Source organism: Hwangdonia sp. (genome assembly GCF_048381975.1).
Lineage (GTDB): Bacteria > Bacteroidota > Bacteroidia > Flavobacteriales > Flavobacteriaceae > Hwangdonia > Hwangdonia seohaensis.
In genome coordinates this window covers 115,343-298,623 of sequence record NZ_JBLWYT010000006.1, presented here as the reverse complement: position 1 = coordinate 298,623, position 183,281 = coordinate 115,343, and the positions used below count along the sequence as shown (strand labels likewise).

The following is a 183,281-nucleotide window of genomic DNA, read 5'->3' as shown; positions in this document are numbered from 1 at the left end:
GTTGTACGTGCTGTAAAAGCATTTCCGCAATGCTTACAAGTTTTCGGGATGTATAAATTACTGCTCATAAATGGTGCTTTATGTAGCGTTATGGTGCAACGTGGGGCAATATGGTGCATCATTTCGCCTTTATTTTTGCCAACAGATTTGGGCAACAAATCCGTATGTTGGGCAACATATATGAAACAAATATAGTTAAAAAAGGGCAGTTAGGCAACAAAAAAAAATATGTAAACCGTTGAAAAACAAGCAAAAACCAACCAAAAGAAGCTTAATTACTTCCCGATACAAAAATTAGCAAAAATATTCCCCAGTAAATCATCATTGGTAATCTCGCCTGTAATTTCCCCAAAGTGATATAAAGCTTGTCGAATATCGATGGCTAAAAGGTCGCCAGACAAGCCTGTTTCTAATCCGAATTTAACTTTATCAACTTCTTCTAAAGCTTTCAATAACGAATCGTAATGCCTTGTGTTTGTGACTATTGTGTCACTATTCCTTAAAGCACCGGTATTAACAAATTCCAGTAGTTTTTCTTTAAGCGTCTCAACGCCTTCTCCTGTTTTAGCCGATAATTTTAAAACATGGGTTTTCTCGATTTCTTTTGAAATAGCCGCAATTATTTCTTTATCGTCTTTACTTATTTCATCAACTTTATTTAAAATAACAAGCAATGGTTTTTGCGGATATTTATTTTTTATCTTCTCTATCTCAACCCTGAATACTGAGCTTTGAGTTTTGAACGCTTTGGCATCCAACAGCAGGACAACAACCTGAGCCTGTTCAATTTTTTCAAAAGTCTTTTTTATACCAATACTTTCAACAACATCTTTAGTCTCTCGGATGCCAGCGGTATCAATAAATCTAAACCCAATGCCGCCAATTGAAATTTCATCTTCAATGGTATCTCGTGTCGTACCGGCAATATCCGAAACTATGGCGCGTTCTTCATTTAAAAGCGCATTTAAAAGCGTTGATTTCCCCACATTGGGTTCGCCCACAATAGCAACGGGAATTCCGTTTTTAATCACGTTTCCAACCGCAAACGAGTCTATCAAACGTTTTAAAACCAAACCAATACGAGCTACTAATTCTTTAAATTGGGTACGATCGGCAAACTCGACATCTTCTTCGGCAAAGTCGAGCTCCAATTCTATTAACGATGCGAAATTTAAAAGCTCTTCGCGGAGTTTGGCAATTTCAGACGAGAAACCACCACGCATTTGCTGCATTGCTATTTGATGACTCGCTTCGTTATCGCTAGAAATTAAATCTGCGACAGCTTCAGCTTGCGATAAATCCAACTTCCCGTTTAAAAAGGCACGTAGGGTAAACTCGCCCGCGGTAGCCATTCTACAGTCCTTTCGCAAAAACAATTGGATAATTTCTTGTTGAATGTAATTAGATCCGTGACACGAAATTTCGATAACATCTTCACCCGTATAAGAATTTGGGTTCTTAAAAATGGACAATAACACTTCATCAATGGTTCTTTCGCCATCAATAATATGCCCTAAATGTATGGTGTGCGTCGCTTGTTTGCTTAATATTTTACCAGAAACCGATTTAAACTGTTTCTCCGCAATACGTATGGCATCGCTCCCAGAAAGTCGAATAACGGCAATGGCTCCTGCTCCCGAGGGTGTTGCCAATGCGACTATGGTATCTTGATTTATCATGACGCAAAAATAGTAAAATGCTTTGCCAATTTTGTTAAAGCGTGTTTAATATAATCAGCAGTAAAATCCTTATTTAAAATTACTAAAAATAGATATCTGACGTTTTCAAGAAAACCATTTCGTACAATACATCATATTTATAAAAATTCTTTAGCATAAAAATAATGCCCAAAGCTTGTATTCATTTGATTAAAAGCAACTTAAGCGCAAATCCTCAATATTATTGCCACTAAATCAATCAAAACATTAGGTTCTTCATAAAAATAATTTCACCCTCAAATATATTATGTGCGCATAGTATATTTGCAAGTGTGTTTTTTTGAAATTGTGACTTTTTGAAAAATTAAGTGTCATAAGTAACAGAAAACCAAAACAGTATAAATTTTAATCCACCTAGGGCAACGAGGAAAAGATTTGCAGTTATATGAGAATAATCGAGTCTGAATTTTCAAATCACATTATTAAATCCGTTCAAAAAGATTTGGGTAATATCTACTTTTTTAATCATATCGCAGTTGTTGAATTTAATGACGGCGTGCATGTCGACATTGGCAATTCCAAAGAAATATTCGATGAAATTAACTCATACTTTGGCACCACAAAACCTTTTGGTGTGATTGCAAACCGAGTAAACTCGTATTCTGTAAAACTTATAGATGCCGATTTATTTCGAAAAAAAGTTAAAAACCTATGCAGTTATGCAGTTGTAAGCTACAATCTTGCAGGCAAAATGAATGCCGAAATTGAAAACAGTTTCTGCCTTTCAGAAAACATTAGTTACAACAGCATAAAAGAGGCCATTAATAGTGTTTATAAAAAAGTAAAAAACAAAACGTGCTTTTCTCTAAACTAAATAAATACCGTCTGGTTTTATCTCAATAAGTTTCTGTTTATACAACGAGCCAACCGCTTTTTTAAAGTTCTTTTTACTCATTTGAAGCTGCTCTTTTATAGCTTCCGGATTCGACTTATCCGTAAGATTCAAATACCCGCTATTATCCTGCAGTTCCTGCATAATGCGTTCTGCATTCGGCTCAATGTTTCTATAGCCAATTTGCCCTAAAGCAATATCCAGTTTATTGCCGGGGCGTACTTTTTTAACAATCCCTTTTAGCTTGTCGCCAACACTAATATCCTTAAAAATCTGATCTTTGTAAATCAAGCCCAAATGCGTTTTATTTACAATCACGTTCATCCCAATATCCGATGGATGAGACACAATCAAATCCACTTCATCAAACTCAGCAACCGTAAGCTCTTTATTGTCTAAAAATCGGTTTGTTTTGCTCGATGCCACTAGCCTATCGGTTTTTTCATCCAAGTAACAATGCACCAAATACCAACCACCGGGTTTCATTTTAAAGGCCTGTTCCTTAAACGGACAAAACAATTCCTTAACCAAGCCCCAATCTAAAAAAGCACCGTATTCTGTAACTTGATTACAACGCAACAACGCAAAATCGCCTTTCATAATATAAGGAAAATCTGTTGAGGCAACCGGTCGTTCCTCATTGTCCAAATACACAAAAACATCAATTTTGTCCCAAATTTTAAAAGTCTCCGGAACATATCTATTGGGCAACAAAACCTCGTTGTCCTCATCATCAATTAAATACACGCCATGATCGGTTTCGCGCAGTATTTCCAAAGTATTTATTTGTCCTAAATGTATCATGCGGCAAAGGTAACAATTTTTAATCCGTGGTCGTAGTTTACAAGGCGCAACTTAATCGGTTATTTATAGTTTATTTTTTGGCGCAACCTTGCCCTTCGACTGCGCTCAGTGTGGCAGGTCGGGCTATCCGCTACAAGTCCTCGCTTCGTCCCGAAAACAATCGGGACTCGCTGTGGGCTTTCCACTTCTATCCCTTGCGCAGCAGTCCGCTGTGGGCAGTAATCAGTCTGCAGTCGGTAATTATACCTGTTAAGTTTTGTAACGCCCAAACAACTATCAAATTAAAAACAAAACACTAAAATTTTAACACAAAAAAAGCGCTACAACAATTGCAACGCTTTTAAAATATATAAAACTGCCAATATTAATAAGCAGATTCTTTTTTAAAGTGCTTAACCAATAAATAGTAAACCACCGCTCTGTATTTATTTCTGTTAGATTGTCCGTATTTGTCCATAACGGCTTTTATGCCTTTATCTAAATCGGCGCTATCTTTTAATCCTAATTTTTTAATTAAAAAATTGTTCTTAACCGTGGCCAATTCGGTGTCGTCCGACCCTGAAACCGTTGCAGAATCTGCATTGTAAATTGATGGCCCACAACCAATAGTTACTTTGGTTAATAAATCCATGTTTGGGTTAACACCACATTTGTCTTTTAAATCTGCAGCATATTTTGCAATAAGCTCGTCTCTTTTACTCATAATTAAAATAGTTTTTTTAATGAATTTTATTTGATTTTTTGCCTATAAGCTAAAAACTCAAAACAATCCAATTGGGTTTATAAATACGTTTTTAAAGATAACTATTTTTTAGACACAGCAATTTTCAGAAAGTCACTTTAATTTAAGCCATAGCCTTAAAATATTGGAGCAACACCTCGTCATTCAAATGTTTAGGCGTAAATATTTCCAATAATTTCGGCTGTTGGCTTGCTGCATAAAACGCATTTAAACGGTCTTTTAAATCGGATGTTCTGGATACCGATTCGTATTCAAAACCATACATATTACATAAATGTTCGGCCGTTAAATTATGATTGGTTTCAAAATAAGTATCGAAATTTTCAGTGTTTTTATGCCCGGGCAGAATCCTAAAAATACCGCCACCTTGGTTGTTTATAATAATGATTCTAAAATTGTTTGGTATATAATTGTTCCACAGGGCATTGCTATCGTAAATAAAACTTAAATCGCCCGAAATCAATGTGGTTTGTTTGGGGTTGGCCACCGCGCAACCCACAGCTGTACTTGTGCTGCCATCAATACCGCTTGTTCCGCGGTTGCAAAATACTTCCAGCGTTTTGTTCAAATCAAACAATTGTGCGTAACGCACCGTAGAGCTATTACCCAATTGCAAAACCGTGTGGTTTGGAATACTGTTTAAAATAATTTCAAAAGCCCTTAAATCGGAAAAATCTATACTTTTAAGATAATCGGCATGCTTAAACTTTCGGGTTTCTTTTACCGATTTCCAAACCCCGTTATAATCACTTTCCTTTAAATCAATTTCCGGCAGAAATTTTGAAAAGAAGAAATTTGGTGTGGTTTTAATCCATTGGTTTAAACTAAAAAACGTATCGTTTGCTTTATTCAAATCAATATGCCAATGTTGCTTGGGCTTATATTTACGAAGAAAAGCCTTTATTTTTTTCGATACAATCAAACCGCCAAAAGTCAACAGAATTTCGGGTTGCAAGTTTTTAAAATGGTCATCTTTTAAAGGCGCGATAATTTTATCGATACTCGGAAAAAACGCCTCGTGATGCAAATTCGATGTGGTTTCGGTAAACACGATCACACTGTCGTCTTTTGCCAATATATCCAACCATTGCTGCTCCATATTATTTGGTGGACTAACGCCAACCAAAACCATTTTTTTTGAAGCCGCATTCCAATCATTTATACAATCCCTTAAAACCGAAGCTTCAACTTGTAAAGTTTTGTTTTCAACGGGAATTACCTTAGGCGTTACTTCGGGTTCATCAACCATATCGTACAAAGGTTCATCAAACGGAATGTTAATATGCACGGGGCCGTTTTTTGAATATGCGGTGTTAATGGCTTTATTTATTTCAACTTCATTATAGTTTTGAATACCTTGTTTTAAACCCAATAAAGCTTCAATTTTGTTTTCCATATTTTTAAAAATGGGCAACTCCTCCTCTACATCGTCTTTTTCATTTAAATCCAACTTCAAATTTGCCGAATATAAAATATGGTTTTCAAATACATTTTTCTGATTTATGGTCTGCCCATCGCCAACGCCAATTAAATGTTTGGGTCGGTCTGCCGATAGCACCACCAAAGGCACATCGCTATAAAAGGCTTCCGCCACAGCGGGATAATAATTTAACAACGCACTGCCCGATGTGCACACCACAGCCGTTGGTTCTTGCAGTTGCTGTGCAATGCCCAATGCAAAAAAGGCGGCACAACGCTCGTCGACAATGCTGTAGCACGTAAAAAACGGATTGTTGGTAAACCCAATGGTTAAGGGAGCGTTCCGGCTTCCCGGAGAAATAATAATGTGCTTTATGCCCTTGGCTTTACAAAGCTGAATAACGGTTTGCGCTAGTGGAATTTTAGGGTATTTCATGGTTTTCAAAAGTACAAAACCTAAGTGAAAATTTGCGCCACTAAAACACGAATGTTTAATAAAAAATAGCTTTGAATTTGTAGAAAATTCAAAGAATACGTTTCATGGTTTGCGATTTTGAAACCGTTTCGTCCCATTCGCTTTCGTGAATGGAACTTTCGGTAATACCGCCACCAACGTAAATAAGGGCTTTGCTATCTTTTAATTGCATACAACGCAAATTAACGTACAATTGCGTGCTTTTTTGGTTTATGGCATAAGCCCTGTTTTCAATATTGCGTTTCCCCGAACGCGGTGCTTTTGTGGAATCAAAATTTAATTCTCCCAGAAAACCCGTGTAAAATTCGCGGTTATAGTTTTCGTTCTTTAGAATGAATTGTTTGGCATCAAGTTTCGGAAATCCGCAAACTGCCGGTGTTGGGTGCAATACCGAAATAATGTCCTTTAATTTTGCATGGGCTTGCAATCTTGCCGAAATCATGGTTTTTAAATGCAGTAAATTACCCGCTTTTACGGTTTCGGTTTTTGCTATTTTTAGGTGTTCCACCCAAGGCTTTAAACTGTCGGTTACAAATTGGGTTACTATGTGCTGCTCGTCTTTTTCTTTGGCTTTCCAAACCACATCCAAGGTGCCTTTAAAATCCTGCGTTCCAGCCAATGCCATTATAGACAATTGCTTGCCTTCTATCTTAATTAAGGTTTCCGGTGTGGCGCCCAACCACATCCCTACTTTGGGGTGATACCAGCAATACACGAAAGCGGATTTATATACCTTTAAAAGGTTTTTAAACATGGAAATGGGATTGGTTTCCGCCGAAAGGCTAACCGTTTCCTGCCGCGATAAAACCACTTTTTCAAAAGCATTTTCGGTAATGGCTTTGATGCCTTTTTTTATGAGGTTGATGTGACGGTTTTTTGATTCATTTTCAGTTTGAGCAAAACTACTATCTGAGTGGATTCCTGCCTCCGCAGGAATGACAAGTTGTTGAGAAATAGAAATTACTTCCGAATTTTCAATAGGTATTAAAACCGAATCTTCAGCATCGTCAAAAGGTGAAAACACAAATCCTTTTTCGGTAAACTCTTGGGTAAAAAACAAATCGCTTGTTTGTTGAAGCATCGCTTTAACAGCATCTTCATTGGGTTTTCTGTAAACCACAAAAGGCAAATGGTTGCGGTATTGTGTTTCAATACGGTTAAAAAAATCTTCCAAAATCTTGAGGTTATTTGGTTCTAGGAAGCGAAATGGTGGTTAATTTGCACAGCGAAATCAGGTTATCGTTATCATCGGTCACTCTAATTTCAAACAATTGCGTGGTTCTGCCCTTGTGTAAAAATGTGGCTTTGGCATAAACAAAACCATCACGTACACTTTTTACATGGTTGGCACTAATCTCAATACCGCGAACAAAATAACCTTTGGTATTTAAAAACAATTCAGCTGCAAAACTTCCGGTGGTTTCTGCCAAAGCAGCTGTTGCGCCACCATGTAATACACCATCGGGTTGATGTACTTTAGGGGTTACTGGCATTTTCAAAATCAAAAAGTCATCGCCAAAATCAATCATTTCAATTTTTAAGGTTTCCAACAAAGTGTTTTTAGCCATAGCTTGAAACCGTTCTAATATGACTTCTTTAGATAATTGCATAGAATAGTGTATTTTTAAAATCGCAAACAAAAATACAAAACATAAGTGTAAATGAAATTACAAGAAAAAGAAATATCATACACCATATCCAACTCGTATTCTACGCTAAACGAACTTACCAAATCGACCAAAAACGTGTGGTTTGTTTGCCATGGCATGGGCTATTTGAGTCGGTATTTTTTAAGATATTTTAAAGGATTGAATCCTGATGAAAATTATATTATTGCACCGCAAGCCGCCAGTAAATATTATTTAAAATCCGAATTCAAACACGTTGGTTCCAGTTGGTTAACAAAAGAAAGCACTGAAATGGAAACCGAAAACGTGATGCGTAATTTTGATGCGGTTTTTAAAGCTGAAAACATCCCGGTGGACCTCAACTTGATAGTGTTTGGCTATTCGCAAGGGGTTAGTGTTGCGGCGCGTTATGTGGCAAAACGTCAATTACCATGTGCCCAACTGGTATTGCATTCGGGTGGCATTCCCAAAGAACTACAAGCTGAAGATTTTGCCTATTTAACAGCCAAAGTAAGTTTGATTTGTGGTACCGATGATGAATATTTAACCGATGAACGCTTACAAAGCGAAACCAAAAAAGCACAGCTTTTATTTAAGGACCATTTGAATGTTATCCTATTTGATGGCAAGCACGAGGTGAATGTTGATATTGTAAATGGGTTGGTTTAAACTAAACGTCATTGCGAGGAGTCCCGATAGCTATCTGGACGACGTGGCAATCCCTTAAATAGAACACGCATTTACAATTAAAAAGATTTCTGCCTTCGCGGGAATGACAAATCAATGACGCAAACCACATGAAAGCACCAACCCTAGAAAACCACCGCGTTAAACTTTCGCTATTAGATTTAAGCAATTACAAACACCTATGGCCCATTGCGCAACAGCCCGATTTAATACAATTCTCGCCCAGTAAAATCGATACGCCCGACGATTTAAAAACCTACGTACAAACCGCCGTTGATGGCTATGACCACAAAACCACCATACCGTTTATTATATTCGATAAACAAAGTAATACCTATGCAGGCAGCACGCGTTTTGGATTGATTAATTGGAAAAACAAAGTATTGCACATTGGTTGGACGTGGATTGGAAGCGAGTTTCAAGGCAGCGGACTTAACGCTAACATGAAATTTTTAATGCTACGCTACGCCTTTGAAGTTATGGATTTTGATAAAGTAGAATTTAGAATAGACGAACGCAACATAAAATCTAGAAAAGCGGTTGAAAAATTGGGCGCTACCCTTGAAGGCATTTTACGAAAAGACACCCTAATGCTTGATGGATTTAAACGCAATACCTGCTGTTATGGTATTTTGAAAGATGAATGGGCTGGGATTAAGCATACTGTTTTTGCGGAATACCTGTAACACGTATTAATTTGTTTTGATGGCACGTGTTGGGAGAAGAGCGCTAGCGCGTCGGCTAGCGTGGGTTAAAGTTTGTTAGGCAACTTGAAAGCAACAACTCATATAGTTTGTTGGCAATTATTTTATTCAACTATTCTTTTTTGAGTTTTTCCGTTTTTAACAACGGTATTTATTGATAAAGTGTTTTTTATAGAGTCCAAAGGATTCTTATCCAATAATATAAAATCAGCAAATTTGCCAGCTTCTATTGTTCCATGCGTATCTAAAATTTTAAGCATTTTAGCAGCATTATGCGTGCCCATTTTAATAATCTGCAATGGTTCAATCCCTCCCAACTCAATCATTTGCATTTCTTCATGTAAGCTATAGCCAGGAAATATAAAAGTATTACCAGTATCTGTTCCCAAAACCATGTTGACGCCATTTTCATTTAATACTTTTATCTCTTCAATATAAGGAGTGATTATATTCTCAAAAGTGGGTTCTTTTATACCGAAGTAATTTACTAAAAGTGCACAATATTCTTTTGCTTGTTCAACGGAACTTGAATCTTTTAACATGCTGACCTCTTTTGAGTCGTACAAATTCATTTTTTCAATTTGCTCAATCCATTCCGGATATAAAGCATAAATAAAACTCTTATCAATCATCATAGTGGTTACCCAAGAGATATTGTTTTTATAAATAGAATCTATCATTTTTTTATCTCTGTCAAAGTCAAGATCAATTCCGGTATAATGAAGTATGTTTTTAATATCAGCTTTTAATGCCATAGATAATTCAATATTATCACTTACGTGAGCAAAAACTTCAGTGCCATTCTTTTTAGCTTCTTTTGAAACTTTGTTCACAAACTCTTGAGGAATACGTTCAACAAAAGGTGGTGCTGGTCCTTCTTCAATTGTGAGTTTAATGCCCACAATTGGGTATTTAGAAACTTGTTTAACCAACTTTTCTATTTGCATAGTGTCTCTCAAATAAAAAACAGACTCTCCGTTAATCCAATTACTGTTAGCATATGTTTTTACAGGATGACGCCCTTCCATTGTAAAATGCTGACTTGTATGAAAAACTCTTGGCGAGGGTACCGAATCTTGCACACCTAATACCCTCATTTTCGCAAAATATTCATTGGTGGTTTTACTTCCACCAGGGCACAAAATAGAAGTTACTCCGAAGTGAATAAATTTTGGAAAATCATTTTCATAATCGCTAGTGTGTGCATGACAGTCAAATAATCCTGGAATTAAATATTTGCCAGAACCATCAATAATATTTTCTGTTTGAATTATTTCATTTGAATTTATTGAATGAATAAATTTTCCTTTAGTATAGATATTCTGACCACTTTTTATTTCAGTACCTGTACCATCAATAATGCTAACATTAGAAATTATCAGGTCAAATTCTGGTTCTTGTTTTGAAGAGCAAGCAGATAAAAGTATTAAAATTAATATTAAATGTGCTTTCATAACTTTCAAATTACTGACAATGGATTTTGGGTATAAATACCTATTAAGTAGTTTATACCCATCACTATGCTAAGTTAGAATTTTCTTGTCAAAAAATCAATACGTAGTTGTGCGCAACTATAAGCACTTATGAACAAGCTCAAAAAACCGAAAAGCAGCTACTATTAAACAAAACATTTAATGATGATGCCCATCCTGATTAAATAGCATATTTAACTTCGTATATGTTTTTTCTACTATTTCGTTTTGCCCTTCAATAATTTTATATTTTTTATTCACTTGAATATTTTCGAATATTTGCGCTTCGCTATTGGACCAATACACTGTTAAGGTTTTAATGGATTCAGAACGTCCCAATCCTATTTCTGCTTGTAACGTGTTGCCACCAAAACTGCCGCCTGTATTTACGCTGTGAAATACGGTTCTGTCATTTTCAAGTTCGAGCTTTAATTTTGTTCCGATGGCACTGCGGTTTGATTTTACGCCTTCCAAATCGAGTACAATCCAATTATTAATCGATATGGGATTTTCAAAACAAACATTTGGGTATGTATCGCCTTCATAAGCGCCTCCCAATACGGCGTAAACATCTTGGTCGCCGTCATTATCAAAATCTGCAAACCCAACGCCATGTCCTTTTTGAATATGCCCAAACCGTCCTGCCGACGTGACTTCTTCAAAATGGGTGCCGTTAACATTTCTAAACATTCTGTTCGGGATAACCGAATTAAAATTTGGTGCACCGGTGCCGATGTAAAAATCCAGCCAACCATCATTATCCAAATCCCCAAAATTCGAGCCCATGGTGTACATGCTAATATTTACATGGTATGCTTTGCTCATTTCAGTAAAGGTTTCATCACCATTATTAATGAACAATCTGGATTTTTCTGAGGTAACTTGCTTGCCTTGAATCTCTTTTGAAAAATCGTCTGATAACTGATGCAGATTTCTTGCATCGTAGCTGTTTACAAAAATATCATTGAACCCATCGTTATTCACATCCCAAATCCAACACGGGAAACTAAAAATGGGGTCTTTTACACCTGCGGTATTTGTAATGTCTTTAAAAATTCCGGAATCATTTCTGAATAATAAATTTCTGCCTCCCATGATGGAAACGTACAAATCCGGCCACTGATCGTTATTTATATCACCAAAACTCACCCCTTTTACAAAGCCCTTTATGTCCCCTAAATTGTGTTTTGAAGCCTGCTCTAAAAAGGTGCCGTTTTTCTGGTTGATGTACAATTCACAAGGATGGGACTGGTTTGGTTTTGACTCGTTTCCTATAAAAAGATCGAGGTAACCATCATTGTTTACATCGGCCCACGATGCTGTTTGCGTAGGGTGCAGAGAAAGCAAACCGGCAGATTTTGTTACATCGGTAAATGTGCCATCGCCATTATTTTTAAGAAGTGAATTTGGGTGGTTGCCACCTGCGCCTAACCAACCGCCTCTTAAAATTAAAATATCTACATTACCGTCGTTATCATAGTCCGCTTGAATGCTATTTAGTCCGCTAACAATACCCGTTAAACCTGCTTTATCCGTGGCATCGTCAAATCCTTTTCCGGAATTGATAAACAATTTGCATTGGTCTGTCATTCCGTACGACGTTGCAAAAATATCAATAAGTCCATCGTTGTTGAAATCATCTAAACACACCCCGCCCGATAAACCGTTTTGGGCAATACCTAACCCCATGGCAACCTCTTTAAAAGCAGGGAAATCCTTTTTTTCTTTTTGCCAATTGGGATATGTAATAAAGTAGTCTTTAGGGGTTTTATCGGGGTATTCGCCCAGCGTCATATGTGCCAAATTTAGGAGCCATTTGTACATGTCTTTTGGGAATTTTTCATACATCATGGCGTATATTTCAATGGCTTTTTGAGATCCGTTTTTATTCCTGTGAAACGCTTCGTCCTTTAAAGGTAAAATACACGAATACGCGTTGTGGTATTTATTGCAATTCTCAACCTCTCCGCTTCGTAAATACGCCAGTGCCAATAGCTCTACAATAGGAAGTGTTCTTCTATTAATGAGTTGTTCAACAGTAGAATTTCGCTCTTTTATAAAAGATTCAATTTCTTCAATACAACGTTCATTTTCTCCGGCCCGCAACAGTTCTGTGCAATACCGAAACCAATTGGTCGATTTCTTGTTCTGTGGTCCATTTGCCATTTTGTCTTTATACAAATAAGCCAGTTTTTTATTCCAATGATAATTTACATTTGGATCGCCCGTATCGTATAACTCCTTAAGCATGTTGGCCATTAATGCAGTTTCCGCATCCACATTTGTTGGTTTCGGGTTATCTGCTGGTTTATTATCCGATTTACAGGCCGACAAAAAGAGTAGCACTATTAATATTTTATTCCATTTCATCTGATCATTATATTTTTAGTGTTTCCAATATTTTGCCTTTTAGTGTGGATATAAATTCGTGTGAATAATTTACTTGCAATCAAAATTAAAACTTTTCTTACTCAAACAAAAGTGAAGTTATCAACAGTTACAAACAAAAAAGCACGCTCCAAATGCTGGAAAGTGCTTTTAAATATCAAACCAATGATTTATGATTTATTCCTCGATGCGTTTACCCGTAGTTTCGCGTCCGCCTTGTAAAAGGGTGATGCTAACAACGTCGTCTACATCGTTTTTATTAAACGTTAATTGGGCATTCACCACTTTTAAATAAAACACATTTTGGGTTTTAGGGAAAATATCGAACTCGGGTTGCCCTGTGGCTTGCGCTTTTAATTGGCTGCCTTCTTTTCTAATGGTTAAAACAAAATTGGGTGCCAGTTCAAACTTGCCAACATAGGTTTCTAAAACAGCTTCTGGCACGACAATCTCTTTTTCATACTCTGAAACATCGGCGCCCAATTTCTTTAAAAAATCGATACCATTTTGATTATTCGGGTTTAAATCGATAGACTTTCTGTAATTGGCAATAGCCAAATCATTTTTGCCCAAAGTCATCAACGCTTCAGCATAACTATCATATACATTCGACGATTTAGGGAATGCCTCAATATTAAGTTTAAACACTTTTGCTGCTTCATCAACCTTTTCAGATTGCATCAGTTGGTAACCAATAGCATTCATTTCGCCTTCTATTAACTCATAATCTTCAGAATCTTTAATCGTATTATAGTACGTTATTCCTGCGTCAATACCTTTATCGTTGATAACGGCAAGCAAGGCATTGGCCACCGATTTCTTGGGTAAACTATACGCTTTACCATGCATAATACCCCGTATAGCCTGCGTCATTTGATTAAGTGGTGCGCCTCCTGCATTGCTTAAAAGCACGACCAACGATTTATCGGAAAGTGCTCGGGAAATATTGGTGTTAAATCCGTTAATGCCACCACCATGGCTTATGGTGTAAATACTGTCGGTGGATTTTCCTATTTTTTCATAACCAACACCCCAACCATAGGCATAATGGTTATTTCCCCAAGCTGAAATTTGAGGTTTAATATACATGTCCATATATTTTTGTGGTAACAATTTGTTGGTATATAAGGCTTGATCCCAGAGATACAAATCCTCAACGGTTGAATACAAAGACCCTGCGGCATACGGAATGGACATATCCAAATATCTTGAATTTATATAGCTGTTACCGTTTTTTTCGTAGCCTGTTGCGCGATTTTTTATAATATCGGCATGATTATCGTAACCTGAATCATGCATGTTTAATGGCGTAAAAATATGGCTGTCTAGCATTTGCTCATATGTTTTTCCCGTTAATTTTTCAATGATTACGCCCAAAAGAAAATAGCCTGAATTGCTATAATTAAACCTGTCACCGGGAGTGAATTCTAAATCTTTATCCGCAAATTTTTCAACAAATTCATCGGGTGTATACGGATTGCGGCTTTCGTCTTGAAAAAATCTGGGAAACGCGGTGTAATTTGGTATTCCAGAAGTATGCGTTAGCAAATGATGTGCGGTAATTTTGTCGCCTTTATCTTTTGGGTAATCCGGAAGATAAGTTGTAATGGGTGATTGTAAATCCAATGTCCCATCGGCGGCCAACTGCAAAATAAGCATTGCCGTAAACTGTTTGGTTATCGACCCCAAACGATGTTTTGTATTGGGTTGGTTTGGTATCTCCCATTCCATATTTGCCATACCAAAGCCTTTTTTGTAAATCACTTTTCCGTGGTCCGCCACCAAAACAGAACCGTTAAATTTACCGTACTCGGCATACACACTAATTAGCTCGTTAATTTGCTCAACTTTATTTTGAGCAAAATTCGTATTATATAATAAAAATATAGAAAATGTTAAAACGATTTGCTTTGAAAATGATTTCATAAGTTTAAATTTTGATTGATTGGTTAATAATTAATTTTAAGTGATATGACGATTGAAACATGCTATAAGTTACATAATAAATAACAATTTTAAATGTGAGAGTGAAATACAGCAAGATAGGGAAAGTGCTTATATTAATTAGCGAATATATTTGTTATATCAAATAAACTAATACAAAACAATGCCACCGAAACAAACAAACAGAGCCTTTTATGAAGAAAAACTAAATGTTATTGTTGAGTATATTCACAATAATTTGGATAGCAAGATTGATGTAAAAACCCTTGCAGTAATTTCGTGTTTTTCGCCATTTCATTTTCACCGTATTAGTAGAGCTTTATTGGGCGAACCCATTGGCGCATACATTTCCAGAACGCGATTGGAAACGGCTGCAAAAATGATTCGGTATACCTCTTCGGGTATGGAAACTATTGCATACAGTGTTGGTTTTGAAACGCCCTCATCATTATCAAAAGCCTTTAAATCCCATTTTGGAATATCGCCTACCGAATATCGGAAAAACAAACTATTCACTTTAAAAAAAACGAACATTATGAATGCTAAATCCAGTACTGAGCAAAGTCGAAGTATAAACATTAAAAAGCCAAAAATTCAAGATATTGAAGATAAACAATGCTTGTATTATCGTATGCAAGGCGCTTACCAAACATTAGATTATGCCGGCGCTTGGAAAAAACTTTGGGGACAGGTAAAGGAACAAAAACTATTTACCAAAGGTATTAAGATGATTGGATTACCGCATGACGACCCAAAGGTTACCGACGACGATAAAATTAGATACGACGCTTGTTTGATTATTCACAAAGCGGCAAAACCCGTTGGAGAAATTGGTGTAAAAACTTTAAAGGGCGGCAAATTTGCTGTGTTTTTATATCAAGGTTCTTATAAATATTTTGCCGAGGTTTATAACTATATTTTTAACGAATGGCTGTTGAACACCGATTACGAACTGCGCGACGAACCTGTTAGGGAACGCTATATAAGCAACCCGGAACGTGTGGCGGAAGAGAAACTAAAAACGGAGTTTTATATTCCTGTTAAGTAATTACAAATCCTTTTTATACCGTTTTACCATAGCTTCGCGGGTTTCCGGGGCTTCTTTTGAGCCCAATTGGTCTTTAAGCATTTGTCCCATAGTTGGCAAGGCATCGCGATTAATTTGGGTGGATGTGTCCCATAACTTGGAGCGCATAAAGGCTTTGGCGCAGTGCAAAAACATTTCTTCAACGCTAATAATTATACAGCTTTTGGGAGGGTTTTGTTCCGAGGCAAATAAATCTATATGGTTTGTATCAGTTGATAAATAGGCGTTTCCATTTATGCGCAAGGTTTCGTCAACACCCGGAATTAAAAACAATAAACCAACTTTTCCTGTTTCTATAATATTCGATAAGCTGTCCATTCTATTATTGCCTTTGGCATCCGGAATGATAAGTTCCGTATCGCTATTTACATGTACAAAACCCGGTAATCCACCTCGTGGTGATGCGTCGTGTTTGCCATCTTTATTTGACGAAGACAAGACCACAAAAGGCGATTTTTTTATAAAGCTAATGGCGTGCTTATCCAAGGTTGAAAACACTTTATCTTTTGCTCTTCCGCTGGGGTAACCGTATAACTCACGGAGTTGTGTTTCGGTAGTGATTTTCATATAACTTTCATATTCAAATAATTAGCTAATTTAATTCAAATAATGGTCAATAATCAAATAAACGGGTATTTCATCAAATATATAATAATGCTATTGTAAATAATACTTACAATTATAATAAAGTAACAAAACACTAAATATATGAAACCCTTTATGATTCTTTTGGCATTATCCGTTACGGGATTATGCAAAGCACAGACTATTTCCAGTGATGACCAATTACATTTTGGTGCCGGTGCTTTAATATCGGCAACCACTTATACCGTAGTTTACACCACCACAAAAAACAAAAAGAAAGCCTTTTGGTACAGTTTGGGCGCCGCTACCCTAGCGGGTCTTGCCAAAGAGGTTTACGATAGCAGTAAAGACAACAACAGATTTGATACCGGCGAATGGGGTGCCACCGCATTGGGCGGTTTAACGGCGAGCGTTACCATTAACCTTTTTGTTGGTAAAAACAAAAAGCGGAAAAACCAAACGGCATATCTTTAATTTTAACTTTTAACAATCTGCTTTATGGCTTCAACCATTTTTGAAGCACGTGCTTTTACCTCGGCCTCAGTCCACGATAATTTTATTAAACAGGATATGTTTCGGGCTATATAATAATCTGATTTCTCGAAGGTTTTGGTTTGAAGGTAAGCCAAGCCTTTTTTAACTTCTTGGGAAATTGGATACAATGATTTTAAGTTTTTTAGATGGTCCCATTTTCTGATGTAATGCCAGTTGTTATCGAAATAATGGAAACAACCGTCGACACCATTGGTTTTAAAGGCTTCGGATGCTTGTCGTGCCATGTCTAAATTGGGTAAAAAGAAATTTAAAAAGGCATAACTCTCCTCGCCACCTTCGGGCACGGTTCTAAACGTAACCTCGGGTATTTGCGATAAAGCCTCGCGTAAAATGCCGTAGTTTCTTTTTTGGATTTCCAAAAATTCCGGTAACCGCTTTACCTGTGCCAAACCTACGGCGGCGTGCAGCTCGGAAATACGGAAATTATAGCCTAAAAACGGATGGGATTCTGCGCCTCTGTCGTTACCAATATGGTCGTGACCGTGGTCGCTGTAATGGTCGGTATTTAGGTAATAATCTTTATTATTTGTAATTACGGCGCCACCTTCGCCGCTGGTTATGGTTTTTACAAAATCGAACGAAAAACAGCCTAAATCGCCAATGCTGCCCAAGGGTTTGCCATTAAAAGTTCCGCCAATGGCTTGACAGGCATCTTCTACCAACAATAAATCGTGTTTGGTACAAAGGGCTTGCAGAGCTTTCATATTGGCCATACTGCCACACATTTGTACCACCATTACTGCTTTTGTTTCTGGGGTGATGGCTTGTTCGACGGCTTCTGGGTTTAGGCCCAAAGTATCGTCAATATCGACCAAAACGGGGATGGCTCCCAGCATCATAATGGCCTCGAAACTGGCCACGAAGGTGAATGTGGGCATTATAACCTCGTCGCCCGCGCCTACGCCTGCTGCTGCCAAAGCTACCGATACGGCTGCGGTACCGCTGGAAACCAGTTGCACGTGTTTGGATTGCAGGGTGTTTTCTAAGGCTGCTTCCAACTCTTTGGCTTTCCAATGGCCGTTTCGCATGCCATCAAAACCGTACCGCATAAGCACGCCGCTTTGTAAAACATCGTTAACTTCGTTTCGTTCTAAATCTCCAAATAATTCGAATCCTGGCATAATGTATTTTTCTTTATGGTTGTACGGGACGTTGCCTTTGCGTTAGGGATTGAGGCATTTGTTGAAGCTCTTTTTGTGTTGTTGCACCTATGCAACACAAAAAAGCGACTGCCGAAAGCCCGACCCTTGTGGTAACGCCCAAATAATTTATATTTCTATTATTGTTTCTTTAATTGGTTTTCTTACTTTTTTAAAACCGGAAAACATATCGTCTTTTGCCCTGTAACCTACGGGGAGCAGCAATACGGATTTTAATCCTTTGTCTTTTAATTTTAGTATGCTGTCGTATTTTTTTGAGATGAATCCTTCCATGGGGCAGGAATCTATATTTTCGATGGCGCAGATGGTCATTAGGTTGCCCAAGGCGATGTAGGCTTGGTTTGTGGACCATTGTTGTTGCTCGTTAATTGTCATGCTGCCCATAATTTCGGCGAGTCCTTTTCTGTAGGGTTCCAGTATGTTGTCTGGGGTGTTGCGTATGGCTTTTATGTTTTTGTAATAGTCGTTTACATCGAATTTTTTAATGTTGTCTTGAATGCAAATGACCAATAAATGCGAGGCTTCCAATACTTGTTTTTGGTTGTACGAATGCTCTACCAAGGATGCGCGTATGGCTTTATCTTCAACAATGACGAGGCTTATGGTTTGCAGACCATAGGATGTTGCCGTTAAATTAAAGGCTTGTTTTAATATGTCGAGTTTGTTTTTGGATAGTTTTTTATCGGCATCGAACTTTTTGGTTGCATACCGCCATTGTAACTGTTTTATAGTATCCATATTTTTTGCAATGCTTTGGATACAAAAATAAGGTTTGAAAATTTCTTTTTAGCATGAAGTTGGATAAAATAAAAATTTCTTGAAACGAAGTATCTTGGAGACAAAGACATAGAGGTTTTGCGCACGTTTCATTTTAACCTTAGGGCAAAAAAGCGAAATTTGTTATTTAGATTCCCGATTTCTCGGGAATGACAATTTCAACGGAAACCACAAGGCAAGCCTCGAGGATTTCTTTTCGATTAAACTTATGGGATGTGAGGCAAAATTTATTTTAAAAAAGTGGATATTTTATTTGAAAGAAATAAAAAAGGGTTCTATATTTGCACCCGCATTCAGCGGATAGCTGATGAGGCACTCAAGGAGAAATGGCAGAGTGGTCGAATGCGGCAGTCTTGAAAACTGTTGAGGGTCACACCTCCGGGGGTTCGAATCCCTCTTTCTCCGCTGAAATAAAACCCTATCAATTGATTATCAATTAGTTAGGGTTTTTATTTTTATAATATCCCCACATAATCCCCGCTTTTTTTCATAATAAAAGGGGCATAAAAAAACCGCTACAAATTAATGTAACGGTCTCATCGCTATTAATTTAGGATCATTTTTAAGATGCCGTACCACTACCTAAATAAACGCTATTTGATACTCTTGAGCCATCAGCTTCTATGAATGCCATAAACAACTCTACAGTGTCCCCTGCATAAGATGACGGTATAATTAGTGTTTCTGTTCCAACTGTTCTATCAGCGCCTTCTAATTGTGAAATAGACTCCTTTTTTGATGGATTATAAACTAACAACATAGCTTCATCAGTTGGATTAGCATTGCCTTCTAAAGAATTATCATCCCAAGTAAAAGTTACTTGTCCTGGTGTTGCTAAATCTGTCCCCGGATTCAATACACCTGATAGATTTCCCCTACTCAACAGAGCTAAAGAATAATCAACTGTAAAATTGGGTGCAATTCCGATTACTGCGTTGTTTAACACATAAGACATAGCTGCATTAAACTGTGTCATTTTTACCGCATAGTTTTTATAACCTTTTTGCACAAATGCAAGATTAGGCTGTAAATACTCTAACGTAACAGTAAATTTGTTTCTTTGATTTACTTGTCCTTCTGTTCTTGGGTTAGCAACACTGGATGGTTTAATTCTTAAATAATCAATACCCTTCCAATTACCTCCAATAACATTTCCTACCTTTCCTGATAGACCTCCTAAAATTCCTTGGGCTATTTTCCCCATAACATATAACAATTTTTAATTAATACTCATTCGGACTTGGTACGGACTTCATAAGGATTTAATCCCTATTTATTCATACTATAAAATACGGTAATAATCTTCAGGCAAGTCTTTTAAAGTCTTTGAATACTTCCTTTTATACTCAATTATATTGTTATTCTAATAGCATATCAACAAATATTCTAAAAAACCCTTCAAATATTTTTTTTGAAAAAGAAAAAAAGAAAAAAGAAAGCCTTATAACTGTAGACGTGGATATACTGTCAAGTTTTTTGGAAAAAATATTGCGTTTGGAAAGGTTTATAAAATAAGAACCAAAACATAGGTGCAATATTATTTTCAAAACCCGGAGGGCTTGAACTTTATAGTATAATAGCAGTGGCTGAAGGCAGGCTACTAAATTTGCAATCTTTTTTATTTCACAATATTACTATTAAAATTAATACACATTCCAATTTACTAACTGATCTGGGTTGTTCCTAAACAAACCATAAAATTCTTTTCTAAAAATGTGTGTTAACGGTTCAACGTTATTAATATTATCTTGTTCTGCTAACCAATTATTATAAATTGGATTATTACCTAAAGACACATTTGCGCTAGCGGAAGGACTAGGACCTGTAATAATTTTAAACTCTCTACTAAAATCTTTAAATTCTTCATTTTCAAATACTATCAAGGATTTTGTTGACACTCTCAATTTGGTAAAAACTTTATGCTTATAATTATCTATAAAATATTGTTCATTTTCAATTTGAATTTGAATCCAATTATCATTAGGATTTAATTTTGCTTCTAATGTAAAACCTAGATTACTTAAAACTTTCAAAAAAAGTTCATAAGATTGAACTTTGTATTGTATATCACCAATATTGTTAATACCATAATTATTATGATAAAAACCAAAATCATTACCATTGTTAAATAATGTAGAAGTATTGAAGTTTAAATATTCAGCTTTTTCATTAGTTAAAATATTGACTACTAAATTTAAATTTGGAACTATATTATAAAGTGATGAGTCATTTGCATCATACTCACTTCTTTTAGTTGAACGTATTATATCTGAATAATTAATACTAGAGAAATTAAGTAATTGAATAATAAAGTTTTTTTGATTAAGTCTAGTATTATCATCATTATTTGAATCGAACACTCCAACTTCATTTAATTCAGCTGGAGTTAAAAAGAATTGCCACATATCACACCTTTGACCATGGAAATACGGGATTTTTGGTCTAACTTTTACATCTCCTATATTATTAGGTATTTCAATTGTATCACGTAAATATTGCATTGGAGGAAATGTACCAATAATATATTTTTTAAATGATTGTATATCTACATCCTCCAAATAAGGATGTATTTCCACAGGAGTCTCATGAGGTAAAATAAAATCATTTTCAATGAAATTATTGATGAAGTTTGTATTAGCATTTTCAATATTATTTAAATAATCATTTTCGTTTATGTTGTTATCAATTTTTCTTAAAACCATAAATTAATTTTTAAATAAGTTAGTAATCTCTTCTTTGTTATCAAGTATCAAATTGAAATTGAAAGTTTCATTTCTGCCATCAATATCATTTATTTCTTTGTATAAAAGCAATTTACCTGAAATCATAAATAAGTCTCTATTGGTAAACATTTCGTATTCCATTAAAGAGGACCATTCATCAATCTCGTAATTATTTGTTTTACTGTTTAATTTGAAGATAGACAAGTCGTCAAAACATACAATGTATTTTGAATCAAATGCCTCCATTTTAAAACACTTTTCTAATAACCCTCCTTTCTTATCGGTTACATAATTATAGAGATTAACATTTCTAAAGTCCTTGCTTTTATTTGAGTTTAAAAGGATAACATTATTCCCGGTGTATTCAACATAAATATGACCTAAAAAAACCTTTGAGGGATCATTTATTTTCATAATTAACAATTTGAATTTTAAGTGATTAAAACAATTATATAACAAACTTTTTTATAAAAAAAACGGTTTTTATTTTTTCGTTTTTTTTAAATAATGTTTCTTTTTTTTGTGATTTTTTATGTATAAGGGTTAATTAAAGCAGGTAATCTAAAAGGCGCGAGCCGACTGCGAGTTTAGCGAAGGTGGTGTGGCAATAGCACGTTGCCTTTTTGCATAAGTGCGTGCCACAGCTACGGTTTACCGCAAGAGTGGCGCATTTTTTGACCATTAAATAGCTAGACCTAATGTTTATTGAAATGCCGAATTATAAAATTTTAGGCAAGTGCATGGATTGAAGGAGGCAATGGAAGTTTTGGGAATAGTTTTCATTTAAGGTTTTGGCGTTTATTTGCCCTTGTTTGTATTTCGGATTTTAACGGCTTGAGAGAATGTTTGTTTTATGGATAATACGCCAAACCGTAATGTTAAAACTATTGAGTGGTGCTGGAATTGCCGACTGAATGAGATGCTCTTGCATGGTGTCAGCAAATAGGATAATCCGCAGTATTTACAAATGCTATTGGGTTTAAATAACTAAACTATTCATAATAGAGACGAATTCACTGCGGTTATCTTATTTGCCTTTAAAATGCTTCAAAAAATGTGACACTCTGGTTAGCCTGAAGCGACCCGCAGGCTCGCATCATATTAAGTAGCGGTTACCCCTTAATAGATATTTCCAGCACAACGTGCTGACCTTATTGGGATTTTAAGGGGTAAAAGTAGCTACGGGTGAGGAAGGAGAGAATGTGTGAAATAAAACAAATAAATTGCACCAACGAGGACGTGTCGCCGCAGTGGTGCAATTTATGGTATATGCAAGCTTTTGAAATGTGAATTTATTATTAGTTATGAGATTGCTTCACTACGTTCGCAATGACGTTTTAATAGCTGAATGGCTTGCAAATATGTTTTATGGAACTAAATGGAACGACTGACGAACACCTTATTACCTGCCCATACCGTACTTATAGTTTGATGTAATGTAATGAAACAATAATTTTAACACAGATCACTTTGATTCCTTAACTGTTCTTGCAAGAAATAAATATTACTTACTAATCCTTGAATCTGTTTCCGGGTTATTTTCTAACATTACAATATCATTATGAAATACAATTACTATTCTATTTTGATTTAGCTTTTTCATTAAATCAGTGGAAAGAAATAAAACACCTTCTTTAAATTCTTTTTCTTCTAGTGGAAATTTAGGATAATTAATAAAATCTAGTTTTATTGAAGGTTCAATTTGACCGCTTAAAACTATATCACAATCTGATACTGCTGCACTCAAATATATCTTTTTATCCTTAATAAAATTATTTTGAATTTCTTGAAGTTTAGAAATAACTTCTGCTTTAGCCCACAAATTTTTTGAATAACCTTTTTGCAAACCTATTGTAACTGTAGCAGTATATTTATTTGCCATAATACCATTTTTAGAGTGTTTCATTTTCAATTTTAATTACCTCTTCATTCAAATATTACTCCATCTATGTATTTGAGTTAAATGTATCAACAAAACCTTCATTAATAGGGTTTCTTGGTCTAATGCAAATAATTCTATATTGGCATCTTTTCCATATGTTTCTAAAAATTGTTTTAGATTTAACTTTAAACGATTATCTACCTCGTCAATAAGTTCGTATAATGATTTATTTTCGGTATTTATTTCTAAACGACTAAAAATAATTTGGGCTACTTCAGTATCGTTCATTCCTGTGGTGTCTGGTAAGTTAATCATTTTCACCTAATGCTAAATTGATATTTTTTAAGAAAGCTAACAGACTTAACAACTCTTTATTTTTAGGAGTTGCCAACAGAAGTACAATAGCTGTTTCGGTATTACACTTGTTATAAAACTGAAGCTTCTTAATGCGACTATTTACTTCTTGTTCTAAATCTTTAACTATAGATATTCTATCCCTACTTGGGTTTATAACACCAAAATCTTTTACTAATTTTTGCAGAAAATTTAAAGCATCTGGATTATTTAAAGGATCATCAATAGCCTTTTCAAACGATTCTTCTTCTAAATCATTAAAAAATGCTTCTATAAATTTTTTGGGTAAGCGATTATTAAACAACATATATTTTTTATTTAATTATTAATCCTGTTAATCATTATTAATTTGAATTGATATAGATTAGCTTTCCAACACCAAACTTTGCTATTTCACCATATACACTAATCGACTTTGAAGGTTTTCTATGATGGCTTCTTTTAGGAAATACCACTGATTCTTTTGGCAAGAAAATTGATTTCTTTTTAATTACAGCTCTTATATTGATTTCATTATTATTCTTAACCTCATCATTATAAAATGATGGTTTATAGGTGCGTTTTATTCTTTTTTCTTTTTTGATGTTATTTGTAAAGTCTCGTTTTTCTTGAGCTTTATTTATCTTAATTACTGTATTTGACTTTAACTGTAAAAGTGCTTCAATTTGATTTTGATGAACATGAGTACTTAACATAATTTTGATTCTAATAAGATGGAAATTAAAAAATATTTTATGGGTTGTTTCTGCAATAAATTTTGTGAATTACTAAACCTATAAGCTAACAGCAAATGACTTATAGTTAATTATTCTTTACATACGTTTTATTTCCATTAGAGTTAATATAATATTTACCACCACGTGAGCCTGTATGAATTACTCTATTAGAAGATATTGGCAGATTATAATTATAATTAGGAATACTATAGGTTGAAGTATTGTAACTAGAGGGCGTGTAGTTTACTTTTTTATACTGGGGTGTACTTGTAGAATAATAATATGCAGAAGGCTTATAATTACTGTATGAATATGTTTTTGACACATTTGCTCTTTCTCTAGCTGTTTTAGCTTTGTGCTGACTTACAGTTAGTAATTGCATATTAGATGGATCGTCAGAACCGCCTTGTGATAATGGTATAATGTGATCAATCTCATAACCATAAGGTGTGCTAGTGTACCCTCTTGAATTTAAAAAAGTTTTTTTGTTTGCTGCACTTCTAACTACTTTAGGCTTCCCTGTTGTACTATAATATTCTCCATAAATATATTCTGTACTTCCGATAGTATAAGTTGATTGAGCATTTGAAAATGTAAAAGCAATTAAAATTGCTAAAGCCGATAAGATGTTTTTGAAATTTTTCATTTTGATATAATTTTAAAGTTAAACTGATTTATTCGTTAATAGCGCTTTTATAAAAAGGTAACCCTTAAATTTTCTTTTCCTTCAAAAGTTATTTCATCATAAGATATATTTCCATACCAATTGCATTGATAAATGTCTAAAATCTCTTCACCAGATAATTCGAAATACAGCGCATATTCTCTTCCGCTATTATTGCCCTTAAACACAAACATAGATTGCTTGCAGTTACATCCATGGCATGTACTTGTAGACAAGGTTAATTTTGTGTCTCGAGAGCGTTTAAAAGCACGTAATTCCAATTTTATTGTTGAAATGAAATCTTTAGGCGATAGGTCTTGATACGTTTTATCGGCATCTAATAGCGGTAATATAGCATCCGCATTAAAATTTAGAATAGATTCAAGTATGAGGCTTACTTGTTTTGACTGCGCTTTTTTAGATTCTGTTTGAGTGATTATTTGTTTCATAATAATTTAGTTTTAAAAAAGTTATATTTATTATTTAATAGCAATAATTATAAAAAGTAACCCTAACAAATGTTAGGGTTTTTAATTAACTAATCAGAAGAAATATTTAATTCCAAGGATCTACTGTAGTGGTCGTGTTATAGTTTCCAAAATAATCGTAAGAACCAGTTGTAGTTCCAATTGATTGACCAGAACTATTAGTATAGTTCGTATTATCATACCCGAAATAATCTGTAGAAGTAGTGCTTTGTCCTGTAGATACACCATTAGAATTATAGTAATCTACATTGTAATTATTAAAATAATCTGTAGAACCTATAGAAGTACCTACAGAATAACCAGATGAGTCATAAGAAGTAGTAACCGTATTACCAAAGTAGTCTGTATTTGATGTAGAACTCCCGATATTAGATCCATTAGCGGCATAATAAGTTGTATTATCATAGCCAAAATAATCTCTAGATGTTGTACTGGTTGCTACAGTTGCTCCATAAGAATTTGAGTAAACAGTATTTATTTTACCAAAATAATCTACACTAGATGTTGAGTTTAAAGTTTGTGCAAAATTCGATGTAAGACCTAAAACGAAGATAGCTACTGTTGTGATAATTGTTTTCATAATAAAGATTTTAAAGTGTTTTTAATTTTTTTACACTTGTTAATAGCCTTATTCATGAAAGGTAACCCTTGAAGTAGAAATTATTTTAGAATATTTTATTCTAATAGGACAAAAGATGCCCAAAAATAAGGTTGATACTTCTCCATCATAATCTTTTGGGTTGCTCTAAATGACTCATTAATGCTTAACTTTTCTTCGAGAAGAAATTGATAAAAATATTTAAAGAATTCAGAAGTTTCTTTATCAGGAACTTTCCATAAACTCATTATTAATTTATTTGCTCCAGCAAGCTTGAAAGCTCTTTGCAATCCATTAATTCCCTCAAGATTAGAGACATCTCCTAGACCTGTGTCACAAGCACTTAAAACTATTAACTCAACTCCACTTAAATCCATAAATGAAATTTCTTCAGCTGTTAATACCCCATCATTATTTGAATCAACCAAACCATTATTATTCCAGTTTTTATTAGCTCCAGAAAGGATTAAACCAGAACGTAAAAGTGGATTTTTATGGCTTGCATAATGATTACCCATATTTACACTAGTTGAATCAGAGAAAAAGTATCCATGTGTAGCAACATGTATAACATTGTTCTTTATAGGGTCTATTGTTATTTCTTTTAAATTTGATTCCGTTACTTTATTTTGACTTAATATTAATGGATTTATGTTATTGTTTAAGGCAATTTTTTCAATGTCTTCAATTTCCTTTTTAGTTCCTGGTAAATAACTCCACATAGGAATCCCTGAATTTTCAATAGAATTAGACAATTGAAGACCTCTGGTTAAAATTGAGCTACTCGCTATTGATTTACTTTGATTTGCATCATAATCAATATCACCTATAAGGAATAAATTATCAACATTTTGTCGTGTTTCATTTTTTATTTTTGGAATATCAATTAATGAATTAATGACATGAAGCTTAATTTTTCTATTAAGTTTTTCTTCTAATTTAATAGAAAATGCACTAAAATTAATTAGGTTAGATTTTCCTGATGGGATTATATAAAAAGTATTTATTAAATCACCATTCACTGTTTTGTTTTTAAAAATATCATTAATAATATAATCGAAAAACGCTGAATTAATATTATTTGCCTTTTGTAAATTATAATGATCATCTAAATCAATAATCGGAGAAATAATACTTGATTCTTTTATATTAAAATTTATCGCATAATCTTCTTCTTCTTCTAAATTGTATTTATACGACATCAGATTAATAACCATTTCGTTTTCATCAATAGATTCATAAATATCCTGAAAACTAACATCACATAAACCTTTAACATCAATTGATCTAGAACTAATAAGTTTCGTTTTTATTTGCCCAATTTCTTCTTCTAATATACTGCTAGGGTTCTTGTTAAACTCATTTTCTAACTTTGCAAGCTTAACAGCGTCTGGGTTTTCCAGAATCTTTAATTTCTGTATTTCCAAATTAATTTTAGCAAAATAATCTAATCTTGTTTTATATAAATTTGATATTATTACTGCATTCCCACTTAATTTAGAATTAAATAATTCTCCGTAGTTATGAGATAAAATAAATCTTAAAACATCATCATGTGTTAACTTATCAGTTTTATTATCGTTTGAACTAAAAAAAGATTTGTTACAGATACCGTCTATAACCATATCTGATAAAGGCAGTAAATATTCTAAAAGTTTTTCTCTTTCATTATTTCGTATGTATAAATCTGCAATAAGATATAACTCATTAATATTTAAAGATTTTATATTGGTTATTGATTTTTCATATACATTAAGATATTCTCTTGCCAGTTTTTCATTTCCTGAAAGACTATACATATTTATTAAGAAAGGGTATAAATAACTTGTGTCTAAACCCTTGTATTCCATAGCTTTTTCATAAGAACTAATAGCTTCGGGATAATTTTCTAAACAATTATAGATATTAGCCAATGTAACATTGTAACTAAATTCCTTTAAAGCTATAGCGTTAGGAGTATTAATTTCAGAAAAAATTAAAATATTATTGTTTTCTACAAATTTGATTGCTTCATCACATTTATTCATTTGAAAGAGAATATTTAAATACCCAATCATGAAATCTATTCTTGTAAGATCACTTTCAGCGTCATTAATTAAATACAAATATTTTTCAGTTATAGAAATAGCTTTATTTAGGCGTCCAGTTGATCGCAGGTGCTCTTGATAGTTTAAAATAAACTGAAAGAAATACTCATTATAATCTTTATCTTCTATTAATGCTTCTTCTTGGCCAGAAATGCGTTCTAACAGCCAATCATATTCATAATTTACATTTATATGTTGTTTAAGCCCAGAATAAGAACTTATTCTTGTAGCAGATAAGCGGAATAATGATTCGTAGTTTTCATTGAATCTAAATTTTCTCATATGTTCAAGTGATGCTTCAAACATCTCGTTATAATTCAAGCAATCCAAATAACTGAATTTAATATCTTCACAAATTTTTTCACCTTCACAATTTACTTTATCTAAAAGACTCACAGCTTTTTCTAGTATTTTCAACCCTTTTTTATGATTTAGTTGATTTAATCGAATACTATATTGACTGTAAAGAATTCCTAGATACTCTTTAGAACTCTCTCCAAAAAGTTGCTTGATAATTGTTTCTCTTAAAAGAGATACTTTATAAGCTTCATTATAATCGAATAAGTCAAGGTTAATAATGCTCTGATAAGACATTAATTCTTGTTCGTACTCAACCGATATTTCACCGTATAGATACTTTGTTAATTCTGTATTTTTAAACGCATAAAACTTTGATTTTTCATAGTTCCCATCAAAATCAAAATACATTTTCAGCTTATGCAAGACAAAATAAAATCTTTCTAAATTTATTTGAATCGTATTAGGATAATCATTATCATTTAAAACATCTAGTATTTTTCCTTCGTATAATTCCTGTCGTTTATGATCTTTTGTTATTATACTAGCAACTACTAAATCACCGATTACGGAATACATAATTTGGTTTTCTAGAGGATCTGTAGTATCGATGATTGATAATAATTCTTCACCAACAGTAATTAGCTTTATAGCATTGGCAACATCTTTTATATTATAGTTTATGTTCTTATAGTAATATAGATTTAACCAGTGAAGAGCTTGAAAATGCGCGTACTTGCTATAGCGAACATCAGTCTCTTGAATAGACTTAATGTCGAGATAAATTTTTTCTGCTTTTTGCATATTGTTTGTATATGCATATGCCTTCCCGTACTCTACATTTATCGTGTCGTTTATTGATCTTTTGAAATCTATTAATTTTTTAGCAGTGTTTCTAGCACTTAAAGAATCTATATTTTTTTCAGAAACCAATATACGCTCAATAAGAAATGTTTTATTTAGAGCTGTAGATTTAAAACTTATAAACTTTTGAGGAATATCTTGTATTTCAATGATTTTCGAATAAGCTGATTTAGCTTTTAAGTCCTCTTTTTTATCAAAATAATACTCACCTAAAAAATATGAAGAATAGGCAGTAACATCAATATTCGGATTGGGTAATAAATTATTTAGTGAATCTGCTTTAATTAAAAACTGTTCAGCATCTAAATCATTATAATAATAAAGAACACCTTTTGCATTATTATAAGCTGCTAATGATTCAACACTTATTTCCTTTTTATTAGTTTGAAAAATACTATCTATTCTTCGGCTTAACAATAGTGAATTCCCATTTTCAGGTTTCTTCAACTCTTCATAGAACTCAAACAGCAACCTATTAACGTCATCACTTTTTTTTGTTTCTTGACTATTTCCTGTTAAAAAAGAAGAAAACACAAAGCATATAATTAAATACCAAGTTCTATCCATATTTCTTCAGCTTTATCCTTTAATTCCATATTGTAATAAGCAATGGCTTGTATTCTTTTAGAACGCTTTTGTTTTTGAATATTTACGGGTAACTCTTTAATCTTACCAAGGGCAGCTTCAGGATTATCTAGTAAATCATAGACACAAGCAAGATTTATATAACTGTTGTAATAATTAGGATCTAATGCAATACTTTTTTCAAAAGCTTTTTGTGCTGCAAGTAATGAAGTTTTAATAATTTCTTGTGATTCCATATTATTACTTCTAGTTTGTTTTTCTAAAATTAATCTGCTTTTTTCTTCTATTTGTAGTGGGTATGAAAAACGTTCTGGATTTAAGTAAGCTGATCTACTTACTGGGTATAAGCTTAACGCTCTCAAGGTATAATAAACTCCAATATTATTATAATTTTCTCTAGACGGAAAGTGCCTATTAATGGTTTCAAATTTTTCAATAGCTAGGTCATATTTTCCATTTTTTCCTGCCAAAACTCCTTGCTGAAAAATAACATAAAGTTGTGCTATCTTTTGTTGTGCTTTAGAATTGATAGCTATTCTTTCTGCTTTAGTTGGATACCCCTCAACACTACTACCAATATTATACGAAGTATATATTTTATCTAGTAGTTCTTCATAAATGGAAAAAGGATTATAACCAGCAATGGTTGCATAAAACAATCCACTTAAATCTGCTTGTGTTTCAATCGCGATTTTTTCAGATTTAGATTGGTGTTTTAGTTTACTACTTAAGTCTTTATTTTCATTTCGCATTGCAAAGGCAAAATCACTACAAAAAGTATGATCGCTGTAATAATGTGCTAACTCGTGACTTAAAACCGTAGCCATTGCATCTGCACCATACTTATTTAACGATTTACAAATAACAATAAACTTTTTGTCGATAACAATACGAGCATCTGGTTTTGCATAATATATTGCAGGTGAAGAGAGTGGATTTTCACTAAAAATTAATTGAGGTGCACTCTTGGGACTTCCATAAGCTAAAACAAGTTTATCAAAAATCTCTTTTACTTTATTTTCATCATTTTTAACATTTTGAGAAAATGCTAATTGAGATATACAAAAGAGACTTATTAAAAGGGAATTGAATTTATTCATTTTCAAAGAGTATTTGTTGAAGTTTTTCAATGGTCTCTGGGTCATTAAGTTTATGTAATTTCTTAAAGCTTTTAGAAATTTCTATTTCATAGAAATCATTATCTATATTAAAATATAATTGATTATGTTCAATTTCTATTAATTTAATGATATTTGGAGTGTCTGTAAGTATTAGTCTTAATTTTTTGTTTAAAAAAGAATAAGAGTTAACAGTAAGCTTATTTACATTAGATTGATCTGCTAATGTCGCTTTGTTATAATCAACTATTTGTATAGTAATCGAAGTTTCTTCTTGGTCCTCGACAAAACCAAGGCCATTTCCTCTAATAATTATTTTTTCTGTCGTGCTAACAAATTGACTATTGTCGAAATCATAACTATTATTAAACAACAAGTTATATCCTACTGTTACCATTATTCCAACAAGAGAAGCAGCGACAAGGAATTTTATATAACCAAAGCTCTTTTTCTTTGAATTAGCATCTTTGTCCCAATTTTTAAAATCTTTTCTTAAATCATCTCGCGATTTTTTTTTTAGTGCAGTGCCTACAATATTATCAGGTATTAGAGCATCTGCATTTTCATTTTCAATTAACGACTCAATTAAAGATTGTCTTCCTGGTTTTATTGAAGATTTAGGAAGCTGTTCAATAAATTTCTTATTGGTTTTGAATAGAGGATTTGCTTTTATTTTTTCTAATAACGAAGCATCTAGAATCATGTCTTTTTCATATTCTGCTACTTCCATAAAAAAAAGATCTTGCCAATAGTCTATTTGCTCTCTAGTTTCATTTTGATTAATAAGTTTTTTATTAGTTAAATCGGTTTCAATACTCTCACTAGTTGCAAATACTTGCACAATCTTTAACCAATTATAATCTGTCTCTTGATTAAAAGTGAGTGTATAAGTGTTTTTTGCTATGTCTGTTATGGTTGTCATTTATAATTTTACTAGTTGTAAGGCAATATCTTTTAATCTTTTTTGGCATTTTGCTTTTCCACTTTTAGCGCCACCGGAATCTTTAAACGAAAATTTATTCGCTATTTCCTCAAAAGAAGCTTTTTGATACCAGAACATCATTAAAATTTCAGCACAATTTCCCCCTTTCTCTTTCATGATTTCAAAAGCTTTCTGAATTGCTTTTTCATAAGGAGTTTCGGTCGGTATTTCTTCAAAGGTATCGGTTACTTGATTATCATAATCCTTATTTTCTAAATCCTGATCTGTTGTTTTAAAAAGTTTTTTTTCTTTTTTAAATTCGTTAAGTGCTATATTCCTACAAACGGAATTAAGATATACCTGAATTGATGATGTTAATTCAAAATTTGAATCTTTAGATTTTTCATACAAGACAATAACCGCATCATTAAAAATGGTAAACATCTTTGTATCGTCCAAATTATTCGAGCCAAAACACTTAACCATAAACCCAAAGCATTTGGGTTTACATTCTAAATAAATGTCTTTTAATTTATCTTTATTATGTCTTAATTCGTAAAGTTCGTTACGTTTCATTTATCCTTTTAAATCAATTTGGTTGATAATATAAAGATAAAAGAATTAATTTCAAGACAACTTTTTTATTTAGTATACAACAATCTTTATCAGTTTATAATTGAATTAAGCTCTGATACTATTTGACTTTTAGTACTATAGTTAATGAATTTAGGCGTTGCATTTGCACTTTCATTAATCCACTTGCTCCAGAAGTATTTAAGTTTGTTTATTTGCATCAAATCGTTGGGATATTTACTTTTAATTCCAGAAATAACCCAATTTGCATTTACATTTATTTTAATAGGTATAATGCCATAATTTTTCTCTTTTACATCTTCTTTCCAGTTTTTCATATTTAAGGTATTGATGAATTTTGTACTTGTGTATTGGTTTCCTATTTTCATTACATGATTGTTGTTTTCAAAATCCAAATAACCATCAGTCAGAATAATGATTGTATTCTCATAGTTTGGAAACGTCATATTTTCTTTGTTTTCATTCATAAAAGCCCATAAATCTACACCTGCATAATCTGAACTTTTGTTACCATAAAGTGCTTCACTTTCTAATTTCTGAAGAATTTCAGAAAATTGTTTATCTAATTGATTAAGCCTATTATTTTTATCTTTTATGCTAATTTGATCTAATCTCAATTGCAGTGCGTTTTCAAAATAATCAATATTTAAAGGGCTATTATTTTGTGGAATTATTTTTACAATAAATCTATCTTTTGAGGTAATTATTAAGTTCTGCTTTGCTTTTTGCTTAAATTTAGAAAACATAACTTTTATTTGCTCTATATCATAGGATAGTTGGTTGGGATTTAAAACACGATCGCTTAAATCTAATATTATTGTATAATTAATTGGATCTCGTTTTATTGTTTCTGCATTTGCAACTGAAGATGCAAAGGAAAAAATATAGATAAGAATTGCTAAATATATTGAATTTTTCATTTTAATGTGTTTTTAGAATTATTTATTAATTTACTGATGGTAATATTTTGAAGTTTTCCTCCATGAAAAGCTTATAAGCATCGTTACATTCTCTTTTTTGGTTTTCATAATCTAATGATCCGTTTAGGAATTGAATCCAACCTATGTAAAAACTATTTAAACTTTGAGAAAGTATTTCTGGGTTTATCATTGTATCGTTTAGTCTTTTGTTAAGAAGTTCAATTTTACTTTCTAACATTTTTACTTTGGATTCAAGCGCAACAATATCTTCTTCATATTTATTAATACTTAAGTTGATTTCTTTAATTTCCTTTTTGATTAAGTTTATATTACGAAGCGCAATTTTCTTGGGGTTCTTCTTTATCTTTTCTTCAATCATTAGCTGATATACATAACCAAAAACCAAGTACGCTAAATATCCAAAAGCAAGGACTAAATAAAAGTTTTCACTAGCCCAGAATATCCAATCCTCTTCTGCTATACCTGATAATACTTTTATCTCATGAATTGAATTATCTATCTTATAAGCTAATAATGCATCTACTGCTAAAGTACCTATTAAAAAAAGTGTGATTTTTAAATTTTTGTACTTGCCTTTGATGGTATGAGGGATGATTCCGAGTGCAAAAAACAGGAATGAACCTAGGTAAACCATTATTAAATTAGGAGAAGGGTTTATGATCCCTTTCATATCAAATATAGAACCTAATACCATTGCTAAATCATCACCAGAAGTTTCAATTAATAAGCCTGCACTTCTAAAAAATGCAGAGTAAATAGCTGACGCATAAAAGAACAATAAGTAGAGGGATAAAGCAACAGTTAAGCCCACATACAAATAATAGTTTGTGCTTTGGTATCCTGTCTCTAGCATTTCGTTATCTAGATCGTTTTCTACTTGTGAAATATTACTTAAAAGGTCTGATTTCTCTTGTTTTTTATTTGGAATTTGAACATCTTCGATAACTTTCTTATCAGCAATTACATTCTGTTTTTCTTCCTTTTTATCCTCTATTTGAGACTCAATATCTTTTCGTTTTTCGTTGGTTTCTTGCTCGCTATAATTTTCGTCGACTATATAGCCATCTTTAATCCAACGAAGATGCGTTATAAAAGCTGTTGCATCTCCGCTATTTAATCCTGACCTTTTATGACCGTAATCAGAAAAGCTTTTTACTGTAGTAACATTTTTTTGATTTGTAGTAATAACATCTTCTTTATTAGATGTATTGTTGGTGATTTTTTTTAATAAGGTTTCCATAAATTAGACTGTTTTAAATTATTTACAGTAGTTAATAGAGAAACTATAAAAAGGTAACCCTGCAAAAAATAATTATTATTGATATTAAAACTATAATTATATAGCAATCTTCAATAAATATTTGGTTACTCGATTAAGATGACACTTAATAAAATTGGCTTAATTCTATTGTTTTGAGAAATGGAAATTTTGATTGATTAAGAGACCCCTCGACTGCGTTCGGGGTGACATTGAAAATAAAGTATTGCTTGCAGATATGTTTTGTGAAACTAAATGGAACGACTGACGAACTCCTTATTACCTGCCCTTCCTAAATTTTAATGAATTAATTATCTGTATCTAATAAGTTCTGAACCTGCTCTTCTATATCTAATTTTATAAACTCCCATTCTTTATCTCTATAACAATTGGGGGTTAAATCGTCTTCTGCTATTGAAAAATCTAAACAAGCTTCTAATAGCTCTTGTCTTGTTGAACCATAAGGATTTCTTTGTTCATAGAAATCTAACATTTCCTCTAAAGAGAATACATCAAGAAGTTCATGAATGTCCCAGAAGTCTTTTTTACGACCACCATTTGCAATAACTTCAAATTTCATTGCTGCAATTTCTTCATTTGATGCTAGACGTACACTGCTTTCTGTTAATAGTGGAAATACAAAATTTTCATTTGTATAATAGATGTCTAACTTAATTGCATTGTCTGGATTTTCTCCAACAAAATATGATCTACCAAATACGACTTCACCAACAGAAGATGTATCAACATAAGGAAATAATTCATTTAAAATTTCTTCTAAACGATCAAAGTCTACACTCCCATATTCAGCATCAGTGAATAAATCAATATCAATGGATTCTCTATGACCTTGTTGTAAACTTAATGATGTGCCACCAACTAAACGAAAGTTATCAAACTCTTCGATGGACATTAATGTTGTTAAGGATTCCCAAAGAAGGTCGGAAACGGTATTGAGATGTAAGGGCATTTAAATATTAAATAAGGTTATAAGCTTCTGCATTCTTTTGGAATGTAGATAAACGTGAGTGTTTAATAGACTTCGCTATTTTGGTAACCATTGCCTTACCGTAGAATTTTATGATTTCGTTGATTTCCTTATCGTTCCCTCTTTCTAAAATTCTTTTGATAATAGCTCGTTTATTTTTATTCCAATCGATTTTATCAAAGGTAGTATCCCAAAACAATACTTTTCTAATGTTATTTAGATTAGGTGTTCTTTTAAGGTTTTCATCCAATTTGCTTTTTACTTCATAACCAGCTTGCAACATCATAAAATAATCATCTTCTGTATGGAAGTAATCTGCCAGTTTAATAGACAACTCTGGATTGATACCTCTTTTTTGATTTATGATAGCGCTAATGGTTTGCTTATGCTCATTAATAGACATAGCCAATTGAGAGCTTTTTATATTATTACGCTTTATCTCACGCCTTAATATAAGCCCTGGGTGTATTCCTTTTATTTTAGCTATTTTAGGTAACATTGTTTGTATTCTAATACAAATATATGATAAATACTATAGTAAACAATATTGTTTACTATTTTTTAACAATCACTGTACTTTATAATAGATTATTATATTTCTGCTTAATTAAGAACATTAAATAATCTATATCTGTGTTTTTATTCCATTTTATGACATAAACATTCCCTTTAGTGCCACTCTTCCATTCCCATGAACGTTCAGCAGCTATACCTTTTGGGTCATCTATATCAAAGTAATTCTTTGACTTTGTACCATCTACATTTAGGTTTCCTCTAGGAATATCAATTGGAATAGATGTTTTTCTAAAATGAAAATAGGCAATTGCTTTATTGTTAGCTGTTAAACTTATATAGTGCTTTTTTGGGTTTATTTCAATATTGTCTAAAACAGTTAATCGTTGTTTTAATTCATCCCACATTTCCCCCATTTCGCTATTAGTTTTATTTAGATGATATTCTTCATCAAAAACTTTCACTTCCTTATTCACACTACTAATTACATTTTGAGTTTTTTGATTGGATAAAGAATCTATACTTTCTTTAGAGGTTGATTGATGCTTATTAAGAATAATTACACCATTCGTAAATCTTTTTATTTCATAAAGTTCAAAAGGAAGGTTTTTAAAATTAACACTATCCTTTTGGTAGGAATTAAAAGATGGCGAGACAAAAATAATCTTTGACTGGCTCCAATCTACATCTTCAACCCGTAACACTTTATTAAAATGTTGTGATAGTTCTAATAAAAAATCAGATTTGTTATTCAACAATAACTGTAAATAGGTATAACCTTGATCTATCACAGAGTAGCTGCTTCCTTTCTTGTACTCTATAATAACAAAGGAATTATTATCAGAATCATAGCATAATGAGTCAATACGGTATTTATCTACAGTAAATTCTGTTTTAACAAATTCAAGGTTAAACAATTCCTGTGTATTAGTTTCAATTAAGTCTTGTATATCTTTTTCTAACTTAAAAGGTTTTGAAGTAATACTTTCTAATTTGTTATTCTTTACATTATATAATTCCATTTTTTCTATTTAATTTAATATTAAGGTCTAGAAATACCGTTTATAAATGTGTTTAATCATTATAATTGCCCTCCTACACCTTTATACTTATCAATAAAAGCCGATATTTTTTGAAATACACTTTGCTTTATTTTTAGGTATTGCGGATTTAAAGGGCTCATTTTAGGTAAAATACCATTTAGCTCTGTACCATTTTCACTAGCATATTCACGTTTTAAAGAAGTTAAAATATATCGTTTTGCTGCTTCTTCATTTAAATTTTCAACTGTAATTAATTCGGAAGCTTCTGTTTTCTGTTTTCCTTGTGCATAAGTAAAGAACGCATCTATAATAGTTGCTTTTTCTTTTATATCATCCAAATTTGTATCATTTATAAAATCTACTATCAAACCTTCTTTTGCCCTATTACCAATACTTGCTCGAATTACACGTCTTATTTCTTCTACTAGCTCTTCCTTGTTTTTAGATTTCTTATTATTCTCAAAAATTAACTCAAGTATGTAATCTAAATTTATTTCTTGCGATTTCAATAAATCTACTTCAAACACCACATCATCCCAATCAATATCAGACTCTTCGGCTTCTTTACCTTTTCGCTCTTGTCTTAACCAATCACGAATATCATTGTAAGTAGAGCGATAATCCTGGATAGTTCGTTCTGCCGGCAACTCAATTTCTTTCATAACAGCTATATCTTCGTCTGTTACAAAGTGTGTTTCTTTAAATGCTTCAACAGCTTCTGGGTCGTTTATGTCAATACTTTGTAATTCTTTTAGATTGTTAAATTCATCGTAGTTTTGAAGTATGTTTTCTACACGTAAATATTCACCAAAGAGTTTTGAAAACTCCTTTTTATCTTTTTCTGTTATAATTTGGTCAGGGTATGGGAACTTTTCATTCAATTCTTTTACCACCTCAACATAACCACGACGTGCTTTTCCTGTTGCAATATCAGTAAACCCATCTAGGTATTCTTTATAGCTTTTCTCTAATACCACATTTCTTGTACTACTATCACCAAAAAGTGTGATTGAATCTATAGTGGCTTGCTCTAAATCTCTAAATGTTACAATATTACCAAAAGTCTTTGTAGCATTGTATATACGGTTAGTACGTGAAAACGCTTGCATTAGACCGTGATAACGCAAGTTTTTATCTACAAACAAGGTGTTTAGTGTTGGCGCATCAAAACCTGTTAAGAACATCCCGACCACAATAAGCAAATCTACTTCTTTAGTCTTCACTCGTTTCGCTAGGTCGCGATAATAATTCTGAAACTCCTTACTATCAACCCCATAATTTGTTTTAAACATGTTGTTATAGTCATCAATAGCTGCTGTTAAAAACTCTTTTGCGCTCAAATCCATTGCTGCTGGCTCAAAGGATTCATCTACTATTTCACCTATAGCACTTTGTTCCTCATTGGCAGCAAAAGAAAATATAGTAGCTATTTTTAATGGTTTATCACTATCCTTTTGAAGGGTGTTTAATTCTTCGTAATAGCATTTAGCTGCATCTACGCTACTAACTGCAAACATGGCATTAAAACCACTATTACTGCCTTTTGTTCGGTGTGTTTTTTGCCTGTAATGCTTTAATATGTACCTCGAAATTTCATTAATACGAACAGGATGCAGTAATGCTTTTTTGTTTTCTGCTGCACTTAATTTTTTTTCGTCTAACTCTGTTTCTATATTTCTAAATTTCGGTCTTACATCGTTATAATCTACTTTGAATTTTAATACTTTTTCGTCTCTAATAGCATCCGTAATAACATAGGAATGTAATTCGCGACCAAATACACTTGCTGTAGTTTCTGAACCTAACGCATTTTCAGGGAATATAGGCGTACCCGTAAACCCGAATTGGTAATACTTTTTAAATTTCTTTTGAAGATTTTTTTGAGCCTCACCAAATTGAGAGCGATGTGCTTCGTCAAAAATAAAGACTACTTGTTTTTGATAGATAGCTAAATCATTTTCTCCTTTGATTAAATTATTCAATTTCTGAATGGTGGTAACAATAATCTTATTATCCTCTTTATCTATATTTCTTTTTAAACCTGCTGTACTATCAGAACCGTTTACACTATCTGGTGAGAAACGTTGATACTCTTTCATGGTTTGAAAATCAAGATCTTTCCTGTCAACAACAAAAAACACTTTATCAATAAAGTCTAATTTAGTTGCTAGTCTTGCTGCTTTAAAACTTGTAAGCGTTTTACCAGATCCGGTAGTATGCCATATATACCCACCACTTTCTGTAGTAGCCCAATTTTTTGCTTGAAAAGAACTCGCTATTTTCCATAACATGCGCTCTGTGGCAGCAATTTGATAAGGCCTCATAATTAAAAGCGTATCACTTACATCAAAAACCGAATAGTTAAGCAGTATATTTAATAAGGTGTGTTTTTGAAAAAATGTTGCTGTAAAATCTTTTAAATCTTTGATAAGCGTATTGTCCGCCTTTGCCCAATTCATAGTAAAATCGTAACTATTTTTATCACGTTGTACTGTGTTAGCAAAATAACGACTATCTGTACCATTTGAAATTATAAACATCTGTAGGTACTTAAATAGTGAGTTATCTGTATTAAAACTCTCTTTGGTATAGCGATGTACTTGGTTAAATGCCTCACGAATAGCTACACCTCTCTTTTTTAATTCTATTTGTACTAATGGTAAGCCATTTACTAAAATTGTAACATCGTAACGGTTTGCATCTGTGCCTTTTTGTTTGAATTGCGAAATGACTTGTACTTTGTTGCGAGCTATGTTTTTTTTATCTACCAGATAGATGTTTTGGATATGCCCATCATCAAACACAAAATCGTAGATATAATTATCATGTAGCTTTCTTGTTTTATCTGTAAGGTTATCACTTGGTCTATCTAGGTATTCTATAATAAAACGCTGCCATTCGCTATCTGTAAAATGCACATCATTAAGATCTTGCAAATGTGTGCGTACATTAGCCAACATACGCTCCTGACTGGTTAATTGAGGAATAAATTCGTAACCTTGATTTATTAAATCTTGAATTAATTCCTTTTCTAAATCTGCCTCTGTTTGATAACCGGCAGGTGTCTCATTTAGTTCTGAAAACTTTTTGTAGTTATCTAAAACAATAAAATTGTTACTTTCTGCTATGGTTTTGTATGTGCTCATATATTTATACTTCTACAGTAGCTTTAGGAAAAGTTAATAGCTTGGTTCTATAATACTCGTATTGTTTTTTACGCAGCTCTATTTCTTTAGGTAAACCTTCGCTTATGGATGTTGTATATGTATCGAATTTATCAAGGATATTTACAATGCGTTGTTGTTCTTTTTCTGAAGGTACTGGGATTTTAATCTTTGCCAAATTATCAGCGTTTACACGTCTAACTTTAGCACCAGTTATAAACTTTCTTTTTTGCTTATGAAATTGTTCTGTTTGGAAAAAATAGGCGACATACTTTGGATTTAAATTATGTCTATAAAAACAAGCGTCACTACTTACTGCTATTTCTTCATTCCCTAACCAAGCAACAGCTTTACATAAATCCTCATCGGTTTCACTTGTGGTTGCTATTACTAAATCACCATATTTTGCTATTCTAGCTTTTTTAGCAAATTCTTCTGAAACAAATGATTTAGTTTTACTCGCATAAGTACCATAGTGTGTATAGACTTGACCATAGTGTATACAACCAACTCCTGATTCTCTAAAATCTTTTTTTTGTAATCCACCTCCTCTAATAAATTCGCCTAAACTTTCATCTCCCATAGGCAAAAGTTTAACTTCTGTTTCCTCAAAAGTTAGCAATTGTTCACGGTAATATTCGTATTGTTTTTTACGTGTAGTAAGTTCTGTAGTAAGTTCTGTAGTAAGTTCTGTAAAGGTATCTAAAATACGAACTATTTCTTTTTGGATTTTGAGTGATTTTTCTGGATTATCTGGACATGGGATTGGGATTTGTAGTTTTTTAATTACATCCGATTTTAATGCAGGTATGCCTGCACCAAATTGAAAGTTCATAAGAATACTCTGTTTATTTTTAACAAAATAAAAAACATATTTATTCTCAACTACACCTACATTAGGATTCAAATAATAACAATGTGCATTTGCCCAAAATTTTCTTTTGATAAATTGAACAAAACCAGCCGAAGCACCTCCTTGACTTATTATGGTAGTATTTTCATCAACATTAAATTTATTTGTAAATCCAGAATAATTAGTCCCACCATTATAAGCAGGATAATCTCCTAATTCTGTAAGTTCAGTTTTATTTAATTGCTTTCCCTTTAAAACACTACAAACTCTCTCTAAAGGTTTGTATTCAACCTCAACACCTTCCAATAATTTATCTAATAGGCTCATGTCTTAATTTTCTATTTCAGCAACAATGTTATCAATATCGGCACGTAGTTTATCAATTTTTTTTACAGTAGCTGCTACTTCTTTATTTAGCTCTTCAATATCTATTTTTTCGCGTGTGTCTTTAGCTTCTACATAAGAACTCACAGAAAGGTTGTAATCGTTTTTGGCAATTTTGCTATTGTCTACAGATTTTGCTATGTGTTTTTTATCTTCTTTGCTGTCAAATAGTTGCATTACTTTTTCTATATGCTCATCATACAACACATTGTTATTGGTTTCTTTTTTGAAGAAATCTTCTCCACTAGCATCAATGAACTGTGTTTTGGTATCGGTTTTACTTTTCGAAAGCACTAATAATGTTACTGCTATACTCGTACCATAAAATAAATTAGGTGCTAAATTGATGATGGTTTCTACATAGTTATTATCTACCAAATATTTTCTAATTTTTTGTTCAGCACCACCACGATAAAAAATACCAGGAAAACACACTAATGCCGCTCTACCTTTGCTAGATAAATAGCTTAATGAATGTAGTACAAATGCAAAATCTGCTTTAGATTTTGGTGCTAATACACCAGCAGGGGCAAAACGGTCGTCGTTAATTAACGTAGGGTCGTCACTACCTTTCCATTTTATAGAATATGGTGGATTAGAAACAATAGCATCAAATGGTTTATCATCGCCTAATTGAGGATTCATTAAGGTATTACCTAACACGATATGAAACTTATCGTAGTTTACGTTATGTAAAAACATGTTCATACGTGCCAAGTTATAGGTAGTATGATTTATTTCTTGACCAAAGAATCCTTCTTCTATAATATGGTTATCAAAGTGTTTTTTAGCTTGCAAGAGTAATGAACCAGAACCCGCAGCAGGGTCGTATATTTTATTGATTTTATCTTGCTTGTGCATTGCCAATTGTGCAATGAGTTGCGATACGTTTGTTGGGGTAAAAAACTCACCACCAGACTTACCTGCATTGGCAGCGTATTTATGAATTAGAAACTCATAAGCATCACCAAAAAAATCTATTTTACTGTCTTTAAAATCGCCCTCAAGTTTTAAACCTGCCACACCTTTTAACACATCTGCTAATCGGCTGTTTTTATTTTCAACGGTGTTACCTAGTCGGTTACTTGTGGTATCAAAATCAGCGAATAAGCCTTTTATATCCTCCTCTGATGGATAGCCATTTGCAGAACTTTCTATTGCTGTGAATATTGCAGCTAAATCTGTATTTAGGTTTTCGTTATCATTTGCATTTTTAACTACATTAACAAAAAGCTGACTAGGATAAATAAAATAGCCTTTTGTTTTAATGGCGTCGTCTTTTATTTCTGGTGTTATTACATCGTCTGATAGATTTGCATAATTAATACTATCATCACCTGCTTCAATATACTCGGTAAAATTTTCACTAATAAAACGGTAGAAAAGGGTTCCTAACACGAAATGTTTAAAATCCCACCCGTCTACAGAACCACGTACATCGTTGGCTATTTTCCATATTTGATTTTGTAATTCGGCTCTTTGTGCTGTGCTTGTCATTTATTGATTTTATGATGTTTTGTTCCAATGTCTGGAACTTGATTTAAGTTCTGTGGTTTTTAAGTCATTCTAATTGTTAAAAATATAAATCTAATTGACTTTAACCTAACTGAAAACCATAATTTAAATGAGTAGGTTTGCAGATTGCAATGATTGCAAGGTTTGCAAATTATTTTTGCTTTATGTAGTAACCTGATTTAGGCTTTGTTAGATAACCAGCCTTTTCTAATTTGGCAAGGTGGTAATCTACAGTTCTGGCTTGAATGTTTAATGTTGTGCCAAGTGTTATGGCTTGTTTTCTTTCAAACTCTTTTGGCAATTGCTTGTAGAAATTCATTTTTGGATCATTGGGTTTAAATTGTATACTTCCTTCTTGATTGGGTAAGTTTTTATAAACCAATAAACTGTGTTGCAGGTATATGTCTGCTAAAATTAATGCATTATTAAAATCTTCATCAGTACATTGTAAATCTACATCCTGCATTTGATATTCAAACTTTCGCATTGCTGTAAAAATCATGCATAATCGATATACTATTAAACCTAATCGTTTTACAACACTTATAGCATCTTGACTTACTAAATTGTAGATTCTAAATAAATATTCGTCGAATAAGGGATTGAATTTATCCCATTGTTCATCTGATAGATGTATTGTTGTTGGTGCATTTTCTAAAAACCTAACCATTCTGTATACATAATCTGATAGGTTATTAAAATGCTCTGTTAAGTTTACTGGATTAGATTTTGGTGATGGGTCCATCCACACTGGATTAGAAGCAAATACATAAAATATAAATCTACTGAACAAACCATCTTCAGCAGATTGGATGATATTTAAAATTTGATTTGGTGTACCTGATAATACAACAGATAATCTTGGATTATCAATTTCAAAATATTCATTATTAGTTTTACGTGATATTGATATTTTTTCATGATGGTATGCTTTTCTTAATAAATCTGAATAAGATCCCCAATCATTTTTAAAGGTTTGTCCTAAAGTATCTGCTTCCGTTTCGCAAATAATACCAAAGCCTTCATTATCTTCTAAATGCTTAATAATTTTAGCATTGCTTGTATTTGCAGGAATAAATACTACATTAAATGGTGGTTGTTCAGGTGGTTCCGGTGGTTGTTCTCCTTTTTTGAGGTATTTTTTAGCATGTTTATGTACATCCATTTCTTTGTTAAATTCCTTTTCGGCTTCTCTGGAATCTGACATAACTGCTTGATGGTATTTATCAGCTAACATTTTAGCAAAAGTTAATGCACCTTTTCCTGATGCTGATGGAGCTAACAAAAAAGAAAACAAATTAGGGAATACTACTTTACCTCCATACAGTCCTGTGACATTTGTTAAACATCCCGATATTATTGAAAGTGCTCCTGTAAGAAAAACATCTTTTTCTCTATTGTCTTTTAGTACTTCAATGCCTTTTTTAAATAATTCAGGGAGATTATTTAAAACACTTTCAGGAATACTTGGTGTAGAAGTTAGAAGTGATAGACTATCTATACTTTGTTTTTTTTCAGATTTAAAAGTTTCTTCATTTGTACGATTTGCAAACTTTGCAAACTTTGCGAAATCTTGAAAGTTATTTTTATATGCACTTTTTACAGAACTCTTTATTTCATCTTCATTTAGGTCGAAATTAGTAATACAAAAATTTAAAGTATCTGTTTCTTGAACACCAAATCTGCAAGCATTAGAAGCAAATAAGTACATAAAATTATTTCTGTTGCCTTCAAAATATTGCACCTTTTGTTCTGTGAATTTCAAGCAACGATCTAATAGTTCATCTATAGATAATTGGTTGTCATTAGCTTCGGAATACTTTTTATTAGTTTCTACTTCTTCAATGGTTATAAACTCTACTTCAAAAATATCTGCATCCTCTTTTATGAAACACTTTTCATCATAAGAAATAAAACATAAGCGACAGATATCGCTTCCAGAGGTATCAATATCAATCTTTAAGGCTTGTTCATAATAGTCTACAACTTGATTATAGGCTTCTTTATGATGTTCTTGATTTGTGTTTACTTTTACGATTATCTTAATTCCGCAACCACTTGGACTTATAAATGATGCATAGGTATAAGGCGCTATATGTGATAAGTTGACTATAGTCTGAAGTTGTGAATCTGAAAGTTTATCAATATCTAAAATAACATATTGACTATAGGTTTCAATTTTATCTATACTTCTACCATTGGTGAAAGTTCCTGTAACTGTAAAAGCTAATAATTGCTTTTTTAGTTGGTCTGCTTCATCTTTATTGTCATTATTAATATTGGTTCGTATAGCTTCTATATTAGTTTTATAAGCACCACTTTTGATATCATTTAGAATTTCTATTAGGGGTTTATCTTCAACTTTGTTTACAAAGTTTTTAAATACTGAAATGTTTGGCATCTTGTGAGTTTTAAAAGTGAGTGCATTATTTAGTGGAAATTGGCTTATAGTTGGCATCTAATAGCTTGTTGATATCGCTTAATCGGTAATAAATTTTATTTCCTATTTGCGAAAACGCTATCACATTATTATCTCTCCAATTTTGAGCAGTTTTATGACTAATTTTGAATAGTTGTAATAAATCTGCATTGTCGAGTAAAATAAGTTCTGGGTCTTGTGTTATGTTATTTTCAAGCTTGCTTGCAAGCGATTGAAAACGTTCAAATAACTTGTTCCATTCTTGAATGGAAACATCTTTAAATGGCTCCATTATTGCTTTTCTTTTGATTTGTGAATAGCAATTAATGCCTGGTCTATTTCATCGGTTTTGTATCTGATGAGATTGCCTAATCGGTAAGGTTTTAGTATCCCTTTTTTATTCCAATCGGTAAGCGTTACTAATGACACTTTAAGGATTTTTGCTACTTCCTGTCTGGTGAGATATTCAGGAGGCTTAATGGGTTGGAAATTTTGAGCTATAATATTTAATTCTGCTCTTACATCGTTAATGATGTCTTCTTTTAATTCGGAAGGTGTGATACCGAAAACTTGGGTAATTTTGCTTTGTTCCATCGTGATACGTTTTTAATGTTCGATGGGGTAAAATTAGATTAGAAGTGTTTGAGTAAACGTACCGGAAGGTACTCGAACGGTATTAGTTTACTTCTTTTTTGTGCGGTATATTGAAGTTTGCTTTATTGAAGTTTCTTTCGGTTTCTTGGGCTTTCTCGGTAGTTGTGTTAAGGTATTTTGTCAATGTGTTTTCAGTAGTTTCAATATCGAAAATATTTAACACTTGCCTTGCGTATTGTGTGTAATTAATATCACCATTTTTGCGTTTTGGAGCATTAACAAATTCTAAATCGGCAAGCATTCCCATTATGTAACCTAAATGAGCTGGTTTAGAATCCCACTTTAATTTTTCTTCTTTAGAGACTAATTTAAAAAATTCGTTACTAATTGCATTCTCTTTTATCCTTTTAAGTTCAACTATAAAAGCACTCCCAACGCAAAACAAAGCCATTGGAAGAAAATTTAACACATATCCCCTATCACTTTCATAATAAATATCAAAAGTAGAATAAAGTGCTTTTTCAGTTTCATAATATTTTCCTATTTTAAATTCAGAAGAAAAAATATTAATAGCCTTTTGAATGGAAAAGTTGTCGCTACTAAAATTAGTTTCAGAAAAATATCTGGATTTTTTGTCATATATGTAAAAGTCATTTTTAATTACTTTTAAATTGACATTTACTGATTTAATTATATTCTCAATTATACTATTTATTTCGCTTACAGATTTATTAGCAACCTCTAAATATACTTCGCTTACAGCTTTTTTATGTTTCGATTTTATTTTTTGTAAAATATCTGTAATTGATAATGAGATATCATCTAAATCCATTTCATAATAAACCTTTTTATTATAAAGAACTTCAGAATAGTACTTGTTTTCATATTTCTTTTGAGTATATGGATTTTCCACAAGAAACTTTTCATAATAATTATCAGATAAAGCTTCTAAAAATTTCGTTATTGCTTTCAAATTGTATGTTTGGTTTAGCTGACTTCTTTTCTAGTAGGTAAACTGAAGTTATTAGTTTTAAACTTTCTTACTGTTTCTTGACCCTTTTCAGAATCTAAATTTAAGTATTTTGTTAATGTATTTACAGTTGTATCAATATCAAAAGTTTCCTTAACTGATGTAGCTAACTGTGTATAGTTTATTTCGCCATTAGGTCTTAAAGGTGATTCAATATATCCTAACTGAACCAAGTTTGAAACAATAAACCCTAATTGAGAAGGTTTCCCAATCCACTTTAATTTTTTAGTGTTATCAACTCTTATCAAGCTTGTATCATCTTTAATGAGTTTTAATTTCGCTCCATATACATCATTACCATACACAACATCCTTATGCTTAACATCTTCTTTAATATCTATTTTTAGTGAATAGCGTTTTAATTTTGTCTCAAGAAAATCCTTTTTTCTTCGAAGACTTATTTTATATTTTTCTGTATTCCCAATAAAGTAACTATAATTATATTCGCCATTTAGCAACCTATTATTCATTGGATCAGAGAAGTATTTGACTTCGGATTCTAAAAAATCTAATTCTACTGCTTCTGGAATTTTCTCTAAATAGCTATCCATACGATTATCGAAATGAGATTCATAAACGTCACTGTGGCAATCAAAGTAATAAATATTTTCATTTTTAGATTGGGAATATAGATCATCAAATATTTCTAAAATTTTCCGGTTTACAATATCAATATCATCTTCGTATTTCATTTCTATTTCGTGATAAGCTTCAGGACTTCCACAATGCATAGCTTCTTTTGTAATTTCAAATTTTATTTTTTTAAGCTCCTTAAATAGTATTAAAAGTTTAGAGTATGTATCAAGTTTTTCAAAATCTGATACTTCATTATTAACATCTATATTTTCATCATTCTTGTAAGTAGATTTTTTAGTTTTTAAAAAACTAATCATATTTTCTGCTTCAATCATTGCAGCATAACAATAAAAATCAATTTGAATATCTAAAACAAAATGTTGCTCTTTATGTGATTCATAAATTCTACTGTTATAATATTTTTTAAGAATTTCGTTTAACTCGTTATTTGAAAATTTAGGAAATGTAGATAAATCTACATTGTACTTTTTAAGCCATTTATCTAAAATATTTTTATTAATATTTCTATAAGGCGTTTTATTAATTTTATCTATAACATAATCTATATAATCGTCTTTTTTATCATTAGGTAAATGAAATAAATTCTCTATAATTTCAGTTTCTAAATACGGAGAGAAATGTGTGATTTCTGTATCATACAATAAACTAAAGCAAGTTTCATTTATTGCCCTTTCATTACTAATAGCCTTACAAAAATGAATTAAATATTCATCATTAAACTTATTATTTAGTTTATTGTTTTTTGACTTATTATCTGTCAATTTTGAAGTTTTTTTAGATTCTAAAAATGATATTAATTCGTTGGCGTAAAAATTTAAAAAATAAAGCAAAAAATCATTTTGGGCTGCTCTTGAAGTATTGTATTCTTTAGTTCCAGGATCAAAATTTTGTTCAAAGTAACCATCTACCATTTTATAAAAATATTCCGAATTTACACGTCCTTTGATGATATCTTCTATTTTGACATCAAATTCTTTTAACCATCTTTCTATTTTATCTATTCCGTAATTTTCAAGATAGTCCTGTCTTTTAATTTCATTAATTTTTAAGTCTAAATAATTATCTATTTTAGATTCATTTAATTCAATTAAATCGGTAAGGACATTAGATTTTATTTCTTCAATACACTTTTGCAAATGGACCATTACACCCATTGCTGTTGATCGTTTTAAAATATTGTTATCATTTAAAAGCTCACAAAACTTCTCAAAACCATAATAATTTTCACTCATACCATTCTAATATAGAATCCTAAATTTATTAAACCTTTTTCATTTTAACTTGCTCTAATTTATTTTTTTCGTTTTGTTTTAACCAATACTCCTGAAGTTTTTTTGCATTCTCTTTAGGTGTGATTTTAATATACTTTAAGAATTGTGCTTCTGTTTGATGACCTGTAATAGCCATAATAACCATATTTGGCAGTTTACCATATAAGTTTGAAGCAAAGCTTCTACGACATATATGAGAGGTTACTAGCTTATGTATTGGGTAAATACCTTTTTCTTTTCTTTTGGTTTTAGGGTTTATCATACTTCCTTCAATTTTTTGTTTAAACCCAGCTTCTTCACATACATCCTTTATATGCAAATTGAATTTTTGGTCTGATATTCTTCTAGGAAACCCATTATGTTTTTCAAGTATTTCTTTTACTTGTGGATGCATAGGTATAACCACATTTTGTCCTGTTTTTTGAGTCTCAATTTCAATAAAACCTTCTTTTATATTGGTTGCTTTAAGTCTTAAAAAGTCTGAAACTCTTAACCCTGTTCTTAAACCTATTATAAAAAGGTCTCTTGCGTTTTCTAAACGTTCAACACCTTTGTAGTCGTGATTGTAGATTTTATTGATTTGTTCGTCTCTTAAATAGATACTATCGGCTTTTACTTTGGGTGCAAAGAATTTAGGGTGATTGATATGCTCATGAACCGGTAAGCCTTGAAGTTTAGCATCTCTGGCCATTGTTTTAATAGTACCAATGTAATTACCTACAGTTCCCAAATTGATTTTTTGGTCTTGTGTAAGATAGTTTACAAATCTATCATAGAATGTTAGGTTTAAATCTGTGAATTTAAGTTTTGTTTTAAACTTCTTCTCATACTCTATAATCTTATTTTTGGTCGTTGTGTACTTTGTGATAGTACCAGAACTAACAGGTTTATTTTTACCCTTAATAATTCTTGAAGGTGCTAACTCAATAAAACGTTCAACAAACGGAAGAAAAAACACCTGATCGATTGCGTCATCATTTACAGGTCTATTAAAATGATTAGCTATTTTAGTTTTTAGCCAATCCCTATCAATATAAACTCCTTTAGAATTATCTGAATTAAACTCCGTTATAATAAAGTTTTCGAGTTCAAATAGATGTAGATTTACTTCATCTTTGTAGGTTGCATCATTAGTGTTTTTAACTTTTTGCTTTGCTTGACTCCAATGATTCGGTAGGACCTTTAAATCTGTTGAAGCTGTGTAGTCAAATTTTCTTCCGTTTTTAAAACGTAGTAGGACATTAGAATATCCTTTTGTACCTTTTACAAGGTAATTAATAGTAGCCATAATGTGATAATATCTTAAAAGTGAGCAATATAAAGATACAAAAATATCCCCACATTATCCCCACAATTACTATATTTATACATTATTCGCTTAATTAAATTTTGATTCTAAAAACAATAAAACCCTTTATTTATAAGGGTTTTCAGAGGTTTTAGGTAAGTATGTGATATATAGAAAAAGGGCTGGCGGGTTCCTCTTTCTCCGCAAGGAATATATCAAATTCCACTAAAAGCCCATAAACATCATGTTTATGGGCTTTTTATATTTTCATTAATCTCATATAATATCACCTTAAGACCATATCTTTTATTCAATTGATAAATTAAAAATTGTAAAGGGTGTTTTCCAATAATCAATCAATATATAAGGCATAATACAGTTTCATGGTCTGCGTGTTTAAAAAATTTCTTATCTTAATACATTGAAACCAACAATTTAGTCATCGAAATCTAAAAAACCAAACAGATGAATGCTCAGGATATTCACGAATCTAAAGTTTTTCTAAGTCACGCACATGAAGATTCACGACTAGCGGATAATTTAAGGGAATTGTTAGAAACTATTTGTAGCATAGCAAATTTACCCAAGATAGATATTTTTTTTTCTAGCAATTTAAAACCAGGAGGAGGCATGGAACTTGGAGAATGGCGGACACGACTTGAAAAAGAAATTGAAGACGCGGTTTTAACAATTGCCATTGTAACTCCCGATTCCAATGACAAACCGTGGTTGGCCTACGAAAGTGGAATGTCGATTGGAAGAGCTAAAAAAGTTACGCCAATCCTGTATTTTATGGGTCAAGAAAGCCTTCATTCCGTTTATCGCAATCAACAATCTTATATAGGTGAAAATTTGGAATCTATGCGAAAATGCTGTTACGATATTCTATCAACCAGCACAGAAGCAAACATATCCGAAGAGAATATTAAATTGTGGGATGGTTTCATTCAGGTATACATCGAAAAGGTTAAGGCCGAAAAAAACGATCTTTATTTTAGAAGCCTTTTTCGCGACCAGTTCCATAATTCTGAAAACGCCAGTAAATTTGAAGGCAATTGGTTTGCCAAATGGACCCAAATAAATGAGGACGGATCTGAAGAGGTTTTTGAAAAAGATGAGCTTTATGCTTGGACTACAGCTAACAGAATCCGTTTTGTGGGCTACTCCCAAAAACACGGAACAGAAGGCATGAAATATCCTATGGAAGGCATTGTTTCTCCAGACAGAAAAATCGCATTAAGTTATTGGAGCGAGGGAGAAATACCAATTTGTGGAACTTGCCTGATGAAACCACAAGGTGCAGGTGGTGATACTTTAATTGGTAATTGGCAGGGGTATACCGCAAAGTCTATTGACGATGATCCTACTTTTTTTAGTGGGCGTGTTTTAATGTCTAAATCCGAGGGTAAGGTGGACGCGTTTGCGAAAACAAATTAACTTAACTACCCCCCCCCATTTTTCGGCATACGTCAAGAACCAATATAACTAAATTCATTTTTTTTAACTTTAGCAAAGTTGTGTTAACTTATCAATATCGAATTTTTTATTGAATTTACTTTTTTAATAATAAACCAATATCAATAAAAGAAGGTATCTTCAAAAACAAAAAAATGTAAAGTTCTATTTTAATAATAAATACGCCCTTTTTCTCCATAAATTATATCGCATAAGCATTTTTAAAAGATGAAAGTATTTATTTCTTATTCTCATCAAGACGAGAAGTTAAAAGATGAATTGTTAAAGCAACTAGCTGGCTTTAAAAGGAGAAACATTATAGACCTTTGGCATGACCGCAAAATTATACCAGGTCAGAAATGGGGAAAAGAAATTGATAAATATTTAACAGAGGCCGATATAATATTACTTCTAATAAGCCCCGATTTTATTGCTTCAGAATATTGCAATGATATAGAATTAAAAACGGCGTTAAGTAGACACGATGATGAAAACGACCCTGCATTGGTTATACCCGTAATACTGAGACCGTGCTTATGGGAACAAGAACAATTTGGTTCAATAGAATGCCTCCCGACCAAAGGTAAACCAGTAATGAGTTGGGGTACTACTGATGAAGCGTTCACCGATGTGGCCATAGGACTCACTAAGGTTTTTGACAATAGGAAAAAACAAGTTTCAAATGTTGTCTATAATAAGAGTTTATCGAACATATTGTCAGAACCAGATACCAACACTCCTATATTGGAAAGCTATAAATTTGATTGTAACAGAACAAAACAAGGGGAAACATTCAAGGAACATTTTTATGATTCTAGCCATAAATCACTTCTTCAATTCAGTTTTATTTGCGGTGATGAGAATCAGCAAGTCGATTCTTTTTTTTACCGTATTTACTTAGAGGTTCTTAGCGATTATGCAAACGAAAGCATTAAAAGCATAACCATTAAAGAAGCACATTATCCAACCTTTAAGTTCGGAAATACACTTAAAGGCTCAATTAACAAGTTTAGGAGAATTCTTGAAAGAAACATACAATTGGAGGCCGGCGAAAAACTTAAAAATAATTTTTGTAGCCATGAAATCATTAACCTTAACGCTATAAAACCGTTTAAATATTTAGTTATAGAATTTAAAGTTTATAGCCACGACTGTTTTAAAACCAATCATGGAGCAGATTTTGTAAACTGGTTGCTGAATGATTTTTTTCAAACCAATATAAAGTGTGCTACAGACACGAAAATAGTGTTTTTCTTCTGTTTAATCTTTAACCACAAAAGGAACCTATTTCACTCTATTACATCTAAAAAAAGTAAGCTTATAAATAAAATAGTAAAAAGTGTAGATTCTTGTGAAATTTTTGATACCAAAGACGAGGTTTCTCAAATATTCTGCAAAATGGATGAGTTAGAATCCGTTGATAACATTGAGCTACAAGCATGGTTTAGCAAATTTTACAGAAACTCAGAAACTGTTAAAAATACCATGGTAAAGGTTTTTGGTCCCGAAGATAAAAAACGTACCATGTCTGTAATAGAACCGCATTTACACAAAATAATAGACCATTTTTTAAACAAAGAAAATGAAATAACACGATGAAAAACTTTAATATTTACAAAGGAGAGTCAAAATTGGGCACTTTTGAGCCAGACAATTTCATAAATGCACCACAAAATTATATTCCTTCAAAGGGACTTATTAATGCTGTGAATGTAGCTATCTCGCTTGGGCAACCACTTTTACTAACAGGAGAACCCGGTACAGGAAAATCGCATTTGGCATACAGTATTGCGCATGAATTAAACTTAGGCAAACCTTTGGTGTTTAGAACAAAAACCACTTCTACATCAAGAGACTTATTTTACACTTATGATGCTTTATCGCATTTTAGGTCGGTTCAAACCAAACAAAATCTGGACATCAATACCTTTATTAGAGAGGGTGCATTGGGTGCCGCGATTAAGTCTAAATCCAGAAAGGTTGTGCTAATCGATGAGATTGATAAAGCCCCTAGAGACCTTCCTAACGATATATTAAACGAAATTGAAAGCCTCTCTTTTGAGGTAGCAGAAACCGGGGCTTTTTTCGAGTCCGAACACAAAAACCGACCTATAGTTATAATGACCAGCAATTCTGAAAAGAACCTTCCAGATGCTTTTTTAAGACGTTGTATATTTTATCATTTACCATTTCCCAGCTCGGACGAACTGTTGGCTATTCTTTATGCCCGATTAACTTCTGAATTCTTTAACAATACCGAACTTGAGCAATTAATAAAACACTTTCTAACCCTACGCCAAAAGTTTATAAAAAGGAAAAAACCGGCCACAGCCGAACTGCTTTCTTGGTTGCAAATACTGGAGCAATTAAACTTTAAAAAACTGGAAAACATTAATGAGTTTGATAAGCTTTCCGAAGAACAAAAAGAACTTTTATTAATTAGCTATTCTGTTTTAGCCAAAACCAGTGATGACTTTAAAGACCTTAAACAAAAGTTTGTTAATGGCAACTTATAGGCAAAAAGAAAATACAACTGCTCCCCTTTGGAGGTTTTTAGAATTTCTGAAAACAGAAGGTTATGAGTTGAGTACAGGCCAATACCTGAATATTTACAGGCTTTTACAGCGCATAGATTTCAACACAACTGCTTTCGGGGATCTAAAATACATTATTGGCCCGCTTTTGTCCAAAACCCCAGAAGAACAAGAAAAGTTTTACGCTGTTTTTGACACCTATTTTGGTGCCGTAGAAAAAAAAGCAAATATCGATAAGCAAAAACCTAAAAATAAGGTTATAAATAATATTGATAAAAGAAAGAAAAAGATACGTTCAAATAAAAGGAAAAAATTTATAGTTGTGTTGGTCCTTTCAGTAGTTGTTTTAATTGGATTGGGCATTGGCTATATTTATTTAATAAAACCTATTCTATCTGACCCTGAAATCTCAGAAAAAAAAGTAGTAAACCAAAAAAAGGAAGAAATAAACAAAATTTTTGCAGATCTGCTAAATAGTCCTGAGTTAAATACTGAAAAATTTTCAGAAGCAAAAAAAACAATTGAAAAAGCCGAAAAAGAATTTAAAACCGGAAAGATAAAGGAAAGCTATGACACACTTGATAATCTTATCTATTATTCAAGATTAGATTTTGAAAACCACCAATCTTTACGTCAAAAAATAAGTGAATTAAGATCTAGAATTAATCCTTTTATTTACAAACGCCCAAATCTAATTAACATTGAAAAACCCGACGTTGAAATCTATTTATCGCTTATTTTAATTCTTATTTTCTTTTTAAATGAATACCAGAAATCGCAAAACCAATCTTTTATTGCCGAACTGGAACAAGGCAAAAAACCACCTTATGTTTGGCAATTTAATTTAAACCATAAACCTAAAATAATTTGGGACAACGAAATATACCAAACGGCACACCATCTTCGAAAACGCGTAATTGGAGATGAATTGGATTTTGACATTAACCGTACCATTAAGGAAACCCTTAACCATGGCGGGCTCTTAGAGCTTACTTATAAGCCCCGATCGAAACCCTCAGAGTATATTGCTTTAATAGATAAATCGTATTTACAAAGCCATCAAGCCAGTTTCTTTTCCTTTTTGGCAAACGAGTTTTCTGAAAGTGACATTCATATAGATCAATTTTTTTACCAAGATAATATGCTCATGTTTTGGAGTGAATCACAAAATAAAAAGCATTATAGTTTAGAGGACTTGATAAAGCTATTTCCCAAACATCGGGTTCTTATTTTTGGAATGGGGCATGAAATGCTCGATATTACCAAAGGCGCCATAAAAAAATATGCGCTAGGCATGAATAACTGGTCTGATGTTGCCATTCTTACCCCGCGCCCAACATCAGATTGGGATTATAGAGAAAAAATACTTTCCCAATCTTTTATCATTTTACCCGCAAGCTCATCTGGGTTAATTGAACTTATTGATACTTTCGAAAAAATAAAATCTACTCAATTAGGCGCTTGGAAATTTGAGCACGCTAGTACTGGAATTGAATTACCAGATGATGTAAATCTGGGTATTAAGCATTTAAGTTACCAATTAACGCCCGATGTTTTTAAGTGGTTGTGTATCTGTGCTGTCTATCCGCAACTTTTCTGGGACCTTACCCTGTATTTGGGCGATGTTATGTTTCCCGGAAAATCTATTATAACGCAACAAAACCTATTATCGCTTTTAAAAACCCCATGGTTTAACAATGGTTTTATCCCGTTGGAATATCGCGAGCAATTAACAGCCCAACTAGACGATGCCACAAAGGATGAGGTAAGAAAAAAGATTGTGGAGCAAATGCGGAAAAACCCGCCAAAGAAAAACACCCATGCTTTTGATGAGTATAAACTCAATTTGTTGGTTAACGAATTACTTATAAGAGATATATCCAATGAAAAGAAAAAAATTATCCGTAGAGAAATTAAGGACATGGAAAGCCATACGGATTTTGGTCATTATACCGAAATAAAAGCTATCCAGCCCAATAAAAGTACATCTGCGTTAGACTTTATCCTTCCTGAAGAACTTCAAAATATATTTAAGGGTGTAGGTTGGAAAAAAACATTTGCAAGGGCCTTTTTATTTTTATCCCTATCCTTTATTGGTGTTTACTTTTTATCAGATTATATATATCGAGCAATTGAAGACGATAAACAATTAGAAACCATTGGAATAACAATTTCAACCATTCTTTACGGATTTGCCTTTTATAGATTTATGCGAAAAAGAAGCCTCCTTAATAGCTTTGAAGTCGCTTTTTATTGGTTGTTCCTATCCATCGGTTATATGTACGCATTTATCTTAACAAACACTTCCTTTTTTACGATAGTGAATAACACAAAAAACAAAGAAGACAATAGCTTTTTCAACTTTTTCATAATAACATTAATTCTAACAATTCTATTAATTAAAAATCAAGTTAAAAAAGGGATTATTGGCGCCGCTGTTGCCATGTATTGGTTTTTCTTTTCCTTGCTTTTAATCTTAATATTTTTGATTTCCTTGCCAAATATCATAAATGGTTTTAATGAAGATGAATCCTTAGTACTTGCATTTATAACTATTATAATAGGCTCGATACTATATTGGATTATCAGATTTAAAAGAATTAAATCCTTTAGCAAAACTGAAATTGGCATATATTTTTCAATGAGCTATGTGGTATTAATGATTTATTCTTTAAACGAATGGAAAGAAGGATTTATTCTTTGTAACCTGTTTTTTGTTATATTTCTTATAATAGTTGCTAGAAAATGGAACATACGCCAGTTTATCGGCGACTCTAGTTTTTCTGTTTTTTGGATTGGAATATTTGCTGCCCTTTTAATAATGTCTGATGAATATAAAATTGATGCGCTTGTGTTTATTACTTTAGCTATAACCTGTGGTATTATTTTAAACAAATGGCTAAAACACAAAAGTTTAAGTTATGAATCTAGCATTTATAGCCTAATGATTATACTATCGGCAATGTTAGGATTAGATAAATTTGACTTACCTGAAGAGGAAACCATGGTTGTTGGCTTATGTCTTTCTGTGTTGCTACTTTTCTTAAGCTTTAAAATTAGAAAGTATAACCTACATACTATTGAGTTATTTGTTTATTGGGTAGGTTTAACTATACTATCAGTTGCTGTATATGGAGAATTTGATATCAACCCTACAATTTTAGTAATGTTAATGACATTAATTGGTGTGCTTTTCATCATTTACAAGATAAAATCCCATAAAAAGCTAAGAGAGGCATACAGTTTGAATATGTGAGCTGTAATAAACTACCTCTGAGCAAGCCCATGAGGTATTATCCCGAAATTTCGGGACCAAAAGGGCAAAAAACTAAATTCCAAGAAAAAAAAACGAGGCAAGCCTCTGATTACCAACCTACCGGCTGGCAGGTGAAACCCTAAACAATTAATGAGCATAACTAAATTTTAAATTGACCAAAAGCTCTAAACCTCTATAAATTTCTCTACCTTTATAACAACTTCAAAACCAACTAAATACAACAATCATGATAAACACCAACCAAATGCAGAGCATCATCCCCGACATGAACTGGAAAAAAGCGGAATTTTATCTACCGCATGTAAATACAGTATTGCCCAACTTTGGCATAGATACGCCGCTCAGAAAGGCACATTTTCTGTCTCAACTGGCGCACGAAAGTGGCGGACTTAAATATAATCAGGAAAACCTAAACTATTCGGCGAAAGCTTTAAGGAGTGTATTTGGAAAGTATTTTAAAACAAACGAAATAGCAGAAGCCTACGCGCGTAAACCTGAAAAAATTGCAAATAGAGTTTATGGGAATAGGATGGGCAATGGTGATGAGGCCAGTGGCGATGGTTGGAAATATAGAGGGCGTGGTTTAATACAACTTACGGGGAAAAACAACTATCAAAAATTTGCTCACGATCATGGCGTCGATTGCGTAAACAACCCTGATTTGATTCTAAATCCAGAACTGGCGCTTACTTCTGCCTGTTGGTTTTGGAAAAAAAACAATCTTAACAGATACGCCGATGACGACGACATCCATATGGTTACCAAACGAATTAACGGGGGCACTAATGGCCTACTACATCGTCAACAGTATCTCGATTCTTTTAAGCGACTTTATGAGGTTTTGGAAGCTGATAAAGGCTGATTAACTCGCTAACAGAAATAAATTGCGGTAGTATTTCATATGCTTTGTCGGCTTTTAAATTAATGTTAACCCGAGTTTAAACCATAATCCTTTTTTCACTAAATTAGTAAATCTCAAAAACTCCCCTGTCCAAATCTTAAAACCAACCTACAAACAACCTTAAAATCAAATTTAAGAGTATGGAAGATTTAACATGTTTCGTCATCATCGGTTTTGGAAAAAAAACCAGTTACGCCAACGGAAAAATGAGGGTGCTGGATTTGGATGAAACCTATACCCTACTCATAAAACCTGTTTTTGATGCCTTGAACATTTCGTGTTATAGGGCTATTGATAAAAACCTTTCTGGAAGTATCGACAAATTGATGCTTCAGGAAATTAAAAACGCAGACATTGCACTAGTGGATATTTCAACGCTAAATGCCAATGTAATGTGGGAGCTTGGTGTTAGGCACGCTCTAAGACCAAATCACACCATCATGATTTGCGAACAAGAACAAATGGGTAGTATCCCCTTTGATGTCGGTCATTTTGTAATTCACCAATACACCCATTCAGATCAAGGTATTCCCTATAAAGAAGTTGAAAGGTTTAGAGCGCACTTAACCAATATAATAAAAGGTGTCCTCAATCAAGAACCAAAATTAAATGATAGCCCCGTATTTACTTTTTTAGAAAACGAACTCAAAGCTTTAGAAATGAACATAACCGAAGATGCATCCCAAAACGAACAAAACCCCGAATCCTTTGCAAGTCTGTTGGATAAGGCTGAATATGCAAAAAAAACAAAAGACTTTTCTAAAGCTCTCAAATTATTCGGTGAGGCAAAAACCTATGCCGAAAAAAACATGACTTTAAAAGACAACCTTACATTTATTGTTTCGCGACAAGCCTTATGTACCTATAAATCCAAACAACCAAACGAGCTGGAAGCCTTGGTTAATGCAAAAATTATTTTAGAGGAATTGCAACCGTTGCAAAGTAACGATCTTGAGGTTTTAGGGTTAACAGGCGCCATAAATAAACGGTTATATGAATTAACCAGTGACCTCAATTATTTGGAAAATGCCATTGCTTCGTATGAAAAAGGATTTCAATTAAAACAAGATTATTACAACGGTATCAATGCCGCATTCATGCTTTACAAAAAAACCGATTTATTAAAATCCCAACATAAGCTTTGGGAGGATTTAAAATTAAAAGCCGATTATATCAGAAATACGGTTTTGGAAATTACTTTGAATTTAGAAAAGGAACCTGATTTTTCTACAAAAGAAGATGCCATTTGGATTTTACTTACCATTGCCGAGGCTTATCATTACAAAGGTCTTGACGATTTAATGGCAACCTACGAAAACAAAGGCCAGGATATGGCGAAAGCAAAAAACGACACCTTTGCTATGAATGCTTACTCCGAACAAAAAGAGAAAATTAAAGATTTAAACATTAATTTTAAATAAGACACCGCCATAATCTGCCATAGCAACCGGAACCATTATAGACATTGCAAAAAAATATCCAACCAATAAATCAATAAAATGAAAAAAACATTCCAAGAACACCTAGATCCAAATTCCGGTTCAAAAAACATCCTTTCATTAGATGGTGGAGGAATTAGGGGCGCCTTAACACTTGGCTATTTAAAAAAAATCGAAACCATGCTACGCGAAAAACATGGAAACGACTATCTGCTCTGTGACCATTTCGACCTCATTGGAGGCACCTCAACGGGCTCAATCATTGCTGGGGCATTGGCTGTTGGAAAATCGGTAGATGAAATAGTAAGCCTTTACATGGATTTAGGCGGAAAAATATTCGGCAATAAAAGAAGTTTTTGGAACCCTTTGGAAACATGGAAGTTTTTAAAAGCGGGTTACGATTACAAAGCATTGGAACAAAGCTTGAAAAACGCTTTTGGCGACATTACCTTAGGAAGCGATCAAATTAAAACAGGGCTTTGCATTGTTGCCAAAAGAGCCGATACCAATAGTGTGTGGCCCATCATCAATCATCCAAAAGGTAAATTTTACGACACGAAAATAGGTAAGAATAAAAACATTCCGCTTTGGCAAGCCGTAAGAGCAAGTAGTGCCGCCCCTACCTATTTTGCTCCACAAATGATTGATGTTGGCGATGGGCAACGTGCTGCATTTGTAGATGGTGGTGTTAGTATGGCCAACAATCCGGCACTCACATTGTTAATGGTTGCAACGCTAAAAGGCTTTCCTTTTAAATGGGATATGGGCGAAGATAAATTAACCGTGGTTTCCGTAGGCACCGGTTATAGTGTGTTCAAAAAACAAACCAGTGAAATTGAGGAAGCTTGGTTGAAAACATGGGCGCAAAATGTTCCCGATATGTTAATGCAAGATGCTAGTTGGCAAAACCAGATTGTTTTACAATGGCTCTCCAACTCCCCTACGGCACATTATATAGATATGGAAATTGAGTCGTTACAAGATGATTTTATGGGTGGTAAGGCGTTAATTAAATACTTGAGATATAACTTTCCAATTACCGAGAATGATTTAAATGGTTTAGGATTAGGAAAAACATTCAGTGCTAAAGATGTGGAAAGCTTAATTGAAATGAGTAATGCCGAAAACAGACAAGAACTTTACGATATTGGAGTTGCTGCATCAAGTAGTGTTTTAAAAGCCCATTTTGATTAAGTTTATTGGTGATTATGTTATAAATTGATACGATTATTACGCTTCACCAAACAAATTTCATTAAACGATGCGGTCTAATGCATATTTAATTATTTTTGTCGTTATTTATATTATTCAATCCCATTTATGAAACGCCGTATCCTTTATTTTATATGTACCATTTGTTTTTTAATGCTTTGGAGTTCTTGCCGAAAGGATTTTGAGTTCTCACCAAGTACAGGAAGCCTACAGTTTTCTAAGGACACCATTTATTTGGATACCGTTTTTACCAATATTGGCTCAAGTACGTATAACCTAAAAGTGTATAATAAAAGTAACGACGATATTTCAATTCCCTCTGTGGGTTTAGCGCGAGGTGCGGCGTCTAATTACAGACTGAATGTTGATGGGATTGCGGGCAAAAGCTTCGATAACATTCAGGTTTTGGCAAACGACAGCCTATTTATTTTTGTTGAAACCACTATCGATATCAATAATTTTTCGAACCCCAATGGCACTTATCTTTACACCGATCAAATTGAGTTTGATGCCGGTTCAAATCTTCAAAAAGTGGAGTTGGTCACCTTGGTGCGAGATGCCGTTTTTATTTATCCAGACAGAGATAACACCACAAAGGTTATTGAAACCCTAACATTGGATATTGGCGGCGAATTAATTGAAACCGAATTACAAGGCCGCGAATTACTGCCCACCGAACTCACTTTTACCAACGAAAAACCTTATGTTATCTACGGGTTTGCCGCCGTACCAAACGGCGAAACCTTAACCGTTAATGCGGGTGCGCGATTGCATTTCCATTCAAACTCCGGTATTATTGTGTCCAATGGCGCAACTATTAATGTGAATGGCGCTTTTAGCGACGACCCCGATGTATTGGAAAATGAAGTTGTTTTTGAAGGCGACCGCTTAGAACCCAATTTCTCCGATACGCCAGGGCAATGGGGCACCATTTGGTTGTTGGATGGTAGTATAAACAACACCATAAACTACACGACCATTAAAAATGCAACCGTTGGGATTTTAAGCGATGGCAATGCGAATGAAGCTACCGAAAAACTAAAAATAACCAACTCTCAAATTTACAATTCCAGTAATTTTGGCATGCTGGGGCGCAACACCTCAATAAGTGCCGAAAACGTGGTAATTAACAATTCGGGGCAATCCTCGTTTGCCGGAACTTTGGGTGGAAAATACAACTTTACGCATTGCACCATTGCCAATTATTGGAGTAACGGCTTTAGGCAATTCCCTTCCGTTTTACTCAATAATTTTGTAACGGATGAAGATAACAACGCGATTCTAGCCGATTTAACCGAAGCCAATTTTAACAATTGTATTATTTACGGCAATGATAATCCCGAGATTTTATTAGATGAAATTGAAGAAGCTTCGGTAGCTTTCAATTTTAAGTTTACCAATTGTTTAATCCGTTTTGAAGATAACAACAACAATTTTACGGGAGAAAATTACAATTTGGAAAACACCAGTCTCTACGAAAACGCTATTTTTAACGAAGACCCCAATTTTAAGGATACCGCATTAAACCAATTATTTATTGGCGACGAATCGGCTGCGATAAATATGGGAAACCCCACGTTTTCAAGTCAAGTGCCCACTGATATTTTAAATGTAAACCGAACCGCTTCTCCAGATTTGGGAGCCTATCAGCATATTACATTTCCAGAAGATGATTAATGTTTTTTATAGTTTATTTCTGTAAGAAAAATTAATTATATTTACAGGATAATGAAAACAAAAACTTACTTATCCTGACCTATTTATGGGATATGAGTAATACATGTTACTATATACCGAGTTAGCGGCAACCTGAAAAAAAAATATGGCTACATCATTTGACATACCTAAAGTATTTATTTCATATAGCTGGAAACCAATGTCCAATAAAGTTAAAACCTTGGCTTTAGCTGAAAGAATGACTAATGATGGTGTAAATGTAATTTTAGACGAATGGAATCTATCCGAGGGACAAGATAAATATCAATTTATGGAACAAATGGTAAATGACCCGGAAATAAAAAGGGTACTTATTATTTGCAATAAAGATTATCGAAACAAAGCGAACAATAAATCTGGTGGAGTTGGGACAGAAAGCCTGATTATCTCAGATTCTATATATAAACAAGCAGAACAAAAAAAATTCGTTCCTGTTATATTTGAGAGAAATAAAAATGGTGAAGCTGAAATGCCAACTTTTGTAAAATCAAGAATTTATATTGACCTAAGTGCTGACGATATTTTTGAAGAGGAATATGAAAAGTTATTAAGAAATATTTTTGACAAACCACTTAGCAAAAAACCTGCTATAGGTACACCACCGGCATACATCATAGAAGATGAAGTAACTTTTTTAAGAACTTCTCATAAAGTTAGCGCTATTAAAAACGCACTTATTAATGACAAGAGCAATTATCAGGTATTTATCGATGAGTATTACTCGACTTTCCTTCTTGCATTATCTGATTTTAAAATTACAGAAGATGAACTAAAATCAACGGATTTTATTGACGAATTAATCTTAAAAAAAATTGAGGCATTAAAATTCCTAAGAAACGATTTTGTGACCTTTTTTGAGACAATAATATCATATTCCGTTAACATTGATAATGAAAAATTCTTAAGCTTTCTTGAAAACCTGATGGTTTTTTTAAAAGAAGCTGAAAAAGAGAGAAGCTCACATTTACTATCTATTGACCAATTTAGATTCTTTTATAATGAACTTTTTTTATACATAATATCAGTTTTAATTAATAAGGAGAAATACGATTTATTTTCTGAAATAGTTAATAATGATTTTGTTTTCTATGATGATAGGTCAGGAAAAACAGAGGCTTTTACATTTATGTATTTTAATCAATACAGTGAATCTTTAGATAAATACAGAAATAACAGATTAGAACTTAGAAGATTAAGTGTAACAGCTGATTTAATAAAGCAAAGAGCTGATATCTCACCATACGGTTTCGAGAAGATAAAAGAAAGTGATGCTTTGCTTTACTATGTTGGAATTATGAGAAATAAAGAAGAAAGCTGGAGTTGGCTCAGATGGTTCCCACAAACATCAGTTTACAGAGTTCATAGATTACCTGTTTTAGAAAAAATGGCATCGATGAGACATTTCGAAAAAATAAAAACAATTTTCGATATTAGCACAATAGAAGAACTCAAAGAAAAAGTGAACAAAACCTCTGAAATTAAAGCGGATAAACTACAAAGGTATAATCACGAAATTCCATACTTAAAATTTGCATTTAATTTCGATGAGATAGGTAAATTTAAATAAAGGTAGCCGCTAACACTGTATCCTACGAAAAGCACTAGCCTTGTTCTACGTTAACGCATGTTTGTATTAAGTGATGTAGCGAATTAATTATTAGTACTCGGTACAAACGAGCACCAACATCATATCTAAAAACATAAAACATAACGGACACTGCGTTAACGATTGAACGGTTCGACTGCGCTCACCGCAGGCTAAATGTTTGAAATCCTTAGTAAAACTTGGCTAACTTATAATTATGTTTTAAGGTAAAGATTAACAGATTGCCACGTCGGTAGCTCCTCGCAATGACGGTTTTAAAAAGATTGAGTAGTGAAATATTTATATTCACGATTTCCAAAATTTTTAATAAATACCAATGTGTAAAGCGTGTTAAAACGCCCAAATAAAAAATCCCGCTTAACGCAGGATTCTTTAGTCAACCTAAACTGGTTTCAGGTGCTCATTATATTTTCATTTGATGATGTGATGCCGAAACAAGTTCAGCATGTCGATACTACACAAACAAAGGTTTGCCTTTCATCATGGCATTTACTTTTTCTTTTACCGTTTCTAAAACGGCTTCGTTTTCGTGGTTGTTAATCACTTCATCAATCAAATCAACAATCACTGGCATGTCATCTTCTTTTAAACCACGCGTGGTAACGGCCGCTGTACCAATTCGGATGCCCGAGGTTACAAAAGGCGATTTATCATCAAAAGGCACCATGTTTTTATTTACCGTAATATCGGCTTTTACCAAGGCTTGTTCGGCTGCTTTACCGGAAATATCTTTATTGCGCAAATCAATCAACATACAGTGGTTATCGGTGCCGCCGGAAATAATATTGTAATCTTTTGCAACCAAGGCGTTGGCCATGGCGTTGGCATTGGCCTTAACTTGCAGTTGATAGTGTAAAAAATCGTCGGTCAAAGCTTCACCAAAAGCAATGGCTTTAGCCGCAATAATATGCTCTAATGGGCCGCCTTGATTTCCTGGGAATACCGCAGAATCCAACAGCGACGACATTTTACGCAGATTTCCGTTTTTAAGCGTGATACCGAATGGGTTATCAAAATCCTGTCCCATCATAATCATACCGCCTCTTGGGCCACGCAAGGTTTTATGCGTTGTTGTGGTTACAATATGGCAATGCGGCAACGGATCGTTTAAAATACCTTTGGCTATTAATCCCGCTGGATGCGCAATATCGGCCATTAAAATAGCGCCTACACTATCGGCAATCTCTCTAAAACGCTTAAAATCCATATCGCGCGAATAGGCTGAAGCACCTGCAATTATTAGTTTTGGTTGCTCTTTTGTGGCAACTTCTTGAATTTTATCGTAATTTAAAACACCGGTCTCCTGCTCTACGCCGTAAAACGACGGATTGTACAATTTACCCGAAAAATTTACTGGCGACCCGTGGGTTAAGTGTCCGCCATGGGACAAATCGAAACCTAAAATTTTGTCACCTGGTTTCAAGCATGCCGCAAAAACAGCCGTATTTGCCTGACTTCCAGAGTGTGGTTGCACATTTACATAAGCTGCACCAAATAAGGCCTTGGCTCTATCAATAGCTATTTGCTCTACTTCATCAACCACTTCGCAACCGCCGTAATAACGCTTTCCCGGATAGCCTTCGGCATATTTATTGGTTAATACAGAGCCTGCAGCTTCCATAACCTGGTCGCTTACAAAATTCTCTGATGCAATAAGTTCTAAGCCTTGTAATTGGCGTTCTTTTTCAGCTTGAATAAGTTCAAAAATTTGTTCGTCGCGTTGCATAAATTTTAATTGTAGTTAAATGTTGCGCAAAAATAACAAATAGATTATTCAAATACATCAAAATATATATTTTTACGCCTAAGTTTTAAACCGATTTATTAACGATTAAAATAAATCTATTTTTAGGCATTTATAATTAAATAAATAAAAAAATTATGTAGGTTTGATACGAATTAAAATAACATCTAATACATAAGGTATGCAAATATCAGCCAACAATCCAGATAGAGCTTCGTGGTTACACGTCGATAAAAACTCAGATTTCCCCATTCAGAACATTCCGTTCGGTGTATTTTTAACGCGCGATGACATTATTACGATAGGCACGCGTATTGGCGATACCGCCATAGACCTTGGGGCTTTGCATCAATTGGGCTATTTTGATGGCATTGCGCTAACCGATGATATTTTTCTTCAAGATACCTTAAATGATTTTATTGCCGATGGCAGAAAAACTTGGCGCGCTGTTAGAAATAGAATTGCCGAAATTTTTGATGCCGAAAACACCGCGTTAAAAAACAATGTAAAGCATAAGGAAATTGTATTGTTTCGTTTGGATGAAATTGAAATGCAATTACCGGTTCAAATTGGCGATTACACCGATTTTTATTCAAGCATCGAGCACGCTACAAATGTGGGCACCATGTTTAGAGACCCGGAGAATGCGTTGATGCCAAATTGGTTGCATATTCCTGTGGGATACCATGGCAGAAGTTCGTCCATTATTCCATCCGGAATCCCGATACACAGGCCACAGGGGCAAACCCTTCCGAACGGTGCTACAGAGCCCGTTTTTGGTCCGAGTAAATTAGTGGATTTTGAGTTGGAAATGGCTTTTATCACCACCGATGCCAACGATTTAGGTGAATCTATTCCTGTAAACGAAGCCGAAGAATATATTTTCGGATTGGTTTTATTTAACGATTGGAGCGCACGCGATATTCAAAAATGGGAATACGTGCCATTGGGTCCGTTTTTAGCGAAGAGTTTTGCATCTTCCATTTCACCTTGGATAGTTACATTGGATGCTTTGGAGCCGTTTAGGGTCAATGGTCCAAAACCGTTAAAACCGCAATTGGAATACTTGCAATACAAAGGCAAAAAGAGCTACGATATTAATCTGGAGGTTTCCATCCAGCCAAATGGTGCTAAAGAAACCGTGGTTAGCAAATCGAATTTTAAATATATGTATTGGAACATGTCGCAGCAACTGGCGCATCATACCATAAATGGATGCCCCATAAACTCCGGTGATATGATGGGAAGTGGTACCATTTCTGGGCCAACACCAGATTCTTACGGTTCCATGTTAGAACTGTCATGGCGTGGCGAAAAACCCATTAAACTAAATAACGGTACACAGCGCAAGTTTATAAATGACAACGACACCGTAATTATGCGCGGGCATTGCGAGAAGGATGGTACACGTATTGGCTTTGGCGAGGTTTCAACTAAATTGCTTCCGGTTTATTCTAAAAAATAAGACTAATCTTACTGAAATATATCTAAATTTTACGTTTTAACGGATTTATTAGTATTTAATCTATAGTTTTAGTATTTTGGCACCACTATTGAATAGTATCCCAAATAACCTAAAATGATAACCTATGAAAAGATTTCTACTCATCATCCTTACACTTTCATTATGTATTGCCTGTAGCGCAAAAAAAGAAGTTGAAAAAGCTGTAAATACCGGTAATTACGATCAGGCCATAAATACAGCGCTTAAAACCCTACGAACAAATAAAGACTCCAAGCGTAAACGCGACGTAGTTTTAATGCTACAAGACGCCTATTACAAGGCTGAAGACAGGGATTTAAACACCATAAATCATCTTAAAAAAGATAATAACCCAGAATTGTATCGGGAGATTTACGAGCGTTATTTGGATTTGAATGCAAGGCAGGAAGTTATCAAACCAATTTTACCACTGCAGGTAAACGGCAAAGATATTCCGTTTGACTTTAATAATTATAGCAATGCCATTATTGAGTCCCGAAAAAATCTTTCAGATTATTTATATGAAAAAGGCATAAAACTTTTAGAATCTGATGACAAACTTGCGATTAGGGAAGCTTACCAAACGCTTGATTATTTAGACAGAATAAGTCCGAATTACGAAAACACGCGTGAGCTGTTAGATGAAGCCCACCAAAGAGGCACCAACTATATTTTGGTTTCCATTAACAATGAAACACAACAAATAATCCCAACACGTTTAGAAGAGGATTTGTTGAATTTTGATACTTACGGATTAAATAAATTTTGGAGTGTCTATCATGCCAATAAAATTAACGATGTTACATACGATTACGCCATGCATCTCAATTTAAAGCGTATTAATATTTCGCCGGAACGTATTAAGGAACGTGAGTTTTTACGGGAAAAGGACGTTAAAGATGGTTGGGAATATCAATTAGACAGCGCTGGAAATGTGGTAAAAGACACCTTGGGCAACGATATAAAAGTTGATAAAATTATTAGGGTAAAATGCCGTTTATTGGAAACGCTTCAAACCAAGTCGTCTCAAGTTATTGCAGACGTAGTGTATTTAGATTTGGCATCAAAGCAACCGTTAGATACCTTTACCATTGATAGCGAATTTGTTTTCGAACATTATTTCGCACGCTCAAGAGGCGATAAACGTGCGTTAAACAAAGAGGATAGATTATTGTTGGACAACAGGCGTGTGCCATTCCCAAGTAACGAGCAAATGGTTTACGACACTGGCGAAGATTTAAAATACAAACTCAAGGATATTATAAATTCTTATACGATTAGATAATCAATTTAAAACCTCTCAACTTTTGGGAGGTGTTTTTGTTTAAATAAATCGATTCAAATCCAAAGCGTTAATCGCGCCATGGGAGGCATGCGACACCACCGCACCATTTTTAATTACCAAAAGCTGCGGGGATTCGTGCAGCACCTGAAATTTATATCCAACTTCGTTAGAAACCTCACGGTAATTCAGCAAATCCAAATAATACAAATCCAAATCTTTTTCAGTAAAATTATATGCATCAACAAATTGCTTCATTACCATTCTGCTGATACCGCAGCGTGTAGAGTGTTTAAAAATAACCTGGGTTTTGGTATCCGATTGATTTTTAATACTGTCTAACTGAGTCAATTCATTTAAAGGAATCCAAGGCAAAACCTTGTCTTCTTTTGCTTCGTTATCGCCACGAAATAATTTATTCAATAATCCCATAATTTCTATATTATATTTTCATACCCTCAATGGAGGGAATCTCATTTTTACTGTTCCTTTTAAAGCAGAAACACATCCATTACTCTCCTAAGTCGAAACTTATTTTAAATCTTACAAACTGACTAAAAGTCATTAGAACAAAGGTCTATCAAGACATTTTGTCGCTCAAATAGCATTGGTAAGGTTATTGACTTAGTGCTATTGTAAAAATAAAATAGTAGATTTTTACTTTTTTAGAAAGAAAACAATAATAACATGTCCTCTTTAAAGGAATGAAAAATTAAATTTTATATGAACTTAAATAATTATACTATAAAATCCCAAGAAGCCATTCAGCAAGCACAGCAAATTGCTCAGGGTTTCGGGCATCAACAAATAGAAAACGAGCACATTTTCAAAGGCATTTTTGAAGTTGATGAAAACGTATTGCCATTCATTTTAAAAAAACTGAATGTTAACATTAATATCCTGCTACAAGCTTTAGACAAGCAATTGGAAAGCTTCCCCAAAGTTACGGGTAGCGAATTAATGTTATCGCGCGAAGCTGGGAAATCGCTAAACGAAGCGTCTATTATTGCTAAAAAAATGAAGGATGATTTTGTTTCCATCGAGCATTTAATTTTGGCGGTTTTTAAATCGAACAGCAAAATAGCGCAAATGCTAAAAGATCAAGGTGTAACAGAAAAGACGCTAAGTGCCAGTATTCAAGAATTGCGCAAAGGTGAAAATGTTACCTCGCAAAGTCAAGAAGAAACATATAACGCCCTTAATAAATATGCAAAAAATTTAAACCAATTGGCCAAAGACGGTAAGTTGGATCCGGTAATTGGTCGCGACGAAGAAATACGCCGTATTCTTCAAATTTTATCACGCCGTACCAAAAACAACCCCATTTTAGTGGGTGAACCCGGAACGGGGAAAACCGCTATTGCCGAAGGTTTAGCACACAGAATTATTGATGGCGATATTCCGGAAAATTTAAAGGACAAACAAATTTTCGCTCTCGATATGGGTGCCTTAATTGCTGGCGCAAAATATAAAGGTGAGTTTGAAGAACGCTTAAAAGCCGTAATTAAGGAAGTTACAACCAGCGATGGCGATATTGTATTGTTTATCGATGAAATCCACACGCTTGTTGGCGCCGGTGGCGGACAAGGCGCTATGGATGCCGCCAATATTTTAAAGCCCGCTTTGGCCCGTGGGGAACTGCGAGCTATTGGTGCAACCACCTTAGATGAGTATCAAAAATACTTTGAAAAAGACAAAGCTTTAGAGCGTCGTTTTCAAAAAGTTATGGTGGATGAGCCCGATACCGAAAGTGCCATTTCAATTTTAAGAGGCATTAAGGAAAAGTACGAAACGCACCATAAAGTACGTATTAAAGACGAGGCTATTATTGGCGCCGTTGAATTGTCGCAACGCTACATTACCAATCGTTTTTTACCAGATAAAGCCATCGATTTAATGGATGAATCAGCTTCAAAATTACGTATGGAAATCAACTCAAAACCCGAAGAACTGGATGTTTTAGATAGAAAAATCATGCAGTTGGAAATTGAAATTGAGGCCATTAAGCGTGAAAAAGACGAGGCAAAATTAAAATCGCTCCGATCGGATTTGGCTAACTTAAAAGAAGAGCGCAACGAAATCAATGCGAAATGGAAAAGCGAAAAGGAAGTGGTTGATAATATCCAAAACACAAAACAGGATATTGAAAACTTCAAACTGGAAGCGGAACGTGCAGAACGTGATGGCGATTACGGCAAAGTAGCCGAATTGCGTTATGGAAAAATTAAGGAAGCCCAAGAGCAACTCGAAGTATTTCAAAAGCAGCTGGAGGCGCAGTCTGAAACCTCTTTAATTAAGGAAGAAGTAACCTATGATGATATTGCCGAAGTAGTTGCCAAATGGACCGGAATTCCGGTTACCAAAATGCTACAAAGCGAACGTGAAAAACTTTTAAAATTAGAAGATGAGCTACACAAACGTGTGGTTGGGCAAGAAGAGGCCATTGTTGCCGTAAGTGATGCGGTTCGTAGAAGTCGTGCTGGCTTACAAAACCCGAAAAAACCAATTGGAACATTCTTGTTTTTAGGAACCACCGGCGTTGGTAAAACAGAGCTCGCAAAGGCTTTAGCCGAATATTTGTTTGATGATGAAAGCGCCATGACCAGAATTGACATGAGCGAATACCAAGAACGACATGCGGTAAGCAGATTGGTTGGAGCGCCTCCGGGATATGTGGGTTATGATGAAGGCGGTCAATTAACCGAGGCTGTTCGTAGAAAACCCTATTCGGTTGTTTTGTTGGATGAAATTGAAAAAGCACATCCAGACACCTTTAACATCTTATTGCAAGTGCTTGATGAAGGGCATTTAACGGATAATAAAGGTCGTGTAGCGGACTTTAAAAACACGATTATTATTATGACCTCAAATATTGGAAGTCATTTAATTCAAGAGCGTTTTGAAGCTACAAAAGACTTAGATTCTGCCGTTGAAGCAGCCAAAATTGATGTTTTAGGTTTATTGAAACAAAGTGTACGTCCGGAGTTTTTAAACAGAATTGACGACACCATTATGTTTACGCCGTTAAGTAAAGAAAACATTGTAGCCATTGTAGGTATGCAGCTAAAAAACGTGACTAAAACTATAGCACAACAAGGCATTACTTTTGATGCAACGCCAGAAGCTATTGCGTATTTAGCAAACAAAGGTTACAATCCGGAATATGGTGCAAGACCCGTAAAACGTGTGATTCAAAAAGAAGTTTTAAACGCTTTGAGTAAAGAAATATTAGCAGGAAAAGTAACAACTGATAGTATTATTCTACTCGATGCCTTTGATGATGAATTGGTTTTTAGAAATCAAAGCAGTTTAATTACTGAAGAATTATAGACTAAAAACAATCGTTTGTAACAAAATGGTTTTTAAACAGTCTATATAATTGGTTGGTTAGTTGAAAAGCAACATGAATCTTTTACAAGAGGATTGTTGCTTTTCCTTTTAATAAATAGCAATTGGAAAATTCACAAACACTTTTTTTATTTATATAGCAATCCCCTCATATTGTTCGCATTAGACAGTAATCAAATTTATTTGAAACACCAATAAATCAACTTAAAAAATATAAAACGAAAATTACCGTTTAACTTACTAACAATGTATTGTTAATTAAAAACTTGTTAAAATTCCAAAAAATGCGTTTTAAAATCCTACTTTTACACGGTTATTAGTTAAAAGATTATATAAAATACGATACGAAATGCTGTTTGTCAACACAAAGAAAAACAATTAAAACCTACTTATTCAATGCAAATTGACAATTATATAGAATACTCGTTACTACATCCGTCAGCCACTGAAAGAGATGTTATAGAATTATGTTTAGCCGCACAAAAAAACAACTTCCGCGCTGTTAATATAAACAGTTATTATATAAGTTTAGCTAAAGAATTACTAAGTAAAACGGATATTAAAGTAAGTACGCCCATTGGTTTCCCATTAGGAGCTATGGCAACAGCATCAAAAGTTTACGAAGCAAAACAAGCCCTACACGATGGCGCCGATGAAATTGAAATGGTAATTAACCAAGGCTTGCTTAAAAGTAAAAATTATGTTTCGGTTTTAAAAGACATTACCGATGTAAAGTTAGCCATTGGAGACACGCCATTAAAAGTGATTATAGAGATTTCGGAATTAAATAAAAATGAAGTCATAAGAATTTGTGAAATCTGTTTGGATGCCAAAATAGATTTCATAAAAACATCAAGTGGTTTTTCAAAAAATGGAGCCACACTTACTACTGTAAAAATCATTAAAAAAACAGTTAGAAACCAGATTAAAATTATCGCTTTTGATGGGATTGAAGATCACGAAACCGCAGTAAAATATCTGGAATCCGGTGCAAACATCGTTGGTATTAATTACGGTTTAGAACTCTTTGACAACAAGCGCGCCAAAAGAAATTCTAAAATATTTAAACAGTACATTAAAACATTTAAAACGGAAGACGCTTTAGCAGCTGAAAGTGTCGTTGAGAAAATTTAAGACTAATTCAAATCAATTAAAAAAGCTAAACAAAACCAAAACGTTTTGTTTAGCTTTTTTTGCATCAAGTTATTTTTAAGACCCAATTAGTGTGCGACTAATATTGCTAAAACTGACTTAAATCATAGTTTAGACATCATTTTTTAAGCAACTTGCTGCCTTAAATTGTTTGCTATGAATCTATTTTTTATTTAAAAAATAATCTTACTTTTATCAACACCATGAAACTTTTAAACACTTACATAGACCACACGCTTTTAAAACCTACGGCAACTAAAAATGATATTATAAAACTTTGTAACGAAGCTATGGAGCATCAGTTTTTCTCGGTGTGCGTTAATAGTTGCTATGTGCCTTTAGCTAAAGCACAGTTAAAAAATAGCAATGTAAAGGTTTGCAGCGTGATTGGCTTTCCTTTAGGAAGCATGTCTACGCAAGCAAAAGTTGACGAAGCCAAATCTGCATTAAAAAGCGGTGCCGATGAAATTGATATGGTTATTAATTCAGGATTTCTTAAAAGCAAAGATTTTGATGCGGTTTGGAAAGATATTGAAGCCGTAAAAAAAATAATGCCCCAAAAGGTTTTAAAAGTGATTTTAGAAACCTGTTATTTGGAAGAACTGGAAATTATAAAAGCCAGTGAACTCGCCATACAAAGCGGCGCTGATTTTATAAAAACATCCACCGGATTTGGAACTGGTGGCGCCACCATAAAAGATGTAAAACTGATGCAAAAAGTTGCAAATAAACAGGTAAAAATAAAAGCCTCTGGCGGAATAAAAGATACCAAAACAGCATTGGAATACATACGTCTTGGCGTAGAACGCTTGGGCACATCCTCTGGAATTGCCATAGTTACAGGAAAATCTACGATAGAGACCAATTATTAAATCACGTTTAAATATTAAATTTTCAACTTTCAATTAAAATAAATGAGTGTACATATTGAAGCCAAAAAAGGCGATATAGCTGAAACAATTTTACTCCCGGGCGATCCGTTACGCGCCAAATGGATTGCAGAAACTTTTTTTGAAAACCCAGTTTGCTTTAATAAAGTAAGAAACATGTTTGGTTATACGGGGACTTATAACGGCAAACGCATTTCGGTAATGGGTACGGGTATGGGCGTACCCTCAATATCCATTTATGCACACGAACTTATTACTGAATATGGCGTTAAAAACCTTATTAGGGTTGGTAGCGCAGGTTCCTATCAAAAGCATGTTAAAATACGGGATATTGTTTTGGCCATGGCGGCATCGTCAAATTCCGGGGTTAACGAATTGCGTTTTGGTGGTGCAGACTACGCACCCACAGCCAATTTTGAATTGTTTCAAAAAGCGGTTGAAGCCGCTAAAGAAAAGCAAATTTTTATAAAAGCTGGTAATGTTTTTACCTCGGATGAATTTTACGCCGATGATTTTGAATCGTACAAAAAGTGGTCTAAATTCGGGGTGCTTTGTGTAGAAATGGAAAGCGCCGGCTTATACACCATAGCCGCGAAACACAATGTAAATGCGCTGTCTATTTTAACCATATCAGATTCTTTGGTCACCGGAGAACGCACATCAAGTAAAGAGCGCGAAACCACGTTTACCGAAATGGTTGAAATTGCAATGCAGCTGGCTTAACATCAACTTTAACCATAACCGAGAACAAGTCGTTTAAAACTTTTATATTTGAGAATATTCAAAATTTAACCGATGAAATATTTCTTTCTTTTCACATTCGCATTACTGTCATCGTTAACGTTTTCACAAGAAAAAACAGCCGCAGAAACGTCTACCTATTACTTTATACGACATGCTGAAAAAGACCGTAGTGACCAATCAAACAAAGATCCGCATTTAACCGAAGTCGGCAAAAAACGTGCGCTAAATTGGAGTGATGTATTTTCAAATATAAAATTTGATGCCGTCTATTCTACCGATTACAACAGAACCAAAGAAACGGCACTGCCAACCGCTACAAAAAACGGACTGAAATTAACGTTTTACAATCCTTATAAACTCGACAAGACAATCTTTTTAAACGATACTAAAGGAAAAACCGTTCTCGTTGTTGGGCATAGCAATTCAACCCCCATGTTTGTAAACGAAATTTTAGGTTTCAAAAAACACGAAGACATTGATGACAGCAACAACGGTAACTTATACATGGTTACCATAATTGATGGGAAAATTGCAGATCAAGTGCTAACCGTTAATTTACACTAATATTTTCTAAATCTATTTTAGATAATAATTCCAACTTGTTATTTTCGAATAAATCATCTAAATCTGAAACCGAAACCGTTGTGTCATTAGATTTATAATTTTTATAATCCACAAACCTAATTGTATTTACAAAACGCTCGTTATAAGCCTCTCTAAACCGCAATCCTATTCCATGGTTTTCGCGATACGAATAGGCCAAATAATCGGTTTTAAAGTTTTCAGCGTTTACCCAATACACAAAAACATCTTCAAAATCTTCTCCTCCACCTTCTTGATTAAAAGTGATTTCTATTTTATGGTACGGCTTGCCTTTCACATTAACTTTTTCAATATATTTTTTGTTAACGGCCGCATCATTTAACCCATAAGGCAAAACCGAAAAATAGTGAACCGAATTCACCGAAGCCGCGTATTTTGGAACCATAGTATCTGAAACCTTCACGATTTCATTATTGATGTATCGCTGAAAACCCTCGTTTGACAGGACATCCCTGATCGTGTTTATAGAATCTTTAAACGTTCTTTCCAATTTAAACAACCCATTATTTCGCGTTGCTTTATAGTGTTTATCCCTAAAATCGAATGCGATGGTGGCGTTTTTAATTTTATCGCCTCCGGTAACCTCAATGGTTTTATCAATGATTTCTTGTGCGCTGAATTCCTTTTCCTTTTCACAACTTAAAAAGAACATGGCAACCGTAATAAGTAGAAAGTGTTTTTTCATTTTTTGCTTTTAATCTCTGTCGTAAAACTACGCACAACTTACCAATTACCGTTATAAAATTTTCTTAATATTCCAGAAGTTTAAAGCTGATGTTTTGCCCCGTAAACTTTTGCGCCAAAACACTAATCGATGATTCTTTTAACTGTAAAATTCTGGGATAACCGCCCGTAGTTTGGCAATCGCGCATTAAAACAATAAGTTTTCCAGAAGGCGTTAGTTGCACCGTTCCCGGAAGCACCAACGAGGTGATTATGGGCTGCAAGCTATTATCCAAAGTGTCCTCCAATTGGTAAGCCATTCGGTTATTTTCTTTTGAAATTTTAAATGGTTTTGAAAACAGTTTTTCTTGTTGTTCTTTGGAAAGCAAATCGAATTCCGGCCCTTTATATACTTCGATTTCATTTGCATTAAAATGATTGGCATTTATTTTAATTCGAGCATGCTTTGAATTAATTTCGATAAAATCCGAAAACGGCAACTCGTCATTTATACGCAGATTAAACGAATTGGTAATGCCTTTGTACATACTTCTGCTGCGCATGACTTTTTCGGTTTTAAAACCACCCGAAATCGCCAAATAACATCTAAATCCATAATTCAGTTTTCCAAAAGACAAAACGTCTCCGGTTTTCACAGCTATATTTTTATAAAGTTGGACTTGGTTTGAATTGATTTTTGGCGACATATCTGCTCCAGAAATGCAAATGTTTGCATTGCCATAAAATTGAAGTGTGGCGCCCGTCATCGTCATTTCAATTACCGCTGCATTTTCATCGTTGCCCAATACAGCATTAGCCATGGTTGCCGAATAACGATCCATAGCTCCGGAATATGGCACGCCGTAATGCTGAAAACCGAAACGACCTAAATCCTGAATACTTGAATAAAACCCTGTTTTAATGACTTTAACCATAGATGACCTCGCTTTCCAATTAATAATCGCCCGCATCAACACGTGTTTTAATTTCGTGGTGTTTATTTAATGAAATTGGATAAAACTCTATACGGTCTCCGGATGATGCAAAACACGGATTCTCTTTTTTTACGTCGAAAAAAGGAATGGGTGTATTCCCGATAATATTCCAACCGCCAGGGCTTTCATTCGGATAAACCCCAGTTTGATGACCGCCAATGGCCACAGCCCCTTTTTCGATTTTTAATCTCGGGGTATCTTTTCGAGGAAAATAAAGCGTTTCATCCAAACCTCCCAAATACAAAAATCCGGGTAAAAAACCGATAAAATAAACGGTGTAAACAGCTTGCGAATGCCGCTTAATAATGTCTTTTTTTGAACAGTTTTTAGCCTTAGACATCTGCTCTAAATCAATACCAAAAACAGCATCATAACACACCGGAATTTTCCATTGCTTAAATTTGGGTTGCTCATAAGTTGCATTCTGATTATAGATTTTTTTTAAGGTAGAGCATTGAGATTCAAAATCTATAATATTTTTTTCATAAGTAATTAATAATGAATTATATGCGTGAGTTATATTAACGACAGATTTAATATTGTTTTCTAAAATTTTATCTTTAAAAGCCAATACATCAAACAGTGTTTTTTTATCGATTACAGATGGCCATTCAATCAAAATTGAACGTTCTCCATAGCGTTTGTATACAAGGTTAAAGGCCATAAAAATTACATGATTTTCACCCCTTTTGCTTCCAAGTTTTTCCTTAGGGTTTTAACCAGGTTTACAGCCTCGGTATTATCGCCATGAACACAAAATGTATCCGCTTTTATGGCAATTTCCGAGTCGTTAACAGCTCTAACCTTTCCAGTGGAAATCATGCGATACACATGGTTAAACAGGGTTACATCGTCACAAATCAGTGCATTGCTTTTATCTCTGGAAACCAAGGTTAAATCGTCGTTGTAATTTCTATCGGCGAAAGCTTCATAGATAATAGCGATGTTATTTTTAATCGCCACATCGGCAATTACCGATTTATAGGGCACGTATAATTTTACGGGAATGGCTATGCTCTTTATCGCTTCAATGATAATTTTTGCAGTCTTTTCGTCAACCATTGCTATATTGTAAAGGGCACCGTGTGGTTTAATATGATGCAATCTGGCGTGCTCTTCTTTTAAAACATTCAATAAATCGCGAATCTGTTTTTTTATCGATTTGTACAACACCACTGAAGGCATTTTCATGGCCACTCTTCCAAAGTTTTCTTTATCTGGAAACGAGGGGTGCGCTCCTATTTTTACACCGTGTTTTTTTGCCAACCGTACAACGCTTCGCATAGTTTCAACATCACCTGCATGACCTCCGCAGGCAATATTACAACTTGATATGTAAGGCATTAATTGTGATTCGTTACCAATGCCTTCACCCAAATCTACATTGATATCAATCTTGTAATTTTGCATTAAAAGAGGTTTAATTGAAACACTTTGTTAAGCGTAGCTAACGATAGTAAGATACTAATTCCTAGAATAATAATCCCGAAAATATTTTGTTTTACATTATTTACATGTGTTCCCAAAATAGATTTTTTATTCATAACCCAAATTAAAAAACCAGCAATAATGGGCAATAGGATGCCATTGGTAACTTGGGCGAATTTTATAATTTCTATTGATTTTATTCCTGATGAAGCGGATATTACACCAACAAGCAAAACAATTATCCAAACTGCTCGAAACTTTTTAGATTGCATATTGGTGCTCCAACCCAGACAGCCCGTTGCCACATAAGCCGCTGCCAATGGCGCTGTAATGGCACTGGTAATGCCAGCAGCAAACAAACCTATAGCTAAAAAATATTTTGCAAAACTCCCGAATAACGGCTCTAATCCTTTGGCTAAATCTGCCGCATTATTTATGTCTTGGATTTGAATGGATGCGGCCGAAATAATGATACACATAGAAACCAACCCGCCTAAAACAACTGCGACCAAAGTATCCTTTCTTGCGAATTTTAAATCTGATTCGTTATGCCATTTTTGTTTCACTAAAGACGCATGTAAAAATAAATTGTAAGGCACAACGGTTGTTCCAATTAAAGCAATGACTGTTAACATGCTATCTTTTGGAAACTTGGGGATAAATACGCCGTTTAAAATTTCAGAAATATTGGGTTTGGTAATCATAGCCGTAATCAGAAAGGCTAAACTCATTAAAATCACAAGAAAAACCAATGCGTTTTGAAGGATTTTATAATTCCCTAAATAAAGCAAAACGAAAGCAATAATGCCTATCGCAATACTCAGAAAATTAATTGAAATTCCTGCCATGTCAACATTTGAATTTCCAACAATAGTTTCTAAACCTAAAACGCCACCGCTTATATTTCCAGCTTCGTAAGCGGCATTACCAATAACAATGGCAGACAGTATTAAAATAATAGCTAGCGTTTTTAATATGGGGTTTTTAATTTCACTTCTAATGGCTTGCGCCAATCCATTTTGTGAAATAATCCCCAGTCTTGCAGCCATTTCCTGTAAAACAATGGTTGCTATAATGGAGAGCAACATCGCCCAAAGTAAGGCATACCCAAAGCCCACGCCAGCAAGTGTGCAAACGGTTACGGTGCCCGGTCCAATAAACGCAGCGGCGACTAATGGCCCGGGACCAATGTTTTTAAACCAGTTTTGCATATAAGTTTATATCTATAGTTGCTTTAACAATTCATCCACTGCTTTTTTAAGTTGTGTGTCTTGGTTGTTTGCTTTATCATCTGGATTGTTTAGCACTAAAATATCCGGGACTGCCGGTACAAAATCCATGTTATCGCCAGTCGATTTTACATACCAACCTCTAAACGGCATTCTAACGCTAGAGCCGTCTATTAATCGAGCCGAACCTGTTGAAATAACCGCTCCAAAAGTAGGTTCGCCAACCAAAGTACCAATATTCAATGCTTTGTACGCATGCGAAAATATTTCGGCATTCGAATAGCTGGTATGATTACACAGCGCTATAGATGGTTTGGTCCAAGCCGCTAAAGGCAAACGCTCGCTAAACGGATAATGCTCTTTAAATTTTGTATGTTCGGTTTTTAAATTTCCAGCAGCGCCGCGAGGCACCGTATAAGCGTGTTGCTTTACGTTTAAAACCGCCATAAGATAATCGGTTGTCCAACCACCACCGTTAAATCGCACATCAATCACCAGTCCTTTTTTGCCCAAACCGGCAGCGGTGAGTTCGCGCTCAAAACGCTCGAAACTCGTCCAGTTCATCCCTTGAATATGAATGTAACCCAACTGCCCATTCGAGTATTTTTCAGTCAGGCGTTTACGTTCTTTTACCCAAGCTTTATAGTTTTCAAAACGGTTGCTACTTGTAGGTCTGATTACGACTTCAACGGCGTTATTTCCTCGGTTAACATCTAAATAAATCTTCTCGTTTGCAGTGCCTTCCAACAAGCTGTAAACATTCAAATCTTTAGTAAGTTTAGTGCCATTTACGGCAGTAACCACATCGCCGACACGTATTTTACTCATGCTTCTATCGGCAGGCATGTCGCCAATTACCGCTTCAACTTTTAAACTTCCGTTGTTATTGGGCGTAAACTCCAAGCCTAACAAACCGGTGCTTTGTCTTTGCAAATCTTCGCGAGATTCTCCAGAACGGAAGCCCATGTGACTTGCATTTACCTGACCCAACATCCAATTGAACATGTTTTGGAAATCTATTCTGGTGGAAGCGTCCATAGCCAAAGGCTTGTAGGTTTTCTTTAGGGCATTCCAATCGCGACCATGAAAATTGGGATCGTAAAACCCATCGTTAAGTGCTTTCCAAGCTTCCTCGAATATTTGATTTGATTCTTCGTGGTAATCCACGTTCAATCGCGCTGAAATAGGAAGGCTTTCAGTTTTATCAGACGACATATTAATTTTTGAAAGACTACCAAATCCGCTGGTCATGTACAAATTTGAATATTTATTGTCTACCACAATATTGGAAGGTCTTTTATTCCCATTTGTAATGGCTTTTCTGTCTTTTCCTTCCCATGAAATTTTAAACAAATCGGATTCGGTATCGGGATTGCCTCTGGTGCCATTGCCCGTAGTGTAGTAAATGGTTTTTCCGTCTTTTGAAAATGCTCTACCAAACTCGCCGCCCGTAAACGAAGTAACCTGTATTTGACGCTCGTGGATGTCATCAAAATCGATTACAATGTCCTTAACCGCATCTTTATCTTTTTTGTCATCGTCGTTTTTCTTGTCGTTCTTTTTGCTTTTATTCTTGTCATCATCATCATCTTCTTTCCAATCTTCAGCTGTTTTTTCCCAATCTGCCTTATTTAACCAAGTAAACCAAACATCGTAATCGCCATTATTTCTATTGGATGAAAACATTAATTTTTTTCCATCGGCACTCCATACCGGACCATAATCTTGTTTTGGATGCATCGAAATGTTCACTGGTTTTTTGGAGTTATCGGCTTTATGAATATAAATTTCGCTGTTAAAATCCAGATCGCTCAAGCTGTACGCCAACCATTTGGAATCTGGCGACCACGATACGTTATCGGCAGCATCCCAACCATCAAGCAAAATGGTTTCGTTTGAAATTTTTCCGGAGTTATCTATGTTCGCAACCACAAGCATGCCCCGACCTCTTTGAAATGCCAATTCTTTTCCGTTAGGAGACATTACCAAATTACTTTCGTTTTCCTTGGTTTTTGTAATTCTTTCAACCCGATGTTTTAAGGTTTTAAAGAGGTTTGATTCTTTTTTATCATCGGAAGTTACCACGTACAAATCATTCTGTCCGTCTCTATCCGAAATAAAAATCAAGGTGCTATCGTTAACCCAAGTGGCCATTCTGTCTCTGTACGATGAATTTGAAACGTTTACCGTTCGGCTTTTATCTTTATCATTTTCCCTTAAAAATACCTCGCCTCTAATGTTCAACGCACTGTATTTTCCGTTTGGCGATACGGCAATTTCGCCAATTCTGTTGGTGTATGTTTTGCGCTCCACAGGATCGAACCTGTAATCTGAAGCGATATCAATGTTTACTTCTTTTTGGGATTTGGTTGCCGTATCCATTACAAAAACCTTATCGGCTTGAGCCATAATTATAGCATTTCCGTTTCTACTTACATGAAACGAAAATATGCCCATATCCTTAAACGCACTCACCTGCTCTATTGGTCCTTCTTTCGCGCCCGCATCAGAAATCTTAAGTTGGTGTACGTTATATTTTCCGCTTCGTGCCGATTGAAAATAAATGGTATTGTTATCGCCCCATTGCGGATAAAAATCGTTGCCATCAAAAGTGGTTAGTTGTGTGTATTTATCATTTTTAATATCGTACAACCACAAATCCCTATTTGCCGAACCACGATACGCTTCACGCTGGATTCTGCAATTACCCTTTACAAAAACAATAAATTTTCCGTTAGGTGATAATTTGGAATCGAAGCCTAATGTGCTCATAAACCTATGTGGTGTTCCGCCTTTATCGCTTACTTTATGCGTTTCGTATTCGCGTTCAACTTGGGCAAAATCCCGTCGTGTTGAAAATAAAATATCACTATTATTAGTGTAATCCGTTAAATTATCGGTGGTTGAATGATACGTAATTCGTTGTGACAATCCGCCATTTGAAGGTATGGTAAAAACATCATAATTTCCAAACCTGTTGCTCTGAAACGCAATGGTTTTTCCATCTGCACTCCACAGCGGATTGGTATCGTACCCTTCGTGAACGGTTAATCGTTTTGCGTTTTTACCGTTTATATTTGTCGTCCAAATATCGCCTTGAAAATTAAAGGCTATTTGAGTGCCATCGGCATTTAAAGCTGGTGAATTTACTATCGGGTTTTGTGCAGATACGGCGTTGGCAAACAAAAAACTGCATGCCAAAAGCATTAAAGAAAATGGTTTCATTTGTTTAGTTAATTAGTTTAATGAAGAAAAATATAAAAAATTAAAGACATACTTGTTGTTTGCAATGGCTTTAACATAATATTGAGATTCTATTTGATTTTGGCTGTGGAATTAAGCGCGTAAATCGCGAAACTTCCCAACCAATGGCCGCCCTCGTAACTGTCGCCTACAATACTTGGCAACGAATAATTTATATGGTGATTGGCGATGTTTTTTAAATGATTGTACTCCGGCAATCCTTCGGCAATTTTATTTAAACTCCATGCACGCGAAAAATTAACGCCATCCAAATGCACCAATTTTCCATCAGTTCTGTCGGACACTTTTCCTGTTTCGAGTTTGAAGTTTTTATCTTTTAACTGCGGAAGAAATTCATGCAACCATACTTTGAAATCCTCAGTTGATAAAACACGTTTCATTAAAGCGGCTTCCTCTAAACACGGCGATAAAAAATCGAAACCACTGGGTTCCCAGGTTATTGGGCAACCGGCGTCTTTCAAATAAAAATCTTTAGCGCGTTGTGCAATCAGGTTTTTTAATGTTTCGTTATTTACCGTTGAAGCATAATCGTAAGCAAAAGACAACCCGAAAGCGGTATTGGTGTGTTCGCCAACTCTTATTGGGTAATTTAATTTGGGAAGAAATTCTATGTATTTTCCAACAATTAAATCGGTTAACGGTTGTAAATTGGTTTCAAGGGTTCGTGCGGTTTCGTCGTCCCAAGTATGCAATTCTTCGGCGAGTTTAAGCAACCACGCCCAACCGTAGGTACGCTCGTAAGATGTGTTGTGTTTGCCATAAAAATATTGCACTTCGGATTCAATATTTTCTTTTGAAATGTTATTGAGAAGTTGATTTTTAATGTCATCAGCATTTTCAATATCCGGGAACTGTTTGAGTAAACTCACCAAACTCCAATGCCCGTGAACCGACGAATGCCAATCAAAACACCCATAAAACGCAGGATGCAATGCGCTTGGGGATTTTAAATCTTCATCGCCACCAATAGTTTGGTTGAGCTTGTTTGGATATTCGGTATTGATGCAATGCAATGGTAATTGCGCTAAGGTATTTGCGCCTTTTAGGTCTAGTTTTGGGGTGCCTAGAATTGGAGCTGATTGTGAGGTTGAAACTACTTTGGGATTGGTTTCAGCGGATTGCTTTTTTTCTTTTGAAGTGTTACAGCTAAATATTAATACTGTTATTATTATAATGATTTGTTTTTTCATATTATAAATTTAACAATTAAGAGTTTGTAACTTTATAATAAAGATAAAATTTAAAAATACTTATATAATGTATGAATTGTTCTATATTTACTTATGGTTTTACCCAAAAAATATACTATTCTATTCATTATTATTTTAAGCAACTTATTTATTTTTTCCCAAAATAAAGAAAATGGATATGAAACTAAAAATGATTCAAATGCTATTTCATTAGCTAGTAAACAATTGAATAAAAATCAAATTCCAAAGCTAATTCAAGAATATAAAAATAGTGAAAAAAGCGGAAGATATAAGCAGATATTAAATGCAAATATTTCAACTATATCACCTGGAGACACTATTATTATTAAACATTATATAACTGGATATGGATTAATTGACCCATATAGCACAAAAATAATTTCGACAGTTTCTGCAGATATTATTGATGAATCAAAGTCTATAATCTTACCTGGTTTTGGTCTACAAAGTAAAATGAAATGGCATAGTGGCGGCGTAACAGTAAAACTAGGAGGAGTATTCAAATATACTGAAAATGGAGGGTTTCATACTTTTTTTAGTGATTTCAAAGGCAAACGTGAAGGATCTAAATCCAATTATGGTTATACTGATCTTTTAATTGAAAAAAATTATTCCATAAAAAATGAAACTCATTCTCCTTTAGAATGGATTTTGATAACTAAAAACAATATAAATCCAGGAAATTATTATTTTACTTTTATTTTCACTTATTATAATGGAGAAAGTTGGCAAAATGACAAAGTTGAATTACCCATTAAAGTAATGACATGGTATGAAAGACAAGAATCATTAATCCAAAAAGCTGCTTGGGTTATAGTTATAATAACAATATTAGGTTTTTTACTTTCAATACCAAGTATTTATGAAGGTTGGAAAAATTTATTAACCAAAAATTCATCAAATGAAGAAATCTCTAATTCAATTTTAAAATTGAATAAAACTATAGAAGAAACTAATTCTCAAAATAAAATCCTAATTAAAGAAATGAACTCATTAAAGAAAAAAGACACTCCAAACATTAAAAGAAAATCAACAAAAGCTTTAAAAAAGAGAAAAAAATAAAACTCCACGCTACCAGTTTGGAAATGCTGGTTAAAATACAAATTTTCTACTTACTCATATCGCCATCGACAAAAAAAGCCATAGCAAAAATTTATTTTAAATTTTTAAATCAAAAAAATAGAAATCAATTCCCCGTTTTTTGCAGTGTCCATTGCCTACCTAAAAGATCGGTTCCAGAAACATTGCCATTTGCCTCCATTTTCAGGCTCACACTGCCATGGTCTGGTATTGAGCCATTCATTAAAGAAACCATAACATTATATGTTAACAGTTTGTTGAGCGGATTATACCCCCAAGTACCGCTTATTTGCGAAAACCCATCAACACTTTGCTGGGTGCCGCTTAATGCGCCACCAACGTTAAAATAGAGATTTAAATAAGAGATTTGTTGCCCAAATTGGTAAATATAAATGCTCCAAGACCCCGGCATGTAAATGTTGTTTTGCTGTGGCGGAATCGTGGGCTTTTGAGGCGGCTGAAAGTTTGATGTCGTGTTTTGATTGCTTTGATTATCGTTAATATGTGTTTTAAAGTTTGTAGTAACGGTCAGTTTTTTATTCTTGATCAAGTGGTGTATCTGTTCCGCCATTTTCCAGGTTTGTCCGGCACCAAACCAACTAAAATTATAGAAATACATCATTTTTTTTACACCATCATAATTCCCCGAAACCCCCATATAGTTATAGGTGTAACCCGGATTGATATCTTGCGGATAGTAGTCTAACACATCAATATCCTTTATGGTGATTTTAATTTCTCCATCAAATACTATGCGGTCTGAAAACACAAGGATTGACCCCGATTGTTCAGAGTTATCCACAATGGCTTTGGCTTGATTGATGTGCCGCATTTTTACATCCTTGAAAGAAACCAAGAGCTTTGTTGATGTGGTTGTAGCTTCATCTTTTAAAACAGACGCTTCTTGTTTTTCAGTATCTATATTATTTACTATTTCAGGCTCCGGCATTTTTTTAGCGGGCTCTTTTAGTTTTTCAACCGTAACACGTATAGTTTTGGAGCCGCCGCCATTTTTATCTTTCACACGAATACTACCACGGTTCATGCCTACTTTTGGGGTTAACTTTAGCTTAATGTAAGTGTCATGGTTTTCAATATCAATCCAATCGGCATCACAAGTTGCGGCCCAATTTAATTTACCGCTTCCTTCATTAAACACGTCTATAATTTCATCCAGCAAGTCCTCGTCAAATGCCACACCAAGGTGGTCAATTTTTTGTTCAGATACGTTCAATCGGGGTTTCCCACTGCCCAGATTCATGGTTTTGTCTTTCTCTTTTATCGCATCCAATTCTTTTTTAGGTAAAGGTTTCCGTCTGCAAAGCGGGAGATCACCGGAAGTATCTCCAAACTTTCTTTGGGGCCGCTGCTTGGTTTCTTTATTGATTCTTGGATAGATATACTCATAAACCTCATTAATGCTCACATATCCGTCTTGATTTCTATCTATTTCATCTGCTAAGAGCGCTTCGGTAAGGTATTTTGTAAAAGGACTTGGGCTATCAGGTTTATTGGTATCGGCCGTTAATTCTTCCGAACTTGAACTGGTTATAACAAAACGGCCTTCACCAAGTAACGATTGTGGCAAATCCCCGCCTTTAAACGAGCCGCTGTGGCAGCAATCGAGAATTAAAATATGCTTTCTGGTTCCGCAAGATTCCAGTAACATGTTGATGGTGTTATCTGATATCGCTGTAGAAATCAAGGAGTCTTTCTTTGAGTTTTTAGCGGCTAAATACAACCTATTCATGATGTTGTGCAACCCGTGCCCGCTATAATAAAACAACGATTGATCGTTATAAGTTAGATTTTTGAAATAATCCTCCATAGCTGCAAGCATTTCTACAGATGTTGCGTTTATAAGTTCAACAACATGCTCTTCTTTAAACAATCCTTTTTCAGGATTACAAAGCGCCTGTTTTAATATCTTGACATCGTTTACGGGCCCATTAAGCTTTTTTAATTCGTGCGGATCTTCAGGATATTCACTGTTCCCTATCAATATAGCTTTATAGGTTACACTCATATTACGAAGCTTTTTCTATGGCTTGTTCAAGGAATTCTTTAAGCGTATTTTTGTCAACGCCGCTGGCATCGGCGGTAAACGAAACCGTTTTTCCGTTAATATTTGCCGATAATTCAATTTTGGTAGACTTATCCCTAGCCAACCACGCTTTAACCACATCTACTATTCCTGTTATTACTGCAGGGCCTAGGGTGATAATTAAGGTTTCCAATCCGCCTTTCATACCGTCCATAGGCTCTGATTTCTTTTCGACTTTTGTGGCTCTTCCTTGCAAATCACGGACAAGTAAATTTTTTTGTTGTGACCATCGCGGATCGTTTTCATCAAAAAAATCTGAAGATGGATTCAGAATAACTTCTATCTGTTTATTTTCCATAATTATTGTTTTTTGGCTGTAAACCAAATTTATAGAATTTATTTCAGATATGCAGTTAAATGTTTCGCGATTTTTAAAGTACCTACGTGTTTTTCAGAAGTTTACATGAAACACTTGTTGTTCGAAAGGTTTTGGGCGTTACCCCCAAAAGGGGTCGGGCTTTCAGCAGTCGCTTCCTCCTGCGTCGGCGAGCTCCAACAAATGCCTCAATCCCTAACGCACATATTTGCTAGCTATATTTTTAAACCCAATGGTTATGGTTGTTTTGGAGTTTATGGGTTTTGTGATTTTCGAAATACTTTGAAGTTTTAAATTTCGAATAGTAGCTACTTTATATAATTTACTCTAGTTCATTTTTTCCGCCACTGGTCACAGACTAGCGGTTGCGGGGGGAAACGGTTAATTGAATCTGTAAATAGCAATTCCCATTAAATCTGACTTATTTTTCCGCACCGACCAATTGTAGCCCTACTACTGAAATAACCAGTGTTGTAAGAAAAAATATTCGCCAAAATGTTATAGGCTCACTAAACAATACAATGCCTGCAATAACAGTACCTATTGCGCCAATAGCACCCCAAACAGCATAGGCAGTACCCACAGGAATTGCGGCTTCACCACCCATGGCCTTAAATAAAAGGTACATGCTAATGCTTACGCAAACAATGAACGCCAATAGCCAGAGCCACATTTCTTTACCCGAAGTTTGCTGTGCTTTTCCTAAGCTTATGGCAAAACCGGTCTCAAAAACGCCGCCAATAACCAATAATATCCAGTTTATACTCATAATTTAATTTTTACCAAAAAAAACATAATCTCCTTGTAACTATCATCGTTTGATAAAACAAACGGTCGCCAATATTCAATTTAACTTTTTAAACCAAACTTTAAATCGAAAAAATATAAATATAACTATTAATTCCCCGTTTTTTTGCATTGTCTTCAGGATTATGGAATTTGTAATTTCCGCTCATCTATTATATAGTTTATAATTGTAGCTTAAAATTAGATGCCACACGAAAGGATTTGTGCGGCAGCGTGGGGGTTATGAGAGCCTAAAGATTCCTAGGAAAGAGCTAAATTGTAAAAAAATCAAGAAATTATTAATCCTTCTTTTGAAAGAAAGAATACTCCTTAGAACCAACAAGATATGTATAAGGTTTATCATAATTTAACAAAATAAAACATTCTACCATTTTAGTGCCTTGGTGACCGAAAGCTATTTCCCTTAGCATTTGAACTTTGTTCACATTGTCTATACTAATATCAACTCCATTCCCCATTACACTGTCGACAAAACTCATACCATTGGAAAAATTCTTAAAATTAGTTTTAACTTCAAACACGTGAAAATTACGATTAGCTGTAGGCTCTAAAATCTTCACATCAGAAAATTCTATAATCAATTCATTCCCATATGATTTTTTAAAAGGTTTATCAAATTGTAGACTATGATGGTAAACTGTGTAGCCATATTTAAAAAAGTTTCGGTATTTTACTTTGTCAAAATTATGCTCTCTAAAGAATCTTTCGCTACTAGTATTAAAATTATCATCTTCTAAATCCTTATCACTTGATACTTTCATTTGTCGGAGCGTAAACAATAAAGCAAAAACACCTCCAAGTACTGCATATACAATTGATAATTTATCCATTTTCTTAAACATATTATAAAAAATTAATCCTTAATATTCTAAATATTACCCCAACCAACCTTCTCTATCCAAACTCCTATACTGAATTGCTTCACTTATATGCGAACCATTAACATCTGCAACACCTTCCAAATCGGCAATGGTTCTCGACACTTTTAATATTCTATCATAGGCCCGTGCCGATAAGTTTAAACGCTCCATTGCGGTTTTTAAAAGTTGCTTTGAAGCTTCGTCTAAAACACAATGTTTACGGATTTGTTTGGTGTTCATTTGCGCGTTATAATGTACCGAATCCGATTTCTTAAAACGCTCCGTTTGTATGGTCCTGGCTTTGGTAACGCGTTTTCTAATATCCACCGAGGTTTCGCCTTTTCTGTCCTCACTTAATTTTTCAAAAGGTACGGGCGTCACTTCAATATGAATATCGATTCTATCGAGCAACGGGCCGGAAATTTTACTTAAATACCGTTGCATTTCCGCGGGACTTGAGGTTACCGGTGCACTGGGGTCGTTAAAATAACCACCCGGACTCGGGTTCATGCTCGCCACCAACATAAAAGACGATGGATAGGTTACCGTAAATTTTGCGCGGGAAATGGTTACTTCCCTATCCTCCAATGGTTGGCGCAACACTTCTAAAACATCGCGTTTAAATTCCGGTAATTCATCCAAAAACAACACGCCATTGTGCGATAGGGAAATCTCACCCGGTTGCGGAAAACTACCGCCGCCAACAAGGGCGACGTTCGATATGGTGTGGTGCGGACTGCGAAACGGGCGTTGCGCCATCAAACCGGTATCTTTTACGCGCCCAACCACAGAGTGTATTTTGGTAGTTTCCAAGGCCTCGTGCAAGGTCATAGGCGGTAAAATACTCGGTAAGCGTTTTGCCAACATGGTTTTCCCCGCTCCCGGAGGCCCGATTAAAATAATGTTATGGCCACCAGCCGCTGCAATTTCCATACAACGCTTTATGCTTTCCTGTCCTTTTACATCGGAAAAATCAAACTCCGGAAAGTCCAGATTTTTTTCAAATTCCCTTCGGGTATCGATTATGGTCTGTTCAAGAGCTTCATCTTTATCAAAATAATTGATGACTTCCTTTATATTCTCAACACCATAAACTTCCAAATTGTCTACAATGGCAGCTTCTTTAGCGTTTTGTTTTGGCAGGATAAATCCTTTAAAGCCTTCTTCCCTGGCCTTCACCGCAATAGGCAAAGCGCCTTTAATGGGTTGCAAACTGCCGTCAAGCGACAACTCGCCCATTATCAAATATTTTTCTAAATCTTCGGCTTTAATTTGGTCTGTAGATGCTAGAATTCCGATGGCTAAAGTTAAATCGTACGCGCTTCCCTCCTTTCGTAAATCGGCAGGCGACATATTAATAATAATCTTTTTGCCAGGGATTCTGTAACCATTATTCTGTAGCGCTGCGGCAATTCTAAAATTACTTTCCTTTATGGCATTATCGGGCAACCCCACAAGGTGATAGCCCACACCCTTATCAACGTTAACCTCCACGGTAATGGTGGTGGCTTCGACACCAAAAACGGCACTTCCAAAAACTTTTTTAAGCATAGTATTCGTTTACTGCTTAAATGTAAGAAATGTAATTTAATTTTAAGAAAGTTAGGGGCAAAACAATTGACGGGTTTACAGAATAATTTCTGGAATGAAGAAATAAAAAAAAACCCTCAATAAAGAGGGTTCTTAAAAAAATGAATATATTATAATTTAATTGGTTCCATTTAAAAACTTAGGCTTAATCACCAACATCGCCCACGCCCAATTTTGCATATCGGATGCGGCATTTTCAGCAACACCTTTTAACTCGTACATGCCATCGCTAGCAAACATTTGCGAATAGCCCAGTTTTAAAGCGTATCCTTTAAAGCTTTTTGAGAAGACCAAATCCAACTCTGTTCCTAAAGATTTTTCACCACTTGGTAAATCTTGTTCGCCACTAAAATTTAAAACTTTAACCAATAAGCCAGAAGTCTCGCTTAATTTAAAGTTGGCACTCACATGAACATCAAATAACCCAGTGGAATTGGCATGGTTCCCTACGAAGAAATAATCCATAAACCCATTGAATTTATGGTTTGTGCCGTATAATGGAAAGAATGCTTCGGTATCTGGAGTCGATGTATCATTTCCGCTCATAAATTCCAAACCTGCTCCAAGTTCTATTTTATCGGACGCTTTATAACTAAAATCCAATCCTAGTAAATAAGCACCATCTACATTATCGCCCGCTTGAAGAAAAGCGTTGGCTGCCACTCCAAAACTTCCTTTTTTATAATCTAAATGTGTCCCTAAAGTTTGAATGCTATTTACGCCATCGGGATTGTTGTTGGTATCGAATTTCTGAAATCCATTATTTAACAGCAACAAGCTTCCGGAAAAGTTTTCCCAAGCCTGTTTTAAGTACAAATATTGCATGGTTTTATACGAAAAGAAACCTGTGGTATTATAGCCCGTTCCTGTTGAAACAAAACCCGTGGGATGCGAATAATCTTGATTAAATGCCAAGCCAAAATCAGCTAAAAACTTTCCTTTTTTATACTTTAACAAAGCCGCATCGTGATTGCGCCCTTGCTGCGCCCAATCCAGTCCGCCCATAATACGCTGGTCATCATAAGATAAAACCTGACGCCCTAATTTTGTTGAAAACCCTTCACCTAAATTAATTTCCGCCCAAGCCTGAAACACAGCAAACGAGTTGTTTTGATCGTAAGGTAGAATTTGTCGGTTTTCGCCCCAAACCATCACATCTTGCAAGCTCAAATAAAACTTATAGGCATCAACTTGATAGCCTGCATTTAAACGAATTCTCGTAGAAATTCCAAATCCGGCATCGGCAGCATCGGGAATAATGCTTCCAAATCCGTGGCGGTATTCGGTACGGGGTCTGAACTCGCCATCTAATGTAAATTGTGCCTGTGCGAATTGAATGGTCGCCATCAACATGCACATGAATACGTATTGTTTTTTCATTTTTTAAATTTTTATGGTACAAATATATAGGCTATGTACGGCGTAGTTTATGACATATCTCATAAAATTCAAATAAAAAATGCTTGAATAAAATTACAATTCGGTAATCAGGATTTCTTCTTATATCTAATTTTACCCAATTCTATACCAATAGCAGTTTTGGCGAGTATGGTAAAAATAAAAGCACCCATGGCCCAAATACCTAAAGTGACGCCCACCTCTATTTTGGTTGGTAAATATTCAACGATTTTGCCATAAGGCCCGGGGATAAATCCAGGAACGATAAGCCCGAATCCCTTTTCAATCCAAATCGCCACAAAAAGTAATCCGCAACAAAAGTAAAGCACCTTTAGGTTTTCTCGAAGCGGTTTAAAGGTTAACATTACGGTAGCCACAACATTCATTGAAATCGCGGTCCAAATCCATGGTAACAAGGCTGTTTTTCCTTCCAATCCAAAAAACAAATAATACGCACTTTCACTATGGTGCGTTGGTGCATAAAACTCTTTGAACAACTCCGAAATCAACATAATAATATTAATTTGGGCCGCCACCGTAACAATCATAGCAATCTTATTGATAGTTTTGGTTTCTATTTTAAATGCCGTAAACGACCGTATAACCGCCAAAACCAAAATAATCAAAGCAGGTCCGGCAGCAAATGCCGATGCCAAAAACCGAGGCCCCAACAAGGCATTGTTCCAAAACGGACGCGCCTGCAACCCTTGATATAAAAACGCCGTAACCAAATGAATGGCAACCGCCCACAAAACCGATAATATAGCTCCCGGAATATACACTTTTGGGTTGGGCACCTTGCCTTGGTAACGTCTAAAAAGAATATAAAACGGAATACTCAAATTTAAAAACAAGTAACCATTCAACACAATAACATCCCAGGTCAACATCGAATTCGGGAAGTTAAACACGCCAATTCCGGGTATCATGTGCCAAAGTACCGATGGTCCACCCATATCGGCAACCACAAAGGCCAAACACATAATAAGCGCCGCCACGGCAAGCCCTTCGCCAATAAGTACGGCTTGTTTAAAATCAATATCCTTAAGCACATAAGTTGGCATAACCAGCATCACCGCCGCTGCGGCTACCCCAACCAAAAACGTAAAATTAGAAATATACAAACCCCAACTTACCCTATCGTTCATACCCGTAACGCTCAAACCCTGGTCCAATTGTATCGCGTAACAATACATACCAATAAGCATAATAAAGGTTAAAACACCCATCCAAATATTATATTTAACAGATCCTTTTGTGGTAGCATCAAGGCTATCAATAACTAAACTTCTAAAAACTTTTAATCGTCGCATACCATTTTATTATAACTCTTGGTTTTATCTATTGTGTCACTTCGAGTAATTCCAATTTTTATTGGAATTGTATCGAGAAGTTGGGCGTTACCACAAGGGTCGGGCTTTCACTACTCGCTTCCTCCTGCGTCGGCGAGCTCAAACATGCCGCTCAATCCCTAACGCGGATCAATCTGCAATCGGCAGTATTCAGGCCGCAATCAGCATAACCATTTGCCAACTAATCCATAAAATACCAGAACTTAGGCTCGGTGCCCAAATCCTCTTTAAGTCTAAACACTTTTTTGTTTTCCAAAACCCATCGTATCGTACTATTGGGATCCAATAAATTCCCGAATATCCGCGCTCCAGTTGGGCAAGCCTCAACACAAGCTGGGTTTTGTCCTTTTCTGGAGCGTTGCACACAGAACGTACATTTTTCAACCACGCCCTTTTTACGCATTCTGTTTCCTAAATAGTGTTGTTTTTTATTAATTTCAGCTTCAGGCACTTCGGGTTTACTCCAATTAAAGCGTCTGCCATCATACGGGCAAGCTGCCATACAATAGCGGCATCCCACGCACCAATCGTAATCTACAACCACCAAACCATCATCTTCTCTCCAAGTGGCTTGCACCGGGCAAACCTCTACACATGGCGGATTATCGCAATGAAAACACTGGGTTCCCATATAAAAATGCCCTTCCGCGGGCACTTCGTGGTAATAATTATCATCGGCCTCGTTAAACTTAAAGCCATTGCCGTCCTTCATTTCATGAATTCGGATGTACTGCATTTGCGAATCCCTGTCTTGGTTATTCTCTTCAACACAAGCATTCACACAATCCATATAACCTTGGCATTTCGAAATATTAAATGCATACCCAAAAAGCACATCGTCTTTAGCATTTTCTGAGGTCATACTAATGTTTTTTCCGGTGCGCAATTCATAAGAGCGCATTAAGCGTTCAACCGTGGCATTTTTTTCCTTATCACTCATCAGTTTATAGTTGCCTTTAAACTGCTCTTCCCAATCTATTTGTGCTCTTTCTTTGCTATCTTCACCGGTAACCACACTACACGATGTACTTACGGCACCAGCGCCAATTAGCAAACTCGCGGTTAACTTTTTAAAGGCCGTTCGCCTATCCATTTTAACGTCAAATACCTGCTCGAAACCATCCTTTTTTACTTCATCTCCAATCGATGCATTTACCGCAGCTTCAAGAAATGCTTCATCGCTCAACTCTTCTTTATGGCTGTTACAGCCACCCGCGGTTATACCACAGCCACAAGACCCTGAAGGTTCTTTTTTTCGGTTAAAATTTAAATCTAATGAATACCATTTTTTATTATTGCTCATACCTATTTTTTTAATGCTTTAAACCTTCGTAAGCTCCTTCAATTTGTTCCGTATTAAATCGCGATGGCCATCTGGACTCAATACTTGGGCTATGCGGATTGTGGCAATTTACACAAGTAAGCGATGCCCGTGGTGGCGCCCATCCGCCAATGCGTTTACCGTGTGCGCCACCTTTCCAATCTTCAAATTGAGAGGAATGGCATTGGGCACATAATTTATAACTGGAGTTAAAATCTACTTTAATACCAGTAAGTGTATTGAGATTATTCATATCGCTACCATTATGGCACGTGGCACAATTCATTGTATTGCTATTGGCATGCGCTAATGTAATATCCCAATGTGCTTTTTTTAAGTCCTTGCCCTTTAGTTCATCAAGAGGTTCCGTATGGCACTCCGTACATGCATACGAGGTGATTTGGCTTTTCCGTTCAGGAATTAAAAACGTATGCCCGCCTTCGGTAATCTCCATGGTTTTATAATGATTGAAAAAAGCTTCGGAAGTTAACGTAGAATCCTGATGACTTATACTTTCGGCTTGAATTTTATCGTGAAGACTGTGGTATTCGCCTTCACCATGTTTACACGAAAAAAAGACTAAAACAAACAGACAAGCTAATATATATATGTAATTTTCTCTATTCATTATCTTTACTATTGGTTCTTGAAAAAGGTGTGATTTCCGAAACTACACGGTCTGTTGGCACATGGCATTGCCTGCAGTTAATACGCTCTGGATGTGTTACCCTAATTTCTTTGGGTGCGGCGGGTCCGGCGTGACAAGACAAGCAGTTTTCACGCATCTGTATTTGGTGCGGAATCATAGGTGGTGTACCCAACAATGCGTTATTAACGCCCACTTTTGGCGCATGTACTTTTGCCAAATTGGCCGACTTAAAAAGTGAATTGCTGTTTTGGGATACATGGCATTGGCGACAATTAACCATTTCTGGATGCGGTGTAACGGGTGCATAGGCTTCAAATCGTTTTACAAAACCACCATTTTGATGACATTGCAAACAGGTATTACCGCCCAAGCTTCTTTCGTTTTTAACGGGATGCGGAATACTTGGTGGCGCTCCATGATACGCTCTATTATCGTAATATGTATCTAATGTGCGTTGATGATTGGCGTCAACAGGCATATTGGCATATTCCAATGCAAATTCCGACCGTTTAAATACACCACTTTCAGATGGAATATTAGTATGTATTGCGGTATTTTCTATAGGAACATAACCTTCTTCTAAACCCGTTTGATAGCTAAAACTCCAAATAACAATAAAAGTTATAAACAGTATTATAAAAAGCGATATGATTCCGAGTCTTTTTTTCATATTCTAAGTTTTTTCAACTTTAACTGCACATTTTTTATAATCTGGTTCTTTGGAAATCGGACAAAAAGCATCAAGCGTTACATCGTTAATCATCATGTTTTCATCAAAGAAAGGTACAAAAACCTGACCTTTGGTGGGCAACCCTCTCTCGTTTATCGAGGCTGGTAATACACACGAACCGCGTCGTGAGGTTACTTTTATGTTTTCACCATTTCTAACCCCCAAAGCCTTGGCATCTTCCGGATGAAATTCTATATAGGCATGTGGCATGGCTTTGTGTAATACAGGAATTCTACGGGTCATAGACCCTGTGTGCCAATGCTCGATGACACGACCGGTGTTTAACCAAAACGGATAGTCGCTGTCTGGTACTTCCGGTGCGGGTTCGTAAGGCCGTTGCCAGATTACGGCTCTTCCATCTGGTTTGCCGTAAAAATGAAAATCCTCACCATTGGAACATGCCGGATCGTATTTAGCATTGAATCGCCATTGTGTAGATTTGCCGTTTACGTAAGGCCAAATAACACCCGATTCTTTCTTTAAAACTTCTAATGGCGCCATTCCGTGTTTTGCACCTTCATGAAATTGTCTGTATTCGTTATAAATTTCTTCAACGTGGTTTTCTTTGCTGTAAGGAAACAAGTCGCCATAACCCATGCGTTTTGCAACTTCAATAAACATCCACGCATCTGGTGTGGTTTCTCCAGGACCTTCAACCATTTTGTCCCAATGCTGGGTTCTGCGTTCTGAATTTCCGTACAATCCACTTTTTTCAATATGCCACGATGCTGGTAATATCACATCGGCAACATCGGAAGTCGGTGTTGGAAACACATCGGAAACCACCACAAAGCAGGAATCTTTTTGCATGCCTGGGCGGTAGCGACTCGTTTTCGGCAAGGACACCAGAGGATTGGTTGCTTGAGTCCAAATAAATTTAATATCGCCACGATCAACCGCTCTAAACATTTCGGTAGCGTGATAGGTTGGTTTTGATGGAATCCGTTCAACGGGAACTTTCCAAATTTTTGCGGCTAATTCTCTGTTTTCGGCATTCATCACAACGCCCTTGGGCAACTTATGAGTAAAGGTTCCCACCTCACGGGCGGTTCCACAAGCAGAAGGTTGACCTGTTAATGAAAACGGTCCATTACCGGGTTGTGAAATTTTTCCGGTCAATAAATGAATGTTATAAACCAAATTGTTTATCCATGTGCCTCGGGTATGCTGGTTCATGCCCATGCACCAATAAGAAACTACTTTAGTATTCGGGTTTCCATAAATAAAAGCCAGATATTTAATATCCTTTGCCGATACTTTTGAGTATTTGGCAACCTTCTCAGGCGTGTAATCTTTCAAAAATTCCTTAAAAGCAGCAAAATCTATTTTTTCCGGTTTGTCTGTAAACTCAAAATTGTCTTCAAGTCCATACCCTATATTGGTAAGTCCTTTATTGAAGTTACAATGCTTTTCAACAAAAGATTTATTTACCCAACCATTATTAATAATCTCATAACAAATCGCGTTGGCAACCGCTAAATCGGTTTGCGGTTCAAATAAAATCGACTTATCTGATGCTGTGCTAGAACGGGTGGTTCGCGTAGCAAAATCAATAATTTTAGCGCCTCGTCTCGCTTTTTGTTCTAACATTCTAGAAAATAAAACGGGGTGCATTTCTGCCATATTATTGCCCCAAGTCACAAAATAATCGGCATACTCAATATCTTCGTAACAGCCCATGGGCTCATCGGCACCAAACGAGGTTAAAAACCCGGTTACCGCACTGGCCATACACAAGCGGGCGTTGCAATCTAAATTATTGGTACCTATAGCGCCTTTCATTAATTTTGAAGCCACATAGCCTTCAGGAATTGTGGATTGCCCCGAAGTGTACATCGCCACCGAGTCTTTCCCGTGTGCCGCAATGGTTTCTTTCATTTTATTGGCAACAATATCTAAAGCTTCATCTATTGGCGTTTTTACATAAGTTCCGTTTTTCTTCACCAAAGCATGGGTTAATCGGTCTTTAGACTGAATACACATGGTTTGATGATAGCCTTTCACACAAAGCAAGCCTTTATTTACAGCACTGTTTGGGTCGCCTTTTACGGCCACGGCTTTACCGTTTTCAGTTCCCACTAAAATACCACAGCCTACACCACAGAATCTACAAGGGCCTTTTTTCCAATCTAAATTGGCGCCATCAGGAATTCCAGCCTCTTGTTCGCTGGCAAATATGATGCCCGGAAACATGGATGCCGCTGCCGCCATGGCAGACAAACGCGCCATTTTTTTTATAAAACTTCTTCTGTTTGATAATGAATTGTACATGTTATTGCTGATTTTGTGGACTGTTAAAACCTGAAACCATTGCTAACAATTTTAGGCTTTCAATATTTTCAATTTTTTCTTTAAGAATTTCGTCAGAAGCATCATCTAAAGTGTCGGTTACCAACACCAAAATATCTTCATTGGTTGCAGGCATAACCTCGCATTCCTTTAATGCTGATAACGCAGTTATAAGTTCTTCTTTTTTATTCTCGTGCGGATGCGCTAAATAGCTTTTTATGGGCATATAGAATGGAGGTATGTCAGTTTAAAAACGTAAATCTCCATTAAATTAATAAAAAATAAACTAACAATTGTCATAAAAACCTTATTTACAATAAATCTAAATAAATGACTTTATACATTGCTCCAACCGACAATAAAACAAAATGCGTTATATTTGTATAGACATAACGAAATTTTCAAATGACTTCAATTGAAGACGCTATCCAACTAGTTAAGGCAAGGGTAAAGCCTATTTTAAAAAAAACCACAAAACCTGTTGAAAAAGCAGGTGGTTACTTTTTATTTGAAGACCAATATGCTCCTATAAATATGCCACCTTTTAGGCAATCGGCTATGGATGGTTATGCCTTGAATTTGCATGACGATTTAACATATCGTTTAATAGGTGAAGTAAAAGCTGGTGATGAGCATCAACCCATTTTAAAAAAAGGGGATGCCGTAAGGATTTTTACGGGCGCGGCAATTCCGGATACGGCAGATGCGGTAATGATGCAGGAAAAAGTTAAAACGGATGGCAATACGCTTGAAATTGAACACCACATAGAAAAAGAACATAATATTCGCCCTTTAGGCGAACAAGTTAAAACAGGCGATTTGGCCTTGAAAAAAGGAACGAAATTAACACCAGCAGCGATTGGGTATTTAAGTTCTTTGGGCATAAAAGACGTTTCAGTATTTAAAAAACCTTCAATTGCCCTTGTTACCACAGGAAACGAATTGATTGAAGCCGGACAAGATTTGCCTTTCGGAAAAATTTACGAAAGCAATTCCAAAATGTTGCTCGCGGCACTTTACAGCTTAAAGTTTTACGAAGTTAGCATTCATAAAGTTGCAGATGATTATGAAAAAACGGTAACAAAACTCAACACCGTAATTAACGACCATGATTTAGTACTAATAACCGGAGGTATTTCGGTGGGCGACTACGATTTTGTTGGAAAGGCTTTAAGCCAACTTAATGTAAAAGAAGTTTTTTATAAAGTAAAACAGAAACCCGGTAAGCCTTTGTTCTTTGGAAAAAAAGAAGACACAAGTATTTTTGCCCTACCCGGAAATCCCGCAGCGGCACTTACTTGTTTTTATGTTTATGTGTTTATCGCCTTGCAAAATATGATGAATCGAGACGCCTCTGAATTGCCTCGAATACAAGCAAAATCCGTTTCAGATTTTAACAAAAAAGGCGACCGACCACAATTTCTCAAAGCGGTTTATAACGATGGAAAAGTTGAAATTTTAGAAGGACAAAGTTCTGCCATGCAACACACGTTTGCCGTGTCGAATGCTTTGGTTTTTGCTTCAGAAGAGGTTACCAAAATTAATAGGAACGATACCGTTGAAACCATTTTATTAGCTGTATAAATATGAGTTATAAAATTAAAAGCAGAATCTGGATCGAATCCAAAAACAAGGTGTTTTTAGGTGAAGGACGCGTGCAATTACTTAAAGCCATTGATGAAACGGGATCGCTTTCAAAAGCAGCAAAATCTTTAAATATATCCTATAAAAAAGCTTGGGGCCTTATTGATTCGGTTAATAAATCGGCAAAACAACCGGTAACCATAAACAGTATTGGTGGTAAAGGTGGTGGCGGTGCAGAACTCACCGATTACGGAAAAACTTTGGTTAATGCCTTCGACCATATCAATAAAAACTGTTGGGAATTTTTAGATACGCAACTCGAAAAAATAAAAGATTTATAAAATGTTACAAACCGAAAACATATATATTTTCCTTTTTATACTACCCATCGTATCATTCCTTTACGCTAGCGTTGGTCACGGTGGCGCAAGCGGTTATTTGGCTTTAATGGCACTGTTTTCATTCGCAACGGAAACCATGAAACCTACTGCCCTATTGCTCAATTTATTCGTTGCCGGTATTTCATTTTACTATTATTATAAGGAAGGTTATTTTAACCGAAAGTTATTTTTATCGTTCGCCATAACCTCAATTCCATTAGCTTTTTTGGGAGGCACGATTGAAGTTGATGCTACACTTTACAAAAAAATATTAGCGATTTTACTGGTGTTTGCCATTTTAAAAATGTTGAATGTTTTCGGAAAAGAAAGCAACAGCATAAAAGACATAAAACTATGGCAAGGGTTGATTGTTGGTGCCATCATTGGTTTCTTTTCGGGACTTATCGGTATTGGCGGAGGCATTATTTTAACGCCCATAATTTTGCTTTTACATTGGGGCAAAATGAAGGAGGCCGCCGCAGTTTCGGCTTTGTTTATTTGGGTAAATTCCGCTTCCGGACTTATCGGGCAATTAAGTAGCGGCGTAACTTTAGAAAAAGAATCGTTTTTATTGGTGGGCATTGCACTTATTGGCGGTGTTTTGGGTGGTTACTATGGCAGTAAAAAAATCAACAACCAAAAGCTTCGATATATTTTGGCTTTTGTTCTCGTAATTGCAAGTGCTAAATTATTTTTCGCATAAAATGATAGACAAAAAAGACATAACGGGCATAATCTTAGCTGGCGGAAAAAGCTCGCGAATGGGAACGGACAAAGGTTTTTTAAGGCTGAACAACAAACCCTTTGTTCAATATAGCATCGAGGCCTTAAAACCTTTGGTTTCGGAAATTATAATTGTTTCAGATGATTTAAATTACGATGTATTCGGATTGAAACGCGTAAACGACATCACAAAAAATGCGGGTCCAATGGCTGGGATTTGCTCCGGATTAGAAGCTTCATCAACCGATTACAATTTGATTTTGAGTTGCGATATTCCGCTGATAAACTCTGAAATTTTAAAAAAATTAATTGATGCTGTTGATGCCAATTCCGAAATCATTCAAATTGAAAACCAAGGAAAAACAATGCCGTTGATTGCTTTATATAAACGACACATTAAAGACACATTTAATGGGTTTTTACAGAAAGGCGAACGGCGATTACGAGTGGCCGTAAAAGCCTGCATATCAAAAAACATCAAACTAGAAAAAGCGCATGAATTTTCTACGATGAACGTGAATACAAAAGAAGAATTAAAACAAATTGAAAATGCATTTAACCATTAAATATTTTGGACAAATAGCCGAAGTGACTCAAAAAGAAGAAGAATCTTTGGAGTTTTCGGGACAACTGATTTCCGAGCTTTTAAATATGCTTTACTCAAAATATAAGGCATTAAAAAACAAGGATTTTCAAGTGGCGCACAATCAAGAATTGGTTTCCGTTGAAACCGAAATTACAGGTACCGAAATCGCCTTATTACCGCCTTTTGCCGGTGGTTGAACAACATAGACCTGTCAGGTTTTAAAAACCTGACAGGTCTGAAAAAACATTAAATGAGATACAACAGACATATCATATTATCCGAAATCGGGCAAACCGGTCAAGACAAAATTTCCAATGCCAAGGTATTGGTTATAGGCGCTGGTGGTTTGGGCTGCCCCGTGCTGCAGTATTTAACCGCTGCGGGTGTTGGCACCATTGGTATTATAGATTTTGATGTGGTTGAAATTTCCAATTTGCAACGTCAGGTTTTATTTGGCAAATCATCTTTAGGTCAAAACAAGGCCATGGCCGCAAAACAACGTTTGGAAGATTTAAACAATGAAATCTCCATCATCGCTTACCCTGAAAAACTAACGCACAAAAACGCCATCAATTTATTCAATCAATACGATATTATTGTTGATGGCACCGATAATTTCGCCACACGGTACCTTTCAAATGATGCTTGTTTATTAACCAACAAACCATTGGTTTTTGGCGCTATTTATAAGTTTGAAGGGCAAGTTTCTGTTTTTAATTACAACAACGGACCGAGTTATCGTTGCCTGTTTCCAAATCCGCCTAAAAAAGATACGATTCCAAATTGTTCGGAAATTGGTGTTTTGGGAGTTCTTCCCGGAATTATTGGCAGTATGCAAGCCAATGAGGTTTTAAAAATTATTTTAAATCTGGGCGACGTGCTTTCGGGGAAATTATTGTGCTATAATGCGCTAACATCAAAAACATCCATCTTAAAAATCAATCGAAATGAAAAAATTATCAATTCGGTTTTAAACGACAAGGAAAATTTTCATAAAAACGATATCGATTTTAATTGTGAAATTGATGCAGACGAAGTTTCAATCACCTCCATTTTATCAAAAGATAACATTCAATTTATCGATGTTAGAGAAGCACACGAACAGCCAAAAGTTGAAAATTTAGAAGTAACATACATGCCGTTGAGCACACTAAAAAACAACCTAAATAAAATCGATTTGAAAAAAGAAAAGTATCTGTTTTGCCAATCGGGAATCCGCAGTAAAAAAGCAGTTTCTATTTTAAAAGCATTAAAAATTGAAAACTGTTTTAGCTTGAAAGAAGGTGCAGCAGAAATAATTGAAACCTACAAGGTTTTTAAAACTTTGCAGGACTAAAGCAATACATATTATGAAAGATAGAAAACCTAAAAACGTATTTAAACAAGGCGCGATTTCCTCAGAATTTATAGGGGATTCCATCGCCAAACATCAAACCAAAACCAGCATTGGCGCCCACAATATTTTCTTAGGTCAGGTACGTGCTGATGTAATAAACGATAAAACCGTTTCGGCGATTGAATATACGGCTTACGAGGATATGGCTAATCAAAAATTCCATGAGATTCGCGAAGCCGCTTTTGAAAAATTCGAACTTACCTGCATGCATATTTACCACAGTTTAGGCATGGTAAAAGCAGGCGAAATTTGCTTGTTTGTGTTCGTTTCGTCACCGCGAAGAAAGGTGGTTTTTAAGGCTTTGGAATTTATCGTTGAAGCCATAAAAGCTGATGTTCCCGTTTTTGGAAAAGAAATTTTTGAAGACGAAAGTCATCAATGGAAAGCAAACTCTTAATACCGTGGGTCGTTTAGTTGTTTGTCGGTAAGTCGGAAACAACTAAGCAGCATACATCTAAACAAAAAACACAAAAATGGTCGACATCACACATAAATCAAATACCCTTCGAATAGCAACCGCTCAAGCCATTGTAAAAGTGAGCAAACCAGACACTATTGAAGCCATTAAAAACGACACCGTACCAAAAGGCAACGTATTTGCTATGAGCAAAGCAGCTGGTTTATTGGGCGTAAAAAAAACACCGGATATTTTACCGGACTGCCATCCGCTGCCCATTGAATATACTGGGATTGAGTATGAAATTAATGACTTGGAAATTACCATAACCTGCACCATTAAAACCATTTACAAAACGGGTGTTGAAGTTGAAGCGATGCATGGCGCAAGCGTGGTAGCATTAAATATGTACGATATGCTGAAACCGATTGACAAAGGCATCGAGATACACGCCATAAAATTATTGAATAAAAAAGGCGGTAAATCCAGTTATAAAAACCGATTTAAAACACCGTTAAAAGCTGCTGTTATTGTGTGTTCGGACTCGATTTCCAATGGTCAAAAAGAAGATAAAACTGGAAAAGCCATTATTGAAAAGTTGGAAGCCTGCGATGTTAAGATTGAAGATTATATCATTATTCCAGACGAAAAAGACCTCATTCAAAACAAAGCAAAACATTATGAAAATCTGGGGGTAAACATGGTAATTTACACGGGAGGTACCGGATTGTCGGCACGCGATGTAACGCCCGAAGCCTTAATACCTTTGTTAGACAGACGCATTTTAGGCATTGAAGAAGCCATTAGAAATTATGGCCAAAACCGTATGCCGTACGCCATGTTATCAAGAAGTGTGGCGGGCACCATAAACAATACGTTGGTACTCGCTTTACCGGGTTCAACCAACGGAGCAAAGGAATCTATGGATGCTATTTTTCCGTCGGTTTTACATGTATTTGGGATTTTGAAAGGTGCAAGACATGATTAATTTATAATGAAAAATGAATAGGTAAAAATGGACACTAATAAAAATATATTACAAGATTTACACGGTAGAGACCACACCTATTTGCGTATTTCGCTAATTGAACGCTGCAATTTGCGCTGTTCGTATTGCATGCCCGAAGAAGGCGTACAACTATCGCCTAAAAGCCATTTAATGACTTACGAAGAGATTTACGACATCGCAAGAACCTTTGTGAAACATGGGGTTACAAAAATTAGATTAACAGGTGGCGAACCTTTAATTAGAAAAGACATCCCCATTATTTTAGAGAAATTGGCAACACTCCCTGTGGAATTGTCTATCACTTCAAACGCCGTTATTATCGATAAGTTTATTGATGTGTTAAAGGTGAGCGGTGTAAAAAACATCAACGTGAGTTTAGATTCTTTGGATGAAGAAAAGTTTAAACATATAACTCGACGTAATGAATTTAAAAAAGTTTATAACAATATTCTATTATTGATAAAAGAAGGCTTTAATGTAAAATTGAATGCGGTTTTAATGAAAGGTTTTAATGATAACGAAATCATCGATTTTATCAAGTTTACCGAAGATTTGCCTATCTCCGTTCGGTTTATAGAGTTTATGCCTTTTGATGGCAATAAATGGGACATTAGTAAAATGGTGTCATATAAAGAAGTGATGGATTATGTAAACGCTTCTTTTTCCGAAGCACAAATTGAACGCTTAAAAGACGCCCCGAACGACACGTCTAAAAACTATAAAATAAAGGGGTACCAAGGTAGTTTTGCTATTATCAGTTCGGTAACCAATCCGTTTTGCGATTCGTGTAACAGACTGCGTTTAACGGCCAACGGGCAATTAAAAAACTGTTTGTTTTCTTCTACCGAATCTGATTTGTTAACCACACTTCGAGCAGGAAATTCTATTGAACCCATCATTCAAAAAGCCGTACAAGCAAAACTTAAAATACGTGGTGGCATGAATACATTGGAAAAACTTCAAGAGCCCAAATTGCATAATAACAATAGAAGCATGATTACTATTGGTGGTTAAAACTATGGCGCAATAGCTTCATTTATGAGTTTTAAATTTTTATCAGAAAATTGGAGTTTTAATGCTTCTTTTCTGCCCTTATCGGACATTTTTTTCCAGGTCTTTTGAAGAATGTCTATCACTTTATTGGCGTCGTGTTTTTCTGAAAATTCCTCAAAATAATAATCCAAAAAAACGAGGCAAACCACATCTTCCAAAATTTGAGACTCTTCATTTTTCTTTATGAGTTTTTTGGTGATTAAAGCCGTAATTCGGTTTGTAAATTCATCGTCGTAGCCCACTTGTTTTAAAATAGTTGCGGTAATGTCTGCATGCATTTTCTTAAGGGTTTCCCGCCATTTTAAATAACCAACGCGATCCATTGGGTAGTCATCTCTAGGGATTTGCCATCGGCATATATGCTGTGCTCTCGCCGCAATTTGCAACGCTTTTGATGCATTGGGATGAAACTGCAACAGCTTACGCGTCATGCGTTGCGAGTACAATAATTCTTTCGGATAATCTAAACCATGAACACGATACACATTGGGGTCTTCAGAGTTTTTCCCATCGATTAATGCCATGGTGCTTTCAAATCGCGTTGGTTTCATAAATTAGTCATTAAAATTTATTTTCAGGTTGCTTCAACAGTAATTACAACACTCTTTGAAGCCGGTGTTTTTGCGGTGTGTGCAAAACTATCTAAAGGCACTAAAACATTGGTTTCCGGGAAATAAGTGGCACAACAACTTTTAGGAATGTCGTAACCAATCACTTTAAATTTATTCGCAACTCGGGTAACACCGTTAAACTCAGATTTTAAATTAACCACTTGCTGTTCTTGCAAGCCCCTAATTTTCATATCGTTTCTGTTCATAAAAATGATGCGCCTTTCGTTATAAATGCCTCGATATCTATCATTTAAACCATAAATCGTGGTATTGAATTGGTCGTGACTTCGAATGGTCATCATAATTAATTCATCATCTTTAAGTTTCCAATTGGGGAGTTTATTGATAGAAAAAAGCGCTTTTCCCGTTTTGGTTTTGAACTCCCTAACACGAGCGCCGTTGGGTAAATAAAACCCTGAAGGATTTTTTAGGCGTTTGTTATAATCATCAAAACCCTCAACCACCTCTTGAATATCGTCGCGTACCAAATTATAATCATCAGTATATTTTAACCAATCGATTTTGCTTCGATCCTTCAAAGTGGCATGCGCAATGCCACAAACTACGGCAACTTCACTTAACAATGCATTGGAACACGGTTCTAAAATCCCTTTGGTTGACGACACAATACCCATGGAATTCTCGACACTCTGGGTTTGGATGCCTGTTTTTTGATAGTCTTTTTCCGAGCGACCTAAACACGGTAAAATGAGCGCTTCTTTTCCGGTTACCAAATGCGAACGATTCAGTTTTGTACTTACATGAACGGTTAAATTACAATTCGCCAAAGCCTGTGCAGCGTAATTGGTATCGGGTACTGCCGAGATAAAATTACCGCCCAAACCAAAAAATACTTTTGCTTTTTTTTCATACATGGCTTTGATGGCATCGATAACCGAATAGCCGTGTTTTGTGGTGGGTTTAAACCCGTATTTGGCTTCAATTTTATCTAAAAAAGCTTGTGGTGCCGATTCCCAAATACCAACGGTTCTATCGCCTTGCACATTGGAATGTCCGCGAACCGGACAAGTGCCTGCGCCTTCTTTTCCAATACTTCCTTTTAACAACAAAAGGTTTACGAGTTCCCGGATATTATCAACGGCGTTTTCATGTTGTGTTAAGCCCATGGCCCAACAAATTATAATCTTATCGTTGTTCAATATAAGATTGAAAACCTCATCAAAAACAGCTTTTGTAATTCCCGAAGCTTCTAAACATGCATCAAAATTGTATGTTTTCAAATCGGTAATAAAAGCGTCATAGCCATCGGTGAATGCTTCAATAAATGCGGTATCAAAAACATTACCGTTTTGCTCTTCTTCTTCCAACAATTTAAGCAACAAGGCTTTAATAAAAGCCACATCGCCATTAATTTTAATCGGAACAAATACATCGGCTATATTCGTGCCTCCTGTTAATAATTTTACGGGGTTTTGCGGATTTGTAAACTTTATCAACCCCGCTTCGGGCAACGGATTAACAGCTATAATCTTACCGCCGTTTTTTTTGCATTTTTCTAAAGCGGTCAGCATTCTAGGGTGGTTGGTACCCGGGTTCTGACCAATAACCATAACCACTTCGGCTTTGTACAAATCGTCTAAAGTTACCGACCCTTTACCAATACCCAAGGTTTCAGATAAGGCGCTGCCGCTGGCTTCGTGACACATATTAGAGCAGTCTGGCAAATTGGCCGTACCAAATTCACGCACAAATAACTGATATAAAAAAGCCGCTTCGTTAGTGGTTCTTCCGGAGGTATAAAATACCGCTTCATCAGGATGGTTTAAAACATTTAAGTGATTTGCTACCTTCCCAAAAGCGTCTTCCCAAGAAATGGGTTGATAGTGTGTTGCGCCTTTTGCCAAAAACATGGGTTCGGACAAACGTCCGGATTTACCGATTTCAAAATCCGATAATTCAGCAAGTGCCTCAACGGAATGGTCTCTAAAAAAATCTTCGCCAATGGTTTTATTTTGTGCTTCCTCGGCCATGGCTTTAAGTCCGTTTTCGCAATATTCACCCAAAGCAGAACGATCATCATCGGGGTCTGGCCATGCGCAACCCGGACAATCAAATCCGCCTTTTTGATTTATTTTAAGTGATAATTTAATGGCATCAACAGGTTTCATGTATTTTGTAACCTGACCAAAAACCGCTTTTAAAGCACCAAATCCGGCACTATTGGTGTGCGGTTTACCGGTTTTTAAAGCGGTGAACTTTTCTGATGTACTGGCTTTATGTTCTGGTGATGCGCTCATTTGTTTTACATTTTAATCAAAATCATAATTATCAAAATCAGATGAAGAATCGTTTATTTTTTCTTTTCTCTTATATTTAACATAAAACAGAATAACAAAAAATATTATTGGCAAAATTATTGGTAGGTATTCTTTTAACATATTGTGTTTAAATCATTCATTAAAATACTTTTTAAATAATATATCGTAATCTGCTTTTAAATCTAAATCTAGGTTTTCTAATTCAGGTATTAAAGTTTTAACTGATGCTTTATGTTTTTTTAAAATGTGTTTAGCACCAAAATCATCATTCAAAGTCCGTAGTTCCTCAAAATAAATCTTGTCAAAAATAACAGGAACGCCATATTTTTTATTTTTATACGATGTCGCCATTATAGGATGCGTTTTTTTATTGAAGGCATCAATTAATTTATTTAGAAATACATGATCGATTAAAGGTTGGTCTGCTAAAGTTACTAAAATTCCATCAATATCTTGTTTTGAAACTGCCATATATTCAACGCCAAAAGCCAAGGATTTTCCCAAGCCTTTTTGCCAATCTTCGTTGTTTAAAATAGTTATGGGATGGTGTGCAATGTGTTTTTTAATCTCGTTATAATTCGCGCCCAACACTACCGCAACTTCTTTTACGGGTAATTTTAAAGCAGTCTCAATGGCGTTGCCCAATAAGGTGGAATTTCCCCATTTTAGAAGTTGTTTGGGTGTTCCCATGCGTTTTGAGGCGCCGGCGGCTAGTATGATGACAGACAGGTTTGAGGCTATAATGGACAATTGAAGTGGACTATTGTTTGTTACGATTTTGCACTAAGTTAACTAAAAAAAGAGAGAATTCCTCTAGAAGCTATTGCCAGAATTCGCAATGAACTATGTACGCCTTTGTTGGCATTAGTTTTATTCTTTCCACAAATTATCAAAAAAAGCTTCATTTTTTTGATCCTCTAAAGTATAAACCCAATTTGTACTATCGTTAATCAAATAGTTGAAAGTCCGAAACTCTATTTCTTTTCCGTTTTCATAAACAGAAATTTTATATTGAAAATCAGAATAGAAAATTGAATCTTTATTTTCTCTAAAACCACGAGGATTACTCGCATTCCATTCTGTTACAAATGATTTAACTTTTTCTTTTGCAAGTTTCTTTGACTCTTTTAAATGATTAGAAAAAATAGTAGCGGAATCAATTGAGCTTAATAAGATATTCTTTTTCATAGGTTCAAATCTTTCTATTCTATTTTCGCAAATGTCAAATTTAATGTGCAAATTTATTTGTGGATTAAAACTAATCAAACAAGAATCTATTTTAAATCCGGTTGATGGAAGTTCTTTTCCATTTTTATATAAATACAGAGGATAATATCTTGGTCCTGCCCATCCCAAACAGCTATATTTTATTATTTCATACTCTTGAATTGCCCAGCTTTCAGTTTTGTCGCAATCAGGACCAAAAGCTTTTCCAAGTGTTTTTATAGCAAAATATCCGCCAATTAAAAATACTCCTAAGATTATTAAAATTACGATAAATGTGGTTTTACAACCTTTGTTCATTGGTTTGGTCAGATTATTGTCAACTACGACGTATGAATACGTCCCGTTTTCTTACTTAAAGATATGGGTTCTTCTTGGCTGATAACACATAAAATTTCGGAAATTATGGAAATGGCTATTTCCTGTGGTGTTTCGGAACCGATGTTTAAACCTGCTGGCCCATGGATTTTATCCAGAAAACCATCTTCCACATTCGGGCAATATTCAATAAATTGAGAGAGCAAATCTTCTCGCCGTTTTGTTGGTCCCAATAGTCCAATATAATTTGGATTGGTATCTTTCAAAGCCACTAAATAGCGCAAATCGGTAGCGAAATTATGAGTCATTAGCACAATGGCCGTTTGGTTGTCGATTAATTCAACATCCATTTGCTCTGGGGAAATAGCAGAAAAACCATGCGCACCCGGAAAATCTGAAATCGATTTGGCTTCTGACGCTCCTGAAACAATAGTTACTTCCCAACCCGTTAAAGCGGCATATTTACAGAGTTGCACCGCATCGTGTTCAGCACCAATTATAATCAATTTAAAACAGGGCGGCATCTTTTGATGGAAGGTTGAACCTGATGTATTTTGATTTTCTAAATTATTCCCGGAAACTGAAAACAAATTATTGTTGATTTTGACTTGAGTGCCAATTCCTGAAAAAACACCTTCCTTTTTTTCAAAATAAGACTGTATTTCGAATGTATTTCTTTCTTTTAAACAGTTTTGAAAAGCATTTCTAAAAGATTCATTAGGATTGAAAACTTCCAAAAGTATATACAAAATCCCTTCGCAACCTAAACGGTATCTGCCGTCATACGTCATCATTTTGGATTCACCTGTTTTAAAAACAGTTTCCGATTGTAATAGGATTTCTTTTTCAACGCAACCCCCGCTTACGGCGCCAATCATTTTTCCGTTTTCAAGGATAAGCATTCTTACACCTGGTCTTCTGTAGGATGAGCCATCCAATGCCACAACAGATGCCAAAACAGATTTTAGGCCTTTTGATTTTGCTATTGAAGCTTCTTCAACTATGTTTTTAAATTCGTGTGTCATGAATGTGAAGTAAAAAAAGCCTTCGCATAAAAAGGCTTTTGGATTCTTAGTATTAATTTTTTAGCCTAAAACCTTTTCTTCAACATTCAAATTACCCATATAAGGTTGCTTTGTTAAGCGTTTACCAGTGGCTTTATAAATAGCATTGGCAATTGCCGCACCAACAGGTGGTAAGGTAGGTTCTCCCAATCCAGTAGGGTCAATATCACTCTCAATAAAATGGATGTCTACTTTTGGGGTTTGCCCCATTCTAATGAGCTGATAGGAATTAAAATTATTAGATTGTGGGATGCCATCCTTAAATTCAAAATCGGAATACATAGCATGACCAATACCATCAAGAATACCACCTTTTGCCTGATTTATAGCGCCTAAAGGGTTTACGACAATACCACAATCTATTGCGCAAGTGACTTTTTTAACAATGGGCAATCCGTTTTCCATAGTAATATCTGCAACCTCAGCTACATGCGTGTTATGACAATAATACACCGAAAGTCCTTGATAAACACCTGCTTCGGTTTTTCCCCAATTGGATTTTTCAACAGCCAGTTTTAAAACATTCTGAAGTCTTTCTGGATTATACTCAATATTAGGTTCTGGATTCTTTTTTACATTATCCAATAAATCCATATGAAGCTGTACCCTATCTACACCTAATTCTTCAGCAATTTCATCGAAGAAGCTTTGCTCTGCACTTGCCAAAAAGTTGGTGTACGGTGCTCTCCACGCTCCTGTGGTGATATTACTTTGATAGTTGGCCGTATCGACTTGGTAATTTTCAATAGCACCTGCCGGAAAGAAATTTGGTATTAAACCGTACATATTTGAATTAACTGCAGCCTCCTTTAAGTGATAACCTGTTAGTTTTCCATCCTTAATGGATGCTGCTATTTTATATTTAATGGCTGGACGATAAACACCCGTTGTCATATCATCTTCTCTTGATGATACCATTTTAATTGGCTTTCTAACGGCATCTGAAATTTCGGCTGCTTCAAACACAAAATCACCATAGAGGCGTCTTCCAAATCCACCTCCCATTCTTGTCATATCCAAATGAACATTTTCAATATCGCGCCCTAATAATTCAGCGACCACGCTATGTGCAGCTTCAGGTGTTTGAACGGGACCTACCAACTCTACTTTTTCATCTGTAACATTTGCGAAAAAATTCATTGGTTCTAAAGTGTTATGAGGCAAAAATGGAGATTCATAAATACGCTCAATAACCTTATCGGCATTGGCAAAAGCCTTTTTTACATCACCATCTTGCCGTCTTGTGCTAAAGTTTTTTCCGTTTAATAAACCCAATAGAATGTCATCATGTTTCTCAGTGCTTTCAAGTGGTGTATCTGTTTTCCAAGTTGCTTTTATGGCATTTTTTCCTTTAAAAGCATCCCAAGTGGTCTTCGCTATAACAACTACTTTGTCAGAACTGCTTATCTGCATTGTCCAATTGCCTTTTCCAGCCTCTTGAAATTCCCTTACTTTTTTTCCAATCGTTATCACATCAACAACACCCGGTAAAGACTTGGCCACAGAAGCATCATAAGTATCTAAAACCTGACCAAATGCCGGTGGCCTTAAAACGGCTGCGTACAACATGCCTTCTACTTTATAATCTAAACCAAATAATGGTTTTCCTGTAATAATTTTATCAATATCAACATTGCCTTTACCTTGACCAATAATTGTAAAATCTTTAGGATCCTTTAAACTAACTTCTTCCGGAACTTCAAGCACAGCCGCATCTGAAACCACATCGCCATAACCTAAAGTTTCTCCCTTAGCGTTTGTAATTACGCCGTTTTTAACGGAACATTTTGAAGCATCAACGCCCCATTTTGCCGCAGCAGCGTTTACCAACATTTGTTTTGCCGTAGCCCCGGTTTGTCTTAAAGCTGTCCAACCATGGCGAATAGACTGGCTTCCTCCAGCCACCTGTCGATTGTAATTTTTAGTGTCCAAAGGTGCTTGAACGACTAAAACATCATCCCAGGCCACTTCCAATTCTTCAGCAATAATCATTGGCATTGATGTTTTTACACCTTGACCGATTTCTGGATTGGGTGAAAAAATAGTGACTTTTCCTTCCGGGGAAATTTTTATAAAAGCATTAAAATCGTTATAGTTTAATTGGCTTAAATCGATTGAAGGTTTAACGTCAGACTTGCAAGCATTAAACAAGTTAAAACCTATTATCATACCACCACTCGCTAAAGCTGATGATTTTAAGAAAGATCTTCTACTGAATGTATTTTTATTTGAAGGTATCATTGTTTTCTATTTAGGTTGGTTAACTTAATTTTTTAGAAGCTACTTTTACGGCTTCTTCAATACTATTATATGCTGCACATCTGCAAATATTTCCATGCATGGCATTTCTAATTTCAGATTCAGAAGGACTAGGGTTTTTCTCTAAAAATGCTGAAGCTGTCATAATTTGTCCAGCTTGACAATAACCACATTGTGGCACATCTACTTCTTTCCAGGCCTCTTGAACGGGGTGTTTTCCATCTTCCGAAAGCCCTTCAATAGTTGTAATATCCATGCCTTCTGCCTGCGATATTTGCAATAAGCAACTGCGCATCGCAGTACCATCAGCATGTACGGTACACGCTCCGCATTGACCAACACCGCAGCCATATTTAGTACCTACCAAATCTATCTGATCTCTTAAAACCCAAAGCAATGGTGTATCCATATCTGCCTCGACAGTATGGGTTTTGTTATTAATTTTTAATGTGAATGTTGGCATAATTATTTTTTTAGATTGAAGAATTGTTGAATTGTCTCAAAAAATACAAAAAAAATAAAACCTATTTTTAAAGATTCTTATTTTTTTAACATGGATTTAATAAAGTTGAATGCAATTTAAAAACTAAATGATGAAAAACACTAAACGCATAGGATTATTACTTGGTCCCGTTTCATATATATTAATTCGTCTTTTTTTTGCTCCAGAAGGACTTTCAGATGAAGCCAACGGTGTTTTGGCCTCTACGGCTTGGATTGCCATTTGGTGGATTACCGAAGCCATCCCCATTGCAGCAACGGCACTGTTACCCATTGTGTTGTTTCCACTTTCGGGAAGCTTGGACATTGCATCGACCACATCGTCATTCGGACATAAATTTGTGTTTTTGTATTTGGGCGGATTTATTATTGCCATTGCCATCGAGAAATGGAATTTGCACAAACGGATTGCTTTAAATATCATTAAACTTATTGGTTCTAACATTAAAAAAATCATTCTCGGATTTATGCTGGCTACCGCATTTTTATCGATGTGGATATCCAATACTGCCACTTCTGTAATGATGCTACCCATTGGCATCGCTATTATAAAACAATTGAGGGATAACCCTGAGACGGATAAAGACGAAAATTTAATTTTCGGAAAAGCCTTAATGCTCGCCATTGCGTATAGCGCATCAATTGGAGGATTAGCAACCTTAATCGGCACACCGCCAAATTTGGTTTTAGCAGGTGTGGTTTCAGAAATTTACGGTTACGAAATCACCTTTTTACAATGGTTTATATTCGGGTTTCCCATCTCCGTTATTCTATTGCTCATCTGCTGGAAATATTTGACTTCGATAGCCTTTTCATTCAAACAACAGGCATTCCCCGGTGGAAAACAAGAAATTAAACGCTTGCTTTCTTTATTGGGAAACATGACATACGAAGAAAAATTGGTCTCCATTGTGTTTGCAGCAACCGCTTTTTGTTGGATTACGCGGTCTTTTTTACTTCAAAAACTATTGCCACAATTAGACGATACGATTATCGCCATTTTATTTGCTTTGATACTTTTTTTAATTCCATCGAAAACAAAGGGCAAGAAACTAATCTCGTGGAAAGACACCAAAGATTTACCCTGGGGCATCATCCTATTATTTGGTGGAGGCATGGCATTGGCAAAGGGTTTTGAAACCTCGGGATTGGCGCTGTGGATTGGTAATCAAATGACAACTTTTGCTGGATTAAGCACCTTTGTTTTAATTCTGCTAATTATTACTGTGGTAAACTTTTTAACCGAAATCACATCCAATCTTGCAACCACCGCAATGCTTTTGCCCGTGTTGGCACCCATGGCTTTGAGCATCGATATTCATCCCTTTATTTTAATGGTAAGCGCTACGGTTGCCGCCTCGTGCGCTTTTATGTTACCTGTGGCCACACCGCCAAATGCCGTGGTTTTTGGTTCGGGCTATTTAAAAATCCCCGACATGGTAAGCAAGGGCTTTTTTATGAATATTATTTCAATTATAATCCTAACGCTTTTCGTTTATTTTGTGCTACCGGAATTGTGGGGTATTGTCACCGATGGTTTTCCAGAAGCGCTTAAAAACTAATCTAACGATTTCACAAATTCCAATGCGCGCTTTTCGTTGTAATACACATTTTTTTTATCGATGAAACCAACGTGCCCGCCATGGTTTGGCATTTCTAAATACAAATTAGGATTTGCTTTGGCTTCTTTTACAGGATAACATTCGGGCGATAAAAACGAATCGTTAAGCGCGTTAATAATCAAGGTTGGTGTTTTTATTTTTTGAAGAAATTGAAGGCTGCTACTTTTTTCATAATAATCAAAAGCATCTTTAAAACCATGTGCTTTAGAGGTGTACACATTGTCAAAATCCCTTAAAGTTTTGATAGACTTAATATCCGCAACACTCAGAACATCAGAAAATTGCACTTGTTTGTTTTTTAGGTTATTTACTAAATGCCTTTTAAATCTATCGTGATACAATATGTTTTTGAAGGTGTGCAGTTCTTCGGCTGAACCCTTTAGATAACAAGGCACGGAAATAGCTATCGCAGCTTTAATTTGTTGGGGAATGATGTTGCCTTCGCCTAAATATTTTAAAATCACATTGCCGCCAAGACTGAATCCTTTTAAGTAAATATCAGCATAGTGTTTTGTTGCCATAATATGCTGTATAATCTCAATTAAATCATCGGTAGCTCCAGAATGGTAACTTCTGTATTTTAAATTGGTTTCTCCACTACACCCTCTAAAGTTTACGCAAACGGCATCAACATTATTGTTATTAAAAAGTTTTGCAGCGCCAATCATGTAAGGGCGTTGCGCATTACCTTCCAAACCGTGTAATAAAATGACGAGTTTTTTTGTTTTTTCTTTTGAAAAACTCCAATCTAAATCTATAAAATCGCCATCGTTTAAAATGAGGCGTTCCCGTTTTTGATTGACGCCATTTACACGTCTGAATAATCCCGAATACACGGTTGAGATAAATCCGTTTTTAAAATAGAATGGCGGTTTGTAAGTCGGTTTTATTACGGGCATGTTTTAGTATTCAGTTGGCAGTAGAGACCGCAAGTTTTCAGTTGGTATGGTTTTATTCATGGGTCAATTTAATCAGATTTCTAAAGGTGTAAATTTAAATGTATTCCCATCAAACAGACCTTTATCGCTTAATTTTAATGACGGAATTACCAACAACGCCATAAACGAGAGCGTCATATATGGCGCTTTAAGTTTGCTACCAAGTTGTTTTGCCATTTTATCGAGTTCGGCATATTGTTTACCAATGGTTTTACCGTCTTTATCACTCATAATTCCTGCAACGGGAAGCGGTACTATTTTTTCTTCTGAATTTAATACGGCACAAACACCTCCTTTGTTTTCTATGAGTAAATTAACGGCTTTACATATTGCTTCATCCGACACGCCAACGGCAATGATATTATGCGAATCGTGACCCACTGAAGATGCTATGGCTCCTTCTTTTAACCCGAAGTTTTTAATAAAGGCAATCGCGGGTTTTTCATCTTGATAACGATTAACAACGACCATTTTCAGAATATCTTTTTCAACATTTGAAATTAAATTTCCGTCTTTAACTAAAGCATTTTCAACGATTTCGTTGGTAACCAATTGCCCTTCCAAAGCTTCGATAACCCTAATTTGTTTTGCCGAAGATTCAAATCTAAAATCGGAAACCTGCTTCTTATTACACTTGAAATTATTCAATATTTCAAAAGGAATGGATTCAATTAACGATTGGCCTTCATTAAAAACCAGCTCGCCATTTATGTAAGTTTGAAGCGTTTTAAAATCCTTTAAATCCTCGACCACAATGCAATCCGCAAAGTCGCCCTCTTGCAACAAACCAACATTGAGATTATAATGTTCAACAGGATTAATACATGCCGCCTGCAACACTTTAAAAACATCTATGTTTTTAGCCACAGCTCTGGCGCAAAGGTTATTGATGTGGCTGATTATTAAATCGTCCGGATGCTTATCATCGCTACAAAACATCATGTTTTTGTAATGTTCGGGCAACAAATCGATTAAGGCTTCAAAATTTTTGGCGGCACTACCCTCTCTAATTAAAACCTTCATGCCCTTTTGAAGTTTTTCCAAACCTTCATCATACGTAAAACACTCGTGGTCCGTTGAAATTCCTGCGTTTATATATTTGGTGATTTTGTCGCCTTTTAAACCTGGTGCGTGCCCATCAATGGGTTTGTTATACTGTTTTGCCCAAGCTATCTTTTTTAGCACTTCGTCATCATCAAATAAAACACCAGGATAATTCATCATTTCTGCCAAATACTTGATATCTGGATTTTCGAGAAGCGTTTTGATTGCATCTGAATTTATAACCGCTCCGGCCGATTCGAATGTGGTTGCCGGCACACAGGACGGCGCACCAAAATTAAATTTGAATGGGGTTTGCTTGCCGTTTTTAATCATGAATTCCACACCCTTTACACCCAAAACATTAGCTATTTCGTGCGGATCGGAAACGGTTGCCACCGTACCGTGTGTTACCGCTAAACGCGCAAATTCGCTTGGAACGAGCATGGAACTTTCTATATGGATATGCGCATCGACAAAACCCGGAAGTATGTAATGGTTAACGTTGTGATTTTTTTCGGTGATGGATATTATCCTTTTGTTTTCAATAACAATTTCACCTTTAAAAATGCGCTTGTTCGGTATATCGACAATGTTGCCCTGTAGTTTCATAAGCCCTTTCTGTCCTTCGGACATCTTTCCTAAAGGGAAAGACATCACTACAATTTAATTTTTAAAATTTGTTTTGTGTTTTCGGTTACTTTAAATCGATTGTCTGCGCGTTTATTAATTACCCAAACAATCTCATTATTTGAACACAATAACCACACTTTTTCTTTATCTAAAAGTGATAATTTTTCGTCTTTAAAGTATTTGCTTAGTTTCTTTTTGCCCTTCATTCCTAAGGGATAAAATACGTCGCCTTCCTCCCATTTTCTAAGAATTAAAGGGTATTGTAATTTTTCTTTATCAACGTAAATAAGGTTGTTTCGTTTTTCTGTAATCGCGTCCGCTTCATCAAAAAATAGAATTCCGAATGGGGTTTCTACTTTATTGTCTTTTTCTGAAATTGAAATCGGTTCACTTTTATCGCTATTTATTTCACTTAACAATAAATGCGCCCTGTTTTTAACAAGTCTATATGTTGCTGAAAATACCTGTTTCCCTGTTTCGGCATCCAACAAATTGAGAATATCTTCCCATTGCGTAAAGCCGAACTCCTTAAAAGTTTCATACAAATAAGGCTTTGGGTATGCGAGTTTTTTAAACGCCGAAATTTTAAATTTAACCTCGTTGTTGTCCATGCTTTCAATGGCTTTGTTCAAAAAAATATCGACATTTTCGGCAACAATATGAGATGACCCATTTAGGTGTTTTAAGGTGTTTTGAAAATTCTGAAGCCATTGCGGATTCACTTCCTTTAAAACAGGAATCACATCGTGCCGCAATTTGTTCCGCAAATATTTGGTTGAGGCGTTGCTGCTATCCTCTCGCCATTTCATTTTTTTTGTATTGGCGTAAGTTTCAATCGATTCTCTTGAAAAAGGCAATAGTGGTCTTATTAATTTTTCATTAATCGCAGGAATTCCCGTTAACCCCTCTAAACCTGTGCCACGAGATAGATTGATGAGAAAGGTTTCCAGATTATCATCGGCGTGATGGGCCGTTAAAATATAATCGAATTTTAGTTGGTTAGCTAGTTCGTCAAACCAATTATAGCGCAACTCACGGGCTGCCATTTGTATGGAAATTTTATTGTCTTTGGCAAAGGTTTCGGTATCAAAACTTTCAATAAACACTTCCAATTCTAAATCTTCGGCTACATCTAAAACGAAGGTTTCATCGTCATCACTTTCATGTCCTCGTAAATTAAAATTACAATGTGCCAGTGCTATATTTAGTTTTAATTGATGGCACAAATGTGTTAAAACCACGCTGTCCATTCCGCCGGAAATGGCAATGAGCAACTTACTTTTTTTTAAGAATGAAAAATCCTTTTTTATATGATCTTTGAATTGTTCCAGCATGTTTTCAAATATACAACATTGTCCCTTTATATACACAACTTATAAGCAGATAACAATGACAAAAATCATGTTTAAAAACTATGTTTTTTGTAACTTTAAAGTATAAATTTAATACCTGAAATTATGTGCTCAACAGATAAATTAAACGACAAAACCACCATAGATACCTTTAATAAAAAAGTTGTTTCGGCAACGCAACATTTACAGGCATACATAAAGCATCGGTTGTATATAGCGGAATCAAAAGGTATCATTCCAAAAAACATGTACGCCTCAAACGATTTTATAGACGAGGCTATTGCCAAATTTTACGAAGGTGGTTACGATGTAGACATGGATGCTTTCGCCATAAAAATCAAGCTTTTCAAAATTGTGGATTCCGATTTAAATGAGCTGTTTGAAAAAGAAGCTTTTCATCAACACACGCTAAGTACGAACGATATTTTAGAAGAAGAATTGGACGGATTGGAAGAGCATTTTACCGTTGATGAGGATTTTGATTTTATTATGAACGAAGAGCTCAATGATATTTCGTACAAACAAGACCATAAACACAAGCCTCTTTTTATTTATGATAATGATGACATCTCGATACAAAATGCGCTTGAGGTTGAAGATATGTCGGCTTTAAACAACAAAAATATTTTAGGTAAATTCTATACCTTATTGCCCTTAAAAGTATCGGAAATTGTAGATTTATTCGTTTTTGGAAGACTGGATTACGATGAAGTTGCCGAAATTAAAAACATTGAAGCAAAACGTGTAAAACGCATTTTAAATTTAACCATTGAAAGCTTAAAGGAACGTTTGGGTTAGTACTCTAAAACCGTTCGCATCGCTTTGGCTTTTACCAAACATTCTTCGTATTCATTTAAAGGTTTGCTTTTTGCCGTTATCGCTCCACCAACGGAATACGATACATATTTTTTGGTCTCATTGTACAAAATACTTCGGATAACCACGTTGAAATCGAAATCGCCAATTGGCGAAAAATAACCCACGGCACCAGAATAGAGTCCGCGCTTGGTTTCCTCTAAGGCTTCAATAATTTTCATGGCCGAAATTTTGGGTGCGCCCGTCATACTTCCCATGGGGAATGTGCTTTTTATAACATCAACGGGATGCGTGTGCTGCTCCACTTTTGAAGTTACCGTAGAAATCATTTGATGCACTTGGTCAAACGTATAAATTTTGCATAATTCTTCAACTTTAACGCTGCCTTTTATGGCTGTTTTAGAAAGGTCGTTACGCACCAAATCCACAATCATAATGTTTTCGCTGCGCTCCTTTTCGTCTTTTAACAAGGCGTTTTTTAGTTGCTCATCTTCTTCAATATTGTCCGATCGCTTCGCCGTTCCTTTTATGGGTTGCGAGATAATGGTATTCCCGTCCTTTCTCAAATAACGCTCGGGTGAAGCCGATAACAAATACTTATCGTGGCATTTTAAAAAGGTTGCGAAAGGCGGATTTGAAATCGCATTGAGCCTATTGTAAGTTTCCAACGGGTTTATAACGGTGTCCTCGGCATAAAATTCCTGACAAAAATTTGCTTCGTAAATATCGCCACGATGGATGTGTGCGAGCATAGTGTTTATTTTTTCAAAATACTCGTCTTTGTGAATGCGGAGTTTTATTTTGATGTTGTTGCTCTCATTTTGCAGATTGCCACGTCCATAGTCCTCGCAATGACGGATGTTTTTTAAATCGTCTTCCCATTCATCTTCAACACTATTTAAATATTGAATCTCAATATGATTACCCTTAAAAAGGAATAGTTTTTTAGGTTGAAAAAAATATAAATCGGGGAACGCTAAGCCGTCAAAATTATTGGAACTCAAGGCTTCAACATCATTTTTTAAATCGTAGGTTAAATAACCAAAAACCCAATCGTTTACCGTGGTTTGGTATTCTTTTAACTTTTCAAATGCATCATAAAAATCCGTTTGGATACTTGTAAACGCATCCACCGCTAAAACAGCATCGTAATTGGCATGGTTCTGTTTGTCACCATGGCTTTGGGGATTAGAATCCAACCAAGCCACATCGTCAAATTGTTGCGCCCAAGCCAATATTTGGTGCTTAAATGTATCGGTGTTTTCTACTTTAAAAATCTTTGTGGTTCTCAACAAAAAAAAGTTTATGGGGTAAAGTTACTCAGAATACTTAAAAAATTAAGAGTTTTGTAGCATACAAATTATTTTTTTGATGCACGTTTTACAAAACAACAAGCTAAAAATAGCAGTAAAAAATATTGGCGCAGAACTTTGCGATATATCTTCAACACAAAACAAAACCCAATTTATGTGGGATGCCAACCCCAATGTTTGGGGCAGTTACGCACCCAATCTATTCCCTATTATCGGGGCTTTAAAAGATGACAGCTATATTTTTGAAGACAAGAAATTCAGCATGCCAAAACACGGTTTTGTTAGACATAACAACGATATAATTTTGCACGAACAGACCGAAAACAGTTTAACTTTCGCTCTGTTTTACAACAATGAAACGCTGAAAAATTATCCGTTTAAATTTGAGTTTTACATCACTTATTTACTTGTTGATAATAAGATAGATGTGATTCACCGGATTAAAAATGTGGATGATAAAACCATATATTTTTCGGTTGGTGGACACCCGGCTTTTAAATGCCCCGTGTTTGAAAATGAAAATTACGAAGATTACAGTTTGGAGTTTGAACACACTGAAACCGCCAAAACGCATTTAATCAATATGAAAAATGGGTTGATTTCCTCTGAAACCGAAACCGTTTTAAACAACTCGAACACCATCAATTTAACCCACAATCTATTTAATAGAGATGCACTCGTTTTTAAAGATTTAAAATCTAGAAAAGTGACTTTAAAAAGCCAGTTGAATGGCGCTATACTTTCAGTGAGCTATCACGATTTTCCGTATTTGGGTATTTGGGCAAAACCAGAGGGCGACTATGTGTGCATTGAACCGTGGTTGGGCGTTGCCGATAGCGAAAACACCAATCAAGATTTTAAAACCAAAGAAGGCATTATGGCATTACTTGCCGGCAAAACTTTTAAAGCCACTTATACCATTGAAGTTAACAACACACATTTAGTCTAACAAATTAATGGTAGATTTGCAGCTTAAAACAAGATTGTGACTTTTACAGATTTAAACATAAACACACCTTTACACAACGCCTTAAACGATTTAGGGTTTACCACGCCAACACCCATTCAGGCTGAGGCTTTTAACGTGGTGGCTTCGGGAAAAGATATGGTTGGTATTGCGCAAACCGGTACGGGAAAAACCTTTGCGTACATGCTTCCTATTCTTAAAAACCTAAAATTTTCGACGCAAGAAAACCCACGCGTTTTGATTTTGGTGCCAACGCGCGAGTTGGTTGTGCAAGTGGTTGATGAAATTGAAAAGCTTTCAAAATACATTAACAATCGGGTTTTGGGGGTTTATGGCGGTACTAATATCAACACACAAAAACAGGCAATTGCCGAAGGTATAGATATTTTGGTAGCCACTCCGGGTCGTTTATACGATTTGGCTTTAAGCCGTGTGTTGCAATTAAAATCGATTCAGAAATTAGTGATTGATGAAGTCGATGTCATGCTCGATTTAGGGTTTAGGCATCAGCTTATTAATATATTTGATATCCTACCACAACGCCGACAAAACATCATGTTTTCGGCAACCATGACGCAAGATGTAGACGAACTAATTAATGATTTCTTTAAATGTCCTGAGCGTGTTTCCATAGCCGTTTCGGGTACGCCTTTAGAAAATATTAGCCAAACCCGATATATTGTCCCAAATTTTTATACCAAAGTAAATCTATTGGTTCACTTATTGAATGACACCGAAACCTTCAATAAGGTTTTAGTTTTTGTGGCTTATAAAAAGATGGCAGATCGTTTATTTGAAAAATTAGACGAAATATTCCATGAAGAACTTTGCGTGATTCATTCCAATAAAACACAAAATTACAGATTGCGAAGCATTGAGCAATTTAGGACTGGCGAGAACCGTATTTTAATTGCTACCGACGTGATGGCACGTGGATTGGATATTGATAATGTTAGTCATGTTATAAATTTTGATACGCCCGATTATCCTGAAAATTATATGCACCGAATTGGAAGAACCGGTCGTGCTGAACGCAAAGGTGAAGCCCTTGTGTTTACTACTGAAAAGGAACAAGAGGCTATTGAAAATATCGAGGATTTGATGCAAATGGAAATTCCGATGCTAAGCATCCCAGATGCTGTTGAAATTTCCACCGAACTTATTGAAGAAGAACGTCCGCAAATAAAAGAACGCAACAACCCGACCAAACGAGGAGACGACGATACTTTGGGGCCTGCATTCCACGAGAAGTCCGAAAAGAACTCGAAAGAGAATTTGGGTGGATCGTATAAATTTAAAATTGCCAAAAAGTATAAAAAGCCGAAAACTCGCGGCGATAAAAATTATAATAAACGGAATAAACGGAAGTAGTTGCAGCTTTTAGTTGACAGTTTCGATAGTTATTGGGGTGAGCAGAAATGGTAGGAAATTGAAACCTCTATAAAATGCAGCATTGTTTTTAGTATTCAATTTTTAATGTCAATCCTTCTAAAAACCTACCTTTTGATTCCGATATTTTTAGTTTTTGGTCTGCAGAAATTCCAATTGTTTCTCCGTCCTTTAATTTAACATCATAAGCAATTACATAATGAGTTAAATTAAACATCATTTCATTCAGTTCATCGAGTGAATTTTCAGAATCCACAATTTCCATTTCCTTTTTACCAAAGTCTGCAAGTCCATAAGTAAAAACAGATTGTTTTCCATTTTCTTGTCTTAAACCAAAGTAAATCCAATTGTATAATGGAAGGTCTGTTTCAGACATCATTTCCACATTTGCTTGGTAAAATTCCTTTTTCAAAACTAAAGTCCTACCACCAATGTAAATTCCCAATGATTTACTATTATTCATTACAGCAGAAGCTAATTTGCTGTATAATAAGTTTTCCTGAACTGCATTTTTTCCAGCGTTCATTATTGACAAAACAATATGTCCTTTATGCTTGGAAGTTTCTTGAACTGCATTTTTCCAAAAGTAATTATATTCAGCTACATTTTCTACTTCATTTTCAGGAATAGCCATTTGCATAGTTGCTATAGCGATATTATAATTATCAATAATTAAAACGGCCGCTTTATCATCGGCATCTTTATCATTAACTTTTAAATTCCATTTTTTTCTTAATTCGTTAACTGTTCCCTTTAGATCAAAAGAATTAGGTTCTTCGAGAAGAACCATTCCTAATATAACTGAATTTGTGCTTGCTTCAATCTTCTTTTCTTTCTTTAAAAAGCTAAATAATCCCATTAAAATAATTCCGATTAATATTATGGTTAAAATTTTTCTCATATTGTTTTATAACAATTAACGTATGAATTCGTTTGAATAATTTATAAGTCCGATTTCATACTTGATCGAGCAAAAAGCCTTTATCTAATCAAAATTATACGTTTTAAACGGTGTAACTGAAGCACCGTTTTTAGCTTTCATTTTAGTTGTAATCATATCTGAAACATCAGTTTCATTACCATCTCCTTTAATAACGCTATCTAAATAATCCGTGTAAGACGTAATCGTATTGTAAGACGAAAAATGAATTTGATTCATATCAAAACCTTGATTTTGTGCAACCGTGTAAATGTGTAAATCTTTCATGTCCTCTGGAATTTGTGGCAGGGTAACTACGTCTGTGTTTTGACTGTCAAACAAAACCGTCATAATGTAATCTTCTCCAGTAGTTGGCATCAGTTGGAGTCTGCCTAAAACATGCTCGGTTCCGCTTTTTGTAATGGTTATTTCGTTTCCATTTTGTAGATAATCGACACTCCAATCCGGAATATTATAGGTGTTGTTTGGAAGCCCTTTTCTGAAAGTTAAATAATCATCCAAAATTAACTGATGCGAGTAAGAGTCAAAATTAGAGCAGAAATAATATTCATATTCAACACCAAACACTTGCTGTGGACTCCCTGAATAAATTTTATGGTAAATACCGTTTTGAAGATCCTCGTTGGTACGGAATCCATTTATTATCAATTGACTATTTGATATTCCCGGATCGTTGGTTATGTTAAATGTAGCATTACTTATTGCCGTATCGGTATTTAAATCTGTTTTATTGATTATACTTTCGTTTGTCAAAGGTTCAGAAAAGCTAAAATAAGCATAAGGAAACCCGTCTAAATTTGTACTATACAAAAAATAATCAGACGAAGCATTACTTGTAGTATTAAGACTGGTTAATTCAAAATTACCGGAGGTCTCTGAAGTATAGTGGTTAAAACTATAATCGAGCCCATCTCCCGCTACTGTTTCATTAGTGCCAAACCCAACCATAGACACGGTAGCATTACTGATAACCGTTTTTCTTTGAGGTAAATTAAAGTTTATTTCGGATAGGCTATTCCTTGTTATTCCTTGAATATTTGTAATTCTATTAAAGGAATTCGGATTCGTGTTCTCGTCTGCCAACAACGTTATCATGTATTTTTTATCAAAATCGAATTCTGATGGCGCATGTATTTTAACACTATTGTCTTCCGCTCCTACCGATTTGGAAGCAATGGGCACACCATTCATTTCTGAAGCGAAAATCCAAAAGCTAGACCAATATGGACTTAAAAAACCATCTGGTAAAGCTACTTTTATCAAAAGTCTTAAAATTTCAATATTAATTTCCAACACAGACTCGTTCCCTAAACTATCTATTGCTATTAACTTAAAAACAGTCGTTCCAACGGGGTAATTATCAGGCACGAAATCCATATCATAATTACTGGAATTTTCATCAAACTGGAATATACTCGTTTCGCCTAAAAACACTTCAACAGACACAACGTCTGAAAAAGCATCCGCTACTTCGGGCTGTAAAAGCATAGATTCATCTAAAATCTGATTTTCTGTAATTGAATTTAAAGTAATGGCTGGACCTGTATTATCAATTATAAAATTAACAGCATAGCTCCCTATATTTCCAGCTGGATCCTTGGCTTCAATCATCAGTTTGTTTTCGCCATCTTGTAACACCTTGGAATCTATATTTACCTCGTAATTTTTATCCTTAATATCTGCAAATAATTCGCTATTAACATAAACCATTACAGATGAAAGCTCCTCATTGTCAGATACGTTAAATGTAACCGTATTTTCACTTCCCGTTATAACCGAATCTTGGGCTAAAGAAACATCGGTAATCACAGGTATTTCATTGTCAATGCTAATAGCTTGTTGTGTTGAGGAGGTATTGCCTGCCTTGTCCGTAGCTTCAACTTTTAAAGTATAATTTTTATTAGAGGCATACGAGGATATATCGATTACAACATGATAAGGGGCCGAACTATCTTCACCTTTCTTTTCATTGTCTATAAACACCTCAATCTTGCTAACGCCATTAGCATCTTTAGCATCAACGCTAACCTCTATTTGATTGCTCACAACTATAGGTTCTCCACCAGAAAAAGTTGGAACACCCAAAATTGTTAACGATACTGTTGGAGGCACCGTGTCTGGTGTTTCACCGTCTTTTGAACAGGAGTTGAAAATAATAAAAAAGGAAAGAACGAAGGCTAGTTGAAAAATCCGCATGGGCTTATTTGTATGATTTATTTAATATCAAACGTACGAAAATATCTGATAAATAAAAAAGTATCCCTCTTTTTATCGGTAAGTGGTAAATGCTGAATTGATGATTTTTTAAACGTTAACCATTTTGTTATCGAGTGGATTCCTGCCCGATGGTTATCGGGATGCGCAGGAGGCAGAATTATCAAAAAGGCCCGTAATCCTTATTTAGAATACCAGCAGGAGCTTCTGAATTTCCAACTAGTTTTCGGTGGAAAAATAGTCTTTCGAGTTTTTCTCAATGGTATTTTTAAGATTGGTGAGATTGGTTTCCTCTTGCGTTTTGATTGTGTTTCCCATCAAAGCAATTATAGATTTAGAAACCATTCCATTTCCTTCGCAAGTAGTGCTTGAATTGATTTTTGTTTTCCCATCGATTGAGGTCATTTTGAGCTTATAATCCATATTCATGAAGTCGGACGTAAACAACATAGATACCGATTCGTTTGGAACGATTTCTGTAATTTTTTCTCGAATAGTCATTTCCTCGCCATCAGTCACAAAATATACATCTGATACGGCTCCCACTTCACCGGGTGTGCCGCTTACATGTTCAATTTTTTGAAACCCCTTTAACCAATCGGACATTTTTTCTTCATCTTGACTAACTGCCCAAGATTCGGCTAAAGGCTTATCTACGAGTACTTCGCATTCATAAGACAACTCTGTTTTTATAAACCCTAAAAGGAAAAACCCGATAACCAAGATGGCTAAAATTCCAAGGATATATTTTAAGTATTTCATAATATAAAATTTTAATTTAACGCTTGAGTATTTCTGTTTGAATGATACAAGAAATTTAATTTTTTAAAACGATTGAAATCTAAATTCATTTCAATGGATTAATTCTACTAATAGACAAAATTATCTACTAATAGACAAAATTAGTTTTATAAATTTAAGACAAATTCAATTATAAGCGTCTAAAATTACTAAAAAAGAATGCTTAATCAGCAACAGCTTGCATCACTAATTTCCTGAATTTATTTGAGGTATCATCACCTTTAATACGTTGGGTTTGTTTTAAAAGCACACCAATTATTTCCTCTTTGGGGTCTGCAAAATAGGTAGTATTAAAATAGCCGCCCCAAACAAACGTACCTTCACTTCCATTACCACCCAAGTCGTGTCCTTTTTTATCCACCAAACCGAAAGCCAATCCATGAACCGCTTTAATATCTTCAGAAATATATGGTATTTGGTTGGTTAATATGGTCTCCACAGTGGTTCTGCTTAACAATCTATTGCCGTTTAAGGTGCCATGGTTCAAATACATTTGTAAAAAAGCAGCGTAATCTTTTGCGGTGCTTGATAATCCCGCACCCCCGGAGAAAAAGCGTTTTGCGCCTTTAATGGGGTAATCGGTATCGTAAAATGTAATAGGATATTTTATCCACTTATCATCTTCTTTGGTTTGTACGGTTACCAAACGGTTGTATTTGGATTCCGGAAGATAGAACTGGGTGTCGTGCATGCCCAAAGGCTCGAAAATTCTGGTTTTTAAAAACGCATCAAAAGGCATTCCCGATACGATTTCAATAAAATAACCCAACACATCGAGCCCTTCGCTATACGTGAATTTTTCGCCCGGGTTATGGTGCAATGGCAGTTTTGCCAGCTTTTTAATGTTATCTTCAATACTGATGTTTTCGGTTGTAAACAAATCGATAATACCAGCTTTATTGTACAGTTTTTTAAATCGACGGTCGCCATCAATAACGCCATAACCAAGTCCTGAAGTATGGGTTAATAAATGCCGAATGGTGATTTGTTTTTCTGTGGGTTTGGTAGTGTACGACGAATCGCTTTCGTTAAACGTTTCTAAAATTTGTTCGTCTTTAAATTCCGGAATGTATTTTGAAATGGGGTCGTCTAAATTAAACTTGCCTTCTTCCCAAAGCATCATAACCGCGGTTGACGTGATGGCTTTTGATTGTGAGGCGATTCGAAAAATGTCCGATTGTTGCAAAGCTCTTTCCGCAGCATTATCCGCCATTCCAAAGGCTTTGTGGTACACTATTTTTCCGTGTCGCGAAACCAATGCCACAGCACCGGGAATAACATCGTCTGAAACGGCTTGGTTGAGCATCGTACCAATATAACTCAATCTGAATTCTGACATCCCAACCTCATCAGCTTGGGCTTCAGAAAATGTTTTGGATGCTTGTGTTTGTGTGGTGTCTTTCGATTTAAAACAGCTTATAAAAAAGAAGGAAACAGCTAAAATATATAGTAGTTTTTTCATGGTGAAAATTAGTGGTTTTGGTTAGACATAAATAGCTAAGTTACTTTTTTTAAACCATTTATAAAAAGCATCAGCTTAATGGTAAAAAAAACCCCTTTTCAAATAAATGAAAAGGGATATAACATGTAGAGAGTTGCTTAACATACAGGCAGTAACCAACCAAATTTTAACCCTAACTTAAAATTAGTCCTGTATTTTAACTTGGCTCTCTACAATATCTTTAATAGGGACTATTAATTTTCCTTCTTCTGTTTTTATCGTTACCGATATACTGTTTATAGACTCTACCTCGCCTCGGATACCATTAAATTCAATCACCTTACCTACTTCGTATAATTTCCTGGTGTAAAAGGTGTGCAATACTTTTTCAATTACATTTCGAGCTCCCAAACCAAACGCCAAGGCAAAAGCCAATAGAAATGCCGCGAGTATCATTTTTATGTTACTCGTAATTATTTCGGTATTTATTTCAGCTTGATTTAGAGCCGTTACGCTTATTAATACCATTAATAATAAAAAGACCAATTGACTTAACAGCTTGCCTCCAGACAACTCCAAAGATTCGAATAAACTCTGCAACGATTTTTTAACAAAGGTTGCAAACAGCAAACCTAAGGTTACAATGGCCAAAGCCGTAAACAGTTTTGGCAAATACCCCATAAAGCTTTTTAAACCTTCTGATACCATGGTGAGCTCCAAAATATCGGCAACAATGGAAATTAAAACAATATACAGCAACCATTTGATGGTTTTAACAAGAATGTTTACCAAATTAATATTCAAGGTTTTGCCCTCTGATAATTCAATCTGGTTGAGCTTGTCTCCTAATTTGTTTACATTGGCTTTTAAGAGCACTTTTTTTAATACACTGCTAATGATTTTTACAATGATTAAAAAAATAATAATCAACACAAGTACACCAATAATTTTGGGTGCAGATGCCGCAATATCAAGCCATAAATTTTGTAATGATTCTTTTAACTGTTCTAAAAATTTCATAATTGATGGGTTATAATTGGTTGTTTTTTTGTCGCTTGCTAATCACCGTTTCTATAACATGGCTAAAATTATAAGAAAACAAAGCAGCCAGTTCCATGATGAGTTTAGCCATGGCAATATCGTTCATTACCTTTGTCTTTAACTCTGGCGGAACTTCCTTTAGTGGTTGATTTATAAGTTTAAATGGATTATCCATTATTTAAGGTTGTTAGTATATACGGTTTTTAGCTTGTCTTTTGCGCGTTTAATTCTCATTTTAACTGCACTTTCACCTATTCCTAAAACACTTTCAATATCTTTTATGGAAAGAAAATCTTGGTATTTTAACAATAATATCATTTTCTCTTCTGGAGAAATGAGCTCTAAGGCCACTTTTAATTTATCAACTTTCATATCCAGAAAACTGGTATCGCTTTCATCGGTATAAGAAAGGTTTTCAATATCCTTATAATCTACGGATTGCTTCTCAAATTTTTTAGCCGTATTTCTGGTTACATAATTTACACAATGGTTATAGGTAAACGCATACAACCAGGTTGAAAATTTCGATTTCCCTTTAAAACTCGCCAATTTAACAAAGAGTTTTAAAAACACATCTTGTGTTAAATCTTTAGCTTCGTCGGCATCTTTTGCAAACCCAAAACACTTGTTATATACCAATGTAGCATACCTGTCGTAAAGTATCTCGAAAAGCACTGTGTTATTGGTTTTAACAATGGCTTTTACCAAATCTTCATCGGGCAAATTACTAGTATCTGTTAGGGTTTTCAAATGTAGCTTACGGCTCTTTTAGTTGTTTTAGTTAAGACACGGACTTATTAAATAAGTCACACATCATTCAAAGTAAATGCTATATTTCACTAAAATGAATACACCCACTTTCTTCTTACCGAAATATAATATTATTTTTACAATTTATTAAAAACTAAAGCAAAATTATTAGCGATTTTATTCCTAATTTTGAAAAAATATTTTTATGAAATTACTAAGCATTTATTTAATTACGTTATTATTTTCGGCAGTAACACACCCCAAAGCACCAGAAGATTATTGGAGCGCCACAGGACACAGGGTTGTTGGTAAAATAGCCGATAAGCACCTTAACAGAAAAGCAAAAAAAGAGGTTAATAGGCTTTTAAAAAGAAAATCGTTAGCCTTTGTTTCTACCTTTGCCGATGAGATAAAATCTGATAAAAAATATAACAAATACTATACGTGGCATTATATAAATATGCCTTTGGATGAAACTTACGAGAACTCAAAAAAGAATCCAGATGGCGATTTGGTAACGGGTATTGCCTATTGCAAAAGTGTTATAAAAGATGAAAATGCATCAGACGACGACAAAGCCTTTTATCTGAAATTATTGATTCATTTAATTGGCGATTTGCACCAACCGATGCATGTTGGCTTACAAGAGGACAAGGGCGGAAACGACTTTAAATTACAGTGGTTTTACAAGGATTCTAACCTACACCGTGTTTGGGATTCCCAAATGATTGATCAATATGATATGAGTTATACCGAATTAGCTGAAAATACTGATGTTTTATCCAAACACCAAATTATGGCCATACAACAAGGCACCGTTGTAGATTGGGTAAACGAAACCCATCAATTAACCAAAAAGGTTTACAGCACTGTAAAACCCGGCGAGAATTTAAGATACCGATATTCGTATGATAATTTTGAAACCGTAAGAAGCCAATTGCAAATAGCCGGCATCCGATTGGCTAAAGTTCTAAACGACTTGTTTTAGGGCAATATTTAAACACTAATAAAAAACCGCCCCAAAGTTTTTCCTCGCTTTGGGGCTGTTTTATTTTCTATTTATTCTTCACATAAATCAACTTAAACCGGGCATTGCTTTGATCGCGTTGTTCCATGTCAAATTGTGGAAGCGATTTAAAAAGCGGTGTTAGTTTAGCAAATCCAAAATTTCTTGAGTCAAAATTAGGCTGCTTTTTAAGTATTAATGAGCCCACATCGCCAAGAAAAGCCCACCCATCGTCATCGGCGGCATCGTCAACCGAGTTTTGGAGCAGTTTAATGACTTTAGGCGTGATGTTATATAGGTTTTCCTTTTTCGTTTTCCGGCCTTTTTCATCTTTATCGCTATCACTTTTTAAGATTTCCAAGTAAATAAACTTATCGCAGGCCACAATAAACGGATTGGGAGTTTTTTTCTCGCCCATGCCATAAACCACCATACCGGCTTCCCGCAATCGTGTAGCGAGTTTAGTGAAATCGCTATCGGACGACACCAAACAAAAACCGTTCACTTTTTCAGAATACAATATATCCATCGCATCAATAATCATTGCCGAATCGGTGGCGTTTTTGCCTGTCGTGTATCCGTATTGTTGTATGGGCGTTATGGCATTTTCAAGCAGAATATTTTTCCATTTTGATAAATGCGGTTTAGTCCAATCGCCATAAATCCTTTTAATAGTTGGTGTACCGTATTTTGTTATTTCTTCCATCATTTCAGAAATATACTTTGATGGGATGTTGTCGCCGTCAATCAAAACGGCAATTTTGGTGTCTTCTTTCATATTTTATAAAGGTAATTAAATATAGTAGAATACAAATATTCGGCAACAATTTTACCAATTAATTTCATAAAACAAATCCCTTGAATCTTTTTAACATTTTATAAAGAAATAAACATTTCATTATTTCTATTTTTAGCAAGACTAATTTTCAAATAATCAATCGGGTTTAAATCCTTTAAAACATTTATTTCATGAAACACCAAAAACTCAGAGCTTTAAAATTATTAAGCCTTGCATTTATGCTAGCGCTTTTTCTTGTTCCGCTTAATGCCGAAGCTCAAAAAAAGAAACGCGGAAAGAAAAAAAACCAAGTTGAAGCTCCGGTTAAACCTGCTCCAAAAAAATCAAAAGAAAAAAAGATTGAAGACCTTGTAAAATCCAGTAAAAAAATTGAAGGTTTATTTACCATATACCAAGATACGATTACGGGATCTTTACAAATGTTGATTTCTGATGACCAAATTGATAATGAGTACATTTATTTTAGTCAAATTGCAGATGGCGTTATGGATGCCGGAAGAATTATAAGAGGCATGTACAGAGGCTCAAAAGTTTTTAAAATAAAAAAGCACTTTGATAAAATTGAATTTGAAACGCAGAACAATTCGTTTTATTTCGATCCGGAAAGTGCTCTTTCAAAATCAAAAGATGCCAATATTAGCCATGGTAATATGGCCAGCATTAAAGTTGAAGCACACGATAAAAAGAAAGGCCTTTACTTAATTAAAGCGGATGGTTTGTTTTTAAGTGAAACATTTTCTCAAATAAAAAATCCGAGGTTTCCAGGCGCATCGCCAACCGCTTTTCAATTGGGTAGTTTAAGTAAAACGAAAACCAAGATTAATTCGATCAGAAATTACGAAGAAAACACCAATTTGCAAGTGGAGTATGTGTACTCCTCGCCTTCTGTTTTAAATGGCGGATCTAACGCGGTTGCCGATGGCAGAAACGTGAGTATTAAAGTGTTCCATAGTTTAATGGAAATGCCTGATAACGATTACGAAATACGATTCGACGACCCAAGGGTTGGGTATTTTTTAACACAGGTTAACGACCAAACCTCTACGAGTGCTACACCGTATCGGGATTTGGTACACCGTTGGAACTTAAAAAAGAAAGACCCCAATGCCGCCATCTCTGAGCCTGTTGAACCCATTACCTGGTGGATTGAAAATTCTACGCCAATGGAGTGGCGGGAAACCATAAAAAATGCGGTTTTGCAATGGAACGTGGCTTTTGAAAAAGCAGGCTTTAAAAACGCTATGGCCGTAAAAATACAACCCGATGATGCCGAATGGGATGCTGGCGATATACGTTATAATGTACTGCGTTGGACATCGTCTCCACAACCGCCTTTTGGTGGTTACGGCCCCAGTTTTGTAAATCCGAAAACCGGACAAATTCTGGGTGCGGATATTATGTTGGAATACGTGCATTTCACCAATAGGGTGATGTACGATAAGCTATTCGATTTAGCCTCATTAAGCCAAACTTTTGATGATTCTGAAAATTATGAAGACGATAAAATGTACTGTTCCTTAGGCCATCTGATGCACGAAAACACGTTGTTTGGCAAGGCGGTTTTACAGGCATCGAACGCAACCGATTTAGAGATGAAACGCATGAAAAAAGAAGCGATGACGGCGTTGATTATGCACGAAGTTGGGCATACCTTAGGTTTAAATCACAACATGAAAGCGAGTCAGTTATTCTCTCCGGAACAACTTGCCGATGCCGATTTTATTAAAGGCAAATGTTTAACCGGTTCGGTTATGGATTATGCGGCCATAAATATTACAAAAGATAGAAGTAAACAAGGACAGTATTACGATACCGCCGTGGGACCTTACGATGTTTGGGCCATTCAATTTGGGTACACACCCTTTGAAAGTGAGGCTGAAAGAGAAGCTTTATTAAATCAATCGACCAAACCCGAACTCATTTTTGGAAATGATGCCGACGACATGCGTTCTCCAGGAAAAGCAATCGACCCACGCGTTATGGTTGGCGATTTATCAAACGATCAAATTACCTATTCAAACGATCGTTTTGAGGTTATTAACACGATGATGGAAGGCATTAAGGATAAGTTTTCTAAATCTGGCCAATCATACCAAGAATTAAGGCAAGCGTATTATATTTTAAGTAGTCAAAGAGGAAGTGCTGCCAATGTAGTATCCAGATTTATTGGCGGTGTTTATGTAGATCGATCTATGGCTGGTCAAGCCGGTGAAACGCAACCTTACACCCCGGTGAGTTTAAACGACCAAAAAAGAGCCATGGCAACCTTAAACAAACACGTTTTTGCACCAAATGCTTTTGATGCACCAAACGATTTATACAACTACTTAGCCATGCAACGCCGTGGTTTTGGGTTTATGCGTTCAACAGAAGACCCTAAAATACACAGTCAAGTATTGGGTTATCAAAAAAACGTATTAAACCATTTGCTGCACCCCAATACATTACAGCGTATTACGGATTCTGAATTGTACGGTAACTCGTATAAATTATCCATGGTAATGAGCGATTTAAACCATGCTATTTTTAAAGCGGATATTTATTCCAACGTCAATTCATTCAGACAAAATTTACAATTGGAATACACCAACATGCTTATTGATATGCTAACAGGCAAACAAAGCAGCAGGTATTCCAATAATGCGAAATCTATGGCTTTATATAATTTAAAAAATACACGAACCATGGCTGCACCTTCTGGAAATATAGCATCAAGAGCGCACAAACAACATTTAAGAACGCTTATTGACAATGCGTTAAAAGAAGTTAAATAACACGCATTTTATACAACAAACAAAAGCCATATCGTTAAAAATGATATGGCTTTTTTATTTTTATTGGTATCTTAATAAAAAAAATAATTTTCTTAAAATGAAAAAAATTGTAGCTCTCATTTTTTTGTTAGTTTCCATTCAATCTATTGGTCAAAAAAACTTATTCACCAAGGGTTTAGTTACACCAAAAAACTATTACACAGAAATTGAATTTGAATATATTTCAGAAAAAATAATTATTCCGGTTACCATTGAAAACAAAACCTATCGTTTTTTATTTGATACGGGTGCGCCAAACTTAATATCGACTCAAATTAAAAATGATATTGAAATCAATGCTATAAAAAGTATCAACATTAAAGATGCAACAAGTAAACGAAATAGTTTAGCGGTTGTATCGGTGCCAGAAATAACAATTGGCGGTGTTTCTTTTAAAAACTGCCCCACTTTAGTTGACGCGAATAAGCAAAATTTTATTTTCGACTGTTTTGAAATTGATGGTATCATTGGGAGCAATATGCTGCAAAAATCGATAGTTCAAATAGATTTAAAAAAGAATGTGATTCGGCTAACCAACAAAAAAAAGAAACTCACTTTAAACAAAAGCGATGCTACAAAACTGCATTTAATTGGCAGGCAAAAAAGCCCGTATATCTGGATTGATTTACATGGAAAAAAAAGAGCCAAAGAGCATTTGTTAATCGATACGGGCATGAAAGGGTTTTACGATGTGTCGCTTAAAAACTTTAACGCACTTCAAAAAAACAAGATATTCAAGGTGCAGAGTGAAGGCATTGGCAGTAAAAGCATTGGTTTTTTTGGTGCTGCGGAAAAGAGCAAACTTTACAGGGTTACGGTTGACACCTTAAAAATAAACCAAACCATTTTTAAAAATGTAACCACGGCAACCACCAGCGACGATAACTCGAGGATTGGTTCTGAAGCGTTAAAGCATGGTGTGATGACCATGGATTTTTTAAATAAGAAATTCTATTTTTCCTCGTACGAATCCACTAATGATTTAGCGGAAAAATTATGGGGATTTAGCCCTACGGCAATTAACAACAAACTTGTTGTTGGAGTTGTTTGGGATGATAATTTGAAAAAGGAAATTAGCTTTGGCGATGAAATTATAAAGTTAAATGCGCTCGATGTACCGCAAATTGATATTTGTGATTTTATAACTTCAAAAGCAAGTTATACTAAAAAAGACACTTTGGAATTAACTGTGAAAACTTCTGAAGGTTTATATAAAACAGTACGGATTGAAAAAACATGGCCCCAATAAAAAAGCTACTTTAGGTAAAGTAGCTTTAAGTGTTTATTATCCGAATGTTTCTTTTTAGAGCCAGTGACTGGTTTACTTTATGTTTCATTCGCAATTCTATTTATTAGCCTTCAAAATGTATGCCAAAATTTATTTTGAAAGACAATTTTTAATTAAAAGCCTTACGAATATTCAGGTACTTTTCCTTTTACATCTTTATAGAAATTATACATGAATTCGAAATCTGCTTTCGTATCATCTGTAGGATAAAAGGGCTCTGAAATCTTGTTTTGTTTATTTTCAAAATCCAGCGTAAACATAATAATGGGTACCTTGGCTTCTTTAGCGATATAATAAAAACCGGTGCGCCATGTGTCAACTTTTTTTCTGGTGCCTTCTGGAGCCATCGCCATTCTAAACTCGTCTTTTTCAGCAAATAACTTTGCTATGGCCTGCACTTTGTTTTCATTGGATTGCCGGTTAATTGGCGCACCTCCCAAAGCTTTAAAAAACCAACCAATAGGAAAAACAAACAATTCTTTTTTACCAACAAAATTTGTTTTAATGCCGAGCACAGAACGCAATAAAACGCCGATATAAAAGTCGTGCCAACTGGTATGTGGTGCAGCAATAATTACCGCTTTTTTAATTGTATCGTTAGAAAAATTGGTGTTGCCAACAGCTTTCCAACCTAAAAGCTTAAAGTAAATGAATTTGGCTAACCACCGCATATTACATTTTTTGGTAAAGTTCTTTTAATTTTTTGGGCGTCATTATTTTTTTCCAATTTTTACCCAGCGCATTTTCCCAAAGCGGTTCTAAACTAAGCGATATATTTATCATGATATCAAATTCCCTATCGCTTAAATTGGCGCATATCCCTTTAGGCAACACAATATTATGCTTCTTTTTCATGGCTTTAAATACCTTTACGCCTTCGGGATAAAATTCTTCCAAATGATTGAAAACAATGCAATTGCCTATACCGTGCCTTGTTCCCAATAAATAAGATAATCCGTAACTCATGGCGTGTGCCACACCAACTTGCGAGTAGGCAATGCTCATACCACCGTGCCACGATGCCATCATGAGTTTTTCCTGGGCATCAACACTTGATAAAGTATCGGTTAAAAATATCTCTTCACATAGTTGTAAGGCCATCTCGCCATAACTTTGGCTAAAGGCGTTTAAATAGGTTCCCGTAAGCGATTCAATGCAATGGATATAACAGTCCATACCGGTGTAAAACCACTGTTCGGTTGGCACATCTTTGGTAAGTTCGGAATCTAAAACAACTTGATCAAAAGGTGTATAATCTGAATTTATACCTAGTTTTCTTTCCGGCCCCGTTAACACCGTAGTCCTCGAAACCTCGGCCCCCGTTCCAGATATAGTGGGAATGCCCACATGATAAATAGCTGGGTTTTTAACCAAATCCCAACCTTGATAATCTTTAGCTTCTCCTTTGTTGGTAATCATGATAGATACCGCTTTGGCCAAATCTAAAATAGTGCCTCCACCAATTCCAATAATTCCGGAAGGGCGTTCTTTGGTATTTAAAATAATATCTTCAACCAGCTCATCGACTTGCGATGTTCTGGGTTCCTCATTTGCTGATATATAAATAATTCGGTCATCGTAAGACGTAGGTATTCGAGACGACAACCAGTTGTTGTTTTTAAAAACATCATCTACCAAAAAAATAAATGGTGCGTTAACGCTTAATCGTTTTGGGGCAATAATATCATTTAACTGATTAAAACTACCTCTGCCAAAAATTACTCTTGGCACCATGGGAAAGTTTCTATAATTCATTTAATGTAATTTCTTTTTTCAAATTGTAAAAATAGTACTATTTTCATTTTTACTCGATTAAAAGGTAATGAAATATCTTACCAATTAATCCAACAAATTTAAAACCTCTCTTAAACCACCAATGGTTTTGTAAGTTTTACCATTCGTTTCTTTTTTGCTTACCGTTTCGTGCGCCCAAGTGGTATGAAATGGGATATGAATGGCATGGGCTTTAATATTTACCAAGGGCAAAACATCCGATTTTAAAGAGTTTCCTATCATTAAAAACTCTGTGGGTTTAATATCCAAATGATTTAAAAGATTGGAATAATTACGCTCTTGCTTATCGCTTAACACTTCAATATGATGAAAATATTTGGTTAAACCAGATTTTTCCAGTTTGCGTTCTTGGTCCAATAAATCGCCTTTGGTAGCCAATATCAATCGGTATTTTTTTGAAAGCACGTTTAAAACGTCTTCAACGCCATCAAGCAACTCCACAGGTTTTTCAAGCATGTTTTTGCCAATAGTCAATATGGCTTCGATGGTTTTATTTGAAATATTATAGTTTGATAATTCCAGAGCCACTTCTACCATCGATAAAATGAAAGCCTTAACACCATAGCCATAAAGCGGAAGATTTTTCATTTCCATTTTGAACAGCTCTTGGTCTATTTTATTTGGGGTTTCGTATTTTGACAACAAGCGTTGAATCTCCTCTTCGGCCTCACGAAAATAGGTTTCGTTAACCCAAAGTGTATCATCGGCATCAAATCCAATTACTTTAATGTGTTGATACTCTTTTTTCAATTTTTTTGTTTATAATAATTCTAACTCACTTTAAAAAGATTCCCTTTTTATTCATTATTTAACATTTTATAATAATGAATTCATGAATCTTACGATTTCAAGGGAATGACTTCGTCACTTCCATAATTTATTTGCGCGTTCTAAATCTTCCGGGGTATCAATCTCGATACCCTGCACATCGGTTTCAACCATTTTTATGCGTTTGCCGTATTCTAAATAGCGCAATTGTTCCAGCTTTTCAGAAGCTTCTAAAGCAAGCATAGGCAATCGATAAAAATCCAATAAAGCCGCTTTTCTAAATGCATAAACGCCTTTGTGTTTGTAATATTTTACATCAACGGTTTTATCTCTTGGGAATGGGATTACGCTACGCGAAAAATATAATGCGAAATTAGTATTATCGACAATAACCTTTACCGTATTTGGGTTTTTAATTTCCTCGTCATCTGTAATATGAACCATTAATGAGGCTAAATCTATGGTTTTATCGTAATCATCTTTAAAGACTTCAATCAGTTTTTTTAATGATTCTGCATCAGTAAAAGGCTCATCGCCCTGCACGTTTATAACAATATCAATATCTAAATCTTCAACAGCTTCGGCTATTCTATCGCTACCGCAATCGTGTTCCTTAATGCTCATAATGGCTTTACCGCCGTTGTTAACTATCTCTTTGTAAATGATATCGCTATCGGTAACTACAAAAACATCATCAAATAAATTGGTGGCAACGGTGGCTTCATAAGTCCGACGGATAACGGTTTTTCCGCCTAAATCCTGCATGAGTTTTCCGGGGAAACGTGTGGCGCTGTATCGCGCGGGAATCATTGAGATTATTTTCATCTACTTCTAAATAATGTAGTTCAAAAATACTATAAATATTACTGATTTTTAACTTTAGATGGTTTAAACTTTTTATACAATCGGAAAATTATAAATAATATGATTGCTACTAAAATGATAGCTAAAATGGGGAGGAATATTGAAATAACCGACATTACCGTAGCCGTAACGGTTTCAATGGTCGATACTATGGGATTTCCCAAACCACCCGTTGTGGCCGTGGATGCCAATCGTGTTGTACTTGAGGTTCCGGCAATGGCCGCTGCCGTTCCGCCACCTGCGATGATGGCTAACGACCAGGTTATAACGGGGCTTAAATCGGCCACCGTAGACATCATTACCGCCGTTCCTGCAAGTGCCGCCAAAGGCACCGCGATACTATCCAATAAATTATCGATATAAGGTATAAAATAGGCAAAAATTTCTACCAGCGTAGCAACGCCTAAAGTTATTAAAGCGGTGGTACTGCCAATCCATTCCCAAGATTCGTTGAGTGGCCAAACATCAAAATAAGCAGCCAAACTCAATGCGAACAACGGCAAAAACACCCTAAACCCAACCGATGCGGCAAGCCCTATGCCTAAACATATACTAATAATGGTTTCTACTGTCATAAGCCTAAATCCCCTTTCGGGAATTTTTTTAAAGATTAATAATCATTCAAAGCTAAAATACTATGCTAATTTACAAAGATTTTTAAAGTTAATTGGTTGATAAAAAAACTCCAAAATCAGCAGTCTTCAGTCAAAACTTATCTTCTAACCCTTTAATTTAAAACCCACCCCTAGCCCTTCCAAGGCGGGGAACTCTCACTCTTAAAATTTAAAAAGTGATTTATTGATTGGTACACATTTCCGCAACGTTAATACGGTGAGATTTTGTGCGCAAACAAATTTCCGTCTTACCCTGAGTGAACATCCGTCTTCGGTCTTCCAACTTTCAACTTAGCACTATTCCTCAAAAAAATCATCCTTAAAACCTATAAGATACAATTTATCCTTGGCTCTGGTTACAGCGGTGTACAGCCATCGCAAATAATCTTTATCCACGCCATTGGGCAAATAGGGTTGCTCGACAAAAACGGTGTGCCATTGTCCACCTTGGGATTTATGACAGGTTATGGCATAAGAAAACTTAACCTGCAACGCATTAAAATGTTTATTGCCTTTTATTTTTAAGAATCTTTTGTAATTGCTCGTTTCGTTTTCGTAGTCTTTTTGGACTTCTTGATAGAGTCTATTCGATTCTTCGTAAGGTAGCGAGGGCGTTTCGGCATCAATGGTATCTAATAGCAAAACGGTTTCAAATGGTCTCATTTTTGGATAATCGACCATGCGTACCTTAACTTCCGCGAAGCGAAATCCGTATAATTCCTTAATCGAAAAAATCTCTAAAACCTCAATGATATCGCCATTGGCAATAAAACCGGCTTCGGTTGTGGGCTTAATCCAAAAATAATTGTTCTTAACCACCATTAAATAATCGCCCGCGGTTAACTCGTGTTCGTTAAATAAAATCCGACTTCGTATTTGCTGGTTATATAGGTTAGCGCGCTTATTGCTGCGAACGATAATAGCGGTTTCCTCGTTCCCTAAACTGCTGTAGGCATCGTTTATGGCGTCCATAATATCGTAGCCATCAACCAATCTTACAATATCGGTAAAACCGTTTAAATCGAATTTAAAAGCATCGTGGGCATTTCTCGATAAAGCCTCGCGCAGCACCGTGGCGTTTTCTAAAATCCCCGAATCCTGCTCTTGTCGCATCACTTCGTCCAGCTCCATTTTTGTAACCTCTTTGTTGTAATTCAAGGCCAATTTATTTTCATCCAACGCTGGGCTTAAATCGAGTTTTACCGGAGGTAATTGGGCGGTATCACCAATTAAAAGCAATTTACACTGGTGACCGGAATATACATATTGCATTAAATCGTCCAGCAACGATCCGTTATCAAAAAATTTAGATTCCCCAGGCGTATCAGGAATCATGGAGGCTTCGTCAACAATAAAAATCGTGTTTTTGTGCTTGTTGGGCTGCAAAATAAATTTTACGCCGCCACCCTTATCTTTTTTAGGAAAATATATTTTTTTATGAATGGTAAACGCTTCTTTGTTTGAATAATTTGAAATCACTTTAGCCGCCCTTCCCGTTGGTGCCATTAACACAGCGCTTTTTTTTGCTTTCCATAAATTGGTAACAATGGTACCAACAATAGTGGTTTTACCCGTACCGGCATAGCCTTTTAACACATACAGGGCGTTTGGTGTTTTGCTGAAAATAAATTCTGAAAGCTGTTGGAGTACAATATTTTGTTTTAACGTGGGTTGAAACGGAAACTGCTGTTTTATAAGGGCGTAAAATTCGGATGAGGTCATTTAAAACAAAATAATTAATAAATTATTCAAATATAGAAATGATTTTTACGTACTTTGGTTTTTACGATTAAAAAAAAATTGTAGATTTGCTAAATACCATTAATAAATTTATTTAATAAATAACGTATCATGAAATTAATTCTCGTTGCAATTGCTGTAATTCTTGTAACAATTGGCTTAGTTAAGTTAGTTGACAAATTTATTCCCACTAAATTTAAACCTTTGTTGCAAGTTGTGCTTTGGATAACTATTGCTTTTTTAGGATATAATACATTCCAATCTGTTTACGGTCCGGTTCACTTTAACAAACTAAAAAACAAGCGTTACGCCGAAGTCATTAAAAGCTTAAATGATATAAGAGATGCACAATTGGCGCACAGAAAAGTAAAGGGTCAATTCGCAGGTAACTTTGATAATTTGATTAAGTTTGTTGATACCGCACAATTTACGATTACACAACGTAGAGACTCTAGTGTAAGAGACGAGGTTTTATCCAAACAATTTGGTGTTGATATGTTTAAAGATATTGTTATTATAGATACTTTGGGATTTGTTCCCGTAAAAGATTCCTTATTTAGAAACTCCGACCGTTATAAAACCATGATGAATGTGCCAGTTGGAAAAGAAGGTGAAAAATTTGAACTTAAAGCCGGTTTTATAGAGCAAAACAATACAAAAATAGCAGTGTTTGAAGCAAAGGTTAAAAAAGACGTGATTTTATTTGATCAAGATAGAGACCTTGTTTTACAGGAAAACCAAATAGTGTCTGTTGATGGTGTTAACGGAAATGCCTTAAAAGTAGGCTCTATGGACGAAGTAAATACCGCTGGAAACTGGCCAAAAACATATGGCGCTAACGAATAAAAACTATAATAAACTAACTAATCTGGAATTGTCCATTCAAATAAGTTTGAGTGGACTTTCTTTTTGTATACTGCAAAGCGATACCAAAACAATTACGGCTTTAAAGCATGTTGATTTTGAAAAAAAACTAAATCCGTTTGAGGTTTTAGACCAGCTAATCCACTTGTTTAACACCGAGGCCGCCTTACAGGTTTCGTTTAACAACGTTAACGTTATACATACCAACGAGCTTTCAACCCTAGTGCCAAAACCATTGTTTAAAGAAGCTTGTTTAGCCGATTATTTAAAGTTTAATTCTAAAATCCTTAAATCCGATTTTATCGCTTTCGATGTTATTGAAACCAACGACAGTGTTAACGTTTACGTCCCGTACATAAATATCAACAATTTTATTTACGAAAAATTCGGAAGCTTTACATACAAACATTTTTCCACCATTTTAATAGAACGCATTCTATCTATCGAAAAAAATGCGGATGGCACCAAGGTTTATGTCAATGTAAATGCAGCTCATTTTGAAATTATTGTAACAGATAAAGGAAAACTCATCCTTTATAACACTTTTGAATACAGTACAAAAGAAGATTTTATTTATTACATTCTTTTTACCGCCGAACAATTAAAACTTAACCCGGAAACGTTACACTTAATTCTTATTGGAAATATTTCGAAAGATGATGAATTATACAACATAGCTTATACATACATTAGGCATGTAAGCTTTGGGAAGCGATTGGACAATTACAAGTATTTACAACCCGTTGAACCCAACCATTCAAACTTCACTTTAATACACAGTTTTTAATGCGGATTATTTCAGGATTATATAAAAGCAGAAAAATTGTAGCACCAAAAAACTTGCCGGTGCGCCCTACAACCGACATGGCTAAGGAATCGCTGTTCAATATTTTAAACAATCGTTTTTATTTCGATGCCATTTCCGTACTCGATTTATTTGCAGGAACAGGCAATATAAGCTACGAGTTTGCATCAAGAGGCACCCAACAAATCACTAGTGTCGATCAGGATTATGGCTGTATAAAATTTATAAATCAAATCGCTGAGAAATTCAATATGCCCATAAACACCATTAAAAGCGATGTGTTTAAGTTTTTAGAAAAATCCACTTTACAAACCCATATTATTTTTGCTGATCCGCCCTATGCCTTTCCTGATGAACAGTTTGCAAAAATCCCCGAACTAATATTTCAGAATAATTTATTATTAGAAGATGGTTTGCTAATCATCGAACATTCCAAACACACCGATTTATCTCATCTAAGCCAATTTAGCTATTCCAAAAGTTATGGTGGCAATATGTTCAGTTTTTTTGAAGCCAACTAAGTTTTCTTTAACATTTCATACTTAATTGCTTTTTTTTCAGTAAATTAGATTTCACCTTAATAGTCCCCGGCTCTAAACATAAACTTTATTCTCTCTAAAAAAGCAGGTCTTTTTTTAAGTTTGGTTATGGTAATTTATCAGTACTATTAATTAAAACCTTAAATAAAATGAAAAAACTTATCCTATTAGGGCTTATATTAACCCTAGTGGTATCCTGTAATCAGGAACCACAACGTTATTTTTCAGAGTCACCAGAAATTGAATCCATAAAAGAAAGAGTAAAAGCCTATGAAGCCCAAGATTGGGATGCTTGGAAATCCCACTTTGCCGATACCGCACAAGTATTTCACAACAAAAACACGGGAATACCTTATCTGGAAAGTATGAAACGCCATCAAGACATGATTTCCAATTTCTCATCCTACGGTTTTTCAGATGATAAAACGGTATTGGAAATGGTCATCGACAAAGAAGGCAAAAAATGGGTGAATTACTGGTCCGTTTGGAGCGGTAAGCTAAAAGCCAATGGCAAAGAATTGATCATACCTGTGCATTTAACCTCTCAATTTGCAGATGGAAAAGTGGTCAAGGAATACGGATATTACGATACCGCCTCAATCACGGCAGCCTTTATAGAAATTGAAGCTGCAGAAATGGAAAGCAATTCCGCTATGGGAGAAGCATTAAATTAGTACAAAACAACTCCCTTTTAGATAAATTATTAGCTATTATCAACATTTAAATAACCAACCAATTAAAACAATTAATTATGAAGACAATCAAAACAACTATGCTTTTGGCATTAATGCTATGCCTTACGGTAAACTTTTCCAATGCACAACAAGCCTATCAAATTCATCAAGACAATGTAAAGCCTTCCAAGTTCATGGAATACGAAAAAATTGCGAAAGAATTCCAAGCAGCATGTATTGAGCACAATTTACAAACCTCGTGGTTTTCGGCTATGAGCCATGATTTCAAATATTTTTACGTTACGCCCATTGAAAACTTTGCAGAATTAGATAAAAACCCATTTGCAGACATGGCAAAAGCCATGGGCGACAAATTTGGAGAAATGTTCGATCGTTTTGATGCGTGTTACGACTCGCACGGTACTTACATCATTGTAAAAGACGACGCGCTAAGTTACAGTCCCGCCGAAGATGCCCAACCAGCCGAGGCCGAAAACTACCGAACTTGGTTTTACATGTATTATAAGCCAGAAAATGCCAAAAAAATGCGCGAAGGCATGAAAGCCGTTAAAGCCATGTTTAAAAGCAAAGGCTCAACGGAATATTACAATGTATACCGCAACGGATTTGGGCAAATGGAAAGCTATTATTTTGTTTCTATCCCTGCAAAAGACGCTATAGATTCGGCTAAAAGAGGCGAAGCAAACAAAGAAGTTTTAGGCCCAGACCGATGGGACACTTTTGCCAAAGTAATGAATTACACCACAAGAACGGAAGAGTACACAGGCGAAATGCGTCCGGATTTATCGTATGCACCAAAAGAAGATTAATTTTTTTACCAACCAATTTTAACTATAAACCCTTCTTTAACAATGTAAAGAAGGGTTTATTTATTTCCAAGCAAATCTATAAGCCGAATTCTGTATGTCCTGAATTTAAAACTCAAAACACCCTTATCATTTATCTGAGTGCATGGTTACCCATACACTTTAGCTGCCTACCCTCCAGCATCGAGCGTGCCGCCCTCAAGCACTGGTTTACATGACATTGCACCACATAGAGTTTACCCGGTTTCACTACAGCATTACCTGTACATACTTTCTGTTGCACTTTTCCTAACCTCACGGTTGGTGGCCATTAACCACTATGTTGCACTACGGTGTTCGGACTTTCCTCCATCCCGACGAATCGAGACAGCGATAAGGCGATCTACTTAGGCACAAAATTACAACAAACAAATGCTACTTTTTCATGAATATTCAATTATTTGGGCGTTACCCCTTCTTAGGTCGGGGTCAGGCTTTCACTACTCGCTTCCTCCTATCGTCGGCGAGCTCAAACAGATCGTTCAATCCTTAACGCGGATTTATTTGCCGGTTTTTGTTTTTAAAACAGGAAGTCGTTTAGTTTTTGGATAAGCCAATTATTTACACATAAAACCATTAAAACCCACATCAACTTAACAACAATAACTTGTTAATAACTCCTATTAAATTCTAAGTTCAAAATACTGAATTCAAAATTGAATTTTTAACTTTGTTATCTATTCAAAAAGCAATAATAACATTGGAGCACTTTGTAGTATCGGCACGTAAGTACAGACCCCAAACGTTTAAAGACGTGGTGGGGCAGCAAGCTATTACAAACACCCTGTTAAATGCTATTGAAAACAACCATTTAGCACAAGCTCTATTATTTACTGGTCCTCGTGGTGTTGGTAAAACAACCTGTGCCCGTATATTGGCTAAAATGATTAATAGCGATGGTACCGAAACAGGTGACGAAGATTTCGCTTTTAATATTTTTGAATTGGATGCGGCTTCAAACAACTCGGTTGATGATATTAGAAATTTAACCGATCAGGTTCGTATTCCGCCACAAGTGGGCAAATACAAAGTGTATATTATTGATGAGGTGCACATGCTATCGCAAGCAGCTTTTAATGCCTTTTTAAAAACCTTAGAAGAGCCACCAAAACACTGTATTTTTATTCTCGCTACTACCGAGAAACACAAAATAATCCCAACGATTTTATCGCGTTGCCAGATTTTCGATTTTAAACGCATTACCGTTAAAGATGCCAAGGCATATTTAAAATACATTGCTGAAGAACAAGGTATAACTGCCGAGGATGACGCGCTACACATTATCGCACAAAAAGCAGATGGTGCCATGCGCGATGCGCTTTCTATTTTTGATCGTGTGGTTAGCTTTTCGGGCAAAAATTTAACACGACAAGCGGTTACCGAGAATTTAAACGTGCTGGATTACGAAACCTATTTTACGAGCACCGACCTTATTTTAGAAAATAAAATCCCTGAATTATTAATTCAGTTTAACAATACGCTTTCAAAAGGGTTTGACGGCCATCATTATATAGCGGGATTAGCGTCGCATTTTAGGGATTTACTGGTTAGTAAAACCCCAGAAACCATCGAACTGCTCGAAGTTGGCGAAAAAACCAAAAACAAATATTTAGAGCAATCCAAAAAAGCCTCGCAAGCTTTTTTAATGCAAGCTATAAATCTCGCCAACGAATGCGACCTCAAGTATAAAACCAGTAAAAACCAACGCTTACTTGTTGAGCTTTGTTTAATGCAGCTTGCCTCTATCACTTTTGATGGAGAAAAAAAAAATAGCAAACATTACATAATACCGCCTTCGTATTTTAAAAATAAGGGCATCACACCTATTCCCGTTACCGTGCCTTCAAAAGCTGCCGATAACCAAGTAAACCATGAAGCCTCGGAAACCATTGCTAAAAAAGCAGAGGTGCCCGCCGCGGTTGCTAGTTTACAGGTAAAAGAACCACCAAAAATTGTTTTAAAGCAAGATAACAAGCGTACTTCTGGATTGTCGTTAAGCAGTATTAGGGCTAAAAAAGAACATCAAATACGGCAAATGGATGTTGTTATTGATGAAGAAAATCTACCCAAAGATGCTTTTACCGAAAAGCAAATGGTAGACACTTGGAATGCCTATGTTAAAATTGTTGAAGACAAAGGGCAGTACAATCTAGCTTCTATTTTGCGGATTGATAAACCCAAATTAAAAGACACGACGATTCATTTGGAATTTCCCAACGAAACCAACAAGTTGGAAGTCGAACGTCAGCAATTCGATTTATTGGGCTATATAAGAAAGACCTTAAATAATTTTGACATCAATTTATCGATTACCGTAAATGAGGTTTTAGAAAAAAAATACGCCTATACAAGTGCGGATAAATTTGAAAAACTAAAGGCTAAAAACCCGAATATAGAAACTTTAAAGAACACTTTTGGGCTAGATATATAAACTGTTATTTATGAGGAATTTATCTATTTTATGTTGCGCATTAATTATCACTTTAATAAGTTGTGATGGACGTGACAGAATACATAAAACCAATGCCGAGGTTTTAAAGGAAAACAAACTGTTTGATTCTTTTTCCGAGGAAATAAAATACATCCCCGAACAACGTACCGAGATTTTAACAGACACCATTTTAAGTACCGGTTTTCAGGTTAAAATACAATACTATGCGCTCGACAAAGCGTATTCGTCAAAAACGATAAAGACTTCAAACGAAACAAATAAAACACTTCATTTTAAAAATTTTGAAGCTCAGTTTCAAGTCTTAAAAAACAACCAATTAATCGCTCAATATGTTATCAATAAAGACGTCTTCAAAAAACATGAAACTCCTGCTTTTTGGAAACAAGCCATCATGCAGTTTGTTTGGATAGATTATGAAAACTCAACCGCCGATTTTATAACCATTAACACTTCTTTTAACATTCCGAAAACAGATATTTACAAAGACTTTAGCATAATAATTGATAACTTTGGTGCGGTTAAAATAAAAGAAATCAATCTTCTTGAAAACGTACTATAATTATGCTAGGATTAAAATTGCCAACCGATCCGCGTTGGGTTAACATTGTAGAAAAAAATATTGAAGACATCCTCACCGATCATGCTTTTTGTGAGCAAAAGGCAACAAGCACCGCCATATCCTTAATTGTAAGCTTCCCCGAATACACCGATTTGGTGCAGGAAATGGTGGCTTTGGTAAAAGAGGAAATCAGCCATTTTAAGATGGTACACGACATTATATTAAAACGTGGTTGGACTTTAGGTAGAGACCGACGCGATGATTATGTGGTGCAATTGCTTAAATTTTTTCCAAAAGGCGGCAGCAGAACCACACAACTTGTGCACCGGTTGCTATATGCGGCTTTAATTGAAGCTAGAAGCTGTGAGCGTTTTAGATTGCTTTCTGAGGAATTGCAGGACAAAGAATTGGCCGATTTTTACAGAAAACTCATGGTAAGCGAAGCAAATCACTACACTATGTTTTTAGGCTTTGCCAGACAGTACGGCAATAAAAAAGAAGTTGACACCAAATGGCAACAACTTCTTGAATATGAGAGTAAAATTATGGCTAATCTCGGAAAATCCGAAACCATTCATGGTTAAACGTTAGTTAAACACTAAAAGTGTTAAAAGTATAACACTAAAAGTGTTAAAAAATTAAACACAATAAGTGTTAAAATTTATAACCAATACCAATTTGAATGTTCGAGTTTTTGGCTTCAACATTTAAATAGTCGTCAAAAACATTTGTAAAGCCATAGGTATATCTTAAATCGGCAAAAAGCATGTGCGATAACTTGAATTCAATGCCGCCAACGCCCGAATAGGCAAAGTTTTTTATACCATCATCAACTTTATGAACTTTTAAACTAACTTGGGGTCCAGCGCCGATATGTATTTTTTCGCTAAGCCTAAATCTGAAAAAAATGGGTGCTTGAATATAATCTAAATGTAATTTTTCGTCGTTTGCACCTTCAGCAGAAAATTGTATTTCTGGCATTAATGAAATTGTATTTGATAAACCAATGTTAGCAAAAAAACCAACAAATATGCTGTTTCTATGCTTGTTTACCATGTTTGGAGCCGTATCAAAACTAAGATTGGAAATATTATAACCACCGCGTACACCGTACATCACACCTTGAAATGCTGTGCCTTTCGACTTCACCTTAACCGAGTCTGCAGCTTTTTCAGAATCTTTATCTTGAGAAAATCCAAAAAACGAAAAACCAAGTAGTACTGTAAATAGTATTAATTTTTTCATAAGTTATTATTTAATAGGTTGGGGTTTAAAACTCTAGTAATTATTAGGTTGACCAATATATATTATAAAATGATAATACCCGTATTTTAAAAGATGAATGGTAAAATTTTACTGTGTATTGCTAGAAACGGTATCGTAATAAATACTTTTTATAATGCCATCGGCAAGTCCTATTTTTGGAACATATATGTATTTTGAACCACTCCACTTCATGGCAGAAAGATAAATACGCATGGCAGGAATAATAACATCGGCACGGTCTTGATTTAAAGAAAGTTCGGTGATTCGCTCTTCATAAGAATAGCTTTGCAACAAATGGTAATAAGAACTTAGGTAAAAGTATGTTAAGGGTTTACCCATGGATTTACCCGATATTTTGAATATTTTATTGATGTTACCACCAGAACCCAAAACATCTATTTTATCGTAATTCTTTACACTGGTTTTAATCCAATGCTCTAATTCTTCCCAAGCTTCCTTTTTAACCATGTCGTTAAGAAGCCTTACCGTTCCTATTTTAAACGATTTTGAAGCCTCTTGTTTTCCACGATGAATAATACTAAACTCAGTACTACCACCACCAACATCTACATACAAATAGGTTTTGTTATCGTCTATAAATTTATTCAAATCGGTTGCGGCAATAATGGCTGCTTCTTCTTCACCTTCAATGACATCAATACTAATTTCTGAATGTTTTAAAACCAAGTCGACTATTTTTTTGCCATTGGAAGATTCCCGCATCGCCGATGTAGCACAGGCTTTGTATTTTACTACTTTATGCGATTTCATTAAAAGCTTAAAGGCCAACATGGTGTCTAAAATACGCTGGGTGTTTTCTTTAGAGATTTTTTGCTTAATAAAAACATCGGCACCTAATCGAATGGGGACACGCACTAATGAGTTTTTTTTAAACAGCACCGGTTTCCCTTTTTCTTCAATAATGTTTGAAATTAGTAGTCGTACAGCATTTGAGCCTATATCAATGGCGGCGTATTTTTTTATTGAAAGCATATTATTTTTGCAACTTGTTTAAATAATAATCGTAAATAGCAATTTGTGACCTTACTTTTGGTTTATCGTTTATGCGGTATTCATTTTCTTTTGCTGTGTTTAACAATCTAGCCTTTACATTGTCGTTCCAACAGATTTTATAAGTATCAATTATTTCTTGTTTTATGGCGTCGTTATAAATAGGACAGCTGACCTCTACCCTATTATCAATATTTCTCGTCATCCAATCTGCTGAAGAAATGTATACTTTACTGTTGTGGTCTTCACCAAAGATATAAAGTCTGGAGTGTTCTAAAAATTTATCCACCACACTAATAATTTCGATATTGTCGCTCATCCCTTTCACCCCGGGAATCAAACAGCAAATACCTCTAACTATCATTTGAATTTTAACACCTGCCCTACTAGCTTGGTATAATTTATCAATCATCACATAACTGGAAATACTGTTCATTTTTAAACGGATTCTACCCGATTCTCCCTTTTTAACCTTTTCAATTTCTGCATCTATTAATTTGAAAACGGCTTTTTGCGTATTGTGGGGCGAAGTAATTAAGTGTTTGTATCTGAATATTTTATAATTGGCATCAAAAAAATTAAAAATTTTATTGACGTCTTTTAGGATACTTTGGTCTGAAGTAAAAAACGTGTGATCGGTGTATATTTTGGCTGTCGATTCGTTAAAATTCCCAGTACTTATAAAGCCGTAGCGTTTTATTTTATTTTTTTCCTCACGTTCAATAACACACATTTTACTGTGCACTTTTAAACCTTGAACACCAAAGATTAAGTTGACGCCCTCATCTTCCATTTGTTGCGCGTAATTAATATTGGCTTCCTCATCAAAACGGGCCTGCAATTCAATTGAAACAGTAACCGTTTTACCGTTAATGGCAGCGTTTATTAGCGAACTTGCCACATGCGAGATTTCGGCCAAACGGTAAATGGTAATTTTAATGGTTTTTACCTGCGGATCCAAAGCAGCTTCCCTTAAAAACTTAACAACATAAGAAAACGTATGATACGGTGCGTAAAGCAAATATTCCTTGGTGGCAATAGCTTCAAAAATACTGGATTCGAAACTCAGGCCTTCAATGGGCAAAGGTTCTATTTTATCGTAAAGGAGATCTGTTCTTCCTAAACTTGGAAAACTCATGTAATCGCGCCGGTTGTGATAACGGCCTCCGGGAATAATACTATCGGTATCATCAATTTCCATCTTTGTCATTAAATACTCCAAAGTATCGTCATCAATGGTTTTATCGTAAACAAATCTTACGGGTTCACCTATTTGCCTATGCTTTACACTATCGGATATTTTTTCGATAAAACTTTTACTTAAATCACTTTCAAAATCCAATTCCGCATCACGCGATATTTTAATCATGTGCGCCGATATGCTTTTGTAATCGAAAATATTAAATATGTCGCCTAAACAATGGCGCAATAAATCATCAATTAAAATTATATAGCGTTTATCGCCCTGTTTTGGCAACACCACAAATCGGTTAATGGACTTTGGTATTTCCAAAAGTGCAAATTGTTTATGGCCATTTGCCATTAACATTCTAACTGCCAAATAAGCGCCAGAGTCTTTTAAGTTTGGTAGCTGCACCAAATCATTTAAAATGATTGTAACCAGCGCAGGACTTACATTTTGAACAAAATACTTTTTTATAAAATTGTGTTGGGCATTGTCAATTTGGGTTTCATCAATTATATAAATGTTTTCATTTTCCAATTTAGATTTTATCGTATCTAAAATACCCAAACTCTCGCTTTGTTGTTTAATAACAATTTGAGTAATAATTTCCAACAACTCCTTTGCTTTAATGCCCCCAAGTTCGTTTTTACCGCCTTTGCCCGCTTCTACAATACGTTTCACGGTGGCGTAGCGCACTTTAAAAAACTCATCTAAGTTATTCGAAAAAATACCCAAAAAACGCAAACGCTCTATTAATGGTACGGTCTCGTCTGTGGCCTCTTGTAAAACCCTGGCATTAAATTGCAACCAGCTTATTTCTCTATTTATATAACTATTGTTGTGTTTTTCGGCTTTCGTCATGTTTTTAATTAAGGGAATATGATAACAAATATATTCTATTTGCTCTAATAATTTATACGGAATTTCTGTATAAAAACAGGGATTACTTCAAATCCTTGGGGAACAACGTGTAAACGGTTTTCCCTGAGTTTAAATCTGCCCAATTATCAATGTCGAAATCAATAATTGTTACGCCACAGGTTGGTACGTTATCAATGGGCTTATCGCCATAAGTATTAACAAAATCCGTAATGGCGTGATTATGGCCAAAAACCATGAGGTTGTTAACTGAAGCATCAATGTCCTTAATGGTTTTAATGAGATTGTATCCTGAAAAATCATATAAATTATGATCTAAATCCATTATGTTTTTATCTATTTCTAGGTTTAAAACAAAAGCTTCTGCCGTGGTTTTTGCACGAACGGCATCGCTTGATAGCACTTTATCAATTTTTAAATCGCTTGATTTCAAATACTTAGAAACAATTTCAGTATCATTTTGCCCCCTTTTGTTTAAAGGCCTTTCATGATCAATAACGTTGTGTTTCCAAGAGGATTTTGCGTGGCGAACTAATATCAATGTTTTCATAACAATTCGATTAAATGCATTTTTCATCGATTAAAGGTTGTTTTTATCGATGAAAACCAATTTATTTGTATTTTAATATTTTAGAAATTTAATTAAAAAAAAGGAATGGAGAAAATTTTAAGCAAAACAATAAGTTTTTGTTTGCATATTGAGGTCGTTGAGTTGATTTATTAAACCGACAAAATGTTGACCACTGCCTTTTTAACGAATTTATAAGTGATTTAACATTTTTTTTTGATAAAGCAGATTCATATACGTTTTTTTGTCTTACCTACTTAAAAATTTAGACAAGCTATGATCCCGAATCCAATTTGCATATTTAATACAACATTGATTTTCAATGTTTTCCCTCACAATTTTTTCCCTCAAAAATTTTTACTCTGCCGTGTTTTTTCAGTTACTTATTGTAATTAAAAAAACAACCACAGTGTTTATAATAGTATAGTTTTAAATTTAATTATTATGAAAAATAAATCAGCTTTAACCTATTACACTTTACTGCTTACCTGCATTGTGTCTATATTAACTGTAGAAAATGCTACAGCCCAAGAATATGGTATTTTCGAGATTACGAACAATAACACCCTATTAAAAACTGCGGTAACTAAGTCGAACGACAGAGATGGTTTTTATAAGTTGGCACAAAACCTACATACAACAGCATATATTAATAACAATGCTATTAGTAAAATTTATGGCGAAGGCACAGTGCAGAAGATAACTTTTGGCGATAGTCAATCTTTTGGTGTGTTAAACAATAGCGACTATAACAATGTCGAGTTAATTACCATAACTTTAAAAAAGCAAAGTGATTTGAATAATAGATTGGATTTAACCGTAAATAAGAACCTTGGTAAGCTTAAATATGTATTTATAAAATGTTATTTTAAATGTACAGCTGACCAAATAGAAAAATTTATAACATCAAACTCTAATGTAAGGGTTTTTTATTCGACCGAAATACCATCATAAAAAGCACAAGATTAATTTTTAAAGATTAACACATGAAAAAACTATACGCTACTAAAGCATTAATTAATACTGGCTATGCGAAAATCATCGTAATTGCCTGTATTCTTTTTTTGTTTTCTTCAAATAGTTATGGTCAAGTAGAGGTGGATTTTACTCCAAGAACCTCTGTAAACTCGCCCAGCAAAACCATATATACTATAAAAGGTGATTTTACTATGATGGGCAATACAAACCTGACCTTAGTTAATTACTCTGATACTGGTAACAACAACGAAGACATGAGATTTGTTGATCGTGATGATGTGGTTTTTCCTGGCAACACATTTGATACTTTTAACTCTTCTTCTGCAACACTTGCTCTATCAACTGAGAATAGAGCAGATCCTGGCTGTTCAAAAATTATTTATGCGGGTATCTATTGGACTGGAAGAGTCGATCAAGGCGTTGATGCAGATGCTGATGGTGATGGTGACCCCAATACATTTAACGTAACCAAAAATGGAGTTACAAAACAATTCGATAAACGCAGAATTCGCATTAAAGGGCCAGACGCAACCGATTATACAACATTTACCGCGACACCCGCAAATAGCATTTTATTTCCTGAAGACATATATAGAAATATATTTACTGGCTATGTTGAAATTACCGACTACGTACAATTAAATGGTATTGGTGAATATTTTGTTGGCGATTTACCAACTAGAGAAGGAACAATAGATGGCACAGGACTATCTGGTGGCTGGGGCATGGTTGTAGTGTACGAAAACTCAAAAATGAAATGGAGGGACGTTACTGTTTTTGATGGCTATGCTTTCGTGAGAAGTGCTAATGCCGATGTTTTTACAATACCGGTATCCGGTTTTAACGCTGCTCAAAGCGGTGAAGTAAACTTAAAATTAGGTATTATGGGTGGTGAAGGCGAAAGAGGCTTTATAGGCGATTTCTTTTCAATCCAACAACTAAACACACCAACTTATATTCCTTTATCACATTCAAATAATACCCCTGATAATTTTTTTACTGGATCTATTTTAACTGATGGTAACGCCCGTGATCCGAACCTATACAATAATACAGGTATAGATGTAGTCATGTTTGATGTTGATAATACAGGAAACAGTATAATTGCTAATGGGCAAACTCAAACATCATTTAATTATGGTACTTTTCAAGATACCTATACCATTTTTAATGTAACCTTTGCTGTTGATGCCTATGTTCCAGAACCAGAAGGTGTACTAAATATAACTTCTGTTAACGGAAATACCCCTAACCCACCAGACATTTTGGAACCGGGGCAATTTTCAGAATACACACTTGAAATAAGAAATACGGGAACCGAAGCTACAGATAATACGCTAATTACCATTCCTATACCTGAAACTATAGACCCAAGTAATTTAAATATTTCAACAGGCTTTCCCAATCCCGGTATATTTTCAACAACAAACAATCCTATTTACATGACAGGTCCAGGATTTGGTCCAAACGGATCTATAATATGGGATTTAGGCACATTACCTGTTCCCCCTTCTCCAGATGATGTGTTGGCAACTATTAGTTTTAGTCTAACGGTAACTCGGGATTGTACCATGTTAACCGACCCCTCTTTTGATCCTAATGTTTCACTCAGTGGAACCATAACGGGTGTTGGTGCTGTATCTAATGTTCCGTTTGATTTTCCGTTGATACAAGGCTATGAAACCACAGGAAATTGTGCCGGAGAGCCAATACCTACTCCTATTATCATAGGCATCAACTATTTAGATTATATAAATGAACCGCCAACAGCAAGTAACCCTGCTCCCGTTGATATTGAATGTGGTGGCACTATACCTCCTCCAGATGTTTTGGTAGTTACCGATGAAGCTGATAATTCTGGTTTTACCCCTACAGTAGCATTCGTCTCCGATGTTTCGGATGGTGGTACAAACCCTGAAATTATTACGAGAACATATAGCGTAACCGATGATTGTAACAATTCAATTAATGTAACACAGACCATAACCATTACCGATACAACAGGCCCGAGTACACCAACACTACCCGATTTAACAGGGCAGTGTTCGGTAACCGCAACGGTACCAACTGCAGGTGATGCTTGTTCGGGAATCATTACGGGTACAACTTCAGACCCATTAACCTATAATACACAAGGCACATTTGTTATCACTTGGACCTTTGACGATGGCAACGGCAATAGCATTGATGTTGATCAAAACGTCATTGTTAATGATACCACTGATCCAGATACACCAAGACTAGCGGTTTTAACAGGGCAATGTAGTGTAACCGCAACGGCGCCAACTACAGAGGATAACTGTTCTGGCACCATTACAGGTACAACTACAGACCCGTTAACTTATAATACACAAGGTACATTTGTAATCACTTGGACCTTTGACGATGGTAACGGCAATAGTATTGATGTTGATCAAACAGTAATTGTCGATGACACCACAGAACCCGAAGCACCAACCCTTGCTGATTTAATAGGGCAATGCTCGGTTACTGCACCTGTACCTATAATTGCAGATAATTGTAATGGTTCTGCAATTTCTGGAACAACTAGCGACCCATTAACCTATAATACACAAGGCACATTTGTAATCACTTGGACATTTGACGATGGCAACGGCAATAGCATTGATGTTGATCAAAACGTCATTGTAAATGATACTACAAACCCAGTTGCTCCAATCTTGTCAGATTTAACAGGTGAGTGTTCGGTAACAGCTACCGCACCAATAACAAATGATAACTGTTTGGGCACAATCACTGCAACAACAACAGATCCTACAACCTATAACTCACAGGGCACGTTTACCATTACATGGACCTTCGACGATGGTAACGGTAACAGTATCGATGTTGATCAAACGGTAATTGTAAATGATACAACAAATCCAGACACCCCGAGATTGGAAGATTTAACCGGGCAATGTGGCGTAACGGCAATAGCACCTACTACAAATGATAACTGTTCCGGCACTATTACAGGTACTACAACGGACCCCACTACCTATAATACTCAGGGTACGTTTGTAATCACCTGGACATTTGATGACGGCAACGGTAACAGTATCGATGTGGGTCAAACAGTAATTGTTGATGACACAACTGCACCTCAAGAACCAACCCTTCCGGATTTAATAGGACAATGTTCGGTAACCGCAACTGCACCCGTAATTACAGATAATTGTAATGGCACTTCAATTACAGGTACAACAAACGATCCGCTAACCTATAACACCCAAGGAACCTTTACTATTACATGGACTTTTGACGATGGTAACGGCAATATCATTGATGTTGATCAAAATGTAATCGTCGAAGACACTATAAACCCAACTATTACTTGTCAGGCGAATGTTTCAGTTAATGTTGATGCTGGTTTATGTACAGCGTCGGGCGTAACCTTAGGCACACCAGTAACAGACGATAATTGTTCAGTAGACTCCGTAACCAACGATGCACCTGAGATATACCCATTGGGTAATACCACAGTAACTTGGACAGTAACAGATGGCTCGGGCAACACAGCAACTTGTACACAAATAGTAACGGTAACTGATGATATTGACCCAACCATTTCTTGTCCATCAAACATATCTTTAAATGTAGATGCTGGTTTATGTACCGCGTCTAGCGTAAACTTAGGTACACCAACAACTGACGATAATTGTTCAGTTGACACTGTAACCAACGATGCGCCAGCAGTGTTTCCTTTAGGTGACACCATTGTAACGTGGACAGTCACCGATGGTTCAGGAAACACAGCAACTTGTACACAAACAGTAACGGTATCTGATGATATTGACCCAACAATTACCTGTCCTGCAGATGTTTCGGTAAATGTAGATACCGGATTATGTACGGCGTCTAACGTAAACTTAGGTGCACCAACTACAGACGATAACTGTTCAGTGGATACCGTAACCAACGATGCGCCAGCAGTATTTCCTTTAGGAGCTACCACTGTAACTTGGACGGTAATCGATGGCTCTGGTAACACCGCTACTTGCACCCAAACAGTAACGGTAACCGATAATATTAACCCAACTATAATATGTCCTGCTGATGTTTCAGTAAATGTGGATCCAGGATTATGTACGGCTTCTAGCGTAAATTTAGGAACACCTACGACGGATGACAATTGTTCGGTAGATACCGTAACCAACGATGCTCCAACAACCTATCCGTTGGGCGATACGACAGTAACTTGGACGGTAACCGATGGCTCTGGAAACATAGCCACTTGTACGCAAACAGTAACAGTAGTTGACGATGCTGACCCTTCAATTACGTGTCCAATTGATGTTACCGTAAATGTAGATGCAGGTTTATGTTCGGCAACCAATGTAGATTTAGGCACACCAAGTGCCACCGATTGTACATCAGTTACAATTAGTAATGATGCCCCTACTGCTTTTCCACAAGGTGATACCATAGTAACATGGACGATTACCGATGAAGCTGGCAACACGGTAACCTGTACACAAGTTGTAACCGTAATTGATAATATCGACCCAATATTTGTTGAAGCGTTACCTGTTGATATAACTGTAGAATGTAGCGAAATTCCAGATGCTGAAGTACTTACGGCAACCGATAATTGTGGTTCTGCCGAAGTAACTTTTAGTGAAGAAAGAATAGATGGTTCTTGTGCTTCTAATTACACATTAGTACGTACTTGGACTGCAACAGATGCTAGTGGGCTTACAACGGTCCATACACAAAACATAACCGTTCAAGACACAACCAGACCAGAATTTGTAGAAGATTTACCTGAAGACATAACCGTAGAATGCGATGCTGTCCCTAATGCTACAACCTTAACAGCAATTGACAATTGTAGTGACGCCACTGTGGCGGTAAGTGATGCTTTAACAAACGGAAATTGTGCAAACAACTATATCATTGCACGAACTTGGGTGGCAACGGATGCCTGTGGATTGATTACTACGCACACACAAATAATAACGGTTCAAGACACAACGGCTCCAGCACCAACAACAACCTTTGAAGAAACATTGGATGTTAGCTGTACGGATGTTCCTGATGCTCCGGCTTTAGAGTTTTCCGATAACTGTTCTGTTAGCGCCGGTATAACCGTGGTTTTTGAAGAAACCAATACCTTCGATGAAATTGCATTAACAGATTATCAAATCATTCGAACCTGGACGGTAACCGATGAATGCGCAAATCAAGAATCCTACACGCAAACGTTAAATGTATCGCTTGATGAAGTTCTTATAGATATAGTAGCTCCAGATTTGTGTTTCGATGAAGGTGCTGTAGATTTAAATAATTACACACCCGAAACCCTTAACACCAACGGAACTTGGGAACTAATAGATGGCGGCTCGGGAGCCATACTAACTGGAAGTGTTTTTGATCCTACAAATGTAGAATGGGATTCAATTACAGTACAAACAGGTATAGATTACAGATTTAGATATACAACAACAGACGCAGGTTGTATAAGTATTACCGATATCGTGGTGACACTAAATTACTGCGAGGTACTCCCTTGTGGTGAAAACGATATTGTAATCTCGAAAGCGTTAACACCTAACGGTGATGGCTATAATGAGACCTTTGATATAACTGGTATTGAATTATGCGGATTTACTGCCGACATTAAAATTTTTAACCGTTGGGGTGCTTTAGTTTACGAATCCAACAACTATCAAGTAGGCGAAGGATCTGGTAGCTGGAGAGGCTCTTCACCTAAATCATCAATAGGAGGCAATGGTAAATTACCGAACGGAACTTATTATTATATCATTCATTTACAAAACAGTGGATTGAAACCATTAACCGGTCCAATTTACTTAGGAACCAAATAAAACTTAACCTATGAAACTTATTAAACATAACATAATCGCTATTGCATTGTTCAGCTGTACGATTGGAGTTGCACAACAGTTACCGCAATTCACACAGTATATGTTCAATACAATCTCTGTAAATCCAGCGTATGCAGGTAGTAGAGAGGCATTAAGCGTTGTTGGATTACACAGAAGTCAATGGGTTGGTTTTAAAGGCGGTCCCATAACACAAACACTGTCTATTCATACACCGCTTAGGAATGATAGAATTGGTTTAGGCTTGTCGTTTATTGAAGACGATTTAGGTCCTCAAAACTTCACGTATGTTTATGGTGATTTTTCTTATTCTATTCCAACGGGTACAGATGGTAAATTGGCATTTGGCTTAAAAGCCGGTTTTACCCAATTTAGTTTTGATGCCGATTTTCGTAATGATCCCGGCAATGTAAACGACCCTTTAATTTTTGGTACCGAAGATAGATGGACACCAAATATCGGTGCTGGTGTTTTTTGGCACTCTAACCGCTGGTATTTAGGTTTATCCGCACCAAGAATATTAACTAACGATTTTAGCAACCAACAGAAAGAGTTTGAGGCCTTAGAGCGAATTAGCTACTATTTTACTGGTGGTTTTGTAGTCGATTTAAGTAAAAACATAAAACTTAAACCTGCGGTATTATTAAAAGCAACCAACGGTGCACCCATATCTTACGATTTTACCGGAAGTTTCCTTTTTAATGAGAAATTTTGGTTGGGCGGTTCGTACCGACTTAACAGAGAAGCAGCAGCCATTGGAGGTTTTGCCGATTTTCAAGTGTCAAGACAACTACGTGTAGGGTATGCTTATGAAAAACCCATTTCAGATATCGCAAGATATACCACTGGAACTCACGAGATTTTATTAATTTACGAATTCAAATTCTTAAGTTCTAAATTAAAATCACCTAGATATTTCTAATAAGAAATTATTGTATAGATGAAAATAAAAAACCACATAGTAATTTGTTTAGCTTTATTGCTCAGTATCTCTGCTTTTTCACAACAAGGAAAACAAAAAAGAGCCGATACGTTATTCAATAAATTCTCTTTTGTAAAAGCGGCAGAAGTTTATCAAGATCTTATTGAAAACAACTACAATAAAGACTATGCCACAAGAAAGTTGGCCGATTGTTATGCCTATTTAAGGAATCCACAAAAAGCTTCTCGATATTATAAAAGAGTGGTTGAGCAAGATAATGTACCCATAGAGTATTATTACAGCTACGCCCAATCCCTTCGTGGTATTAAAAAGTATGAAGAATCGCAAATATGGTTGCAGCGATTTAAAGATTCCGGAGGTGTGGTAAACGCTAACGATTTTTCTAAAAACGTCAATTTTATTACCAGTGTATTTAACGCCAAACAGCAGTACTTTTTAGATCGGGTGCGCTTCAATTCAAAATACAGCGATTTTGGTGCGTTTGAACACGACGGAAAAGTATATTTCGCATCTTCAAGAGACGAAGGTGTCGCGGTTAAACGATTGTATGGCTGGAACGAACAGCCCTTTTTAGATGTTTATGTAGCCAAAGTAGGATCGCGAAGAAATGTTGATCACACCGCAAAACTAAAAGGCGATGTAAACTCTATTTATCACGATGGCCCTGTGACCATAACTAAAGATGGTCGCACCATGTATTTCTCAAGAAACAACTACAACGACCAAGTTAGAAAAAAAGACAACAATGGCTTAACGGCCATGAAAATATACCGTGCCACATTACAAGATAGTGTTTGGACAAATATTGAAGACTTACCCATAAATAGTGATGATTTTTCAACACAGCACGCAGCATTAAATAGCGATGACACCAAACTATATTTTGCATCAGATAGACCTGGTGGCTTTGGCGGATCGGATATTTATGTTGTTGATATCAACCCTGACGGCACATTGGGAGAACCCATAAATCTAGGAAATGTTATAAACACCGAAAACGCCGAAGGTTTCCCATTTATTAATAACGAAGGGGTGCTGTTTTTTTCATCCGATGGACACGTAGGTCTTGGTTTGCTTGATATTTTCGCCACTATTAAAGGTGAAAATGATGACTTTGTTGATGTTGTAAACTTAGGTATTCCTGTCAATTCCAATAGTGATGATTTTTCTTTTACAATGAATCCCAACGGGATTACGGGTTATTTTGCTTCAAACCGAAGAGGTGGCCGTGGCGATGACGATATTTATGCGTATTACCGAGAACCCATCATGCAAGTTGAAGGTGTGGTAACCGATGCCATTAACACCAAACCTATTGCCAATTCAGTAATCACTTTATATGATGACAAAGACAATCAAATAGCCTATATGGAAACCGATGAAAACGGTTTCTATCAAATTAATATAGACAGGAATCAAAATTATAAAATTGTTGGTAGTCAAGATAAATATATTGATGATTATCGCACGTTTACATCAAAAAACCTGCAAACAGAACTTGTAACCATTACAGCAAATTTATTGCTTAACCCTAAGCCAAATGTTGTAAAACTTGCCGAATTAAATACCATTTATTTTGATTTTGATAAGCACAATATTAGACAAGATGCAGCTTTGGAATTGGATAAAATAGTGAATTTAATGTTGAATGATTACCCAGAAATGGTCATTAGAATAGAATCGCATACCGATTCTCGTGGTGAATTATCTTACAACGACAAACTATCGATAGACAGGGCCAATTCAACCTACGAGTATTTAATATCGAAAGGTGTAGATCCTGAAAGAATTACCGAACACCAAGGATTTGGTGAGCGCAGATTAACCAACGGATGTGAGGATGGACAAAAATGTGAAGAAGAAGACCATCAATTAAACAGACGTACTCAATTTATAGTTGTAAAAATGGAATAAAACCGCACAATACTAACCTAATTGTGTTTAAAATATCGTCCCAATGAAACTAAAAAACCACATGCTAACCTACGTTATATTGGCGCTAAGCTTTACGGCTTCAGCACAATATGGCTCTCAGAAAAAAGCTGATAATTTATTCAATAAATTTTCATTTGTAAGTGCTGCAAAGGTGTATCATCATCTTATCGAAAAAGATTTTAATGCCCAATATGCAACCAGACAATTGGCCGATAGTTATGCCTTTATGCGAAACCCTGACAGTGCCGTTGTTTATTACCAAAAAGCGGTGCAACAGGAAAATATCCCTATTGAATATTATTATAATTATGCCCAAGCTCTAAGGGGCATAAAAGACTATAAAACATCCCGTACATGGTTGAAGCGCTTTAAAGAAGCGGGCGGCGTTATTAAAAAAGACAAATATTTAAAAGATAGCGATTTTATCACTTCTATATATAATGCCAAACAGCAGTACTTTTTAGCCGATGTTAATTTCAACTCTAAGTATAGCGATTTCGGTGCTTTCGAAAAGGATGGCATAATTTATTTTGCTTCGTCAAAAGATTTAGGCGTTTCAACAAAACATGTTTACGGCTGGAACGAAGAACCTTTTTTAGATGTTTACACCACTGGAAATCGTAGCGATAGCATTGTAAATCATAAATCCAAAATAAAAGGCGACATCAATTCCGTATATCACGATGGCCCTTTAACCATTTCCAAAGATGGCAAAACCATGTATTTTTCAAGAAACGATTTTAACAAAAATGTTTTAGGAAAAGATGATGAAGGTGTTACGCATTTAAACATTTATAAAGCCACATTGGTTGATGGAAAATGGACAAATGTGGAAGCCCTTGGTTTTAACAGCAATTCGTATTCCACCGGGCATCCGGCACTAAATAACGACGATACAAAATTATATTTCACTTCGGATAAACCTGGTGGTTTTGGAGGTTCGGATATTTATTATGTGGATATTAATGCCGACGGTACCTTTGGTACACCACAAAATTTAGGTAACATAATAAATACCGATAAAAACGAAATGTTTCCGTTTGTAAATAGCGAAAATGCCCTATTTTTCTCATCCGACGGACACCCAGGTTTAGGTATGTTGGATATTTTCGGAACAGTTTCCGATGAGAACAACCAAATTAAAAGTGTCATAAATCTTGGTGTTCCGGTAAATTCAAGTAAAGACGATTTTTCATTTTTTATGAATGATGACGGGTTGTCCGGTTTCTTCGCATCCAATAGAGCTGGTGGTGTTGGTGGAGACGATATTTATGCCTACGACAGAATTCCGCAATTAAAAATAGAAGGCACAATAACCGATGCTACTACAAATGCACCCGTGCCAAACGCAGTGGTTACGTTGTTGGACAGCAACGACAACAAAATTGCAGATTTACAGACCGATGAAAACGGGCATTTTGAAATTAATATCGACAGAGATACCGATTATAAACTAAACACCAAAAAAGACAACTATATTGATGATTCTCGAATGGTAACTACAAAAGGCATTGCAAACAGTGTAACGCGCATAAAAGCCAATTTTGTTTTAAACCCTGTTGCAAAAAAAGAATTACCAATAACTGAGCTCTACCCTATTTACTTCGATTTTAATAAATATGACATCCGTCGTGATGGTACAGCGGAGTTAGATAGAATTGTAAATTTAATGATGAACAAATATCCAGACATGGTTATTAAAATTGAATCGCACACCGATTCGAGAGGCCCATCGGAATACAACGATAAACTTTCAAAAGAGCGAGCCAATGCCACGTACAAGTATTTAATTGCCCATGGTGTTGATGCCTCAAGAATAACCGAATACAACGGCTTTGGAGAGCGTAAATTAACCAACGATTGCGATGGCACTAAAAACTGTACCGAAGCACAACATGAGCTAAACAGACGCACGCAATTTATTGTGGTTAAAATGGAATAACAAAAAACCAAATTCAGAAAATATTAAACCACCAACGGAACTTTCTTTTGGTGGTTTTTTATATATTAGGGTTATTATAATAATTCTTATCCCTTAGTTGTACGCAATATGAGAAAAGCAGTTTTTATAAATATAATTTTGGTGCTTTTTTTAACTAATTGCACAAGTCAAACAAAGAAAATGACTGAAGAAGAATACTTTGAAAAATCTAAATTCATTTGGCAGAATTACGTGCCAAAATCTGGACAATCTGAATTTGTTCAAGGCGAATTATTGAGAGCAATCGAAAAATTAAGAGATGAAGCCCATAGAAACGGAAATATCAACTTTAACGAAAAGTGTCACGGAATATTAATCGGATTTTTAAGAGAAAAACTGTCTGACCAAAAATTATTTGACAAAAAAACGATTGAACAAATAAATGAGGACTTGGACAGACTTTCGATTGAGGAACAGCCATATACTTGGGACGATATTTTTGACCGAATATGCGACAGAATTGTTGACTGGAATATTTTTTATGGAAATGAAATTAAGCACCGAAAGAACTCTGAATTATACTGTTAAATGAATAAAATACTGCGTACAACAATGTATAAAAATAATTGCTCAATTTTGGGCTTCACCAAAGGTAGTTGCAAGTTTACTACGTCTGATTTTCCTGCGGAAAATCCTCGCACGTAAACCCGCAACTATTCTTATACGTAACCGTTAGCATACATATGAAAAACAGTACTATGAAAATAAATTTTAACGAAACTGAAGAGTCGATTGAAATAAAAGATGGATTAAAAAAGCAGTATCTATTAATGAATATATCATTGCTTTTTACGCTTGTTAATTCTGTTCTTTTCCCTCTATTTGTGTTGGATACAAAACAAATGGAATGGATGGGATTTATTTGGATAATTCTTGGGGTTTTTTCAATTGTTTTGTTTACTTATCAAATACTTAAAAAAACAGCATCTGAAAAATTGAAATTGTCTGAAATCAGCTCGCTTATCGAAAAGCAAGTTTTTGGGCGAAAATGGTTGAGTCTGAAATTGAAAAACGGAAAGCTGAGAGACTTAATGGAAATAAAAAAAGAATCTGATATTGAAGAAGCTAAAGAGTTATTTAAAAATATCGGAATTCAAATAAGCTGAATAATTAAAAAACGATTTGCCAACACCGAATAAAATTTTTTGCTAGTTTGAGCTTGTTTACGAAAATCCTCGCGGATTTTCTGTTTGGTTTGTATTTGTTAAATTAGGTACTTAAAACACGTTATAGTTCTCCTCTTTTTCTATAAATAGTTATTTATTACAAACTAAAGAAACACGTTGTAAGCAATTTGAGAAAATTGTCAAAAATATAAATCTATTAACCTAAAATGAGATTAAACGAATATTTAGCAAACCGACTAAAGGAAATTTTTACCGAAGGAAAATGGGTGTTAGGTACAAATTTCAAAGAACAAATAATTGACCTTGATTGGAAACAAGCAACTCAAAAAATAGATGACTTTAACACTATCGCTGATTTGACTTTTCACATTGATTACTATATTGCTGGAGTAAAAAAAGTTCTTAAAGGAGGAACACTCGATATACGAGACAAATATAGTTTTGACTACCGACCTATAAAATCTGAACAAGATTGGCAAAACTTAGTGAAAAAGTTTTGCCTTGACTCGGAAGAATTTATTGAACTTGTTGAAAAGATGTCAGAAGAAAAAATATTGTCGGAATTTATAGATAAGAAATATGGGACTTATTACAGGAATATTGATGCAATGATTGAACACACTTATTATCATCTCGGACAAATAATACTCATAAAAAAACGAATGAAATAAAAAATTCTTACAACAATGATTATAAGTAATTGCTTGTTCTCCTCTCTTCCCTAGTTAAATTTAGTAAGATCAAAGTAAAGGAGACCGGTAGCACCAATTTGAATAAATTAAAACAAAAGACAAAAAAAAGAAATATTATGAAACTTGAATCCAAGGCCGTTATACAAATTCAAAAACCGATTGAAGAAGTTTTCCAAGGGATTGTAAATCCAGAGAAAATGACCAAGTATTTTATTTCTGAAAGTAGCGGACGACTTGAATCGGGAAAAGAAGTGATTTGGAAATTTCCTGAATTTGAAGATAGGTTCCTTATTCAAGAAATTAAAATTGAAGATAATAGTTCGGTTTCCTTTGTTTGGGACCCCGAAACTGTTGTGAAAATCACATTGGAAAAATTGCCAGATGATAGTACCATAGTTAGAGTAAACGAAAATGGAAAGGAGCTTAATGAAGATAATCTAAAATGGGCTTTAGAAAATTCGGGTGGATGGGCAAATTTCCTCGCCTGTATGAAAGCCTATTTGGAATATGGTATCCAACTTAGAAAAGGGGCGTTTGAATTTATGAGAAAGTGATCAACAATAAAATAGTATCAAAATGAAAGTTACTGCCGAAAAAAATGAAAAAGTGGCAAGTATGATATTTGCATCCATTTATCCACTTTACCTGAATAGGTTGGAGAAGAATGGTAGAACAAAAGAAGAACTCAACCAAGTAATAGAATGGTTTACTGGTTTTGACAAAGATGATTTACAAGCACTTATTGAAAAGAAAGTAACTTTTAGAACATTTTTTAAAAAAGCTAAAATACATCCTAACGCACATTTGATTAAAGGAGTTGTTTGTGGTTATCGAATAGAAGAAATAGAGGATGAATTTGAGTTGTATAAACAATGTAGACGCATGGAAAAGCTCATTGATGAATTGGCAAGAGGCCGTAAAATGGAAAAAATTTTACGAGAAGAAAAGAAATAAAACGGCTGCCAACAAAGCACTGAGTTAAAAAAACAAACCATTTTAGGCTAATTTCGAAACATAGTTCTTATTATTGGGCAAACCGTTTTTTTTCTATTGCAAAAGCACGTTTTAACAACGAGAGTTCACTTCCGCAATCAAAGTTGATTTTGCACTTTTTCCGCTCGCCAACATACAATCAAAAAATCCCCTCAGTAAACTGAGCGGATTTTATACCTAAAGCTAAATTCAATAACTACATAGTTATTAAAATATAACCAGTCAATCACTCGTGTTGCATACCTAATACAGCATGTACTAAAAATGAGTAAATTAAAAGGCTATGTTGTAATTGTTTTATAAAAACAATTTTATTTTTTTATGAAAATGTTTGTGTAATACCATTTTCCTTCGGCACTTTTTTCAGCCGAAATATTAAAGTTTGTAAAGTCGCCTTCAATAGTGGCGCGGTGTCCATCGCTTTTAAGCCATGCTTTAACCACAGATTCGGCACTACTGTATCCGTAAGCCACATTTTCCGATACTTTTTTGGCGCCGGCATTGGCTTTTAAATAGTTGCTGCGCGTATAAAAATTATCATGGGATATTTCTTCTTTATCTACCATATAATCGGTATGGCTGTAAGCCACGGATTTTACAATTTTTAAATCGCCTAAAGGATTCAAGCCCAATGACAGCCTGTGATTGTTAATAAGTTCTAGAGTTTCTGTCTCAATTGTTTTTGTAGGTGGAACAATTAAGTTTTCAACAAGTAAATCTGCTTTTTCATCCATGTTATCCGTTGAACAAGAAAATGTCAAAACAGCAAACAATGCCAATACTGGCAGCTTTTGTAATAACTTCATAAGTAGGTAAATTTAGATTTGGTGCTGTAAATTTAACAGCCTACTTAGAAGTAAATGTTAATTAAATGTTAAAATCGATGAAAAACGTGTTGTTTATCGTTATTAATTGTTTTTAATCGATGAAACGCATATTTCTGTAGTAAAAAGAAGTAATATATCGATGTTTTAAGGAGATAATCGATTTATCTTCCAATTGTAATCGCTTTGTAATTTATAGCGTATTCTATCGTGCAATCTATTTGGGCGCCCTTGCCAAAACTCAATTTCAACAGGCTTTACAATATAGCCGCCCCAATACTCTGGCCTGGGAATCTCTTTGCCTTCATATTTTTGTTCTAGTTTTTGCAACTTGTCTTCAATAAATTCGCGACTTTCAATAGCTTCACTTTGATGTGAAACCAAAGCACCCAATTGGCTACCGCGTGGTCTGGATTCAAAATAACCGTCGCTTAAATTTTCTGCAATCTTTTCTGCATTACCTTTTATTATAATTTGCCTTTCGGCACCTTGCCAAAAAAACGATAAGCACACATTTGGATTTTGTGCTATGGCTTTGCCTTTTTCGCTTTCATAATTCGTATAAAATATAAAACCTTCGTAGGTGTATTTTTTAAGAAGCACCACCCTATTCTTAGGGTAACCATCTATTCCTATGGTTGAAACCGTCATCGCATTGGTTTCATCTTCGGCAAAAAACCTATCGACTTCATAAAACCATTTCTGGAATAATTCCATGGGGTTTTCTGGTACGTTTGCCAAAAGCAGCTCACCTTTTTCGTAAGATTTTCTGTAATCGCTTAAATCTTTTTGCATAACATATGATAATTGAAATAAATTGTAACTTTAAGTATTCAAATTTACGTAAAATGCTTTTTGTAGAAACGCTTGTGGGCGCCATTTTTATTATTTGCGGCCTTTTAGTAAAAAAATACCCAAACTTAATTGCGGGTTACAACACCATGACTGCCGAAGAAAAAAAGAACATCGACATTAAAAAATTTTCAACCTTATTGCACAACGGTTTAATAATTACCGGTGCTCTGGCAATAATGGCAACTTCTTTATTATTCCTTTTAGATGTAGAGCATTTTTACAGACTTTTAATTAGCGTTATAATTCTGGTTTTCGGATTGCTTTATACGCTTATAAATGCGCCTAAAAAATATTAAAAATGAAATTCACTTGTTCAATAAACGTTAAGAAACCTAAGCAAGAAGTTGTAAAACATTTTGAAGATCCTGAAGCTTTAAAACAATCTCAAAAAGATTTTTTAAGGATGGAGCATTTAAGCGGAAACCAAGGTGAAACTGGCGCTAAATCTAAATTAATTTATAAGAAATTTGATTTAATTGAGACGATAATCCATAATAAACTACCCGACGAATTTTATGCTAAATACGAACATAAACGCATGACAAATACCATGCGCTCGAAGTTTACTGCTTTGAATGATAACGAAACCACATTGACTACTGAAATTGATTACACCGAATTTAAAGGTTTTTTTATAAAACTAATAGCAAAACTGTTTCCGAATATGTTTAAAAAACAGGTGGACAAGTGGTTGCTAAGGTTTAAATCCTTTTGCGAAAAACAATAAATTATCACGTTAAAATATATTCATTTGAGTTTTGCGGTTTAGAATGTTTCCATCATTTTTAACAAATTACATACCATTTATCCTACCTATTCATTTTTATTCTTATTAAGTTTGCAGTCCCCTAATTTACCTAAAAATGAAGTTTGAAAATTCTGAATATTTTAAAATTTTAAACCCTACCAAGTTGGTAATGCCTTTTGGTACCTATTATTTATGCGAAAAATTCTTAATTGTTGAATTGGATGAAGGCGTCCATTTTGATTGGGACAAAGCAGAACAAATCATACAAAAGGTTTTTGAATTTTATGGCGACGATGCTAAAATCGGGTTTATTTCCAATAGAATAAACCACTACTCTGTAGATCCGAATAATTGGAAAAAAGTTGAAGAAAAGTATAGTTTAATTATTGCCAGTGCCATTGTTATGTACAACAGTTCAACTTATATGAATGCTTCAATTGAAAAGCAGTTTACCCAAAAAAGTATTAAGCGATGCATGTCTTTAAAAGAAGCCATTGATTGGATGCAAAATTTAAAAGAATTTAATTAATGCCTAAATTTTTTTGTATTTGCCCAACACAAATCCGCAAGGTTTAATAATGAAGGTTTATTCCATTTAAAACCAATTAAAATAAGTTCTGACTATAGAAAAAGTATTTACTTACAACATGCCAGTGAAACAACCAAAAACAATTTTTTATTTTTTAGATTTTAGATTTTAGATTTTAAAGAAAATCCCTAAATTACCCTGTATAAAAATCTAAAATGAAGTTTGAAGATTCAAAATATTTTAAAATTTTAAATCACAAAAAAGTAGAAAAACCATTTGGTAATTTTTATTTTTTAGATCAATTTGCTATTTCCGAAATTCACGAGGGTGTGCATTTCAATTGTCAAATGATTGATATTATCTCAGAAGAGGTTATAAAATTTTACAAAGATTCCAAAACACAAGATCCCAAAAAATTAATTTACATTACCAATAAAATAAACTCCTATTCATTGGACCCAAATTCATGGATTAAAACCGAGGCCAAATTTGGGGTTTCCTACACACGCGCTATTGTTACATACAGCAGTTGGTCGTATACCAATGCCTCCATTGAAAAAATGTTTTCCAAAGCCAATATTAAATGCTGCCATACTTTGGATGAAGCCATTGAGTGGGCTATAAGCCAAAATGAATAAATACTAAAAATTAAAAACCTTTCCGTCTTCGCTCAATTCAACATTATCAAAAACAGTTTGCGCCTCTTCTTTAAACGCGTTTAATCCATCGTAACGCGTGGAATAATGCCCAAGCACCAACGTGCCAACATTGGCGTGTTTGGCAATTTTAGCGGCTTCTTTTGCGGTTGAGTGCTTTGTTTTCAGTGCCAAATTTGCGTGCTTTTCTAAAAAAGTAGACTCGTGGTACAGTACATCTACATTTTTAATAATTGGCACAATGTCTTCTTTAAACATGGTATCGCTACAAAAGGCATAACTCTTAGGTTTTTTGGCTGGTTTGGTAACCTTTTTGTTATCAATTAAAACACCATCTCTATTTTCTACATCAAAACCTTGCTTTAATTTTCTAAAATAGGCGGTATCGATATTAGCGTTTTCAACAGCCACAATATCCAATTTGCGTTCGCCTTCTTTTTCTTTAAAAAGGAAACCATTGGTGTAAACCCGATGATTTAACGGAATAGTGTGTACCACAACCTTATCATCTTCAAAAACCAATTTGGTTTTCTTTGAGGTTAACTCATGAAAAATAAGATTGTAGTTGGTCCACGAATCGGCTAATTTCATTTGAAGCGTAATCACTTCTTTGATGCCTTTTGGCCCATAAATATGCAAATCGGTTTCGCGCGTCAATAATCGGAATGTTGAAATTAATCCCACTAAACCAAAAAAATGGTCGCCATGTAAATGCGATATAAAAATGTGTTTTATGCGATTGAATTTAATACGATGTTTGCGTAACTGAACTTGGGTGCCCTCACCACAATCAATTAAAAACATGTGATTATTAATTTCTAAAACCTGCGAAGTTGTATTATTTAAAGCGCGCGGTGTGGCGCTGTAACAGCCTAGAATAGTTAATTTCATTACATGTCTTTTGTTTGTTGTTAAGTCGTTGAGTCGAATCAGCTAAACAACTAAACGACTAGCGAATGAACTTTAAAACCCTAAATCGCGTTCCATGTCTTCCATTTCGATAATATCGTATGCCTCTTGAATGGTTGGCACGACTACAATTTCGTCTGGCATCTCATCCAAATCTACCTTATCTGAAACAATAACAAACGAGAGTTTTGAAGCTCTGTGCGTATTGGACAGCTCAAGGAATTCAACAATTTCGGATAAACTGATTTTAGAAAGTGTTGTTAGGCAGACAATAATATTATTGGTTTTAAACTTAGGATATAGAGCTTGAATTTTTTTTACCAATTCAACAATGGTAGCTTTTTCTTGGGTAATGATAGCGGTATTCTTGTGTTGGTCTAAAATCATGACTTACTGTTTTATTTTTGAAGCTAATAAATAAATAACGGCCATACGTATAGCTACGCCGTTTTCAACCTGATTTAAAATGATGGCTTGCTTTGAGTCGGCAACATCGCTGGTAATTTCCACACCTCTATTTATAGGGCCCGGGTGCATGATGGTTATGTCTTTATTTAAAGAATCCAGTAGTTCTCTATTAACTCCAAACTGTTGTGTATACTCTCTTGTTGATGGAAAATAACTAATGTCCATCCGTTCGTTTTGCACGCGCAGCATATTGGCCACATCGCACCAATTTAAAGCTTTGCGCAGGTTTGTTTCCACCTTCACCCCCAACTTATCGATATACTTTGGTATTAAGGTTTTTGGGCCACAAACCATAACTTGAGCACCCTGTAACTGTAAAGCAAATATATTTGAAAGCGCTACCCTACTATGTAAAATATCGCCCACTATTACTACTTTTTTACCTTTAACAGCACCTAATTTTTCTCTAATTGAATACGAATCCAACAAGGCTTGTGTTGGGTGCTCGTGCGCACCATCGCCGGCATTTATAATACTTGCCTTTACGTGTTTTGACAAAAACACACCAGCCCCAGGATTTGGATGCCGCATAACAACCATATCTACTTTCATAGATAAAATATTGTTTACCGTATCAATTAAAGTTTCGCCTTTTTTTACTGAAGATTGTGACGAGGAAAAATTAATAACATCGGCAGACAACCGTTTTTCAGCCAGCTCGAAAGACAGTTTTGTGCGGGTTGAGTTTTCAAAAAATAAGTTGGCAATGGTAATATCTCTAAGCGAGGGCACTTTTTTAATAGGTCTGTTAATCACTTCTTTAAAATGATCGGCAGTTTCAAAAATAAGTTGAATATCTTCCTTGTTAAGATATTTTATTCCTAATAAGTGATTGACACTTAATTCGCTCATCGTCAAAGTTAAAAGTTAAAAGTCAAAAGTTAAAAGTTACCCATGCGTATCTAAAACTCAAACTTTAGTTGTTCATTATTATTTTTCAATTAAATAAACCGAATCTTCATTGTCGTGCTCTTTCCAGTTTACCTTTACTTTTTCATTATTTATCACATCTACTTGTCGCCCTCTGTAATCGGGTTGAATGGGTAAATGCCTACTGAAACGTCTATCTATTAACGTTAGCAGTTCTATTTCGTTTGGTCTTCCAAAAGATTGGATGGCTGTTAATGCGGCTCTAATACTGCGTCCGGTGTACAACACATCATCAATAAACACTATGTTTTTATCTTCAACCAAAAAATTAATTTTAGTGGCATTAGCTTCCAAGGGTTTGTCACTTCTTCGAAAATCATCTCTAAAAAATGTAATATCCAAGTGCCCTAATTTTATGTTTTTAACCTTATAGTCTTCGGTTAATATTTTAGCCAGTCTATCGGCCAAAAAAATGCCACGAGGCTGTAAGCCAATTAAAACGGTGTTAGAGAAATCGTTATGTTTTTCAATAAGTTGACAAGCCAATCGATGAAGAATGATGTTTACCTCTTTTGCGTTAAGTAAAACTTTTTGACTCATATTTTATCCAAACGTATTTGGAATACAAAGGTAATGCAAAATTTTAAAAATAAAAGGGTATTTGTGCCTAATAAATAAAAGACCTGTTAGGTTTTAAAAACTTAACAGGCCTTAATAAATTATCGTGATTAGTTTAATTTTTACTCTGTAACACCTTCTAAATCAAGCATAAAAGCATAGGTTAACGCCAAGGTTTTATAACGCTCGAAACGTCCGGATGCTCCACCGTGACCGGTTTCCATATTGCAATCCATAATTAATAAATTATCATCGGTTTTTAACTCGCGTAATTTAGCAATCCATTTTGCAGGTTCCCAATATTGTACCTGGCTATCCCAATACCCTGTGGTAATGAGAATGTTTGGGTAATCTTTGGCTTCAACATTATCATACGGCGAATACGATTTCATATAATTATAATATTCTTTGTTTTTCGGATTTCCCCATTCGTCAAATTCAAACGTTGTTAACGGAATGGTTTCATCCAGCATGGTTGAAACTACATCAACAAAAGGAACAGCGGCAATAACACCATTCCACATATCGGGTTCCATATTTAAAATAGCGCCCATTAACAAGCCGCCGGCAGATCCGCCGTAAGCATATAAATGGTTGCTTGTTGTGAATTTTTCATCAATTAAAAATTTGCCGACATCAATAAAATCGGTGAAGGTATTTTTCTTTTTAAGCAGCTTGCCGTTTTCGTACCAATCCCTTCCCATTTCCTGACCACCACGAATATGGGCAATGGCGTAAACAAAACCTCTATCGAGTAAACTTAAACGGGTAGAACTAAATGTGGGCTCCATACTATTTCCGTAAGATCCATAGGCGTAAAGTAATAACGGGTTTTTACCGTTTTTTTCGACACCTTTTTTGTAAATAATGGATACGGGGATTTTTGTTCCATCGGCAGCTGTTGCATATAAACGCTCTGATGTATAATTATCAACGGAAAATGACGAATCAATAACTTCATCTTGTTTCAAAAGTACTTGACTTTTATCGGTCATATTATACTCAAAAGTGCTATTCGGCGTGGTTAACGAACTGTATCTGTATCGCAAAACATCGGTGTCAAAATCTAAATTAGAGGTTGTTGCAGCAAAATATGCAGGGTCGTTAAATTGGATATAATGGTCGTCTGTTCCGTCCCATTTTATAACTCTAATGGTTCGTAAACCATCTTTTCGTTCTTCAGCAACTAAATAATTTTTAAACAAATCCATCCCTTGAAAATACACATTATCGCGATGCGGAATAACATCTACCCAATGCTCTTTTTCGGTTTTATTTACCGGAGTTTTTACTAGTTTAAAATTTTTAGCATCTTTATTGGTTCTGATATAAAAATGGTCTTCAAAATGATCGATGGTATATTCTAAATTTTTCTCTCTGGGTTGAATCACTTTCCACTCACCATTTGGAGTATTGGCATCTAAAACCCTGTATTCTGTAGATAAGGTTTGAAAACTTCCAATAAGCAAATAAGCATCCGATTTTGTTTTGCTTACCCAGCATCTAAATGTATCATCTTTTTCTTCGTAAACCACCACATCGTTTGATTGATTGGTGCCAATGACATGCTTTACAATTTTGTTTTGACGCAATGTTTGAGGGTCTTTTGTGGTGTAAAACACGGTTTTTCCATCGTTTGCCCAAACGGCGCTACCACCCGTATTACTGAGTTTGTCTTTTAGTAACTCGCCGGTTTCCAAATTTTTAAAATAAATGGTGTATTGGCGTCTGGAAATGGTATCGATACCAAAGGCCAGCATTTTATTGTCTGGACTAACCGAACGTCCGCCAAAGCCATAATAGGCATAACCCATTGCCAATTCAGGTCCGTTAAGCATAATCTCCTCTTTTGCGCCTTCTTCTAATTTTTTTCTGCAATACAAAGCATAATCGCCACCTTCTTCAAAGCGCGTATAATAGGTATAGCCGTTGTCTTTTACCGGAACGGATTGATCGTCCTTTTTTATACGGCCTACAATTTCGTTGTACAACTTGTCTTGAAGCCCTTGGGTATGCGCCATGGCTTTACCCAAATACTCGTTTTCGGCATTTAAGTAATCCAACACGTCTTGGGTTTGTGCATCTGGCGTTTCGGCATTTTTTTGCTCGTCGCTTAAGCGCATCCAGAAATAATTATCGGTCTGCGTATCGTCGTGAACGGTTAATTCTTTGGGAATTTTTTTAGCAATTGGAGTTTCGAGAGACGCGTGCGGTCTTTCGGTTTCATTTGATTTACAAGATGAAATCAGAATCGTTAAAGTTAAAAAAGCGTAAATGGAATTTTTCATAATTTAGTGTTTGTTGGTATGTAAAGGAACGGAAATAATTTCTAAATGTTTTGTTAAAATTTAGAGCTATAAACTATATCAAAAAAAAGAAAAGTCTTTCTTTAGAGAATTAGTAAAGTAAAAAATAGAATGCCAATAGAAGACCTAAAAAAACAGCAAAAACTAAAACCGAATTTAATAGCTTCTCTCTTCTCATTTTATTTCTTATTTCCCTTTTTACTTTATCTATTTCAGATTTAGTAAGTACAGGAAAATTGAATTCTGCTTTATTTTCTGAAGCTTTATACTTAAGCCTCTTTTTATCAAATCTGCCTTCAGCTTTAGCTTTACGTTCCATTTTTCTTTGTAATGTTGCTTTAAAATGCCCTAAACTTCCATGCATAATTCAATCAGTTACTTGTTGCCTTTAAAGAATCTATCTGCTTTTGTAAACGCTCAATCTCTTCTGACTTTTTATCAACAACAGGAATTACCAACGTTGAATCTGAAACCTGTTCAACCATATCAATGGTTTTAGTCTCTTCGGCAAAATAATAACCAATGCCTTCGCTGGACCTCCACGCTTCATTTAACTGGTCGTAAACGGTTTTATCCCATTGGCTAGGTTTTTTTACATCAATCCAAATCACATCGCGGTATTCGCTATCAATCAAAACCAAATCCGGTGTCGCTGAGCCGTCAAACTGTCCCGCGTTTTTTTCGCTAATGGCAGATACGGTTCCTAAAAAGAACATGCGTTTTCTGCCTGCAATGTCTTTAATGTACGGCCGGAATTCCACAGGTGTATTGGCGGTCCAATCGTATTCTTTTCTCGATTCTTTTACCTTTAACGGCATTGCCGAAACACCCGCGTAACCTTGTTTTTTCGAAGCATGGTCGTAATAATACAACGCGTTACTGCCATCGGCGGGTACAAAAACACTAAAGGTTAAACTGGTGCGCTCGTCGCCCACAGGCTCTAAGCCAAACCAGTGGTATAAACCGCTATACGCATTGGAATTTGTGTCGGAAAAATCAAAATCGGTTACAAATGGCTGCTGGTTTTGATCTTTTGGTAGTTGTGGAATTTTAACAGCTGTCTCCATATTCCAAGGCAACGGGTCGCTAAAACCGCCTAAAAACTTTAAAGATTCAGCCTGAATCCTAGATACCTTTTCGGCCAAGGTGTTTTGTCCGTTTAAATACGGATAATTTTTCATTTCACTCGGACTTATATAAGTCCCCTTTCCTATTAAAATACGCTCGATATAATCGTTAAAATCGTGCGCGCCATTATCAATTACCATCACGCCACCAAAGGTTGGATACGGAAACAAAAAACCTTTCCATTTTATTAAACTCACCACTTGCACCCATTGTCCGGTATCGTTTTTCATGTAAAACGTATCGCTGGGTTCCATGGTAAATAACTGCAACAGATTGAAGCGTTGCACCACCGCATTATAGGTGTTTCGGCTAAATTTTAAAGATTCGCCAATGGAGAATGTAACCGGAATCCGGTTTTCGCTCGAAAATCTAGGAAATGGCGTGGTACTCGATACCGAAAAAACCTCCTCGGTATTATCGGTTATACCCTGCCACACGTACTTTTCGGTGGGCTGGATGGCCATAGTCCATTTGTTTTCGCCATCAACCCTAACCAAATGTGGCAAAGATACATCCTTGGTTTCGCCTACGCTTTCATTTGCCATTGAGGTAATGTTTTGCAAGGGCTGAATGCGCTCGTTTTGTGTTAAAGGTAATTCGTTTATTTCAATACGATTGAGATTATTGAACACATTGTAGGTTTTCATATAATCGTACATTTTAAAATGCCAACCAATTACATATAAAATTCCGAAGAAAAGAACCAGCAACCCTAAGATACCCAAACGAGATCCCGTACTGGCTGAGTTTCTAAACTTATGTAAACCAAAAAACAAGACTGCGGCACTTAACAGGATTATGAAAATGAATTTTCTAATAAATAATAAGGCTGGTTGATAATCGTCGCGCAACACAAACAAGGCGATTAATAAAATTAAACCGACAATGGCAGTTATTTTTTTCTGCTTTTTTCCTTTATTCCAGTAGTTTTTAATCATAATCTTTGTCATTCCTGCGAAAGCAGGAATCTTTTTATTTATACTAAATTGTTTAAAATTGGATTTCTGCCTTCGCAGAAATGTCAACTACAACAATCCTTTATCCTTTAATCGTTCGCGCGCACTTTTCTCCTGAGTTTTTGGAGGTTCTTCTATAGCTTCATTTTCTTCAATTGTATCGGTATCTTTAGCTTTTAAATCTTCGATAAAATCTTTTCCTTTTTCAACAGCATCTTCCATAATATCTCCAAGAGAATCGCTCTTCTCCTCGATTACTTTACCAGATTTTAACACAAAATTTGCCAAATAAGTACCAATTAATGTTCCAAAAACGATTGATGCGAATGCCGAAATACCGTTATAACTACCAAATATTTTAAAAGGTGTTAAAAATTGAAATATCAATCCTATCAACAAAAAAACGGTAGCAACAAAAACCAATCGTGGCAAAAAAGCTTGTTTGTACACAAAGCCTTTCTTGTTTTCCGGTTTCATTTGAAGTGCTTTGGAGTTTACCATTTTGTTAACAAAACGATACAATCCATTTCCGTTGGATTCCCGCCAATATAAAAAGATACCAAAAAGTATCGCCGCTATAAATATTACTAATTCTAGTCCCATAGTGTTAAGTTTGAAGCTTGGAGTTGGAAGCATGAAGTTGCTTACTCTTGTGCTTGGTTTATATTTTAATCTTTTATTTTATTTCTAAATGCTATAGTCATATTCATTAAGTCGAAACAGTTTTTATAGAATATTTCAAATTCATCTAATTTAATATAATTTCTTCTTTTTGCTTTGTGCAAACAAGTTACAACTTCTGCAATAGACCTAATAGAGTAGCCTAAAAATTTTCTATACTCTTTTCCTGATTGCAATATGGAACCTTCTGAAATGTTTAAAGCAATGGAATCGGCAGCTCGTTTTAATTGTGACGATAAATTAAATAGTTCTTCCTTTGGAAACTTTTTAGATAAAGTATTCATATCCTCACCTAAATCCATTCATTTTTGCCAAATAATCAAACTTTCGAATTTAAACTTCATATTAATTCCATTAAATTACCTATAAACAAACTTCAAACTCCGTGCTTCCAACTTCGTGCTTCCAACTTATATATTGTTACCAATTGTTTCAATTACCCAATCCTTAAAGGAATCGTCCCAAGTTTTAAAACTATTATAAAACGCTTCCTTATCGTACCAATACAGATAAAGCACATCTTTTGGTGATATGTTTACCAAAAGCATCCAAATTAAATCTTGGTGCTTTCCCTCTAATGAGGAATGTGGCTGATGCAAGGCTTCAAAGAGTTTTTCATCAACAATATCAGCTATTTTGTACTCATTACTTATTTCCAATTTTTCTAAATAGCGCTCCACGCTCATTATTTTTTTCCGAGCTTCGATATCTAATTTATTAAGGTAACTCTTGTACAACAAGGGGTCATTTAAAATATTTTTTATGGGATGTTGCGTTTTTTTTAGGGCCTGAAACATTTCGAATTTCTTGATGCGCTCATAGCGCTTTGTTTTTACAACGGCTTCCAAATCGTATTCAATAATCACATGGTCGCGAAGTTTAGCCATTAATTCGGGTTGATGGATATGATAGATAAGCACATCGTAACTCACGTCTTTAATAGCTTCTTTATGCCATTTTTTATCCTCAAACACCACGATGGGTTTAATGAAATCGCGCAGCACATAAACGCCACCAAAGGCTCTGGTATAAAAGGAATCTGTGGTAAACTGAAGCTCGTGCAAATCTAAATCGCGATGCCGTAAATCGCCATAGGTTTTTGCCGATTCCAACAATTGTTGATGAATGCTTTCGTCTATAAAATTATTGCCTCTATTGAAGGTTTCAACGAGTTCCAATTGCTGCGCTTTAATTTTATCCAAATCGTTTATTAAATGAAAACTGATAGTAATCGCATTGTATTTTAAAACATCTAAAGGCTCGTAAAAAGCATCGATATTTTGGTCGAAATCCAAATATATTGCGCAATCGCGGGTAATATCGTTAATTTTGTTACCGTGAACTTTGAAAACGAATTTCATTAAATCCCTATCAAACGTATGAAATGGCACATACACCGGCTTGCCCTTCTGCAATGGCGTAATGATGATGCCATGCGGATTGGATTCGCCATTATTTAAGTAATGGAGTTGTTTTTTTTCTTCAGCAATCTCCGGGCTCCAGCCAATGCCATCAATAGAAAAGGTTTTAAGTTTTGTTTCTGTAAACCCAAGTTTTTTCAAGCATTTATTATAACGCTCAACCAATTTTCCGCTTACGGGAATGAGTTCGTTTCTGTATAGTTTAGCTTGTTTTAGTTTTTCCATTTTTTTATTCCTGCGCAGGCAGGAATCTCATTGTTTATTTTTATCTTTTTTTATTTGCCACGAATTCACAAATACAATATTTTTTCAAAACCGGGTTCCTGCCTTAGCATGAATGACAACCTAACTTAACAATCCTTTAATCTTAAGATGCTGCAACAGCATAATAGTTCTAGCATCAATGATTTCGCGCGAG

At 35.2% G+C, this 183,281-nt stretch carries 164 protein-coding genes, 1 tRNA gene and 1 other RNA gene (1 of these 166 cut by a window edge); 62 read left to right on the top strand and 104 right to left on the bottom strand.

Annotated features, from left to right (window positions below; translation table 11 throughout):
* Nucleotides 1–195, top strand: a 195-nt coding sequence (locus ACN5J7_RS12685; RefSeq protein ID WP_418604185.1) for a hypothetical protein, incomplete at its 5' end; no start/stop codon positions are given.
* A gap of 80 nt (nucleotides 196–275) precedes the next feature.
* Here ACN5J7_RS12685 and mnmE read toward each other — a convergent pair.
* Nucleotides 276–1,679, bottom strand: coding sequence for a tRNA uridine-5-carboxymethylaminomethyl(34) synthesis GTPase MnmE (mnmE, locus tag ACN5J7_RS12680; RefSeq protein ID WP_418604184.1), 1,404 nt, complete (start codon nucleotides 1,677–1,679; stop codon nucleotides 276–278).
* Between the two features lie 424 nt (nucleotides 1,680–2,103).
* On the opposite strand from mnmE, the gene ACN5J7_RS12675 reads away from it, so the two are divergent.
* Nucleotides 2,104–2,532 carry a hypothetical protein gene (locus tag ACN5J7_RS12675; protein WP_418604183.1) on the top strand — a complete coding sequence of 143 codons (429 nt, stop codon included), beginning with the start codon at nucleotides 2,104–2,106 and terminating at the stop codon, nucleotides 2,530–2,532.
* Here ACN5J7_RS12675 and ACN5J7_RS12670 read toward each other — a convergent pair.
* The 5 genes from ACN5J7_RS12670 to ACN5J7_RS12650 form a co-directional block, all read right to left on the bottom strand.
* On the bottom strand, nucleotides 2,524–3,354 hold the full coding sequence (locus tag ACN5J7_RS12670) for a S1 RNA-binding domain-containing protein (protein ID WP_418604182.1): 831 nt from the start codon (nucleotides 3,352–3,354) through the stop codon (nucleotides 2,524–2,526). The two genes, ACN5J7_RS12675 and ACN5J7_RS12670, sit on opposite strands and share 9 nt — an antisense overlap.
* A 364-nt stretch (nucleotides 3,355–3,718) precedes the next feature.
* Nucleotides 3,719–4,057 (bottom strand): DUF2853 family protein, encoded by a 339-nt coding sequence (locus ACN5J7_RS12665; protein ID WP_418604181.1) that lies wholly within the window; start codon nucleotides 4,055–4,057, stop codon nucleotides 3,719–3,721.
* Between the two features lie 142 nt (nucleotides 4,058–4,199).
* Nucleotides 4,200–5,951 (bottom strand): 2-succinyl-5-enolpyruvyl-6-hydroxy-3-cyclohexene-1-carboxylate synthase, encoded by a 1,752-nt coding sequence (gene menD, locus ACN5J7_RS12660; RefSeq protein WP_418604180.1) that lies wholly within the window; start codon nucleotides 5,949–5,951, stop codon nucleotides 4,200–4,202.
* Between the two features lie 88 nt (nucleotides 5,952–6,039).
* Nucleotides 6,040–7,164 carry a chorismate-binding protein gene (locus tag ACN5J7_RS12655; protein WP_418604179.1) on the bottom strand — a complete coding sequence of 375 codons (1,125 nt, stop codon included), beginning with the start codon at nucleotides 7,162–7,164 and terminating at the stop codon, nucleotides 6,040–6,042.
* A gap of 10 nt (nucleotides 7,165–7,174) precedes the next feature.
* A complete protein-coding gene (locus ACN5J7_RS12650; RefSeq protein WP_418604178.1) occupies nucleotides 7,175–7,600 on the bottom strand; it encodes a PaaI family thioesterase in 426 nt (141 codons plus the stop codon).
* A gap of 51 nt (nucleotides 7,601–7,651) precedes the next feature.
* On the opposite strand from ACN5J7_RS12650, the gene ACN5J7_RS12645 reads away from it, so the two are divergent.
* Nucleotides 7,652–8,287 (top strand): alpha/beta hydrolase, encoded by a 636-nt coding sequence (locus ACN5J7_RS12645; protein ID WP_418604177.1) that lies wholly within the window; start codon nucleotides 7,652–7,654, stop codon nucleotides 8,285–8,287.
* 128 nt (nucleotides 8,288–8,415) lie between these two features.
* Nucleotides 8,416–8,991: a GNAT family N-acetyltransferase gene (locus ACN5J7_RS12640; RefSeq protein ID WP_418604176.1), complete on the top strand. Its 576-nt coding sequence runs from the start codon at nucleotides 8,416–8,418 to the stop codon at nucleotides 8,989–8,991.
* Between the two features lie 122 nt (nucleotides 8,992–9,113).
* On the opposite strand, the gene ACN5J7_RS12635 is transcribed toward ACN5J7_RS12640, so the two are convergent.
* From ACN5J7_RS12635 to ACN5J7_RS12625, 3 genes are all read right to left on the bottom strand, one after another.
* Nucleotides 9,114–10,463 carry an amidohydrolase family protein gene (locus ACN5J7_RS12635; protein ID WP_418604175.1) on the bottom strand — a complete coding sequence of 450 codons (1,350 nt, stop codon included), beginning with the start codon at nucleotides 10,461–10,463 and terminating at the stop codon, nucleotides 9,114–9,116.
* Between the two features lie 177 nt (nucleotides 10,464–10,640).
* Entirely contained in the window at nucleotides 10,641–12,851 is a 2,211-nt protein-coding gene (locus ACN5J7_RS12630) for a CRTAC1 family protein (RefSeq protein WP_418604174.1), read from the bottom strand.
* A gap of 195 nt (nucleotides 12,852–13,046) precedes the next feature.
* Nucleotides 13,047–14,795, bottom strand: a complete 1,749-nt coding sequence (locus tag ACN5J7_RS12625) for a serine hydrolase (RefSeq protein WP_418604173.1) — start codon at nucleotides 14,793–14,795, stop codon at nucleotides 13,047–13,049.
* A 181-nt stretch (nucleotides 14,796–14,976) separates the two neighbouring features.
* On the opposite strand from ACN5J7_RS12625, the gene ACN5J7_RS12620 reads away from it, so the two are divergent.
* Nucleotides 14,977–15,861, top strand: a complete 885-nt coding sequence (locus ACN5J7_RS12620; protein WP_311937985.1) for an AraC family transcriptional regulator — start codon at nucleotides 14,977–14,979, stop codon at nucleotides 15,859–15,861.
* Here the strand turns inward: ACN5J7_RS12620 and ACN5J7_RS12615 are convergent, their stop codons facing one another.
* Nucleotides 15,862–16,467 (bottom strand): pyridoxamine 5'-phosphate oxidase family protein, encoded by a 606-nt coding sequence (locus ACN5J7_RS12615; protein WP_418604172.1) that lies wholly within the window; start codon nucleotides 16,465–16,467, stop codon nucleotides 15,862–15,864.
* A gap of 141 nt (nucleotides 16,468–16,608) precedes the next feature.
* Here ACN5J7_RS12615 and ACN5J7_RS12610 point away from each other — a divergent pair, with 141 nt between their 5' ends.
* Complete coding sequence (locus tag ACN5J7_RS12610) at nucleotides 16,609–16,959, top strand: hypothetical protein (protein WP_418604171.1); 351 nt, start codon at nucleotides 16,609–16,611, stop codon at nucleotides 16,957–16,959.
* Between the two features lie 2 nt (nucleotides 16,960–16,961).
* Here the strand turns inward: ACN5J7_RS12610 and ACN5J7_RS12605 are convergent, their stop codons facing one another.
* Nucleotides 16,962–18,161, bottom strand: coding sequence for a DegT/DnrJ/EryC1/StrS family aminotransferase (locus tag ACN5J7_RS12605; protein ID WP_418604170.1), 1,200 nt, complete (start codon nucleotides 18,159–18,161; stop codon nucleotides 16,962–16,964).
* A gap of 147 nt (nucleotides 18,162–18,308) precedes the next feature.
* A complete protein-coding gene (locus ACN5J7_RS12600; protein ID WP_418604169.1) occupies nucleotides 18,309–18,938 on the bottom strand; it encodes an NAD(P)H-dependent oxidoreductase in 630 nt (209 codons plus the stop codon).
* A 359-nt stretch (nucleotides 18,939–19,297) separates the two neighbouring features.
* On the opposite strand from ACN5J7_RS12600, the gene ACN5J7_RS12595 reads away from it, so the two are divergent.
* Nucleotides 19,298–19,382: transfer RNA gene (locus tag ACN5J7_RS12595), tRNA-Ser, on the top strand.
* A 157-nt stretch (nucleotides 19,383–19,539) separates the two neighbouring features.
* Here the strand turns inward: ACN5J7_RS12595 and ACN5J7_RS12590 are convergent.
* From ACN5J7_RS12590 to ACN5J7_RS12455, 28 genes are all read right to left on the bottom strand, one after another.
* Nucleotides 19,540–20,181 carry a DUF6266 family protein gene (locus tag ACN5J7_RS12590; protein WP_418604168.1) on the bottom strand — a complete coding sequence of 214 codons (642 nt, stop codon included), beginning with the start codon at nucleotides 20,179–20,181 and terminating at the stop codon, nucleotides 19,540–19,542.
* A gap of 439 nt (nucleotides 20,182–20,620) precedes the next feature.
* Nucleotides 20,621–21,679, bottom strand: coding sequence for a hypothetical protein (locus tag ACN5J7_RS12585; RefSeq protein WP_418604167.1), 1,059 nt, complete (start codon nucleotides 21,677–21,679; stop codon nucleotides 20,621–20,623).
* 3 nt (nucleotides 21,680–21,682) lie between these two features.
* Nucleotides 21,683–22,114 carry a hypothetical protein gene (locus ACN5J7_RS12580; RefSeq protein WP_418604166.1) on the bottom strand — a complete coding sequence of 144 codons (432 nt, stop codon included), beginning with the start codon at nucleotides 22,112–22,114 and terminating at the stop codon, nucleotides 21,683–21,685.
* Nucleotides 22,115–23,204: 1,090 nt separating this feature from the next.
* Entirely contained in the window at nucleotides 23,205–23,606 is a 402-nt protein-coding gene (locus ACN5J7_RS12575; RefSeq protein ID WP_418604165.1) for a hypothetical protein, read from the bottom strand.
* A 24-nt stretch (nucleotides 23,607–23,630) separates the two neighbouring features.
* Nucleotides 23,631–23,897, bottom strand: coding sequence for a hypothetical protein (locus ACN5J7_RS12570; protein ID WP_418604164.1), 267 nt, complete (start codon nucleotides 23,895–23,897; stop codon nucleotides 23,631–23,633).
* Nucleotides 23,890–24,243, bottom strand: coding sequence for a hypothetical protein (locus tag ACN5J7_RS12565; RefSeq protein ID WP_418604163.1), 354 nt, complete (start codon nucleotides 24,241–24,243; stop codon nucleotides 23,890–23,892). The genes ACN5J7_RS12570 and ACN5J7_RS12565 overlap by 8 nt, the downstream gene beginning before the upstream one ends.
* Before the next feature lie 37 nt (nucleotides 24,244–24,280).
* Nucleotides 24,281–24,631 carry a hypothetical protein gene (locus tag ACN5J7_RS12560; RefSeq protein WP_418604162.1) on the bottom strand — a complete coding sequence of 117 codons (351 nt, stop codon included), beginning with the start codon at nucleotides 24,629–24,631 and terminating at the stop codon, nucleotides 24,281–24,283.
* Nucleotides 24,632–24,737: 106 nt separating this feature from the next.
* Nucleotides 24,738–25,298, bottom strand: coding sequence for an HNH endonuclease (locus tag ACN5J7_RS12555; RefSeq protein WP_418604161.1), 561 nt, complete (start codon nucleotides 25,296–25,298; stop codon nucleotides 24,738–24,740).
* Between the two features lie 47 nt (nucleotides 25,299–25,345).
* Complete coding sequence (locus ACN5J7_RS12550) at nucleotides 25,346–25,765, bottom strand: hypothetical protein (protein WP_418604160.1); 420 nt, start codon at nucleotides 25,763–25,765, stop codon at nucleotides 25,346–25,348.
* A gap of 106 nt (nucleotides 25,766–25,871) precedes the next feature.
* Nucleotides 25,872–26,384, bottom strand: coding sequence for a hypothetical protein (locus ACN5J7_RS12545; protein WP_418604159.1), 513 nt, complete (start codon nucleotides 26,382–26,384; stop codon nucleotides 25,872–25,874).
* A 95-nt stretch (nucleotides 26,385–26,479) separates the two neighbouring features.
* Nucleotides 26,480–30,217 (bottom strand): CHAT domain-containing protein, encoded by a 3,738-nt coding sequence (locus ACN5J7_RS12540; RefSeq protein ID WP_418604158.1) that lies wholly within the window; start codon nucleotides 30,215–30,217, stop codon nucleotides 26,480–26,482.
* Nucleotides 30,196–31,335 (bottom strand): tetratricopeptide repeat protein, encoded by a 1,140-nt coding sequence (locus ACN5J7_RS12535; protein ID WP_418604157.1) that lies wholly within the window; start codon nucleotides 31,333–31,335, stop codon nucleotides 30,196–30,198. Before ACN5J7_RS12535 ends, ACN5J7_RS12540 begins: the two co-directional genes overlap by 22 nt.
* On the bottom strand, nucleotides 31,328–32,275 hold the full coding sequence (locus tag ACN5J7_RS12530) for a hypothetical protein (RefSeq protein ID WP_418604156.1): 948 nt from the start codon (nucleotides 32,273–32,275) through the stop codon (nucleotides 31,328–31,330). The genes ACN5J7_RS12535 and ACN5J7_RS12530 overlap by 8 nt, the downstream gene beginning before the upstream one ends.
* Entirely contained in the window at nucleotides 32,276–32,851 is a 576-nt protein-coding gene (locus tag ACN5J7_RS12525; protein ID WP_418604155.1) for a sigma-70 family RNA polymerase sigma factor, read from the bottom strand.
* Between the two features lie 89 nt (nucleotides 32,852–32,940).
* Complete coding sequence (locus tag ACN5J7_RS12520) at nucleotides 32,941–33,789, bottom strand: hypothetical protein (RefSeq protein ID WP_418604154.1); 849 nt, start codon at nucleotides 33,787–33,789, stop codon at nucleotides 32,941–32,943.
* A 25-nt stretch (nucleotides 33,790–33,814) separates the two neighbouring features.
* The gene (locus tag ACN5J7_RS12515) at nucleotides 33,815–35,050 is read right to left on the bottom strand and encodes a hypothetical protein (protein ID WP_418604153.1); all 1,236 of its coding nucleotides are present in this window, start codon (nucleotides 35,048–35,050) and stop codon (nucleotides 33,815–33,817) included.
* Nucleotides 35,051–35,375: 325 nt separating this feature from the next.
* On the bottom strand, nucleotides 35,376–35,981 hold the full coding sequence (locus ACN5J7_RS12510; RefSeq protein ID WP_418604152.1) for a nucleotidyl transferase AbiEii/AbiGii toxin family protein: 606 nt from the start codon (nucleotides 35,979–35,981) through the stop codon (nucleotides 35,376–35,378).
* A 64-nt stretch (nucleotides 35,982–36,045) separates the two neighbouring features.
* Complete coding sequence (locus tag ACN5J7_RS12505; RefSeq protein WP_418604151.1) at nucleotides 36,046–36,555, bottom strand: HigA family addiction module antitoxin; 510 nt, start codon at nucleotides 36,553–36,555, stop codon at nucleotides 36,046–36,048.
* 79 nt (nucleotides 36,556–36,634) lie between these two features.
* On the bottom strand, nucleotides 36,635–37,591 hold the full coding sequence (locus ACN5J7_RS12500; protein WP_418604150.1) for a hypothetical protein: 957 nt from the start codon (nucleotides 37,589–37,591) through the stop codon (nucleotides 36,635–36,637).
* A gap of 59 nt (nucleotides 37,592–37,650) precedes the next feature.
* Nucleotides 37,651–40,758 carry a type I restriction endonuclease subunit R gene (locus tag ACN5J7_RS12495; protein ID WP_418604149.1) on the bottom strand — a complete coding sequence of 1,036 codons (3,108 nt, stop codon included), beginning with the start codon at nucleotides 40,756–40,758 and terminating at the stop codon, nucleotides 37,651–37,653.
* Between the two features lie 4 nt (nucleotides 40,759–40,762).
* Nucleotides 40,763–41,956: a restriction endonuclease subunit S gene (locus ACN5J7_RS12490; RefSeq protein ID WP_418604148.1), complete on the bottom strand. Its 1,194-nt coding sequence runs from the start codon at nucleotides 41,954–41,956 to the stop codon at nucleotides 40,763–40,765.
* A gap of 3 nt (nucleotides 41,957–41,959) precedes the next feature.
* Complete coding sequence (locus ACN5J7_RS12485) at nucleotides 41,960–43,510, bottom strand: type I restriction-modification system subunit M (protein WP_418604147.1); 1,551 nt, start codon at nucleotides 43,508–43,510, stop codon at nucleotides 41,960–41,962.
* 169 nt (nucleotides 43,511–43,679) lie between these two features.
* A complete protein-coding gene (locus ACN5J7_RS12480; RefSeq protein ID WP_418604146.1) occupies nucleotides 43,680–45,929 on the bottom strand; it encodes a DUF3987 domain-containing protein in 2,250 nt (749 codons plus the stop codon).
* A gap of 25 nt (nucleotides 45,930–45,954) precedes the next feature.
* On the bottom strand, nucleotides 45,955–46,239 hold the full coding sequence (locus ACN5J7_RS12475; RefSeq protein ID WP_418604145.1) for a helix-turn-helix domain-containing protein: 285 nt from the start codon (nucleotides 46,237–46,239) through the stop codon (nucleotides 45,955–45,957).
* Complete coding sequence (locus ACN5J7_RS12470; RefSeq protein WP_418604144.1) at nucleotides 46,239–46,541, bottom strand: helix-turn-helix domain-containing protein; 303 nt, start codon at nucleotides 46,539–46,541, stop codon at nucleotides 46,239–46,241. The genes ACN5J7_RS12475 and ACN5J7_RS12470 overlap by 1 nt, the downstream gene beginning before the upstream one ends.
* An 82-nt stretch (nucleotides 46,542–46,623) precedes the next feature.
* Complete coding sequence (locus ACN5J7_RS12465) at nucleotides 46,624–47,514, bottom strand: hypothetical protein (RefSeq protein WP_418604143.1); 891 nt, start codon at nucleotides 47,512–47,514, stop codon at nucleotides 46,624–46,626.
* Between the two features lie 14 nt (nucleotides 47,515–47,528).
* Nucleotides 47,529–49,400, bottom strand: a complete 1,872-nt coding sequence (locus ACN5J7_RS12460; RefSeq protein ID WP_418604142.1) for a hypothetical protein — start codon at nucleotides 49,398–49,400, stop codon at nucleotides 47,529–47,531.
* Nucleotides 49,401–49,428: 28 nt separating this feature from the next.
* A complete protein-coding gene (locus tag ACN5J7_RS12455) occupies nucleotides 49,429–50,727 on the bottom strand; it encodes a tyrosine-type recombinase/integrase (RefSeq protein ID WP_418604141.1) in 1,299 nt (432 codons plus the stop codon).
* Nucleotides 50,728–51,192: 465 nt separating this feature from the next.
* Between ACN5J7_RS12455 and ACN5J7_RS12450 the strand changes: the two genes are divergently transcribed.
* The 9 genes from ACN5J7_RS12450 (at nucleotide 51,193) to ACN5J7_RS12410 (ending at nucleotide 64,828) form a co-directional block, all read left to right on the top strand.
* Nucleotides 51,193–52,164 carry a toll/interleukin-1 receptor domain-containing protein gene (locus ACN5J7_RS12450; RefSeq protein ID WP_311937940.1) on the top strand — a complete coding sequence of 324 codons (972 nt, stop codon included), beginning with the start codon at nucleotides 51,193–51,195 and terminating at the stop codon, nucleotides 52,162–52,164.
* A 246-nt stretch (nucleotides 52,165–52,410) separates the two neighbouring features.
* A complete protein-coding gene (locus ACN5J7_RS12445; protein WP_418604140.1) occupies nucleotides 52,411–53,781 on the top strand; it encodes a TIR domain-containing protein in 1,371 nt (456 codons plus the stop codon).
* A complete protein-coding gene (locus tag ACN5J7_RS12440; protein ID WP_418604139.1) occupies nucleotides 53,778–54,698 on the top strand; it encodes an AAA family ATPase in 921 nt (306 codons plus the stop codon). Before ACN5J7_RS12445 ends, ACN5J7_RS12440 begins: the two co-directional genes overlap by 4 nt.
* Nucleotides 54,685–57,972, top strand: a complete 3,288-nt coding sequence (locus ACN5J7_RS12435; protein ID WP_418604138.1) for a hypothetical protein — start codon at nucleotides 54,685–54,687, stop codon at nucleotides 57,970–57,972. The genes ACN5J7_RS12440 and ACN5J7_RS12435 overlap by 14 nt, the downstream gene beginning before the upstream one ends.
* Nucleotides 57,973–58,219: 247 nt before the next feature.
* Entirely contained in the window at nucleotides 58,220–58,855 is a 636-nt protein-coding gene (locus tag ACN5J7_RS12430) for a glycoside hydrolase family 19 protein (RefSeq protein ID WP_418604137.1), read from the top strand.
* A 179-nt stretch (nucleotides 58,856–59,034) separates the two neighbouring features.
* Complete coding sequence (locus ACN5J7_RS12425; protein WP_418604136.1) at nucleotides 59,035–60,315, top strand: TRAFs-binding domain-containing protein; 1,281 nt, start codon at nucleotides 59,035–59,037, stop codon at nucleotides 60,313–60,315.
* Between the two features lie 78 nt (nucleotides 60,316–60,393).
* Nucleotides 60,394–61,527 carry a patatin-like phospholipase family protein gene (locus ACN5J7_RS12420; protein WP_418604135.1) on the top strand — a complete coding sequence of 378 codons (1,134 nt, stop codon included), beginning with the start codon at nucleotides 60,394–60,396 and terminating at the stop codon, nucleotides 61,525–61,527.
* 126 nt (nucleotides 61,528–61,653) lie between these two features.
* The gene (locus tag ACN5J7_RS12415) at nucleotides 61,654–63,222 is read left to right on the top strand and encodes a hypothetical protein (RefSeq protein WP_418604134.1); all 1,569 of its coding nucleotides are present in this window, start codon (nucleotides 61,654–61,656) and stop codon (nucleotides 63,220–63,222) included.
* A gap of 145 nt (nucleotides 63,223–63,367) precedes the next feature.
* On the top strand, nucleotides 63,368–64,828 hold the full coding sequence (locus ACN5J7_RS12410) for a toll/interleukin-1 receptor domain-containing protein (protein ID WP_418604133.1): 1,461 nt from the start codon (nucleotides 63,368–63,370) through the stop codon (nucleotides 64,826–64,828).
* A 493-nt stretch (nucleotides 64,829–65,321) separates the two neighbouring features.
* Here the strand turns inward: ACN5J7_RS12410 and glyA are convergent, their stop codons facing one another.
* Nucleotides 65,322–66,593, bottom strand: coding sequence for a serine hydroxymethyltransferase (gene glyA, locus ACN5J7_RS12405; RefSeq protein ID WP_418604132.1), 1,272 nt, complete (start codon nucleotides 66,591–66,593; stop codon nucleotides 65,322–65,324).
* A 199-nt stretch (nucleotides 66,594–66,792) separates the two neighbouring features.
* On the opposite strand from glyA, the gene fahA reads away from it, so the two are divergent.
* Complete coding sequence (fahA, locus tag ACN5J7_RS12400) at nucleotides 66,793–68,076, top strand: fumarylacetoacetase (protein WP_418604131.1); 1,284 nt, start codon at nucleotides 66,793–66,795, stop codon at nucleotides 68,074–68,076.
* Nucleotides 68,077–68,200: 124 nt separating this feature from the next.
* A complete protein-coding gene (locus ACN5J7_RS12395; RefSeq protein ID WP_311937921.1) occupies nucleotides 68,201–69,379 on the top strand; it encodes a hypothetical protein in 1,179 nt (392 codons plus the stop codon).
* 39 nt (nucleotides 69,380–69,418) lie between these two features.
* Here the strand turns inward: ACN5J7_RS12395 and ytxJ are convergent, their stop codons facing one another.
* The gene (ytxJ, locus tag ACN5J7_RS12390) at nucleotides 69,419–69,808 is read right to left on the bottom strand and encodes a bacillithiol system redox-active protein YtxJ (RefSeq protein WP_418604130.1); all 390 of its coding nucleotides are present in this window, start codon (nucleotides 69,806–69,808) and stop codon (nucleotides 69,419–69,421) included.
* A 291-nt stretch (nucleotides 69,809–70,099) separates the two neighbouring features.
* Here ytxJ and clpB point away from each other — a divergent pair, with 291 nt between their 5' ends.
* The 5 genes from clpB (at nucleotide 70,100) to ACN5J7_RS12365 (ending at nucleotide 76,074) form a co-directional block, all read left to right on the top strand.
* Nucleotides 70,100–72,706: an ATP-dependent chaperone ClpB gene (gene clpB / locus ACN5J7_RS12385; RefSeq protein WP_418604129.1), complete on the top strand. Its 2,607-nt coding sequence runs from the start codon at nucleotides 70,100–70,102 to the stop codon at nucleotides 72,704–72,706.
* 414 nt (nucleotides 72,707–73,120) lie between these two features.
* Complete coding sequence (gene deoC / locus ACN5J7_RS12380; RefSeq protein WP_418604128.1) at nucleotides 73,121–73,858, top strand: deoxyribose-phosphate aldolase; 738 nt, start codon at nucleotides 73,121–73,123, stop codon at nucleotides 73,856–73,858.
* Between the two features lie 221 nt (nucleotides 73,859–74,079).
* Nucleotides 74,080–74,748: a deoxyribose-phosphate aldolase gene (gene deoC, locus ACN5J7_RS12375; protein ID WP_418604127.1), complete on the top strand. Its 669-nt coding sequence runs from the start codon at nucleotides 74,080–74,082 to the stop codon at nucleotides 74,746–74,748.
* Nucleotides 74,749–74,790: 42 nt separating this feature from the next.
* Nucleotides 74,791–75,489, top strand: a complete 699-nt coding sequence (deoD, locus tag ACN5J7_RS12370; RefSeq protein WP_311937912.1) for a purine-nucleoside phosphorylase — start codon at nucleotides 74,791–74,793, stop codon at nucleotides 75,487–75,489.
* Nucleotides 75,490–75,561: 72 nt separating this feature from the next.
* The gene (locus ACN5J7_RS12365) at nucleotides 75,562–76,074 is read left to right on the top strand and encodes a histidine phosphatase family protein (protein WP_418604126.1); all 513 of its coding nucleotides are present in this window, start codon (nucleotides 75,562–75,564) and stop codon (nucleotides 76,072–76,074) included.
* On the opposite strand, the gene ACN5J7_RS12360 is transcribed toward ACN5J7_RS12365, so the two are convergent.
* From ACN5J7_RS12360 to ACN5J7_RS12330, 7 genes are all read right to left on the bottom strand, one after another.
* Nucleotides 76,061–76,798 carry a DUF6503 family protein gene (locus ACN5J7_RS12360; RefSeq protein ID WP_311937908.1) on the bottom strand — a complete coding sequence of 246 codons (738 nt, stop codon included), beginning with the start codon at nucleotides 76,796–76,798 and terminating at the stop codon, nucleotides 76,061–76,063. The two genes, ACN5J7_RS12365 and ACN5J7_RS12360, sit on opposite strands and share 14 nt — an antisense overlap.
* 64 nt (nucleotides 76,799–76,862) lie before the next feature.
* A complete protein-coding gene (locus ACN5J7_RS12355; protein ID WP_311937907.1) occupies nucleotides 76,863–77,747 on the bottom strand; it encodes a biotin-dependent carboxyltransferase family protein in 885 nt (294 codons plus the stop codon).
* The gene (gene pxpB / locus ACN5J7_RS12350) at nucleotides 77,731–78,435 is read right to left on the bottom strand and encodes a 5-oxoprolinase subunit PxpB (RefSeq protein ID WP_418604125.1); all 705 of its coding nucleotides are present in this window, start codon (nucleotides 78,433–78,435) and stop codon (nucleotides 77,731–77,733) included. Before pxpB ends, ACN5J7_RS12355 begins: the two co-directional genes overlap by 17 nt.
* A 5-nt stretch (nucleotides 78,436–78,440) precedes the next feature.
* Nucleotides 78,441–79,181, bottom strand: a complete 741-nt coding sequence (gene pxpA, locus ACN5J7_RS12345; RefSeq protein WP_311937903.1) for a 5-oxoprolinase subunit PxpA — start codon at nucleotides 79,179–79,181, stop codon at nucleotides 78,441–78,443.
* Nucleotides 79,181–80,410: an Nramp family divalent metal transporter gene (locus ACN5J7_RS12340; protein WP_311937901.1), complete on the bottom strand. Its 1,230-nt coding sequence runs from the start codon at nucleotides 80,408–80,410 to the stop codon at nucleotides 79,181–79,183. Before ACN5J7_RS12340 ends, pxpA begins: the two co-directional genes overlap by 1 nt.
* A gap of 12 nt (nucleotides 80,411–80,422) precedes the next feature.
* A complete protein-coding gene (locus ACN5J7_RS12335) occupies nucleotides 80,423–83,653 on the bottom strand; it encodes a S41 family peptidase (protein ID WP_418604124.1) in 3,231 nt (1,076 codons plus the stop codon).
* An 89-nt stretch (nucleotides 83,654–83,742) separates the two neighbouring features.
* Complete coding sequence (locus ACN5J7_RS12330) at nucleotides 83,743–84,882, bottom strand: DUF2891 domain-containing protein (protein ID WP_418604123.1); 1,140 nt, start codon at nucleotides 84,880–84,882, stop codon at nucleotides 83,743–83,745.
* A 93-nt stretch (nucleotides 84,883–84,975) separates the two neighbouring features.
* Here ACN5J7_RS12330 and ACN5J7_RS12325 point away from each other — a divergent pair, with 93 nt between their 5' ends.
* Nucleotides 84,976–85,965, top strand: a complete 990-nt coding sequence (locus ACN5J7_RS12325) for a hypothetical protein (RefSeq protein WP_418604122.1) — start codon at nucleotides 84,976–84,978, stop codon at nucleotides 85,963–85,965.
* 124 nt (nucleotides 85,966–86,089) lie between these two features.
* On the opposite strand, the gene ACN5J7_RS12320 is transcribed toward ACN5J7_RS12325, so the two are convergent.
* From ACN5J7_RS12320 to ACN5J7_RS12265, 12 genes are all read right to left on the bottom strand, one after another.
* Nucleotides 86,090–88,009: a caspase family protein gene (locus ACN5J7_RS12320; protein WP_418604121.1), complete on the bottom strand. Its 1,920-nt coding sequence runs from the start codon at nucleotides 88,007–88,009 to the stop codon at nucleotides 86,090–86,092.
* A 1-nt stretch (nucleotide 88,010) separates the two neighbouring features.
* On the bottom strand, nucleotides 88,011–88,385 hold the full coding sequence (locus ACN5J7_RS12315; RefSeq protein WP_418604120.1) for an effector-associated constant component EACC1: 375 nt from the start codon (nucleotides 88,383–88,385) through the stop codon (nucleotides 88,011–88,013).
* 439 nt (nucleotides 88,386–88,824) lie between these two features.
* On the bottom strand, nucleotides 88,825–89,166 hold the full coding sequence (locus ACN5J7_RS12310; RefSeq protein WP_311939050.1) for a multidrug efflux SMR transporter: 342 nt from the start codon (nucleotides 89,164–89,166) through the stop codon (nucleotides 88,825–88,827).
* Between the two features lie 322 nt (nucleotides 89,167–89,488).
* A complete protein-coding gene (locus ACN5J7_RS12305; protein ID WP_418604119.1) occupies nucleotides 89,489–90,040 on the bottom strand; it encodes a hypothetical protein in 552 nt (183 codons plus the stop codon).
* Nucleotides 90,041–90,085: 45 nt separating this feature from the next.
* Nucleotides 90,086–91,621: a YifB family Mg chelatase-like AAA ATPase gene (locus tag ACN5J7_RS12300; protein WP_418604118.1), complete on the bottom strand. Its 1,536-nt coding sequence runs from the start codon at nucleotides 91,619–91,621 to the stop codon at nucleotides 90,086–90,088.
* Nucleotides 91,622–91,777: 156 nt separating this feature from the next.
* Entirely contained in the window at nucleotides 91,778–93,040 is a 1,263-nt protein-coding gene (locus ACN5J7_RS12295) for an alginate export family protein (RefSeq protein WP_418604117.1), read from the bottom strand.
* 107 nt (nucleotides 93,041–93,147) lie between these two features.
* Nucleotides 93,148–94,371 (bottom strand): sulfate reduction electron transfer complex DsrMKJOP subunit DsrP, encoded by a 1,224-nt coding sequence (gene dsrP / locus ACN5J7_RS12290; RefSeq protein ID WP_418604116.1) that lies wholly within the window; start codon nucleotides 94,369–94,371, stop codon nucleotides 93,148–93,150.
* A gap of 220 nt (nucleotides 94,372–94,591) precedes the next feature.
* Nucleotides 94,592–95,713, bottom strand: a complete 1,122-nt coding sequence (locus ACN5J7_RS12285) for a 4Fe-4S dicluster domain-containing protein (RefSeq protein WP_418604115.1) — start codon at nucleotides 95,711–95,713, stop codon at nucleotides 94,592–94,594.
* Between the two features lie 10 nt (nucleotides 95,714–95,723).
* Nucleotides 95,724–96,359, bottom strand: a complete 636-nt coding sequence (locus ACN5J7_RS12280; RefSeq protein WP_418604114.1) for a cytochrome c3 family protein — start codon at nucleotides 96,357–96,359, stop codon at nucleotides 95,724–95,726.
* Nucleotides 96,352–97,050, bottom strand: a complete 699-nt coding sequence (locus ACN5J7_RS12275; RefSeq protein ID WP_418604113.1) for a nitrate reductase cytochrome c-type subunit — start codon at nucleotides 97,048–97,050, stop codon at nucleotides 96,352–96,354. Before ACN5J7_RS12275 ends, ACN5J7_RS12280 begins: the two co-directional genes overlap by 8 nt.
* Nucleotides 97,051–97,053: 3 nt before the next feature.
* Complete coding sequence (locus ACN5J7_RS12270) at nucleotides 97,054–99,381, bottom strand: molybdopterin-dependent oxidoreductase (protein ID WP_418604112.1); 2,328 nt, start codon at nucleotides 99,379–99,381, stop codon at nucleotides 97,054–97,056.
* Nucleotide 99,382: 1 nt separating this feature from the next.
* Nucleotides 99,383–99,625, bottom strand: coding sequence for a hypothetical protein (locus ACN5J7_RS12265; protein ID WP_418604111.1), 243 nt, complete (start codon nucleotides 99,623–99,625; stop codon nucleotides 99,383–99,385).
* Nucleotides 99,626–99,804: 179 nt separating this feature from the next.
* Between ACN5J7_RS12265 and ACN5J7_RS12260 the strand changes: the two genes are divergently transcribed.
* The 9 genes from ACN5J7_RS12260 (at nucleotide 99,805) to moaA (ending at nucleotide 106,488) form a co-directional block, all read left to right on the top strand.
* On the top strand, nucleotides 99,805–100,983 hold the full coding sequence (locus ACN5J7_RS12260) for a molybdopterin molybdotransferase MoeA (RefSeq protein WP_418604110.1): 1,179 nt from the start codon (nucleotides 99,805–99,807) through the stop codon (nucleotides 100,981–100,983).
* Nucleotides 100,984–100,985: 2 nt separating this feature from the next.
* Nucleotides 100,986–101,324 (top strand): winged helix-turn-helix domain-containing protein, encoded by a 339-nt coding sequence (locus ACN5J7_RS12255; protein ID WP_418604109.1) that lies wholly within the window; start codon nucleotides 100,986–100,988, stop codon nucleotides 101,322–101,324.
* A 1-nt stretch (nucleotide 101,325) separates the two neighbouring features.
* A complete protein-coding gene (locus tag ACN5J7_RS12250) occupies nucleotides 101,326–102,066 on the top strand; it encodes a sulfite exporter TauE/SafE family protein (protein ID WP_311937868.1) in 741 nt (246 codons plus the stop codon).
* A 1-nt stretch (nucleotide 102,067) separates the two neighbouring features.
* Nucleotides 102,068–102,652: a molybdenum cofactor guanylyltransferase gene (gene mobA, locus ACN5J7_RS12245; RefSeq protein ID WP_311937867.1), complete on the top strand. Its 585-nt coding sequence runs from the start codon at nucleotides 102,068–102,070 to the stop codon at nucleotides 102,650–102,652.
* Nucleotides 102,636–102,869, top strand: coding sequence for a MoaD/ThiS family protein (locus ACN5J7_RS12240; RefSeq protein WP_311937866.1), 234 nt, complete (start codon nucleotides 102,636–102,638; stop codon nucleotides 102,867–102,869). Before mobA ends, ACN5J7_RS12240 begins: the two co-directional genes overlap by 17 nt.
* A 53-nt stretch (nucleotides 102,870–102,922) precedes the next feature.
* A complete protein-coding gene (gene moeB / locus ACN5J7_RS12235) occupies nucleotides 102,923–104,008 on the top strand; it encodes a molybdopterin-synthase adenylyltransferase MoeB (RefSeq protein ID WP_418604108.1) in 1,086 nt (361 codons plus the stop codon).
* Between the two features lie 13 nt (nucleotides 104,009–104,021).
* On the top strand, nucleotides 104,022–104,465 hold the full coding sequence (locus ACN5J7_RS12230) for a molybdenum cofactor biosynthesis protein MoaE (protein WP_418604107.1): 444 nt from the start codon (nucleotides 104,022–104,024) through the stop codon (nucleotides 104,463–104,465).
* Between the two features lie 76 nt (nucleotides 104,466–104,541).
* Nucleotides 104,542–105,453: a bifunctional molybdenum cofactor biosynthesis protein MoaC/MoaB gene (gene moaCB, locus ACN5J7_RS12225; protein ID WP_418604106.1), complete on the top strand. Its 912-nt coding sequence runs from the start codon at nucleotides 104,542–104,544 to the stop codon at nucleotides 105,451–105,453.
* 27 nt (nucleotides 105,454–105,480) lie between these two features.
* Nucleotides 105,481–106,488, top strand: coding sequence for a GTP 3',8-cyclase MoaA (moaA, locus tag ACN5J7_RS12220; protein ID WP_418604105.1), 1,008 nt, complete (start codon nucleotides 105,481–105,483; stop codon nucleotides 106,486–106,488).
* A 2-nt stretch (nucleotides 106,489–106,490) separates the two neighbouring features.
* Here the strand turns inward: moaA and ACN5J7_RS12215 are convergent, their stop codons facing one another.
* From ACN5J7_RS12215 to ACN5J7_RS12185, 7 genes are all read right to left on the bottom strand, one after another.
* Nucleotides 106,491–107,078, bottom strand: coding sequence for a DUF4202 domain-containing protein (locus tag ACN5J7_RS12215; protein WP_418604104.1), 588 nt, complete (start codon nucleotides 107,076–107,078; stop codon nucleotides 106,491–106,493).
* A gap of 23 nt (nucleotides 107,079–107,101) precedes the next feature.
* On the bottom strand, nucleotides 107,102–109,396 hold the full coding sequence (locus ACN5J7_RS12210) for an FdhF/YdeP family oxidoreductase (RefSeq protein WP_418604103.1): 2,295 nt from the start codon (nucleotides 109,394–109,396) through the stop codon (nucleotides 107,102–107,104).
* Nucleotides 109,397–109,549: 153 nt separating this feature from the next.
* Nucleotides 109,550–110,167 carry a nucleotidyltransferase family protein gene (locus ACN5J7_RS12205; protein WP_418604102.1) on the bottom strand — a complete coding sequence of 206 codons (618 nt, stop codon included), beginning with the start codon at nucleotides 110,165–110,167 and terminating at the stop codon, nucleotides 109,550–109,552.
* Nucleotides 110,168–110,287: 120 nt separating this feature from the next.
* The gene (locus ACN5J7_RS12200) at nucleotides 110,288–110,941 is read right to left on the bottom strand and encodes a hypothetical protein (RefSeq protein ID WP_418604101.1); all 654 of its coding nucleotides are present in this window, start codon (nucleotides 110,939–110,941) and stop codon (nucleotides 110,288–110,290) included.
* Nucleotides 110,942–110,964: 23 nt separating this feature from the next.
* A complete protein-coding gene (locus tag ACN5J7_RS12195) occupies nucleotides 110,965–111,984 on the bottom strand; it encodes an XdhC family protein (protein ID WP_418604100.1) in 1,020 nt (339 codons plus the stop codon).
* Between the two features lie 60 nt (nucleotides 111,985–112,044).
* Nucleotides 112,045–114,264, bottom strand: a complete 2,220-nt coding sequence (locus tag ACN5J7_RS12190; RefSeq protein WP_418604099.1) for a molybdopterin cofactor-binding domain-containing protein — start codon at nucleotides 114,262–114,264, stop codon at nucleotides 112,045–112,047.
* A 19-nt stretch (nucleotides 114,265–114,283) separates the two neighbouring features.
* Complete coding sequence (locus ACN5J7_RS12185; RefSeq protein WP_311937847.1) at nucleotides 114,284–114,745, bottom strand: (2Fe-2S)-binding protein; 462 nt, start codon at nucleotides 114,743–114,745, stop codon at nucleotides 114,284–114,286.
* 130 nt (nucleotides 114,746–114,875) lie between these two features.
* On the opposite strand from ACN5J7_RS12185, the gene ACN5J7_RS12180 reads away from it, so the two are divergent.
* Nucleotides 114,876–116,345: an SLC13 family permease gene (locus ACN5J7_RS12180; RefSeq protein WP_418604098.1), complete on the top strand. Its 1,470-nt coding sequence runs from the start codon at nucleotides 114,876–114,878 to the stop codon at nucleotides 116,343–116,345.
* On the opposite strand, the gene ACN5J7_RS12175 is transcribed toward ACN5J7_RS12180, so the two are convergent.
* The 3 genes from ACN5J7_RS12175 to tilS form a co-directional block, all read right to left on the bottom strand.
* Nucleotides 116,342–117,304 (bottom strand): YheT family hydrolase, encoded by a 963-nt coding sequence (locus ACN5J7_RS12175; RefSeq protein WP_418604097.1) that lies wholly within the window; start codon nucleotides 117,302–117,304, stop codon nucleotides 116,342–116,344. The genes ACN5J7_RS12180 and ACN5J7_RS12175 overlap by 4 nt on opposite strands.
* A gap of 72 nt (nucleotides 117,305–117,376) precedes the next feature.
* A complete protein-coding gene (gene ade / locus ACN5J7_RS12170) occupies nucleotides 117,377–118,996 on the bottom strand; it encodes an adenine deaminase (RefSeq protein WP_418604189.1) in 1,620 nt (539 codons plus the stop codon).
* A gap of 47 nt (nucleotides 118,997–119,043) precedes the next feature.
* Entirely contained in the window at nucleotides 119,044–120,351 is a 1,308-nt protein-coding gene (gene tilS / locus ACN5J7_RS12165) for a tRNA lysidine(34) synthetase TilS (RefSeq protein ID WP_418604096.1), read from the bottom strand.
* Nucleotides 120,352–120,474: 123 nt separating this feature from the next.
* Here tilS and ACN5J7_RS12160 point away from each other — a divergent pair, with 123 nt between their 5' ends.
* Nucleotides 120,475–121,167 carry a hypothetical protein gene (locus ACN5J7_RS12160; protein ID WP_418604095.1) on the top strand — a complete coding sequence of 231 codons (693 nt, stop codon included), beginning with the start codon at nucleotides 120,475–120,477 and terminating at the stop codon, nucleotides 121,165–121,167.
* Here ACN5J7_RS12160 and pabB read toward each other — a convergent pair.
* Nucleotides 121,164–122,477 (bottom strand): aminodeoxychorismate synthase component I, encoded by a 1,314-nt coding sequence (gene pabB, locus ACN5J7_RS12155; protein WP_418604094.1) that lies wholly within the window; start codon nucleotides 122,475–122,477, stop codon nucleotides 121,164–121,166. The genes ACN5J7_RS12160 and pabB overlap by 4 nt on opposite strands.
* A gap of 79 nt (nucleotides 122,478–122,556) precedes the next feature.
* Here pabB and ACN5J7_RS12150 point away from each other — a divergent pair, with 79 nt between their 5' ends.
* On the top strand, nucleotides 122,557–123,447 hold the full coding sequence (locus tag ACN5J7_RS12150; RefSeq protein ID WP_418604093.1) for an aldose 1-epimerase family protein: 891 nt from the start codon (nucleotides 122,557–122,559) through the stop codon (nucleotides 123,445–123,447).
* A gap of 36 nt (nucleotides 123,448–123,483) precedes the next feature.
* Complete coding sequence (locus tag ACN5J7_RS12145; RefSeq protein ID WP_418604092.1) at nucleotides 123,484–124,836, top strand: DEAD/DEAH box helicase; 1,353 nt, start codon at nucleotides 123,484–123,486, stop codon at nucleotides 124,834–124,836.
* A gap of 88 nt (nucleotides 124,837–124,924) precedes the next feature.
* Here ACN5J7_RS12145 and ACN5J7_RS12140 read toward each other — a convergent pair whose 3' ends face one another.
* The 7 genes from ACN5J7_RS12140 to ACN5J7_RS12110 all read right to left on the bottom strand — a co-directional run bounded on the left by ACN5J7_RS12140 (nucleotide 124,925) and on the right by ACN5J7_RS12110 (nucleotide 132,041).
* A complete protein-coding gene (locus ACN5J7_RS12140) occupies nucleotides 124,925–125,755 on the bottom strand; it encodes a DUF4261 domain-containing protein (RefSeq protein WP_311937833.1) in 831 nt (276 codons plus the stop codon).
* Nucleotides 125,756–125,839: 84 nt separating this feature from the next.
* Nucleotides 125,840–127,990 carry an Ig-like domain-containing protein gene (locus ACN5J7_RS12135; RefSeq protein WP_311937832.1) on the bottom strand — a complete coding sequence of 717 codons (2,151 nt, stop codon included), beginning with the start codon at nucleotides 127,988–127,990 and terminating at the stop codon, nucleotides 125,840–125,842.
* Nucleotides 127,991–128,227: 237 nt separating this feature from the next.
* A complete protein-coding gene (locus tag ACN5J7_RS12130; RefSeq protein ID WP_418604091.1) occupies nucleotides 128,228–128,770 on the bottom strand; it encodes an SRPBCC family protein in 543 nt (180 codons plus the stop codon).
* A gap of 202 nt (nucleotides 128,771–128,972) precedes the next feature.
* Nucleotides 128,973–130,271 carry a serine hydrolase domain-containing protein gene (locus ACN5J7_RS12125; protein ID WP_418604090.1) on the bottom strand — a complete coding sequence of 433 codons (1,299 nt, stop codon included), beginning with the start codon at nucleotides 130,269–130,271 and terminating at the stop codon, nucleotides 128,973–128,975.
* Between the two features lie 183 nt (nucleotides 130,272–130,454).
* Nucleotides 130,455–131,270 (bottom strand): mechanosensitive ion channel family protein, encoded by an 816-nt coding sequence (locus ACN5J7_RS12120; RefSeq protein WP_311937826.1) that lies wholly within the window; start codon nucleotides 131,268–131,270, stop codon nucleotides 130,455–130,457.
* 10 nt (nucleotides 131,271–131,280) lie between these two features.
* Nucleotides 131,281–131,466, bottom strand: a complete 186-nt coding sequence (locus ACN5J7_RS12115) for a hypothetical protein (RefSeq protein ID WP_311937824.1) — start codon at nucleotides 131,464–131,466, stop codon at nucleotides 131,281–131,283.
* Nucleotides 131,466–132,041, bottom strand: a complete 576-nt coding sequence (locus ACN5J7_RS12110; protein WP_418604089.1) for an RNA polymerase sigma factor — start codon at nucleotides 132,039–132,041, stop codon at nucleotides 131,466–131,468. The genes ACN5J7_RS12115 and ACN5J7_RS12110 overlap by 1 nt, the downstream gene beginning before the upstream one ends.
* A 205-nt stretch (nucleotides 132,042–132,246) precedes the next feature.
* Between ACN5J7_RS12110 and ACN5J7_RS12105 the strand changes: the two genes are divergently transcribed.
* Entirely contained in the window at nucleotides 132,247–133,029 is a 783-nt protein-coding gene (locus ACN5J7_RS12105; RefSeq protein WP_418604088.1) for a S1/P1 nuclease, read from the top strand.
* Nucleotides 133,030–133,096: 67 nt separating this feature from the next.
* On the opposite strand, the gene ACN5J7_RS12100 is transcribed toward ACN5J7_RS12105, so the two are convergent.
* Nucleotides 133,097–133,825, bottom strand: a complete 729-nt coding sequence (locus ACN5J7_RS12100) for an NYN domain-containing protein (RefSeq protein WP_418604087.1) — start codon at nucleotides 133,823–133,825, stop codon at nucleotides 133,097–133,099.
* 191 nt (nucleotides 133,826–134,016) lie between these two features.
* Here ACN5J7_RS12100 and ACN5J7_RS12095 point away from each other — a divergent pair, with 191 nt between their 5' ends.
* Together ACN5J7_RS12095 and ACN5J7_RS12090 are read left to right on the top strand one after the other, a co-directional pair.
* On the top strand, nucleotides 134,017–136,620 hold the full coding sequence (locus tag ACN5J7_RS12095) for a zinc-dependent metalloprotease (RefSeq protein ID WP_418604086.1): 2,604 nt from the start codon (nucleotides 134,017–134,019) through the stop codon (nucleotides 136,618–136,620).
* A 97-nt stretch (nucleotides 136,621–136,717) separates the two neighbouring features.
* On the top strand, nucleotides 136,718–137,908 hold the full coding sequence (locus ACN5J7_RS12090) for a retropepsin-like aspartic protease (RefSeq protein WP_311937815.1): 1,191 nt from the start codon (nucleotides 136,718–136,720) through the stop codon (nucleotides 137,906–137,908).
* 161 nt (nucleotides 137,909–138,069) lie between these two features.
* Here ACN5J7_RS12090 and ACN5J7_RS12085 read toward each other — a convergent pair whose 3' ends face one another.
* The 6 genes from ACN5J7_RS12085 to ACN5J7_RS12060 form a co-directional block, all read right to left on the bottom strand.
* Complete coding sequence (locus tag ACN5J7_RS12085; protein ID WP_311937813.1) at nucleotides 138,070–138,618, bottom strand: 1-acyl-sn-glycerol-3-phosphate acyltransferase; 549 nt, start codon at nucleotides 138,616–138,618, stop codon at nucleotides 138,070–138,072.
* A 1-nt stretch (nucleotide 138,619) separates the two neighbouring features.
* Nucleotides 138,620–139,702 (bottom strand): iron-containing alcohol dehydrogenase family protein, encoded by a 1,083-nt coding sequence (locus ACN5J7_RS12080; RefSeq protein WP_418604085.1) that lies wholly within the window; start codon nucleotides 139,700–139,702, stop codon nucleotides 138,620–138,622.
* 84 nt (nucleotides 139,703–139,786) lie between these two features.
* Complete coding sequence (locus ACN5J7_RS12075) at nucleotides 139,787–140,491, bottom strand: HAD family hydrolase (protein WP_418604084.1); 705 nt, start codon at nucleotides 140,489–140,491, stop codon at nucleotides 139,787–139,789.
* A 114-nt stretch (nucleotides 140,492–140,605) separates the two neighbouring features.
* Entirely contained in the window at nucleotides 140,606–141,334 is a 729-nt protein-coding gene (gene kdsB, locus ACN5J7_RS12070; protein WP_418604083.1) for a 3-deoxy-manno-octulosonate cytidylyltransferase, read from the bottom strand.
* A 38-nt stretch (nucleotides 141,335–141,372) separates the two neighbouring features.
* The gene (locus tag ACN5J7_RS12065) at nucleotides 141,373–141,948 is read right to left on the bottom strand and encodes a DUF4126 domain-containing protein (protein ID WP_418604082.1); all 576 of its coding nucleotides are present in this window, start codon (nucleotides 141,946–141,948) and stop codon (nucleotides 141,373–141,375) included.
* 336 nt (nucleotides 141,949–142,284) lie between these two features.
* Nucleotides 142,285–143,709: an ATP-dependent DNA helicase gene (locus ACN5J7_RS12060; RefSeq protein WP_418604081.1), complete on the bottom strand. Its 1,425-nt coding sequence runs from the start codon at nucleotides 143,707–143,709 to the stop codon at nucleotides 142,285–142,287.
* Nucleotides 143,710–143,835: 126 nt separating this feature from the next.
* Between ACN5J7_RS12060 and ACN5J7_RS12055 the strand changes: the two genes are divergently transcribed.
* The 5 genes from ACN5J7_RS12055 to ACN5J7_RS12035 all read left to right on the top strand — a co-directional run bounded on the left by ACN5J7_RS12055 (nucleotide 143,836) and on the right by ACN5J7_RS12035 (nucleotide 147,439).
* Nucleotides 143,836–144,573 (top strand): hypothetical protein, encoded by a 738-nt coding sequence (locus tag ACN5J7_RS12055; protein WP_418604188.1) that lies wholly within the window; start codon nucleotides 143,836–143,838, stop codon nucleotides 144,571–144,573.
* Nucleotides 144,557–145,378, top strand: a complete 822-nt coding sequence (locus ACN5J7_RS12050; RefSeq protein ID WP_418604080.1) for a DUF3822 family protein — start codon at nucleotides 144,557–144,559, stop codon at nucleotides 145,376–145,378. Before ACN5J7_RS12055 ends, ACN5J7_RS12050 begins: the two co-directional genes overlap by 17 nt.
* Nucleotides 145,378–145,917: an RsmD family RNA methyltransferase gene (locus tag ACN5J7_RS12045; RefSeq protein ID WP_418604079.1), complete on the top strand. Its 540-nt coding sequence runs from the start codon at nucleotides 145,378–145,380 to the stop codon at nucleotides 145,915–145,917. The genes ACN5J7_RS12050 and ACN5J7_RS12045 overlap by 1 nt, the downstream gene beginning before the upstream one ends.
* Before the next feature lie 167 nt (nucleotides 145,918–146,084).
* Complete coding sequence (locus ACN5J7_RS12040; RefSeq protein WP_311937798.1) at nucleotides 146,085–146,609, top strand: nuclear transport factor 2 family protein; 525 nt, start codon at nucleotides 146,085–146,087, stop codon at nucleotides 146,607–146,609.
* A gap of 77 nt (nucleotides 146,610–146,686) precedes the next feature.
* Nucleotides 146,687–147,439 (top strand): hypothetical protein, encoded by a 753-nt coding sequence (locus ACN5J7_RS12035; protein WP_418604078.1) that lies wholly within the window; start codon nucleotides 146,687–146,689, stop codon nucleotides 147,437–147,439.
* Between the two features lie 63 nt (nucleotides 147,440–147,502).
* On the opposite strand, the gene rnpB is transcribed toward ACN5J7_RS12035, so the two are convergent.
* Nucleotides 147,503–147,825: RNase P RNA component class A (gene rnpB, locus ACN5J7_RS12030), an RNA gene on the bottom strand.
* A 350-nt stretch (nucleotides 147,826–148,175) separates the two neighbouring features.
* Between rnpB and ACN5J7_RS12025 the strand changes: the two genes are divergently transcribed.
* From ACN5J7_RS12025 to ACN5J7_RS12015, 3 genes are read left to right on the top strand one after another with little or no spacing between them, the layout of a single operon-like run.
* Nucleotides 148,176–149,906, top strand: a complete 1,731-nt coding sequence (locus ACN5J7_RS12025) for a DNA polymerase III subunit gamma/tau (RefSeq protein ID WP_418604077.1) — start codon at nucleotides 148,176–148,178, stop codon at nucleotides 149,904–149,906.
* A gap of 10 nt (nucleotides 149,907–149,916) precedes the next feature.
* The gene (locus tag ACN5J7_RS12020; protein WP_418604076.1) at nucleotides 149,917–150,486 is read left to right on the top strand and encodes a hypothetical protein; all 570 of its coding nucleotides are present in this window, start codon (nucleotides 149,917–149,919) and stop codon (nucleotides 150,484–150,486) included.
* Nucleotides 150,487–150,488: 2 nt separating this feature from the next.
* Nucleotides 150,489–151,070, top strand: a complete 582-nt coding sequence (locus ACN5J7_RS12015) for a tRNA-(ms[2]io[6]A)-hydroxylase (protein WP_311937791.1) — start codon at nucleotides 150,489–150,491, stop codon at nucleotides 151,068–151,070.
* 70 nt (nucleotides 151,071–151,140) lie between these two features.
* Here the strand turns inward: ACN5J7_RS12015 and ACN5J7_RS12010 are convergent, their stop codons facing one another.
* The 4 genes from ACN5J7_RS12010 to ACN5J7_RS11995 all read right to left on the bottom strand — a co-directional run bounded on the left by ACN5J7_RS12010 (nucleotide 151,141) and on the right by ACN5J7_RS11995 (nucleotide 155,378).
* Nucleotides 151,141–151,731 (bottom strand): porin family protein, encoded by a 591-nt coding sequence (locus tag ACN5J7_RS12010; RefSeq protein ID WP_418604075.1) that lies wholly within the window; start codon nucleotides 151,729–151,731, stop codon nucleotides 151,141–151,143.
* A 108-nt stretch (nucleotides 151,732–151,839) separates the two neighbouring features.
* Entirely contained in the window at nucleotides 151,840–152,745 is a 906-nt protein-coding gene (locus tag ACN5J7_RS12005; protein ID WP_418604074.1) for a Ppx/GppA phosphatase family protein, read from the bottom strand.
* A 1-nt stretch (nucleotide 152,746) separates the two neighbouring features.
* The gene (ppk1, locus tag ACN5J7_RS12000; RefSeq protein ID WP_418604073.1) at nucleotides 152,747–154,810 is read right to left on the bottom strand and encodes a polyphosphate kinase 1; all 2,064 of its coding nucleotides are present in this window, start codon (nucleotides 154,808–154,810) and stop codon (nucleotides 152,747–152,749) included.
* Nucleotides 154,811–154,892: 82 nt separating this feature from the next.
* Nucleotides 154,893–155,378: a SixA phosphatase family protein gene (locus ACN5J7_RS11995; protein ID WP_418604072.1), complete on the bottom strand. Its 486-nt coding sequence runs from the start codon at nucleotides 155,376–155,378 to the stop codon at nucleotides 154,893–154,895.
* A 462-nt stretch (nucleotides 155,379–155,840) separates the two neighbouring features.
* Here ACN5J7_RS11995 and ACN5J7_RS11990 point away from each other — a divergent pair, with 462 nt between their 5' ends.
* The 10 genes from ACN5J7_RS11990 (at nucleotide 155,841) to ACN5J7_RS11945 (ending at nucleotide 169,855) form a co-directional block, all read left to right on the top strand.
* Complete coding sequence (locus ACN5J7_RS11990; RefSeq protein WP_418604071.1) at nucleotides 155,841–156,350, top strand: hypothetical protein; 510 nt, start codon at nucleotides 155,841–155,843, stop codon at nucleotides 156,348–156,350.
* Nucleotides 156,351–156,382: 32 nt separating this feature from the next.
* Nucleotides 156,383–162,205, top strand: coding sequence for an HYR domain-containing protein (locus ACN5J7_RS11985; protein ID WP_418604070.1), 5,823 nt, complete (start codon nucleotides 156,383–156,385; stop codon nucleotides 162,203–162,205).
* A 10-nt stretch (nucleotides 162,206–162,215) separates the two neighbouring features.
* Nucleotides 162,216–163,145, top strand: coding sequence for a type IX secretion system membrane protein PorP/SprF (locus ACN5J7_RS11980; protein WP_418604069.1), 930 nt, complete (start codon nucleotides 162,216–162,218; stop codon nucleotides 163,143–163,145).
* 18 nt (nucleotides 163,146–163,163) lie between these two features.
* Nucleotides 163,164–165,080 carry an OmpA family protein gene (locus tag ACN5J7_RS11975; RefSeq protein WP_418604068.1) on the top strand — a complete coding sequence of 639 codons (1,917 nt, stop codon included), beginning with the start codon at nucleotides 163,164–163,166 and terminating at the stop codon, nucleotides 165,078–165,080.
* A gap of 43 nt (nucleotides 165,081–165,123) precedes the next feature.
* The gene (locus ACN5J7_RS11970) at nucleotides 165,124–167,043 is read left to right on the top strand and encodes an OmpA family protein (protein WP_418604067.1); all 1,920 of its coding nucleotides are present in this window, start codon (nucleotides 165,124–165,126) and stop codon (nucleotides 167,041–167,043) included.
* Nucleotides 167,044–167,223: 180 nt separating this feature from the next.
* Nucleotides 167,224–167,610, top strand: a complete 387-nt coding sequence (locus ACN5J7_RS11965) for a hypothetical protein (protein ID WP_418604066.1) — start codon at nucleotides 167,224–167,226, stop codon at nucleotides 167,608–167,610.
* 170 nt (nucleotides 167,611–167,780) lie between these two features.
* Nucleotides 167,781–168,188, top strand: coding sequence for a hypothetical protein (locus ACN5J7_RS11960; RefSeq protein WP_418604065.1), 408 nt, complete (start codon nucleotides 167,781–167,783; stop codon nucleotides 168,186–168,188).
* Between the two features lie 227 nt (nucleotides 168,189–168,415).
* On the top strand, nucleotides 168,416–168,880 hold the full coding sequence (locus tag ACN5J7_RS11955; RefSeq protein ID WP_418604064.1) for a DUF1572 domain-containing protein: 465 nt from the start codon (nucleotides 168,416–168,418) through the stop codon (nucleotides 168,878–168,880).
* Between the two features lie 137 nt (nucleotides 168,881–169,017).
* Nucleotides 169,018–169,455: an SRPBCC domain-containing protein gene (locus ACN5J7_RS11950; RefSeq protein WP_418604063.1), complete on the top strand. Its 438-nt coding sequence runs from the start codon at nucleotides 169,018–169,020 to the stop codon at nucleotides 169,453–169,455.
* Between the two features lie 22 nt (nucleotides 169,456–169,477).
* A complete protein-coding gene (locus tag ACN5J7_RS11945) occupies nucleotides 169,478–169,855 on the top strand; it encodes a DUF2200 domain-containing protein (RefSeq protein ID WP_418604062.1) in 378 nt (125 codons plus the stop codon).
* A 350-nt stretch (nucleotides 169,856–170,205) separates the two neighbouring features.
* On the opposite strand, the gene ACN5J7_RS11940 is transcribed toward ACN5J7_RS11945, so the two are convergent.
* A complete protein-coding gene (locus tag ACN5J7_RS11940; RefSeq protein WP_418604061.1) occupies nucleotides 170,206–170,700 on the bottom strand; it encodes a CAP domain-containing protein in 495 nt (164 codons plus the stop codon).
* A gap of 165 nt (nucleotides 170,701–170,865) precedes the next feature.
* Nucleotides 170,866–171,513, bottom strand: coding sequence for a pyridoxamine 5'-phosphate oxidase (gene pdxH, locus ACN5J7_RS11935; RefSeq protein ID WP_418604060.1), 648 nt, complete (start codon nucleotides 171,511–171,513; stop codon nucleotides 170,866–170,868).
* 53 nt (nucleotides 171,514–171,566) lie between these two features.
* Between pdxH and ACN5J7_RS11930 the strand changes: the two genes are divergently transcribed.
* From ACN5J7_RS11930 to ACN5J7_RS11915, 4 genes are all read left to right on the top strand, one after another.
* Nucleotides 171,567–171,869 carry a DUF3784 domain-containing protein gene (locus ACN5J7_RS11930; protein WP_418604059.1) on the top strand — a complete coding sequence of 101 codons (303 nt, stop codon included), beginning with the start codon at nucleotides 171,567–171,569 and terminating at the stop codon, nucleotides 171,867–171,869.
* Between the two features lie 2 nt (nucleotides 171,870–171,871).
* Nucleotides 171,872–172,300 carry an SRPBCC family protein gene (locus ACN5J7_RS11925; RefSeq protein ID WP_418604058.1) on the top strand — a complete coding sequence of 143 codons (429 nt, stop codon included), beginning with the start codon at nucleotides 171,872–171,874 and terminating at the stop codon, nucleotides 172,298–172,300.
* Nucleotides 172,301–172,436: 136 nt separating this feature from the next.
* A complete protein-coding gene (locus ACN5J7_RS11920) occupies nucleotides 172,437–172,850 on the top strand; it encodes a hypothetical protein (RefSeq protein ID WP_418604057.1) in 414 nt (137 codons plus the stop codon).
* A gap of 215 nt (nucleotides 172,851–173,065) precedes the next feature.
* Nucleotides 173,066–173,488: a hypothetical protein gene (locus ACN5J7_RS11915; protein WP_311937765.1), complete on the top strand. Its 423-nt coding sequence runs from the start codon at nucleotides 173,066–173,068 to the stop codon at nucleotides 173,486–173,488.
* Nucleotides 173,489–173,491: 3 nt separating this feature from the next.
* Here the strand turns inward: ACN5J7_RS11915 and ACN5J7_RS11910 are convergent, their stop codons facing one another.
* From ACN5J7_RS11910 to ACN5J7_RS11860, 11 genes are all read right to left on the bottom strand, one after another.
* A complete protein-coding gene (locus tag ACN5J7_RS11910) occupies nucleotides 173,492–174,397 on the bottom strand; it encodes a ribonuclease Z (protein WP_418604056.1) in 906 nt (301 codons plus the stop codon).
* 72 nt (nucleotides 174,398–174,469) lie between these two features.
* On the bottom strand, nucleotides 174,470–174,802 hold the full coding sequence (locus ACN5J7_RS11905; RefSeq protein ID WP_418604055.1) for a ribonuclease Z: 333 nt from the start codon (nucleotides 174,800–174,802) through the stop codon (nucleotides 174,470–174,472).
* Nucleotides 174,803–174,805: 3 nt separating this feature from the next.
* On the bottom strand, nucleotides 174,806–175,735 hold the full coding sequence (locus ACN5J7_RS11900; RefSeq protein WP_418604054.1) for an aspartate carbamoyltransferase catalytic subunit: 930 nt from the start codon (nucleotides 175,733–175,735) through the stop codon (nucleotides 174,806–174,808).
* Between the two features lie 78 nt (nucleotides 175,736–175,813).
* On the bottom strand, nucleotides 175,814–176,353 hold the full coding sequence (gene pyrR, locus ACN5J7_RS11895; protein ID WP_311937756.1) for a bifunctional pyr operon transcriptional regulator/uracil phosphoribosyltransferase PyrR: 540 nt from the start codon (nucleotides 176,351–176,353) through the stop codon (nucleotides 175,814–175,816).
* A gap of 140 nt (nucleotides 176,354–176,493) precedes the next feature.
* Nucleotides 176,494–178,659 (bottom strand): S9 family peptidase, encoded by a 2,166-nt coding sequence (locus tag ACN5J7_RS11890; protein WP_418604053.1) that lies wholly within the window; start codon nucleotides 178,657–178,659, stop codon nucleotides 176,494–176,496.
* 109 nt (nucleotides 178,660–178,768) lie between these two features.
* Nucleotides 178,769–179,041 (bottom strand): hypothetical protein, encoded by a 273-nt coding sequence (locus ACN5J7_RS11885; protein ID WP_311937752.1) that lies wholly within the window; start codon nucleotides 179,039–179,041, stop codon nucleotides 178,769–178,771.
* A 7-nt stretch (nucleotides 179,042–179,048) separates the two neighbouring features.
* Complete coding sequence (locus ACN5J7_RS11880) at nucleotides 179,049–180,743, bottom strand: DUF308 domain-containing protein (protein ID WP_418604052.1); 1,695 nt, start codon at nucleotides 180,741–180,743, stop codon at nucleotides 179,049–179,051.
* 87 nt (nucleotides 180,744–180,830) lie between these two features.
* The gene (locus tag ACN5J7_RS11875) at nucleotides 180,831–181,364 is read right to left on the bottom strand and encodes a hypothetical protein (protein WP_418604051.1); all 534 of its coding nucleotides are present in this window, start codon (nucleotides 181,362–181,364) and stop codon (nucleotides 180,831–180,833) included.
* A 65-nt stretch (nucleotides 181,365–181,429) separates the two neighbouring features.
* A complete protein-coding gene (locus ACN5J7_RS11870) occupies nucleotides 181,430–181,744 on the bottom strand; it encodes a four helix bundle protein (protein WP_418604050.1) in 315 nt (104 codons plus the stop codon).
* 108 nt (nucleotides 181,745–181,852) lie between these two features.
* A complete protein-coding gene (locus tag ACN5J7_RS11865) occupies nucleotides 181,853–183,088 on the bottom strand; it encodes a DUF6638 family protein (RefSeq protein WP_418604049.1) in 1,236 nt (411 codons plus the stop codon).
* 120 nt (nucleotides 183,089–183,208) lie between these two features.
* Nucleotides 183,209–183,281: the final stretch of an NUDIX domain-containing protein gene (locus ACN5J7_RS11860; RefSeq protein ID WP_418604048.1), read on the bottom strand. Its footprint extends 518 nt past the window's final position; 73 of the gene's 591 nt are visible here — the last part of the coding sequence; the start codon falls outside the window, past its right edge — the gene reads right to left on this strand; its stop codon occupies nucleotides 183,209–183,211.

Excerpts from the sequence above, each read along its gene's own strand:
- mnmE (WP_418604184.1), bottom strand. The coding sequence starts at position 1,679 with ATGATAAATCAAGATACCATAGTCGCATTGGCAACACCCTCGGGAGCA.
- ACN5J7_RS12675 (WP_418604183.1), top strand. The coding sequence starts at position 2,104 with ATGAGAATAATCGAGTCTGAATTTTCAAATCACATTATTAAATCCGTT.
- ACN5J7_RS12670 (WP_418604182.1), bottom strand. The coding sequence starts at position 3,354 with ATGATACATTTAGGACAAATAAATACTTTGGAAATACTGCGCGAAACC.
- ACN5J7_RS12665 (WP_418604181.1), bottom strand. The coding sequence starts at position 4,057 with ATGAGTAAAAGAGACGAGCTTATTGCAAAATATGCTGCAGATTTAAAA.
- menD (WP_418604180.1), bottom strand. The coding sequence starts at position 5,951 with ATGAAATACCCTAAAATTCCACTAGCGCAAACCGTTATTCAGCTTTGT.
- ACN5J7_RS12650 (WP_418604178.1), bottom strand. The coding sequence starts at position 7,600 with ATGCAATTATCTAAAGAAGTCATATTAGAACGGTTTCAAGCTATGGCT.
- ACN5J7_RS12645 (WP_418604177.1), top strand. The coding sequence starts at position 7,652 with ATGAAATTACAAGAAAAAGAAATATCATACACCATATCCAACTCGTAT.
- ACN5J7_RS12640 (WP_418604176.1), top strand. The coding sequence starts at position 8,416 with ATGAAAGCACCAACCCTAGAAAACCACCGCGTTAAACTTTCGCTATTA.
- ACN5J7_RS12635 (WP_418604175.1), bottom strand. The coding sequence starts at position 10,463 with ATGAAAGCACATTTAATATTAATTTTAATACTTTTATCTGCTTGCTCT.
- ACN5J7_RS12630 (WP_418604174.1), bottom strand. The coding sequence starts at position 12,851 with ATGAAATGGAATAAAATATTAATAGTGCTACTCTTTTTGTCGGCCTGT.
- ACN5J7_RS12625 (WP_418604173.1), bottom strand. The coding sequence starts at position 14,795 with ATGAAATCATTTTCAAAGCAAATCGTTTTAACATTTTCTATATTTTTA.
- ACN5J7_RS12620 (WP_311937985.1), top strand. The coding sequence starts at position 14,977 with ATGCCACCGAAACAAACAAACAGAGCCTTTTATGAAGAAAAACTAAAT.
- ACN5J7_RS12615 (WP_418604172.1), bottom strand. The coding sequence starts at position 16,467 with ATGAAAATCACTACCGAAACACAACTCCGTGAGTTATACGGTTACCCC.
- ACN5J7_RS12610 (WP_418604171.1), top strand. The coding sequence starts at position 16,609 with ATGAAACCCTTTATGATTCTTTTGGCATTATCCGTTACGGGATTATGC.
- ACN5J7_RS12605 (WP_418604170.1), bottom strand. The coding sequence starts at position 18,161 with ATGCCAGGATTCGAATTATTTGGAGATTTAGAACGAAACGAAGTTAAC.
- ACN5J7_RS12600 (WP_418604169.1), bottom strand. The coding sequence starts at position 18,938 with ATGGATACTATAAAACAGTTACAATGGCGGTATGCAACCAAAAAGTTC.
- ACN5J7_RS12590 (WP_418604168.1), bottom strand. The coding sequence starts at position 20,181 with ATGGGGAAAATAGCCCAAGGAATTTTAGGAGGTCTATCAGGAAAGGTA.
- ACN5J7_RS12585 (WP_418604167.1), bottom strand. The coding sequence starts at position 21,679 with ATGGTTTTAAGAAAAATTGATAACAACATAAACGAAAATGATTATTTA.
- ACN5J7_RS12580 (WP_418604166.1), bottom strand. The coding sequence starts at position 22,114 with ATGAAAATAAATGATCCCTCAAAGGTTTTTTTAGGTCATATTTATGTT.
- ACN5J7_RS12575 (WP_418604165.1), bottom strand. The coding sequence starts at position 23,606 with ATGAAACACTCTAAAAATGGTATTATGGCAAATAAATATACTGCTACA.
- ACN5J7_RS12570 (WP_418604164.1), bottom strand. The coding sequence starts at position 23,897 with ATGATTAACTTACCAGACACCACAGGAATGAACGATACTGAAGTAGCC.
- ACN5J7_RS12565 (WP_418604163.1), bottom strand. The coding sequence starts at position 24,243 with ATGTTGTTTAATAATCGCTTACCCAAAAAATTTATAGAAGCATTTTTT.
- ACN5J7_RS12560 (WP_418604162.1), bottom strand. The coding sequence starts at position 24,631 with ATGTTAAGTACTCATGTTCATCAAAATCAAATTGAAGCACTTTTACAG.
- ACN5J7_RS12555 (WP_418604161.1), bottom strand. The coding sequence starts at position 25,298 with ATGAAAAATTTCAAAAACATCTTATCGGCTTTAGCAATTTTAATTGCT.
- ACN5J7_RS12550 (WP_418604160.1), bottom strand. The coding sequence starts at position 25,765 with ATGAAACAAATAATCACTCAAACAGAATCTAAAAAAGCGCAGTCAAAA.
- ACN5J7_RS12545 (WP_418604159.1), bottom strand. The coding sequence starts at position 26,384 with ATGAAAACAATTATCACAACAGTAGCTATCTTCGTTTTAGGTCTTACA.
- ACN5J7_RS12540 (WP_418604158.1), bottom strand. The coding sequence starts at position 30,217 with ATGGATAGAACTTGGTATTTAATTATATGCTTTGTGTTTTCTTCTTTT.
- ACN5J7_RS12535 (WP_418604157.1), bottom strand. The coding sequence starts at position 31,335 with ATGAATAAATTCAATTCCCTTTTAATAAGTCTCTTTTGTATATCTCAA.
- ACN5J7_RS12530 (WP_418604156.1), bottom strand. The coding sequence starts at position 32,275 with ATGACAACCATAACAGACATAGCAAAAAACACTTATACACTCACTTTT.
- ACN5J7_RS12525 (WP_418604155.1), bottom strand. The coding sequence starts at position 32,851 with ATGAAACGTAACGAACTTTACGAATTAAGACATAATAAAGATAAATTA.
- ACN5J7_RS12520 (WP_418604154.1), bottom strand. The coding sequence starts at position 33,789 with ATGAAAAATTCAATATATTTAGCAATTCTTATCTATATTTTTTCCTTT.
- ACN5J7_RS12515 (WP_418604153.1), bottom strand. The coding sequence starts at position 35,050 with ATGGAAACCTTATTAAAAAAAATCACCAACAATACATCTAATAAAGAA.
- ACN5J7_RS12510 (WP_418604152.1), bottom strand. The coding sequence starts at position 35,981 with ATGTCCATCGAAGAGTTTGATAACTTTCGTTTAGTTGGTGGCACATCA.
- ACN5J7_RS12505 (WP_418604151.1), bottom strand. The coding sequence starts at position 36,555 with ATGTTACCTAAAATAGCTAAAATAAAAGGAATACACCCAGGGCTTATA.
- ACN5J7_RS12500 (WP_418604150.1), bottom strand. The coding sequence starts at position 37,591 with ATGGAATTATATAATGTAAAGAATAACAAATTAGAAAGTATTACTTCA.
- ACN5J7_RS12495 (WP_418604149.1), bottom strand. The coding sequence starts at position 40,758 with ATGAGCACATACAAAACCATAGCAGAAAGTAACAATTTTATTGTTTTA.
- ACN5J7_RS12490 (WP_418604148.1), bottom strand. The coding sequence starts at position 41,956 with ATGAGCCTATTAGATAAATTATTGGAAGGTGTTGAGGTTGAATACAAA.
- ACN5J7_RS12485 (WP_418604147.1), bottom strand. The coding sequence starts at position 43,510 with ATGACAAGCACAGCACAAAGAGCCGAATTACAAAATCAAATATGGAAA.
- ACN5J7_RS12480 (WP_418604146.1), bottom strand. The coding sequence starts at position 45,929 with ATGCCAAACATTTCAGTATTTAAAAACTTTGTAAACAAAGTTGAAGAT.
- ACN5J7_RS12475 (WP_418604145.1), bottom strand. The coding sequence starts at position 46,239 with ATGGAGCCATTTAAAGATGTTTCCATTCAAGAATGGAACAAGTTATTT.
- ACN5J7_RS12470 (WP_418604144.1), bottom strand. The coding sequence starts at position 46,541 with ATGGAACAAAGCAAAATTACCCAAGTTTTCGGTATCACACCTTCCGAA.
- ACN5J7_RS12460 (WP_418604142.1), bottom strand. The coding sequence starts at position 49,400 with ATGAGTGAAAATTATTATGGTTTTGAGAAGTTTTGTGAGCTTTTAAAT.
- ACN5J7_RS12455 (WP_418604141.1), bottom strand. The coding sequence starts at position 50,727 with ATGGCTACTATTAATTACCTTGTAAAAGGTACAAAAGGATATTCTAAT.
- ACN5J7_RS12450 (WP_311937940.1), top strand. The coding sequence starts at position 51,193 with ATGAATGCTCAGGATATTCACGAATCTAAAGTTTTTCTAAGTCACGCA.
- ACN5J7_RS12445 (WP_418604140.1), top strand. The coding sequence starts at position 52,411 with ATGAAAGTATTTATTTCTTATTCTCATCAAGACGAGAAGTTAAAAGAT.
- ACN5J7_RS12440 (WP_418604139.1), top strand. The coding sequence starts at position 53,778 with ATGAAAAACTTTAATATTTACAAAGGAGAGTCAAAATTGGGCACTTTT.
- ACN5J7_RS12435 (WP_418604138.1), top strand. The coding sequence starts at position 54,685 with ATGGCAACTTATAGGCAAAAAGAAAATACAACTGCTCCCCTTTGGAGG.
- ACN5J7_RS12430 (WP_418604137.1), top strand. The coding sequence starts at position 58,220 with ATGATAAACACCAACCAAATGCAGAGCATCATCCCCGACATGAACTGG.
- ACN5J7_RS12425 (WP_418604136.1), top strand. The coding sequence starts at position 59,035 with ATGGAAGATTTAACATGTTTCGTCATCATCGGTTTTGGAAAAAAAACC.
- ACN5J7_RS12420 (WP_418604135.1), top strand. The coding sequence starts at position 60,394 with ATGAAAAAAACATTCCAAGAACACCTAGATCCAAATTCCGGTTCAAAA.
- ACN5J7_RS12415 (WP_418604134.1), top strand. The coding sequence starts at position 61,654 with ATGAAACGCCGTATCCTTTATTTTATATGTACCATTTGTTTTTTAATG.
- ACN5J7_RS12410 (WP_418604133.1), top strand. The coding sequence starts at position 63,368 with ATGGCTACATCATTTGACATACCTAAAGTATTTATTTCATATAGCTGG.
- glyA (WP_418604132.1), bottom strand. The coding sequence starts at position 66,593 with ATGCAACGCGACGAACAAATTTTTGAACTTATTCAAGCTGAAAAAGAA.
- fahA (WP_418604131.1), top strand. The coding sequence starts at position 66,793 with ATGCAAATATCAGCCAACAATCCAGATAGAGCTTCGTGGTTACACGTC.
- ACN5J7_RS12395 (WP_311937921.1), top strand. The coding sequence starts at position 68,201 with ATGAAAAGATTTCTACTCATCATCCTTACACTTTCATTATGTATTGCC.
- ytxJ (WP_418604130.1), bottom strand. The coding sequence starts at position 69,808 with ATGGGATTATTGAATAAATTATTTCGTGGCGATAACGAAGCAAAAGAA.
- clpB (WP_418604129.1), top strand. The coding sequence starts at position 70,100 with ATGAACTTAAATAATTATACTATAAAATCCCAAGAAGCCATTCAGCAA.
- deoC (WP_418604128.1), top strand. The coding sequence starts at position 73,121 with ATGCAAATTGACAATTATATAGAATACTCGTTACTACATCCGTCAGCC.
- deoC (WP_418604127.1), top strand. The coding sequence starts at position 74,080 with ATGAAACTTTTAAACACTTACATAGACCACACGCTTTTAAAACCTACG.
- deoD (WP_311937912.1), top strand. The coding sequence starts at position 74,791 with ATGAGTGTACATATTGAAGCCAAAAAAGGCGATATAGCTGAAACAATT.
- ACN5J7_RS12365 (WP_418604126.1), top strand. The coding sequence starts at position 75,562 with ATGAAATATTTCTTTCTTTTCACATTCGCATTACTGTCATCGTTAACG.
- ACN5J7_RS12360 (WP_311937908.1), bottom strand. The coding sequence starts at position 76,798 with ATGAAAAAACACTTTCTACTTATTACGGTTGCCATGTTCTTTTTAAGT.
- ACN5J7_RS12355 (WP_311937907.1), bottom strand. The coding sequence starts at position 77,747 with ATGCGGGCGATTATTAATTGGAAAGCGAGGTCATCTATGGTTAAAGTC.
- pxpB (WP_418604125.1), bottom strand. The coding sequence starts at position 78,435 with ATGGCCTTTAACCTTGTATACAAACGCTATGGAGAACGTTCAATTTTG.
- pxpA (WP_311937903.1), bottom strand. The coding sequence starts at position 79,181 with ATGCAAAATTACAAGATTGATATCAATGTAGATTTGGGTGAAGGCATT.
- ACN5J7_RS12340 (WP_311937901.1), bottom strand. The coding sequence starts at position 80,410 with ATGCAAAACTGGTTTAAAAACATTGGTCCCGGGCCATTAGTCGCCGCT.
- ACN5J7_RS12335 (WP_418604124.1), bottom strand. The coding sequence starts at position 83,653 with ATGAAACCATTTTCTTTAATGCTTTTGGCATGCAGTTTTTTGTTTGCC.
- ACN5J7_RS12330 (WP_418604123.1), bottom strand. The coding sequence starts at position 84,882 with ATGAAAAAACAAATCATTATAATAATAACAGTATTAATATTTAGCTGT.
- ACN5J7_RS12325 (WP_418604122.1), top strand. The coding sequence starts at position 84,976 with ATGGTTTTACCCAAAAAATATACTATTCTATTCATTATTATTTTAAGC.
- ACN5J7_RS12320 (WP_418604121.1), bottom strand. The coding sequence starts at position 88,009 with ATGAGTGTAACCTATAAAGCTATATTGATAGGGAACAGTGAATATCCT.
- ACN5J7_RS12315 (WP_418604120.1), bottom strand. The coding sequence starts at position 88,385 with ATGGAAAATAAACAGATAGAAGTTATTCTGAATCCATCTTCAGATTTT.
- ACN5J7_RS12305 (WP_418604119.1), bottom strand. The coding sequence starts at position 90,040 with ATGGATAAATTATCAATTGTATATGCAGTACTTGGAGGTGTTTTTGCT.
- ACN5J7_RS12300 (WP_418604118.1), bottom strand. The coding sequence starts at position 91,621 with ATGCTTAAAAAAGTTTTTGGAAGTGCCGTTTTTGGTGTCGAAGCCACC.
- ACN5J7_RS12295 (WP_418604117.1), bottom strand. The coding sequence starts at position 93,040 with ATGAAAAAACAATACGTATTCATGTGCATGTTGATGGCGACCATTCAA.
- dsrP (WP_418604116.1), bottom strand. The coding sequence starts at position 94,371 with ATGCGACGATTAAAAGTTTTTAGAAGTTTAGTTATTGATAGCCTTGAT.
- ACN5J7_RS12285 (WP_418604115.1), bottom strand. The coding sequence starts at position 95,713 with ATGAGCAATAATAAAAAATGGTATTCATTAGATTTAAATTTTAACCGA.
- ACN5J7_RS12280 (WP_418604114.1), bottom strand. The coding sequence starts at position 96,359 with ATGAATAGAGAAAATTACATATATATATTAGCTTGTCTGTTTGTTTTA.
- ACN5J7_RS12275 (WP_418604113.1), bottom strand. The coding sequence starts at position 97,050 with ATGAAAAAAAGACTCGGAATCATATCGCTTTTTATAATACTGTTTATA.
- ACN5J7_RS12270 (WP_418604112.1), bottom strand. The coding sequence starts at position 99,381 with ATGTACAATTCATTATCAAACAGAAGAAGTTTTATAAAAAAAATGGCG.
- ACN5J7_RS12265 (WP_418604111.1), bottom strand. The coding sequence starts at position 99,625 with ATGCCCATAAAAAGCTATTTAGCGCATCCGCACGAGAATAAAAAAGAA.
- ACN5J7_RS12260 (WP_418604110.1), top strand. The coding sequence starts at position 99,805 with ATGACTTCAATTGAAGACGCTATCCAACTAGTTAAGGCAAGGGTAAAG.
- ACN5J7_RS12255 (WP_418604109.1), top strand. The coding sequence starts at position 100,986 with ATGAGTTATAAAATTAAAAGCAGAATCTGGATCGAATCCAAAAACAAG.
- ACN5J7_RS12250 (WP_311937868.1), top strand. The coding sequence starts at position 101,326 with ATGTTACAAACCGAAAACATATATATTTTCCTTTTTATACTACCCATC.
- mobA (WP_311937867.1), top strand. The coding sequence starts at position 102,068 with ATGATAGACAAAAAAGACATAACGGGCATAATCTTAGCTGGCGGAAAA.
- ACN5J7_RS12240 (WP_311937866.1), top strand. The coding sequence starts at position 102,636 with ATGCATTTAACCATTAAATATTTTGGACAAATAGCCGAAGTGACTCAA.
- moeB (WP_418604108.1), top strand. The coding sequence starts at position 102,923 with ATGAGATACAACAGACATATCATATTATCCGAAATCGGGCAAACCGGT.
- ACN5J7_RS12230 (WP_418604107.1), top strand. The coding sequence starts at position 104,022 with ATGAAAGATAGAAAACCTAAAAACGTATTTAAACAAGGCGCGATTTCC.
- moaCB (WP_418604106.1), top strand. The coding sequence starts at position 104,542 with ATGGTCGACATCACACATAAATCAAATACCCTTCGAATAGCAACCGCT.
- moaA (WP_418604105.1), top strand. The coding sequence starts at position 105,481 with ATGGACACTAATAAAAATATATTACAAGATTTACACGGTAGAGACCAC.
- ACN5J7_RS12215 (WP_418604104.1), bottom strand. The coding sequence starts at position 107,078 with ATGAAACCAACGCGATTTGAAAGCACCATGGCATTAATCGATGGGAAA.
- ACN5J7_RS12210 (WP_418604103.1), bottom strand. The coding sequence starts at position 109,396 with ATGAGCGCATCACCAGAACATAAAGCCAGTACATCAGAAAAGTTCACC.
- ACN5J7_RS12200 (WP_418604101.1), bottom strand. The coding sequence starts at position 110,941 with ATGAACAAAGGTTGTAAAACCACATTTATCGTAATTTTAATAATCTTA.
- ACN5J7_RS12195 (WP_418604100.1), bottom strand. The coding sequence starts at position 111,984 with ATGACACACGAATTTAAAAACATAGTTGAAGAAGCTTCAATAGCAAAA.
- ACN5J7_RS12190 (WP_418604099.1), bottom strand. The coding sequence starts at position 114,264 with ATGATACCTTCAAATAAAAATACATTCAGTAGAAGATCTTTCTTAAAA.
- ACN5J7_RS12185 (WP_311937847.1), bottom strand. The coding sequence starts at position 114,745 with ATGCCAACATTCACATTAAAAATTAATAACAAAACCCATACTGTCGAG.
- ACN5J7_RS12180 (WP_418604098.1), top strand. The coding sequence starts at position 114,876 with ATGAAAAACACTAAACGCATAGGATTATTACTTGGTCCCGTTTCATAT.
- ACN5J7_RS12175 (WP_418604097.1), bottom strand. The coding sequence starts at position 117,304 with ATGCCCGTAATAAAACCGACTTACAAACCGCCATTCTATTTTAAAAAC.
- ade (WP_418604189.1), bottom strand. The coding sequence starts at position 118,996 with ATGAAACTACAGGGCAACATTGTCGATATACCGAACAAGCGCATTTTT.
- tilS (WP_418604096.1), bottom strand. The coding sequence starts at position 120,351 with ATGCTGGAACAATTCAAAGATCATATAAAAAAGGATTTTTCATTCTTA.
- ACN5J7_RS12160 (WP_418604095.1), top strand. The coding sequence starts at position 120,475 with ATGTGCTCAACAGATAAATTAAACGACAAAACCACCATAGATACCTTT.
- ACN5J7_RS12150 (WP_418604093.1), top strand. The coding sequence starts at position 122,557 with ATGCACGTTTTACAAAACAACAAGCTAAAAATAGCAGTAAAAAATATT.
- ACN5J7_RS12140 (WP_311937833.1), bottom strand. The coding sequence starts at position 125,755 with ATGAGAAAAATTTTAACCATAATATTAATCGGAATTATTTTAATGGGA.
- ACN5J7_RS12135 (WP_311937832.1), bottom strand. The coding sequence starts at position 127,990 with ATGCGGATTTTTCAACTAGCCTTCGTTCTTTCCTTTTTTATTATTTTC.
- ACN5J7_RS12130 (WP_418604091.1), bottom strand. The coding sequence starts at position 128,770 with ATGAAATACTTAAAATATATCCTTGGAATTTTAGCCATCTTGGTTATC.
- ACN5J7_RS12125 (WP_418604090.1), bottom strand. The coding sequence starts at position 130,271 with ATGAAAAAACTACTATATATTTTAGCTGTTTCCTTCTTTTTTATAAGC.
- ACN5J7_RS12120 (WP_311937826.1), bottom strand. The coding sequence starts at position 131,270 with ATGAAATTTTTAGAACAGTTAAAAGAATCATTACAAAATTTATGGCTT.
- ACN5J7_RS12115 (WP_311937824.1), bottom strand. The coding sequence starts at position 131,466 with ATGGATAATCCATTTAAACTTATAAATCAACCACTAAAGGAAGTTCCG.
- ACN5J7_RS12105 (WP_418604088.1), top strand. The coding sequence starts at position 132,247 with ATGAAATTACTAAGCATTTATTTAATTACGTTATTATTTTCGGCAGTA.
- ACN5J7_RS12100 (WP_418604087.1), bottom strand. The coding sequence starts at position 133,825 with ATGAAAGAAGACACCAAAATTGCCGTTTTGATTGACGGCGACAACATC.
- ACN5J7_RS12095 (WP_418604086.1), top strand. The coding sequence starts at position 134,017 with ATGAAACACCAAAAACTCAGAGCTTTAAAATTATTAAGCCTTGCATTT.
- ACN5J7_RS12090 (WP_311937815.1), top strand. The coding sequence starts at position 136,718 with ATGAAAAAAATTGTAGCTCTCATTTTTTTGTTAGTTTCCATTCAATCT.
- ACN5J7_RS12085 (WP_311937813.1), bottom strand. The coding sequence starts at position 138,618 with ATGCGGTGGTTAGCCAAATTCATTTACTTTAAGCTTTTAGGTTGGAAA.
- ACN5J7_RS12080 (WP_418604085.1), bottom strand. The coding sequence starts at position 139,702 with ATGAATTATAGAAACTTTCCCATGGTGCCAAGAGTAATTTTTGGCAGA.
- kdsB (WP_418604083.1), bottom strand. The coding sequence starts at position 141,334 with ATGAAAATAATCTCAATGATTCCCGCGCGATACAGCGCCACACGTTTC.
- ACN5J7_RS12065 (WP_418604082.1), bottom strand. The coding sequence starts at position 141,948 with ATGACAGTAGAAACCATTATTAGTATATGTTTAGGCATAGGGCTTGCC.
- ACN5J7_RS12060 (WP_418604081.1), bottom strand. The coding sequence starts at position 143,709 with ATGACCTCATCCGAATTTTACGCCCTTATAAAACAGCAGTTTCCGTTT.
- ACN5J7_RS12050 (WP_418604080.1), top strand. The coding sequence starts at position 144,557 with ATGGCGCTAACGAATAAAAACTATAATAAACTAACTAATCTGGAATTG.
- ACN5J7_RS12045 (WP_418604079.1), top strand. The coding sequence starts at position 145,378 with ATGCGGATTATTTCAGGATTATATAAAAGCAGAAAAATTGTAGCACCA.
- ACN5J7_RS12040 (WP_311937798.1), top strand. The coding sequence starts at position 146,085 with ATGAAAAAACTTATCCTATTAGGGCTTATATTAACCCTAGTGGTATCC.
- ACN5J7_RS12035 (WP_418604078.1), top strand. The coding sequence starts at position 146,687 with ATGAAGACAATCAAAACAACTATGCTTTTGGCATTAATGCTATGCCTT.
- ACN5J7_RS12020 (WP_418604076.1), top strand. The coding sequence starts at position 149,917 with ATGAGGAATTTATCTATTTTATGTTGCGCATTAATTATCACTTTAATA.
- ACN5J7_RS12015 (WP_311937791.1), top strand. The coding sequence starts at position 150,489 with ATGCTAGGATTAAAATTGCCAACCGATCCGCGTTGGGTTAACATTGTA.
- ACN5J7_RS12010 (WP_418604075.1), bottom strand. The coding sequence starts at position 151,731 with ATGAAAAAATTAATACTATTTACAGTACTACTTGGTTTTTCGTTTTTT.
- ACN5J7_RS12005 (WP_418604074.1), bottom strand. The coding sequence starts at position 152,745 with ATGCTTTCAATAAAAAAATACGCCGCCATTGATATAGGCTCAAATGCT.
- ppk1 (WP_418604073.1), bottom strand. The coding sequence starts at position 154,810 with ATGACGAAAGCCGAAAAACACAACAATAGTTATATAAATAGAGAAATA.
- ACN5J7_RS11995 (WP_418604072.1), bottom strand. The coding sequence starts at position 155,378 with ATGAAAACATTGATATTAGTTCGCCACGCAAAATCCTCTTGGAAACAC.
- ACN5J7_RS11990 (WP_418604071.1), top strand. The coding sequence starts at position 155,841 with ATGAAAAATAAATCAGCTTTAACCTATTACACTTTACTGCTTACCTGC.
- ACN5J7_RS11985 (WP_418604070.1), top strand. The coding sequence starts at position 156,383 with ATGAAAAAACTATACGCTACTAAAGCATTAATTAATACTGGCTATGCG.
- ACN5J7_RS11980 (WP_418604069.1), top strand. The coding sequence starts at position 162,216 with ATGAAACTTATTAAACATAACATAATCGCTATTGCATTGTTCAGCTGT.
- ACN5J7_RS11975 (WP_418604068.1), top strand. The coding sequence starts at position 163,164 with ATGAAAATAAAAAACCACATAGTAATTTGTTTAGCTTTATTGCTCAGT.
- ACN5J7_RS11970 (WP_418604067.1), top strand. The coding sequence starts at position 165,124 with ATGAAACTAAAAAACCACATGCTAACCTACGTTATATTGGCGCTAAGC.
- ACN5J7_RS11965 (WP_418604066.1), top strand. The coding sequence starts at position 167,224 with ATGACTGAAGAAGAATACTTTGAAAAATCTAAATTCATTTGGCAGAAT.
- ACN5J7_RS11960 (WP_418604065.1), top strand. The coding sequence starts at position 167,781 with ATGAAAATAAATTTTAACGAAACTGAAGAGTCGATTGAAATAAAAGAT.
- ACN5J7_RS11955 (WP_418604064.1), top strand. The coding sequence starts at position 168,416 with ATGAGATTAAACGAATATTTAGCAAACCGACTAAAGGAAATTTTTACC.
- ACN5J7_RS11950 (WP_418604063.1), top strand. The coding sequence starts at position 169,018 with ATGAAACTTGAATCCAAGGCCGTTATACAAATTCAAAAACCGATTGAA.
- ACN5J7_RS11945 (WP_418604062.1), top strand. The coding sequence starts at position 169,478 with ATGAAAGTTACTGCCGAAAAAAATGAAAAAGTGGCAAGTATGATATTT.
- ACN5J7_RS11940 (WP_418604061.1), bottom strand. The coding sequence starts at position 170,700 with ATGAAGTTATTACAAAAGCTGCCAGTATTGGCATTGTTTGCTGTTTTG.
- pdxH (WP_418604060.1), bottom strand. The coding sequence starts at position 171,513 with ATGCAAAAAGATTTAAGCGATTACAGAAAATCTTACGAAAAAGGTGAG.
- ACN5J7_RS11930 (WP_418604059.1), top strand. The coding sequence starts at position 171,567 with ATGCTTTTTGTAGAAACGCTTGTGGGCGCCATTTTTATTATTTGCGGC.
- ACN5J7_RS11925 (WP_418604058.1), top strand. The coding sequence starts at position 171,872 with ATGAAATTCACTTGTTCAATAAACGTTAAGAAACCTAAGCAAGAAGTT.
- ACN5J7_RS11920 (WP_418604057.1), top strand. The coding sequence starts at position 172,437 with ATGAAGTTTGAAAATTCTGAATATTTTAAAATTTTAAACCCTACCAAG.
- ACN5J7_RS11915 (WP_311937765.1), top strand. The coding sequence starts at position 173,066 with ATGAAGTTTGAAGATTCAAAATATTTTAAAATTTTAAATCACAAAAAA.
- ACN5J7_RS11910 (WP_418604056.1), bottom strand. The coding sequence starts at position 174,397 with ATGAAATTAACTATTCTAGGCTGTTACAGCGCCACACCGCGCGCTTTA.
- ACN5J7_RS11905 (WP_418604055.1), bottom strand. The coding sequence starts at position 174,802 with ATGATTTTAGACCAACACAAGAATACCGCTATCATTACCCAAGAAAAA.
- ACN5J7_RS11900 (WP_418604054.1), bottom strand. The coding sequence starts at position 175,735 with ATGAGCGAATTAAGTGTCAATCACTTATTAGGAATAAAATATCTTAAC.
- pyrR (WP_311937756.1), bottom strand. The coding sequence starts at position 176,353 with ATGAGTCAAAAAGTTTTACTTAACGCAAAAGAGGTAAACATCATTCTT.
- ACN5J7_RS11890 (WP_418604053.1), bottom strand. The coding sequence starts at position 178,659 with ATGAAAAATTCCATTTACGCTTTTTTAACTTTAACGATTCTGATTTCA.
- ACN5J7_RS11885 (WP_311937752.1), bottom strand. The coding sequence starts at position 179,041 with ATGCATGGAAGTTTAGGGCATTTTAAAGCAACATTACAAAGAAAAATG.
- ACN5J7_RS11880 (WP_418604052.1), bottom strand. The coding sequence starts at position 180,743 with ATGATTAAAAACTACTGGAATAAAGGAAAAAAGCAGAAAAAAATAACT.
- ACN5J7_RS11875 (WP_418604051.1), bottom strand. The coding sequence starts at position 181,364 with ATGGGACTAGAATTAGTAATATTTATAGCGGCGATACTTTTTGGTATC.
- ACN5J7_RS11870 (WP_418604050.1), bottom strand. The coding sequence starts at position 181,744 with ATGGATTTAGGTGAGGATATGAATACTTTATCTAAAAAGTTTCCAAAG.
- ACN5J7_RS11865 (WP_418604049.1), bottom strand. The coding sequence starts at position 183,088 with ATGGAAAAACTAAAACAAGCTAAACTATACAGAAACGAACTCATTCCC.